Raw genomic sequence first — 206059 nt, forward strand, 5'->3', positions numbered from 1 at the left:
ACCGCCGCCGCGAACGGAGCGATCTTCGCCTCCGCCAGCGCACGGACCGACTCCCGGAGCATCTCGTGCTCCTCCGGCAGGCGATACAGATCGAAACCGGCGGATCCTGCCACGCTCATCCACTCCCACGCTTGCTAACTACCGTTAAGTAACCCAAATGGTAGGGCGTGACCCGGCCGCGATCCAGGCCCCGACTATGCTCGGGCAGGCATTCCGCCCGACCTCGACTCCTCACTGGAGACCGCATGGCCCTGAAGATCACCGTGATCGGCACCGGCTACCTCGGCGCCACCCACGCCGCGGCCATGGCGGAGCTCGGCTTCGAGGTCCTCGGGCTCGACGTCGTGCCCGAGAAGATCGAGATGCTGGCCACCGGGCGCGTCCCGATGTACGAGCCGGGCCTCGAGGACCTGCTCGCGCGGCACGTCGCCGGGATCGAGGGATCGAGCGGGCGACTGCGCTTCACGACCTCCTGGGAGGAGGTCGGCGCCTTCGGCGACGTCCACTTCGTCTGCGTGAACACCCCGCAGAAGCACGGCGAGTACGCGTGCGACATGTCGTACGTCGACGCCGCCTTCGCCTCGCTCGCGGGCGTGGTGCGGGACGGCGCGCTCGTCGTCGGCAAGTCGACCGTGCCCGTCGGCTCGGCCCGGCGGCTCGCCGAGCTGCTCCCCGAGGGCGTCGAGCTCGCCTGGAACCCGGAGTTCCTGCGCGAGGGCTTCGCCGTGCAGGACACCCTGCACCCGGACCGGATCGTGGTCGGCCTGTCCGAGGGCGCGGGCGGCGAGCGGGCCGAGAAGGTGCTGCGCGAGGTGTACGCGGTACCGGTGGCCGAGGGCTCGCCGTTCGTGGTGACCGACTACCCGACCGCCGAGCTGGTGAAGACCTCCGCCAACTCCTTCCTCGCCACGAAGATCTCCTTCATCAACGCGATGGCGGAGGTCTGCGAGGCGGCCGGCGGCGACGTCGCCAGGCTCGCGGAGGCGATCGGGCACGACGAGCGGATCGGCAACAAGTTCCTGCGGGCCGGCATCGGCTTCGGCGGCGGCTGCCTCCCGAAGGACATCCGGGCCTTCATGGCACGGGCCGGTGAGTTGGGCGCCGACCAGGCCCTGACCTTCCTGCGCGAGATCGACTCCATCAACATGCGGCGCCGCGCGTCCATGGTGGAGATGGCCCGCGAGGCCCTGGGCGGCGGCTTCCTCGGCAAGCGCGTCGCGGTGCTCGGCGCGACCTTCAAGCCTGACTCGGACGACGTCCGCGACTCGCCCGCGCTGAACGTGGCCGGCCAGATCCACCTCCAGGGCGGCCAGGTCACCGTCTACGACCCCAAGGGCATGGACAACGCCCGCCGGCTCTTCCCGACGCTCGCCTACGCGCCCACCGCGCTCGACGCGGTGCGCGGCGCGGACGTGGTGCTGCACCTGACCGAGTGGCGCGAGTTCCGCGACGCGCTGGACCCGGCCGAACTGGCCTCGGTGGTCTCCGCCCCCGTCATCCTCGACGGCCGCAACGCCCTCGACCCCACCCGCTGGCGCGAGGCCGGCTGGACCTACCGCGCGATGGGCCGCCCGCGCGCCTGACACCCACCCTGCGCGGCCGACACGCGCACCGCCGCTGACGACACCCACCGCGGCCGGCGCAACGCCCACCGCGCCTGGCTCACCGCGACCGCGCGGGCCGCACCCGGTCGGGCGCGGCCCGCGCGGAGCGTGCGTCAGGCCGCCCTCGGGCGGTACGCCCGGGCCCGGAACTCCGTCTCGCGCAGGACGCGCGTGGCGTTGCCGTGAGCCAGGGCCACCAGGTCCTCCGCCGGCCAGGCCCGGCGCAGCAGCTCCGCGAAGAGGGGACCGTAGCCGGTGCGCGGGTCCTCCGCGTGGGAGAGGGCGACGGACCTCGGTCCCGCGAGGGTACGCAGACGGTCCAGGCGGTCGGCCGTCGCGGACTCGTCCGGGGTGACCGGCACCATGCAGACGCCGTCCTTCCGGCCGAGCAGGCACAGCACGTCGTCGGGCACGGCGTCCGGTTCCGCGCGGGTGAGGAGGACCGGGGCCCGGCTCACCGCGAGGGTCTGGCGGACGGTGTCCGGGTCGGCGCCCGCGAGGTCCACGACCAGGCCCAGGCGGTTCATCTCCCGTACCGCCTCGCGGGCGAAGCGGTCGTAGCGGGTGAGGCCGACCGCCCGTACGCCGAGCGCGTGGTACGCCCGGAGGGTGGCGAGCGAACCGCCGACGGCCGCCCAGCTCACCGGGCCGAGCAGCACGGCGACCCGGCCGCAGTTGCGGGCGTGGGCCATCTCCGCGGTGGTGTGCGCGAGGCGCAGGTGCTCGGGGCAGGCCGCCACGAGGGCGCGGACCGCGTCGATCCTGCGCAGGGTGCCGAGCACGCCGTCGTCGGCGTCCACGCGCAGGGACCAGAACTGTGCCCCCGCCTCGGCCGCCCGTACCGGCGGAAGGTCCTCCGGGTCCGGATCGGGGTCGGTCACGTGGGGCGGATCCGTGTGCCCCTCGACGACCGGCTGCGCGGCGAGCAGCGCGCGCGCACGGGTCGACTCGTCGAGGGGCCGGGGATGTCCGGGGGGATCGGTGTCGCCCGCCGGTGCGGCGTGGGCGGGGGTGAACGTGGTGGTGGGATCGTCGAGCAGATCTGCCATGGGTGACTCACTCCGTACTACTGAGGCAGTACGGTCCACCGTGCCACCGCGACGGGGTGCGGGCGCGGCGGACTGGGCCGTCCGGGGGATGCGGCGAGGGCCCCGCCGGTGGCGGGGCCCTCACTGATGTTCCGTCAGTTCCCGTATGTCCTAAGCGTCCAGGGATCCGATCGTCGCGATCGAGGCGCCGCGCAGCGTCTGCTGCTCGCGCGCCACCGCCTCCGCGTCGCGGAGCACCCGGACCGTGTTGGACCAGGTCAGCTTCGCCAGGTCGGCGCGCGACCAGCCGCGGGTGAGCAGCTCCGCGACCAGGTTCGGGTAGCCGGCGACGTCGTCCAGGCCGGCCGGTGTGAACGCCGTGCCGTCGTAGTCGCCGCCGATGCCGATGTGGTCGACGCCGGCGACCTCGCGCATGTGGTCGAGGTGGTCGGCGACCGTGGCGGCCGTCGCGATCGGGCGGGGGTTGTCCGCCTCGAAGGCGCGGTGGATGGCCATCGCCTCGGGCGTGGTGGCGAGGTGGTGCATGCCGTGGGCGCGCATGTTCTCGTCGGCGCGGGCCGTCCACTCGACCGCCGCGGGCAGGATGAACTTCGGCACGAAGGTCGCCATCGCCACGCCGCCGTTGGCGGACAGCCGCTCCAGGACGTCGTCCGGGATGTTGCGCGGGTGGTCGCAGACCGCGCGGGACGAGGAGTGCGAGAAGATCACCGGCGCGGCCGTGGCGTCCAGCGCGTCGCGCATGGTCGTCGCGGCGACGTGCGAGAGGTCGACGAGCATGCCGGTGCGGTTCATCTCGCGGACGACCTCGCGGCCGAAGGCGGTGAGGCCGCCGTGCCGCGGCTCGTCGGTGGCCGAGTCCGCCCAGTCGTTGTTCTCGTTGTGGGTGAGCGTCATGTACCGCACGCCCAGCGCGTGCAGCGCGCGCAGCGTGGCCAGCGAGTTGTTGATCGAGTGGCCGCCCTCGGCGCCCTTGAGGGAGGCGATCCGGCCCTCCTCGCGGGCCGCCTCGATGTCGTCGGCGGTCAGCGCGGGCGCGAGGTCCGCCGCGTACCGCTCGATCAGCCGGTCGACGGCGTCGATCTGCTCCAGGGTGGCGCTGACCGCGTGGTCCCCGGCCAGCCGGCCCGGCACGTACACCGACCAGAACTGGGCGCCGACGCCGCCGGCGCGCAGCCGGGCGAGGTCGGTGTGCAGGGACGCCGAGCGGTCGCCCGCGATGTCGAGCCGGTCGAGGTCGTAGCCGCACTGCTCGCGCAGCGCCCACGGCAGGTCGTTGTGGCCGTCGACGACGGGTGCCGAGGCGAGGAGTTCACGGGCCTCCGCGAGGCGGTCGGCCGCCGCGCTCACTGGGCGAACCCGAAGGAGCCCGCGCCCTCGACCTTCTGCCGCAGCCGCCTGCCCTTCTCCTTCGCCTGGTCGTTGAGCTCCTGCTGGAACTCCTTCATCCGCCCGAGCAGTTCGGCGTCGTGCGCGGCGAGGATGCGGGCCGCGAGCAGGCCCGCGTTCCGGGCGCCGGCGACCGAGACGGTCGCGACCGGCACGCCGGCCGGCATCTGCACGATCGAGAGCAGCGAGTCCATGCCGTCGAGGTACTTCAGCGGCACCGGCACACCGATCACCGGCAGCGGGGTGACGGAGGCGAGCATGCCCGGCAGGTGGGCGGCGCCGCCGGCGCCCGCGATGATCGCCTTCAGACCGCGGTCGGCGGCCTCCTCGCCGTACGTGATCATCTCGCGCGGCATGCGGTGCGCGGAGAGGACGTTGACCTCGTACGCGATCTCGAACTCGTCCAGGACCTGGGCCGCGGCCTCCATGACGGTCCAGTCCGAGTCGGACCCCATCGCGATGCCGACGAGCGGGGTCGAAGCAGCCGGGTTACTCAACGATCGTTCCTCGCAGGTAGTCGGCGGCGTGACGGGCGCGCTCCAGCACGTCGTCCAGGTCGTCGCCGTAGGTGTTGACGTGGCCCACCTTGCGGCCGGGCTTCACGTCCTTGCCGTACATGTGGATCTTGAGCTGCGGGTCCCTGGCCATGCAGTGCAGGTACCCCTGGTACATGTCCGGGTAGTCGCCACCCAGAACATTGCACGTCACGGTCCACTTCGCCCGCGGGCGGGGGTCGCCCAGCGGGAGGTCGAGCACGGCCCGGACGTGGTTGGCGAACTGCGAGGTGACCGCGCCGTCCTGGGTCCAGTGGCCGGAGTTGTGCGGCCGCATGGCGAGCTCGTTGACGAGGATCCGGCCGTCACGGGTCTGGAACAGCTCGACGGCCAGGTGACCGACGACGTCCAGCTCCTTCGCGATCCGCAGGGCCAGCTCCTGGGCCTGCCCGGCGAGCTCGTCGTCCAGGTCGGGCGCGGGCGCGATCACGGTGTCGCAGACCCCGTCGACCTGGCGGGACTCGACCACCGGGTAGGCGACGGCCTGGCCGTGCGGGGAGCGGACGATGTTGGCGGCGAGCTCGCGCGAGAAGTCGACCTTCTCCTCGGCGAGCACCGCGACACCGGCCTTGAAGGCGTCCTGGGCGTCGGCCTCCGACCGTACGAACCAGACGCCCTTGCCGTCGTATCCGCCGCGCACGGTCTTGAGGATGATCGGGAAGCCGCCGACCTCGGCGGCGAAGACCGCCGCGTCGGCCGGGTCCGCCACGATGCGGTGCCGCGGGCTCGGCGCGCCGATCTCGTCGAGCTTCGCCCGCATCACCCCCTTGTCCTGGGCGTGCGCGAGGGCCGAACGGCCGGGCCGGACGACGACGCCGTCCGCCTCCAGGGCCGCCAGGTGCTCCGCGGGCACGTGCTCGTGATCGAAGGTGATCACGTCACAGCCGCGCGCGAAGTCACGCAGCGTGGCCAGGTCGCGATGGTCGCCGATGACGACCTCGCTCACCACCTGGGCCGCCGAGTCCTGCGGGGTGTCACTGAGGAGCTTGAACTTGATGCCGAGCGGGATGCCTGCCTCGTGCGTCATACGAGCGAGCTGACCGCCGCCGACCATGCCGACTACCGGGAACGTCACCCTCTTAGGGTATCCGCACAAGTCCGGGACCCTCGTCCGGCTGTGTTTTGTCACAGCCGGGGTGCGGTCGCACACGGATCGCTCACATCCCGGGCGCTCGGCAGGGCGGCTGGTTAGCATGGCTGGGTTGGCGTCGTCCGTGGCGTCGGCGGAACACATCCGGAACGGACGGGACAGAGCCATCACGATGAGCGAACCCGGCGCGCTGCGCATGCGAGTGGACCGGCTCGTCCGCGAGGTCGCCAAGTTCGGCGTGGTCGGCGGGCTGGGCGTCCTGGTGAACCTGGGCGTCTTCAACCTGGTGCGCCACGTCACCGAGCTTCCGGTGGTGCGGGCCAGCATCATCGCCACGGCCGTGGCGATCCTCTTCAACTACGTGGGGTTCCGCTACTTCACGTACCGTGACCGCGACAAGTCCGGACGCACGAAGGAACTGGCGCTGTTCCTGCTGTTCAGCGTGGCCGGCATGGTCATCGAGAACGGCGTGCTCTACGCGGCGACGTACGGCTTCGGCTGGGACACCCCGCTGCAGAGCAACTTCTTCAAGTTCTTCGGCATCGGCGTCGCGACCCTGTTCCGCTTCTGGTCCTACCGGACCTGGGTGTTCCGTGCGCTGCCGGCGAAGGAGGCGGTGCAGGCCGCCGAATCGTTCCTGGAGCAGGCGCCCCACCAGGCCACCCGCAAGCAGCCCGACCGGGTCTGAGCCCCGCCGCACGTCCGCCGGTCTGCTGGTGTGCTGACCTGCCGGTCTCCACGTCTGCCGGGGCTGCGGGTGTGCTCACCTGCCGTTCTCCACGTCGCCGGTCCCCGGACGCACTAGCGGACCGGGCGATCCCCTGCCGGTTCCCTGCGGCTCCTGACCTCGCGGCCGAGGAAGAGCGCGAACACCGGAGGCTGCTGCTGGAGCAGCTCCAGGCGCCCGCCGTCCGCCTCCGCGAGGTCCCGGGCGACCGCCAGGCCGATGCCCGTGGAGCTGCGCCCGCTGACCGCGCGCTCGAAGATCCGCGCCCCGAGGTCGGCGGGGACGCCCGGCCCCTCGTCGGTGACCTCGATGACCGACTGGTTGCCGGTGACGCGGGTGCGCAGCGCGACCGTGCCGCCGCCGTGCATGAGCGAGTTCTCGATCAGCGCCGCCAGGACCTGGGCGACCGCGCCCGGGGTGCCGACGGCCCGCATGCCCTGCTTGCCCGATCGGACGATGGCCCGGCCCGCGCTGCGGTAGGCGGGCCGCCACTCCTCCAGCTGCTGCTTGATGACCTCGTCGAGGTCGAAGGCGACGGCGGAGCCGGTCCGCGGGTCGCGCGAGTTCGTGAGCAGCCGCTCGACCACGTCGGTGAGCCGCTCGACCTGTGTGAGCGCGATCGTCGCCTCCTCCCTGACCGTGTCGAGGTCGTCGGCCACGGCGACCTCCTCCAGCCGCATGGAGAGCGCGGTCAGGGGCGTACGGAGCTGGTGGGAGGCGTCGGCGGCGAGCCGTCGCTCCGCCGTGAGCATCCGTGCGATCCGCTCGGCCGAGGCGTCGAGGACGTCCGCCACCCGGTCCAGCTCGGGCACGCCGTACCGCCTGTGCCGGGGCCGCGGATCGCCGGAGCCGAGCCGCTCGGCGGTCTCGGCGAGGTCGGTGAGCGGCGAGGCGAGCTTGTTCGCCTGCCGTACGGCGAGCAGCACGGCCGCCACGACGCAGAGCAGCGCCACCGCGGCGATGATCATCAGGGTGCGGCCCACCTCGTCGGTGACGACCGAGCGGCTCTCCTCGACGACCACGGTCTCGCCGCGCTCGCCCTCGGCGAGGCCGCGGATGACGCTGCCGGTGGGCCGGGTGCCGATCTCGACGGTCGCGCGGCCGGGCATGGTGACCAGGGCGTAGCGCTTGGCGCCGCTCAGGTCGGCCAGGACGCCGGCGTCGACGGGCTCGCCGCCGATCAGCCGGCTGTCGACGATGGAGGCGATCCGCAGGGCCTCGGAGTCCACGCTCTCCTGGGCGCTGCTGGAGATCGTGCGGGTCTCGACGATCACCAGAGAGACGCCGAAGACGGCGATGACGACGAGCACCACGGCGAGCGTGGAGTTGATCAGACGGCGGCGCACGGAGGAGTCGGCCTAGCTCTTCTCGAAGCGGAAGCCGACGCCGCGAACGGTGGCGATGTAGCGCGGGTTCGCCGCGTCGTCGCCGAGCTTCTTGCGGAGCCAGGAGATGTGCATGTCGAGGGTCTTGGTGGAGGACCACCACGTGGTGTCCCAGACCTCGCGCATCAGCTGGTCGCGGGTGACCACCCGGCCGGCGTCGCGGACCAGGACCCGCAGCAGGTCGAACTCCTTCGCGGTGAGCTGGAGCTCCTCGTCGCCCATCCAGGCCCGGTGCGACTCGACGTCGATCCGCACGCCGTGGGTGGCGGGCGCGGCGGCGGGCTCGCTGGCGCCGCGCCGCAGCAGGGCCCGGACCCGGGCGAGCAGCTCGGCGAGGCGGAAGGGCTTGGTGACGTAGTCGTCGGCGCCGGCGTCGAGGCCGACGACCGTGTCCACCTCGTCGGCGCGGGCGGTGAGCACCAGGATCGGGACCGTGTGGCCGTCGGCGCGCAGCCGGCGGGCGACCTCGAGGCCGTCCATGCCGGGCAGGCCCAGGTCGAGCACGACCAGGTCGACGCCGCCCTGGAGTCCGGCGTCGAGCGCGGTGGGTCCGTCCTCGCGGACCTCGACCTCGTACCCCTCCCGCCGCAGGGCGCGGGCCAGCGGTTCCGAGATGGATGCGTCGTCCTCGGCGAGCAGTACACGGGTCATGGGGTGATGGTAGTCCGCACGGCCGCGGCGCCGGGGCGGGATCCGGGGGCACCCGGTTCGGGTGAACGGGGGCTCTGGACGGCCCCTTCGGATCTTGACCCGTAATGTGCTGATGACCTTCGAATGAAGGAAGTTGGTTCCGTCAGTGCCTGTGATCCATCTCTCAAGTCCTTCCATATCCGGCACTGTCGTGTCGTATGGTGTCGAGAGTTCTGTAGCGGTAATCGGGGACCTTTGACCGTGTTTGACACGTCAAGGGTCTCTTTTCTGCGCAAGGCGGCCTCGGCAGCCTTGAGGACAGTGAACGACCTGTGGGCCGGGTCCTACGGCGCGACGACGCGTCAGGGCGTGGATCCCGGTGGGGTGCGACCGCTCCCCGCCGGTGCCGGCCTCCCCCACCGGGCGCACTCCGCTCACGAAGCGCGCGTCCCGACAGAGCAAGGATCGACATGGCGTCCAGCCTGACGACGGCTTCCTCCGGAACCCCCGGTTCCGAGAAGACGTTCTTCGGCCACCCCCGGGGCCTGGCCACTCTCTTCATGACCGAGATGTGGGAGCGCTTCTCCTGGTACGGGATGCGCGGCATCCTCGTCCTCTACTTGGTCGCGGGTGTACTCGACGGACCTCTCGAAGGACGTGAGGCGCTGGCCGCCTCCATCTACGGCGTCTACAACGCGGTGGTCTACATGGCCGCCATGCCCGGCGGCTGGGTCGCCGACCGCCTGTGGGGCGCCCGCAAGGCCGTCCTCGTCGGCGGCATCGTCATCGCCCTGGGCCACTACACCCTCGCCATCCCCTCGGACACGGCGTTCTTCGTGGGCCTCGCCCTCATCGCCGCCGGTACGGGCCTGCTGAAGCCGAACATCTCCGCGATGGTCGGCGGTCTGTACGAGGGTCAGCCGAGCGCCCGCCGCGACGCCGGCTTCACGCTCTTCTACATGTCGATCAACATCGGCGGCATGGCCGCCCCGCTGGTCGTCGGCTACCTCGGCGAGAACGTCAACTGGCACCTGGGCTTCGCCGTCGCCGGTATCGGCATGACCCTCGCCGTCGTCCAGTACGTCCTGGGCTCGCGTCACCTCGGTGACGTCGGCAAGGAGCCGGGCACCCCGGCGACGCCCGCGGAGAAGCGCAGCGCGCTGCGCAAGGTCCTGCTGTGGGGCGGGCTGGCCGTCGCCGCCCTCCTGGCCGACATCGTGCTCGGCACGTACGACATCGAGCACATCGTGAACGTGCTCGCGATCCTCGGCATCATCGTGCCGGTCGTCTACTTCGTCGCCATGTACCGCAACCCGGCACTGAAGAGCGAGGACAAGCCGAAGATCAAGGCGTTCGTGTGGTTCTTCGCCACCGCCGTCCTCTTCTGGATGATCTACGACCAGTCCGGCTCGCTGCTCACGCTGTTCGCCGACAACAAGACGGACCGCATGATCCTCGGCTGGGAGTTCCCGGCGTCCTGGTACCAGTCCGTGAACCCCGCGATGGTCATCGTGCTGGCGCCGCTCTTCGCCGCGCTGTGGGTCAGGCTCGCCAAGCGCAACCGCGAGCCCAGCGCCCCGATGAAGTTCGCCCTCGCGATGCTCCTCATCGGCGGATCCTTCGCCATCATGGGCCTCGCGGGTGCCGCCGCGGCCAACAGCGAGACCGGCAAGGTCACCGTCTTCTGGCTGCTGAGCGTCTACCTCGTCCAGACCCTCGGCGAGATGTGCCTCTCGCCGGTCGGCCTGTCGCTGTCGACGAAGCTGGCTCCGAAGCAGTTCGTCGGCCAGATCATGGGCCTGTGGTTCCTCGCCACCGCGACGGGCAACGCCCTCAACGGCTGGACCACCAAGCTCAACGAGCCGCTGGGCGACGCACTGTACTACTCGCTCTGGGCGGTCGTGGCCATCGCCGCGGGTCTGGCCTTCATGACCGCGGGCAAGAAGATCCGCGCTCTCATGGGCGACGTGCGCTGAGGTCCTGACGGACCGTCCTACGCGAAAGGGCCTGGCCCGGCACCCGGAAGGGGTGCCGGGCCAGGCCCTTCGTCGGTCGTCAGCGCGTCTGGGCGCTGAAGCCGCGGAGGAAGTTCTTCGTGCCGCACCGGACGTTGGACTTCTGGCCCGGGCCGACCCAGGGACCGTAGAGCGTCCAGGTCATCACGTGCTCACGCGCTCCCTGCACCTGGTCGCACTTGATGACGGCCCGGTGCTGCTTGACCGCCTTGCCGCTGCCCGACTTGCAGGTCGAGTACGCCGTGGGCCGGCCGAGCTTGTCCATGCTCGCGTACGCCTTGCAGTTGTACTTGCCCGCGGCCTGGGCCGGTGCGGCGGTGAGCAGTCCGGTGCCCGCGGCACCCAGCATGACGGCGAGCGCTCCGGACGCGAGCTTCTTCCCCCAGCGCATGTGCGTTCCTTTCCTCGTGCCGAGCCCTCCGAGAGGGCCCGGCACGTCGTTCACCTGCCGGTCGAGCAGGCCGTGCGTGTCCAGGTGTTCGCTGTGGCGAACACCTGGAGACAATCACCCGCACCGGCGGCGACACAAGGACTACCCAGGGTAATGAGTACGTCCTGAGCACCGCCCCCCATCAGGCGCTCCGTCCTGCTACCTACGCAGCCGCGCCCATGGGGTGAACGTGAACACCGCGCCGCCGAGCAGGATCACCGTGCCCGCGACCAGGGCGAGGGCACGCAGGGCGCCGCCGTCCTCGGCGCCGGTCTCGGCGAGCCCGCCGCCGCCGGACGTGGTGGTCGAGGAGCCGCCGCCGACGGCGCCGCCGGCCTGCTTCTCGGTGTCGAGCGTGAGCGAGGCCTGCACGGAGCCCTTGACCTCGCACGGGATGACGATCGGAGAGCCGCCGAGCGTCACGCTGATGGTCAGCTTGCCGGGACTCAGCGTGGCCTTGCCGGACGCGCCCGGCTTGTACGTGCCGGTCATGTCGGTCAGGTCGACCGGCTTGCCCGCCTCCAGGGGCTCGGGGTTGGCCGCGCCGGTGACGGTCACCGTGCCGCTGTCGGCGCCACCGATCTTCACGGCCATGGAGGGCTTGAGGGCGCCCTTGGGGAGGGCGGCCGGGCTGTTCATGACGCCCTTGGCGGTCTTGACCGTGAGGTCGTAGGAGCCGCCGTTCTTCTTGGCGTTGATGGTCACCTTGGAGGTGATGGACGCGGGGCCGGGGGCCTGGCAGGCGAAGCTCACGGCGACCTCCTTGCCGGGGAAGTCGGTCTGCCCGCCGCCACCGCCGGAGGCGGAACCGCCCGCGGTGCTGCCACCGGAGGCCGTGGTGCCGCCGGACGACGTGGTGCCGCCGGAGGTGGTCGTACCTCCACTGGTGGTGCCGCCCGAGGTGGTCGTGCCCCCGCCGGACGTCGTGCCACCGCTCGTCGTCGTACCGCCGGACGTCGTGGTACCGCCGCTGGAGGAGCCGCCGCCGGCCGTCACCCTGATCGTGGCGCCGACCGCGACCGTCTCCTTCGGCGAGCACTTCGTGTCCGTCGACATCGGCTTGGACACGTTGATCGTGTACTTGTCGGGCGTCAGCGTGATCTCGCCCGCCTTGTCCAGCTTCAGCTTGCCCTTCATGTCCGGCAGGACCATCGGGCTGTTCTTCGGGATCGGCGGGTTCTGCCGCGGGCCCTCCATCGCGAGCGTGCCGCTCGCCGCGCCGCCCAGCTTGATGACGCCGGTCGGCTTCACCGTGTCCTTGTCCAGGTCGAGGATGTCCGGGTTCTTGGACGCGGCCTCGACCGTCTTCCAGACCACCTCCACCTCGTCGCCGACCTTGGCCTCGGCGGGCGCGGTGATCTGCACCTTGGTGGTGCCCTGCACCGGCGGGAGGCCGGAGATGGAGGGCGGGATGCACTCGGTCCTGTAGGAGACCTCCGCGGCCATGGCGGGGCCGGCGGCCAGCAGGATTCCCGCGCCGCCGAGCATCAGCGCGACGCCGGCCGCGCTGATCCTCCGTGTCGTGCGTGTCGTCCTCACGACTGTCCCTTCGTCGTCGGGCTGTTCTCTGACGGTGCGGAATCGGGGGTGAACCACGGCAGGACCGCGGTCGGTCCGTCGGCGGACGACGCCGCCGGTACGGGTACGGGCGCGGGCGCGCCGGCCGGTGGGCGACCCGGCGAGCGGCGCGGCCGGCGGCCCTGTCCGCGGGGCTCGCGGCGGGAGGTCCGGCCGGATGCCGCGCGGGGCCCGTGCGGGCCGTGCGCGCCCTGCGGGCGGACCCGGTCGACGACCGCCATGCCGACGCGGAAGACCGCGGCCGGGACGACGAGCGCGAGCAGCAGCCAGAAGAGCGTGACGCCGTACGGGCGGCCGACGCCCCAGGGCTGCTCGACGACGACCTTCCCGCCGTGGCGCACGGACACCTGGTAGTCGCCGTGGGCGCCCGCCGTCAGCTCGACCGGCAGCCGCACCAGCGCCTTGCGGCCGGGCTCGATCGTGCCGCGCCACTGGCGCTCCTCGTACTGCGGCGCGAACACCCCGTGGCTGGTGCCGACTTCGAAGACCGGGTCCTTGACCGCGGTCTGCCCGAGGTTGCCGAGGGTCACGACGATCTCGCGGCGGGCGGGCGCGCCGAACCACACGAGGACGCCGCTGGAGCCCTCGAGCCGGGCGGAGGTGAGCACGACGAGCCGGCCGCTGCCGGAGTCCTCGGGCAGGGGCGCGGTGGGATGCCCGGCGACGGTGAACTCGACGTCCACGGTCTCCTGTTGGCCGGTCACACCGGCCACGTGGACCACGCAGGGGCAGGGCTCGGGCGGTTCGGCGACCGGCAGCTTCTGGCTGAACGCGCCCTTGGCGTCGACGGTGGCGGCGCGGCCGTCGGCGTTGGCGCAGGAGTTGGTGCCGCCGATGACGCCCTTGCCGGGCGCGGCCTTGCCGCAGATCAGCAGCATGAGCAGCGCACCGGGCTTCCAGCCGGAGCCGCTGACGGTGATCTCGCCGCCCTTGCCGCCCTCCGGCTGCGAGAGCGCGACGGTGGGGCCCGCCTCGGCCGCGGCCGGGTTGGCGGGCAGCAGGGCGAGCAGCAGTGCGGCGAGCAGCACGACCGCCGCCGCGGACAGCGCCGTACGCGGTGCCGTACGCGGCGCCCTACGCAGGTACGTCATCGTCTCCTCCGTATCGCGTACGTGGCCGTGCCGGCCGCCGCGAGGACGGCGGCCGCCAGGGCGCCGACACCCGCCGGGGAGGCGAAGGCGGCGTCCGCACGGGCGCTCGCGGGAGCCGCGCCGGGGGCCCCGGCCGTCAGGTGCACGGTGACCGAGTCGAGCGCGGGCGGGTCGGGCCAGGGTTCGGTGCGGGTGACGCGTTCGCCGGGGCGCAGGACGAGCGGAAGGGCGCGTTCGGGGCGGTCGAGCACGGTGCCGAACAGGCCCTCGGCACGTACGGCGAGGCGCGGGGCGAGCACGGTGTTGCCGCGGTTGACCAGGGTGTAGCGCAGGGTGCCCGGGCGTTCGACGCCGACGTCCTCGACGGTGAGCGCGGCGAGCCGTGGGCCGCTGACCCGCAGGTGGAGCGGGACGGTGGTCTCGCGTCCGCCGGAGCTCGCCCGTACCTCGCCGCGGTGGTCACCGGGCGGGGTGTCGGCGGTGACGGTCACCGCGAAGGGCACGTCGGCCCGCGTCCTCGCGGGCACGGTCACCGTCCGCACGGCGAAGGCGACGGCCGCGCCCTGTCCCGTGAGCCGCACGGTGAGTGGTTCGGTTCCGGGATTGGTGACGGACAGGGTGTCCTGGAGCACGCTGCCGACCGCGCCCTCCAGATAGACGTACGGCCGCCCGGCGGCGGGCGCGGCGGTCCAGCGGGGCGGAGCGGGAGAGACCTTGACCTGGGACGACCGGGCCGGGGGCTGGACCTGCGGGGCCTGGGGCTGGACCTGCGGGGCTTTGGCCGGGGCCTGGACCTGCTGGGCCTGGGCCTGCGGGGCCTGGGCCGGGACCGCTGGGGCAGCGGCGAGGAGCGCGGCCGAGAACAGCACGAGGAGCGCGGCGCCGCCCGCGCTGCCGCGCCGGGGCCGGGACCGGAGGAGCGCGGCGCCGCGCGGGCCGCCGGGCCGTAGCCCGGGCCGGAGGAGCGCGCCCCCGCCCGGGCCGCCACGCCCGCGCCCGGATCCACGTCCATGCCCGGGCCAAGCCCGGGCCTCCACTCCGCCCACGGCCCGGACCCCGGATCCGCCGCCGGTCCAGGTCTCGGCCGCGCCGCCGTTCCCGGACTCCACCCCGCCGCCGGTCCCCGCCTCCGCACCGTCACCGGCCCAGGTCTCGGCCCCTCCCCCGGCCCCGGTCCTCCCGTTCCCGGCCCGTGCCGCCCGCATCAGCGTGCCGTGTGCCGTGCCGTGCGCCGGGTGAGCCAGAGCACCCCGGCCGTGCCGGTGAGCAGCACGGTGCCGCCGAGGGTGCCGAGTGCGGCGGCCGAGTCGAGCGGGCCGGTCTTGGGCAGTTGGCCGGCTCCCGACTGCGTCGTACCGCCCGAGGAGTCGTCGGATCCGCCGGAACCGCCGCCCTCGGCGGCCGTCACGTCGAGTTCGAGGGAGGGCTTGGGGTTGTTGGAGGGCTTGCAGACGGCCGCGTCCATGCCGAGCGCGTGGACGGTGAGGGTGCCCGCCGTGAAGGTGACCTTGCCGCTCTTCTTCGGCTTGTAGGTGCCCGTCAACTGACCGATCTTGATAGGCGTGTTGGGCGGGATGGCCGCCGTGTTCGGCACTCCCTTGACCTGGACCCTGCCGGTGTCGGCGCCGCCGACGACGAGTTCGGCACGGGGCGTCATGACGCCCTTGGGCAGCTCGATGGGACTGTCGGAGACGCCCTTGTCGAAGGACATCGTGACCGTGTACGAGCTGCCGTTCTTCTCGGCCTTGATGTCGACGGGCGAGACCGCGCTCTTTGGGCCGATCTTGGTCTCGCAGGCGTAGTCGACGTCGATGACGGCGGCGTGGGCGGCGGGCGCGGAGAGCAGGACGGCCGAGCCCGCCACCGCCATCGCCGCCGTCAGCCCACGGGCCGTTCTCCTCGGGTCCGGCACCTCGAACACCCCTCACCGCAAGGTTGCTGACGGTCTATCAGATTGGCCGTCAAGGTACGCCGGGGGCCTTACGGAGGGAAGAGAGAAAGTTGTGAAAGTCCTACGCGGGCCACACGGGCCACGCGAGAGCCGCACGGACTAAGCGGGCGCGGCGAGTTCCGCCCAGACGGTCTTGCCGGGGGCGCCGGGCACCCGGTCGATGCCCCAGGCGCGGCAGAGCCGCTGGACGATGAACATGCCGTGGCCGCCCGGCCGTCCGGCCCGGTGCGGGGTGCGCGGGGCGGGCTGGCCGGCGCCGCGGTCGGCGACCTCCAGGCGCAGCACCTCGGCGAGACGCAGCACGCGCAGGCTCTCGGGACCCTCGGCGTGCAGGCAGGCGTTGGTGACCAGTTCGGAGACGACGAGCAGGACGTCCTCGGCGGCGGCCCTGCGGTCGGCGGTCGCGGCCGGCAGCCAGCCCCAGTCGTACAGCGCCTGCCGGGTGAAGTCGCGCGCGAGCGGAACGGTGCCACTGGCCGCCCCGAGGGCGAGGGTGCGGACCTCGGGGTCGCCGGAGGCGGTCTCCTTCAACGCTTCACCTCACCGATTCAGCCGGATCAACCGTTTGACGAGTTTGACGGGTTCAGGACACAGGGTGGCGGAGCCGCGCCCCGTCCCGACAGGGGCGCGCCGGGCGGACGGGGTGCGCGCTCAGCCGGGAAGGGCGGAGTCGAGCGAGTCGTGGAGGGTGAAGACGGCGTCCGCTCCGGTGATTTCGAAGACCCTGGCCACCGGGGGCCGCATCGCCGCCAGATGGACCCCGCCGCCGGCGGCTTCCGCTCTCAGCCGGGCGCCGAGCAGGACGTTGAGCCCGGTCGAGTCGCAGAACTCGAGGCGTGAGCAGTCGAGTACGAGGCGTGTCCGGCCCTCGTCGAGCGCGTGGTCGAGTGGCGCACGCAACAGTTCGGCGGTGTGGTGATCGAGCTCACCCACGGGGGTGAGCACCTCGCTCGCCCCCACGGTCCGGACCTCGACCCGGAACCGCCCGGGTGCGCTGCCGATGTGCTGGCGGTACATGCGTCGAACCATACAAGCGCTCCCGTGTGTGCCGCACACAAGCTCCACCTCAAACCGTAATGAACTGGACAATTGCCACTTGCAACCATCGGGGTGGAACCGGTAGGCCTAGAACGACACCTTCCACTTGGCCGGCTCTGGAGGCGCCGCAAACCGCAGCGAGACAACGATGGAGGAGACCATGTCCCCCCGGCTCGACGTACCGGACCACACGCTCCCGGACCCCGCGGCCCCGGACCTCGCGGAACTCCCGAGGATCCCGCCCGCCGACGAGATCGCGCCGCACGACGCGCGCGCCCTGTCGAAGACCCTCTTCGCGCGCCTCGGCGACCTGGAGGAGGGCACCCACGAGTACGCGTACGTCCGCAACACCCTGATCGAACTCAACCTGGCCCTGGTCAAGTTCGCCGCCTCACGGTTCCGCACCCGCAGCGAACCGATGGAGGACATCGTCCAGGTCGGCACGATCGGCCTCATCAAGGCGATCGACCGCTTCGAACTGGCCCGCGGCGTCGAGTTCCCCACCTTCGCGATGCCGACGATCATCGGCGAGATCAAGCGCTTCTTCCGCGACACCTCGTGGTCGGTGCACGTCCCGCGCAGGCTCCAGGAGCTCCGCCTCGACCTGGCCAAGGCCGGCGACGAACTCGCCCAGCGCCTCGACCGGGCGCCCACCGTCGAGGAGCTCGCCCGCGAACTGGGCATCCGTACCGAAGAGGTCGTCGAGGGCATGGCCGCCGCCAACGCGTACACCGCGAGCTCGCTCGACGCGCCGCCCGAGGAGACCGACGCGGACGGCGCGACCCTCGCCGACCGGCTCGGCTACGAGGACCACGGCATCGAGGGCATCGAGTACATCGAGTCGCTCAAGCCGATGATCGCCTCGCTCCCGCCGCGCGAACGCCGCATCCTGTCGCTGCGGTTCACGGCCGGGCTCACCCAGTCGGAGATCGGCGAGGAGCTGGGCATCTCCCAGATGCACGTGTCGCGACTGCTGTCCCGTACGCTGGCGCGACTGCGCAGGGGCCTGACCGCCGAGGAGTGAGGCCCCGAGGGGAGGGCGCCGTGGACGACGTACCCGTCGGGACCGGCGCGCTGCTCGGTACGGGCCGGTCGGCCGATGTGTACGCCCTCACCGGGACGGACGAGGGCCGGGTGCTGCGTCGGTACCGCGACGGCGGAGACACCGGGCCCGAGGCCCGGATCATGCGCGACCTCGCGCGGCACGGCTACCCCGTGCCGCGGGTCGCCCGCGCGGCGGGCCCCGACCTGGTCATGGAGCGCCTGACCGGGCCGACGCTCCTGGAGGCGGGCGCCGTGGGCGACGTCACCGCCGAGGCCGTGGGCGCGCTCCTCGCCGACCTGCTCCACCGTCTCCACCTCACGCCGTGGATCCACCTGGACCTGCACCCCGGCAACGTCGTCCTCGCCGCGGCGGGCCCCGTCGTCATCGACTGGCGCACCGCCCGGGAGGGCCCGCCGGGCCTGGACCGCGCCATGTCCGCCCTCCTCTTCGCGGAGGCGGCCCTCTCCCCCGCGCCGTACGCACCGGGCGCCCGCGCCGCCCTGGCCGCGCTGCTCGACCGCCTCGACGCCCCCGTCTCCCCGTACGTCCCGGAGGCGGCCGTCCTCCGCGCGGCGGACCCGAACCTGTCGGCCGAGGAGCGGGCGGCCGTGGCGACGGCCGCCGGACTGGTCACGGCCGGCTGAACACCGCACCGGAGGCGGCGGACATGGTCGACGTCCCGCCGACGCGCCACCGCCGGCCGGCGCTCCGGCTCGCCTGACCGGCAGCGGGCGGCGTCCAGCTCACAGCGTGCCCACGCACGCCTCGTTGCCCTCCGGGTCCGCCAGGACCCAGTGGGACGGGGCGTGGGCGTCGGTGACGAGGGTGCCGCCCGCTGCCAGGGCTGCGGCGATGCGGGAGTCGGCCTGGTCGTAGGGGACCCAGACGTCGACGTGGACGCGGTTGCGCTGGGGGCGCGGGGTGTCCATCTGCTGGAAGTAGAAGGCGGCGTTGCGGCGGCGGAGGTCGATGAGGTCCTCCGGGCTGCCCGCGCGGTGCTCGTAGCCGAGGAGGGCGCGCCAGAAGGGCGTGACCTTGTCGATGGCCATCGCGTCCACGGTGACCTGGACGGCGGTCAGGGCGGAGGGATCGGCCGTGAGGCCGAGGTCCGCGGCGAGGCGTGAGATCCGCAGGGCCAGGGCCGGGTCGCCCTCGGTCAGGCCGTACAGCTCGTCCGTCACGGTGACCAGGCGGACCGTGACCCCGTCCGGGCGTACGTCCACGTCCGGGGCGCGGTCCGCCGTCTCGGGCAGCGCGGCGAGCTCGGCGACGAAGCGGGCGCCCGCGGCGAAGGTGCCGGTGCGGAAGTACGCACAGGCTCCTTCGCCCAGGACCCGCCAGTCGTCGAGGCCGGGAGTCTCCCGGAAGCGGCGCGGCGTGATCTTCTGGATCTCGTTCATGCGCGCCAACCTAGCGAAGCCGTCAGACGGTTCGCAGTCCCCTGCGCCAGACCTCCGCGACCAGCGGCACGCCCGGGCGGTACGCCAGGTGCACGTGCGACGGAGCGTCGAGGACGGCGAGGTCCGCGCGGGCGCCCACGGCGACGCGGCCGACGTCCGTGCGGCGCAGGGCCGCCGCGCCGCCGGCGGTGGCGGACCACACTGCCTCGTCCGGGGTCATGCCCATGTCGCGGACGGCGAGCGCGATGCAGAAGGGCACGGAAGAGGTGAAGGAGGAGCCGGGGTTGCAGTCCGTGGACAGGGCGACGGTGACGCCCGCGTCCAGCAGGCGGCGCGCGTCCGGCCACTGCGCCCGCGTCGAGAACTCCGCGCCCGGGAGGAGCGTGGCGACCGTCGACGAGTTCGCCAGCGCGTCGACGTCGGCGTCCGTCAGGTGCGTGCAGTGGTCCGCGCTCGCCGCGTCCAGCTCGACCGCCAGCTGCACGCCGGGGCCGTACGAGAGCTGGTTCGCGTGGACGCGCGCCTGGAGGCCCTTCGCCTGCCCGGCCGTGAGGATCGCACGGGCCTGGTCGCCGTCGAAGGCGCCCTTCTCGCAGAAGACGTCGACCCAACGGGCGTACGGGGCGCAGGCGTCCAGCATCTCGCCGGTCACCAGGTCCACGTACGCGGCCGGGTCGTCGGCGTAGTCGGGCGAGACGATGTGGGCGCCGAGGTACGTGACCTCGTCCGTGTGCTCGGCGGCGATGCGGAGCGCGCGGGCCTCGTCCTCGACCGTCAGGCCGTAGCCGGACTTGGTCTCGAAGGTGGTCGTGCCCTGGCGCAGGGCCTCGTACATGTAGCGGGCGACGTTCGCGGAGAGTTCGGCGTCGGACGCGGCGCGCGTGGCCGCGACCGTCGTGCGGATGCCGCCGGCCTTGTAGGCCTGGCCGGACATCCGCGCGTTGAACTCCGCCGTGCGGTCGCCCGCGAAGACCAGGTGCGAGTGGGAGTCGACGAAGCCGGGGACCACGGCCCGGCCGCCGGCGTCGACCCGGTTGTCAGTGGCGGGTGCTTTGCTGGATTCACCGACCCAGACGACGCGGTCGCCCTCGATGACGACGGCCGCGTCCTGGATCAGACCCAGAGCGCTGCCATCACCGAGGGAGGGATCGTTCGTGACGAGGCTGGCGATGTTGACGATGGCGGTGGCGGCCGTCGCCACGGCGCTGTTCGCGCTCGTGGGAGCGGAGGTGGCCGCCGGGTTGTTCCTCGCCGCCGGGCCCGTGTTCATGTTGAGAGATCTCCCCTTCAGCCGCGCAGGGCGGCGATCGAGTCCGCGAGGGCGCGGGCCACGTCCGGTACGGAGGAGTGGACCCCGTCCCGCACGACGTGACGCCCGCCCACGACCGTGTGCCGCACGTCCGCGGCCGACGCTGCGAATACCGCCGTCTCGGCTGCCAGACGCGGTACCGGCCCCGCTGTCCTGACGGAGTCCAGGGCGATCGTCGTGAAGTCGGCGAGCGCTCCGGCCTCCAGGGATCCCGCGTCCTGCCAGCCCAGCGCCGCGTGGCCGTCCGCGGTCGCCGCGCGCAGCAGCGCCGCCGCGGTCCAGTGGCCGCGGGTGCGGGTGCGCAGGCGCTCGTCGAGCTCCATCGCGCGGGCCTCCTCCAGGAGGTCGATGACCGCGTGGCTGTCGCTGCCCAGCGAGAGCGGGGAGCCCGTGCGCTGGAGGGCGACGGCCGGGCCGATGCCGTCCGCCAGGTCCCGTTCGGTCGTCGGGCACATGCAGGTGCCGGTCGCCGTCGAGCCGATCAGCGCGATGTCGGCGTCCGTCATGTGCGTGTTGTGGACGCCCGTGGTCCGCGCGCCGAGGACGCCGTGGTCGGCGAGGAGCTGGGTCGGCGTGCGGCCGTGGGCGGCGAGGCAGGCCTCGTTCTCGGCGGTCTGCTCGGAGAGGTGGACGTGGAGCGGGGCCTGACGGCCCTGTGCCCAGCCGGCCACCGTCGACAGCTGGTCGGCCGGGACCGCCCGTACGGAGTGGATGGCCGCGCCGATCCGGACGCCCTCCCGCTCCTTCAGCAGCGACGCCCGCTCCGCCCACGCGTCGGCCGTGCCGTCGCCGAAGCGCAGCTGGTGCGGCTCCGGTGCCGCGCCGAAGCCGGACGAGAGGTAGGCCGTGTCGAGGAGGGTGATCCGGATGCCGGCCTCCCCGGCGGCCGCGATCAGGGCCTCGCCCATGGCGTTGGGGTCGGCGTACGGGGTACCGCCGGGCGCGTGGTGCAGGTAGTGGAACTCGCCGACGGAGGTGATGCCGGCCAGGGCCATCTCCGCGTAGACGGCGCGGGCGAGGGCGAAGTAGCTGTCCGGAGTGAGGCGCTGGGCGACCGTGTACATCACCTCGCGCCAGGTCCAGAAGGTCCCGGAGCCGACCTGGACGGTGCCGCGCAGCGCCCGGTGGAAGGCGTGCGAGTGGGCGTTGGCCAGGCCGGGCACGGTGAAGCCGCGCAGCACCTCGGCGCCGGGCGGCGGGGTCGGCACGCCCGTCCGGACGGCCGCGATGCGGCCGTCGGAGACGTCGAGCACGACACCCGGCTCGACGTTCGTGCCGAGCCAGGCGTGCTCCAGCCAGTACGTCGTCGTCACCTGCACGCCAGGCCCTCCAGTACGTCGGCGAGTGCGCGGACGCCCGCCACGCAGTCGTCCTCGGCCGCGAACTCGGCCGGGGAGTGCGAGACGCCCGTGGGGTTGCGTACGAACAGCATGGCGGTCGGGATCGAGGCGGACAGGATTCCCGCGTCGTGTCCCGCGCCGGTTCCGAGGACCGGGACCTTGTCGCCGGTCGTCTCGCCCAGGATCCGTGCCATCTCCTCGCGCAGCGCGTGCCCGAACTCCACGACCGGCGTGAAGGACTCGCGCACGACGGCGAGGTCGACGCCCTGGCGCACGGCGTGGTCGCGGGCCGCGGTCTCGATGCCGGCGACGACGGCGTCCAGGGACTCCTGGTCGGCGGCGCGCGCGTCGAGCCAGCCGCGCACGAGCGACGGGATGGCGTTGACGCCGTTCGGCTCGACCGCGATCTTGCCGAAGGTGGCGACGGCGCCCGCGAGTTCCGCCTCGCGGCGGGCCGCGAGCACGGTCTCGGCGTACGGCAGCATCGGGTCGCGCCGGTCGACGAGCCGGGTCGTGCCGGCGTGGTTGGCCTCGCCGTGGAAGTCGTACCGCCAGCGGCCGTGCGGCCAGATGGCGGAGGCGATGCCGACGGCGTCGCCGGACAGGTCCAGGGCGCGGCCCTGCTCGACGTGCAGTTCGACGAAGGCGCCGATGCGGGCGAGCCGCTCCTGGTCCGGGCCGATGGCCTCGGGGTCGTGGCCGGCGGCCTCCATGGCCTGCGGGAGGCTGATCCCGTCGGCGTCGCGCAGCTCGAAGGCCTTGTCCTTGGTCAGCTGCCCGGAGGTGAGCCGGGAGCCGACGCAGGCGAGCCCGAAGCGGGCGCCCTCCTCGTCGCCGAAGTTGACGATGGCGAGGGGCCGCCTGAACGAGACGCCGCGGGCGCGGAGTTCGTCGAGGGCGGCGAAGGCGGAGACGACGCCGAGCGGGCCGTCGAAGGCACCGCCGTCGGGGACGGAGTCCAGGTGGGAGCCGGTGACGACGGCGTCACCGGCCGCGGGGTCGCCGAGCCAGGCCCACTGGTTGCCGTTGCGGTCGGTCTCGACGTCGAGGCGGCGGGCCTCCGCCTGCATGCGGAACCAGAGCCGGCAGTCGGCGTCGGCGCCGGTCCAGGCGTAGCGGCGGTATCCGCCCGAGGCGTCGCTGCGGCCGATGGGCCGCAGCGACGTCCACATGGCGTGGAAGGACGTGCTCACGCGTCGTCGCCCTCGCGCATCGGGACGCGGACGCCCTTCTCGTCGGCGACCCGCTCGGCGATGTCGTAGCCGGCGTCGACGTGGCGGATGACGCCCATGCCCGGGTCGTTGGTCAGCACGCGGCGGATCTTCTCGCCGGCGAGCTTGGTGCCGTCCGCGACCGAGACCTGGCCGGCGTGGATGGAACGGCCCATGCCGACGCCGCCGCCGTGGTGGATCGACACCCAGGAGGCGCCGGAGGCCACGTTGACCATGGCGTTGAGCAGCGGCCAGTCGGCGATGGCGTCGGAGCCGTCGAGCATGGCCTCGGTCTCGCGGTACGGGGAGGCCACGGAGCCGCAGTCGAGGTGGTCGCGGCCGATGGCGAGGGGCGCGGCGAGGGTGCCGTCGGCGACCATGTCGTTGAACATGGCACCCGCCTTGTCGCGCTCGCCCTGGCCGAGCCAGCAGATGCGGGCGGGCAGGCCCTGGAAGTGGACGCGCTCGCCGGCCATCTTGATCCAGCGGTGCAGCGACTCGTTCTCGGGGAAGAGGTCGAGGATCGCCTTGTCGGTCTTGGCGATGTCGGAGGCCTCGCCGGACAGGGCGGCCCAGCGGAACGGGCCCTTGCCCTCGCAGAACAGCGGCCGGATGTAGGCCGGGACGAAGCCGGGGAAGGCGAAGGCGCGGTCGTAGCCGGCCAGCTGGGCCTCGCCGCGGATGGAGTTGCCGTAGTCGAAGACCTCGGCGCCGGCGTCCATGAAGCCGACCATGGCCTCGACGTGCCGGGCCATGGACTCGCGCGACCTCTGTGTGAAGCCGGCCGGGTCCTTGGCGGCCGCGTCGGCCATGTCCTCGAAGGCGACGCCGACGGGCAGGTAGGACAGCGGGTCATGGGCGGAGGTCTGGTCCGTCACGATGTCGATCGGCGCGCCCTCGGCCAGCATCTGCGGGAGCAGCTCGGCGGCGTTGCCGAGGAGGCCGATGGAGAGCGGGCGGCGGGCGTCGCGGGCCTCGGTGGCGAGCTGGAGGGCGTGGGCGAGGTTGTCGGCCTTCACGTCCAGGTAGCGGTGCTCGATGCGGCGCTCGATGGCGCGCGGGTCGCAGTCGACGCAGATGGCGACGCCGTCGTTCATGGTGACGGCGAGCGGCTGGGCGCCGCCCATGCCGCCGAGGCCGGCGGTGAGGGTGATCGTGCCGGCCAGGGTGCCGCCGAACTTCTTCGCGGCGACGGCGGCGAAGGTCTCGTAGGTGCCCTGGAGGATGCCCTGGGTGCCGATGTAGATCCAGGAGCCGGCCGTCATCTGGCCGTACATGGTGAGGCCGAGCTGCTCCAGGCGGCGGAACTCCTCCCAGTTGGCCCAGTCGCCGACGAGGTTGGAGTTGGCGATGAGGACGCGCGGGGCCCACTCGTGGGTCTGCATGACGCCGACCGGGCGGCCGGACTGGACCAGCATGGTCTCGTCCGCCTTGAGGGTCTTCAGGGTGCGGACCATGGCGTCGAAGGAGCGCCAGTCGCGGGCGGCCTTGCCGGTGCCGCCGTAGACGACGAGCTTGTCGGGGTGCTCGGCGACCTCGGGGTCGAGGTTGTTCTGCAGCATCCGGAGGGCGGCCTCCTGCTGCCATCCCAGGGCGCTCAGTTCCGTACCGCGCGGGGCCCGTACGGGGCGGGGTCCTGACATGGCGATGCCTCCTCGGCTCGTCGGCTATTCATTCAGGTATTCACATCCTGAGCGACTGAATAGTCTTAGTCAACAGCTGCGGCGCCGACCCGCCCGGTGGTGGGATGAACGCATGACTTCGACCCGTCGGGAGCACGCTCGCGACCAGGCCGTCCGCGCCGCCGTCGAGCAAGGCCTCCTCTCCGCCGCCGAACCCGTCGTCGCCCTCCTCGACACCACCGGCATCCGCGCCTCCGCGGCCGCCCTGACCAGCGCTTTCGCCGCCGTCACCGACGCACCCGTGCTGCACGCCTTCGCCGTCAAGGCCTGCCCGCTCGTACCCGTGCTCCGCCTCCTGCACGAGGCGGGCCTCGGCGTCGAGGTCGCGAGCCCCGGCGAACTGGCCCTGGCCCGCGCGGCCGGCGTGCCCCCCACCCGCACCGTCCTCGACTCCCCCGCCAAGACGCCCGCCGAGCTGCGCCAGGCCCTCGCGCTCGGCATCGCGGTCAACGCCGACAACCTCCAGGAACTGGCGAGGCTCGACGCCCTCGTCGCCTCCGCGCCCACCGCCTCGCCGCTCGGCGTCCGGGTCAACCCGCAGGTCGGCGCCGGCACCATCGGCGCCCTGTCGACCGCGACCGCCACCTCCAAGTTCGGCGTGGCACTGCGCGACGCGGACGCCCGGGAGGCGGTCGTCCGGGCGTACCTGGACCGTCCCTGGCTCACCCGGCTGCACACCCACACCGGTTCCCAGGGCATCCCGCTCGCCCTGATGGCCCAAGGCGTACGCGAGGCGTACGAGCTCGCCGAGGAGATCAACACCAAGGCCGGCCGGCAGCAGATCGACACCCTCGACATCGGCGGCGGGCTGCCGGTCAACTTCGCCTCCGACGAGGAGACCCCGACCTACGCCGAGTACGCGGCACTGCTCGCGTCGACCGTCCCCGGGCTGCTCGACGGGCGGTACGCGCTGGTCACCGAGTTCGGCCGCTCGCTGCTCGCCAAGCACGGGACCGTCCTGGCCCGCGTCGAGTACACCAAGACCTCGGGCGGCCGCCCCATCGCCGTCACCCACGCCGGCGTCCAGATCGCCACCCGCACCGTCTACGCCCCCGAGTCCTGGCCGCTGCGGATCCTCGCCTACGACTCCGAGGGCCGGCCCCGCACCGGCGAGCCCCTCGTCCAGGACGTGGCGGGCCCCGCCTGCTTCGCCGGCGACCTGCTCTGCACCGGCCGGGCCCTGCCGCCGCTGCGCCCGGGCGACGTCGTGGCCGTCCCGGACACCGGCGCGTACTACTTCGCCCACCACTACGCGTACAACAGCCTGCCCCGGCCCGCCGTGCACGGATTCACCCCGACGGACGCGGGCGGCATCGCCTTCGCGACCGTCCGCCGGGCCCAGACACTCGACGAGATCGTGGCCGAATCGGGCGGCGAACGCCCGGACGCGCTCGTACGGCAGCCGCTGCGGGAGTCCGCCGCCGGTGCTCCCATGGAGCCATGACAGCAACCACGACCGTGGTCGTCGAACGCCGGGTCGCCGCGTCTCCCGGCCGGGTCTGGGAATCGATCACCGACCTGCGGAACATGCCGCGGGTGCTCTCCGGCGTGGAGAAGGTCGAGGTGCTCACCGAGGGCGGCTTCGCGGTGGGCACCCGCTGGCGCGAGACCCGCCGGATGATGGGCAAGTCGGCCACGGAGGAGATGACCGTGACCGTCTGCGAGCCCACCGAGCGGTACGTCACCGTCGCCGACTCCCACGGCATGCACTACGTCTCCGAGATCACCCTCGCCCCCGAGGGCCCCGCGGCCTCCGCCACCGCGACCACCCTCCGCATGACCTTCAGCGCCCGCCCCGCCCACGACCGCGCCCCCGGCCTGTTCACCCGGCTGATCAGCCGCCTGGGCTCCCGGGCGGTGGCGAAGGCCCTCGGCAAGGACCTGGACGAGATCGCGCGAGCGATCGAGAGCAGTGGCTGAGCGGGCCGGAGCGACGACTGAGCGGTCCTGACAAATTCCTCTGGAAAATGCCAGAACTCCCGCCGACGGCCACGACGTTGAGTAGCGTCACCGTTACTGCCGTACGTCCGCACGCCGCATCGGGAGGGGATCACGCGTGCCCGGAATCGACGAGTGTCTGCTGGAGGCCATGAGCCTGCCGGGGGCACGCGGGGCCTGGCTGGTCGACTGGACCAGCGGTCTGGCCCTCGGGTCGGCGGGCGAGTCCCCGGTCGGCGACCACGAGACTACCGCCGCCGAGGGCGCCGAACTCGCCCGGGCCGCGGCCGAGTTCGAGTCCCCGGCCGGCGACGGCGCTCTGCCGGACCCCGCCGCCCAGCCTGTCGAGGACCTGATCGTCACCACCCGCGCCGGCTACCACGTGATCCGCTTCGTGGAGACCGCCTTCGACAGCAGCGTCTGTCTCCACCTCTGGCTCGACCGGAGCACCGGCAACCTCGCCCTCGCCCGCATCCGGCTCGGCGACCTCGCCCAGCGGCTGGTGCTCGGATGACCGCCACCGCCACGGCCGCCACCGTCTCCCCGATGCTCACCCGCCTCGCCGCCGAGAAGGCCACCGGCGCGCTGCTCCGCGACCACGGCACGCTCTACCTCGTCGACGGCCGGGTCGTGCACGCCGAGAGCCCCGACTCCCCCGGTGTCGACGTCCTGCTCACCGCCGCCGGGCGGCTGCCCCGCGAGGGCTGGGACGAGGCCGTGGACCGGGCCGGGGCGCGCGGCGCGGTCGGCCGCTTCCTGGTCGACAGCGGCCGGCTGCACGACGGGGAGCTCGAGATATGCCACCTCGGCGCCGTCTTCGACGCGGCCTTCTTCGCCCTCGCGCCCGCCAGCGGCCCGACCCGCTTCCGGTACGGGGTGGGGCACTGGTTCGGCACGGTACGGCCGGTCGACACCGGAGCCGTCGAGCGCGAGACGCTGCGCCGCCGCGAACTCCTCGACAGCGTGTGGCCCTACCCGGCCGTCGACCGCGCGCCCGTCGTGCCCCGGCCTGCCGCCCCCGGGCAGCCGGTGGGCGCCCGCCAGCGGGCGCTGCTGAGGTCGGCCGACGGGGTCCGTACGCCGGCGGACCTGGCCCGGCTGCTCGGCCGGCCCGCGTTCCACACCCTGCTCGACGTCCGGCGGCTCGCCGCGGCCGGTCTGGTCGACACCCCGCACGAGGCGCCGCCGCCCCCGCCGCCCCCCGTCCCCGCGTGGATGGGCGAGGCGGTCTCCACCCCCGACCCCGACATCGCCCTGCTTCGCCGGCTCCGCGACGCCCTGGAGGCAGCCCTGTGATGAGGCGTGCCCTGCGCCTGCGCGCCGAGAGGAGACAAATGATGACCGCTGAAGCCGAGGTGCTCGTCGAACTGAGACGGCTGCGGGCCCGGCTGCCGCAGCTCACCGGAGCCCTGACGGCCAGCGCCGACGGCCTGGTCCTGGCCCAGGACGCGGTGGACGGCGGGGCGGAGAGCGTGGCCGCGCTGACGGCGGCCGCGCTCGGCGTCGGGCAGCGGCTCGCCGACACCACCGGGCAGGGCGGCTTCCGCGAGCTCCTGGTCCGCGGCGAGCACGGCTACGTGGCGACGTACGCGGCGGGCGGCTCGGCCGTCCTGACCCTGCTCGCCGAACCCAGGATCAACGTCGGCCGGCTCCATCTGGAAGCCCGCCGGTCCAGTGCGCGGATAGGCCAACTCGTCGACGGCGCCCTGGAACGCAGAGACCCGAACTGACCGAAATTCCCCTCTCACGAAGGAAACAGCATGGCGAACACCGAGACCTCCCTCAAGGAATCCCTCCAGATCGAAGGCGCGATCGGCGCCGCCCTCGTCGACTACGCGAGCGGCATGGCCCTCGGCACGATCGGCGGCGGCAAGGACCTCGACCTGAACGTGGCGGCGGCCGGCAACACCGACGTGGTCCGTGCCAAACTCCGCGCGATGGAGATGCTGGGTCTCAAGGAGGAGATCGAGGACATCCTGATCACCCTGGGCACCCAGTACCACCTGATCCGCCTGCTCAAGACCCGGGGCTCGGGCGGCCTCTTCCTCTACCTGGCCCTCGACAAGAACCGCGCCAACCTGGCGATGGCCCGTCACCAGCTCAAGAAGATCGAGGCGGAACTCGAGGTCTAGGAACACGTGGACGCCCCGGGGCAGGGCAGCCGCAGGGCCTGCCCCCAGGGCGTGTCTTTCGGATCAGGCGGAGACGCCTGCGAGATCCGAAAGGAGCGGCCTAGTCCACGAACAGGCCCCGGGCGGCGGCCTTCCCGTCGAACTCCTCGAGGCGGGCCTGGGCGTCCGGCAGTTCGTCCGCCATCGCCTCCAGGAGCACCCGGCCGAGCAGCATCGGCGCGCATGCCGTGTCGAAGGCGAGGCCGGTGCCGACGGCGGCCGGGATGAGGAGGTCGCTGTGGGCGGCGACGGGTGCGAACGCGGACTCGGCGACCGTCACCACCGTGAGGCCCGCCGAGCGGGCGTACGCGAGCGCGTCGACGACCTCGCGCGGGTGCCGGGGCAGCGCGAAGCACAGCAGTGCCGAGGCACCGGCCCGTGCGGCCGCGTCGATGCGGTCGTCGAGCATCGAGCCGCCCTCGTCGAGCAGCCGGACGTCGGGGTGGACCTTGCCCGCGAAGTAGGCGAAGCCCCGGGCCTGTGACGAGGCGGCCCGCAGCCCCAGCACGGGCAGCGGGCGCGAGGCGGCGAGCAGCCGTCCCGCACGTTCGACGGGCGCGGGGTCGGCGAGCAGTTCGGCGAGGTGCTTCAGGTTCTCGATCTCGCCGAGCACGGCCTGCTGGTACTCGTTGTACGCGGCGTGCTCCTCGGCGACCGCGGGCACACTCTCCCGCAGGTGCCTGCGGAGTGCCGGGTAGCCGTCGAAGCCGAGGGCCACGGCGAAGCGGGTGACGGACGGCTGGCTCACTCCGGCGAGCTCTGCCAGCTCGACGCTGGACAGGAACGGCACGTCGGCGGCGCGGCGCACCATGCAGTGCGCGATCCGCCGCTGGGTCGGCGTGAGCCGGTGCCCTTCGAAGAGCGCCTGCAGCCGTCCGGCCGGGCTGTCGCTCATCCCGTCCCCCTCCTCCGCCTATTCATCCACCTGGAACTCTGCATGAACATATGCAGACAGGCAAGCAGAGGAGCGTGGCTTGCGAGAAGACGGGCGGGCGGCGGAGGAGAGCGGGGCGATCCGGTCCCCTACTTCAGGGTGGCGGTGCCGACGAGGATGCGGTGGTCCGAGCAGCGTCCGTCCGGCGAGGCCGTCGTGCGGTCGCAGGCGGTGGAGATCGCCAGCGAGTCCCCGCTGTAGCTGTCGGGGGCGGCGAGCGCGCTCTCCGAGACGAAGATCATGTCGATCTTCCGCGGCGTGCCGCACGGGGAGGGACTGACGGTCGGGTCGTCGGCCGTCCACTCGCCGTACCCGGGGCAGTTGGCGGGGTCGTTGTCGTCGACCTCCCGGAAGAGGCCCGAGTTGTTCCCGTTGACCGTCGTCTTCAGGGTCGCGGAGTAGAACGTGTCGAGCGACCGGTAGTGCGGCTGGACGTTGAGGTCCCCCGCGAGCACGACCCTCTGGCCGGCCTTGACCCAGGTGTCCAGCTTCCCCTGGACGGCGGCGAGCTGCGCGAGCTTGTCGGCGTCGGACGCCACCGTGATGTGCGTCGTGCAGAAGCGCGTCCCGGGATCGGCCTGCAGCGGCGCGCAGAGCATGTTCCGCTTCTCGGCGGTGCCGTCGTCGGGGAGCTGGATCCGGTCGGCCGTGCCGAGCGGGCGCTTGCTGAAGATCGCGTTGCCGAACTCCTCGCCGCCGCAGACGCCGCTGTTCGCCTGCCGGCTGGGCTCGAAGCGGCCGAAGTTGGCGGAGTCGGCGGGCCAGCCCGCGGCCCGCAGCTGGGCGACGAGCGCGCGCCACTGGTTCCCGCACAGCTCGTTGAACGCGGCGAAGTCCGCGTTCCGCCCCACGATCGAGGCGACGGCCCCCTCCACCATGCCGGTGCCGGCGGACCCGCCGTTGATCTTCTGGCCGGCCACGTTCCACTGCCACACGGTGTACGTGGTCGTGGCCGTGGCCGCCGCCGTCCCGGCCGGGCCCGTGTCGGCCTGGACCGTCCCGGCGGGCAGCAGCGCGGCGCACAGCGCGCCGACCGCGGCGAGCCGCGTCCGAGCGGCCCGCCCTCTGCCGACGATTCCCTTCATCCGTCCCTCCCCTGCAGCATCCGGCCCTATCCCCGCGAGGGCCGGGGGCCGCCCGGGGCGGCACGAACGATCGTCGGTACTGTCCCCGACGAGCCGGTGCCGGCACACGAGAACCGCCCGGAGGTCGAGGACAGGCATGACGCTACGTACCCCGCGCCAGGACGCCCCAGGGCCCGACACGCCACTCAGGGGACTTCCCGCGCCAACCGCACCGTCGGCGTCCGCGCCCCCGTCATCCGCACCGTCCGCGGCCACGCCGCCCGCGCACCCGGGAACGACCCCTTCCGCGTTCACCCGGCTCAACGCCGGCACCGCCGCGCTCCTGGGCATCCGGCCTGACGCGTACGCCGGTCTGCCCGGCCTGGCCCCGCCCTACCTCGACGACGACCGGTACCGGACCCCTTCCGCCACGAACGTACGGCTGTGGGAGCTGATGGTCGCCCACGCGCCGTGGCCGGAGGTGGCCGAGCTGATGGCGGGCCGGTCGCACCTCGGCCGCCTGGGCGTGTGGGACTACCTGCTCACCTCGGCGCCCACGCCCCTCGAAGGGCTGCGGGACGCCGTCCACCACGTGGCGGCGGTGGCCGACGCCGGGACCGAGGCCGTCACGATCAGCGACGACGGGCGGCACATCACCCTCAGCCATCTCAACACCGCCGAGCTGACCTACGAGGCCGCTTCAGCGATCCGGTCCTACGCCCTCGGACTGCTGTGCCGGCGGATCGGCGAGGCGGCGGGCCGGCCGGTCGTGCCCACCCGCGTCACCCTGGCCGCCAAGGCCCCGCGCCGGCACGCCGCACTGACCGGTCTGTACGGCACCCGGGCCGTCGAGTTCGAGAGCGCCGCCGACTCGGTCACCTTCCGCGCGGCCGACCTGCGCTGCCCGGCACCGCACGCCCAGCCGGGCTTGTCGGACCTCCTGCGCCGGCACTCCGAGCAGGCGCTCGCCACGGCGATCCCGCTCCACACCTGGCTCGACCTGTTCCGGGCGACGCTGAGGACCGCCCTGGAGCAGGGCGAGGAGATCCCCACCCTGGCCTCGGCGACCCGGCGCCTCGCCGTCAGCAGCCGCACCCTGCAGCGCCGCCTGGAGGAGCACGGCACCAGCTGGCGGGCCGAGCTGGACGCCGCGCGCCGCGCGCACGTCGTCCATCTGCTGACGGCCACGGACCAGACCCTGGACGCGATCGCCGCCCGCAACGGCTACGCCGACGCCCGCGCGCTGCGCCGCGCCGTGCACCGCTGGACCGGCCGGACCCCGTCCGCCCTGCGCAAGGGTGCGGCGGGCTGACCGGAGGCCGGACCGGGGAGTCGGAGAGGCGAGGAGAAGCCCGGGAGCCGGGGAAGAGCCCAGGACCGGGAAGAAGCCCGGGAGTTCGGGCAGGAGCCCAGGAGCCAGGAAAGGAACCCAGGAGGTCGGGGCAGGAGCCCGGGAGCCCCGGAAAGGGAGCCCCGGAGCCCGGGAGCCCGGGGAAGAGGATTGCGCGGGGACCGCCGCACCCCCGTTTCCGGGGGGCGGGACGACGGCGGTCCCCGCGAGGGACACGGGCCCGGGTCAGGGCCGGTCCGCGTCCGCGGCGTGCGAGGAGTTCCGGGAGCCGCTCCGGAGGTCCGTGACGCCGACGAGGACTACTGTGCCGGTGCCTTGTTAAGCGGGTGCTGCGGGTACGTGTCGCGCTCGTACCGATTGCGCGAACGCGCACCCGCCGCGGCTCCAGCGGAGGCCGGCCGGCCGTCAGTGCTGCTTCGGACCGCCGCTCGCGGCCAGGAAGGCCAGCAGGTCCTGGCGGCTGACCACGTCGGTGGGCTTGCCCTCGACGAGCACGATCGCCGCGTCCGCGTCGCCGAGCACCGCCATCAGGTCCGCGACCGGCTCGCCCGAGCCGACCTGCGGCAGCGGCGAGGACATGTGGTCCTCCAGCGGGTCCTCCAGGGAGGCCTTCTGGGTGAACAGCGCGCTCAGCAGCTCGCGCTCGACGACCGAGCCGATGACCTCGGCGGCCATCACGTCGGGGTGGCCGGCGCCGGGCTTCACGATCGGCATCTGGGAGACGCCGTACTCGCGCAGCACCTCGATGGCCTGGCCGACGGTCTCGTCCGGGTGCATGTGGACGAGCGAGGGCATGCCGCCCGACTTGTGGCGGAGCACGTCGGCGACGGTCGCGGAGGTGGTGTCCTCCAGGAAGCCGTAGTCGGCCATCCACTCGTCGTTGAAGATCTTGGAGAGGTAGCCGCGGCCGGAGTCCGGCAGCAGGACCACCACGACGTCGTCCGGGCCGAGCTCCCTGGCGACCTCGAGCGCGGCGACGACCGCCATGCCGCAGGAGCCGCCGACGAGCAGGCCCTCCTCCTTGGCGAGGCGGCGGGTCATCTGGAAGGAGTCCTTGTCGGACACCGCGACGATGCGGTCGGCGACGTTGCGGTCGTAGGCGGTGGGCCAGAAGTCCTCGCCGACGCCCTCGACCAGGTACGGACGGCCGGAGCCGCCGGAGTAGACCGAGCCCTCCGGGTCCGCGCCGATGACCTGGACCTTGCCCTGGGAGGCGTCCTTCAGGTAGTTGCCGGTGCCGGAGATGGTGCCGCCGGTGCCGACGCCCGCGACGAAGTGGGTGATCTTCCCCTCCGTCTGCTCCCACAGCTCGGGACCGGTGGTCTCGTAGTGCGAGCGCGGGTTGTTCGGGTTGGAGTACTGGTCGGGCTTCCAGGCGCCCGGCGTCTCACGGACGAGGCGGTCCGACACGTTGTAGTACGAGTCCGGGTGCTCCGGGTCGACGGCCGTCGGGCAGACGACGACCTCGGCACCGTAGGCGCGCAGGACGTTGATCTTGTCCGTGGACACCTTGTCAGGGCACACGAAGATGCACTTGTAGCCCTTCTGCTGGGCCACGATCGCCAGGCCGACGCCGGTGTTGCCGGACGTGGGCTCGACGATGGTGCCGCCGGGCTTGAGCGCGCCGCTCTCCTCGGCCGCCTCGATCATGCGCAGGGCGATGCGGTCCTTGACCGATCCGCCGGGGTTGAAGTACTCGACCTTGGCCAGCACGGTCGCCTGAATGCCGGCCGTGACGCTGTTGAGCTTCACCAGCGGGGTGTTGCCGACGAGGCTGATCATCGAGTCGTGGAATTGCACCGTAGTCTCCGGGGTCTCCGTAATGGTGCTGCCAGCGTATTCCGTGGGATGCGTAGTCGGAGCCGGTTACGGGGCAGTGAGTAACCGAGACGGCTCGAAGGAGGTGGCGGCCCGATGTCCAGGGCGAGGGTGGCGCGGCGGATCGCGGCGGGCGCGGCGTACGGCGGCGGGAGCATCGGACTCCTCGGCGTGGCGGCCGTGGGGGTGCTCCTGGCGGAGGTCGCACTGGCGAAGAAGTCGGTGGGGGGCGGCGTGGCACCGCTGCCGCCGGGCGCGGAGGGGCGCTACGGGCGGTCCTACGGCTCCGGACAGCCCGCCACCGGACAGCTCGCCACTGGGCAGCACGGCTCCGAGCCGCCGCTCCGGCTGGCCCTTCTGGGTGATTCCACGGCCGCCGGCCAAGGCGTGCGCCGGGCCGGTCAGACGCCGGGCGCGCTGATCGCCTCCGGCCTCGCGGCGGTGGCCGAGCGGCCCGTGGACCTGCGGAACGTCGCGCTGTCCGGCGCGCGCTCGGACGACCTCGAGCGGCAGGTCTCGCTGCTGCTCGCCTCGCCGAACGGGCCGCCCGACGTGTGCGTGATCATGATCGGCGCGAACGACGTCACCCACCGGATGCCCGCGACCCAGTCGGTGCGCTGTCTCGCGGCGGCGGTGCGGCGGCTGCGGACGGCGGGCGCCGAGGTGGTGGTCGGCACCTGCCCGGATCTGGGCACGATCGAGCCCGTCTACCAGCCGCTGCGCTGGCTGGCACGGCGGGCCTCGCGGCAGCTCGCGGCGGCGCAGACGATCGTGGTGATCGAGCAGGGCGGCCGGACGGTGTCGCTGGGCGACCTGCTGGGGCCGGAGTTCGCGGCGAACCCGCGCGAGATGTTCGGCGTGGACAACTTCCACCCCTCGGCGGAGGGCTACGCGACGGCCGCGATGGCGGTCCTGCCGACCGTCTGCGCGGCGCTCGGGATGTGGCCGGAGGCCGACCGGATCGACGTGGCGCGGCACGAGAACATGCTGCCGGTGGCGAAGGCGGCGGCCGAGGCGGCGAAGGAGGCCGGCACGGAGGTCACGGGGGCGCGGGCGCCGTGGGCGCTGCTGAAGCACCGGCGGCGTCGGCGGCTGCCGGTGCCGGACGCCGTGGGCGCCGTGGAGGGCGATGCGGCTGCTGCGGAGGGAGCGCCGCGGTTCTCCCGGGAGCCCTGAGCTCCGGCCGGCGTTCGACCCGGCCTGGGGCGGCCTGGCCCGGACTGGGCGGGCCCGTGGGCCTGGCGGGCCCGGGCCCTGGGCCGTGCCGCCCGCGGGCCCTGTGCCTGCGGGCCCGTGCCCGCGGCCCCGGACCGTGGGCCTGCGGGGGCCGGAGCCTCCGCCGGGGTGGTGGCCCTTCCCGCCGTCGTCGGCCTCGGGTCCGTTCCGGGACACTGGGAGCGGGCCCCGGAAGCGTTTACTGAGCGAGCGCTTAGAAAAGAGGTCCGCATCACATCGTCGGGGCGGTGACCCGCGCGGTACGTACGGGTAACTTCCCTTTCTGTCCGCCCACCCAGCACCTCCTGGAGCCGTGATGCCCGAAGCAGTCATCGTCTCGACCGCCCGCTCGCCGATCGGCCGTGCCTTCAAGGGCTCCCTGAAGGACCTGCGTCCCGACGACCTGACCGCCACGATCATCCAGGCCGCCCTCGCCAAGGTGCCCGAGCTGGACCCGCGCGACATCGACGACCTGATGCTCGGCTGTGGTCTGCCCGGCGGTGAGCAGGGCAACAACCTGGGCCGGATCGTGGCCGTGCAGATGGGGATGGACCACCTGCCGGGCTGCACCATCACGCGCTACTGCTCCTCGTCGCTGCAGACCTCGCGCATGGCGCTGCACGCCATCAAGGCCGGCGAGGGCGACGTCTTCATCTCGGCCGGTGTCGAGATGGTCTCCCGGTTCGTGAAGGGCAACTCCGACTCGCTGCCGGACACGCACAACCCGTTCTTCGCCGAGGCCGAGGAGCGCACCAAGGCCGTCGCCGAGTCCGAGGGCTCCACCTGGCACGACCCGCGCGAGGACGGCCTGGTCCCCGACGCGTACATCGCCATGGGCCAGACCGCCGAGAACCTGGCGCGCTGGAAGGGCGTCACGCGCCAGGACATGGACGAGTTCGGCGTGCGCTCGCAGAACCTCGCCGAGCAGGCCATCAAGAACGGGTTCTGGGAGCGGGAGATCACCCCGGTCACGCTGCCGGACGGCACGGTCGTCTCCCAGGACGACGGCCCGCGTGCGGGCGTGACCCTGGAGGGCGTCTCCGGCCTCAAGCCGGTCTTCCGTCCCGACGGGCTCGTCACGGCCGGCAACTGCTGCCCGCTGAACGACGGCGCCGCCGCGCTCGTCATCATGTCCGACACCAAGGCGCGCGAGCTGGGCCTGACCCCGCTGGCCCGGATCGTCTCCACCGGCGTCTCCGGCCTGTCGCCGGAGATCATGGGCCTCGGTCCGGTCGAGGCGTCGAAGCAGGCGCTGCAGCGTGCCGGTCTCACCACGGGCGACATCGACCTGGTCGAGATCAACGAGGCCTTCGCCGCGCAGGTCATCCCGTCCTACCGGGACCTGGGCTTCGACCTGGACAAGGTCAACGTCAACGGTGGCGCCATCGCCGTCGGCCACCCGTTCGGCATGACCGGCGCCCGCATCACCGGCACGCTCATCAACAGCCTCCAGTTCCACGACAAGCAGTTCGGCCTGGAGACCATGTGCGTCGGCGGCGGCCAGGGCATGGCCATGGTCATCGAGCGGCTGAGCTGAGCCGCAGCGGAGGGTAGGGGTCGCCCGAGGGACGAGGGCGGCACCTGCCCGCAGCGGAGGCGAGGCTCAGCGCGACCAGGAAAGAGGCGCGGCTGAGCTGAGCTGGGGCGCGGCTGCCCTAAGCCCATCCGGGCCTCTCCTAACCACGCCGCGTCCAAGCCGTGACCGAATCTCCCCCAGGATGTGACATACATCCCGGGGGAGTGTTCTTTTCCCAGGTCACAGGGGTATCGGGACTAAACACCTGGCACAAATACCTGTCCATTTCGTGACGTAATGCACTGACAGGCGGCGCCACCCCACGACACTCTGATGTAGGAAGTCGGGGGATCGACTCGGAATCGGGAGTACGTCAGTGAGCGCACTGTCTCTTGCCCTGCTGGTGACCACCGCCGCTGCCACGGCTGTGGGCGCCGCCGCCCTGCACTCGGCCCACGCCCTCCGTAAGCAGATCACCGCGCTGCGTGGCGAACTCGCCGCGACACAGGGCGTGTCCGTCCCCGCGGCCCGGCAGACGCCCGCCGCCGAGATACGGGCCGCGGTCGCCGAGGCGCTGGCCGAGGAGCGCGAGCGCGAGCTCGCCGAGGCGCGGGCCTTCTGGGCCGCGCAGGAGGCGCGTGACGCCGCCGACGCCCCGTCGCTGCTCGGCGGCACGGTCGGCCCGGCCGAGGAGGGCCCGTACTTCGTCCCGCGCCAGGCCGACTTCGTGGGCCTCGAGGCGATGGCCCTGGAGGCCATGGAGGCGGAGGCCGCCGCGCTCGACGGCCGCGAGACCGCCGCGCAGGACCCGCTGGAGGTGTTCGACACCTTCGACGCCCTCGAGGAGTTCCCGGAGCTCACCGGCGCCGGCGAGTACACCGAGGACTCCCCCGAGCTGGCCGCGGCACGCCGCCGCCACCCCTCGCACCCCGACTTCGTGCCGGTCCGTACGCCCGTGGTCACCGACCACGAGCGCACGGTGGCCCGTCTCGAGGAGCTCGCCGACACCGGCACCGCGCTGACCGACGTCCGCCCCGGCCCGCTGGGCACGCTGGACGTGTACGTCTTCGCCGACGGCACCACGCTCTGTATGACCCCGGGCCACCGCGAGACGGCCGAGCGCCTCGCCGAGGCGCTCCGCTGCGGCCACTCCCCGGTCCTGCTCGGCGGCTCCGGCGTGTCCGGTGCCTACGCGCTGACCTTCTCGTGCGGCGACGCGGCCGAGGACAACGTGTACATCCTCGCCGACCGCGTGATCGCCAGCCTGTAGGACCCGCAGGGGCCCGCGAAGGCCCCCAGGGCCTCACAGGGGCCCGCCGGCGGCCTCTACAGGCCCGCCCGGGCCTCCGCCTCCCGTACCAGCCTCACGGCCTCGTCCAGGTCGCCCTCCGGGGCGTCCGCCGGGGCCGTTCGCATGCTTTCGGCCAGATCCACGGCGGCGACCGCGAGTTGGTCGGCGACCGCGAAGACGCCGGCGTCCGGCATGGTCCGCGGCTCCCGGCCGGGGGTCTCGAGGCGCTGCGCCCGGGTGGCCAACTCCCTGGCCAGGGCCAGGCCTTCGGCTGCCGCGCCGCGCTGGAGGCGGCTCTGCGGGGCGGCCCGCAGCCGGTCGGCGAAGCGCTCGGCGGCGGCGGTCAGTTCGGTCGTATCACGCACTCCGCGACCCTACGCGCCGTCCGGGGACCATTGCCAACGGGCGAACGCTCGGGCACGGTGACGTGAAGGAGCACAGGCACAACGCGTCCGGAGGCGCCGATGTCCCACGCATTCTCCGAAGAGACCCACCGCAATCTGCTCGCCCGTATCCCCCGATGCACCGGTCGTGAGATCTCCGACTGGCTGCGGGCCGTCGAGGAGGGCCCCTCCCTCATCCGCTTCGAAGAGAAGGTCAGCTGGCTGCGCGGCGAGCACGGTCTCGCCTACGGCCACGCCAAGGCGATCATCCACGAGTACGACCTGCGGAGGGCCGCCCGCCGCATGATCTGACGGCGTTCTCCGGGTCACTTCCCGACGTGACGGCCGAGGAAGTCGCGGACCAGTTCCGCGATCTCCTCGCCGTGCGTCTCCAGGGCGAAGTGCCCGGCGTCGAGGAGATGGATCTCCGCGTCCGGCAGGTCGCGGGCGAAGGCCTCGGCGCCGGCCGGGCCGAAGATCTCGTCGCCCCGGCCCCAGGCGGCCAGCAGCGGCGGCCGGTGGGTGCGGAAGTACTCCTGGAAGGCCGGGTAGCCGTCCAGGTTGAACTGGTAGTCCCAGAAGAGCTGGAGCTGGATCTCCTGGTTGCCCGGCCGGTCGAGGCCCGCCTGGTCCAGGGACCAGGTCTCCGGGCCGATCCGGTCGAGCCGGTCGGCCGGGACGCCGTGGGTGTACTGCCAGCGGGTGGCCTCGGGGGTGAGCAGCGCGCGTACGCCCTCCTCGTTGGCCTTCCGGTCCTCGGCGTGGGCGAAGAGCACGTCCCAGAAGGGCGTGAAGCCCTCCAGGTAGGCGTTGCCGCTCTGGGTGACGATCGCGGTGACCCGCTCGGGGTGCCGGGAGGCGATGCGCAGGCCGATAGGCGCGCCGTAGTCCTGGATGTAGAGCGCGAAGCGGTCGACGCCGAGCCGGTCGAGCAGTCCGAGGGTGATCTCGGTGAGCTTCTCGAAGCTGTAGTCGAAGGCGTCCACGGCGGGCGCGGCGGAGGCGCCGAAGCCGATGTGGTCGGGCGCGACCAGGTGGTACGTGTCGGCCAGCTCGGCCATCAGCCCCCGGTACATGTGCGAGCTGCTCGGGAAGCCGTGCAGCAGCACCAGGGTGGGCCGGGACGGGTCTCCGGCCTCGCGGTAGAAGACCTCCAGGCCGTCGACGGTCGTGGTGCGGGAGCGCAGGGCGAAGCTGGACATGGGACCTCCCCATCCGATGGAGAACGATCGTTCTCCCGATGCCTTGTAGAGTAGGAGAACGATGGTTCTCATGCAAGCCCGCTACCCGGGGAGTGATCGGTATGGACGCGGAGACCGCGGAGCTGAAGCTCCTGGAGACGGCCGAGGCCCTCTTCGACGAGAAGGGCGTCCAGGCCGTCGGCATGGACGCCATCCGCGGCGCGTCGGGCGTCTCCCTGAAGCGCCTCTACCAGCTCTTCCCGTCCAAGGACCACCTGGTCTGGGCGGTGCTCAAGCGCCGTGACGCCGCCGTGCGCGAGGCCATCGCCGCCCACGGGGCCACCCACGCCACATCGCCGTACCAGCGGGCCCTCGCGGTCTTCGACTACCTCGGCGACTGGTTCGCCGACCCCGGCTTCCGGGGCTGCGCCTTCATCAACACCTTCGGCGAGATGGGCGGCATCTCCCCCGACATCGCCGACATCGCGCGCGGCCACAAGCAGGCCCTGCGGGACTACTTCGCCGAGCAGACCACCGCCCTGAACGCCCCGCCCGCCCTCGCCGACCAGCTGGCCCTGCTCGCCAACGGCGCCATGGCCGTCGCCGGCATCAACGGCACCTCCGAGCCCGCGGCCCAGGCCAAGGACGCCGCCCGGGTGCTCCTGGACGCCCACGTGGACTGAGCACGCGGAAGGGCCCGCCCGGCTGCTGCCGGACGGGCCCTTCCCGTGTCACGTGGTGTCACGCGGTGCGTCAGTCGTCGCCCTGGAGGATCGACAGCAGGCGCAGGAACTCCATGTAGATCCACACCAGGGTCATGGTGAGGCCGAAGGCCGCCAGCCAGGACTCCTCGCGCGGAGCGCCGTACGTGATGCCGTCCTCGACCTGCTTGAAGTCGAGGGCCAGGAAGCACGCGCCCAGGATGATGCCGATGACACCGAACATGATGCCGAGGCCGCCGCTGCGGAAGCCCAGGCCGTCACCGCCGCCGAAGACGGCGAACAGCATGTTGACCGCCATCAGCAGCACGAAGCCGATCGCGGCCGCCATCACGAAGCCGTAGAAGCGGCGGGTGACGCGGATCCAGCGCATCTTGTACGCGATCAGCACGCCGGCGAAGACCGCCATGGTGCCGAGCACGGCCTGCGCGACGACGCCGTCGGCGATGTACGTCGAGACGGCCGCCGAGATCACGCCGAGGAAGACGCCCTCGAAGGCCGCGTACGCCAGGATCAGCGCCGGCGACGCCTTGCGCTTGAAGGACTGGACGAGCGACAGGACCAGGGCCACCAGGCCCGCGCCGACGCCGATGGCGTAGGACTTGCCCAGGTTCGCCGGGTCGACCGGCAGCAGCAGCCAGGACAGGACGGCGGTGACCACGACCGTGCCGAGCGTGATCGCCGTACGGCTGACCACGTCGTCGATCGTCATCACGTTGCCGCGGACCTGCTGCGGCGCGCCGAGCTGGGTGTCCTGCGGCGCGTAGGGGTTGGTCGCGTACGGGTTGGCCTCACCCTGCGCGTAGGGGTTGCCGGTCGCGTACGGGTTGGTTCCGACGGCGGGGCCCCCGGCCTGCGGCTGCTGCGCGTTGAAGCCGGCGTAGCCGTTGTCGCGGCTGAACCCCCGTCGCGAGAAGACCGGGTTGCTGCTCCTCATCTCACTCCTCCATGGCCGCACTGCGCGGCCTTGCGTCAAGAGTAATGCGAGGGCAAAAGAAACCCCCTCGTGCTGGGGGAGGATCTTTATACGATCGTGTCGAGAGGGCGTCGAGGAGTGCCCGGAACCGGATTCGAACCGGTACGGCCTGAAGGCCAGCGAGGTTTAAGCTCGCCGTGTCTGCATTCCACCATCCGGGCGGGGCGCGAACCTCCGCGTTGGCACAGGAGCCTATCGGGGCGCGTCGCCCGTTCAGCGGAACGCCGGCCCGATGTTGTCTTATTTTATTGACACCTGAGGGTGTGTCAGTGCAGGTGAGGGGCACCGGAGCAAAGCGCGACCGGGCTCGCGGCCGCAAAGACGTCAGGGCCGGATTGACGAAAACTCGCCGCAGGTTCGTACCGACTTCGTCACCTTCGCCCCGCGCGGCCGCGCGGACCCGGCGCGCGGGGGCGGGAGGCTCCGGACCGCGGCCCCGCCTCAGGGTCGGCCGTCATACCTCAGGAGGACAGCGGGCCCGGGCGTCCGACTCCAGGCTGCCCCGGGAACGGGTACGTGGACGGACGACCCGCGCCGGAACGAACGACACGATGGAGTGGTTCCCGATCAGCCGCAGTGACAGGAGTCGCCGTCGTGACCACCACCCCCACCGTGCACCGCGCCACCGCGGTGGCCGCCCACGCCACCGACCTGACGAAGGTCTACGGACAGGGTGAGACCCAGGTGGTCGCACTCGACCGGGTCACCGTGGGCTTCGGCCGCGGCGAGTTCACCGCGATCATGGGCCCCTCCGGCTCCGGCAAGTCGACCCTCATGCACTGTGTGGCCGGACTCGACTCCTTCTCCTCCGGCTCCGTCCGGATCGGCGACACCGAGCTCGGCACCCTGAAGGACAAGCAGCTCACCCAGCTGCGCCGGGACAAGATCGGCTTCATCTTCCAGGCGTTCAACCTGCTGCCGACGCTCACCGCGCTCGAGAACATCACGCTGCCGATGGACATCGCGGGCCGCAAGCCCGACAAGCAGTGGGTGCAGCAGGTCATCGACATGATCGGCCTGTCCGGACGGCTCAGCCACCGCCCCGCCCAGCTCTCCGGCGGCCAGCAGCAGCGCGTGGCCGTGGCCCGCGCGCTGGCCTCCAAGCCGGAGATCATCTTCGGTGACGAGCCGACCGGAAACCTCGACTCCCGCTCCGGCGCCGAGGTCCTCGGCTTCCTGCGCAACTCGGTGCGCGAGCTCGGCCAGACCGTGGTGATGGTGACCCACGACCCGGTCGCCGCCTCCTACGCGGACCGCGTGATCTTCCTGGCCGACGGCCGGATCGTCGACGAGATGCTCCACCCGACGGCGGACGGTGTGCTCGACCGCATGAAGGCCTTCGACGCGAAGGGCCGCACGAGCTGAGGCGGCGGGGCCCGCCCGGCACGACCCGCCGGCCGGCCCCGAGCCTGCCTCCCCTCCTCCACGGGGCTCCGCCCCGGCCCCGTCGGCCCGCGCCGACCCGCCCTCTTCCTCCAGGACTCCACAGCCATGTTCCGTACCGCCCTGCGCAATGTGCTCGCGCACAAGGCCAGGCTGCTGATGACCGTCCTCGCCGTGATGCTCGGCGTGGCCTTCGTGTCCGGCACCCTCGTCTTCACCGACACCCTGTCCCAGGCCTTCCGCAACCAGTCGGCCAAGAGCTACGACGACATCGCCGTCGCCGTCAGCGCGGCGCCGAACCAGAACGACCCGAACGCCACGCCCGGCCTGTCCGAGCAGACGCGGCAGAAGATCGCCGCCCTCGACGGCGTCGCCGACGCCACCGGCCGTGTCAACGGCTTCGCCGGCGTGCCGGACAAGGGCGGCAAGCTGATCGGCGCCGGCTGGTCCAACAAGGGCACCAACTTCGCGCCCGGCAAGAACGGCAAGGACTCCGCGTACGCCTTCGTCTCCGGCACGGGTCCCGTGAAGGACGACGAGATCGCGCTCGACAAGGAGACCGCCGACAAGGGCGGCTACCACGTCGGCGACCGGGTCCGCGTGGCCACCAACGGCCCCGTGGAGACCTACACCCTCGCGGGTGTCTTCACCACCGAGGACGGCGCCGTGAACGCCGGCGGCAGCCTCGTGCTGTTCGACACCGACGTCGCCCAGAAGCTGTTCCTCCGGCCCGGTCACTTCATGGACATCAACGTCAGCGCCGAGCCGGGCGCCGACGCGGACAAGATCCTCGCGGCCGTGAAGCCGGTCGTCGGCGACAAGGCCGACGCGCAGACCGGTCAGGAGCTGGCCGACCAGCAGGCCAAGGACATCGAGGCGGGCCTCGGCGCGCTCAACCAGATGCTGCTCGGCTTCGCCGGCATCGCGCTCTTCGTCGGCATCTTCCTGATCTCCAACACCTTCACCATGCTGGTCGCGCAGCGCACCAAGGAGCTCGCGCTGATGCGCGCCGTGGGCGCCTCGCGCAAGCAGATCACCCGCTCCGTGCTCGCGGAGGCCGGTCTGGTCGGTCTGGTCGCCTCCGTGATCGGCTTCGGGCTCGGCATCGGTCTCGCCGCGGGCCTGCGCAGCGGCATGAACGCCTTCGGCCTGAAGGTCCCGGCCGGTGAGCTGGTCATCGGCGCCACCCCGCTGGTCTCGGCGCTCGCCGTCGGTGTCCTCGTCACCATGCTGGCCGCGTTCCTGCCGGGCCGCCGGGCCGCGAAGATCCCGCCGGTCGCCGCGATGAGCAGCGTCCACGCGGTCGCCACCACGAAGTCCCTGGTGGTCCGCAACACCATCGGCGCGATCGTCACCGCCCTCGGCACGGGCGCCATCGCCGTCGGCGCCTCCCAGGGCGGCGACGAGGGCCGGATGATGATCGCCGGAGGCGCGTTCCTCGCCCTCATCGGTGTGATCGTGCTGATCCCGCTGCTGTCCCGCCCGGTGATCGCGCTGGCCCGCCCCGTCCTCAAGGCCTTCGGTGTGGCCGGCACCCTGGCCGGCCAGAACGCGGTCCGCAACCCGCGCCGCACCGGTGCCACCGCCTCCGCGCTGGCCATCGGCCTCACCCTGGTCACCGGTCTCTCGGTCCTCGGCGCCACCGTCGGCTCGGCCGTGGACCGGATGACGACCGACCAGATCAAGGCCGACTACATGATCACCATGGCGAGCGGCGAGGGGCTCAGCCAGGCCGCGCTGGACGCCGTGCGCAAGGCCCCGGGCGCCGTCGCGGTCTCCCCGCAGCAGGCCGGCTGGGTGCAGGTGAAGGGCGACTTCAAGTCCGTCTCCGGTGTCACGCCGGGCGACGTCGAGAAGGTGCTCAACCTCCACGTCGTGAACGGCTCGCTCGGCACGCTCGCCGAGGGCCAGGTCGCTGTCGACGACAAGACGGCCGAGAAGCGGGGCTGGAAGGTCGGCTCGACGCTTCCGGTCGAGTACGCCGACAAGAAGAAGGGCGAGCTGAAGGTCGGCGCGGTCTACGAGGCCAGCGAGTTCGTCTCGCCGATGGTCCTGGACGCGAAGATCCTCAGCGCGCACGACCCCAAGCCGTACATCCGCGAGATCTACGTGAAGATGGACGGCGGCGCGTCGGCCGCGGCCGAGAAGGCCGTGACGAAGTCGCTCGGCGACAACCCGGCCGTGACGGTCATGGACCAGAAGGACATGCGCGACCAGTTCGGCGGCGTCATCAACATGATGCTGAACATCATGTACGGCCTGCTGGCGATGGCCCTGATCATCGCGGTGCTCGGTGTCGTCAACACCCTCGCGATGTCGGTCTTCGAGCGGCAGCAGGAGATCGGCATGCTGCGGGCGATCGGTCTCGACCGGCGCCGGGTGAAGCGGATGGTCCGTCTGGAGGCCGTGGTCATCTCGCTGTTCGGCGCGGTGGTCGGCATCGCCCTCGGCTCCTTCCTGGGCTGGGCGATCGGCGAGACGCTGAAGCACAGCCTGCCGGACTACGCGTTGGTCCTGCCGTGGGGCCGGATCGGGATCTTCCTGCTCCTCGCCGGACTGGTCGGCGTCCTGGCCGCCCTGTGGCCGGCGCGCAGCGCGGCGAAGCTGAACATGCTGGCCGCGATCAAGGCCGAGTAGGTCTCCGTACGACACGGAGGGCCGGGTTCCCGTGGGAACCCGGCCCTTCGGCGTAGCCCGGTGTCAGCTGCCCGCGCAGTACGTCATCAGGTACTGGTGGTTGGCCTTGTACAGGCCGTAGAGCGCCGCGTCGTCGATCTTCAGGAGTGTCTCGTCGTTGGCCCGCAGCGCCGGGTAGGTGTAGTTGTGGCTGCCGGTCCACACCAGCTTCCGGCCGGCCACGCCGTCGTACGTGCCCTCGACCAGCAGGTACTTGGAGTGCAGGCCCGCCTTGGCGACGCCGGTGCCCCGGTCCTCGTAGCACTGGACGCGCTGGGTGAGCTTGCCGGAGATCACCGACTCGACGCCCGCGCTCATCGAGCCGGGAGCGCCGTCGTGGGCGAGGACCACCGAGCAGCCGGCGTTCTTCAGGGCGACGAGCTTGCTCGCGACCTCGTCGCGGGTGAAGAGGTTGGCGGCCATGCGGATCTGCGTGGCGCCGCCGGCGCAGCTGACGTTGTCGAGGATCAGCTTGACGGTGTCGGTGCTCGCGTCGGAGTCGTACGAGCTGCCGGAGGCCTCCTGGCGCGGGAAGAAGTACGCCTTGTAGGGGCCGGTGCCGCTGGTCGGGGTCTTGTAGTAGTGGTTCAGGCCGCCCGTCGAGGAGCCGTGGTGCAGCAGGTCGGCGAAGTAGGCCTGGTAGATGCCGTAGAGGCCGCTGTCGACGATGGTGACGGCGTTGTTGAAGAGGTCGGTGCGCTGGACGCCGGTCATGTTGGCGGAGGTCTGGACGACGACGTCGTCCGCGCCGCCGGTGCTGGAGAACAGCCAGAACTTGTTGTGGTTGATGGCGCCGTCGGTGTCGCCGGGCAGCTGCCGGGAGCCGATGCAGCCGCGGCCGGCCGGGCAGGCGAAGACCCAGGAGCCCTGGGTGCGGTCGGTGCCGAGGCGGGTCACCAGCCGGTCGTACTCGCCGCCGGCCATGGTGGCGGAGGTGTGGTCGACGATCACCCGGACGTTCACGCCGCGGGTCTTCGCGGCGCCGAGGGCGTCGGTGACGCTGTCGTCGGTGAAGGTGTAGAGCCCGGCGGTGATGGTGGAGCCCGCCGGGGCCCGGCCGACGAGGTCGACGATGTGGTCGCGGACCCGGTTCTGGGCGGTGGCGTCGCCCGACGGGTCGTTGAAGGTGGCGGTGGTGGTGACCGGGGCGTCGGCGGCGCCCGCCGGTGACGGGACGGCGAGCAGGCCGACGGCGGCGGCCAGCGCGAGCAGGAGGCGGGTGGGACGGCGCAAGAGTTCCCCCTCGGAACGAGCAGAACGGCATATGCATGACAAACCGGACCCGAAGGAGGCGGGGTGCCGGTTCGACCGACACCCCGCCTACCCGGAGTGCGAAGTTCCGAACGTATCAACGCCGTTGGGTGCCGGTCCCTCCGGGACCCGTCAGCCCTCCCGGGACTCGCTCCACACCCGGGACCGCAACGGCAGCCCGCTCGTGCCCGACTCCGGCGTCCGCACCGCGAGGAACTGGTTGACACCGATCCGGTTGCGCTCGAAGGACACCGCCGAGGCCGCCATGTACAGCCGCCAGATCCTCGCCCGGCCCGGCGAGGTCAGCCGGACCGCCTTCTCCCACTCCCGCTCCAGGTTCGCCACCCAGCGGCGCAGCGTCAGCGCGTAGTGCTCGCGGATCGCCTCCACGTCGCGCACCTCGAAGCCCGCGTCCTCAAGGGTCGTCAGGGTCCGGCCCATCGGGGCCAGTTCGCCGTCCGGGAACACGTACGCGTCGATGAAGGCGTCCACCTGGTACGCCTCCTCGTCGGGCTCCGGGCGGCGTGCGATCTGGTGGTTGAGCAGCCGCCCGCCCGGCTTCAGGAGCCGGTACAGCACGTCCGCGTACTCCCGGTAGCGCTCCGCGCCCACGTGCTCGGCCATGCCGATCGACGAGATCGCGTCGAACGGGCCGTCCGCGACGTCCCGGTAGTCCTGGACCCGGATCTCGATCCGGTCGGTCAGACCCTCGTCCGCGATCCGCTTGCGGGCGAACGCCGCCTGCTCGCGCGACAGCGTGATGCCGACCACCCGCGCGCCGTACTCCCGGGCCGCGTGGATCGCCATCGAGCCCCAGCCGCAGCCCACGTCGAGCAGCCGGTCGCCCTCCTTGAGGCTCAGCTTGCGGGCGATCAGGTCCAGCTTGTCGCGCTGGGCCTCCTCCAGGGTCCCGCCGTCGGTCCAGTACGCGCACGAGTAGACCATCGAGGGACCGAGCACCAGCTCGTAGAAGTCGTTGCCCACGTCGTAGTGATGGCTGATCGCCTGCTTGTCCCGGCGCTTGGTGTGCCGGGTGCCACTGCGGCCGCGCATCTCCTCCACCGGCGGCTTCGGCGGCGGGAACGGGCCCGCCAGCCTCAGCAGCGCCTTCGCCGCCGCACGCACCTTCGGGTCGCGCACGGCCTCCAGGGCGCCGCGCGACTCCTCGCCGCGTTCCCAGAGGAAGCCGGCGAGCCTGTCCAGGACCTCGTAGAGATCGCCCTCGACGTCGATCTCGCCCGCCACCCAGGCGCGCGCGAGGCCCAGCTCGCCCGGCTTCCACAGCAGACGGCGCAGGGCGCGGCGCTCGCGCACGATCAGGACGGGGCCGTCGGCTGGGCCGGCTTCGCTGCCGTCCCAGGCCCGCAGCCGCACCGGGAGCTTCGCTCCCAGGACGTCCTCGGCCAGGGCGGTCAGCCGCGACGCGGCGTCGGCCATGGTGCAACACCTCCGTGATCTCGTGCCCCAGAAATGCCTGTCACCAGGAGAACACCGTCCGTGGCTGAAGCCATGCCAGTGCGTGGGTAAACGCTGTGAAAAACACGCGAAGGGCCGTCCGCACCACGGATGGCGGACGGCCCTTTTACGGCCTTGCGTGTACTGCTCGTACTGCTGTCACCGCTGCACTGCTCGTACTGCGGGGTGTTGCGGGTACTGCCGGTGTCAGGAGGCCTTGGCCTTCTCCTGCGCCGGGGCGGCCGGCGCCGGGGCGGGCTTGGCCGCCTCGTAGAACTCCTCGCGCGGCGTCTCCATGGCACCGAGGGAGACGACCTCACGCTTGAGGAACATGCCCAGGGTCCAGTCGGCGAAGATGCGGATCTTGCGGTTCCAGGTCGGCATCGCCATGCCGTGGTAGCCACGGTGCATGTACCAGGCGAGACGGCCCTTGAGCTTGATCTTCGTCTTGCCCATGACGATCATCGCGACGCCCTTGTGGAGGCCGAGACCCGCCACCGCGCCCTTGTTGGAGTGCGCGTACTCCTTCTGCGGGAAGCCGCGCATGCCGGCCACGACGTTGTCGCCGAGGACCTTGGCCTGGCGCAGGGCGTGCTGGGCGTTCGGCGGGCACCAGGCGTTCTCGACACCGGCACGGCGCGAGGCCATGTCCGGGACCTGGGCGTTGTCGCCCGCGGCCCACACGTAGTCGAGGCCGTTGACCTGGAGCTTCTCGTTGCAGTCCACGTGGCCGCGGGGGCCGAGCGGCAGACCGAAGCGGGCGAGCGCCGGGTTCGGCTTCACACCGGCGGTCCACACGATCGTGTTGGAGTCGACCTCGAGGCCGTTCTTCAGCACGACGTGGCCGTCGACGCAGGAGTCCATCGAGGTCTGGAGGTAGATCTCGATGCCGCGGCCCTCGAGGTGCTCCTTGCCGTACTGGCCGAGCTTCGGGCCGACCTCGGGAAGGATCTTGTCGGCGGCGTCGACCAGGATGAAGCGCATGTCCTCGCGCTTCACGTTCTGGTAGTACTTCGCCGCGTCGCGGGCCATGTCCTCGACCTCACCGATGGTCTCCGCGCCGGCGAAGCCGCCGCCCACGAAGACGAAGGTCAGCGCCTTGCGGCGGACCTCCTCGTCGGTGGTCGAGTCGGCCTTGTCGAGCTGCTCGAGGACGTGGTTGCGCAGGCCGATGGCCTCCTCGATGCCCTTCATGCCGATGCCCTGCTCGGCGAGGCCGGGGATCGGGAAGGTGCGGGAGACGGCACCCATCGCGATGACCAGGTAGTCGAACGGCAGCTCGTACGCCTCGCCGACGAGCGGCGCGATCGTGGCGACCTTGCGGTCCTGGTCGATGGTGGTGACCCGGCCGGTGAGCACCTCGGCTCCGCGCACGACGCGTCGCAGCGGGACGACGACGTGGCGCGGCGAGATGCTGCCGGCGGCGGCTTCGGGGAGGAAGGGCTGGTAGGTCATGTACGACCGCGGGTCGACGACCGTGACGGTCGCCTCCGCGTAGCGCATCTTCTTGAGGATGCGCCGAGCTGCGTACAGGCCTACGTACCCGCCGCCTACTACGAGGATCCTGGGACGCTCCGTGGTGCTCATGCATCCGAGTATCCACCCCTCCCAGGGGGGTCGCTCGTGCGCCCCTTCACAAGGATGCGAGGGACCTCTGCTACACTCCGCGGCCCACGTGACCCAGGTCATGGTCCAGCAAAGGAACCACCGTGCGGGGGAGAACGTTGTTCACCCCTTGTGAACTGGCCTGGAGAGCCTTCCTTAACGCCGAACCGCAGGGCACGTTCACACGATGGAAACATCGAGCGAATCGGCCTCCGCACCTGCGAAAGGGCCCTGGGGAGCCCCTCGGAGGGACCAAGACCCCTCCTCGGGCGCCATCAGGGCCCTTTCTCTTGTGAAGAACTTCACGAACCTTTTCGACGCGCCCCCGTCCGACGCCGTTCACAGGGGCTCATAGGCGCCCGCTATGCGACGGATAGAGCGATCCCATCGAGGATGTCGTGCTCGCTGACCACGACCTCGGCGGCCCCGGTGCGCTCCATGATCTCGGCCAGGACCAGCGCTCCGGCGATGATCACGTCGACCCGGCCGGGGTGGATCACGGGGATCGCGGCGCGCTCGTCGTGCGTGGACGCGAGCAGCCGGGACACCACCTCGTCGACCTGCGCGCGGGAGATCCGCGCGTGGTGGATCCGCGTGGAGTCGTACTCCTCCAGGCCCAGCGCGATGGCGGCGACCGTGGTGACCGAACCGGCCAGCCCGACCAGGGTCTCGGCCTCGGTGATCGGCACGCTCTCGGCGGCCAGGTCCATCGCCGCCCGGACGTCGGCGCGGATCGCGGCGATCTCCTCGGCGGTCGGCGGGTCGTTCCGGACGTGCCGTTCGGTGAGCCGTACGCAGCCGATGTCCACGGAACGGGCGGCCTCGACGTGCTTGTTGCCGACGACGAACTCGGTCGAGCCGCCGCCGATGTCCACGACCAGGCGGCGGTCGTCGCCGTGCAGTTCGCCGGTGGCGCCGGTGAAGGAGAACTCGGCCTCCTGGTCGCCGGTGATGACCTCGGGCTCCACGCCCAGGATCCCGACGACGCCGTTGACGAAGTCCTCGCGGTTCTCGGCGTCGCGGGAGGCGGAGGTGGCGACGAAGCGGAGCTTGTGCGCCCCCAGCTCCTCGATGACCTCGGCGTACGCGCGGCAGGCGGCGAAGGTCCGCTCGAGGGCCTCCGGCGCCAGGCGGCCGGTCTTGTCCACGCCCTGGCCGAGGCGGACGATCGTCATCCGCCGGTCCAGCTCGACCAGCTCGCCGGTCGAGCCCGCGCCGGAGGCGCTGTCGGGCGCGGCCACGTCGGCGACCAGGAGGCGGATGGAGTTCGTCCCGCAGTCGATTGCCGCGACCCTGGTCACTTCGCTCCTTCTTCCTCGTCCTTGTCGGCGCACGGCGTCACGCACGGGCCCTTCGCCCACCACTCCGGCAGCATCGCGAGGGCCTCGTCGCCGAACGGGTTCACGCCCGGACCCGCGGCCAGCGAGTGGCCGACGAGCACGTGCAGGCACTTGACCCGGTCCGGCATGCCGCCGGCGCTCGGGAAGCCCTCCAGGACCTCGATGGCGTCGCGGCGCGCGATGTAGTCCTCGTGTGCGGCCCGGTAGGCGGCGGCGAGCTCCGGGTCGGTGGCGAGCCGGGCCTGCATCTCCTTCATGACCCCGTTGGCCTCCAGCGTGCCGATCGCGGAGGCGGCGCGCGGGCAGGTCAGGTAGTACGTGGTCGGGAACGGCGTGCCGTCGGGAAGCCGGGGCGCGGTCTCGACGACGTCCGGGTTGCCGCACGGGCAGCGGTGCGCGATGGCGCGCAGGCCACGCGGCGGCCGGCCGAGCTGCTCCTCGAACGCGGCGACGTCCGCGGCGGTGGGCTCGGTGCGTTCGGTCTGCGGAGGGGGCGTTTCCATGTCTGCCTTGCTGAGGGAGTGGAGGGGTTACGGGCGGTCGGCGCGGTCCACGCCGTCCCACAGGTTGTCGTACCAGGGACGGTCCGACGCGCCCTGCTCGGTCCGGGGCCGCTGCTCGGCCTCGGGGTCGTTCACGGTGAAGCCGGTCTCGCCGGGCATCACGTAGTGCAGGTGCTCGCGGGCGAGGCGGCGGACGTAGGCCGGGTCCTGGAGGCGGGCCTTCTCGTCCCGCAGCTCCTCCACCCGCTGCGCCGCCTCGGCGGCCCTGCGCTCCTGATCGGCGATCTCGCCCTGCTGGGAGACGTACTGCCGCATGGGGTAGGCGAGCGCCACCACGAGCGAGCAGACGACGAGCGCGAGGAACGCCGCGCGGCCGGTGAGCCGGGAGCGGCGGGCCTGACGGCGGGTCTGGGAGCGGTAGACACGGGCGGCGGTCTGCTCGCCGAGCAGCCTGATCCGGGTCGCGGTCGAGAACCGGTCCCGGTCCTTCACGGCCATGTCCAGTGCCTCCCCTGATCACACGTGCGTCCCCGCACACGGTACGGGACCGAGTGCGGGGACGCTTCGCTTCGCTACGCCTTTGCGCCCTATTCAGTTCTCCGGGCGCAAGCCGCGTGTCGACGGCGTCAGGGCAGGTCAGCCCTGGCCGCTCAGCCCTTGAAGCGCGGGAAGGCGCTGCGGCCGGCGTAGACCGCGGCGTCGTCGAGGATCTCCTCGATGCGCAGCAGCTGGTTGTACTTGGCGACGCGCTCGGAGCGGGCCGGGGCGCCGGTCTTGATCTGGCCGCAGTTGGTGGCGACGGCCAGGTCGGCGATGGTGACGTCCTCGGTCTCGCCGGAGCGGTGGGACATCATGCACTTGAAGCCGTTGCGCTGGGCCAGCTCGACGGCGTCCAGGGTCTCGGTCAGCGAGCCGATCTGGTTGACCTTGACCAGGAGGGCGTTGGCGCTGCCCTCCTCGATGCCGCGGGCGAGGCGCTCCGGGTTGGTGACGAACAGGTCGTCGCCGACGAGCTGCACCTTGGTGCCGAGCTTCTCGGTAATGGCCTTCCAGCCGGCCCAGTCGTCCTCGAACAGCGGGTCCTCGATGGAGACCAGCGGGTACGCGGCGACGAGCTCCTCGTAGTACTCGGTCATCTCGGCGGCCGAGCGGGACTTGCCCTCGAACTCGTACTTGCCGTCCTTGTAGAACTCGGAGGCGGCGCAGTCGAGCGCGAGCGCGATGTCCTTGCCCGGGACGTAGCCGGCCTGCTTGATGGCCTCGACGATGAGGTCGAGCGCGGCGCGGTTGGAGTCCAGGTTCGGGGCGAAGCCGCCCTCGTCGCCGAGGCCGGTGGACAGGCCCTTGGTCTTCAGGACGGACTTGAGGGTGTGGTAGACCTCGGTGCCCCAGCGCAGGGCCTCGGAGAAGGACTCCGCGCCGATCGGCGCGATCATGAACTCCTGGATGTCCACGTTGGAGTCGGCGTGCGAGCCGCCGTTCAGGATGTTCATCATCGGAACGGGCAGCAGGTGCGCGTTCGGGCCGCCGAGGTAGCGGAAGAGCGGCAGGTCGGAGGCCTCGGAGGCGGCGTGCGCGACGGCGAGGGAGACGCCGAGGATGGCGTTGGCGCCGAGCGAGGACTTGTCCGGGGTGGCGTCCAGGTCGAACATCGCCTGGTCGATCAGGCGCTGCTCGGTGGCGTCGTAACCGACGAGCTCCGGGCCGATCTGCTCGATGACGGCGAGAACGGCCTTCTCCACGCCCTTGCCCTGGTAACGGTTGGGGTCACCGTCGCGGAGCTCGAGGGCCTCGAACGCACCGGTGGAGGCACCGGACGGAACGGCAGCACGGCCGGTGCTGCCGTCGTCGAGGCCGACCTCGACCTCGACCGTGGGGTTGCCTCGGGAGTCCAGGATTTCCCGGGCTACGACGACGTCGATGGACGGCACGAGCATCTCCTTCTGGGATGTGACGCTGGTTGTGACGCATGCGGCAAGGTCTCGTACGCCTTGCGACACGAGCCTAACCGGCCCGGGGGCTCCGGCCAGCCGGGCGCCCGCCCCCTGGGACGAAAAAGGACCCAAGGGCATGCATCTGAGGACGAAAGACCCCTTACCTACTCATCGGTAGGGTCCGGGGACGAGGAAACCCCGGCCCGGAGCGCACGGGGGAAGGGCACTCCGGACCGGGGTGGTCACTCACCGCGGGTGGGTCGGCAGGCTCACTTGAGGTGGAGCTGCTGGCCCGGGTAGATCAGGTCGGCGTCGTCGACGACGTCCTTGTTCAGCTCGAAGAGCTTGGCCCATCCGCCCTTGACGCCGTGCGCCTGGGCGATCTTGCTGAGGGTGTCGCCGGCGACGACCTTGTACTCGCCGTCACCCTTCTTGACCTTCTTGCCGGTCGGGGTGGTGACGGTCTTCTTGGCGTCGGCCTTCTTCGGGGCGGTCTGCTTCGGGGCGGACTGCTTCGGGGCCTGGCGCTGCTCGCTGCGGGTCGTCGGCTGCTCGGTGGAGCGCTTCGGAGCGGTGGTGGTGCTCTCGGCGGAGCCGCCGCTGTACGTGGCGCCGGAGAGGCCCACGCCACAGCTCGGCCACGCGCCCTTGCCCTGGCCCGCGAGGACCTTCTCGGCGATGGCGATCTGCTGCGACTTGGAGGCCTGGTCGGCGGTCGCGGCGTAGGCGGTGCCGCCGTACGCGGCCCAGGTGGAGGCCGAGAACTGCAGGCCGCCGTAGTAGCCGTTGCCGGTGTTGATGGACCAGTTGCCGCCGGACTCGCACTGGGCGACGGCGTCCCATTCGGAGGCCGTGGCGGCCGAGGCGGTGCCGGCGGCCATCAGCGGGGCCGCGACGGCGACACCGGCGGCACCGGCGAGCGCGATGGCGCGGGTGGCCTTGGAGGAACGGCGGTGTTTGCCCTTGCCGGAAAGCAGCATGGAAGTTCTCCTCACCGACGCCTACGAGGTGAGCTGTCGGGTTCGGGCGAGTGAGTTGCCCGGCCGCGTGTCCTAGCACGCGGCTTCACCCCAAGCCGGTCGTCGGCCGTCTGTCTCAACGGCCGGGGCCGGCACTTACCTTGGGTCCCCCGCTCCTGCCTTCGGCGCTTGCGCGACGACTGTTCCCTCCGTCCGGCGGCAGGATTCGGCGTACCGGTCGGCGGGGCCCGCGGTGGCGAGCGGTCACGACCGTAGACACACACCCGGGAGAAGTTCAAAGGGCATCAACCCGGGAAAATCGCCCCTACTTGCACTCCGTCAGGAGGTGTTTGCGCAGGTGAGGGGCGACCTCGGCAAAGTTTGCGGTCGTGACACGCCCGTTCGGCAAGAGAGACCCATGTCTCACTTGCACAGAAGCGGACATTCAGCCGCGAACTACCCCTTGCCCACGAGCTCGTCGAGCTCCAACTCCAGGCTCTGACCAGGGAGGATGAGGTCGGGGTCGGAGCCGACCGTCTTCTTGTTGGCGTCATAGAGGGCGGCCCAGCCGCCGGTGAGGCCGTTCTCCTGCGCAATGCCCGACAGGCTGTCACCCGGCTGAACGGTGTATTCGTCCGGCTTGTCCGTCTTGTCGGCGTCCCTCGAACCCTCGGCACTTTCGCCCGCCTTGTCGGCCGGGGTCGCGTCCGGGGCCGCGTGGCGTCCGGATTCGGGCGCGGTGTCCGTCATGCCCGGTTCTTCTGTCGCGGCGTCACCTCGGTGCTTGCCGGTGCCGGGAGCGGTCGCGTCCGGCGTTTCCGGAGTACCGGGCGTAACCGACGTGTCGGGCGTACCGGGCGTACCGGGCGTCGCGGGGGTGGCGGGCGTGGTCGGCGTGCCCGTCGAGGGAGTGCCGGACGCCGGGCCCGTCGGGGTGGCGGGAGCCGCCGGGGTGGTGGTCGTGGCCGAGGGCTCGGGAGCCGTCGCGGTGGAGCCGGCGGGCAGGCCGTCGGTCCGGTTCGACTCGGGGCGGGGGCCCGCCGACTCCTCGGCGGGCGTGCCCGGGCCCGGGTCGACGGCGGGCGCCTTGCCGTCGTTGGTCAGGCCGGCGATCGGGGCGCAGGTGGCCCACTGGTTGTCACCGGCCGCGAGCGCCTTGTCCGCGACGGCGATCTGCTGGGCGCGGCTCGCGAGGTCCGCGCTCGGCGCGTAGGCGAGGCCGCCGTGGCGCTCCCAGCTCTCCTGGGTGAACTGGAGCCCTCCGTAGAGCCCGTTGCCGAAGTTGGCGCTCCAGGCCCCGCCCGACTCGCACTCGGCGACGCGGTCCCACGTGGCGGCGTCGGCGGCGGATGCGGAACCCGTGGCGAGCAGCGGCAACGCCAGGGCCGAGCCGGTCACACCCGCGGCGACGACGATGGCGGGGGCCTGGCGGGGTCTGCGGTGTCGTCCGTTTCCGGAGCGCATGCGGAATGCCCTTTCGCGTGACAGCTGAGACTGCGGGTGAAAGTAGCGGCATTCGAACGTGAGTCACAAGCTGATGCAGCGCAGATCACGTAAACATCACAGTATTGACGGGATGTCAGTCAGGGTGCGGGGGAGAATTCCACCGGAAGCGTGCGAAGTCCGCGCATGATGAGCCCGCCGCGCCAGCGCAGTTCCGCCGGGTCTGCGCCAAGTCGCAGATCGGGCAGGCGAGTCAGGAGCGTCGCGAGCGCGGTCTGCCCCTCCAGGCGCGCCAGCGGCGCTCCCAGGCAGTAGTGGATGCCGTGCCCGTACCCGAGGTGCTGGTTGTCCCGCCGTGCGAGGTCCAGGGTGTCCGGCCCGTCGAACCGCGCCGGATCCCGGTCGGCCGAGGCGAGCACCACGAGCACCGGATCGCCCGCCGGGATCTCCTGCCCGCCGATGGTCAGCGCCTCGGTCGCGAAGCGCCAGGTCGCGAGCTCCACCGGCCCGTCGTAGCGCAGCAGCTCCTCGACGCCGGTCTCCAGGAGCCCGGTCTCCCCGGCGGCCAGCGAGTTCTGGAGCCGGGCCCGCTGCCCGGGGTTGCGCAGCAGCGCGTACACGCCGTTGCCGATGAGGTTCACGGTGGTCTCGAACCCGGCGAAGAGGAGGATGAACGCCATGGCGGCGGCCTCGTTCTCGGTGAGGTGCTCGCCGTGGTCGGAGGCGCGGATCAGCCCGGAGATCAGGTCGTCGTCCTCTCCTTGCCCCAGGCCTTCCCGCTTGCGGTGGATGAGCTCGGCGAGGTAGCCGCGCATCTTCTTCACCGAGCGCGCCACGCCGCCGCGCGGTCCGCCGCCGTGCCGGATCATCATCCCGGCCCAGTCCCGGAAGTCGTCCTGGTCCTCGCGCGGGACGCCGAGCAGGTCGCAGATCGCGTAGATGGGCAGCGGGAAGGCGAACTCGTGGATGAGGTCCGCGCTCCCCCGCGCGGCGAAGCCGTCGATGAGGTGGTCCGTCAGCTCCTGCACGCGCGGCGCGAACTCCGCCACCCGGCGCGGCGTGAACGCCTTCGAGACCAGGCGCCGCAGCCGGGTGTGGTCCGGCGGGTCGATGTTGAGCAGATGCGTCATCAGCTCGGCCTTGCGCTCGCCGGGAATGCCCGTCTTGCCCTTGGCGTGCGCGGGCTCGTCGTGATGCGCGGGATTCTTCGAGAGCCGCTGGTCGGCCAGCGCCTGCCGGGCGTCCCCGTACCGCGTCACCAGCCAGGCCTCGACCCCGCTGGGCAGGGTGGCCTTGTGCACGGGCGCGTGCTCGCGCAGCCAGGCGTAGGACGGGTACGGGTCGGTGGCGAACTCCCAGGTGAAGAGCTCGGGGGCGGGAGGTACGGGCGGCGGGGTGGTGCTCACCCTCCGACCGTACAAGGCGTCCCGGCGGGGCCGCTCAGCGGTAGGCGGCGAGGAAGACGCGGACGCCCTCGGCGGCGTAGCGCTCCAGGTCGGCGTCGTCGTGCTGCGCGCTGCCGTGGAACATCGCCTTGTTCACCGGGATCCAGAGCAGGAGTCCGGCGAAGTGGTGTGCAGCGAGGAGCGGGTCGTCGGTCCTGAGCAGTCCGGCGTCGGCGAGCCGCCGGAAGGTGTCCGCGAGGTTGGCGAGTACCCGCTCGAAGCCCCGCTCGTACCACGTGGCGCCGAGCTCGGGGAACTGGTCGGCGTTGGCGATGATCAGCCGGCGCAGCCGGAGCACGTGGGGCTGCGTGAGCGTGACCGTGAACCGTCGGGCCAGCCGGAGCAGGCCGTCCTCCAGGCCCGCCGGGTCGACGGGGACGTCCGCCACCGCGTCGATCATGCCGTCGATGCCGTCGGTGGTGGCCAGGACGATCTCGGCGAACAGCTTCTCCTTGTCGGCGAAGTGCTTGTAGACCGTCTGCTTCGACACCGCCGCCAGCCTGGCGATGTCGTCCATGCTCGTCCCCGCGTATCCCTTGGACAGGAACACCTCCGTCGCGGCCTCCAGGATCGACTGGTGCTTGCGCGCCGATCGGGCGTCCATCGTCAGCTCCTTCTGTCTTCCTTCGTCGCCTTCCCCGCACCCGAAAGAGTACTGGACCGACCAGTACCCGAACGGGTACTGTACGGTCCAGTTCCCAAGATCTCCTGGGGGAAGGGATCCTCATGTCCATCGACACGCCTTCCGCGACGGTCACCTCCGCCGACGGCACCGTCATCGCCTACGAGCGCCGGGGCTCCGGACCCTCCGTGGTCCTCGTCGGCGGGGCCTTCATGACCCGCGGCGACTCCGCCGGTCTCGCCACGCTGCTCGCCGAACGCTTCACCGTCCTCACCTACGACCGCCGGGGCCGCGGCGACAGCGGCGACTCGCCCGTCTACGACGTGCGGCGCGAGGTCGAGGACCTGGACGCGCTGATCCAGGGCCCGGCCGGCGGATCGGCCATGGTCTTCGGCATGTCCTCCGGCGCCGTCCTCGCCCTGGAGGCCACCGCCCGGGGCAGCGCCGTCTCCCGACTCGCGCTCTACGAGCCGCCGTTCGTCACCGACGACAGCCGCCCACCGCTGCCCGACGACTACGTCGAGCGCCTGACGGAGCTGGTGGCGAAGGAGGCGTACGGGGACGCGGTCGCCCACTTCATGACGGCGGCCGTCGGACTGCCCGAGGAGGTCGTCGCGGGCATGCGGCAGGCGCCGTTCTGGGCCGGCATGGAGGCCGTCGCCCGCACCCTCCCGTACGACGGCCGGATCATGGGCGACACCATGTCCGGCCGGCCCCTGCCGGTCGGGCGCTGGGCCTCGGTGACCGTGCCCGTCCTCGTCGGCAGCGGCGACGCGGGCGCGCCGCACATGCTGACCGGGGCGCGGGAGCTGGCCGCCTCGGCCGGCAACTACACCCTGCGGGTCTTTCCCGGCGAGGAACACGCCATCGCCCCGGAGGTCCTGGCCCCGGCCCTCGCCGACTTCTTCGCCGAGTCAGCCACCTCCGCCCCCGCCGCCGAGTCCGCCACGGCCGGCGAGGGGCACGCGGCGTGAGCACGGTCTGCGCAAGCCCGGGCATGTCGTCCCGCCCGGGCCGCGCCGGGAGCCGGAGCGGGTGGTCGGGTCGGTGAAGGTGACACATGTGAGGTGCCGAGTCCGCAGGTGAAGTGCGAAGTAGGCCCGCGCGGTGACGCTGAGTGGCTTAGATTCACCGCGTGGATGCCCATTTGCTCAGAAGCACGTTCGCGGTCGTCGAGAGACGGGCCGAGCACGCCGTCACCTTCTTCTACTCGCACCTCTTCTGGCACAACCCGGGCGTCCGCGAGCTGTTTCCGCAGGACCTGGCGCCGCAGCGGGACCGGCTGTTCGCCGCGCTGACCCATGTCGTGACGCGTCTGGAGGACCCGGACCTGACGGGCTACCTCGGCGAGCTGGGCCGCGACCACCGCAAGTTCCTGGCCACTCCCGCGCTCTACAGCGCGGTCGGCGCCAGCCTGCTCGCCGCCTTCGCGCACGCCGCCGGCGCCGCCTGGACCGTCGAGGCCGAGAAGGCCTGGACCGAGGCCTACGGCTTCGTCGCCGACCTGATGAAGGCCGGGGCCGACGCGTCCGTCGCGGACGGCGAGCCGGCCTGGTGGGACGCCGACGTCGTGGGTCACGAGCGGTACGGGGAGGACCTCACGCTGCTCACCCTGCGGCCCCGCCGCCCCTACCCGTACGCCGCCGGGCAGTACGTAAGCGTCAGCACGCTCCACGTGCCCCGGGTCTGGCGCACCTACTCGCTCGCCAACGCGCCCCGCCCCGACGGCACGCTCGAACTGCACGTCAGCCGGATCAGGGGCGGGCTGATGAGCACCGCCCTCACCGAGCGGCTGCGGGTGGGCGAGACGCTGCGGCTGTCCGCGGCGGGCGGCGCGCTGACCGCCCGGACCCCGCCCGGCAAGCCCCGCACCTACATAGCGGGCGGCACCGGCTGGGCGCCGGTGCGGGCGCTGCTCGAAGAGGCGGCGGAGGACGAACCGCGCCTGGAAGGACGGCTGTTCCTGGTCGCCCGCGCCAAGGAGTACCTGTACGGGCGGGGCGACGTGGACCGCCTCGCCGGGCTGATCCCCGGGCTCCACGTCACCTACATCACCGCCGCTCCCGGCCGTCCTCGCGACCAGGCCACCGACCGGCTCGTCCAGGCGCTGCGCGCCGCCGTGCACTGGCCCGCCCACGACGTCTATCTCGCCGGGCCGCCCGGTCTGCTCACCGAGGTCACCGAGGAGCTGACGGACCTCGGCGCCGATCCGGACCGGATCTTCCACGACCGGCTGCCGGCCGTGGGCCGCTTCTCCACCCGCCCGAGCACCCGCGCCGAGTGGCTGCTCGAACCGCCACAGCTCCACTGGCACAACCCCGGCGCCCGCCAGCCCTGACGGGTCCGGGACCCCTGGACGGGCAGTCGTCCCGCCGGGGCGGAACGGGCGGGCCCACGAGAGGGAGGGGGCGGCGTTACGCCTCCGTCACGCCCTCCGCCGCCCGGATCGCGTCCCGGTAGAGCCGGCCCGCCGCGCGCAGGGCCGCTTCCGGGTCGACGCCCGCGGACTCGGCCCGTACCGCGAGGGCGAGGAGTTCGTAGCCGATGCCCTCGCCGGTGGGCGGGGGCACGTCGAGACCGGCCGTGCGGACGCGGCCCGCGAGCTTCGACGCGAGGGCGAGGCCCGGCTGGCCGAGCGGCACGCCGTCGGTCACCGACTCCCGCTGCTTCTCGGCGGCCTTGGTCCGCAGCCAGTGCTCCTTGACGTCCTCCGGGGTCTCGGCGGTCGCGTCGCCGAACACGTGCGGGTGGCGGTGGATCAGCTTCTCCACGATCGTCGCGGCCACGTCGTCGACCGAGAACGGCTCCTCCGCGGCCTCCTCCGCGATCCGGGCGTGGAAGACCACCTGGAGCAGCACGTCGCCGAGCTCCTCGCGCAGCGCCTCGCGGTCGCCGTCCTCGATGGCCTCGACCAGCTCGTAGGCCTCCTCGATGCCGTACTTCGCGAGGCCCTCGTGGGTCTGCCGCGAGGACCACGGGCATTCGCGGCGGATCCGGTCCATGACCTGCACGAGGTCGAGCAGCCGGGCACCCGGCAGGTCGTACGAACCGGGCAGCAGCTCCAGGTCGGGCATCGCGAACCGGCCGGAGCCGGCCATCCGCGCGAGCCCGTCGGTGAGCGCCGCGTCGCCCTCGCCCGACGGCAGCACGACGACCGTGCGGCCTCCGGCGCACGCCTCGACCAGCTCCTGCGCGGAGGGCCGCAGCACCTCGGCGGCGACCCCGGCCTCCCGCAGGTACGGCAGCTGCGGGTGGTCCGCGTCCGGGCACAGCACCCGGTCCGCCGTGCGCAGCGCCTGCCAGGCGGGCCAGGAGAGCAGCCCGGGCGCCACCCGGTGGCTGGCGGTGAGCAGGACGATGCGGCCGGTGCCGGAGGGGTCGGTGTTGCCGGAGGTGTCGGAGGTGTCAGCGTTCACCCCTCGAACCTACCCCGGCTCAGGCACCCGCCTCCGGGGCGGTCTGGCTGATCTGCCGCACCCACGGCGCCGTGTACGTGGCCAGCTGGATCTTCTCGTCGTCCCAGCTGCCGTAGCGCGGGTTCACGTCGATCCTGAGCTCCTTGGAGGCCTGGCTGAACGCGTCCGTGAGCTTCTTCTGGCCCTCGGGGGTGTTGCCGGCGCCCAGCTTCGCGGCGATCTTGTTCATCAGCACGGCCCGGCGGGCGACCTCGTCGACCTGGTCCGGCGCCACTCCCCGCTGCTGGAGCAGCGCGGCCCGCAGCTGCTGCTCGCCGCCGCTCTGGCGGACGAACTCGCCCCGGGCCTGCTGGATCTCGGCGCGGCTCGCGGTGATCCCGTTGTCCTCGGCGACCTTCGCGGCCACCCGGTCGAAGATCATGTCGTGCAGCTTCCGGCGGCTGAGGTCGCCGGTCTCCCTGATCAGCTGGGACGCGTTCGGCGAGGCCTGCTGCGCCGCGCGCACGTCCTCGACCTGGGCCTGCAGGCTGGAGACCTCGATCCGCTGTCCGCCGACGACGGCTGCCGCGCCCGGGTGGGCGTCACTGCCGCAGGCGGTGAGCAGCGGGGCCGCGGCGAGCAGGGCGGCGGAGACGGAGAGCGCAGTGCGGCGGTGCAAAGGAGCCTCCCGGCGTGGGTCGTGCGTCAGTGGGACGACCGTGCGGTGATCAATGCTAGGCAGTCGCCGTGGCCTGGGCCACTACTTGGAAGCGACTGTCTCGGTTGATTCGGTCGACTCGGTCAACGACTCACGTGTTCGGGTGGTGTCGGGTCCCAGCATGATCGTCCGTGAGAGCAGAAACGTCACGGGAATCGCGGCCGCGGCGGCGAGCAGCGGCGCGTAGCGGCTGTCGACGCCCATCAGGTCGACGAGGACGTAGACGCCGACGGTGGTGACGACGAAGTTCGCCGCGTTGGTCAGCGGGAAGAGCAGGAACTTCTTCCAGGTGGGGCGGGTGCGGTAGGTGAAGTACGAGGTGAGGAAGAAGGAGCCGACCATGGACAGCGCGAACGCGACGACGTGGGCGGCGATGTACGGCAGCCGCAGGCCGAGGAGCAGGTAGAGCCCGTAGTACGTACCGGTGTTGACGACGCCGACGAGGCCGAAGCGCAGCACCTGCCAGGTCGTCGTCATCGACGGACGAGCTCCTCGTCGCGGGGGGCGGTCGCGGGGGCGGGCACCCGCGTGTTCGTCGCCTTCACCAGGTAGTGCGGGCGCCGCTTCACCTCGTAGTAGATGCGGCCGACGTACTCGCCCACCAGTCCCAGCATCACCATCTGGACGCCGGCGAGCGCGGTGACCGTCACGAGCAGGGTGACATAGCCGGGCGTCTCCACGCCGTTCACCAGGGCGACACCGACGATCCAGGCGGCGTACGCGAATGCCACGGCGACCAGGATCAGGCCGAGATAGACGGCGGCCCTGAGCGGCTTGTTGTTGAACGAGAGAAGGCCGTCGAGACCGTAGTTGAGCAGCTTTCCGAACGTCCATTTCGAACGTCCCTGCTCACGGACCGCATTCTCGTACTCGAAGGTGGTCGTCCGGAATCCGACCCAGGCGAACAGGCCCTTCGAGAAACGGTTGTATTCGGTCAGTTCGAGAATCGAGTCGACCGTGCGACGGGAAAGCAGCCGGAAGTCGCCGACGCCGTCGACCAGCTCGACGTCCACCAGCCGGTTGATCGCCCAGTAGTAGGCGCGGGCGGTCACGGTGCGGGTGACCCGGTCGCCGGTGCGGGTGCGCCGGGCGATGACCTGGTCGTATCCCTCGGCGTGCAGCGTGAGCATGCGGTGCACGAGCTCCGGCGGGTGCTGGAGGTCGGCGTCCATGATGACGACGGCGTCGCCCGCCGCGTGCCGGAGGCCGGCCAGCATGGCGGCCTCCTTGCCGAAGTTGCGGCTGAAGGAGACGTAGCGCGCCCGGGGATCGCCTGCGGCGATCTCCTCCAGGAGGGGCAGCGTTCGGTCACGGCTTCCGTCGTCCACGTAAACGATCTCGAATTCTCCGTCGGAGCGGGAGAGTTCGGCCGTCACCTGGTCGTGGAAGCGACCGATGATCTCTTCTTCGTTGAAGCACGGGACCACGATCGAGAGCAGCACGCACGACACGACAACCGGTCCGGATGTCGCCGCCGGATTCCACCGGTGACGCCGAGGCGACCATTGAATGAACTACCTGACCCCGTGGACGATTTCGCGCATTCGGGATGCGATATTCGGGAGACGATGAAGATCCCGAAACCGCGTACCGCCGGACGGACCGCCGGGGTCGCCGCCGGACGGGCCGCCGGACGGGCGCCCCTGCTGGCGGCGCTGCTCACCGCCGTCGCCGTGTGCGCCGGGGACGCCGTCGCCCAAACCTTCCCGTTCGGCCCGCACCGGCGCAGCGTCAACGACCTGGGCAACCAGTTCCTGCCGTTCCACGCCCACCTGTGGGACCTGCTGCACGGGCGGGCCGACGGCGGGCTGCTCCTGAACTGGCAGTCGGGCTGGGGCACCAGTTTCCTGCCCGACCTCGGCACCTACCTGACCAGCCCCTTCGCCCCGCTGGTCGCGCTCGCGCCGCGCGCGGACCTCGCGAACGCGCTCTACGCGGTCACCGTCCTGAAGATGGCGACCGCGGCGGCCGCTATGGCGTGCGCGCTGCCGCGGGTGCGGCCCGGCGCCGATCCGCGGATGTGGTGGGGCGCGGGACTGCTCGGCGCCGCCTACGGGCTGTGCGGCTGGGCGCTCCTGGAGGCCGTCTACAACCCCATGTGGATGGACGGCCTGATCGCCTTCCCGCTGCTCTGCCTGGTGGGCGCGTGGGTACGGGAGGGACGGCGCCCGCTGCTCGGTCCGCTGGTGGTCGCGCTCTGCTGGACCGCGAACTTCTACACCGCCTACATGGCGACGCTCGGCGCGGCCCTGGTGCTGATCGTGACGGCGCCCCGGTGGCGGGTGGCCCTGCGGGGCGCCGTGACCGTGGTCCTGGGCGTGGGCCTCGCCGCGCCGGTCCTGGTGCCGGTGTTCCTCGGGACGCGGTACGCGTATCCGGGCGTCGTACGGGACTTCGCGCCGGCGGGCGGCGCGGACCTGGCGGCCCGCCTGATGCCCGTCACGTACGGCTTCTCGACGCCGGCGCTGTTCGTCTTCACCGCGGTGCCGGTGCTCGCCGCGTCCCTGCTCTTCCGGCGGAGGTGGCTGTGGCCCGCGGTGGTCGCCGGGGTCGCGCTGTCGCTGCAGTGGGGCCCGACGCACCTGGTCTGGCACGTCTTCGCGACGCCCAACGGCAGCCCGTACCGCCAGACCTTCGTCCTGGCGGGCGTCCTGGTCCTGGCGGCGTGGGCCGCGCTCGCCGACGGGCCGCCGGACCGGCGGTCGGTTCTCGGCGGCGTGGCCGTGGTGGGCGTGCTCGCGCTCGCGGCTCTGGGCAGCGAGCAGACGACGGTGTGGGGCCTGGCGCTGTTCGCGGCGGGCCTCGCGGCCGCTCTCGTACGGCACCGGCGACTCGCTCTTCCGCTGCTCGCCGCGGTCCTCGTGGCGCAGGCCTCGGCGACGACGGCGTGGGGCGACAAGGAACGGCTCGCGCGGCTCGACGACTACCCGGCGTGGAGCGCGGCCGACTCCCGGCGGGCCGCCGCGCTCGCGGAGGCCGACGGCTGGCCCGCGTACCGCACCGACTCCGGCCTCCCGCAGACCACCGGCAACGAGCCGATGATGCTGGGCGGCCAGGGCGGCGCCTACTACAGCAGCCTCACGCCCGACGTCCTCACCCGCACCATGGCCGCGCTCGGCGTGGGCTGGACCTCCCGCGGCCGCAACCTGCAGAGCCTGGACAACCCGGTGACCGACGCGCTGTTCGCGGTCGGCGCGCGGCTGCGGGACGGCGAGCCGGTCCGTACGGGCCCGGCGCTGCCCCTGGTGACGGTACGGCCGCCCGGCCCGGCCCCGGTGTACGGCCCCTCGCCCTTCCGCAACCAGGAACTCCTGCTCGGCGCCCGGGTGTACGAGCCCCCGGGGGCGGACGGCGCGTGCCGCGTCGGCACCGAGGTCTTCTTCTGGTCGCCCGACTTCACGGGCACGGCGCGGCTCGGCGACCGCACGGTGAAGCTCCGCGGGCAGCTCCTGAAGTGGCGGGCGGCCCTGGTGTCACTGGGCGTCCAGAAGGTCCCGGGCCTGCGCCCCGAGATCCCGCCGAAGGGCGAGCCGGCCTGCCTGGACCACACGCGCCTGCGCGCCGCCGTCACCGCCCTGCGCGCCACCGCCCCGACCGCCGTCGACGTCACGGACACCGGCTTCCGCGCCACCCTCCGCCCCGGCACGACCGGCACGGTCGTCCTCTCGGCCCCGGGGATCCCCGGCTGGCGCTGCGACGGGCGGCCGGCGGCCTCGTACGGCGGACTGGTGTCGGTGCCGGTCACGGCGGACCGGCGGGAGGTCTCCTGCGACTTCCGCCCACCGGGCCTGCGCCCGGGCCTGGCGACGGCGCTCGCGTCACTGCTGGTGCTGGGCGGCTGGGTGCTGTGGGACCGGCGGCGCCGGCGGGAACCAGGGCAGCAGAGTGAGCACGTCGACGTGCCGAGGCCGCACGACGAGGAAGTGGCGCCGGTCTAGCGCGGCGACATCGCGCACGCCAATAGCTCGGCGACGGCTACGACCGAGGCGTCTGCCGCGCCGAGGGGAAAGTCCGCCGGCGTGCCCTGCACGCCAGGGCCCGCAGAGTCCTCACGTGACCCAGGTCACATCCAGCCGTGTCACAGTCCCTCCGGCCGTCTCGTCATAGGGGTGTAGCGACGATGACAACGGCACACAAGGAGCCCCTCATGGAACCCCGCCTCAACCCCTTCGCCAGTGCGGTCTCCGGCAAGATCGTCAAGCACCTCGCGGCAGCCGGCAACGCCCTGACCGAGACCGGCCTGCCGGAGTCGACCCAGGAACTGGTGAAGATCCGCGCCAGCCAGATCAACGGCTGCGCCTTCTGCCTCGACATGCACACCAAGGAGGCGGAGGCGGCCGGCGAGACCACGCAGCGGCTGCTCATGGTCGGCGCGTGGCGCGAGGCCAAGGTGTTCACCGAGGCCGAGCGCGCCGCCCTCGAACTGGCCGAGCTCGGCACCCGCATCGCCGACGGCACCGGCATCCCGGACGACGCCTGGCAGAACGCGGCGAAGTACTACGACGAGGACCAGCTGCTCGCCCTCGTCGGCCTGATCGCCATCATCAACGCGTTCAACCGCATGAACGTCATGCTCCAGATGCCCGGCGGCGACTACAAGGTCGGCCAGTTCGGCTGACCGGCGCCCCCGCCCCGTACCTCCTCGTGCTCCACCCCGTGCTCCTCCGCCAGATGACGGCGGAGGAGCACGTTCGCGTCCGCCTCGCCGCTCCCGTCGTAGCGCAGCCACGCCCGGCGCCGCCGGTCCGCCAGACCGTCACACTCCGCACACCCCGGTACGGGCTCGGGCGGCGCCGGAAGCTCCACGTCCAGGAACGCGACCGCCGCGGCCCGCGCCCGCTCGTTCACCGCACGCACACCCGCGCTGAGGCGTTCGTCCTGCGTCGCGGGCCTGAGGTGGGCGGGATCGGCCTGCCATTCGCGCCCGCCGCCGAGCGGACGGAGCATCACGTGGCGCCCGGTGTGACCCCGGAACTCCCCTACCACACAAGCCACTTCGTCGTACACAAAATCGCCGCACTCCATGACAACCGCTCCAGGTGTTGGACTACCCTCCGTGATGGGGCATGTCGAATATGGACCCGGGGCAGGTTGGGGAGGCCGGTTTGGCGGCTGTAGTTCCCCGTCGCCGATCCGGTAATTCCACACCTTCCAGGAGAGGTGCGTGTTGCGATGCCGCCGAGACGGGTGATCACGGGTCGTAGCCAGGAGCCGCGCAAGCGCTTTGCGGAGGAACTGAAGAAGCTGCGGCTGGAACGCAAGCTGAGTTACCGGGCGTTGGGGTCGGCGCTGGGGTGGGACGCGACGCTGTTCTCGAAGATGGAGAAGGGCGAGACGATCGGCGGCCCGGAGGTTGTGGAAGCGCTGGACGCGTACTACGGGCTACCGGGGCTGTTACTGGCGCTGTGGGAGCTGGCGGCGGGGGACCAGACTCAGTTCCGGGCGAAGTACCGCCAGTACATGGCGTTGGAGGCGGAGGCGATCAGCCTCTGGCACTACGCCGCCTGCGTGATGCCGGGCCTGCTGCAGACCGAGACCTACGCACGCGAACTGATGAAGACGGGGCTCCTGGAAGGCAACGAACTGGAACGCCAGATCAAGGCACGCCTCGGACGGCAAGAACTGCTGACGGGGCCCAACGCCCTTGGCATGCGGACGATCCTCTCGGAGAACGTACTGCGCACATCGCTGTCGGATTCGGCGCAATGGCAGGACCAGTTGAGGCACCTACTGGAGGTCGGCGATCGCAGGAACGTCATCATTCAGGTGGTCCCGAACTCCGTTGGGCTGTACGCGCTGAACGGCACCCATGTGACGTTCCTGAGACTCGCGGACGGTCGTGTAGTGGCGTGGGTGGAGACCAGTTACGCCGGCAGCCTGATCGAAGGAACGTCCGACGTGGACCTCTTGCAGCTCCGTTACGATCGAGCTCGCGATCTGGCCCTTTCCCCGGCGGATTCACGGAAGTTCATCATGCGTACGTTGGAGGAAGCACAGTGCGAGCCATCGATCTGAGCACCATCAGCTGGCGCAAGAGCTCACACAGTAATGACGACGGCGGCGCCTGCCTGGAGGTCGCCGACGACCTCCCCCTCGTCCCCGTCCGCGACAGCAAGAACCCCGCCGGCCCCGCCCTCCTCTTCCAGGCCGCCGCCTGGTCCGCGTTCGTGGACGGGGTCAAGTCCGGGGACTGAGCGGCAGCAGTGTGAACGCCTCGACGTGGGCCGGGCGTACCGCCCCGAAGTGGCGGCGGTCCACGGCCGCCACTTCCGTGGCGTCGAGGCGTTCGGCGCAGGCGATGACCGACGCGTCGACGAGGCCCAGCGGGAAGCCCGCGTACTGAGCCGTGAGCTCGGCGATCCGGAGCCGGTCGGCCGGGTGCACCGCCTCGACGGTGAACACTCCCTCCGGTGGTCGGCGATCGCCGCCCGCGTCCACTCCGACTCCGTCATCCCGCGCCCGGCGGCCTCGTGCCGCATCCGGGCGTCCAGCGACTCATCGATCTTGAGCGTGGTCCGCTTCACGTATGCCCGCCTACCCATCACGTCGGTCACGCGGCCCGCTCCTGTGTCGGCGGGCGGCATCCACCGCAGACCCCCGGCGCCGGCGCGCGGAAGGCGTGGTCGCAGACCTCGCAGTTCTGGAGCGGGTCGGGTGCCGGAGGGCGGGCGGGCAGGGGCGGCGGGAGCAGTGCGGTCAGGCGGTGGGCGAGCAGGCCGGCCGGATGCCTCAGCGGTACGGGCAGGTCGGCGGTGAGGGCGCGGCGTACGGCGTCGGGCTTGCAGCCCCGGGCGAACCACGCTTCCACGCCCGGCGCGAGACGGTGGACGTCTCGCACGGAGAGCGTCAGGCGGGGTTCGAGGGCCCGCAGACCGAGCAACAGCTCGGCGGCCGGGCCGGTGGGCGGCTCCGACGGCGGGGCCGCCTTCCGCACGCCTACGGGCACGAGCACGGGTACTGGTGCGGGTGCGGGTGCGGGCGGGTGAACGGGCGCGGGGGCGCCGCCACCCGACGGCGGGCCGGGGTCGGGGTCGGGATCGGGCTCCCAGTCCGGGCCGGGGTCGGGATCCGCGTCAGGCTCCCAGTCCGGGCCGGGGGCAGGGTCCGGGCCGGGGTCCCAGTCCCGGCCGGGACCCCGGTCAAGGTCCCAGCCCCGGTCGGGGTCCTGGGCAAGCGCCGGAGCCGGAGCCGGGGCCGGGGCCGGGGCCGGTTCGCCGCAGGCCTGGCGGGCCGCCTGGCGGGCCGCATCGCGGGCCGCCGGACAGTTGTAGGAGATCGTCTGGGTGACCACCCGGCCGTTGGGGAGCCGGACCCGGATGCGATCCAGGTAACCGTGCTCCTCCAGCTCCCGCAGCGCGGCGGCGATGCGGACCTCGCCCTCCTCGGGGGACTCGGCGGCGAGCGCGCGGATGGAGATGCAGGAGCCCTCGGGGAGCGACTGGATGTAGGCGGAGAGGGCTCTGGCAAGGAACGACAACCGGGCGTTCTGAATCAGCCCGTTGTCGATAACCGAGAAGCCGTAGCTCTGCGGGATTTTGACGTGAGTGACACCGGATCGGGTGGCAGTTCGGGGAGTCGCGGGCACGGCGCGGCGGCGGCCGCTAGGGTGCTGGGTATCCATCGGGAAGGGCTTTCTTCCTCGTTGGCCAGGCCCTCGGTCGGGAGTGACAGTCCCGGACGGGGGCCGAAGCTTTTCTGGGTCGCCGCGAGCATATGCCAGGCAAAAGGTCACGAATCCAGCCCAGTTGGACCAATTCGCTCATGTGGGTGACGATCGCCCACGCGTTGCCGACGAAAGGCCCCGGGGTCTGCAGGTGGGGGTGGGGTCGGGTTGGGGTTGGTTTCTTTCCCCAGTGCTTTGGGGTGATCGACCGACACACCGGATCGCGCCGTGCCACGGTCCGGCCTGACCACGTGAACTCCGCGACCCGGTCGGCGTCTTGCGGGCAGATGGTCCTCGACATCGTGGACGAGTTCGGCCCGTTCGTGGCCGTCGCCTCCCCCGTCGCGGTCATCGGATTCCGTACGCACGAGGGGACGAACCCGTCGGACGTCTTCGACCCGACCCGGGTCCTCGGCCACCTGGCCTTCCACGCCGCGGATCAGGCGGCGATCGAGGCGTGGGAGGCCCGGCTGGACGAGCAGGAGATCCCGCACTCGGACGTCGTCGAGGACCCCTCCGGGGGACTTCATCTCAATTTCAAGGATCCGGACACCATCGCCCTGGAGTTCCACCGCCCGGCGCCGCAGGGCTGGCGGCGCCCGTTTGACGACGGTCCGGGACGGGGCTGCACTGGAGTCATGGACGCTGCCCCGACTCCACCCCAGGGAGAGCAGCGATGACGAGCACGGAGAGTTTCAGCCTCCTGGAACCGTACAAGATCGCCGAGGAGACCTTCGTCATCCCGTGGGCCCTCGAGGCCCCGCCGGTCGGCCACTTCCCGATGAACTCGATGGTCATCCGCGGAACCGAACCGATCCTCGTGGACACCGGGGCGCCCGCGGTGCGCTCCCAGTGGCTGGAGGCGGCCTGGTCCGTCGTCGACCCCCTGGACGTGCGGTGGATCTTCCTCACCCACGACGACCGCGACCATGCCGGCAACCTCCTGGCGGTCCTGGCCGAATGCCCGAACGCGACCCTGCTGACGACGTGGTTCTCCATCGGCCGCATGGCCGAGGAGTGGGAGACTCCCATCAACCGGTGCCGCTTCATGACGGACGGCGACACGATCGACGCGGGTGACCGGACCCTGGTCGCCAAACGGCCGCCGCTGTACGACAACCCCACGACCCGCTCGCTCTTCGACCGGAAGACCAGCGTCCTGTGGTCCGTGGACACCTTCGCCACGAACGTGCCGGCCCCCCTGCCCGAGACGGCGGAGCTGTCGCCGGACGAATTCCGCGACGGCCAGTACTTCGGCGGGCGCCTGGTCTCCCCCTGGGTCGCCCTGCTGGACGCGGAGAAGTTCGGGACGGTGGTCAGCGACTTCCAGCACCTGGACGCCGCCGTCATCGCCGGCTGCCACTGCCCGGTCCTCCGCGGCCCTCAGATCTCCGAGGCCTACGACCTCCTGCGCCGGCTCCCCGAGATCCCGCCGTGGACGGAATTCACGCAGGCCGACCTGGACCAGTGGATGGCGGTTGCCGAGAGCTCGGTTCCGCCGGAGCAGCCGCGGCCGTCGGCGACGTGACCGGCGGCGACGCGAAGGGCGCTCCCCCGGGCGTGCAGCAGCGGACGGAGTCCTGGACGGGCGGGTCGGTGTCGTCGGCCGGTGTCCAGGCGACGGCGACGCGGCTGGGGCCCACGCCGGTGACGGGGCGGTAGACGACGCCGGGGCGGGCGTGGAAGCGGGCGGGGTCCGCGCTCGGGTCGGACCAGGCGGCCTGGCGCATCTCGACCCGCCGTCCCGGCCCCTGCCGGGCGAAGGCGGCGATGATGCTGTCGCACGCGGAAGGCGTACGCACGCGGAAGGGGCCGGCCCCGACGGGCCGGCCCCTTCTGCATACGGCTGCTTACTTGGCCGCGACCTCTTCGAGGCAGAGGACGAACTTGTCCGAGCCCAGCTGCTGCTGCAGCGCCGAGTACTTGGTCCGGTCGCACTTCTCCGCGTCGTAGGTGTCCTCGTGGACCTCAGCGACCTTGTAGAGGTCGGCCTTGCCCGAGGAGCAGTCCTGGGTCTCGACCTCCGGAGCGTTGTCCGGACCGGTCACGATCACGCACTCGCCGACCTTGGCGTGGACCGGGGCGTCACCGGTCAGGTACGGGACACCGAACTTCCAGGCGAGGGCGACGATCACCAGGACGACGAAGCCGCCGATCTTCTTCAGCAGGCCGCCACCCTTCTTCTGCGGGGCGGGCTCGGGCTGCCCGGGCGCGGCGGCGAACGGGTCGGACGGCGGAGGCGTGGTCATGAAGGATCCTTGGACGGCGTGGACATGATCGAACGCGCACGTTACACAGCGCAAAACGACCAAAATGGACCAATGCTCTCCGTTGGCGAATCCGGTACGCAGTCGTGATGCTGCCGAACCGTCAGAAGCCGCGCCCCATCTGCTGCTGCCGCTCCAGCACACGCCGCAAATCGGCCGCAAGCGGGTGATACGGGCCGTGGGTCCGCTCCACGTCGTACAAAAGAGCGCCCAACTGGGACGCCGCCCCCGCGTGGTCGCCCGTCGCGAGCAGCAACAGCCCGATCCGGTGCCGGATGTCGAAGGCCCGGGCGTCCTGCTCGTAGTACGGCAGGAGCGCGCGGAACTCCGTGAGCGCGGCGACCGGATCGCCCAGCTGCTCCAGGCACAGCGCCGCGTCGTAGCGGTACTGGACGGTCTGCGGGTCGGCCGGGCCGGCCTCCGCCGCGCGGTCCTCGGCGAGCCGGCGCAGCTCGGGCAGGGCCCGGCGGTACTGGCCGTCGTCCATGAGCGTGGACGCGTACTGCTTGCGCAGGATCCGGACGACCGGCGACCGCTCGCCGTGCTCCGCGGCGGCGGCCGGCAGGATGCCGCCGAGGATGTCCACGGCCTGGGTGATGGAGCCCTCGCCGAGCAGCCGCTTCACCTCGTCCACGGCCGCGGCCACGTCGGGCCGCGGGGACGCCGGGGCCACCGGCGGCGGGGCCGCCGCAGGGACCCGCGCCGAACGGTCGGGCCAGGGCGCGTGCGGGCGGCGGAACGGGCGGGTCGGGTCGAGCGGGCCCGACGGCCCGGCCGCGCCGCGCGCGGGCAGGAGCGGCAGCAGCTCCTCGTACACCTCCTGCGCACCGGACGGCCGCGCCTGCGGGTCCTTCGCGAGGAGCCGCAGGACGAGCGCCTCCAGGGCCTCGGGCACCTCGGGGCGCAGCCGGCGGACCGGCACGGGCGCCTCGTGGAGATGGCGGTGCAGCACACCGAGCGCGGTGGAGCCGGCGAAGGGCACGTTGCCGCTGAGGAGTTCGTGGAGGAGCACGCCGAGCGCGTACAGGTCCGTGTACGGGCCGACGGCGCCGCCCATGGCCTGCTCGGGCGCCATGTAGGCGGGGCTGCCGATGGGCGAGCCGGTGTGGGTGAGGCGGGTGGTGTCGGAGTCGAGCACGGACGCCACGCCCAGGTCGAGCACGGTGACCGTGCCGTCCGGGCGGACCATCACGTTCCGCGGCTTGAGGTCGCGGTGCACGATCGGCACCGCGTGCACGGCCTCCAGGACGGCGCACAGCTGGGCGGCGACGGAGACCGCCCACGGCCACGGATAGGGGTCGTGCTCGGCGAGGTGGTCGGCGAGGTCGGCGCCTTCCACGTACTGCATGACCAGATAGAGGTCGTCGCCGTCGCTGCCCGCGTCGTGCACGGTGACGAGACCGGGGTGGTCGACCTGGGCGGTGACCCGGCACTCGCGCACGAAGCGGCGCCGCAGCTCGTCGGCGGCCGTCGCGGGGCCGCTGATGGCGGCGGGGCTGAGGAGCTTCACGGCGACCCGGCGGTCGAGGCGGCCGTCGTACGCCGTCCAGACCTGGCCCATGCCGCCCTGGCCGATCAGGGTGGCCAGCTCGTAACGCCCGCCGACGACCCGGCCGTTCACTGCCGCTCGTCCTTGCGGAGCAGGTCGCTCAGCTCGTCGAGCTCGGCGCGCACCTGGTGGATGCGGGGGCTCGGCGGGGTGACGGCCTGCGGTTGAGGCTGGGGCTGGTGGGCGGGCCGGGCCACGGGCTGGGGCTGGACTCCGGGCTGGGGCTGGACTCCGGATTGGGGCTGGGGCTGGGGATAGCCGTAGGCCTGGTGGTGCTGCGGCACGGTCGCCGCGTACGGGTTGTACGGCGGCGGCACCGCGGCCGGCCCGTACGGGCGGGGCCGCGTGTGGTCGTGGCGGATGTCCACCACCAGGTAGTACGCCGTGAACGCGACCGCGCTGAGCAGCACCATCCCGATGACGAGGTCACCCTGGAGGGACTTGTCGTTCTCGTCCTCCGGCAGCAGGACGAAGGTGGCGACGATCACCGCCACCGACACCCCGAGCAGGATCCAGTCCACCACCCGGCGGGTCAGGAGGCCGATCCGCAGGGCGGTCACCCAGGTGAGCATGCCGAGGCTGAGGAGCGGCAGCACGGCGAACAGCACCCGCAGCACGATGACCGAGGTCGGAACGCCCCGCTGCTGCTGCGGCGCGGGCGGCGCCGGATAGCCCTGGCCGTACATTCCTGCTCCTGGTCATCTGGTCAGCCGACTGTCGGAGACGAGCGTATACACCGACTCCGACATCGGCTCCAGGGTTGTACGGAACGGACGATCAGGGTCCGGTCAGGGCGCGACCGTGCCGTCCGCCAGCCCGTCGTACATGCCCTGCACCAGCTGTTCGCCGAGCCGGCCCGCGAGCCGCAGCGCCTCCTCGAACTCCGCGAGGGCCCGGAACCGGTTTCCGTAGCGCCGCTGCTCGTGGAGCGGCAGCCGGGGCAGCTGGAGGCGGCGGACGTCGAGCCGGGTCGCGGTCGAGGCGTACGAGCTGGCCTGGCGGCTGTTGGCGGTGGCGCGCAGGAAACCGGCCAGGAACCACGGGTCGAGGGCGGCCGGGTCGGGGCGCAGCAGGTGGACGTTGCGGCCGAGGGCGGCGCCCGCGGTGGCGGCGTCGACGACCCGGGCGACGGAGCCGCCGCCGAGGACCGGCACGACGACGTCGCCCGCGGCGAGCAGCACGGGCTCCTCGGCGGGGCCCTCGGGCGGGGCCTCGGGCAGGGTGCCGGAGGGTGCGTGGCCGGCCAGGACGTCGGTGTCGGTGAGGACCCGGACGGGCGCCGCGGCGGGCCCGGCGGGTGCCGTGCCCGTGCCTCCGGCGCGCAGGGTCAGGGCGCCCGCGCGGGCGAGCTCGCCGACCGTCGTCGCGGTCATGCGGACGCCGGGCGCCGCACCGGACTCGGCGGCGGGCGGCGGCGTCAGCTCGCGGGTGCGGCACAGGGTCTCCGTGAGCCGCTCGCGCACCCCGGCCAGCTGCGCCGCGCCCTCGGCGGCGGCGGGCGGCGGCAGATGACGGGCGGGCGCCAGGTCCACGTCGTCGTCGAGGAGTTCGACGACGGGCACGGAGCGGCTCTCGCCGGGCGTCTCGGGAAGGGTGCCGTCACGGTCGAAGGGCCGCCAGGCGCCCAGGACGGCGCTTTCCACGGCGGGCCAGTCGAGCCGGTCACGGCCGCTGCCGGAGCCGGCGGTGCCGACGCCCGCGACGGTCTCGGGCGCGGTGTCGACGAGCAGCAGCTCGGCGGGCGGGCGCTCGCCGGCGACGGGCTTGCGCAGCACCCACAGGTGCAGCGGGATGCCGTACGGCGGGGCCGCGCCGGCCGGCAGGGCGACGACGGCCCGCAGCGCGCCGCGGCGCAGCAGGTCGGCGCGGACGCGGCGGCCCGAGCGGCGGGAGGCGGCGGCGGGCGGCATGAGGAGGACGGCGGTGCCGCCGGGGCGCAGCCGGGCCAGGGCGTGCTGCACCCAGGCCAGTTCGGACTCGGTGCGGGCCGGGAAGCCGTACTCCCAGCGCGGGTCGTAGGCGAGTTCGTCGTGGCCCCAGTTGCGCTCGTTGAACGGCGGGTGGCAGAGCACGGCGTCGGCGGTGAGCGCGGGGAAGGCGTCGGCGCGCAGGGTGTCGCCGGCGAGCACCTGGACGTCGACGCGGCGGGGACCGGTGGCGTCGGTGGCGAGCGCGAGGCGCAGGGCGGTCAGCGCGGCCAGGTCGGGGTCGGCGTCCTGGCCGTGGAGGGCGGTGACCGCGGAGCCCCTGGCGGCGGCCGCCGTGCCGAGCAGGGCACCGGTGCCGCAGGCGGGGTCGAGGACGGTCGCGGCGGGGCCGGCGAGCGCCGCCATGAGGGCGGCGGGGCCGGGCGGGGTGAGCGTGTACTGGCGCGGGTTGGCGTCCAGATGGCGGCCGAGCAGGAACTCGAAGGTCTCGCGGGGGCTGGTCTCCGCGGCCAGTTCCGCCACCGCGCGCACGAGCGGGACGGAAGCGGCGAGTTCGGGCGCGGGGGGCGTGCGGACGGCCCGTTCGACGCCGAACCGCTCGGTCAGCGTCTCCTCCAGCGGCACGGGGAGCAGCTCGCCGAGCCGCTCGTCGGGCGCCGCGGCGAGCGCCGGCCAGGCCGCCGCCCGGTCACGGACGAGGAGGAGCACACAGCCCGCGTGGACCAGGCCGGTGACGGCGCCGGAAGGATGGCCGGCGACCTGCTGCCAGACGCGCTCGCCGAGCGGGACCTCGGCGAGCTTGCCCTGGGCCCGCAGCCAGGCCTCGACGTCGGTGAGGGCGAATGAAGGGCTGGTCTCCGTGCCACCGACCGGCTTGGGGAAGTCGGCGTGCCGGCGGCGCCAGTTGCTCACGGCCGCCCGGCCGACCCCCGCGAGGCGGGCGATGCCCGCGGCGGTCACCTCTGCTGCGCTCTCCGGCACCTGCCACTCCTCTCGTCCCGCCTGACCTGTGACACCGATCTTACTGACGAACGCAAGAGCCACCCCTTCACAGCGTGAGCGGCGCCGTATCCCGTGAATTGTGTTGACTCGGTTCACAGCTTCTGCTGTCATTGATTCATCGCGCCAGACAAACTCACTGTCCGGGAGGACACACTCATGTCGTACGACACGCAACTCCCGCACTCCCCCGCTCCGGCGGCCATGCGCAACGGGCTCGGGACCGCGGCTCTGATCCTCGGCATCATCGGCACGCTCTCCGGCCTCATCCCGCTGTTCTTCTGGCTGGCCGGCATCCTCGGCCTGATCGCGCTGGTCCTCGGGCTGGTCGGCAAGGGCCGGGTCAAGCGGGGCGAGGCCAACAACAAGGGAGTCACGCTGACCGGCGCGATCCTCGGTCTCGCGGCCCTGATCCTCTCGGTGGTCGGCGCGGTCATCACCTTCACCGCGGTCAGCGAGGCGGTGGACGAGCTCGACAAGATCGACAACTCGCTCAAGGACTCCGCCCCCAAGGACCCGGGCGGCAAGGCCGCCCAGGGCAAGGCCCTGGAGGCCGGCGACACCATCGAGTACGAGGACGGCCTCAAGGTCACGGTCTCCGCGCCCAAGGCGTTCACCCCGGACGAGTTCGCCGTCGGCCACACCGAGGGCAACAAGGCCTACCAGGTCACCGTCACCATCGAGAACTCCGGCAAGAAGGCCTGGGACTCCGCTGGCACGATGCCGAAGGCCCGCACCGGCAAGGACGGCGTCGAGGCCGAGCAGATCCTCGGCGACAAGCTCGGCGTGGTCTTCGACGGCTCGGTCCTGCCCGGCAAGAAGGCCACCAAGACCTTCGGCTTCGACACGCCCGCCGCCGCCAAGAGCCTGACGGTCGAGGTCGAGCCGGGCATGGACCACGACGCCACGCAGTGGGACCTGAAGCTCGGCTGACCCGCAGCCAGGAGCCCCGGCCGGAGACCGGCAGGAGACCGGCCGGAGATCCACCGGCAGGAGACCGGCCACCGGAAACCCAGCGGCCGCAGACCGGCCACCGGAAGGCCACCGACTGGAGACCGGCCGGAGACCGTCGACCGGAAACCCAGCGGCCGGAGATCCACGGCCGGAGACCGGCCACCGGAAGGCCACCGACCGGAGACCGGCCGAAGGCCGTCGACCGGAGACCCACCGGCCGGAGACCGGCAGGAGACCGGCCGGAGAACCACCGGCCAAGGGCCGGCCGCCCGAGACCCAGCGGCCGGAAACCGTCGACCGGAGAGACCCAGCGGCCGGAAACCGGCCGGGCGACCCACCGGCCGGGCGACCCGTCGGCCGGAGACCGGAGGCCCTCCGCCGGGCGACCGCCGGTCAGCCCCGCTTGGGCCCGCGTCACCCCCCGTACCGCCTGCCCCGCCCCTCCCCTCGTACCGCCTGCCCCGCCCCTCCCCTCCTCCTCCCTCCCCCGTAACGCTTCCCTCTCCCCCGTACCACCCCGATCCCTCGGAGCACCCCCATGTCTGCCACCGCACGCCGTCCCCGCCGCATCGCTCTCGCCGCCACGCTCTGCGCCGCCGTCGCGCTCGGCGCGACCGCCTGCGGCCCCGTCTCCGACGACAAGCCGGAGGCCTCGGGCCCGTTCGGGGACATGACCGCGGCCCAGATCCTGGACAAGGCCGTGGCCACGACGAAGGGCGCTCACGCCCTCACCGTGGACCTCGACACCAAGTCGACGGACGGGCCGCTGAAGGGATACCTGTCGACCGACGTCCAGGGCCGGTGCGCGGGCACGCTGACGATCGGCGCGACGGGCACGGCCGAGGTGATCCGCCCCGGCGAGCCCACCGACAAGGCCGTCTACCTCCGCTTCGACGAGGCCTTCCTGAAGGAGCAGTCGAAGGACGAGCCGGCGGAAGTACAGGCCGCGGTGATCAAGCAGATGAAGGGCCGCTGGCTCAAGACCGACGCCAAGGACCCGGACGCCAAGGACATGCTCGACATGTGCGACCTGAAGAAGCTGATGGCCGACTTCGAGCAGGACAGCCGCGGGGCGGTGGAAGGCACCGAGACCACGGTCGACGGCAAGAAGGCGCTCATCCTGACGCTGGACTACAAGGGCGGCGAGAAGGACACGTTCTACGTGGCCACGGAGGGCAAGCCGTATCTGCTGCGGGTCGTGACGACCGGCGGCGACGAGCCGGGCACGGTCTCCTTCTCCGACTTCGAGAAGCCGGTCACGGCGAAGGCACCGGCGAAGAAGGACGTCATCGACGAGAAGAGCCTCGGCTGACGGTCCGCCCGGACCGGCATCCGGAGAGGCGAAAGGCGTGAAGGCCCCTGGAGGGGGGGTGGCCTTCACGCCTTTTCGCGGTTCACACGGTTCACGCCTTCTCGCGCTACTCGCGGTCCCGCCTTCTCGCGGTTCACGCTGTTTCACGCCTTCTCGCGTTCACGCTGTTCCGGGCGGTATTCCCGGGACTCGCGACAGGTCAGATCCGGTGACGGACCCAGACGTTCGGCTCGACGTACACGCCGTAGCCGCGGGACACCTCGCAGTGCACCGGCACCAGCGCGCCGTCGACCTCGACCGGGCCGTCGGTGTCGAACGGCTTGCCCGTCCACGCGCGCCACTGCTCCACCGAGCCGCTGACCGTCATCGACGCGGGCGCGACCTTCTCGATCGTGGCCCCCGCCCGGACGTGGACGCGCAGCCACGGGTCGTGCGGCAGTCCGTCCGACTCCCGGGTGCGGAAGGCGTATTCGTGGATGGAGGCCTCGGGCTCCAGGTGCTTGGCGTTCGGGCGCACTGGTGCGACCACCTCGGAGAAGCCGAGACGGGCGGCGTTGTCGCGCATCGCGGCCAGCATGCGGCCCGAGAGGCCCTTGCCGAGCGCGCTCGTGTCGACGGTGATCTCGATCGCGCTGACGGTGTCGGGCTTGCGGCCGTGCCGCAGGTCGGAGAACGCCCAGAGCAGGACCTGGTCCCAGCCGGTGTCGGGCAGCTCGCCGCGGCCGTCGGCCTGGAGGGCGAACGGCACGCTGAGCGCCCGGGCGACGACCTTCCCGTGCGGGTTGACGTCGTCCGTGGCGGGCTCGGTGGGCCCGTCCGTGGCGACGAGCACGTACTCGGGGAAGTCGGCCACGATCCGGCCCACGTTGGCCCAGCCGACCGGGTCGTACATCATGAACTCCGGCCAGAGGTCTTTCATCGCCCAGAGGTCGCCGGCGAGTTCGGGCCGTTCGGCGAGGGTCGTGATGTGCAGGTCCATGCAGTGAGGCTACGGCTCCGGACGATCATTGCGGAATCGATTTTTCAGTGCACCGCCCACCGGCGACGGTCTAGGGAAGCCGCTGGTCGGGGCAGCCGGCCAGGACCCGCTTCATCGCGTCCCGCTCACCGGCCGTGACCCACACGCCGTACTTCTTCTTCACGGCGACCTGACGGGCGACGTAGGTGCAGCGGTAGGCCCTGTTCGGCGGCAGCCAGGTCGCGGCGTCGCCGTCGGACTTGCGGCGGTTGGCCGTGGAGTCCACGGCGAGCAGGTTGAGCGGGTCGTTGGCGAAGCGCAGCCGGGTCCCGGGGTCCCACTTCTGCGCGCCCTTCTGCCAGGCGTCGGAGAGCGCCACCACATGGTCGATGTCGACCTTGCTGCGGCCGCGCACGTAGTCGACGGAGCCGCCCGTGTACGGGTCGTCGGCGAGCGTGCCGGAGGCGACCTTGCAGCGGCCGCCGGTGAAGCGGACGCCGGTCAGGTCGCGGGCCAGTATGTCGTCGCGGGTTATCTGCAGGCCCTTCTTCCTTGTGAGAGACGTGAGTAACAGCCGTGTCCTCCCTTTGTGTCTCGCCGTTATCAGTCATGCCAAGAGGCACATGAGCGACATGCTCGGACAAAGGAAGGACTCAGCGATGCTGTGCACGGAGAAGGCTGTCTCACCCACCACGGGAGAGGTCACCTGGTTACTCGTCGACGAGGAGACGTACCGGCCTCATCGCGAGGCACGGGAGTTCTCGCTCTACCTGCGGGGCGCCGGGCGCTCACCGCAGACGCAGCGCGCCTACATTCCCCGGGTCGGGCGCTTCCTCAACTGGTGTGCCGGGCGGGGCACTGACTGGAAGACCACCGGCCTCGGGGACATGACGAGATTCAAGTTCCATATCGAGCGAACACCTATCCGACAGGGGCAGTTGCCCTCGGGGAAGACAGTCAATGCCGTTCTCACCGCTGTCTGCGAGTTTCTACGGTTCTGCGCTGTCCAGGGGCATGTGGAGCATGAAGTCGCCGCACGCCTGAGTGAGCCACGCTTCCTGACGTCGCCGCCGAGCGGCTTCGACCCGGGGGAAGGCGGCCAGCACCTCATGATCAAGGCTCGCGTCCTGAAGGCGCCGGCGATCGAAACAGCACCCGCGATTCTCACCGATCCCCAGGTCAGGGAGGTGCTGGAGACGGCCCGTTCAGCCCGGGATCGGCTGCTCCTGACGGTGCTCGTGGAAGGGGGACTGCGGATCGGCGAGGCTCTCGGACTGCGGCGGGAGGACATGCACCTGCTGCCCGACTCGACGCATCTGGGCTGCCGTACGCGGGGCGCCCATGTCCATGTCCGCCCCAGGCAGGACAACGTGAACGGCGCACGAGCGAAGGCAGGCCGCCATCGGGTGGTGCCACTGGCTGAAGGTGCCGTGCACAGGTACCGCGACCATCTTTCGGAGCGTGAGAACGTGCCTGAAGCCGTCAGTTGCGACTACGTGTTCGTGAACCTCATCGGCGAGTACGCGGGCAGGCCGATGACGTACTCCAACGCCAAGCAGATCGTCGAGCGGATCGGGGAGCGCTGCGGCTTCCGCGCCCGTCCGCACATGATGCGGCACACCGCGGCAACGCGATGGATTCGCAGCGGAGTCTCACCGGACGTCGTCCAGACGCTGCTGGGCCATGCCTCATCCGCGAGCACCGCTGTCTATCTGCACGCCCAGGACGAGGAACTCCGAGCCGCTGTCGAGCGTGTCTCGCCGGAGGTAATCCGATGAGGCAGGGGGCCGACTCGGCTGTCGTCGCGCTGCCACTCCAGGCGGATACATCTTGGGCTTCGTGGCTCGCGGAACGCCTGGTGTCCGGGTGGCGAGCGGCCGAGTGGGACGAGGGCGCACTGCTGTTCACCGCAGCCCCGGGCAACCCCGCGACCAGCGTATTCATCTGCAGGGTGGCGGCGTGCTCCACGCACGTTGCCCACAACGGCGGCCGCTGCAGCGCCTGCAGCAGAGCACGCTGGTCGCGGGGCAACCCGTCCGACTTCGACGTAACCTACGTACCCGATGCGGCGCGCCGTCGCCCCAATATCTCGACCGGGTCCCTTCCTGGAGTTTCCCAGTTCTCGCTCAGCGAGGTCTCCTCGGCAGTGCGGCGGGAGATCCAGTACGGAATCCAGCAGCGCGACGCCGCGGGGATCAACCTCGTGCCCCAGCGCGTCCGTCGTATGGTCGCCGCTCTTCCCGCCCCATTGCCGACGCTCCTGGATCTCGACGAGTCGTTCGTGCGAGAGCTGCCGGCGGAACTCGCGGGGATGCTGAACGGGATCCTCCAACACGTCCGACGTGCGCGCTTGGAGTACGAGGGCACCGATCCGACATCGGGAGACGTCTGGGAATGCTCCCTTGTGGGACTCGCCGCCGGTCCAGGGCGGAAATATACGGCCATGCACGGCGTCATCGACTTCCGCCCGGTCCGCCAGGCATGGCTGCGTGAGCTGCTGAAGGACTACGGCCGTGCGGTACGTCCCAATGTCATCGAGTTCCGCCAAACCGTGTACGCCGCGACACTCGCCTCAGCCGCCCTGACCGATCGCCCCCACGGTGATGCACCTGAGAGGTTGTCGATGGCGGACATGAGCGCCGTGGTGGAGGCGTTCCGGATCGCCAAGCGTCCGGAGAACGGTCAGGACTACTCGACGAGCCACCGGCGGGCGCTGCTGCGCCTATGGCGAGCGTTCCTCGAGTACGTACGACAGGCCGGTCTGATGGACCACATCCCCGGCGGCTTCGCGCTGAACCCGAAATTCCACACCATCGCCGCGGTCGAGATCTCCGAGGACGAGATCGGCCGTGCCATCCCGGAACATGTCATCTCGCAGCTTGACGCTCACATCGAACTGCTCGGCACATCGACAGCGTACGAAAGCGGCGGCTGGACTGCCGCGGACTTCGCGCGGATGTACCAGGTTGCCTACATGGTTCTTCGGGACACCGGTCGGCGCCCTGGCGAGGTCACCAGCCTGCGCCGCGACTGTCTGCAATGGATCGATGGCAAACCGACTCTGATCTACGACAACCACAAGCGACGCCGACACGGCCGCCGCTTGCCCATCACCGAGGCGACCGCCCAGGAGATCGAGTCCTGGCAGAAGGCTCTTCAGGGCCTGCCACCGGTACCTGCGTGCGAGCAGTGGCTTTTCCCGTCACCAGGCCAGCGCAACCGGCCCCGGCGTGGTCACCTCACCCCTGCACAGTTCTGCAACAGGATCTTCCGCGCATGGGTCGACGAGGTCATTCCCGCGCTCGTGGACGAGCGTCTCAGCGACGACGGTGAGCCTCTCCCCTACGACCGCGCCCAGATCGTCCCGTACGGATTTCGGCACGCCTACGCCCAACGCCACGCGGACGCGGGTACTCGCCCCGATGTCCTTCGGGAACTCATGGACCACCGATCGCTGGACGTCACCATGGGGTACTACAAGGTCTCGCTCAGCCGGAAGCAGGAGGCCGTGCGCTCGGTCGCGTCGCTCGCTGTCGACCGGCACGGGAATTCCCGTGGCTTCAGCGACCCACTGGCCTATGAGGTGGAGAGCGTCGGAGTTCCGTACGGCGGCTGTACCGAGCCGAGCAATGTCAAGGCCGGGGGAGGGCACTGCCGCATCCGCTTCCAGTGCGCCGGATGCGACTTCTACCGGCCCGATCCCTCCTACTTGCCGGCTCTGGAACAGCAGATCGCGGACCTGCGGGCCGACAAGGAGGCCGCCCTGGCGATGGAGGCCGCGGACTGGGTTGTTCGCAATCTCGACGACCAGATCCGCGCGTACTCGAAGTCGGCCGACGAGATGCGGAGGAAGCTCGACGCGCTGCCCGCCGAGGAGCGCGCGGTCGTCGAATCCGCCTCGCGCGAGCTGCGCAAGGCCCGCTCCGCAGCAGCCTTCGTCCCCTTGCAGGCACTGACGACACTGAGCCCCGAATGAAAAGTCCCGTCGCTTCCGGCGGCAATGACCGGAACTCACGGGTCGAGCGCCTGCGCGCCAGCCGTGCCAAGGACAGCGAGGACAAGACCAAGCGCGCGCTCGATGCAGTGGACGTCCTTCTCCACTCGGGACGACGCATCACTGTCAGCCAGGTGGCGCGGGACGCTGCGGTGTCCACGTGGTTCGTCTACAACCAGCCCCAGGTGCACCAGGCCGTTCAGGACGGCATCACCGCCCAACGAGAGCAAGTACGTCACGTCTCCCCCAGCCCGGAAGCAAAGCGGGTGTCCCCTGCCGGGCTGGCGACAGATCTCGCCCTGGCACGCGAAGAGATCAAAGAGCTCAAGAGGGAACGCGACCAGCTCCGGAATCGGGTCCGGCTGTCTCTCGGCGCCGAGCTGGACGGAGTGAACCAAGACAAGCTGATCGAGCGGGTGCAGCATCTGGAGCAGCGAAACACCACTCTGGATCAGGAACTGTCAGAGGCCAGGGGGCGAATCGCCGCCCTGGAGGGCCGGCTGCGTGAGACGGAAGACGATCTCACCGCCGCACGAGCCGGGCTCCGCCGTGCGATGCGGGCCGTTCCGTCCCCGGACGGAGTCAGAACGGGGGATCGTTGAAGAGCGAGCCGGTCCAAACAGGTGCGACCGGCTCGGATTCGCGCTGCTGAAGGAGTACGACAGCGTCTTTGACGCGGCCCAGGTCGATGAGGTGGCCGGCCAGGGAGCCGCTGTTATCGGAGGCATACGGTTCGAGAGCGGCTACGGCTTCCTCGATCCGACCGTTCTTGGCGAGGAGATCGGAAATGATCCAGGCCGCATACGAGGTGTTGCCCTCAGGGTGCGCCTGCGCCTGCTCGACCGCCTCGTCGAGCAGGCCGCAGTCGGCCATGAGCGGAAGGCGCAACCGGAAGAAGTCCCACTCCTCCCGCCCATCACGGCGCGCCTTGAGGGCGTCGAGGTAGGCCAGGCCGTCCAGGGCGCGGCCATGGTCGGCGTACAGGGTGCACAGTGTGTGGACGATCCAGTCCTCCGCGCCACCGGGTGAGTCCGCGAGCACGCGCATCACCTCGATCGCCTCATGGCCCCGGCCGTGCCGGACCAGGAGCTGCGCCAAGTGCACCGCACCGTTGTGCTGGCGGACCGGTGAGTCGCCCGGCTGCCGGTACACGGCGATGGCCCCTTCCACATCACCGCGCTCCTCCAACACCTCGGCCAGGCGTCGCGCGGCGTGACCGAGGTACTCGGTCGCCGCGTACGCACGCAGTTCCTCGATCCGATCGTGCCTCGCGAGCAGATCGGCCAGCTGGTCGTGGTTGTTGACGGAGGTGATGTGCTGCCGGGTGTGCAGCAGGGCGATCGCTTCGTCGACACGGCCCTGACGTTCGCGGATCGTGGCAAGCAGCCCGATCGCCGTGTCGGGTTCGAGACCTCGGCAGCACCATGGGCTGTCGCACCGGTGCTGGTCCGGAATCCGAGCGGCCAGCAGCGCGGCGATGTCTGCGTCCCGGTCTGTTCCCTCGGCGATGTCGACCAGGGCGGTGGCAAGGAACCAGTCCTCCACCCCGGCGCTCAGCCGACTGATCGCCTCGTCCGTACGTCCGTGCCGGGCAAGCATCCGCGCGAAGAACTCGAGCGGAAGCCCTCCGACCTCTGTGTACGGCCGGGCCAGGACGATCGCCTCCTCGGCCCGCCCCCAGCTCTCCAGTAGTTCCCCCTGGGCCTGGGCGGCCGGCCACCAGCCCGTGGCGACGTACGGAGCAAGCACCTCCAACGCCTCGGCCTGCCGACCTTGGTCGCCGAGCAGCCGCGCCCACTCCCGCGCGCAGAACCACTCGCCACGGCCGGCCTGGAACTCCACCTCCTCCGTGTGGCCCAGCTCGAGAAGTCGGGTGACCAGGAGCGGAGGAATGCAGCCGGACAGCGTCCGGGTCCGGTAGTCAAGATCAGCAGCGTCCACGGCAGTGCACCCTAGCCACCGCCTCCGACATCGCTGTCAGTCTTCGCACTGCTTCAGCATCGTCGCCTTGTCCGCTCTCGTCACCGCAAGGTGGTATTTGAGGGCCACCTGTGCGAAGCGGACCGCGTAGGAGCATCTCACTTGCTTGTCCGGAGGCAGCCAGGATGCCGGTCCGGAATCGCCCTTGGCCGAGTTGGCCCGGCCCTGGACCGGGATCAGATTCAACGCGTCGTTGGCGAGCTGCTCGCGCTTGCTCCTCGGCCAGCGAGACGAACCCATCTGCCAGCTGTACGACAGCGGCACCACGTGGTCTATCTGCACCTCGGAGGCCTGCTGCTTGCGCCACTCGATGGTCGTCCCGGTGTACGGGTCGTCAAGCGTCATGGCGATCACGACGCAGTCGGAGCCGGCTCGGAAACGAAGCTTCTGGCCATCGCGGCGAATGAGATCGTTTCGAGTGTCACACCCGTTCCTCGCGAGCGGCACCCCATCGGCCGTGTCCATCCATGCATAGCCGAACTTGTCGCGGTCGTAGCCCGTCTTCGGCCCCCACCCCTTCGTGGACAGTTCCTCGATGAGCTTGCGGGCCTCGGACCGGTCCTCCGCGGTCGTCAGGGGCGCGAGCCCTGGCTTCGTACCGTCCGGGTTCTTGAGCGGGCTGACCGCCCGCCCACCGGGAGCCGGTCCGGGCCCTGGGGGGGAGCCGTCATCGCCGCGACCCTCGCATCCCGACACGAGAAGCACGCCAGCCGTCGCCACCGTCACCGCACGGAGGAAACGCACGCCACCCACCCTCTTGTGACTCATGTGCCTCTCAGTAAGCACAACTCACCATCCCCTGCATGAGCTGCGTAAATGCCTCAGCTACCCGGCGAAGCATAGAGATAACGCGGGTGCCGCAGCCGTTGCGGTCGACATCCGCCCACGCCCGGCCGAACTTCTCCCGCTCGTAACCGGTCTTCGGCGCCCGTCCCTTGACCGTCAGCGCGTCCACGGCGGCCAGCGCACTGCCGCCGGCGGCATCCTTCGGAGACGCGTCGCCGCCGGTTCCGGATGCGCCCGGCTCGGGCGAGCAGGCGGTGACGGCGAGCAGGACGAGGAGGGCGGAGGCGGAGGCGCTGAGGGCTTTCTGATACGTCGACACCCGAGGATCGTAGAAGGGCCGGATCCTGGACGGGCCGTCGGACTGGCAGGGCGGTTGAAGCAGGGCCGTCGGACGGGCAGGGCGGTCGACGGGCAGGGCGGTGGACGGCGGACAGGGGGGACGACGGACGGCGGATAGTGGGTGGACGGCGGACAGTGAGGGGGACGGTGGACTAGGTTGTGGGGATGACCACCGGGACGGCTTCGCGCCACACACGGATCGGTGACCCGGTGCTCCCCTGAGCGCCGTGCGGGCCGGTGCGGGCCCGCTGCCCGATCGGGGATCCCGCGCCGTCGCGCGGGCTCCGCCTCCGTCGTGTCGATCACAGCTTCGCCATTTCGACCACGACACGACAGGAGAACCCATGCCCATCAAGACGTTGCGGATTCCCACCGCGGACGGCCACGCCGACGCGTTCGCCGCCTTACCCGACGGCGGCGGTGAGCACCCGGGGGTGCTGATGTACGCGGACGGCTTCGGCATCCGGCCCGTGCTGCGGGAGATGGCCCGCGAACTGGCCGCCCACGGCTACTACGTGCTCGTCCCCAACCTCTTCTACCGGCACGGCCCGGCACCGGTGGTCGAGCTTCCCGAGCACATCGGAGAAGAGGACCGGCCCGCGGTCCTCGCCCGGCTGATGCCCATGATCGAGGCGCACACCGCCGAACGCACCCTGCGCGACGCCGACGCCTACCTCACCTTCCTCGCCTCCCGGCCCGAGGTCGCCGCCGGTCCGGTCGCGGTCACCGGCTACTGCATCGGCGGCCTCCTCGCGATGCGCACCGCCGCGGCCCACCCCGGCCAGGTGGCCGCCGTCGCCGCGTTCCACGGCCCCGTGGGCGCCGACGGGCCCGACCTCTTCGCCAAGGTCACCGCGCAGGTCCACCTCGGCCACGCCGAAGGCGACCTGACGCCCGAGGCCCTCGGCGCCCTGAACCAGGCCCTGGACGCCGCGGGCGTCAGCCACACCTCCGAGATCTACCCCGGCACCGTCCACGGCTTCACCATGTCCGACACCGACGCTTTCGACGCCTCGGGACTGAAGCTCCACTGGGACCGCCTGCTCCCGCTCCTGGACCGCACCCTGGGCTACGGCTGAGTCTCCGGGGGCCCGGAGACCCGGCGCTCCTGCGAGCCGGCGACCCTGCCCTCCGGCGCTCCGGAGACCCTGCGACCCGGCGACCCGGCGACCCGGCGACCCGGCGACCCGGCGCGGAACCCGAACAAATGCGCACGGTTCCGCGCCGGGCCCCGGCCCTCCACCGTGTGGCTCACACCTTGCCGATGCCCAGCGTGTTCTCGGACGGCAGCAGACCCGATCCGACGACGGTGAGCCAGGGGCCGCCGAGCAGTTCGGCGAGCCGGGCGGTGTCCTCGGGGCCGAGTGCGGCCCAGGGCGCGGCGGCGAGTTCGTCCGTACGGCGCTCGACCCCGGCGCGCAGGGCACGCCCCGCGTCGGTGGCGGAGCCGTCGGGGTGGACGAGGCCGCGGGCGGCGAGGCCTTCGCGGGCGGCGGCCCACTCCGCCGCGCTCCAGCCGCGGCTCGCGAAGGTCGCCTCGGGGGCGGCGCCCACGGCGGCGAAGGAGACCAGGGACTCGACCGGGTCGAGTCCGGCGGCGGCGAGGGCGACGAGATGCCCGTCGCCGCGCTGCTCGCGCAGGATCGTCGCGGCCTGCCACAGCACCAGGTGCGGGGCCTCGGGCCAGGGCAGCTCGGCGTGGGCGGCGGCCAGCGGGCGCCCGGCGAGCGGCGCGGCCCCGGCGGCGCGGCGCGCGAGGGCGGCTGCCTCGGCGAGCTCGGGGCCCGCGAGGACGTCGTCGCCGAGGAGCGCGCGGTACGTGCGGTCGACGGCGCGCAGCCGGGCGGCGAGCACGTCGGCGGGAGCGGCGACGTCCCAGGCGGCGGGGACGTACCGGGCGACCGTGGCGGGGCTGAAGCTGTAGAAGGCCGAGGCGACCCGCCCGGCACCGACCGGGCCGAGGGCGGCGGCGCGCCAGGCGAAGTAGCAGGGCCAGCGCTCGGAGACGTCGTACCCGAGGGCGGCGGCCTCGTCGAAGGCGTCGGGCGCGTAGTAGAGAACGGCGTGCAGGGGTTCCAGCAGGTGCCACATCTGACGGACCCGGGCGGGCTCGGGGGCTCCCGCGCCGCCGGTCGGCCCCGGGCCTCCGACGGACGAGGCCGGTCCTGCGGCGGTCGAGTTCTCCATGGTCGAGGTTTCCACGTTCGAGGTCTCACCCAGCACGGCGTCCATGACGTCCTCCCTCAGCTCATCTTGTCACTGACTAGATTCCTCCCGCCCCGCAAACTTGTCAATGCCTAGATCCCACGTACGCTGCTGCCATGACCACTGGGAGCAGCAAGAGCAGCGGGAACACCCGGGACACCGGGAGCAGCAAGAACAGCCGGAACACCGGGCCCGCCGGAAGCAGCGAGAACAGCCGGAACCCCGGGCGGCCCGCCGGAAGCAGCGAGAGCACCAGGCCCGCCGGGGGCAGCGGGGCGGGCCGGCGCGCCTACCACCACGGCGATCTGCGCCAGGCCGTCCTCGCCGCCGCCCTCGACGTCATCGCGAGCGAGGGGCCCGGCGCGCTCAGCCTGCGCGACCTCGCGCGGCGCGCGGGCGTCTCGCACGCCGCCCCCGCGCACCACTTCAAGGACCGCACCGGCCTGCTGACCGCGATCGCCGCCGAGGGCTACGACCTGCTGGCCCGCACCCTGGCCGATGCTCCGGACCTGCGCGAGCGCGGAGTCCACTACGTCCGCTTCGCCGCCGCGCACCCGGCGCACTTCCAGGTGATGTTCCGGCCCGACCTGTACCGCGCAGACGACCCGGAGCTCCTCGCCGCCAAGGAGCGGGCCTCCACGGAGCTCCGCGCGGGCGTCACCGACCTCGCGGGAACCACCGCCGACCCCCGCGCCACGGGCATCGCCGCCTGGTCGCTGGCGCACGGCTTCGCGACCCTGCTGCTCACCCACAACCTGGACGAGCCGCTGGCCGACCGCGACCCGGGCGAGGTCTTCCGCACGCTCGCGGGCCTGACGTTCGGCCGCTCGGCCCTCCCGCCGACCTGACCCTCCGCCAACTTCCTTGCCCCGCCCGGGAATAGTTGAAGCCGATACGAACTTGACCCCTGTCGTACGCACTTACGACAACGGGGAAGCGACCAGCGACATGACCACCGGCACCAGCACCCTCCGGCGAGCGGGCATCGCCCTGCTCGCCACCCTGACCCTCGCCACCGTCCCGGCCACCGCCGCAACGGCCGACACCGCGACCACCACGAGCGCCGCGGGCGCCCGTGCCGCCGCGGGCGCCTGGCACGGCGCGTGGGCCGCGTCCCCGCAGGCGCCGGCCGCGCCCTTCGGCACGAACTGGTCGCTCCAGGGCTTCGACGACCAGACCGTCCGGCAGACGGTGCGGATCACCGCGGGCGGCACCAGGGCGCGGATCGAACTGACAAACCGTTACGGCACGACCCCGCTGCGCGTGACCGGCGCGACGGTCGCCCGCACCGCCGAGGGCGGGGCGGTCGTGCCCGGTTCGGTCCGGCCGCTCACCTTCGGGGGCCGCGGCTCCGTCACCGTGCCGGCCGGCGGCACCCTGCTCAGTGACGGCGTGCCGTTCCGCACCAAGGCGCTCGAGTCGGTCACCGTGACCCTCTACCTGGCCGGCCCGACGGGCCCGGCCACCTTCCACCACATGGCGTCCGCCACCAGCTACCGGGCGGCCGGCGACCACCGGGCCGACACCTCGGGCGCGGCGTTCACCGAGACCGGATCGTCCTGGTACTACCTCTCCGGCGTCGAGGTCTCCGGCGGCCCCCGCGCCGCCGCCCGCCACGACGGCATCGTCGCCTTCGGCGACTCCATCACGGACGGCGTCGGCTCCACCGGCGACGCCGACAACCGCTATCCCGACGAGCTCGCCGAGCGCCTCGCCGCCACCGGCCGCCCGCGCGCCGTCCTCAACCACGGCATCGGGGGCAACCAGGTCACCAACGACACGACCTGGGCGGGCGAGAAGGCCGTGGCCCGCTTCCGGAAGGACGTGCTCACCGAGAAGGGCGTGAGCACGGTGATCCTGTTGGAGGGCATCAACGACTTCGGCGGCAGCGGCCCGGCCTTCCCGGGCGGACCGACGCCCGAGGTCTCCGTGAACCGGCTCATCGAGGGCCACCGCACCCTGATCCGCCAGGCCCACGCCCACGGACTGAAGGTCGTCGGCGCGACCCTCACCCCGATCAAGGGCTCCTTCTACGACACCCCGGAGAACGAGGCCAAGCGGGACGCCTTCAACGAGTGGGTCCGCACCTCGGGCGCGTACGACGCCGTCGTCGACTTCGACCGCGCCGTCGCCGACCCGTCCGACCCGGACCGCCTCCTCCCGGCGTACGACTCCAAGGACCACCTCCACCCGAGCGACGCCGGCTACCGCGCGATGGCCGAGGCCCTGGACCTCGACGAGCTGTAGCCCCGAGCAGCACCGCCAGCGTGTGCAGCCGGCGGTGCACCTTCCGCTCCGGGTATCGCCCGGGCTCCAACGGAGTGGTGGCTGACGAGGCCGGGACGAACCGGGCGAGCAGCAGGTCCGCCACCTCGGCCTCGGCGGAGGTCGCGAGGAGCTCGTTCGGGTCGCCGCCCCGGCAGTAGGCGACGGCCGCGAGGGTCCGGCGGCCACCAACCGGCGGGCCGAGGCCGCCGACAGGCCCCGGTCAGCCACGCTCGTCTCGTCGCGTCCCCCCGCCCCCGTCCGGCATGGACCACATGCTGCCGGACGGGGAACGCGCGACGCATCAGGATCCCAGGATCTCCGCCAGGAACTCCCCCGTCCACGCCAGCAGTTCGCGCCCCACCACCGGCTTCCCTCCGATCTTCCCGCTCGTCGGCCGCGGCACCAGGATCTGGTGGACCGCCGGCTTGATGACCGTGCGCGGGTACAGGCGCTTCAGGCGCAGTTCCTGCGACTCGCGCAGTTCCACCGGGGCGAAGCGGATGTTGGGGCCCTGGAGGACGATCTCGCCGACGCCGCAGGCGCGGGCCAGCATGCGCAGACCGGCGACGAGGAGCAGGTTCTCGACCGGTTCGGGGAGCTTGCCGTAGCGGTCGGTGAGTTCCTCCCGTACGGCCCTGATGTCGTCCTCCGAGTTGGCGGAGGCGATGGCCCGGTACGCCTGGAGGCGCAGCCGCTCGCCCGGCGCGTAGTCGTGCGGGACGTGCGCGTCGACCGGCAGCTCGATCTTGACCTCCAGCGGCGGCTCCTCCTCCACGCCGCCCTCCAGCGAGGCCCGGTAGTCCGCGACGGCCTCGCCGACCATCCGCACGTACAGGTCGAAGCCGACGCCCGCGATGTGGCCGGACTGCTCGCCGCCGAGCAGGTTGCCCGCGCCGCGGATCTCCAGGTCCTTCATCGCCACGTACATGCCGGCGCCCATCTCGGTGTGCTGGGCGATGGTCGCGAGGCGCTCGTGGGCCGTCTCCGTGAGCGGCTTCTCCGGCGGGTAGAGGAAGTAGGCGTAGCCGCGCTCGCGGCCACGGCCGACGCGCCCGCGCAGCTGGTGCAGCTGCGAGAGGCCGAAGTTGTCGCCGCGCTCGACGATCAGGGTGTTGGCGTTGGAGATGTCGATGCCGGACTCGACGATCGTCGTCGAGACGAGGACGTCGAACTTCTTCTCCCAGAAGTCGACGACGACCTGCTCCAGGGCCTGCTCGGACATCTGGCCGTGCGCGGTCGCGATCCGCGCCTCCGGGACGATCTCGCGGAGGCGGGCCGCGGCGCGGTCGATCGACTCGACCCGGTTGTGGATGTAGAAGACCTGGCCCTCGCGCAGCAGTTCGCGGCGGATCGCCGCGCCGATCTGCTTCTCCTCGTACGGTCCGACGAAGGTGAGGACCGGGTGCCGCTCCTCCGGCGGCGTGGTGATCGTGGACATCTCGCGGATCCCCGTGACCGCCATCTCCAGGGTGCGGGGGATGGGCGTGGCCGACATGGTCAGGACGTCGACGTTGGCGCGGAGCTTCTTCAGCTGCTCCTTGTGCTCGACGCCGAAGCGCTGCTCCTCGTCGACGATGACCAGGCCCAGGTCCTTGAACTTCGTCTCGGACGAGAACAGGCGGTGGGTGCCGATGACGACGTCGACGGAGCCCTCCTTCAGGCCCTCCAGCGTCGCCTTCGCCTCGGTGTCCGTCTGGAAGCGGGACAGGGCGCGGACGTTGACCGGGAACTGGCCGTAGCGGTCGCTGAACGTGCCGAAGTGCTGCTGGACGAGCAGGGTCGTGGGGACGAGGACGGCGACCTGCTTGCCGTCCTGGACCGCCTTGAAGGCGGCCCTGACCGCGATCTCCGTCTTGCCGTAGCCGACGTCGCCGCAGATCAGCCGGTCCATCGGGACCGACTTCTCCATGTCCTCCTTCACCTCGGCGATCGTCGACAGCTGGTCGGGCGTCTCCGCGTACGGGAAGGCGTCCTCCAGCTCCCGCTGCCACGGGGTGTCGGGCCCGAAGGCGTGGCCGGGCGCGGCCATGCGCGCGCTGTACAGCTTGATCAGGTCCGCGGCGATCTCCTTGACCGCCTTCTTCGCGCGGGCCTTCGTCTTCGTCCAGTCCGCGCCGCCGAGCCGGTGCAGCGTCGGGGCCTCGCCGCCCACGTACTTGGTGACCTGCTCCAGCTGGTCGGTGGGGATGTAGAGGCGGTCGCCGGGCTGGCCGCGCTTGGCGGGGGCGTACTCGACGAGCAGGTACTCGCGGGTGGCGCCCTGCACCGTCCGCTGCACCATCTCGATGTAGCGGCCGACGCCGTGCTGCTCGTGGACGATGTAGTCGCCGGCCTCCAGGGTCAGCGGGTCGATCGTCTTGCGGCGCTTGGCCGGCATCCGCTGGCCGTCCTTGCCGGCGGCCTTCTGCCCCGACAGGTCGGTCTCGGTGAGGACGGCCACCTTGAGGTTCTCGTCGACGAAGCCGTGGTCGATCGCGCCGCAGGCGACGTGGACCAGGGACGGGGAGATGTCGGCCAGATCGGCGTCGAGCCGGGCGGCGATGCCCTCGCCGCCGAGGACCTCGACGGTGCGGGCCGCCGGGCCGTGGGCCTCCGTCACGTAGACCGCGCGCCAGCCGTCGGCCAGCCAGCCCTTGGTGTCGGCGAGCGCGCGGGCGGTGTCGCCGCGGTACGACTCGGGGGCGTGCATCCCGAGCCTGAGGGCGTCGGCGTCGTCGATGGTCGCGCCGGTCTCGTCGGCGGCGAACGGCGACACCGTCCACCACATCATGCCGAGCTCGCGTGCCCGGTCCCGTACGTCCGCGATGCCCCACAGCGAGGCGGCGCCGACGTCGATCGGGGCCTCGCCGCCGCCGGCCGTCGCCGCCCAGGAGGCCTGCAGGAACTCCTGGCTGGTCGCCACCAGGTCGGCGGCGCGGGTACGGACCCGCTCCGGGTCGCAGACCACGGCCATGGAGCCGGCGGGCAGGACGTCGAGGAGCAGCTCCATGTCGTCGACGAGGACGGGTGCGAGGGATTCCATGCCCTCGACGGCGATGCCCTCGGCGATCTTGTCGAGGAGCTCGCCGAGCTCGGGGTGGGCCTCGGCGAGTGCCCGCGCGCGGGCACGCACGTCGTCGGTGAGCAGCAGCTCGCGGCAGGGCGGCGCCCACAGGCCGTGCTCGGCGACCTCGAGGGAGCGCTGGTCGGCGACCTTGAAGTAACGGATCTCCTCGACGTCGTCGCCCCAGAACTCGATGCGGAGCGGGTGTTCCTCGGTGGGCGGGAAGACGTCCAGGATGCCGCCGCGGACGGCGAACTCGCCGCGCTTCTCGACGAGCTCGACCCGGGAGTACGCGGCGGCGGCGAGCCCGGCGACGATCTCCTCGAGGTCGGCGGTCTGGCCGCTCCTGAGGGCCACGGGCTCCAGGTCGCCGAGGCCCTTGACCTGCGGCTGGAGCACGGAGCGGATGGGCGCGACGACGACGCTGACGGGGCCGGCGGCCGGGTCGTCGGCGGACGGGTGGGCGAGGCGCCGGAGCACGGCGAGGCGGCGGCCGACGGTGTCGGAGCGGGGCGAGAGCCGCTCGTGCGGCAGCGTCTCCCAGGACGGGTAGTCGACGACCGTGTCCGGGTCGAGGAGGGAGCGCAGGGCGGCGGCCAGGTCCTCGGCCTCCCGCCCGGTGGCGGTCACCGCGAGCACGGGCCGGTTCGCCTCACGGGCCAGGGCGGCCACGGCGAAGGGGCGTGCCGCCGGAGGGCCGACGAGGTCGACGTGGTGGCGATTGCCGTCCGTGGCGGCCTTGACCGCCTCGGTGAGTGCGGCGTCCTTGACGACGACGTCCAGCAGACCGTGCAGGCTCATGGGGGTCCATCCCGGCGAAGGTGGGCAACGCGAACGGCCCGACACGTCTCACGGGCCGGGGCCTCCAGCCTACGACGACGCGGTGACGGTCACCCCTTCGTGGGATCGCCACGACACGACCCCGACCGTACAGTTCTGTACATGAGTGCCACGTTCCCCATCACCGAGGCCCGTGCACAGTTCGGCTCGCTTGTCCGCCGGACGGCGCACGCCCGCGAACGCATCACCATCACGGACCACGGCCAGGCCGCGGCCGTCTTCATCAACCCGACGGAGCTGGCCGAGCTGGAGCAGCGGCTGGCGGACCTGGAGGACGAGCTGGCGCTGGCCCGGTACCGGGCCCGCCAGGCCGAAGGCGCGGTCGTCGGCATCCCTCAGGACGAGGCTCGTGCACGTCTGGGCCTGGCGCGGTCTTGACCTGCACCGTCTTATGGGACGAGCCGGCCCTCGATACCGCTGCCAAATTCCTGGTGGACGACCCCGACGGGTTGCGCCAGGTGTTCGCGGCGACGGACCTCCTCGCCGACAACCCCCGCCCCGCAGGTACCTCCGAGTACGGCTCGCCCGGCCTCCGGCGGATGCACGTCGGCCGATACCGCGTCATGTACGAGATCACCGAGGCGACCGTCACGGTCATGGTGCTCCACCTCGGTCGCACACCATGACCACGGGCCGGGCCCGGCCCGTCCCCCTGGCGGGCGCCCACCCCCGTTCCGGCGCCCGCGCTTCCCGCCCGCTCGCGGGCCCTGTGCGCTACTCGCTCGCGATCGCGTTCAGGACGTTCATCCGGCCCGCCCTGAAGGCCGGGACGAGGGCCGCGAAGAGGCCCACGAAGGCCGAGCCGACGAAGACCGCCGTGATCGTCGGCCAGGGGATCTCCAGGACGCCCAGGCCCTCGAGGGCGAGGAGCTTCTGGGCGGCCGTGCCCCAGCCCAGGCCCAGGCCGAGGCCGAGGAGCGCGCCGAAGAGGGCGATGACGACCGACTCCAGGCGGATCATGCGGCGCAGCTGGCGGCGCGAGAGGCCGATGGCGCGCATGAGGCCGATCTCGCGGGTCCGCTCGACGACCGACAGGGCCAGCGTGTTCACGACGCCGAGGACCGCGACGACGATCGCCAGGGCCAGCAGGCCGTACACCATGTTCAGGAGCTGGCCGACCTGGTCCTGCAGGTCCTTCTTGTAGTCGGCCTGGTCGGCGACCTTGTACTGCGGGTACGGCTTGAGGGCGTCCTTGAGGGACCGGTAGGCGGCCGCCTCCTGACCGTCCTTCGCCGTAGCGAAGACGATCATGCTCTTGGGCATCCGCTCCGCCGGCACGTACCGCTCGGCGGTCGCGAGGTTCGTGTACTTCACGCCCTTGTCGATGTTGTTCGCGTCGGAGGTGATCGCCGCGACCCGCAGCACCGCCCGTCCGCCGCCCGCGAAGGCCACGGTGAGCCGGTCGCCGACCTTCACGCCGTGCGCTGCCGCGTAGTCGCTGCCGACGGACATGGCGTCCGGCCCGTACGCCTCGGAGAGCGTTCCGCCGGTGGTGTCGCGCCGGACGTCCTTCGCGTACGTCGGGTCGGCGGCGACGAGACCGGTCTTCTCGGCCTTGCCGCGCGGATCGGTGACGGTCGCGTCGAGCCACCGGTACTCGGTGACGTGGTCGAGGCCGGCGGCCTTCTCGACCGCGGCCTGCGCCTGCGGCACGACCGGCTGGCCGTTGGCGGACTGCACGATGAAGTCGGCGCCCACGGACCGGTCGAGTTCCTCGGTCGCCGAGGCGACCATCGAGGAGCCCACCACCGACAGGGCGGCGACCAGCGCGAGCCCGATCATCAGCGCGGCTCCGGTGGCTCCGGTACGGCGCGGGTTGCGCAGCGCGTTGCGTTCGGCCATGCGGCCGACGGGCCCGAAGACCCGGAGGACGACGAGTCCGAGGACGCGGACGACCGCGCCGGACAGCAGCGGGCCGACGACGACGAAGCCGAGCAGCGACACGACCACGCCGAGGCCCAGCCACAGGGAGCCCGCGCCGGCCTTCTCGGCCTGGGTCGCGGCCCACAGCGCCGCGGCGCCGGCGCCGGTGAGGACGAGACCGAGGACGCCGCGCACCAGACCGGCCTTGCCGTCGGCGGGTGTGCCCGCGTCGCGCAGCGCGGCCATCGGGGAGACCTTGGAGGCCCGGCGGGCCGGGACGAACGCGGCGAGGACGGTGACGACGACACCGAGGACGATGCCGACGACGGGCGTCGTCCAGCGGACGGTGAGGTCCTGCGTGGACAGCTCCATGCCCATCGAGGACATGAGCTTCATCAGTCCGACGGCGAGGCCGACGCCGCTCGCGACACCGGCGACCGAGCCGACGACGCCGAGCAGCAGGGCCTCGACGAGGACGGAACGGTTGATCTGGCGGCGGCTCGACCCGATGGCCCGCATGAGGCCGATCTCGCGGGTTCGCTGCGCGACCAGCATGGAGAAGGTGTTGACGATGAGGAAGATGCCGACGAGGAAGGCGATCCCGGCGAAGCCGAGCATCGCGTACTTCATGACGTCGAGGAAGCCCGCGAGGTCCTCGCGGCCGGCGTCGGTGGCCTCGGCCGCGGTCTGCAGCTTGTAGCCGGGGCCGATCCCGGCCGCGACGGCCGCCTTCAGCTCCTCGTCGCTGACACCGGGCGCGGCGTCGGCCGTGATCTGGGTGAACAGGCCTTCCTTGCCGAGAAGTTCACGCTGGGCGGTGGCGGTGTCGAACCAGACGAGGGTGGCGCCGGGATTGGTGACCTTGAACTCGGCGATGCCGGAGATCCTCGCCGTGAAGTCGCCGGTGACGGCGATGGTGCGCAGCTCGTCGCCGATCTCCAGGTGGTGCTTCCCGGCGGTTCCGGCGTCGACCAGGACCTCGGTGGGGCCCCGGGGTTCGTGGCCGGAGGTGATCTCGACCGAACGCAGCTCGTTCGGCGTCCAGTTGCCCGCGATGGTCGGGGCGCCGGACGTGGGGCCGACGTTCTCGTTGCGGGAGTCGACGACGGTGACGGACATCGAGACGACGCCGCCCTGGACGTTACGGGCGCCCTCGACCGCCCGGACCCGCTCGACGAGGGCGGCGGGCAGGACCGCGGGACGGCCGGTCTGCGGCACCTCGTCGTTCGCGGCGGCGTCCTTCGGGCTGACGGAGACGTCGGACGCGGTGGTGGCGAAGAGCTTGTCGAAGGTGGTGGTCATGGTGTCGCTGAACACCAGGGTGCCCGAGACGAAGGCGACCGACAGCAGGACCGCGACGGCGGAGAGCGCCATGCGGCCCTTGTGCGCGAAGAAGTTGCGCAGGGAGGTCTTGAGCACGGTCACGACGTCCGCCCCCGCGCGTCGAAGTCCTTCATGCGGTCGAGGACGGCCTCGGCCGTCGGCCGGTGCATCTCGTCGACGATCCGGCCGTCGGCGAGGTAGAGCACGCGGTCGGCATAGGAGGCGGCGACGGGGTCGTGGGTGACCATGACGATGGTCTGGCCCAGCTCGTCGACCGACTGCCGCAGGAAGCCCAGGACTTCGGCCCCGGCCCGCGAGTCGAGGTTTCCGGTCGGCTCGTCACCGAAGATGATCTCGGGCCGGGCGGCGAGCGCGCGGGCCACGGCGACGCGCTGCTGCTGCCCGCCGGAGAGCTGGTTGGGCCGGTGCCCGAGGCGCCCGCCGAGGCCGACGGTCTCGACGACCCGCCGCAGCCACTCCTGGTCGGGCTTGCGGCCCGCGATGTCCATGGGCAGCGTGATGTTCTCGAGCGCGTCGAGCGTGGGCAGCAGGTTGAAGGCCTGGAAGACGAAGCCGATCCGGTCGCGCCGGAGCCGGGTGAGCTTCTTGTCCTTCAGCGCGGTGATCTCGGTCTCGTCGAGGAAGATCTGCCCGGCGGTCACGGTGTCGAGCCCGGCGAGGCAGTGCATGAGCGTGGACTTGCCGGAGCCGGACGGCCCCATGATGGCGGTGAACTGCCCGCGTGCGATGTCCACGTCGACGTGGTCGAGCGCGACCACCCGGGTCTCGCCGGACCCGTAGGCCTTGACGACCTGCCGTGCCCGCGCGGCGACGGCCGTCCTCCCTCCCGCCGCCCGACCGCCGCCCCTCGTCGAGGCGCTCCGCGCCGCGCCTTCCCCTTCGTCCCCGTGCCTGGGGATGGTCACAGCCGAAGTCACGGTATGTCTCCTATGTCGTCGTACGCGGGTGGTGACGCGTTCGAGTCTGGTGGCCGGGCCGGGGCCGTGGCACTGGTGCCAGGCGCACTCTTCGTCCTGGGGTTATCCGCAGGGGCGCCCTCGGGGCCGAGCCCGTAAGAACAAGCTAAGGACGCGAGGGGCCTCGTCTCGTCCTCCGCCGGTACGAAGCACCCCTGGGCTGAATGGGGGAGAAGCCCCTAGGGGTTCCTCCGACCCTGGTACGGGTGAGAGGCTGACCCGGGCGCACTTAGATGTACGAAGCATCCGTCAGGATGGGGAGAGGGGTCAGGGGTGTCCGAGGCGACCACGAGAGCGACGGCACCGCCGAATTCGGACACCACCCGGCGCGGACCCGTCGTCGCCGCGCTGATGCTGGGCATGGCGCTCGCCGCGCTGGACGGCACGATCGTGTCCACCGCCGTGCCGCAGATCGTCGGCGACCTCGGCGGCCTGTCCGTCTTCTCCTGGCTGTTCTCCGGCTACCTCCTCGCCGTGACCGTGACCCTGCCGGTGTACGGCAAGCTCAGCGACACCTTCGGCCGCAAGCCCGTCCTGATCGCGGGCATCGTGCTCTTCCTCGTCGGCTCGGTGCTGTGCGCGTCCGCGTGGAACATGGGCTCGCTCATCGCCTTCCGCGTGGTCCAGGGCCTCGGCGGCGGCGCGCTCCAGGGCACCGTCCAGACGATCGCCGCCGACCTCTACCCACTGAAGGAACGTCCCCGCATCCAGGCCCGGCTCTCCTCGGTCTGGGCCACCTCGGCCGTGGCCGGCCCGGCGGCCGGCGGCCTGCTCGCCGGCTACGCGGACTGGCGCTGGATCTTCCTGGTCAACCTGCCGGTCGGAGCGGCGGCCCTGTGGCTGATCGCCCGCTACCTGGTGGAACCGGGCGCCACTGCCGTACGGAAGGATCCCGGCGACGGCGGCGACCTCGGCGACCGGGGCGTACGCGGCGACCAGGGCGTGCCCGGCGGCCGAGGCGTACGGGGTGAGCAGGGCGTGCCCGGCGACCAGGGCGTACGGGGCGACCAGGGCGTGCCCGGCGGCCGGAGCGCGCGCGGCAGCGGCCGGGGTGACGGCGGCGCACGGGCCAAGAAGCCCCGCGTGTCCGTCGACTGGGCCGGAGCCCTCGGCGTCTTCGCCTCCGGAACGCTCCTCCTCACCGCCCTGGTCCAGGGCGGTGTCGCCTGGCCGTGGCTCTCGGTGCCGTCCCTCGGCCTGTTCGGCGGGGCCGCGGTGCTCGCCGCCGTCACGGTCGTCGTGGAACGGCGGGCCGCCGAACCGATCATCCCGGGCTGGGTCTGGCGCCGCCGCACCATCGCCGCGGTCAACCTGGCCCTCGGCGCGCTCGGCCTGCTCATGGTCGCGCCGACCGTCTTCCTTCCCACCTACGCCCAGGCCGTGCTCGGCCTCGGTCCGATCGCGGCCGGCTTCGTGCTCTCCGCCATGACCCTGAGCTGGCCGGTCACGGCCGCGCTCTCCAACCGGGTCTACAGCCGCATCGGCTTCCGGCAGACCGCCCTGCTCGGCATGGGCCTCGCCCTCCTGGTCCTGCTGGCCTTCCCGCTGCTGCCGTTCCCGGGCGAGCCCTGGCAGCCCGCCCTGCTGATGCTGCTGCTCGGCGGGGCCCTGGGCTTCTTCCAGCTGCCGCTGATCGTCGGCGTCCAGTCGACCGTCCCGTACGAGGAACGGGGCACGACCACCGCCTCGGTGCTCTTCGTCCGCCAGGTCGGCCAGAGCGTCGGCGCCGCCCTGTTCGGCGCCGTCGCCAACGGCGTCCTCGCCGCCCGCGTCGGCGGCGGGGCAGGTGACGGCAGGGGCGACCTGGACGGCCTGGTCCGCGCCCTGGAGACACCGGGCGCGCTCACCGGGCCGGCCGCCGACCACCTGCGCCGCGCGGTCGACACGGCCGTCGACTACGTCTACCTGGGCGCGGCCGGCGCCGCCGCCCTCGCCCTGCTCGTGCTGCTCACGATCGCCCCGCGCCGCTTCCCGGTCCTGGAGCAGGACCAGGACCAGGATCCGGACAAGGACAAGGACAAGGACAAGGACCGGGGCCGGGATCCGGGAGCGTCGGCGTCGGCGTCGGCGTCGGCGTCGGCGTCGGCGTCGGCGTCGGCGCCTGAGGCTGCTCCGGAGAAGCCCTACTAGTCGCCGTCCTCCGCCGGAAGCTCCGCGTCCTGCGCGTCTTTCGGGCCCTTCGGGTCAGGGCCGGTGACGCGGCCCGTGAGGGCGGCCAGTGAGGAGCGGATGTGCTCCATGTGGGAGTGGATCTCGTCGCGGGCCTCGTCGTGCTCGCGCAGCACCCGCTCCGTCTCGCGCTCGATCCGCTCCTGGCGCAGCCGCGCCGCGGCGAGCAGTTCCGCCGCCTCCGCCTCGGCGTCCTCCTGGCCGTGCCGGGCGGCCTCCTCCGTCTCGGCGAGCGCCCGCTCGGCCTCGGCGCGGACCGCCTCCGCCCGTTCGAAGAGCTCGTCGTGCCGGGCCCGCTGCCCGGCGAGCCGCGCCGCCGCCGCGCGCTCGGCCTCGTCCCGTACCGCCGACTGCTCCTCGTGCTGCTCCGCGAGCAGCGCCGCGGCCTCGCGTTCGGCGGACGCGAAGGCGGTACGGGCCGCGGTGCGCTGCTCCTCGGCGTCGCGGCGGGCGGCGGTGAGGGTCGCTTCGGCCCGCTCGGCGGCCTCCTTCAGGGTCGCCTTCGCCGCCGCGTCGGCCGCCGCGGTCACGCCCTGCGCGTACGCCTCCGCCGCCTCGGCCGCCTCCTTGCCGGCCGCGTCCGCCGCCTCGGCGAGGGACTGTGCGTCGGCCTCGGCGGCCCGTACCAGCGTCTCGTCCTCCGCCTCCGCCAGCTCCAGGATCCGGCGGGCCCGCTCGCCCAGGGACTCGTAGCGCTGCGGGGCGAGCGAGGCGACCACCTCGCGCAGCCGGGCGGCCTCCGCCTCCATCTCCTTGGCCAGGACGGTCAGTCGCGCCGCCCGCTCCCACGCACCGTCCCGCTCGGCGGACAGTGCGGCCAGGTGGCGGTCGACCTGCTCGGGCCGGTAGCCGCGCCCGCGTCCTCCGGAGAATCCGACGGAGAAACTCATCCCTGACGCCCCTTCGACTCCTTATGTCCTCAAACATCAAGGATGCGGCATCAGAACGGACAAAAGGCGCCCGACGTGAACACACGTCGAGCGCCTTTCGTCACATTACGTCTCCGGCCGTTACAGCAGACCGTCCCACATCTGCTCCAGCAGCACCGACCACCAGTTCTCCGGCGACGCCAGCGCCGCCGGGTCCAGCATCGCCAACTGCGTCTGGAAATCGACCGTCCAGCGGCCCGCCTGCTCCGGGTTCAGCCCGAACCGCAGCCGCCACATCCGGCCGAGCAACGCCAGGCAGCGCACGAACTCCGGCAGCCCGGTGTTCACGAACTGCGGCGGCACCGACTGCCCGCCCGGACCCGCCTCCACCGGTACGGCCACGATGTTCGCCGTCCCGTACTGGACACAGATCGCCCGGCCGAAGTCCGAACCGAGCACCAGGTACGAACCCGCGTCCGCCGCCGGCTGCACCTGCCGCTGCGCCGCCAGCTCCGCCAGCGTCGGCACCACCGGCATCGCCGGCTGCGCCCAGAAGAACGGCCCGAAGTCGGCGGGCAGACCCGCCCACACGAGCGTCACCGCCACCAGCTCCGGCACGCCCTGCCGCGACACCGCGCGCTGGTCGAAGCGCAGGATGCCCGGGCCGAACGCACCGGCCAGCTCCTGCGCCACCCCGTCCGGCGGCAGCGGCGGCGCCGGCTGCACCTGCGGCAGCGGCGCCCGCACCGGCGCGGGCCGCGCCGGGCCGTCCGCGACCTGGTGCAACTCGCCCTGGTGGGTCAGCAGTTGACGCATGCCCTGCTGGCGGCCCGCGTGATCACGGCCGTACGGCGCGATGTTGGTGATCCGCGCCTGCGGCCAGGTCTCGCGGATCATCCGCGCGCAGTAGCCGCCCGGCAGCTCGCACGACTCCAACTCCGTGTGCAGCTCCAGCACTTGCTGCGGCGGCACGTTCATGGCGCGCAGCTCGTGCAGGATCTGCCACTCGGGGTGCGGAGTGCCCGGCGCGGAGCGGCGGATGATCTGCTGCTCCGACCCGTCGGGGGCGCGGTAGCGCAACACGGCCTGGTAGCCCGGACCCACCGTCGGCAGCCCCGACGGCTGCGGCTGCGGGTAGCCGTACGCGGGAGGCTGCGGCGCGACCGGCGCCTGAACGGGCGCGGGCACCGGCCCCGGCGGCGGGGGCGGCCCGGCGGGACCACCCATCTGGCTCGGCTGGGCCAGCATCGTCGCGGCGTGCTCGATCCCGCCCGCAGGCGTGGCGCCACCGGGCACACCCGGCGGCGGAGGCGGAGGCGGCGGGGCACCCGGACCGGCCGGACCCATCTGGTCCGGACGCGCCAGCATCGTCGCGGCGTGCGCGACACCGCCCGCAGGCGTACCGCCACCGGGCACACCCGGCGGAGGCGGAGGCGGAGGCGGCGCACCGGGACCACCAGTGGCGCCCGGGCCGCCCGGACCCATCTGGTCCGGACGCGCGAGCATCGTCGCCGCCTGGTGCACGGCCGGCGGAGGCGTCGGCGCGGGCGGCGCCGGAGGGCCCGCGGGGGCGGCCGAGGCGTTCGGGGCGTTCGGCGGCTGGGGCGGGAGCGCCGGGCCGCCCTGGCCGAAGGTGCCGTCCGTGCTCAGCCGCGGGGCGATGGCGGTCGCCGGCAGCGCGCTGCCGCCCTTCATCAGCGCCGTGGGCGCGTCCGCACCCACCACCGGCGGCGGCGCGTCCTCGTCGTCCGCACCCGACAGCGGCGGCGCGAACACCGTCGCCGGCAGCGGTACGGCACCGTCGGCACCGCCCGAACTCGCGTTGGCGTCCGCCCACGGGCTCGACGGGACAGGAGGGGCCGCAGGAGCCGGAGGGCTCGGCGGGGTGTGCGCGGGCACACCGTCGTTCGCGGTCGGCTCATGGTCGACGGACGCGCCGACCGGAGCCACCTCGGGCGCCGCAGGCGCCTCGGATGCCTCGGGCTCGGCAGCGGACGGCACCGCCCACGGCGCGTCGGACGCGTCCGCCGACGGCGCCCCGGCCGGAACGTGCTCGGGAACCGGCACCGACGCCGAATCCGACGCCGCCCCCGGCACCGGCACCGGACCTGACTCCGGAGCGCTCGGCACCGACACCGGACCCGAAGCCACATCCCCGGCCGCACCCGGCAGCGAAACCTCACCCGACACGGAAGCCTCACCCGGCCCCGAGGCCGACGCCGACGCCTCTGCCGGAACCCCGCCCGCCGACGGCACCGGAATCCCGCCCACCGGCGTCGACGACGCATCCTCCGGCGACGCGTCCGCGCTCGCCTGAGACGCGTTCGACTCCACCGGCGGCAGACCGATCCTGTCCGCCGCCTCCTGCAGCCACTCCGGCGGACTCAGCAGGAACGACGTCTGGTTCAGGTCGATCCGCGCCGACTGCGCCGGAACCGGAGCCGCCGCCTCGACCGCCGCGCCGTACTCCTCCTCGTAACGGCGGATCACCTCGCCCACGGGCAGCCCCGGCCACAGCGTGGCCTCACCGCTGTCCCGCGCGATGACCAGACGCTGCCGGCCCCCGTCCTGGGTCGGCGCCTCCTCACGGTCCTCCGCCCACACCACGAAACCCAGCGCGAACTCCCGCACCCGCACCTCACGGTGCAGATACGCGGGCACGTCACCGTTGATCCACTCCTCGGCGCGCTCCTGCGCCTGCGCGAACGTCACCACAGCCAGCTCACTCCCCCACCGGAACCACGGGCACGGCACGCGCGAAGCCACCGTCCACCATCAGGTTCGCCACCGTCTCCAGCTCCGGCGGGCTGCCCGCGAGACGCTGCAAGAAATCGTCGAAATCCACACCGCAGGGCAGCAGCAGCCGCTCCACCCGCTCGTTCACCGTCCAGCCGGCCGCGACCTCGCCCGCGTCCCGCGCGTCGTCGTACGGACAGAACCACACCGAGCCGACCGCCTCGCCCCGCACCTTCAGCGCGAGCAGACCGCCCTGCACGAACGCGACACCCAGGTAATCCTTCGTCAGGTGGTCACGCAGGCACTTGTTGACGTACACGAGGTCGTTGACACCCGCCTCCTCGCGCAGCGTGAAGAACGGCTGGTCCACCAGGAGCCCCAGCTCCGCGTCGAGCGCCGTACCCACCGGAGCACCGCCACCCGCCGCCTTCAGGAACGAGCGGTACGCCCCCGGCAGCCGGTAACCCAGGTCCTCCTCCACGCCCTGCACCTGCTGCTCCGACACCGACACCACGCGCTTCGGCAGCCCGAAGTGCACCGGCCGGGTCTCCTGCAGCGGCCGCGTCCCGCGCTTGAACTGGTCCACACCCGACGCCGTCGCCACACCACCGTGATGCCGCAGCAGCGCCTTCACCTCGACCGGGACCAGCTCCAGACGACGCGAGTGCGCCACGTGGTGCCACGTCCAGCCGTGCGGCGTCGCCACCGCCGGAATCGTGTCCCACAGCTCGTGCCCCGTCGCCGCGAGCGCCGCGTTCGCCGACACGTAGTCCGTCAGGCGCAGTTCGTCGACCCCGAAACCCTCCGGCGGATCGGCGATCTCCGCCGCCGCACGCGCGTACGGAGAGAAGTCCGGATAGCCGCGCTCGTCCACCCGCACCCCTCGCGGATGACGGGAGGCCCGGACCGGGTCCGGGAAGTGCACGACCTGCCCGGCGTACGCCGCGTTCGGCGGCGGCGCGGTGTCCTGGCCGAGCCGACCTGTCGTCATGGCGGTTGCCCCCTGAGTGGCTGTGCCTGCTACTGCGTGGCTGCTTCTACTTCTATGGCTGGTCCGCACAGCCTAAGCGCTGCCCGGAACTCCCGACCCGACCCGCCCCGGGCCCGCCACCCGCACCCCCTCCATCGTGACCAACTGTCACGACGGCATGACAGCACCGCCATGGTTCCGACACACCGAAAGCACGTTTCCGCGCCCCAGCTTCCCCATCGGGCAGCGCGTTTGGCAGGCTGTTCACGCAACTCGGGGGATTGCAGGAGGGGAAGAACCGCACCATGCACACAAGCGCCACACCAGCACCGACGCCCACGCAGGGTGACCCACGCCTCAGCTGGGGCAACGAGGCCGACACCCACCGGGCCCCCTTACTGCGCCACCGCCGCGACGGCATCCTGCCCACCGTCGGCGCGGCCCTCTCCGTCCGCGGCGAGACCCTCACGTGCACCGCGGCCCGCGGCGACCTGCCGCCCACCCTCCACCCGCTCGTCCAGGACTTCCTCGACACCCTCACCAGCGGGCAGCGCGAACGGTTCACCGGACGCTGCCCCGAGGCCATCCTGCTGTCCCGGCACCTCAACGCCGCCGAAAGCACCCGCTCCAAGCGCGCCCAACGCAAACCGCTCACCCACAGCGAAGCCCGCCGCTCCCTCAAACACGCCAAGCTCACGGCGCGCCGCATCCGCGAGGACGGCGACCCGCTGCACGGCAGCTACGCCGCACCCTGCCGCTCCTGTACGGCGATGCTGGCGCACTTCGGAGTCCGTACGGTCGACCCGACCACCGCCCAGAACAGCTGACCGACACCCATGCCCGATCTCAACAGCACCCGCTTCCCGGTCAACGTCGACGCCGCCCTCCGCGAGGCCGGCTGGCAGCCCGGCCGCTGGGACATCAAGCTCGCCGAACAATGGGCCGACACCCTGCGCGGCCACGTCTCCGCCGGCGGACACCGGCACACCGTCTTCCCCGCCGTCGTCGAAGCCTGGGCGGAATTCGGCGGCCTGCGCGTCAGCGCACCCGGCCACGGCCGGCAGATAGCCCCCGCGACCGTCCGCTTCGACCCCCTCGCCGGCCTCCACCTCGCCCGCACCCTCGCCGACCTCGGCCGCGCCCTCGACACCGAGCTCGCACCACTGGGCGAGGAGGGCGAGGACGGCGGACAGCGGGCGGTCCTCGCGATGGACGTCGAAGGACGGGTGTACAGCATCGACCACACCGGCGACTGGTACGTGGGCCGCGACATCGACACGGCCCTCGCGACCCTGATCACGGGCACCCAGCCGACCCGCCTGGTGGCGGGCCCGTAGAACGGGACGGGGAAGCTCGAACAGCTCGGAGGGCCGCTGCCACGACCTACGGACGGCGGCCCCACAGCTCACGAGGAGACGGGCGACGGGCCCCACAGCTCACGGGGCCCCGGCGCCCGCCGAGACCGGCGAGCCCTACAGTGCCCCAGCCCCGGCCACGGCCTCCGGCACCGGCAGCACCGCGCTCACCCGGAAACCACCCGCGTCCGTCGGACCCGACACGAAGACACCGCCCAGCGCGGTCACCCGCTCCCGCATGCCGACCAGACCGTTGCCACCGCTCGGCAGATCCGCGTCGGCGGCCGACGCGTCCGACGGACCGTTCTCCACCTGCATCGCGACCTCCGCCTCACGATGCGCGAGCCGCACCACGACCTTCGCACCCGCCGCGTGCTTGTGGACGTTCGTCAACGCCTCCTGCACCACCCGGTACGCCGTCTGCTCCACCTCGGCCCCGTACGGCCGGGCCTCACCCATCACCAGCAGCTCCACGACCACGCCCGCCTGACGCGACTGCTCCACCAACGCCTCAAGAGCGTCCAGACAAGGTCCGTCACCACCGACGCCCCCGTCCTCCGCAGCCGCCTCGGCAGCCGCCGCGGCCGCCCGGCCGACGGCCGCCAACGGCAACGCCGCGGGCCCGGCCGGAGCCGCCGCCGGGGCCTCCTCCCGGAGCACCCCCAGCATCTCCCGCAGCTCCGTCAACGCCTGCCGCCCCATGTCCCCGACCAGCGCCGCGTTCTTCACCGCCTTCTGCGGATCCTTCAACGCCACCGCCTGCAAGGCCGCCGCGTGCACCACCATCAACGACACCCGGTGCGCCACCACGTCGTGCATCTCCCGCGCGATCCGCGTCCGCTCCTCCTGCCGCGCCCACTGCGCCCGCTGCTCCGCCCGGTCCGCAAGCAGCGAAAGCTCCTGCTCCAGACTGTCGGCGCGCTCCCGCAACGACTCCATGAGCCGACGCCGTGCACCTATGTAGAGGCCGAACAGCAACGGCGGCGCGTTGAGCCCGAGCGTCATGAACAACGACACGACCGGCACGTACCAGCCGCTCGGATCGAAGTCCTGCTGGTCCACGTCGGCCTGCGCGACGTCCTGGCGCAGCCGGACCATCGTCACGATGTACACGGCCACCGTCGACATACCGGCCAGCGCGGCCGTGAACCGCCGGGGCACCTCGGACGCGGCCAGCGAATAGAGACCGACGATCCCCATCAGATAGCCCATCTCGGCCGGCGTCACGGCGATCGAGACGAGCACCACGGTGATGGGCCACTTCCGCCGCACCAGCAGCACGGACCCCACGACCAGCCCGAACAGCACCCCCACCGGCACCGGCAACGACACCTGCTGCGCGAACCCGATCCCCTCGAGCCCACACTCCAGCGCCGACACCACGGCCAGCGAGACGTCCAGCACGACGCTGCGCCGTCTCCCCCACCACCACCAGCTCCGCCGCACAGGCTGCACGCCCGCCGCGTCCCGGTCCGCCCCCGTTGTGGTCATGCCTTCCACCCTACGGGCGAGGGCCAACGATTTTCCCGACTCCGGCCCGCCCCGGAGCGCCGCCCGTCAACGCGAGTGGACACCAGTCCCTCGAACAAGTGAATCGACAGGGTTTTCGACCCGGACGTCCGTATTCCGGACGAGGCTCATCACATGACACCCGAAACGAGCCGCTACGCCGATTTCGAAGGCCTCCGCCACCAGGCCGTCGCCTTACGCCGCGAAGGCCCCAGCCTCCGCCAGATCCGCGACCGCCTGCAGGTCTACAACAACGACCTCCTCCACCGGCTCGTGAAGGGAGAACCACCCCCGGACTGGACGAAGCGCCCCAACGCCAAGGACGACCTCCGCGCCCGGGCCCGCGAGCTGCGCCTGAGGGGAAAGACGTACGACCAGATCCAGGTCGAAAGGGTCGAACCGGAGCGGTTGGCGTTCCGCGTCATGATCCATATGACGGCTGACGTCGAAGGCGCGAAGCAGTACTGGGCAGACCTCGCCGGCGTCGATCCGGCCACTTTCCAGAAGACCACGATCAAGAAGCACAACCCGAAGACGGTCAGGAAGAACATCGGCCCCGACTATCGGGGGTGTCTCGTCATCCGCGTCTCGCAAGGCGCCGAGCTTTACCGTCGCATCGAAGGCTGATGGTGCGGCATAGTAGGTGCGGTCGACTCGATCAACAGAGCACAATGTCCGATTTAGTCGACTTAGCTATCCCCTGTGGTGTAATCGGCAGCACTGGGACCTTTGGAGTCCTATGTCCGGGTTCGAGTCCTGGCAGGGGAGCCAGTCGGCGAAGGGTCCCGACCTCCCAGGTCGGGACCCTTACTCGTTCCCCGCCCGACACCCCCCGGTATCCTTCGGAAGTCCACCACCCGAAAGCCGAAGGGCATTCCCGTGAGCGCCAACCGCCCGGCAGCCGTCGTCGTCCTCGCAGCGGGTGAGGGCACCCGTATGAAGTCGAAGACTCCCAAGGTCCTCCACGAGATCGCCGGGCGCTCGCTCGTCGGGCATGTCGTGGCCGCCGCCCGTGAGCTGGAGCCCGAGGACCTGGTCGTGGTCGTGGGGCACGCGCGGGAGCTGGTGAAGGGGCACCTGGACGAGCACTACGCGGGGACGCGGACGGCCGTGCAGGAGGAGCAGAACGGGACCGGGCACGCGGTGCGGATGGCGCTCGGGGAGCTCGGGCGGGCGCCCGAGGGGACCGTCGTCGTGGTGTGCGGTGACACGCCGCTGCTGTCCGGGGAGACGCTGCGCGCGCTGGCCGCGACGCACGCGGCCGACGGGAACGCCGTGACGGTGCTGACCGCGGAGGTGCCGGACGCCACCGGGTACGGGCGGATCGTGCGCGACGGGGCCACCGGTGCGGTGACCGCGATCGTGGAGCACAAGGACGCTTCGGACGAGCAGCGGGCGATCAGGGAGATCAATTCCGGCGTCTTCGCGTTCGACGGTGTGCTGCTCGCGGACGCGCTGGGCAAGGTGCGGACGGACAACAGCCAGGGCGAGGAGTACCTCACCGACGTGCTGTCGATCCTGCGCGAGGCGGGGCACCGGGTGGGTGCGTCGGTGGCGGTGGACCACCGGGAGATCCTGGGGATCAACAACCGGGTGCAGCTGGCCGAGGCTCGTGTGCTGCTCAACCGGCGTCTGCTGGAGCGGGCGATGCTGGCGGGTGTGACGGTGGTGGATCCGGCGTCGACGTTCGTGGACGTGACGGTGACGTTCGAGGCGGACGCGACGGTGCTGCCGAACACGCTGCTGCTGGGTGCGACGCATGTCGCGGAGGACGCGGTGGTGGGCCCGAACACGCGGCTGAAGGACACGACCGTGGGCCGTGGGGCCCGGGTGGACAACACGGTGGCCGATTCCGCCGCGGTGGGCGAGGGTGCGTCGGTCGGTCCGTACGCGTATCTGCGTCCGGGGACGGTTCTGGGCGCGAAGGCCAAGGCGGGTACGTACGTCGAGATGAAGGCCGCCGTCATCGGTGAGGGTACGAAGGTCCCCCATCTGTCGTATGTCGGTGACGCGACGATCGGCGAGTACACCAATATCGGTGCGGCGAGTGTCTTCGTGAACTACGACGGCGAGGCGAAGCACCACACGACGATCGGCTCCCACTGCAAGACGGGTTCGGACAACATGTTTGTGGCTCCCGTCACGGTGGGGGACGGTGCCTACACCGCTGCCGGGTCCGTCATCACCAAGGATGTGCCGGCCGGTGCGCTGGCCGTCGCCCGTGGCCAGCAGCGGAATATCGAGGGCTGGGTGGCCCGTAAGCGTCCGGGGAGCGCGGCCGCGCAGGCTGCCTCCGCCGCCAGTGAGAAGTCCGCAGGCGAAAGCTGACCGGAAACGAGTACGCCGAACTCGGCGTACCGTGATACGTGCACACAAATTCGGCTGGCTCGCACACGCGCACGGGAGCGCGGGGAATCGCGGCCAGAGACCCGTCGAGGAGACAGTGCTGTGACCGGGATCAAGACGACCGGCGAGAAGAAGCTGATGCTCTTCTCCGGCCGCGCCCACCCCGAGCTGGCCGAGGAGGTCGCACACCAGCTGGGTGTCGGCATCGTGCCGACCAAGGCGTTCGACTTCGCCAATGGCGAGATCTATGTCCGCTTCCAGGAGTCCGCGCGTGGCGCGGACTGCTTCCTGATCCAGAGCCACACGGCTCCGATCAACAAGTGGATCATGGAGCAGCTGATCATGATCGATGCTCTGAAGCGGGCTTCGGCCCGGAGCATCACGGTGATCATCCCGTCGTACGGCTATGCCCGTCAGGACAAGAAGCACCGTGGTCGTGAGCCGATCTCGGCCCGTCTGGTGGCCGATCTGCTGAAGACGGCGGGTGCGGACCGGATCCTGACCGTGGACCTGCACACGGACCAGATCCAGGGCTTCTTCGACGGCCCGGTGGACCACCTGTCGGCGCTGCCGGTCCTGGCGGACTACGTGGGTGCGAAGGTCGACCGTACGAAGCTGACGATCGTGTCTCCGGACGCGGGTCGTGTGCGGGTGGCGGACCGCTGGTGCGACCGTCTGGACGCGCCGCTGGCGATCGTGCACAAGCGTCGTGACAAGGACGTCGCCAACCAGGTGACGGTGCACGAGGTCGTCGGTGACGTGAAGGGCCGTGTGTGTGTCCTGGTGGACGACATGGTCGACACGGCGGGCACGATCTGTGCCGCGGCGGACGCGCTGTTCGCGCACGGTGCGGAGGACGTCATCGTGACGGCGACGCACGGCATCCTGTCCGGTCCGGCCGCGGACCGGCTGAAGAACTCGAAGGTGAGCGAGTTCGTGTTCACGGACACGCTGCCGGATCCGAGTGCGCTGGAGCTGGACAAGATCACGGTGCTGTCGATCGCGCCGACGATCGCGCGCGCGGTGCGTGAGGTGTTCGAGGACGGTTCGGTGACGAGCCTCTTCGAGGAGCACTGAGCTTCCCCTCAGCCGTTCGGCTGTACCGGTAAGGGCCGCTTCCCCGTGGGAGGCGGCCCTTGCCCGTGGGCTCCTGATCCACTCGTGATCCATTTGGGCGGTCCGGTGGCCTGCGGCTAGACTGTCGTGGTTGCTCGGCGAGGGAGGCCGTGCCCGTGCGTGTGTCGCACGTGGTGCCGGCGGTCCGTTATCGACGCGCTCTTCGTAGCAGGCCCACGCCAGTCGTGGCCGGGTGACAGTCGCATCAGTCACCACATCTACGAGGAGTGCACATGTCCGAGGTGAAGCTCGCCGCGTCCGTCCGCACCGAGTTCGGCAAGGGCGCCGCCCGCAAGATCCGCCGCAACGCCCAGGTCCCCGGTGTCCTGTACGGCCACGGCTCGGACCCGGTCCACCTGACCCTCCCGGCCCACGAGCTGACGATGGCGCTGCGTACGCCGAACGTCCTGCTGTCCCTGGCCATCGAGGGCAAGGGCACCGAGCTGGCCATCCCGAAGGCCGCCCAGCGTGACCCGCTGAAGGGCTTCCTGGAGCACGTCGACCTGCTTCTCGTGAAGCGCGGCGAGAAGGTCACCGTCGAGGTTCCGGTCGTCGCCGAGGGCGACCTGGCCGCCGGTGGCAACCTGCTCGAGCACGTGCTGAACACCCTGTCGGTCGAGGCCGAGGCCACCCACCTGCCGGAGTCCGTGACGGTCTCCGTCGAGGGCCTGGAGGCCGGTGCCTCCGTCCTGGCGCAGGACATCGCCCTGCCGAAGGGCGTCACCCTGGTGACCGAGGGCGACGCCGTCGTCCTGCAGGTCCTGGCCGCGCAGGCCGAGGAGCCGGCCGGCGAGGCCGCCGAGGGCGAGGCCGCCGAGGGCGCCGAGGCCTGAGCCGTAGGCTCTGTCTGACGTGACGGGGTGACGGGCCCACGGGCCCGTCACCCCGTTTCTTTCTGTCCACCGGGCTTTCTGTCCACCAGGCTTTCTGGTCCAGCAGGCCTTCTGTCCACGAGTACACGGGTACGAGGAGACGAGACGCAGATGACGGACGACGCGAACGCGCCCTGGCTGATCGTCGGCCTCGGCAATCCCGGCCCGGAGTACGCCGGGAACCGGCACAACGTGGGCTTCATGGTGGCGGATCTGCTGGCCGAGCGGATGGGCGGGAAGTTCAAGCGTGCGCAGAAGGCGCAGGCGCAGGTGGTCGAGGGCCGGATGGGCCCGCCCGGTCCGGCGAACCGGCGGGTGGTGCTCGCCAAGCCCATGTCGTACATGAACCTGTCGGGCGGCCCGGTGACGGCGTTGCGCGACTTCTACAAGGTGCCGACGGCGCACGTCGTGGCGGTCCATGACGAGCTGGACATCGACTACGGGGTGCTGCGGCTGAAGATCGGTGGTGGCGACAACGGTCACAACGGTCTGAAGTCGATGACGAAGTCGATGGGTGCCGACTACCACCGGCTGCGGTTCGGCATCGGCCGGCCGCCGGGCCGGATGCAGGTGGCGGACTTCGTCCTGAAGGACTTCTCGTCGGCGGAGCGCAAGGAGCTGGACTACTTCGTGGACCGGGCGGCGGATGCGGTGGAGTGCCTGGTGACGGAGGGCCTGGAGCGGGCGCAGTCCGCGTACAACGCGTAGACACTCCGGCGTACGACTGTACGATCGCGGGTCATGACGCACGTCCGTAACGCCGCCATGGTTCTCGTCGTCCTGCTCCTCCTCGTCGCGGGCGCGTGGTCCTCCTGGGACACGGCCCAGCACGTGTTGCTGTCGAAGGGGCGGGAGCACGGCACGTTGACGGTGACGGGCTGCAACGAGGAGACGTGCAGCGGGCGTTACACGTCGGAGGATCCGGGATCGGCGCATCACACGCTGACGATCGAGCACTCGGTGGCGGCGGAGAAGGGCCAGACGCTGCCGGTGGTGGTGAAGCCGGGTACGGCCGAGGCGGTCCGTACGGGCTGGGGCGGTGGTCTGCACGCGTGGCTCCCGCTGGGCGGGGCACTGCTGTTGGCGGCGCCGCTGGTCGGTGGCGGGCTGCGGATGGCGCGTACGGGATGGTCGGTGGCGGGGGCGGGTGCGGCGTTGTTGCTGGGGGCGTTCTTCGCACTCTGATTGTTTTCGGACACGGTGGCGCGTTCCCGCCAGAATCGTTATGTCCGTTGGCTTAAAGGTGACTTACAGCAACGGATAGGCTGCCCCCGCCATCCCCCACGGCATCCCTCTTCTCTCAGATGGACAGCAGCCCTATGCGACGTACCCTCATTTCCGCCGCCACGGTGGTCAGCACCGTCACCGCGGCGTCCCTGCTGCTCGCCCCGGTTGCCTCGGCCGCCGGCAAGCCCAAGGGCGACAACGGCACGGTGAAGATCCACGACTCCAAGACCGGCGAAGAGCTCAAGAAGAACGAGCCCAAGGTCTGCTCCTTCTACCTGGACGCGTTCGGCTTCGACGCGGGCCAGGAGGTCCAGTGGCACATCGAGGCCTGGGCCAACAACGAGAAGGACAAGGGCACGACGGTCAAGGAGGGCACCATCGTCCTCGACGCCGACGGTCACGAGCGCACGGAGGACATGACCCTCCCGAACGGCCAGTACAAGCTGTTCTGGAACTTCGAGGGCGAGAACGGCGCGGCCAAGCACAAGGTCTTCAAGACCGACTGCGAGCCCGGCGAGACCGCTTCCCCGACCCCCTCCGGCACGCCGTCCGGTACGCCCTCCGGTACGCCCTCGGGAACGCCGTCCACGTCGCCGTCCGGCGGCACGGAGACCCCCGGCTCCTCCGAGTCGCCGTCCGCCTCCGCCACGACGCCCGGCGCCAATGGTGGCTCCAACGGCGGCTCCAACGGTGACTCCGACGGCAACCTCGCCGAGACCGGTTCCAGCGCCCCCGTCGGTATCCTCGCCGCCGTCGCCGTCGCCCTCGCGGGTGCCGGTGCGTTCCTGGTGACCCGCCGCCGCAAGGCCCAGCAGCACTGAGATAACGCATGAACACGACGGTGCCCCCGTCGGAGCCTGGCTCCGGCGGGGGCACTCTCGTTCGTGCGAGGCCGTCAGCCGGTGTTGCGCAGGCCCGCCGCCACGCCGTTCACCGTGAGCAGCAGTGCGCGGGAGAGCAGCGGGTCGGGGTCCTCGCCGCGTTCGGCGGCGGAGCGCTGGCGGGCGAGCAGGGCGACCTGGAGGTAGGAGATCGGGTCCAGGTAGGCGTCGCGGATGGCGAAGGTCTGCTGGAGCACGGGGTTGGAGTCGAGCAGCTGCTCGCCGCCCGTGATCTTCAGGACTTCGGCGACCGTGAGCGCGTGCTCGGCCTCGATGGTCTCGAAGACGTGCTTGAGCTCGTCCGGGACCAGGGTGTCGACGTAGTGCCGGGCGATCCGCAGGTCCGTCTTGGCCAGCGTCATCTCGACGTTGGAGAGGAAGTTGCGGAAGAAGTGCCAGCGCTCGTACATCTCGCCGAGCACGGCGTCGAGTCCGGCCTCGCGGAGGGCCTTGAGGCCGGAGCCGACGCCGAACCAGCCGGGGACGATCTGCCGGGACTGGGTCCAGCCGAACACCCACGGGATGGCCCGCAGTCCGTCGAGGCCCGCGCCCGAGTCGGGGCGGCGGGAGGGCCGCGAGCCGAGGTGGAGGTCGGCGAGCTGGTCGACCGGGGTCGAGGCGAAGAAGTAGGCGGGCAGGTCGGGGTCCTCGACGAGCCGCCGGTACGCGGAGTGGGCGGCGTCGGAGACGGTGTCCATGGCCGCGTCCCAGCGGGCCAGGGCGTCGTCGGACTGGCGGGGCGCGGTGTGCAGGGCGGAGGCCTGCAGGGTGGCCGCGACGGTCAGTTCGAGGTTCTCCCGGGCCAGGGACGGGATGAGGTACTTGTCGGAGATGACCTCGCCCTGCTCGGTCACCTTGATCTCGCCCTCGAGGGTGCCCCACGGCTGGGCGAGGATCGCGTCGTGCGAGGGGCCGCCGCCGCGGCCGACGGTGCCGCCGCGGCCGTGGAAGAGCCGCAGCCGGACGCCGTAGCGGTGGGCGACGTCGCGCAGCCGGCGCTGGGCGCGGTGGATCTCCCACTGGGAGGTGGTGATGCCGCCGAACTTCGAGGAGTCGGAGTAGCCGAGCATGACCTCCTGGACGTCGCCGCGCAGGGAGACGAGGCGCCGGTAGGAGGGGTCGGCGAGCATGTCGTTGAGGATGACGTCGGCGGCGCGCAGCTCGTCGGTGGTCTCCAGGAGCGGCACGATGCCGATCTTGGCCCAGCCGGCGTGGAGGTCGAGGAGGCCGGCCTCGCGGGCGAGGACGGTGGCGGCGAAGACGTCGTCGGCGCCCTGGCACATCGAGATGATGTACGACTCGATGACCTCGGGGCCGAAGACCTGCAGGGCCCGCTTGACCGTCTGGAAGACGCCGAGGGTCTTCTCTCCGGCGGCGTCCAGCGGGGCCGGGCTCGGGGCGAGCGGGCGGCGGGAGCGGAGCTCCTTGGCGAGCAGCTTCTGCCGGTAGTCGCGCGGCATGTCGGCGTAGCGCCAGGACTCCTCGCCGAGCCGGTCGAAGAGCTGGCCGAGGGCGTGGTGGTGGGCGTCGGCGTGCTCGCGGACGTCCATGGTGGCGAGCTGGAGGCCGAAGGCGGCGAGGGTGCGGATGGTGCGGTCCATCCGCCCGTCGGCGAACAGGCCGCCGCGGTGCTCGCGCAGCGAGGTCTGGATCAGGGTGAGGTCGCGGAGGAGCTCGGCGGTGCCGAGGTAGTCGCGGCCGTCCTGGTGCGGGGTGCCCTTGGCGAGGCGCTCGCGGGTGTTGAGGAGCTTCTGGCGGACGCAGGTGACCTTGAGCCGGTAGGGCTCCTCGGCGTTGAGCCGCTTGTAACGGGGGCTGATCTCGGGCAGGCGCTCGAGGTCGGCCTGGAGGGACTCCAGGAGCTCGTCGGTGGCGCCGGCGTAGCGGATCGAGTTGGAGAGCAGGCCGCGGAGGTAGTCGACGAGTTCGAGGGCGTCGGTGATGCCGTGCTCGTGCTGGAGGATCAGGACGTCCCAGGTGACCTGCGGGGTGACGTTGGGGTTGCCGTCGCGGTCGCCGCCGATCCAGGTGCCGAAGGTGAGCGGGCGGGTGCCGGCGGGCAGGTCGAAGCCGACCCGTTCGAGCTCGGCGGCGAGGTCCTCCAGGACGTCGCCGACGGCGTTGGCGTGCAGCTCGTCGAGGTAGTAGATGGCGTTGCGGGCCTCGTCGGCGGGCTCGGGCCGGACGACGCGGAGCTCGTCGGTCTGCCAGATGAGGTCGATGTTCTCGGCGAGTCGCAGGTCGTGGCGGCGCCGGTCGGCCTCGATGACCGGGGTCTCCAGGAGGGCGCCGATGCGGCGCAGCTTGTTCAGGACGGAGCGCCGGGCCGCCTCGGTGGGGTGGGCGGTGAAGACGGGCCGTACGTTCAGGTTCTTGATCGTCTCGCGTACGTGCGCGGGGTCGCCGTCCTTGAGCATGTCGGCGGTGCGGGCGAGCAGGCCGCCCTCGGCGGCGCGGCGCTCGCGCAGCTCGCGGCCGCGGTGGACCTGCTCGGTGACGTTGGCGAGGTGGAAGTACGTCGAGAACGCGCGCACCAGCCGGCCGGCGGTCTCGAGCTCGACGCCGCGCAGCAGCTCGGCGGCGGCCTCGCCGTCCTCGCGGGTGAGGCGGCGGACCTTCTCGACGAGTTCCAGGAGCTCCGGCCCTTCCTGGCGGACGAGCGTCTCGCCGAGGAGGTCGCCCAGTCGGCGGATGTCGGAGCGCAGCTCGGCGCTGGCGGTGGAGGTCTGGTCGGCACTGCTCACAGGTGCGGCTCCTTGCAGTGTTTGAGCACGTCTGGAGGGGTACTGGAGGCTTGCGGACCGCGCTGTCCGACGCACCCAGGATAGGTGCCGGTGTCCGCGGCACGGAGCATGCCCCGGCTTTGGCGCTCTTGCCGCGTGCCGAGGCGCTGCCATACTTACGTCGCCGTAGGTTACGGAAGCGTAGCCAAGGGCGTCCTTTCCCTACCCTCACCCCCCAGGGGACACCCATGACCACAAGCCCCGAGCTGACCTCGGAGTCCTCGGCGCCCGAGGCGGCCGACACCGTTCACGCCCTGCCCTCCGCCACCCTCGGCGGGGACAACAAGCGTTCGATCGAGCAGATCACGCTGCTGCTGTTCATCACGGTGCCCTTCCTGGCCCTGGTCGCGGCGGTGCCGCTGGCCTGGGGGTGGGGAGTGAGCTGGCTCGATCTGGGCCTCATGACGGCGATGTACTTCATCGGCTGCCACGGCATCACGATCGGCTTCCACCGCTATTTCACGCACGGCTCGTTCAAGGCGAAGCGTCCGCTGCGCATCGGGCTCGCGATCATGGGCTCGCTCGCGGTGGAGGGGCCGCTGGTGCGGTGGGTGGCGGACCACCGCAAGCACCACAAGTTCTCGGACGCCGAGGGCGACCCGCACTCGCCGTGGCGGTTCGGCGAGACGGTCCCGGCGCTGATGAAGGGGCTGTGGTGGGCGCACATCGGCTGGATGTTCGACGAGGAACAGACGCCGCAGCAGAAGTACGCGCCCGACCTGATCAAGGATCCGGCGATCCGTGCGATCTCCCGCCAGTTCGTCCTGTGGACGGTCGTCTCGCTCGCCATCCCGCCGGTGGTCGGCGGCCTGGTGACGATGTCGTGGTGGGGCGCGTTCACGGCGTTCTTCTGGGGCTCCCTGGTCCGCGTCGCGCTCCTGCACCACGTGACCTGGTCGATCAACTCGATCTGCCACGCGGTGGGCAAGCGTCCGTTCAGGTCGCGTGACCGCTCGGGCAACGTGTGGTGGCTGGCGGTGCTGTCGTGCGGCGAGTCCTGGCACAACCTGCACCACGCGGACCCGACCTCGGCCCGGCACGGTGTCCTCAAGGGGCAGGTCGACTCCAGCGCGCGGCTGATCCGCTGGTTCGAGCTGCTGGGCTGGGCGTACGACGTGCGCTGGCCGGCCAAGTCGCGTATCGACGCCCGGCGCCAGGGTGCGGCCGCAGACGCGGCATGATGGAAGACGTGGCGATCGACGGCGGTACCAGCAGCACGAGCGAGCAGAAGCCCCGGCGCGGGCGCCGGGTGAGGATGACGGGCGCGGAGCGCCGTGAGCAGCTCCTCGACATCGGTCGCACGCTGTTCGCGGAGAAGGGCTTCGAGGGCACGTCGGTGGAGGAGATCGCGGCGAAGGCCGGGGTGTCCAAGCCGGTGGTGTACGAGCACTTCGGCGGCAAGGAGGGCCTGTACGCGGTCGTGGTGGACCGGGAGATGCGCCAGCTCCTGGACATGGTGACGGGCGCCCTGACCGCGGGCCACCCGCGTGAGCTCCTGGAGCAGGCGGCGTTCGCGCTCCTCGACTACATCGAGCGCTACACGGACGGCTTCCGCATCCTCGTCCGCGATTCCCCGGTCGCCCAGTCGACGGGCACCTTCGCCTCCCTCATCAGCGACATCGCCACGCAGGTGGAGGACATCCTGGGCCTGGAGTTCAAGGCCCGCGGCTTCGACCCGAAGCTGGCCCCGCTGTACGCCCAGGCCCTGGTGGGCAGCGTCGCCCTGACTGGCCAGTGGTGGCTGGACGTCCGCAAGCCGAAGAAGGCGGAGGTGGCCGCCCACCTGGTGAACCTGGCCTGGCACGGCCTCGACGGCCTGGAACAGAAGCCACGCCTGATAGGGCACCGGAAGAGCTGATTTCGAGGCCCCGGGCCGGCTTGCCGACCGGGGCCTCAGTCCGCTTTGTGCCAGGGCTTGCAGCCGGTGGTCTTGAACGCCTTGTCCGAGGCGAGGATGGTTACGGTGACCTGCCCCTTCGAGCCGTCGGCGGCGAGCAGGTCGTCCGCATTCCCCGTCGTGCCCTTGAGCCGCGCCCAGGAGCAGTAGGGCGAGTCGGGGTCCGAGGGCCCTTCGCTCCGGTACGTCCCCGGTTTCACTTCCGCGCCGACGAAGAAGGTGCCGTCGCCCGGGATCGCCCCCCGGAGCGGGGACGTACTGGTGGCGGGTGACGCCGCGTCGGCGTCCCGTGCCCCGGTGGTGCCGCCCGCGTCGGTCGGCCCCTGGGCGGTGACGGTGACCGTGGGGCCCACGATGCCGCCGGAGCCGTTGTCGTCAGCGAGGACCATCCCGAGCAGGACCCCGACGCCGATGCCGGCGACGGCCGCGAGCGCGTGGGTCGCCAGCCGTCGCCGACCTCCCGCCGATTCCCGGTCGGGCGGACCCGACTGCGGTCCTGGCGGCGGGCCCGTCGGCCTCTTGCGGTCGTTCATGGAGCAAGCGTGCGGCCGTGGTGGGTCGGCCGCACGCCGAGCGGCAGGGGCACCGCATCACTCCAGGGGCTCCAGGAACTCCAGTCGGTTGCCGACCGGGTCCTGGGTGTAGAAGCGGCGGTGGCCTGGGAGGTTGTCGTCCCAGACGACCGGCGCCCCGCGTTTCTCCAGGCGGGCCGCGTAGTCGCGGATACCCCTCACTCTGAGGCCCGGATGCGCTTTCCGCGCGGGCCTGAAATCGGCCTCCACTCCCAGGTGAAGCTGCACACCGCCCGCCGCGAACCAGCAGCCACCGCGCGCGGCGAGCACCGGCGGCTTCGGGATCTCGGTCATCCCGAGCACACCCTCGTAGAACGCCCGCAGTCGTGGCTCGCTCCCGGCCGGCGCGGCCAGCTGTACGTGATCGACGGCGACTAACATCAGGCTCCCTTCCTCGCGACGGCGAAGATCCGGCGGAACGGGAAGGCCGTGCCGTGGGGGCCCGGTGGGTAGGCGGCGCGGAGGAGGTCGCGGTACTGGGAGAGGAAGGCCTCGGTGGCCGCGTGGTCGTCCTGGAGCGCGGTCAGCACGGGCCTGAGGGCGGTGCCCTTCACCCAGTCGAGGACGGGGTCCTCGCCCGGGAGCATCTGGATGTACGTGGTCTCCCAGACGTCCGTCTCGCAACCGAGGTCCGTCAGCCGCTGCAGGTAGTCGACCGGCTCCAGGATGTGCACGAAGCGCCGGCCCTGGTCCCCCACCCGGTCGCGCCACTCCGGGGCCTCGCACAGCTCGCCGAGCAGGGCGTGGCTCGGTGAGGTGAAGTTGCCGGGGACCTGGAAGGCGAGGGTGCCGCCGGGCCGCAGGCCGTCGACCCAGACGGCGAAGGACTCGGGGTGGTTGGGCACCCACTGCAGGGCGGCGTTGGAGACGATCAGGTCGTACGGCTCGTCGGGCGTCCAGTGGGCCGCGTCGGCCGGCCGGAAGTCGAGCCAGCCGCCGCCCGCCGTGGTGCCCGCCCAGTCCTTGTCGGCCCGCTCCAGCATCTCCGGGCTGAGGTCGAAGCCGGTGATGTGGGCGTCCGGCCAGCGGTCGGCGAGCAGGGCGGTGACGTTGCCCGGGCCGCAGCCGATGTCGGCGATGCGGGCGGGGCGGCGGTGGTTCGGGAGTTGCGGTATTCGTGCGAGCAGATCGAGGAACGGCCGGGTCCGGTGACCCGAGTGGCGCAGGTACTGCTGTGGGTCCCACGTGGGTGCGGCGGAGTCCACGGAATGCATGTTCGAAGCCCCCTTGCTGGAACGAGTTGCCGAAACGGAACGGTGTTCCGGCCCGGTCTCTTCCCCATAGTCAAGAAGACTATATCTTGATGTCAAGAAACTTGGCATCAAGAGTCATGAACTCAAGAGACTTTATGTCAACAGACCCTCTACACTGATCGTCATGGAGGACGAGGTCGACCGACTGGTCGCTGCATGGCGTCGCGAACGCCCGGACCTCGACGTGGAACCGCTCGAGGTGCTCAGCCGTGTCTCACGCCTGGCCCGTCACCTCGACCGCGCTCGTCGGCTCGCCTTCTCCGAGCACCAGCTCGAGCCGTGGGAGTTCGACGTCCTGACCTCCTTGCGCCGGGCCGGTGCGCCCTACCAGCTCTCCCCCGGCCAGCTCCTCACCCAGACCCTGGTCACCTCGGGCACCATGACCAACCGCATCGACCGGCTCGCCAAGAAGGGCCTCGTCGAGCGGCTCCCCGACCCCAGCGACCGGCGCGGCGTCCTGGTCCGCCTCACCCCCGAAGGCCGCGACCGCGCCGACCAGGCACTGGCCGGACTGCTCGCCCAGGAGCGTGCGATCCTGGCCCGCCTCTCCCGCACCGAGCGCGGTGAACTGGCCGGTCTGCTACGCCAGTTGACCGCCCCGTTCGACAACATCCCCGGCTAGGACGGGATCCGGGTCCTCCGCCGGCCCGACACCCGCGCGCCGGGCCAGCGCCACCGCCGCGAGCGTCGAGTGCACGCCCAGCTTCCCCAGCACGTTCTGCATGTGCGTCCGCACGGTGTGCGGCGACAGGAAGAGCCGCTCGGCGACCGCCTTCCGGCCGAGGCCGGCCACCATGCAGCGCAGCACCTCGCGCTCCCTCGGCGTCAGCGACTCCACGAGCCGCTCGCTCTCCGTGCGGTGCCGCCGGGCCTCCGTCAGCTCCCGCAGCACCCCGGTCAGCAACGCGGGCGGCAGATGCGTCTCGTCCCGCAGCACGCCCCGCACCACCGCCAGCAGCCGCTGCAGCGAGCTGTCCTTGGCCACCCAGCCCCACGCGCCCGCCTGCAGCGCGAGCGCCGCCCGGTGGGCGTCGTCCCGCTCCGCCAGCACGACACTGCGCAGGCCCGGCCGTCCCTCCCGCACCTGTCCCACCAGCTCGACCCCGTCGGCACCCGCCAGGTCGGCGTCCACGAGCATCACGTCGAACCGCCGCCCCTCCGCCGCGGCGCGGTCCAGGCAGCGCAGGGCGGCGGGACCGCTGCCGGCGGCTGCGACGTCGACGTCGGGCTCCGCCGCCAAAGCGGCCGCGAGCGACTCGGCGAAGACACGGTGGTCGTCCACCACCAGAACCCGGATACGGGCCACGGACACCCCCAGTCGGTCGAGGAGCCCGGCGCGGGTACGACGCCGGGGGCGGGTTCCGTCACTCGCACGGCCGCCGCCGTGCCATGACAGTTACCCCCGCCCCGGGCGCCGTACCCGGCGGGTCTCGATACCCCTGATCAGCACCGGCCCCCACCGGCACTGCGCACCAGAGTAGGGGCGCCCCCGGCGTCACGCGGCGAAATCGCGGAAGTCCACCCGCAGGCGCGGCCCGCGGTCAGCCCACGCGGCGCGCGCCCGCGGACGGCACGGCGGCGAAGAGACCGGGCTCGGCGTAGCCGGCCCGCTCGAAGGCGCCCCGCACGGCCTTGGCCACGTCCTCGGCGGAGGAGTCCTCCACCAGCACCACGGCCGACCCGCCGAAACCGCCGCCCGTCATCCGCGCCCCGAGCGCCCCCGCCTCCACGGCCGCCTCGACCGCGAGGTCCAGTTCGGGGCAGGACACCCGCAGATCGTCCCGCAGCGACGCGTGCCCCTCGACGAGCAGCGGTCCCACCGCACGCGGATCGCCGGCGTCCAGGAGGGCGATCGTCCGCGCCACCCGGTCGTTGTCGGAGACGACGTGCCGGACGTAACGACGAACCGTTTCGTCGGTCAAACGCCCGAGGGCGTCGGGCAGTTGCTCGACGTCCACGTCGCGCAGCGCGCGCACGCCGAGCGCCCGCGCACCTGCCTCGCACCCGGCGCGCCGCTCCGCGTACGCGCCGTCCCCGAGCGCGTGCTTGACCCGTGTGTCGACGACGAGCAGCCGCAGCCCCACGGCCGCGAGGTCGAACGGCACCTGCCGGTACGACAGGTCGCGCGTGTCCAGGAACAGCGCGTGCCCCTCGGCGGCGCACGCCGAGGCCATCTGGTCCATGATCCCGCACGGCACGCCGACGAACGCGTTCTCGGCGCGCTGCGCGATCCGGGCGATCTCGGGCCCGGAGAGCCCGAGCCCGTACAGCTCGCTCAGCGCGAGCGCCGTGACGACCTCCAGGGCCGCCGAGGAGGAGAGCCCGGCGCCCGTGGGCACCGTCGACGCCAGGTGCACGTCCGCGCCGCCCACCGGGTGCCCGGCCTCCCGCAGCGCCCAGACGACACCCGCCGGGTACGCGGCCCAGCCGCCGCCCGGACCGCCCCCGCCGGGCTCGAGGCCGGCGACGTCGAGCCGGACGATCCCGCCGTCGACGTCCCCGGAGTGCAGCCGCAGCACGCCGTCGTCCCGTCGGGACACGGCGGCCACGGCCGTGTGCGGCAGAGCCAACGGCAGCACGAAGCCCTCGTTGAAATCGGTGTACTCACCGATCAGGTTGACCCGTCCGGGCGCCGCCCAGACCCCGTCAGGGCCGGCCCCGTACAGCTCACCGAACTCCGCCGCGACACCGCTCATCCGTTATCCCTGCTCCTTCTTCCGCGCGAACGCCCACGCGTCCTCGACGATGGCCGCCAGATCCGGGCGGGACGGGGTCCAGCCGAGCCGCTCGCGCGCGGCCTCGGCGGAGGCGACGAGCACGGCCGGGTCCCCGGCGCGGCGCTCGGCCATGACCTCGGGCACCGGGTGGCCGGTGACCTTGCGGACGGTCTCGACGACCTCCCGCACGGAGAAGCCGTTGCCGTTGCCGAGGTTGCAGATCAGGTGTTCGCCGGGCGTCATCGCGTCGAGGGCCAGCAGATGGGCCTCGGCGAGGTCGGCGACGTGGATGTAGTCGCGGACGCAGGTGCCGTCGGGCGTCGGGTAGTCGTCGCCGTACACGTTGATGGCCTCGCGCTTGCCGAGCGCCACCTGGAGGACCAGCGGGATGAGGTGCGACTCGGGGTCGTGCCGCTCGCCGCACTCCTTGTAGGCGCCGGCCACGTTGAAGTAGCGCAGCGAGACCGCGGCCATGCCGTGCGCGGCGCACTCGCCGGTGATCATGTGGTCGACGGCGAGCTTGGTCGCGCCGTACGGGTTGGTCGGCGCGGTCGGCGCGGACTCGGTGATCGGCACGGTCTCCGGCTCGCCGTACGTGGCGGCGGTCGACGAGAAGACGAGCTTGCGCACGCCGGCCTCGCGCATGGCGGCGATGAGCGCCATGGTGCCGCCGACGTTGTTGTCCCAGTACTTCTCGGGCTTGGCGACGGACTCGCCGACCTGTGAGAAGGCGGCGAAGTGCAGCACGCCGTCGTACGAGGCGTCGAGCCACCGCGCGGCGTCCTGGATGCGGCCCTGGACGAACGTCGCCCCGGCGGGCACGCCCTCGCGGAAGCCGGTGGAGAGGTCGTCGAGCACGGTGACCTCGTGCCCCGCCTCCAACAGGTGGGCGGCGACCGTGCTGCCCACATAGCCGGCTCCGCCCGTCACCAGGTACTTACTCAACTGCTTGCCACCTCTCGGAGTCTGTCGGCCGCGGACTCCGGCGAGACGTCGTTCATGAACGCGCCCATGCCGGATTCGGTGCCCGCGAGGTACTTCAGCTTGCCAGAGGCCCGGCGGACGGTGAAAAGCTCCAGGTGCAGCGCGAACTCGTCCCGGCCTGGACCCGTGACCGGCGCCTGGTGCCAGGCGGCGATGTAGGGCGTCGGCGGCTGGCCGGGGCCGAAGATCCGGTCGAAGCGCCGCAGGAGCTCCAGGTAGAGCCGGGGGAACTCGGCGCGGGCGTCCTCGTCGAGGGCGGTGAGGTCGGGCACCCGCCGGTGCGGGTGGAGGTGCACCTCGTACGGCCAGCGGGCGGCGTACGGCACGAAGGCGGTCCAGTGCTCGCCCGCCAGGACCACCCGCTCCGCGGCCCGCTCGCGCTCCAGGACGTCCTCGAAGAGGTTGCGGCCGGTGCGGGCGCGGTGGGCGAGGGCGTTGCGCAGCATGGTCGCGGTGCGCGGGGTGGCGGTGGGGAAGGCGTAGATCTGCCCGTGCGGGTGGGCGAGGGTGACGCCGATCTCGGCGCCGCGGTTCTCGAAGCAGTACACCTGCCGGACGCCGGCGCGGGCGGAGAGTTCGGCGGTGCGGTCGGTCCAGGCGGCGAGGACGAGGGCGGCCCGCTCCTCGCTCAGGTCGGCGAAGGAGGCGTCGTGGTCCGAGGTGAAGCAGACGACCTCGCAGCGCCCGTTGTCGCCGGACAGGGACGGGAAGCGGTTCTCGAAGACGGCGACCTCGTAGTCCTCGGCCGGGATCTCGCTCTGCCAGCCGTCCGTGGAGGGGCACAGCGGGCAGGTGTCGGCCGGCGGGTGGTAGATCCGTCCCTGCCGGTGCGAGGCGATGGCGACGTTCTCGTCGAGCAGCGGGTCGTGCCGGATCTCCGAGGCGGACACCACGGGGTCGAGCGTCCGGCGGTCGACGGCGTCGCGGACGGTCTCGCCGTGCGCGTCGAAGTAGAGGAGCTCACGCCCGTCGGCGAGGCGGGTGACGGTCTTCTTCACGAGGGGCCTTCTCGGGACGGGGGCTTCCATCGAACAGAACCACTCATAAAAAACCACAATCAAACATCGCAGGTCAACACCCACCCCCACGTGACCACGCGTGGTTTCACTCGCAGGAGTTGGCGGGAGTCGGCGGGAGTCGGCGGGAGTTCGCAGGCGTCCGCAGCAGGTCTCGGCGGCTCATGAGCCCGCAGGACTCCGGCAGGACCCCGCACCCGCAGGACCCCGCGGAACCCCGCAGGACGCCCGCGGTGGCCCGCCCGGCTACGAGCGCTGCAGCGGCACCCGGTCGAGCAGCCCCGTCCGCGCCGCCAGCGCCGCCGCTTCGAGGCGCGAGCCGACGCCCAGCTTCATCAGCACCCGCTGCACGTGCGTGCGCGCCGTGCTCGGCGCGATCGCCATGCCCGCCGCGATCAGCCGGGTGTCCTCGCCCTCCGCCACCCGGACCAGGACCTCCGCCTCGCGCGGGGTGAGCAGCCGCAGCAGCCGCTGGCCCTCGTCGTCCGGCTGCGCCGCCGGGTTCAGGAGCTCCGCGAACGCTCCCTGGATCAGCTGCGGCGCCACCGCCGACTCGCCCGCGCGCGCCTTCACCAGCGCCCGCTCCACGCCCTCGATCCGCTCGTCGTGCCGGACGTAGCCCGAGGCCCCGGCCGCGAAGGCCGCGGCGATCCCGCGCGGCGAGGGCACCGGGCCGAGCACGACCACCGCCACCTGCGGCCGCTCGCGCTTGATCCGCACCACCGGGTCGAAGGTGCCCGGCTCCGCCGGCGCCGCCGTGCCGAGCAGGCAGACCTCCGGCGCGCGGCTCACCACCAGCTCGGCGGCCCCGGCCACGGGCGCCGCCGCGGCGAGCACCCGGTGCCCGCGCAGCTTCAGCGCCGAGGCCAGCGCCTCCGCGTGCAGTCGGTGGTCGTCGACCACCATGAGCCGTACGCCCATCGTTCCTCCCCCATCCCCGGGCCGGCCTTCCCCCGGCCACCCTCCCGGCAAGCTACACACTCCCCGCACACTCCCCCGCCCCGCTTTGCCCCAATCGCCGGGACACCCGCGGGAACTCACCGGCCCGGAGACGGCCGTGGGGCCCCTCCGGGACGGAGGGACCCCACGGTCACGGCGCTGTCGCCGGTCGGCGGCCGGTCAGCCGCCGGCCTTGAAGCCCATGGCCAGGTACGACTTCAGATAGGAGGAGGTCTCCTTCTTCGTCTTGCTGACGAGCCTCTGCGAGACGAAGAACCGGCCGTTCGCGTAGCGGTACTCGGCGCCGATCGAGCTGAAGCTCGTCTCGGCGTCGCGGCTCGCCTTGTCCGCCGGGTTCTCCATGAGCAGCGTGGGCTGCATGGTGCCGCCGTCGATGGAGACGATCTGCCCGCCCTTGTCGTAGGGCGGCCACTTGTACGCGATGACGTTGCCGCCGTCCATGCGCAGCGGGATCAGGGTGTAACGGTCGCCCGCGTCGGACTTGTTCGGCGCCAGCTGGCCGTTGTCCAGGTCGAAGGCGACGATCTCGTTGGTCTCGTCGCCGTACTCGCCGGTGCTGCCCTCGTGCTCCTCGGTCGGCACGTAGAGCCGGTTGTTGCCGACGACGACCTGGGTGCAGGACTCGACCGCGGCCGAGCGGCAGCGGGCCGCGTAGCGGTCCGCGTCCGCCGTGATCTTCGCCTTCAGCTTGCCGGTCTTCTCGTCGATGGAGAAGAAGTCCGAGATGTTGCTTCCGTCGCCGGCGGTGTCGCCGACGTCGGCCGCGACCACCAGCGGCTTGGCGGAGACGACGCCCGCCCACTCGACGCCCGGCGGCATCTTGAACTGCGAGATCGGCGCGCCCGTCGTCGGGTTGAGGTTCTGGATGGTCACCGTCGGGTCGTCGGACGTCCCGCACTTGCGCACGGCGACCAGGCCGCCCTCGCCGCCGCCGTAGCCGAGGTCCTTGCACTGCGCGGCGTCGGCCTGCGGCTTCCAGCGGGGGTTGCCGTTGGCCAGGTCGAAGGCGGCGCCGCCGTCGAGACCGCCGGCCGCCACGGTCTGGCCGTGCATGGTGACCTCGCTGAACGTCACCTTCTTGTCGCCGGCGGTGCCGCCGGAGATCGAGGTGGACCACACCAGCTTGCCGGTGGCCAGGTCGAGCAGACCCACCTCGGTGCACGGCTGGATGTAGCGCGGCGCGACGCGCTTGGTGGCCTCGAAGAGCACCGGCACCTTGTAGTCGGCCGTCATGTGGCGCGAGGCGCCGCAGACCTGACCGGTCAGCGGCAGGGTCCACAGGACCGTGCCCTTGTCCAGGTCGTAGCCGACGACCGAGTTGACGCCCGTCTTCACGTACGCCTTGTCGGTGATCCAGGAACCGGTGACGTCGGTGATGTCCGGGACGTTCGGCAGGTCGAGCTTGAAGGACGCGGCGGACTTCGGGTTCGCCGGGACCTTCTCCTTGCCGCCCCCGCCGCTGCCGCCCATGCCCTTGCCGCCGTCCTGTCCGGCGCTCGCGGCGCCGGAGCTGCCGCCGGCGGCGTCGGTCGTGTCGTCACCGCCGGCGTTCGCGTACCAGATGCCGCCGCCGATGATCAGCACGACGGCCACGACCGCCGCGATGACGATCTGCATCTGCGCCGACAGCTTCCTGCCGCCGCCGGGCGCCGCCTGGGGCGCCTGCTGGACCTGCTGGTACTGCGGCTGCGTCGGATAGCCGTACGGCTGCTGGGGCGGCTGCTGGTACTGCTGCTGCGGGTAGCCGTACTCCTGCGGCTGCGTGGGCGGCTGCTGCTGGGGATACCCGTACGGCGGCTGCGCGGGCGGCTGCTGGGGCGGCGCGGGCGGCTGCTGCGGGTAGCCGTACGGCTGCTCGGCCGGCGGCTGTGCGGGCGGCGGCGTCGGCGCGCCGAAGCCCCCGGGCGGAGGGTCCTGCGGCGCACCGAACCCACCCGGGGGAGGCCCGGGGGGCTGGTTCGGCGGGGGCGGCGGCTGCGTCATGACGTGGATACCTCGGTCGGGTCGGAAAGCGGGCGGGACGGACGGGCCGTGACGGCCCGCGCCCTGTCGGCGCGGGCCGTCACGGTGCGGGTCACTTGCCGTACGCCATCATCGTCTTGGTCTCCTTCTCCGCCTTGTCGTTGGAGGCGGAGACCCGGCCGGCCGCGATCACGAACGAGCCGTCGGAGTACGCGTACCGGGCGGAGTAGAAGGAGCTCTCCAGCGACGAGACCGCGGCCTGGTGCTGGAGCAGCGTCTTCGGCGCGCCGCCCGTCGGGGCGAGGGTCGCGACCGCGCCGCCCGTGTCGTAGCGCGGCTCGACGTAGAGCAGCACCTCGGAGCCCTCCATGCGCAGCGGCGTCATGGTCTGCTCACCGGGCGCCTTGGAACGCCACTTGGGCTTGCCGGTGTTGAGGTCGTAGGCGATGACCTCGTTGGGCGTGCCGTACTCGGTGTCGGTCGCCATGTAGAAGGTGTTCTGGTCGGCGGCGACGCCGGTGCAGCCCTGGAGGTTCTTGCCGAAGATGACGAAGGTGCCGCCGCAGCGCGGGGCGAACTTGTCGCTGCCGCCCTGGATCTGCGAGCGCTCCTTGCCGGCGGCCGTGAGCGAGAAGATCGCCCACTTCTTCTGCTCGCGCTGGGTGGCGGAGACGACCAGCGGGTCCACGGAGTAGACCTTGTCGACCTCCCAGGTCGCCTGCAGCTTGAAGCTCCACTTGGCCTTGCCCGTGCTGGGGTCGACCTCGCTGATCTCGTGCTGCTCCTTGCTCACGTCGCCGGAGGGGCACTTGGAGGCGGCGATCAGCTTGCTGCTGCCGCCCGCGTACGCGTAGGGCTTGCAGCCGCTGGTGGGGCCGGTGAAGATCTGCTTGCCGTCGGTGAGCGAGAAGCCGTAGGCGGAGCTGGAGCCCGACGCGGTCACCGTGTTGCCGCCGATGGCGAGGGTGTTGTCGGAGAAGGCGAAGAGGCCGGTCGGCTTGGGGATGGACTTCTTCCAGCCCGCCTTGCCGGTGTTGAGGTCGACCTGCTGCATCTCCAGGCACTTGGCGCGGTCGCCCGCGCTGTCCTTGTAGCCGAAGACCATGAGGCCGTTCGCGGACGGCGCCGGCGGGGCGGCGCACAGCTCGTTGGGCACGTCGATGTGCCACTTGGGGGAGCCGTCGGCGAGGCTGTAGCCGTCGATGCCCTTGTACATGGCCTTGACGACGGTGTCGCCGACGATCCACGGGCCGTAGACGTCGGCGCCGTTGCGCGGCAGGTCGACGTCGTTCTTGAGCAGCCAGCTGATCTTCGCCTCGCCGTCCTTGCGGCCGGCGTTGAGGTCCTCGGGGCCGCCGTTCTCGCCGTCGCCGCTGCCGTCGCCCTTGTCGACGGACGCGGTCGGCTTCGGGCCGGTGGTGGCGGAGTTGGTCGGCTGGGCGACCGGCTCCTTCTCGTCGTCGCCGCCGACCGCGAACCAGGTGCCGAGGCCGATGACGAGCGCCGCCGCGACGGCCGCGCCGATGACCAGACCCGGCTTGCCCTTGAACGGGTTCCTGCCGCCGCCCCCGGGGGCCGGCGGCATCGGGGTCGTCGGGTAGGAACCGTACGGGCCGGGCTGCTGCCCGTAGGGGCCCGGCTGCTGCGGATAGCCGTACGGGCCCGGCTGCTGCGGGGCCTGCTGCGGGTACCCGTAGGGGCCCGGCTGCTGGGGCGCCTGCTGCGGGTAGCCGTACGGGCCGGGCTGCGCGGGCGGCGCCTGGTGCGGCGACGGCGGAGCGGCCGGCGGTGCCTGCGGCGGTACGGGCGGAGCCGGCGGCGCCTGCGGAGGCATCGGCGGGACGTTGGCCCCGGGGTTCGGGTCCGGCGCGCCGAAGCCTCCCGGCGGCTGGTTGCTGGGCGGCTGGGTCATCAGCGCTTCCCCCTTGATGTGAGCGGGTTTTCTTTCTACCACTCACCGGATGGCGCAAAAGTGACCGGTCCGTCCCTTGTTCCCAAGGGAGGACCGGCCCGTGATGCCTCCGTTACGCGTCCTCTACGACATCTCTACGCGTCCTCGGCGAGCTCCAGCCACCGCATCTCCAACTCCTCGCGTTCACCTGCGAGTTCCCGGAGCTCGGCGTCCAGTTTGGCCACCTTCTCGAAGTCCGTGGCGTTTTCGGCGATCTGGGTGTGCAGCTTGCTCTCCTTGTCGGAGATCTTGTCGAGCTGTCGCTCGACCTTCTGCAGCTCCTTCTTCGCGGCGCGCGCGTCGGCGGCCGACACGCCCGGCTTCTGCCGGTCGGCGGCGGGCGCGGCGGGCGCCGGGGCGGCGGCCTCGATCATCTTCTGCCGCCGCTCCAGGTACTCGTCGATGCCGCGGGGCAGCATCCGCAGCGTCTGGTCGCCGAGCAGCGCGAGGGTGCGGTCGGTGGTGCGCTCGATGAAGAACCGGTCGTGGGAGATGACGACCATCGAGCCGGGCCAGCCGTCGAGCAGGTCCTCCAGCTGGGTCAGGGTCTCGATGTCGAGGTCGTTGGTCGGCTCGTCGAGGAAGAGCACGTTGGGCTCGTCCATGAGGAGCCGCAGCAGCTGGAGCCGCCGCCGCTCGCCACCGGACAGGTCACCGACGGGCGTCCACTGCTTCTCCTTGCCGAAGCCGAACTGCTCGCACAGCTGACCGGCGGTCATCTCGCGGCCCTTGCCGAGGTCGACCCGGTCGCGGATCTGCTGCACGGCCTCCAGGACGCGGAGCTGGGCGGGGAGTTCGGTGACGTCCTGCGAGAGGTACGCGAGCCGCACGGTCTTGCCGACGACGACGCGGCCGGCGGCGGGCTGGATGTCGCCCTCGGTGACGGCGGCGTCGGCGAGCGCCCGGAGGAGCGAGGTCTTGCCGGCGCCGTTGACACCGACCAGGCCGATGCGGTCGCCGGGCCCGAGCTGCCAGGTGAGGTGCTTGAGCAGCGTCTTCGGCCCGGCGGTGACGGTCACGTCCTCCAGGTCGAACACGGTCTTGCCGAGCCGGGCGTTGGCGAACTTCATCAGCTCGCTGGTGTCGCGGGGCTCCGGGACGTCCGCGATGAGGGCGTTCGCGGCCTCGATGCGGAAGCGCGGCTTCGACGTCCGGGCGGGCGCGCCGCGGCGCAGCCAGGCCAGCTCCTTGCGGACCAGGTTCTGCCGCTTCACCTCCTCGGTGGCGGCGATCCGCTCGCGCTCGGCGCGGGCGAAGACGTAGTCGGAGTAGCCGCCCTCGTACTCGTAGACGGAGCCGCGCTGCACGTCCCACATGCGGGTGCAGACCTGGTCGAGGAACCAGCGGTCGTGGGTGACGCAGACGAGTGCGGAGCGGCGCTCGCGCAGGTGCCCGGCGAGCCAGGCGATGCCCTCGACGTCGAGGTGGTTGGTGGGCTCGTCGAGGACGATCAGGTCCTGGTCCTCGATGAGCAGCTTGGCGAGCGCGATGCGCCGCCGCTCGCCGCCGGAGAGCGGCCCGATGACGGTGTCGAGGCCCTTCTCGAAGCCGGGCAGGTCGAGCCCGCCGAAGAGCCCGGTGAGCACGTCGCGGATCTTGGCGCTGCCGGCCCACTCGTGGTCGGCCATGACACCGATGACCTCGTGCCGGATGGTCGCCGTCGGGTCGAGGGAGTCGTGCTGCGTGAGCACCCCGAGCCGCAGGCCGCCGCTGTGCGTGACGCGGCCGGAGTCGGCCTCCTCCAGCCTGGCGAGCATGCGGATGAGGGTGGTCTTGCCGTCGCCGTTCCGCCCGACGACGCCGATCCGGTCCCCTTCGGAGACGCCGAGCGAGACCCCGTCGAGCAGCGCACGGGTGCCGTACACCTTGCTGACGGACTCGACATTGACCAGGTTGACGGCCATTTCACTCCTGTGGCGGGGCATGCGATCGACGTCCAAGGGTACGTCCACCGGCCGGGCGGCCGGGGCGCGCGGGCGGCCGGCCCTGCGCCCCGGCGGCCGGCCCGTCGTCCGAGAGGCCGGCCGGTCGCCGGACCGAAGGGGCGGCCGCCCAGGTGGGCCCCGGTGGCCCGGCCGCCGGCGTCGCGGGTGAAGAAGCCTCGTGGGCCCGCGAGGGTGCCCTCGGTGAGGACGTACTCGTCGCCGTCGCCGGACAGGAAGCCCATGACCTCGAACCGAGCGCGACAGCGGGACCCGCCCCTGCACTAAGTTCAAGTAAAGTCCCGGGCATGGCGCGAAACACTCTGACCCCCGACCAGATCGTCCGCGCGGCGATCGAGCTGCTCGACGACGAGGGCCTCGACGGCCTCAACATGCGCAGCCTGGGCGCGCGGCTCGGCACCGCCGCGACGGCCGTGTACTGGCACATCAAGACCAAGGACGAGCTCGTGCGGCTCGCCGGCGACGCGGTCTGGAGCGAGGTCGAGCTGCCCGACCTCGACGCGATGGGCTGGCGCCAGGCCGCCGCCGCCATGGCCGGGAGCATGCACGCGATGCTCACCCGGCACCCGTGGCTCGGCCAGGCCTTCGGCAGCCACCTGCTGTACGGCCCCGGCAAGTCCCGGCACGACGACCACAGCCTCGCCCTGTACGAGAAGGCCGGCTTCGCCCCCGCGGACGCCGACCGGGCCGCGGCCACCGTCTTCGTCTACGTCCTCGGCAGCGCGCTGGGCGCCGCCGCGCAGGTCTCGCTGACCCGCCGGCTGGGCAAGAGCGGCGACCCGGAGAAGGAACTGGCCGACACGATGGCGGCGGCCACCGAGGTCGCCATGGCCTTCCCCCGCCTCCGCGACCGCCTCGGCGACGCCGCCGCGGCCGGGTACACCGCGGGCCCCGACAACGCCTTCGAATTCGGACTCGCCTCCGTCCTCGACGGCTTCGAGACCCGTCTCGCGGCGAGCGGTACGGACGCGCCTCAGGGCGAGTCCTCCTGATCGGGCCGGACGCCGGGACCCCGGCAGGATCCTGAAGACGCGCCCTGGGTCCTGTCGCGTCGGACTCCCGTCGTCGCCCGGAGGGCGGCACTGCGGCGTCAGGTGCGTGCTCTCGGCGTAACGGACGCAAGGCCTCGTACGGGACGTACTCGGGCTTGCGCCCGGTGCGGCAAGAGCGCGTGCACGGCGTCGCGGGGCAGGCGGAGTTCGACGCCAGGACCTACTAGGGCCGCGTCCGGGCACGGCCCGCGCGTTCCACCAGGAACCAGCCCGCCAGGGCCATCGCCACGGCGGCCGGGGCCGTCACGCGGACGGCGATCAGGGTGGCCGTGTGGCCCTCCAGGAGGCCGCCGAAGCCCGTCATCGACAGGCCGAGGACTCCCAGCAGGGCCAGCGTGATGCCGAGGGCCGCGAGCGGGCCGCCCGCGGCGGTCGCCGGTCCGGGCGGGACCGGGTGCTCGAAGCGGCGGAACACGGCGACCAGCAGCGCGGTCAGCAGCGCCGCCGCCGCGAGCCGCAGCGGGACCTGCGCCCACCACGCCGCCGTCGCCGGCTCCGGCAGCCGCACGCCGAGGGCGAGCAGCGCCCCGTAGACGCCGAGCATCGCCGTCAGGTGCCACAGGAACGCGGTCATCCCGATCCCGTTCGCGGCGACGACCCCGCGCCACACCCGCGCCCGGGCCGTGAAGCGGGCGCCCGGACCCTTCAGGAGCTCGACCGCGCCCACCAGCCACAGGCCGTGGCAGAGCAGGGCCAGCGTCGGCGGGGCCATGTTGGAGACCTTCTCGCCGGGCATGCCGACCATGGACAGCGGGTACGGCCCGAGGGCGACGAGCGCGGCGGCACCGAGCAGGCCCGCGCCCGCGAGCAGCGCCGGGCGGCGGATCATGCCGTCCGCGCGCAGGAAGCCGAGCTGGTGGACCGCCAGCCAGACGAGCGCGAAGTTCAGGAACTCCACGTACGGCACCCCCGCCGCGAACCGCAGCACGTCCACCGCCACCGCGCCCGCCACGAGCCCGGCGAAGGCGCCCCAGCCGTACCGCTCGTGGAGCCTCAGGAGCGGCGGCGTGAAGGCGACCATCGCGAGGTAGATGCCGATGAACCACAGCGGCTGGGTGACGAGCCGCAGCGCGACCCCGGTCAGTCCGCCGTCCGCGCCGAGGAGTTGCAGGACCAGCGCGAGCGCGCCCCACGCCCCGATGAAGACCATCGTCGGCCGCAGCAGCCGCTGCAGCCGGGCCCGCAGGAACTCCGCGTACCGCGGGCGCGAGCGGTGGGCGAGGGCGTGCGAGAACCCGCCGACGAAGAAGAAGACCGGCATCACCTGGAGCGCCCAGGTGAGGACCTGCAGCCCGGGCACCACCGCGAGCAGGTTGCCCACCTGCCCGTCGGGCGTGACGGCGGCCATCAGCCAGTGGCCGAGGACGACGACGGCGAGCGAGGCGACCCGGAGCAGGTCGACGTAGCGGTCGCGGGTCGCCGGGGTCGCGGCAGCGAGGTCACGCGCACTGATTCCCATACGGGCACGGTGCCGGTCCGGGCCGGGGCTCCGTCAGCGCTCGGATACTCAACTCGCCCGTGAGTACGGACGAGCGCGGGTACGGGACGCCCATGAGTGCGGATGGAGGGCGGTGGTCCGCCGCGCGGGCGACCCCGCGGCCCGGGCTCCCGAGCGGTCGGGGCGGCGGTCCGTCATGTTCGTCTGCAGTCGCACCCCACGGGGTGACCCCCCACAAGGAGAGACCCATGCGCCGCACCACCCGCCTCGCCGCCGTCGCCGCGGCAGGCGCCGCGCTCAGCGTGCTCGCCGCCGGACCCGCGTCCGCCGGCGACCCGACCGTCACGGACCCGCGCGTCGTCGCCCACTTCGACTTCGCCGCCGGTCAGCAGGCGGAGAACATCGCCCTCGAACCCGACGGCTCCGCCGACATCACCTGGGCCTTCGCCCACCAGGTCGCCCGCGTCGCCAAGGACGGCACCACGGAGGTCATCGCCACCCTCCCGGAGGTGCCGGGCGGAACGACGCCCGTCGGTGGTCCCGTCGCCCTCGGCATCGCCCGCGCCAAGGACGGCACCCTGTACGTCACCTACGCCACCGGTACCGACAAGACCGGCATCTGGCGCATCGCGCCCGGCGGCGAGCCGGAGCAGATCGGCTTCGGCTTCCCCGCGAACGCCTTCCCCAACGGGCTCGCCCTCGACGAGGAGTGCGGCACCCTCTACGCCGCCGACACGATCCTCGGCCAGGTGTGGAGCCTGCCGGTGACCGGCGGCGAGCCCACGGTCTGGGCGACCGGCACCGAGCTCGAACCCACCCCGGAGGTCCCATTCGCGGCCAACGGCCTCAAGTTCCACAACGGTGCCGTCTGGGTGTCCAACACCGCCAGGGGAACGCTGCTGCGCATCCCGGTCGGCCCCGAGCCCGACCGCGCCGCGGGCCCGATCGAGACCAAGGCGACCGGGCTCACGTTCATCGACGACTTCGCGTTCACCGGGCACGGCGACACGGTCCTGGCCGCGCTCATCATGGACCACAAGGTGGAGCTCGTCCGCCCCGACGGCACCCACAAGACCGTGCTCACCCAGGCGGACGGGCTCGACGGCCCGACCTCCGTCGCGGTGCACGCGAAGACGGTCTACGTGAACAGCTCGGCCTTCTTCACCCAGACGGACCCGGACCCGAACCTGCTCCTGGCCAAGATCTCCAAGAACAAGCTGTAGTCAGCCCAGCAGGGTCGCCCCGGCCGCCGGGGAGGTCGCCGCGCGTGCCGTCCGGCAGGTGCCGGAAGCGACGAGCGCGGCGGCGACCGACTCGGCGGACTCGGCGTCCTTCACCAGGAACGCGGTGGTCGGGCCCGAGCCGGAGACCAGAGCGGCCAGCGCGCCCGCGTCCGTGCCCGCCGCCAGCGTCGCGGCCAGCGAGGGCCGCAGCGACAGCGCGGCCGGCTGGAGGTCGTTGGCGAGGGCGCCCGCGAGGGCCGCGGTGTCGCCCGTGCGCAGGGCGTCGAGAAGCACCGGGGAGGCGACCGGTTCGGGCACGGCCACGCCCTCGTTGAGGCGGTCGAACTCGCCGTACACCGCCGGCGTCGAAAGACCGCCGTCGGCGACCGCGAACACCCAGTGGAAGGCGCCGCCGACCGGCAGCCCGGTCAGCCGCTCGCCGCGGCCGACGCCGAGGGCGGCGCCGCCGACGAGGCTGAACGGCACGTCGCTGCCCAGCTCGGCGCAGATCTCCAGGAGTTCGGCGCGCGAGGAGTTCAGACCCCACAGCGCGTCGCAGGCGAGCAGCGCGCCCGCGCCGTCGGCGCTGCCGCCGGCCATGCCGCCCGCGACGGGGATGTCCTTGGCGATGTGCAGGTGCACGTCGGGCTCGATGCCGTGCCGGGCGGCGAGCAGTTCGGCGGCCCGCGCGGCCAGGTTGGTGCGGTCGAGCGGCACCTTGTCGGCGTCGGGGCCCTCGCAGGTGACCGTCAGCGTCCCGGCGGGCGTGGCGGTGACCTCGTCGTACAGGGACACGGCGAGGAAGACGTTCGCCAGGTCGTGGAAGCCGTCGGGCCGGGCGCCGCCGACCGCGAGCTGGACGTTGACCTTGGCGGGGACCCGTACGGTCACGCTCACTGCTGGGCCTCCGGCTTGTTCTCGGCGATCCGCGCGAACTCCTCCACCGTCAGTGCCTCGCCGCGCGCCTGCGGCGAGATCCCGGCCGCGACCAGGGCCGCCTCGGCGGCGGCGGGCGAGCCCGCCCAGCCGGCGAGGGCCGCGCGCAGGGTCTTGCGGCGCTGCGCGAAGGCCGCGTCGACGACCGCGAAGACCTCGGCCTTCGTCGCGGTGGTCTTCAGCGGCTCGGTGCGCCGCACCAGGGACACGAGTCCGGAGTCGACGTTGGGCGCGGGCCAGAAGACGTTGCGGCCGATGGCGCCGGCCCGCTTGACCTCCGCGTACCAGTTGGCCTTCACGGAGGGAACCCCGTAGACCTTGTTGCCCGGCCGGGCGGCGAGCCGGTCGGCGACCTCGGCCTGCACCATGACGAGGGTCCGCTCGATGGTCGGGAAGCGGTCCAGCATGTGCAGCAGCACCGGCACGGCGACGTTGTACGGCAGGTTGGCGACGAGCGCGGTCGGCGGCGGGCCCGGCAGTTCCTGGACGTGCATGGCGTCGGAGTGGACCAGCGCGAAGCGGTCCTTCCGCTGCGGCATGCGCGCGGCGATCGTCGACGGCAGGGCGGCGGCGAGGACGTCGTCGATCTCGACGGCCGTCACCCGGTCCGCGGCCTCCAGGAGCGCGAGGGTGAGGGAGCCGAGGCCGGGGCCCACCTCCACGACCACGTCGTCGGGGCGCACCTCGGCCGTACGGACGATCCGCCGGACCGTGTTCGCGTCGATGACGAAGTTCTGGCCCTTCTGCTTGGTCGGGCGCACGCCGAGGGCGGCGGCAAGCTCGCGGATGTCTGCGGGGCCGAGGAGGGCGTCGGGACCGTCGGGTCCGGTGGTGGTGCTCACCGGTACAGCCTACGGGGCGCCCGTACGCCCGGCCGACGGCTCACCCGTACAGCCGCCGGCCGCAGTGCGGCCACGGGCTCGCGCCCCGCTGCACGTACAGCTTCTTCGCCCGGAAGGTCTGCTCGGCGGCGGGCGCGTTCTGGGCCACGCCGCTGCCGCCGAGGGAGCGCCAGGTGCCGGGGTCGAACTGGTAGAGCCCGCCGTAGGTGCCGGACGGGTCGACGGCGTTCGGCCGGCCGCCGGACTCGCAGGCGGCCAGCGCGCCCCAGTCCAGGCCGTCGGCGCCGGCGACGGAGCTGGGCAGCGGGCGGGTGCCGACCCGGACGCGCTGGGCGACGGGCTCCCGGACGGTCTCCTCGCGGACCCGGCGCGGCTTCTGCCGGACGCCGTTGACCGTCCGCAGGGTGTACGTGACCCGGCGGACGCCCGGCACGCCCTGCCGTTCGACGACCTCGGTGCCCGCGAAGAGCTCCGGGTCGGTGGTCCGCTCGACGGCGAACGGCACGGGCTCCTCGCGGATCTCCTGGGTGCCGGTGATCCGCAGGACGGTGATCGTCTGGCCGTCGCGCGGGAAGGAGCCGAGCGGCACGGAGGTGGTGTCCTGGCCGGTGAGGGTGATCCCGGCCTCCTCGACGGCCTCGCGGACGGTGGCCGCGTTGGTGCGCACCGTCCGCTCCCGGCCGTCGGCCAGAAGGGTGACGGCCCGCTCGGTACGGACGTCGAGGGCGAGGCCCTGCCGGGAGATGGGCGCCGAGCGGGAGACCGAGAGGTAGGCGCCCTCGGCGCGCACCCCGAGCTGGCGCAGCGCGCCGTCGACGGTGCGGGCGGTGGTCCACACCTGGCGGCGCCGGCCGTCGAGCGTGAGGGCGACGGGGCGGCCGTACCGGACGACGATCTCGTCGCCGCTGTCGAGGGCGGCGCCGGGGGCGGGCGCGACGATGTCGTGCTCGCCGACCGCCAGGCCCTCGTCGGCGAGCAGCTCCTCGACGTCGTCGGCGAAGGTGTGCAGGGTGCGCGGCACGCCGTCGACCGACAGTCTGACGGCCTTGTCGTTGGCGACGAAGGCGCTGGTGCCGCCCGCGAGGAACGCCACGACCAGGGCCTGCGGGACGATGCGCCGCAGGCCCTCGACGGCGGGCGGGGTCGCCTTGCGGCGCCGGGCGGCCCGGCGGGACCCGGATCGATGCGAAGTGCTCACGAGGCCGGGACCCTAGCCCCGAGGGCGATCACTCTCCAAAACGGCGCGACTACCTTCCGTAACCGTTATGGATCGGTGATCAGCCGTTCGGGCCGGTGGCAGGTGGTCGGTCGGCGGCCGCTGGTCGCCCTTCCATGATCAGTAGTCGAAGGCGCGCGCCGTGTTCGTCGCGACCGCCTCGGCCAGCTCCTCCTCCGTGATCCCGCGGACCGCGGCCATCGCCCGGACGGTCACCGGGATCAGGTAAGGGGCGTTGGGCCGGCCGCGGAAGGGTGCGGGCGTGAGGAACGGCGCGTCGGTCTCGACCAGGACCAGCTCCAGCGGGGCGACGGCGAGGGCGTCGCGCAGCGGCTGGGCGTTCTTGAAGGTCACGTTGCCGGCGAAGGACATGTAGTAGCCCTTGGCCGCGCAGATCTCGGCCATCTCGGCGTCGCCGGAGTAGCAGTGGAAGACGGTCCGCTCGGGCGCGCCCTCCTCGTCGAGGACCCGCAGCACGTCGGCGTGGGCCTCGCGGTCGTGGATGACCAGGGCCTTGCCGTGGCGCTTGGCGATCTCGATGTGGGCGCGGAAGGAACGCTCCTGCGCGGCCATGCCCTCGGGGCCCGTGCGGAAGTAGTCGAGGCCGGTCTCGCCGACGCCGAGGACGTGCGGCAGGGCGGCGAGCCGGTCGATCTCGGCCAGCGCGTCGTCGAGGGCCGCGTCGCCGCCCGCCTCGCGGGCGCCCTGGCGGGACCAGCCGTCCGGGTCGCCCAGGACGATCCGGGGGGCCTCGTTCGGGTGCAGGGCGACGGCCGCGTGCACGTGCTCGTGCGCGGCGGCGGTCTCGGCGGCCCACTGGGAGCCCTTGATGTCGCAGCCGACCTGGACGACCGTCGTGACGCCGACGGCGGCGGCCTTGGTGAGGGCCTCCTCGACGGTGCCGGACTGCATGTCGAGATGGGTGTGCGAGTCCGCGACCGGGACCAGCAGGGGCTCGGGCAGCGGCGGCGGGGCGTCCTTGGAACTCATGGCCCCGATCGTACGAGGGCCATGAGTTCCGCCGCGAAGGATTACCGCCGGGAGCGGAAGGGGTGCAGCAGGTCGGAGAGGTGCCAGTGGTGCGGTACCGGCGGCGGCTCCTCACCCGCGACGGGGATGTCCTCCGTGATTTCCTGGCCGATGGGTCCGGCGATGGACACCGGCTTCGTCGCCTTGGCCCCGCGGCTGTGGTGCTCGGTCGCGGCCACCATGTCGAGCACCGACGACACCTGGCCCGCCCGCATGATCCGGACGACGTGGCTGCCGCAGTTCATGCAGGTCGGCCGGGACAGCGGCGACGGGACGCGAGCCCCGTCCGCCTTGTACACGACGTATTCGTGCCCACGCGCGTCCACGTGGTGCTCTATCTCGTACGCCTGCTCCCAGCCGTAGCCGCATCTCATGCAGGCGAAGGCGTACGCCTCGTGGGCGACGGGCGTTCCGGTGCCGGTGCCGGTGATCTCGCTCATTCCAGCTCCTCTCCACTGAACCCAGTGGACGCCTTTTCGGGCCGGAGCGCATCAGCGCCGGAGAAACCATGGACGCCATTTGGCGTTTCCTTGCCCCAAAGGCCTTCGAGCGGGCCCGCCGCCGGGTTTCCGCTTTGCCTTTCAGATTAGTCCTTTACCGTTTACGGGGCCTACGCGGACCTACGGCGCTTTTCCTGTGCCGGGACCCTCCGCGTTCTTTGCCGCCACGACGGCATCGAACACCTCGCGCTTGGGAACACCGGCCTCCGCGGCGACCGCAGCGATGGCCTCCTTGCGCCGCTCCCCCGCCTCCTCGCGCACCCGCACCCTGCGCACCAGCTCCGCCGCGTCGAGCTCGGCGGGCCCGGTCTCCGGGGCGCCCTCGACGACCACGGTGATCTCGCCCCGTACGCCTTCCTTCGCCCACTCCGCGAGCTCGCCGACCGGGCCGCGCCTGACCTCCTCGTAGGTCTTGGTCAGCTCCCGGCACACGGCGGCCCGGCGGTCCGCGCCGAAGACCTCGGCCATCGCGGCGAGGGTGTCGTCGAGCCGGTGCGGGGCCTCGAAGTAGACGAGGGTGCGGCGCTCCTCCGCGACCTCGCGGAGCCGGGACAGCCGCTCGCCGGCCTTCCTCGGCAGGAAGCCCTCGAAGCAGAAGCGGTCCACGGGCAGCCCGGACAGGGCGAGCGCGGTGAGCACGGCGGACGGGCCGGGCACGGCGGTGACCTTGATGTCCCGCTCGACGGCGGCGGCGACCAGGCGGTAGCCCGGGTCGGAGACGGACGGCATGCCCGCGTCGGTCACCAGCAGCACCCGTGCGCCGCCGGCCAGTGCCTCGACCAGCTCGGGCGTGCGGGCCGACTCGTTGCCCTCGAAGTAGGAGACCACCCGGCCCTGGGTGTGGACGCCGAGCGCGCGGGTGAGTCCGCGCAGCCTGCGGGTGTCCTCCGCGGCCACGATGTCCGCGTTCTCCAGTTCGGTGGCGAGCCGCGGCGGAGCGTCCGCGATGTCGCCGATGGGGGTCCCTGCGAGTACCAGCGTTCCAGTCACGGGATCATCCTCCCAGTCCGGACAGGCGACGCGCACAGGAGCGTTCCCTACGATGGCGCGGTGACCAGAACCGCACCCGAGGCCCTGGAGGGTCAGCACCCCATGGATCCCATGGACCCCATGACCCCCGTGGACCCCACGGCTCCGGCTCCCATGGGCCCCGCAGCGGCGGAGACCTCCGAGTGGCAGCGGAGGCTGCGGCGCTTCGGTTACCGGCCCGAGACGGGGGCGTCCCTGTCCATCGGGCTGCGGGAGCGGCTCGTCCCGCCGTACACCCGGCCGTCGCCGCGGCTGTGGTCGCTGCTCGGGATCTCCCCGAAGGCCGCCCACCGGGTGTGGCGCCTCGCCGCCTGGGGCGGACCGCTGCTCGTCGCGCTGGTCGCGGGCCTGCTGCGGTTCTGGAACCTGGGCAAGCCGAACGCGGTGATATTCGACGAGACCTACTACGCCAAGGACTCCTGGGCCCTGATCAACCAGGGCTACGAGGGTGCGTGGCCCAAGGACATCGACAAGACGATCCTGGCCGACCCGAACTCGGTGCTGGTCCCGACGGAGCCGGGCTATGTCGTCCATCCGCCGGTCGGCAAGTGGGTGATCGGCATCGGCGAGAAGATCTTCGGCTTCGAGCCCTTCGGCTGGCGGTTCATGGTGGCGCTGCTCGGCACCCTGTCGGTGCTGATGCTGTGCCGGATCGGCCGGCGGCTGTTCCGTTCGACGTTCCTGGGCTGCCTGGCGGGCCTGCTGCTCGCCGTGGACGGTCTGCACTTCGTGATGAGCCGCACGGCGCTGCTCGACCAGGTGCTGATGTTCTTCGTGCTCGCCGCCTTCGGCTGCCTGGTCGTGGACCGCGACCGGGCGCGGGCCCGGCTCGCCGGCGCGCTGCCGGTGGACGACGAGGGTGTGCTGCGGCCCGACGCGGACATCGCGGAGACGCTGCGGCTCGGCTGGCGGCCGTGGCGGCTCGCGGCCGGCGTGATGCTGGGCCTGGCCGCCGGCACCAAGTGGAACGGCCTCTACATCATGGCCGCGTTCGGTCTGATGACGGTGCTGTGGGACCTCGGCGCCCGGCGCACGGCCGGCGCGGTCCGCCCGTACGCGGCGGTGGCCCGCCGCGACCTGGTCCCGGCCTTCGTGTCGACGGTCCCGGTGGCCATCGCCACCTACCTCGCTTCCTGGTCCGGCTGGATCTTCACGGACAAGGGCTACTTCCGCAACTGGGCCGCCGAGCAGGACCGGCTGACCGGCGGCGGGACCTGGAGCTGGCTGCCGGACTGGCTGCGCAGCCTGTGGCACTACGAGACCGAGGTCTACAAGTTCCACGTGGGCCTGAGCTCGCCGCACACCTACGAGTCGAACCCGTGGAGCTGGCTCGTCCTCGGCCGTCCGGTCTCCTACTTCTACGAGTCCCCCGCCCCCGGCACCGCGGGCTGCCCCGCCGACGCCAAGGAGAAGTGCGCCCAGGAGGTCCTGGCCCTCGGCACCCCGCTGCTGTGGTGGGCCGCCTGCTTCGCGATCCTGTACGTGCTGTGGCGCTGGGCCTTCCGCCGCGACTGGCGCGCCGGGGCGATCGCGTGCGGCATCCTGGCCGGCTGGGCGCCGTGGCTGCTCTACCAGGAACGCACCATTTTCCTTTTCTACGCGGTGGTGTTCGTCCCGTTCCTGTGCCTCGCGGTGGCGATGATGCTGGGGGCGATCGTGGGCCCGGCGGGTTCCTCGGAAAGGCGGCGCACTTTCGGGGCGGTGGCCGCGGGAGTGCTCGTTCTCCTCGTCGTCTGGAATTTCATCTACTTCTGGCCCCTGTACACCGGACAGGCGATTCCGATGGACCAGTGGCGGAACAGGATGTGGCTGGACACCTGGGTGTAGCGGGGCGGGGACGCGTCACACGGCCACGGTCAGCTCGTACCCGCCGCTCGACATGTCGTCGCACAGCGCCCGGCAAGCGCCGATCAGCTCGGCGAACTCGGGCTTGCTCTGCCACTCCTTCATCGCCGCCGGGTCCCTCCAGGAGGAGAAGGAAACGAAGTGGCGCGGCTCGTTCAGATCGCGGATGAGCCGCGCGGAGAGGAAGCCGTCGTTGGCCTCCTTGGTCCAGGTGAGGAAGGCCCTCCAGCGGTCGACGAACTCGTCGGCATCGCCCTCGGAGACCTGCCAGTTTCCGGAAGCCCAGTACTTGCTGTCCTCGGACACGGCACACCACCTCGGTAGGAACCCCTTTTCCCAGGCTAGACCCCTACCCGCCGGTCGCCGCGGCCCGCGGAGACCGGCGTCGCGGCAAACCGACGGTCCGGTCGCTTTCCGGTAACGACCGTCCCCACTGTCACTCCTGCCGCTTAGGCTGCCGAAGAGCCACACCTGGGGAGGGAGGCGCAGCCATGCGCAGTGGTGCCAAGGTCGCGATCGTCGGCGGGGTGTTCGTCGTCGTGGCGAGCGGGGTCGGGTACGGGGGCTACAACCTCTGGAACGGGATCACCGGCGGTTCGGGCGGCACGACCGGCATGTCCGGCTCCGACGAGAGGAAGACCGGGCCGGTCACCTCGGAGGAGGTGACGTCGACCGCCAGGGACTTCCTGGCGGCCTGGGCCGCCGGCGAGCCCGACCGGGCCTCGCAGCTGACGAACAATCCGGTCGACGCCGGGCCGGCCCTGGCGGGGTTCCGGGAGGAGGCCAAGGTCTCCGCCGTCACCATCACCCCCGGAGCGCCCACGGGATCGGGCACGTCGGTGCCGTTCACGGTGAAGGCGACCGTCACGTACGAGGGCGTCTCCAAGCCGTGGACGTACACGTCGGAGCTCACCGTGGTGCGCGGCCTCACGACCGGCCGGGCACTGGTCGACTGGAAGCCGACGGTGGTGCACCCGAAGCTGACGTCGAAGACGGCGACGATCCGCACCGGCGGGGCGAAGACGGGCGAGATCCAGGCCGTTGACCGCAAGGGCCGGGTCCTGACGGCAGAGAAGTACCCCTCGCTCGGCCCGGTCCTGGCCCAACTGCGCGAGCGGTACGGCTCGACGGCGGGCGGCAGACCGGGCGTCGAGGTCTTCGTCGACCCCGGCGTGGAGGGCGCCCCCGACACGACGCTGCTCACCCTCGCCAAGGGCGAGCCGGGCAGGCTGGAGACGACGATCGACGCCGACGTCCAGGCGGCGGCCGAGAAGGCGGTGGCGCGCCACGGCACGGCGTCCGTGGTGGCGGTCCAGCCGTCGACGGGCGCGGTGCGGGCCGTGGCGAACAGCTCGCCGAACGGCTTCAACGCGGCGTTCGAGGGCAAGAAGATGCCCGGCTCGACGATGAAGATCGTGACCGCGGCGCTGCTCCTGGAGAAGGGCCTGGTGAAGGCGGACCAGGCGGCCGAGTGCCCGCCGACCGCCATGTACCACGGCCGGACCATCGGGAACCTCGACGGCTTCTCGATGAACGGGGCGACCTTCGGGAAGAGCTTCGCCCGCTCCTGCAACACGGCCTTCATCAAGAAGATCGACGACGTGAAGGAGACCGAGGGCGACGACTCCGGGCTCGCCCGGGAGGCCAGGGAGGTCTTCGGCATCGGCCTGGAGTGGAAGACCGGCATCCGTTCGGTCGACGGCTCGGTGCCCGAGGCGACGGGCGGCGAGGCCGCCGCGCAGTACATCGGCCAGGGCACCGTCCAGATGAACCCGCTGAACATGGCCTCGATCACGGCGACCGCGAAGGCGGGCGTCTTCAAGCAGCCGTATCTGGTCGCCGCCGACGTGGACGACCGCACCTTCGCGACGGCGGAGCGGAAGCTGCCGGCGTCGGTGGCCCGGCAGCTGCGCGACATGATGCGGCTGACGGCGACCGCGAGCTACGGCACGGCGGTCGGCCCGATGGCGTCGGTGCGCGGCAGCGACAAGGGCGCGAAGACCGGCTCGGCGGAGGTGGACGGCCAGGCGACCTCGGACTCGTGGTTCACGGCGTTCGCGGACGACCTCGCGGCGGCGGCCTACGTGGAGGGCGCGGGCCACGGCGCGACGGCGGCGGGCCCGCTCGTGGCCCAGGTACTGAACGCGGACTGAGCGTGCGGGAGGAGGCGGGCCGTCACCCCGGCCCGTAACCCACTCGCGTGTCCCGTACACGTACCGCTAGCGTGCGATGCCATGACGACGTCACATGCCGATGCCCATCCCCAGTTCGCCGCGGCCCTCCAGGAGTTGGGCCTCGACGTCGAGGTCCGCAGCTTCCCGGAGGACACGCGGACCGCGCAGCAGGCCGCCGACGCCATCGGCTGCGAGGTCTCGGAGATCGTGAAGTCGCTGATCTTCGCGGCGGACGGGGTGCCGGTGCTCGTCCTGATGGACGGCTCTTCCCGGGTGGACGTGGAGCGGGTACGGCAGGAGCTGGGCGCCGACGCGGTGACGCGCGCCGACGCGCGGGTCGTGCGCGAGACGACGGGGTACGCGATCGGCGGCGTGCCGCCGTTCGGGCACCGCACCCGGACCCGGGTGCTCGCGGACCGCGGGCTGCTCGACCACCGGGTGGTGTGGGCGGCGGCCGGCACCCCGCGCAGTGTCTTCGCGCTGGACCCGAAGTCGCTGGTCGCCCACGCGGGCGGCACTCTGGTGGACGTCCGCGAGCGTTCGGCGTGACGCCGCTGGTCGCCACGGCGGTGCTGCTCGCCGCGGTGACGCACGCGAGCTGGAACGCGATCGCCGCGCGCATCCACGACCAGCTGCTGTCCTTCACCCTGATATCCGGCGGCGGCGCCCTCATCGGCGCCGTCGGCGTGTGCCTCACCCCGCTGCCGGACACCGGGGCGTGGCCGTACCTGATCGCCTCGGCGCTCCTCCACGTCGCCTACCAGGCGCTGCTGATGAAGTCCTTCGAGCTCGGCGACTTCGGGCAGATGTACCCGATCGCGCGCGGCACGGCGCCACTGGTGGTGACCCTGCTCGCCGCGGTCTTCGTCGGCGAGATCCCCGGCGCCGGGCAGCTCGCGGGCGTCGCGCTCGCCAGCGCGGGCCTCACCGGCCTGGCCTTGTGGGGCATCCGCGGCAAGGGCGCGCGCCCGCACTGGCCGGCGCTGCTGGCCGCCGGGGCGACCGGACTGTCGATCGCCGCGTACACGGTCGTCGACGGCGTCGGCGTCCGCGCCTCCGGCACCTCGCTCGGCTACATCGCCTGGCTGATGCTCCTGGAGGGCCTGGCCATCCCGGCGTACGCGCTGCACCGCCGCCGCGGCCGGCTGGCCGCCGAACTCCGCCCGCACGCCGCCCGCGGCCTCCTCGGCGCCGCCCTGTCCGTCGCCGCCTACGCCCTGGTCCTCTGGGCCCAGACCAAGGCTCCCCTGGCCCCGGTCGCGGCCCTCCGCGAGTCCTCGATCATCGTGGGCGCCGCGATCGGCGCCCTCCTCTTCAAGGAACGCTTCGGCGGCCCCCGGGTCGCCGCGGCGGGCCTGATGGTGGTGGGCATCGGGCTGATGCTGTACACGAGTTGAGAGGACAGGGACACATGACCGCACCCCTGAGGACCCGGGTCTCGGCGTATGCCGTCGTGGTGGACGACGGCCGCCTGCTGCTGGCCCGGCTGGCGGCCTCGTCGCCGGTCTTCGCGCCCGGCCTGTGGCACCTGCCGGGCGGCGGCATCGATCCCGGCGAGCAGCCGGTGGAGGCGCTGGCCCGCGAACTGCGCGAGGAGACCGGGCTGGAACTGGCGACGGCCCGGCTGTGGGACGCGCGGACGTACGACGTCGAGCGGGGCGGGGTGCGCTGGCAGCTGACCGGGCTGTTCTACGCCGTCCGGCTGAAGACGGCCGGAGCGGCCACGGTGGCCGAGGCGGACGGGGCCACGGACGCGGTGCGGTGGCTGCCGCTCGCGGAGCTGGAAGCCGGCATGCTGTCCCCGGCCGCGGCGGACGCCCTCCGCCTGCTCGGTCCCGCCCGGCCGGCGCACTCCTCCCGGTCGGCCGTCCGGTAGGGGCCGGAGCGGTCGTCCACGGTCACAGCGACGCCCGCACCGCCCGTATCAGCGCCTGGGCGCGCGGGTCCGCCGTGACCGTCTTGCGCATGCCGTTCGTGACGTAGCCGAAGGAGATGCCCGACTCCGGGTCGGCGAAGCCGAGGGAGCCGCCGCGGCCCGGGTGGCCGAAGGAGGTGGGGCCGAGGAGCGGGGAGGCCGGGCCGTGGAGCATGTGGCCGAGGCCGAAGCGGGTGCCGACCACGAGGACCTGGTCGGGGCCCGCGGATTCCTCGGTGCGGGCCAGGGTGAGGGTCGCGGGGGCGAAGAGGCGGGGGCCGCCGTCGACGGAGCCCAGGGTCGCGGCGTAGAAGCGGGCGAGGGCACGGGCGGTGGCGACGCCGGCGGAGCCGGGGAGTTCGGCGGCGCGGTACACCGGGTCGTTCTCGTCGGGCTTCGGTTCGATCACGCCGAACGCGCGGCGGGTGAGGGACTCCGGGTCCTGGTAGGCGGCGACGACCGCCGGCTTGGGGCGGAGCCGGAGCGCCGGGCTGTCCGGCGGTTCGATCTCCTCGACGGGGCCGAGCCGGCCGACCCGGTGGGTCTCGTCGTCCGGCAGGCCTATCCACAGGTCCAGACCCAGCGGGCGGGCTATCTCCTCGGCGACCCAGCGGCCGATGGTGCGGCCGGTGACCCGCTGGACCAGGCCGGAGAGCAGCCAGCTGAAGGTGTGGGCGTGGTAGCCGTGGGCGGTGCCGGGCTGCCAGGCGGGGGCCTGGGCGGCGATCGCGTGCGTGGCGGTGTCGAGGTCGACCGCCTCGGCGAGGGTCAGCGGGCGGTCGAGGACCGGCACGCCCGCCCGGTGGGCGAGCAGCTGCCGTACGGTCACGCGTTCCTTGCCCGCCGCCTTGAACTCGGGCCAGTACGTGGCCACCGGCGCGTCCAGGTCGAGCTGGCCGCGCTGGTGGAGCAGGAGGGGGACGGCCGCGGCGACGCCCTTCGTGGCCGAGCGGACGACCTGGGCCGTGTCCACCGCCCAGGGGGCGTTCCCGTCCACGTCGCGCGTGCCCGCCCAGAGGTCCACGACCTTCGTGCCGTCCCGGTAGACCGCGACCGCCGCGCCCCGCTCCCCGCGCTGCTCGAAGTTCCGCAGGAACGCGTCCCTGACCGGCTCGAATCCCGCCGCCACCGTGCCCCGGACGTCCACCTGAACCCACGCTTCCTCTCGTACGACCGAACCGCTCCCATGGTGCAACGTGGGTCCGGCACGGCCGATTCCGGGGGTCCGGGGCCGCGCGGTGTGCGCGCCTCAGGCGACGGAGCTCGGCACGAAGCCGTACGGCAGCTCCAGGCGGTGCCGGGCCATGAGCTCCTCGTCGGCGAGGATGTCGGCGGTCCGTCCGTCGGCGGCGATCACGCCCTCGCTGAGGATGACGGAGCGCGGGCACAGCTCCAGGGCGTACGGCAGGTCGTGGGTGACCATGAGGACGGTGACGTCCAGGGAGCGCAGGATGTCGGCGAGCTCGCGCCGCGAGGCCGGGTCGAGGTTGGAGGACGGCTCGTCGAGGACGAGGATCTCCGGCTCCATGGCGAGCACGGTCGCGACGGCCACCCGGCGCCGCTGTCCGAAGGACAGGTGGTGCGGCGGCCGGTCGGCGAACTCCTCCATGCCGACCCGGGCGAGGGCCTTGCGGACCACGGCCTCGAGCTCGGCGCCGCGCACGCCGGCCGCCGCCGGGCCGAAGGCCACGTCCTCGCGGACGGTCGGCATGAACAGCTGGTCGTCCGGGTCCTGGAAGACGATGCCGACCCGGCGCCTGATCTCGGCGAGGTGCTTCTTGCCGACCGGAAGCCCGGCGACGGTGACGCCGCCCGCGCCGCCGGTGAGAATGCCGTTGAGGTGGAGCACGAGGGTGGTCTTGCCGGCGCCGTTGGGGCCGAGCAGGGCGACGCGCTCGCCGCGGCCGACGGTCAGGTTCACGCCGAAGAGGGCCTGGTGGCCGTCGGGGTACGCGTACGCGAGGCCGCGTACGTCCAGCGAGGGGTGCTCGGACACGGGGTTCTCGGTCACGCGGTCCACAGTCACAGGGTCCATCCCAGGAGGCAGATGAGGAGGGCGGCCGCGGGCAGGGCGGCGGCCTGACGCCATTGGGCCGCCGTCGCGGTCACCTCGTCGATGACCGGCATCGAGCCGGTGTAGCCGCGGCTGACCATGGCGAGGTGCACCCGCTCCCCGCGCTCGTACGAGCGGATGAAGAGGGCTCCGGCGGACTTCGCGAGGACGCCCCAGTGCCGTACGCCCTTCGCCTCGAAGCCGCGCGAGCGCCGGGCGATCGACATGCGCCGCATCTCGTCTGTGATCACGTCGCCGTAACGGATCATGAAGGAGGCGATCTGGACGAGCAGCGGCGGCAGCTTGAGCCGCTGGAGGCCGAGGAGCAGCTCGCGCAGCTCGGTCGTGGCGGCGAGCAGCACGGACGCGGCGACGCCGAGGGTGCCCTTGGCGAGGACGTTCCACGCGCCCCACAGCCCGGGGACCGAGAGCGACACGCCGAGGACGGTCGTCTGCTCCCCGGGCACCACGAAGGGCATGAGCACCGCGAAGGCGACGAACGGGATCTCGATGAGCAGCCGCTTCAGCAGGAAGCCGGCCGGTACGCCGGCCCGCACGGCGACGGCGCCGAGCAGGACCGCGTAGAGGGCGAAGGCCCACATCGCCTCGCGCGGCGTGGCGACGACCACGACGACGAAGGCGAGGACGGCGGCGAGTTTGGTGTGCGGGGGCAGGGTGTGGACCGGCGAGTGCCCCTGCCGGTAGAGCTTGTGCGCGTGCCCCGCTCCCATGTCAGACCTGCGCGCCGGTCTCGTGCCGCCGACGGCGTACGGCCCAGAAGGCGCCGGTGCCGACGGCGAGGGTCGCGCCCACGCCGATGACGCCGGCCAGGCCGCCGGAGAGGCGGGCGTCGTCGACGTCCGCCACGCCGTAGTCGGCGAGCGGGGAGCCGGCGGCGGCGTGCGGCCGGACCTTCGCGTCGATGCCCTCGTCGGCGGCGACCTTCTCCAGGCCGTCGGGGCTGGCGGAGGCGTAGAAGGAGACGAAGCCGGCGAGGACGAGCGCGGTGACGACACCGCCGGTCCACAGCTTCTTCGGGGACCGGGCGGGGACGGCCGCGGGGGTCGTGGGCGACGCGTCGACGAGCTCGCCGTCCACGCGCAGCTTGAGCGGCGTGGACAGGCCTCGGGCGCCGTACACCAGGTCGGGCCGGACGGCGACGACCGCGCCGACGGTGAGCATGGTGATGACGGCCTCGCCGATGCCGATGAGGGTGTGGACGCCGACCATCGCGGTGAGGACCTTGCCGATCGGCACGTCGGTGGTGCCGCCGATCGCGTAGATCCCGGTGAAGGCGGCGGCTGCGGCCGGTACGGAGACCAGCGCGGCGACGAAGGAGGCCACGGTCACCGAGCGGCGCGTGCGCGGCAGCACGAGGACGAGGCCGCGGAAGAGCGCGTAGGCGACGAGGACGGTCACCACGCCCATGACGGTGATGTTCACGCCGAGCGCGGTCAGGCCGCCGTCGGCGAAGAGGATGCCCTGCATGAGCAGGACGACGGCTATGCACAGGACGCCGGTGTACGGCCCGACGAGGATCGCCGCGAGCGCGCCGCCCAGGAGGTGTCCGCTTGTTCCCGCCGCGACGGGGAAGTTGAGCATCTGTACGGCGAAGATGAAGGCCGCGACGAGGCCGGCCAGCGGCGCGGTCCGCTCGTCGAGCTCGCGGCGGGCTCCGCGCAGACTGACGGCGACGGCGCCGGCGGCGACGACACCGGCGGCGGCCGATACGGGGGCGTTGATGAATCCGTCAGGTACATGCACGTTCCGAATGATAGAGCGCTCCTGCGAACTGTTTGCAAGAGCGCTCAGGGGTCAGGAGTGGAGCGAGGAGTCCTCGCCCGCCCGGGCGCACGCCCGGAAAAAGTGGGAGATTAGGGACATATAACGCGAATGAGTGGGAGGAGTCGTCCGATGCCCCGCGCCGCCGATGACCATGAAGTCCGCGCGGTGCGCGCGGTCGAGGACCACGCCAGGGGGCGGATCATCAGCGACGCCCCGCTCTCGCGCCCCGTGCCGGTGGCCCTCCGCTTCGACCCCGGCTTCGAGCCCGCGACCGTCCGCTTCGTCTTCCCCGGCAACATCGAGTGGTCGTTCCCCCGCGCCCTCCTGGAGACCGGGCTGCGCGCGCCCGCCCGGCGCGGCGACATAGGCGTGTGGCCGTGCGGCCGGGTGCAGACGGTGGTGGAGTTCCACACGGACGACGGCGTCGCGGTCGTCCAGTTCGACACCACCGCCCTGCTCCGCTTCCTCAGGCACACGTACGCCGTCGGCGCGCCGATGTCGGCACGCTGACGGCGTACGCGCCGCGTCGGCTCCCCGTCCCCACAGGTCCCGGCGCGGTCCGGGGCGCGCCACCCGCTCGCGCGGCGGCCCCGGAGTCCTCATGAGGTGGGCGTCGGGCAGGAGCCGGACGCCCGGTCCGAGCGGGAGGCCGGATCAGACGGAGACCAGCTCCCGGTCCTCGCCCTTGCCCCCGTCCTTGCCCTTGCCCGCGTCCTCGTCCCGCGCGGCGGCCAGGCCCTCGCCCTCGACGTCCACGTTCGGCAGCACGCGGCCGAGCCACTTCGGCAGCCACCAGGCCTTGTGGCCGAGCAGCGCGAGCACGGCCGGCACGATCGCCATGCGGACGACGAACGCGTCGAAGAGGACGGCGACGGCCAGGCCGAAGCCGATCATCTTCACCATCTGCTCGCTGGAGCCGATGAAGCCCGAGAAGACCGCGATCATGATCACCGCGGCGGCGGTGACCACCCGGGCACCGTGGCGGAAGCCCGTGACGATCGCCTCGCCGGGACGCGCGCCGTGGACGTACGCCTCGCGCATCCGGGTGACCAGGAAGACCTCGTAGTCCATCGCGAGGCCGAAGACGACGCCCACCATGAAGATCGGCATCATCGACATGATCGGGCCGGTCTGCTCGACCCCGAACAGGCTGCCGAGCCAGCCCCACTGGAAGACCGCGACGACCGCACCGAGGGCGGCGACCACGGAGAGCAGGAAGCCGAGGGCCGCCTTGAGCGGGACCAGGACCGAGCGGAAGACCACCATGAGGAGCAGGAAGGCGAGTCCGACGACCAGCGCCAGGTAGGGCAGCAGCGCGTCGTTCATCTTCTGCGAGAAGTCGATGTTCATCGCGGTGGCGCCGGTGACCAGGACGTCGTCGCCGGTCGCGCCGCGGATGTCGTGGACGAGCTCCTCGGTCTCCACGGAGGACGGGCGGTCCTTCGGGATCACGGTGATCATCGCGGTGTCGCCGGCCTTGTTCGGGGTCGGCGGGGTGACGGCGGCCCAGCCCTCCAGGCCCTTGATCGTGGAGACGGTCTTGTCGGCTGCGGTCTTGTCGCCGTCGACGACCACGAGCAGCGGGCCGTTGAAACCGGGGCCGAAGCCGTCGGACAGCAGGTCGTAGGCGCGGCGCTCCGTGGCGGAGACCGGCTTCACGCCGTCGTCCGGCAGGCCCATCTCGAGGGACGCGGCCGGTACGGCCACGGCACCGAGGCCGAGGACGCCGACGAGGAGGACCATCACGGGGCGGCGGATGACGAAGCGGGCCCAGCGGGTGCCGGCGTTCGGCTTGTCCTCCGAGTCCTTCCTCGGCCCCTTGCGCTCCTTGCGGGCCACGACCTTGTCCCCGGCGAAGCCGAGCAGGGCGGGGATGAGGGTGAGCGCGATCAGCACGGCGATGACGACGGTGCCGGCGGCGGCGAAGCCCATCTTCGTGAGCATGGGGATGTTGACGACGGCCAGGCCGACGAGTGCGATGACCACGGTGAGGCCGGCGAAGACCACGGCGGAGCCGGCGGTGCCGACCGCGCGTCCCGCGGCCTCCTCCTTCTCGCGGCCCTCGGCGAGCTCCGCGCGGTAGCGGGAGACGATGAAGAGGGCGTAGTCGATGCCGACCGCGAGGCCGATCATCATCGCGAGGGTGGAAGTGGTGGTGCCGAGGTCGAGGACGTTGGCGAGGGCGGTGATCGTCGAGATGCCGATGCCGACGCCGATGATCGCGGTGAGCAGCGGCAGTCCGGCGGCGACGAGCGAGCCGAAGGTGATGACGAGCACGAATCCCGCGATGACCACGCCGATGATCTCGCCCGCGCCCTGCTCCGGCATGCTCTGCAGGGCGTCGCCGCCGATCTCGACGGTCAGGCCCTGGCCCTGTGCGTCGTGGCCGGTCTCCTTGAGCGCGTCACGCGTCTCGTCGGTCAGCTCCATCGCGTTGACCTTGTACGCGACGGAGACGTAGGCGGTCGAGCCGTCGCGGGACACCGCCTGCGCGGTGTACGGGTCGGTGACGCGGGCGATCTGGTCGGAGCTCGACTTCAGCTCGGCGACGGTCTTCTCGACCTTGGCCTTGTTGGCGGGGTCCTTCATGCTCTGGCCGGCCGGGGCCTTGAAGACCACGCGGGCGGTGGCTCCGTCGGCGCTGCCGCCGGGGAAACGCTGTTCGAGCAGGTCGAATGCGCGCTGTGCCTCGGTGCCGGGGATGGAGAAGGAACTGGAGGTCGCTGCGGGCGCGGTGGCGGCGCCGACTCCGGCGAGCGCGAGGAGCGCCACCCACAGCAGGGCGACGAGCCGTCGGCGCCGGAAGGCGGAGCGGCCGAGCTTGTAAAGGAACGTGGCCACGGGGGCGTACTCCCGGTGTTGGGTGGGACAGGGCATGGGGAGCCGGCCCGACGGCGTGAGCGGTGCGACGTCAGGTGGTGCGGGAAGTGCGGGACCGCGGGGTGCGGTGAGGTTCAGGCGCCGAGTGAGGGGAGCACGACGGCGTCGACGTAGCTGCTGAGGAAGGCGTGGTCGACCGGCCGATCGTCGATCAGCGGGCGGGCGATGAACGCTCCGATCAGCATGTGGGGGATGAGCTTGAGCGCCGGGTTGCCGGCGTCGACCTCACCCCTCCGCACTGCTCGCCGCAGCACCTCGTCGAGGCCGGTCATCTCGGGTTCGATGAGCAGCTCGCGCAGCGCCTGGAGCAGTTCGGGGTTGTTGTGGACGGCATGGGCCAGGCCCCGCATCAGCGCGGAGTCCTTCTCCATCTGACAGTCGTCGGTCCGCTCCAGCATCGCCAGGAAGTCGCCGCGCAGACTGCCGGTGTCGATCTCGGCGAGCGAGACCGGCTTGTTGTGGCGCAGTGCCTTGGCGACGAGTTCGGGCTTGCTCCCCCACTGGCGGTAGAGGGTGGCCTTGCTGGCCCTGGTGCGGGCGGCGACGGCGTCCATGGTGAGGGCGTCGTAACCGACCTCGCGGAGGAGTTCGAGCACGGCTTCGTACAGCTCGGCCTCCCGCTCTGGGGTGAGCCTGCTGCGCGCCATGCCTGACCTCCGGACCGAACGAAACGGTTTCGTACACCACGACGATACCCACCCCCTAAGCGAAACGAAACCGTTTCGTACGTGTCCTGGACCACAATCGAGCGGCTCTCCGGCGCTTTGGGACTGACGTACGAGTTGCCGCACCCCCTTCGCGCGGAAAGCATGAGGAGGTGAGTGACGACGTCGCGTATCTCCGCTTCCCGCACCTCCACGGCGAGCTGTTGTGCTTCGCGGCCGAGGACGACCTCTGGGTCTCCCCCCTCGCGCCCGAGGGCGACCGGCCCGGCCGCGCCTGGCGGATCACCGCCGACCGGACCCGGGTCGGGCACCCGCGCTTCTCTCCGGACGGACGGCACATCGCCTACACGAGCTGGCGCAGCCTCGACCCGGAGATCCATCTCGCGCCCGTGGACGGCGGCCCCTCCCGGCGGCTCACCTACTGGGGCTCCACGGACACCCGGGTCTGCGGCTGGTCGCCGCCCGACAAGGACGGCCGGTCCGACATCCTCGCCGTCTCCTCGCACGGCCAGCCCTTCTCGTACTTCTCCTGGGCCTACACCGTGCCCACCGACGGCTCGCCCGGCGGCCGGATGCCCTGGGGCCCGGTCTCCCACATCGCCGTCGCCGACCTCGACGAGAACACCTGGGAGCCCGAGAGCACCCCGTCCGACAGCCCCGGCGCGCACCGGCGCACCCTGCTCCTCACCGGCACCCCGCCGCACGAACCCGCCTCCTGGAAGCGCTACCGGGGCGGCGCCATGGGCCGGCTGTGGCTGCACGGGAAACAGCTGCTCTCCGACATCGGCGGCCACCTGGACGCACCCATGTTCGTCCAGGCACCCGCCGGCGAAGGCAGCACCGGCGCCGGAACCAGGATCGCCTTCCTCTCCGACCACGAGGGCATCGGCAACCTCTACTCCTGCCTCCCCGACGGCACCGACCTGCGCCGCCACACCGACCACGACGAGTTCTACGCCCGCAACGCCTCCAGCGACGGGCGCCGGGTGGTCTACCAGTGCGCGGGCGAGGTGTGGATCGTCGACGAACTCACCGCCGACTCCAAGCCCCGCCGCCTCGACGTCCGCCTCGGCGGCCCGCGCACCGGCCGGCGCCCCTACCAGGTGCCCACCGCCCACCACGTGGACGCCCTGTCCGTCGACGAGACCGGCCGGGCCAGCGCCGTCACGGTGCGCGGCAGCCTCTACTGGCTCACCCACCGCGACGGCCCCGCCCGCACCATCACCGACACCCCCGGCGTCCGCGTCCGGCTCCCCGAGATGCTCGGCAGCGGCGGCCAGGTCGCCTACGTCACCGACGCCGACGGCGAGGACGCCGTCGAGATCGCCTATCTGCCCCGGGCCACCGGCGACCGCGAACCGCGCCGACTCGCCTCCGGCGAACTCGGCCGGGTCGAGGAACTGGTCTCCGACCCGGACGGCGAGCGCCTCGCCATCGCCTCCAGCGACGGCCGGCTCCTCCTGATCGACGTCACCGAGGAGTCGAACGGAGAGGTCACCGAGCTGATCCGGTCGGTCAACGGCCCCGTCCGCGACCTCGCCTTCTCCCCCGACGGCGGCTGGCTCACCTGGTCCCACCCGGGCATCGGCCGCTCGCTGCGCTCCATCAAGATGGCCCGCATCTCCGGCCCCGGCGCCCGTGTCGTCGTGGACGTCACCAACGGCCGCTTCGAGGACGAGAACCCGGTCTTCACCCGCGACGGCCGCTATCTCGCCTTCCTCTCCTGGCGGGGCTTCGACCCCGTGTACGACGTGCACACCGGCGACCTGTCCTTCCCGCTGGGCTGCCGCCCCTACCTCGTACCGCTCTCCTCCGCGACCCCCTCTCCCTTCGCGCTGCTTCCCGACGGCCGGCCGGCCGCCGGCGGCATGGACCCCGCCGACGAGGAGGCGGGCTCCGGGGACGGCACGGTCACCGTCGAGATCGAGGGACTGCCCGACCGGGTCACGCCCTTCCCCGTGACCGCCTCCAAGTACTCCGCCCTCCACCCCGTGGCCGGCGGCGGACTGGTGTGGCTGCGCTGGCCGATCTCCGGCGCGCTCGGCGAGACCTTCGCCAACCCCAACGACCCCTCGCCCCGGCCCACGCTGGAGCACTACAACATCACCAAGGCCCGCAAGACCGAACTCGTCGACCACCTCGACTCGTTCGCGGTCAGCGGCGACGGCAGCCGGCTCGTCGTGGTCGACGAGGGCGACCTGCGGGCCGTGCCCGCCACCGAGTCCGGCGACGGCGATACCACCGTCTACCTCGACCTGCGGCGCATCGTGCACGAGGTCGACCCGGCCGCCGAGTGGCGACAGGCCTTCGACGAGGCGGGCCGGATCGTCCGCGCGTACTTCTGGGAACCGGACATGGGCGGCCTCGACTGGGCAGCCGTGCTCGACCAGTACCGCCCCCTCGTCGAACGGGTGGCCACCCCCGACGAGTTCGCCGACCTGCTGCGCGAGGTCATGGGCGAGCTCGGCACCTCCCACGCGTACGTCACGCCCGCCCGGCGCAACGAGGGACCGCCCCACTACCAGCGCCCCCAGGGCCTCCTCGGCGCCAACTTCGTGCCCCGCGAAGACGGCTGGCAGGTCAAGCGGATCCTGCCCGGCGACTCCTCCGACTCCAAGGCACGCTCGCCGCTCGCCGGCACCGGCATCCGCGAGGGCGCCGTCCTCACCCATGTCGACGGCAGGCCCGTCGACCCCGTGGCCGGTCCCTATCCCCTCCTCGCCGGAACCGGTGGCACCACCGTCGAACTCACCTTCACCCCCGCGGAGGGCGAGGGCCGCTCCCGCCGGATCGCCGTCGTGCCCCTCGTCGACGAACGCCCGCTGCGCTACCAGGACTGGGTGACCAAGCGCCGCGCCGTCGTGCACGAGGTCAGCGGCGGGCGCTGCGGCTACCTCCACATCCCCGACATGGGCGGCTCCGGCTGGGCCCAGTTCAACCGCGACCTGCGGATGGAGGTCTCCCGCCCGGCCCTCATCGTGGACGTCCGCGGCAACGCCGGCGGCCACATCAGCGAGCTGGTGATAGAGAAGCTCACCCGCAAGATCCTCGGCTGGGACCTCACCCGCAACGCCCAGCCCGTCAGCTACACCTCCAACGCCCCGCGCGGCCCCATCGTCGCCCTCGCCGACGAGGCCACCTCCTCCGACGGCGACATGATCACCGCCGCCTTCAAACTGCTCCGCCTGGGCCCCGTCGTCGGCCAGCGCACCTGGGGCGGAGTCGTCGGCATGACGGGCCGCCACCGGCTCGGCGACGGCACCCAGATCACCGTCCCGATGAACGCGGCCTGGTTCCCCGAATACGGCTGGTCCATCGAGAACCACGGCGTCGCCCCGGACCTCGCGATCCTGCGCACCCCGCTCGACTGGGCCGAGGGCCGGCACGCCCAGCTCGACGACGCCGTCCACCTGGCCCTCGGCCTCCTGGAGGAGAGCCCGCCCGCGAGCCCGCCCGGCTACGAGTCGGTGCCGGACCACTCCCGGCCGAAACTGCCGCCGAGGTGCAACTCGTAAGCCGTACCGGGCTGGTCGCCCGGAAGCGTCACACTGCCCACCGCACCGAAGCCGACCCGGGCGAGAACCGCCCGGGACGGTCCGTTGTCGAGGGTTGTGACGGCGGTCAGCCGGCTCAGCCCGTACTCCTCGCGGGCCCGTATGCACAGCTCCCGGACCGTCGCGGTCGCCAGCCCACGGCCGGCGGCCTTCTCGGCCACCCGGTAGCCCAGTTCGGCGCTGCCGGACTCCTGGTCGACGTCGATCAGGTTGAACCGCCCGAGTATCTCCCCGTCGCCCGCCACCAGCACATGGAAGAGGATCGTCCCGATCTCCTGCTCGTCGAGCAGGGCCCGGTGCCGGGCGGCGAACCCGGCCTCCTCGAAGAACGCGTCCCCGCGGTCGGGCACGGACGCGGCGAAATAGGCCCGGTTCTCCCGCTCGAAGGCGAGCAGGGCGGGCGCGTGGTCGGGTCGCAGTCGCTCAAGTACGGACTCAGTCACGGACATGGCATCACCGTACGTAACCCCGTGACCCCGCGCCCCCGGTTATCCACAGGCTGCACGGATCTTCATACTTCTCCGCATGCGCGAAGGCGCACCCGGCGTCCCGGGTGCGCCTTCCTCACAGAACGACGTCAGGCGTCGTAGTCCATGTCGAGCCGGTCCCGCTGCTCGGCTTCCTGCCGATTCCGGTCCGACCGCTCCGGCCGCTCGCCCGGCCGCTCGCCCGGCCGGCCGGACCGCTCCTGAGCGCGCTCCTTGGACTGGGTGGCGCGCTGGGACGCTTCGTCCTTCTTCGACCTCAGCGAGTCCTTCGCCTGCTGCGTCTTGTTCTGCATCTCGTCCTTGATGCCCATGCGGATTCACTCCTAGAAGGGTGTGAGGGGTGCGGGGCGGAAGTGCCCCTTGGGCACGATCAGACTGACACGACAGAACACACAGCGCATTTCGATCACATACGGACAGTCACCGCGAAGCCGACGTGGCTGAGGCAGCCGAGGCAGCCGACGGAGGCGACGGAGCCACGGAGCCACGGAGCCGAGGGAGGCGGTGGAGCCGAGGGAGGCGGTGGAGCCGAGGGAGGCGACGGAGGCGACACCCGCCCCCGCACCGACCGCCCCACCCGTCGCCGCACCAGGGCTGCCCCGCCAGCCGCCGCACCGGTCCCTGCCCGCCGACCGTCCCACCGCCGCTGCCCCACCGGAGCCGTCCCACCGGCGCTGTCGCGCCGCCCGCCCCGGCGCCCGTCAGACGCGCTCCTCGCGCGCCTGCTCGTCCGCCGCGCCGCCCGCGCCCACCAGTCCCTTGGACACGGACGCCAGCCGCGGCTCGAAGCGCCGCATCTCGCGCTGCCCGACGGCGGCGATGACGCCCGGCAGATAGCCGCGGCTCGACTGCATCCCGCGCAGCCACCACTGGGCGTACACGTGGGCCGAGCGCCGCTCGACGCCCGCCACGATCCGGTCGACGGCCGGGCCGAGCGGATACGTGCGGTTCGACGGCCAGGGCAGCCGCGACCGCAGCTCGCGCATCACGTCGTCCTGGTCCGCGCCCCGCACCATGTCGGTGTCGGTCCAGGAGAGGTAACCGACGCCGACCTTCACACCCTTGTACGCGACCTCGGCGCGCAGGCTGTGCGCGAAGGCCTCGACGCCGGACTTGGAGGCGCAGTACGCGGTCATCATCGGCGCCGGGGTCATCGCGGCCAGCGAGGCGATCTGCAGGAAGTAGCCGCGGGATTCCATGAGGACGGGCAGGAACGCGCGCGCCGTGACGGCGCCGCCGATCAGGTTGACCTCGATGACCCTCCGCCAGGCGACCGGATCGGAGTCGACGAACGGACCGCCCGCCGCGACACCGGCGTTGGCGACCACGATGTCGACCTTGCCGAACCGCTCCTTCACCTCGGTCGCGACCTTCGCCATCGCCTCGTGGTCGGTCACGTCGGCGTGCCACCAGTCCGCCTCGGTGTGCAGCCGGCCGGCGACCTCCTTCAGGAGCTCCGGCTCCAGGCCGACCAGCGCGATCTTCGCCCCCCGTGCGGAGAGCTTGCGGGCGAGGAGTTCGCCGACGCCGCGGGCTCCTCCGGTGACGACCGCCACCTGTCCTTCCAGGCTCACCCTGCTCATGCCTCTGCCTCCTCCTTCACAGTCTGCTCCTGCCCTGGACGGTCCTTCGCGCCCAGGTAGGTGAGGGTCAGTTCGCGGATCTGCGCGGTGACGGCCTCGGGGGCCTCCACCGGTGTCATGTGGCCCATGCCAGCCAGTTCGACCAGTCCCGTGCAGTGCGGCAGGGCACCTGCCATCGCCCGTGAGTGGCGGGGCGGGGTCAGCCGGTCGGCGGTGCCGACGAGCACCGCCACGGGCAGCCGCAACTCCCGGACGCCCACTTCCAGGTCTAGCCCCGCGAGGACCTGCGACCAGCCGTACCGCGCGCCGCGCGGGCAGGCGTGCACGATGCGGGCGCAGGCGTCCACCCGCTCGGGCGCCGAACCGGCGCCCATCGTCGCGTACCTGAGGATCCGCTTCGAGACCGGAGTCACCGGCCCGAGCGGCGCTTTCGTCCCGAGGACCGCACGGGTGAGCCGGGTCCGCAGCCGGCCCGGTCCCAGCGGTACGACGAGGGCCTCGTCCGTCAGCCGCGAGGGCCCGGTCGAACAGAGCAGCGCGGCGGCCGCGTGCTGCCGGAACAGCGGCCGGCGGGCCGCGGCCATGATCGTCATGCCGCCCATGGAGTGCCCGGCCACCACGGCCCGCTCGCCGGGCCCGAGGACTGCGCCGAGCACGGCCTCCAGGTCGTCGGCGAGCGCCTCCGTCGAGTAGCCCTTGCCGAGCGGGTCGGGCGCCGGCGAACCGCCGTGCCCGCGCTGGTCGTAGACGATGACGCGGTGGTCGGCGGCCAGGTCCCGTATCTGCGCGTCCCAGAAGCGGGTCGAGCAGGTCCAGCCGTGGGCCAGGACCACGGCGGGCGCGCCCTCGGGGCCGTACGCCTCGACGTGGACCGACGAGCCGTCGGCGGAGGTCACGGTCATGTCGTGGCGGTTCACCGGACGGTCTCCTTCTTGCGGGAGGTACGGCGGGAGGCTGCCGAGGCCGCCCCGGAGGCCGGCTGCGGCTTCGCCGGGGTGCGCAGCACCTCGTACTCGGAGAGGTCGACGGTCCGCGTCTCGCGCCGGAACTCGCCCGTCGTGCCCGGCCACAAGGTGGTGTTGCGGCCGTTGGCGTCGAGGTACCAGCTCTCGCAGCCGCCCGCCTTCCACACGGTCCGCTCCATCCGCGACTGCACGCGGCGGTTCCAGGCGTTGACGGCGGAGGGCCGGGCGGCGAGGGCCGCGCGTCCGCCGGGACCGGTCGGAGTGAGCAGGTCGAGCTGCCGCAGGTAGTCGGCCATGTAGTTCAGCTGGGACTCGATCATGAGGATCATGGAGGAGTTCCCGAGGCCCGTGTTGGGGCCGATGATCGTCATCCAGTTGGGGAAGCCGGCCGCGGTCGCGCCGCGCAGCGACTCCATGCCGGTCTTCCAGTGCTCGGCGAGCGACCGGCCGTCGGCGCCGATGACGCGCGGGGCGATCGGCATGTCGGTGACGTGGAAGCCGGTGCCGAAGATGATCGCGTCAACCTCGGTCTCGGTCCCGTCGGCGGCGACCACGACGTTGCCCCTGACCTCCTTCAGGCCGGAGGCGACGACGTCCACGTTGGGCTGGGCGAGCGCCGGGTAGTACGTGTTGGAGAGCAGGATCCGCTTGCAGCCGAGGCGGTACGAGGGGGTCAGCCGGGCCCGCAGCGCCGGGTCCTTCACCGCACGCGCGATGTTGGCCTTGGCGAGCCGCTCGACCAGGCCGAGCTCGTCGGGCCGCTTGGTGAACGCGCTGACCTGGAGTTCGCGGATGCCCCACAGGATGCCGCGGCGCGCGGTCGCGGTGAACGGCAGCCGCCGGTGCAGCCAGCGCTCGGGTCCGCTGATGGCCCGGTCCATGCGCGGCATGACCCAGGGGGGCGTGCGCTGGAACAGGGTGAGCCGGCCGACCTCCGGCTGGATGGACGGCACGATCTGGATGGCGGAGGCGCCGGTGCCGACCATGGCGACGCGCTTCCCGGTGAGGTCGTAGTCGTGGTCCCAGCGGGCCGAGTGGAAGACCTTGCCGGTGAAGCCGTCGAGTCCCGGGATGTCGGGGATCCGCGGATCGGAGAGCGGCCCGGTGGCGGAGACGACGACGTCGGCGGAGAAGCCGCCGCGGCTGGTGTCGATGTCCCAGCGCAGCTCGTCCTCGTTCCAGCTCATCCTCGTGACCTCGTGGTTCAGGCGCAGGTGCGGCCGGATCCCGAAGGTGTCGGTGACGTGCTCCAGGTACGCGCGGATGTGGCGCTGCCCGGAGAAGGTGCGCGGCCAGTCGGGGTTGGGCGCGAAGGAGAAGGAGTAGAGGTGGGACGGGACGTCACAGGCGCAGCCCGGGTAGCTGTTGTCGCGCCAGGTGCCGCCCACGGAGTCGGCCCGCTCCAGGACGACGAAGTCGGTGATCCCCTCGCGGCGCAGCCGGACGGCGGCTCCGAGCCCGCCGAATCCCGATCCGATCACCGCCACCCGTACGTGCTCGTGCTTCGCCATGCCGCCTCCCGTGCGCCCGGCCAAGATTCCGCCAGCAATCACTGGCACAATCGGGACTGTAGAGCAGCGGCATACCGAGCGGTAGGGGTAAGGCCGGGGAAAGTTACCGGCGGTACAACATAGGCTGGCGGACGTGGCAGAGCGATCGGGAGACCAGACGGAGACGACGGCACCGGCGCACCCGACGGGGCCGGCTGGGCCGGCTGGGCCGGTGGACGCGGCAGCGGGGGCGGACCTGGCGGCACCGGCGGATTCCGCGGACCCGGCGGCACCGGCCGGGGCGACCGAGGCGGCACCGGGCCAGGCCGAGGAGACGGCCGGGGAGCCCGGGGCGACCGAGGCGGCACCTGCCGGAGCGACCGAGGCCGCGCCGGGGGACGCGGCGGTGCTCACGGCAGGCGCGCGCGGACCGGCCGACGGGCCCGGCCCTCGCGAGTACCGCATGGCCGACCTCGCCGCCGCGGCCGGCATCACCGTCCGCACGCTCCGCTTCTACCGCGAGCGCGGACTCATCCCACCGCCCCGCCGCGAGGGCCGGATCGCCTGGTACGACGAGCGCCACCTGGCCCGGCTGCGCACCATCTCCGCCCTCCTGGAGCGCGGGCACACCCTGAACGGCATCGCCGACCTCACCACCGCCTTCGAGTCCGGCCGGAACGTCGGCGAGGTCCTGGAACTGGGCGTTCCCACCGAGGAGGAGCCCGTCCGCCTCACTCCCGAGGAACTCGCCGACCACTTCGCGGGCGAGGTCACTCCGGAGAACCTCGCCGCCGCGCTCGACCTCGGCTACCTGGCCACCGACGGCGAGGACATCGTCCACGTCAGCCGCCGCCTGCTCGACGTGTCGTCCGCGCTCGTCCGCGAAGGCGTCCCGCTGGCCGCCGTCCTGGAGGCGGGCGGCCGCGTCCGCGAGCACGCGGAGGCGCTCGCGGAGCTCTTCACCGAACTCCTCGGCAAGTACACGGACGCGAAGGACGTCCAGCGGCTGCGCCCGCTGGCCAAGAGCGTGGTGGAGGCGGAGCTCTCCCTCGCGCTCGACCGGCGCCTGCGCGAGTCCTCGTGAGGGCGGGCCGGGCGCGGGCCCTCACGCCCAGCTGAACGGTTCTTCAACCCGGCTGGAGCTCGCAGACCACCCCGGACCCCGCCCGGCCAGGGCTCGCAGACCGCCCCGGGCCCGGCCCGGCCAGGGCTCGAAGACCACCCCGGACCGCTCCGGTCTGCCCCCCGGACGCCGCCCGGCTAGAGCTCGTAGACCGCCGTGACCGGCGCGTGGTCGCTCCACCGCTCCGCGTGGGTGGCGGCCCGCTCGACGTACGCCTTGACGGCCTTCGCGGCGAGTCCGGGCGTGGCGACCTGGTAGTCGATGCGCCAGCCGCTGTCGTTGTCGAAGGCGCGGCCGCGGTAGGACCACCAGGAGTAGGGGCCCTCCTGGTCGGGGTGGAGGGCGCGGACGACGTCCACGTAACCGCCGTCGCCCTCCTCGAAGACCCGGCTCAGCCAGGCCCGCTCCTCGGGGAGGAAGCCGGCGTTCTTCTGGTTGGCCTTCCAGTTCTTGAGGTCGGCCTCGCGGTGGGCGATGTTCCAGTCGCCGCAGACGACGACCTCACGACCGTCGGCGGCGGCGCGCTCCTTGAGCTCCTTCAGGTACGGCAGGAAGGCGTCCATGAACCGGATCTTCTCGTCCTGCCGCTCGGTGCCCACCTCGCCCGAGGGCAGGTAGAGGCTGGCGACGGTGACGCCGGGCAGGTCGGCCTCGAGGTACCGGCCGCTGGCGTCGAACTCCGCGACGCCGAAGCCGGTCCGTACGGCGTCGGGCTCACGGCGCGTGTAGAGCGAGACTCCGGCGCGACCCTTGGCGGCGGCGGGCGCGTGAGCCGTGAACCAGCCCTCCGGGGCGCGGACCTCCGGGGGCAGCTGCGCCGCTTCGGCGCGCACCTCCTGGAGGCAGACCACATCGGCGGAGGTCCCGGCCAGCCATTCGACGAAGCCCTTCTTGGCGGCGGCTCGGAGACCATTGACATTCGCGGACGTCACAGTGAGCATCCCGGGAGAATACCGACACCTCGCGCCGGCATACGCCTGGCGCTTCGCATAGATGTACGATCTTTTGCATGGATATACGCACTAGTTCCTTCGACCACCCGGACGCGGTCAAGCTCAACGACGCCGTTCAGCTGGAGTACGCCGAGCGCTACGCGGATGACGACGGCGACGGTGAGGGCGATCTCACACCGCTCGACGCGTCGATGTTCGCCCCGCCGCTGGGCCTCTACCTCCTCGCGTACGACCAGCAGGACCGGCCCGTCGCGTCGGGCGGCTGGCGCACGCAGGACGCGAACGACGAGGGTTACGCGGACGGCGACGCGGAACTGAAGCGCATGTACGTGGTCCCCGAGGCCCGCGGCCTGGGTCTGGCGCGCCGCATCCTGGCCACCCTGGAGGCCGACGCCCGCGCAGCCGGCCGCACCCGCATGGTGCTGGAGACCGGCACGGCCCAGCCGGAGGCCATCGCGCTCTACACCTCCAGCGGCTACGAGCCCTGCGCGAAGTTCGGCTACTACCGCGACTACCCGAACAGCCGCTGCTTCGCGAAGGCCCTGTAGGACCCGACCGCCCGGCACCCGGCCGTCCGGCACCACCCGACCGCCCGGCACCCGACCGTCCGGCGCGCGGTCGCCCGTCGCGCGGTCGCCCGGCGCGCGAAATGGCGATGACGCGCTCCTGACAAATCCTTCCGGCTCTGGCACGCTGCCCACGCACGAGCACGTCGATCCGCACCGTTCTCATCCCCCACCTGCCTCGGCAGAAGGAGACATGCGTGAGACGCCATCGCTTCGCCACAGCCGCCCTGTTGACCGCCGGCGCCCTGTTCGCCGGCGGGCTGGCCACGACGGGAGCCGCACAGGCGGCCGGCAACACCGGCCACTCGTTCACCGCCGCGCAGCAGCGCGACACCGCCGCGTTCTGGACCGCGGACCGGATGCGCTCGGCGACGCCCCTGGACCTGAAGACCACCCCCAGCGCCCTGCGCCAGGTGCACCGCGCGGCCACCCCGACGACGATCGCGCCGACCACGAGCACGACCACGGCGACCACCGCGGCCACGTCCGCCGCACCGGCCGGCGCGGCCGTCTCGCCGTCGGCCGTGACACCCGCCGCCTTCCCGCAGGCGGGCGGGGCCTGGACGGGCGGCGGCGCGGTGGTGAAGACCTCCGGCCGGGTCTTCTTCACCTTCCAGGGCCGTACGGCCTCCTGCTCCGGCAACGCGGTCACCAGCCAGAACGCCAGCACCGTCATCACCGCCGGCCACTGCGTGAAGTACCAGGGCGCCTGGCACACCAACTGGGTCTTCGTCCCCGCGTACGACAACGGAAACGCGCCCTACGGCCAGTGGACGGCCACCAAGACCCTCACCACCCCGCAGTGGGAGGCGAGCGAGGACATCAACTACGACGTCGGCGCCGCGGTCGTCGCCCCGCTGAACGGCCAGACCCTCACGTCGGTCACCGGCGCGCAGGGCATCCAGTTCAACGGCGGCTACAACAAGGCGATGTACGCCTTCGGCTTCCCGGCCGCATCCCCGTACGACGGCACGAAGCTGATCTACTGCGCGGGCAACTCCTCGAAGGACTTCCTGTTCTCCCAGGACCACTCGCTCGCCTGCAACATGACGGGCGGCTCCAGCGGCGGTCCCTGGTTCACGTCCTTCAACGAGACCACGGGCACCGGCCTGCAGTCCTCGGTGAACAGCTTCGGCTACACCTTCCTGCCGAACCGCATGTTCGGCCCGTACTTCGGCACGGACGCCCAGAACCTCTACAACAAGGCTCAGGCGTCCTGACCTTCGGGCGCGCAAAAGCGAAGATCCCGTCCGATCTTGCGATCGGACGGGATCTTCGTTGTCTGTGGACCTGAGGGGATTCGAACCCCTGACCCCCTCGATGCGAACGAGGTGCGCTACCGGACTGCGCCACAGGCCCCTGCGACGTGTGAAACATTAGCATCCCGACCGGCGTACGAGGAAATCCGTTCCTCCGCAGGTCAGCGACCTCTGCTTCCGGCAGGCGGCCGGGCGGGTGGCCCGGCCGCCCGGTCATTCGTTGGCCGCGCGGGGGCGGTCGTCGTCCGCGTACTGGTCGAAGAGCGGCGTACGGCCGTGGTCGCGGCGGGTGCGCGGCGGCGTGGTGCGCTGGCGCGGGGCCGGCGCGGGGGCCGGGGCCGGGTCGGCCGCCGTGGACGAGCGGGCGGAGCTCCAGGTCTCCGGGTCGGTGATGTCGACGCCGCCCGAGGCGCGCGGGGCGACCGGCGCGGTGACGTACGTGGGGAGCGGGACCGGGACCGGGTCCCAGCTGTCGCCGCGGGCCGGGCCGCGCTCGCGCTGCTGGTCGACCCACTCCGCGTGGTCCGTCTGCTCCACCAGTGCCCGGCGGTCCGCCTCCTGCGGGGAGACGGACGACTCGGCGGGCCGGTCCTGGGCGGGCTCCGGCTCGGGCGTCGGGGCCGGGCGGCGGCTCTCGCGCAGCCGGGCCGCGGCGGCCTCGGCGTTGCGCCGGTCCATCACGTACACGAACCGCCGCCGCTCCTGGACGCGCAGGTAGACGATGTACGCGCTGAGGAGCACGGCCGGGAGGGCGGGGGCCCACAGGAAGGCGAGGCCACCGACGGCCGCGACGACCGCGCCGAGCGTGAACGCCAGGAAGAGGATCACGGTGGTGCGCCGGCGCCGGGCGAGGACCTTGGTCCTGCGGGCGCGCTCGGCCGCCGCGCCGCCGCCCGGCGCGCCGGCGCCTCCGCGGCGGGCGGAGGCCTTGGACGCCGGCGCGGAGGCCGCAGCCTGCGCCGGGCCCTTCGCCTGGGCCTGGGCCTGCGCGGAAGCCTGTGCCTGGGCATGCGCCTGTGCGGACGCCTGCGCCGAGGCGGGGGCCGGGGCCGGGTCGGGGACCTCCAGGCGGGCTTCCGTCCTGGCCGCGGGCGCGCAGAAGCCCCGGACGTCGACCGAGCTCAGTTGCTCGGTCGCCGCGTCCGGGTCCACGTCGGGCGCCGCGTCGTCCGCCGCACGATCCCGGTCCCTCAGCTCCTTGGCGTAACGGCGCTCCATTCCCGCCCGTCCGGACAGCAGCCGGATGGCGGTGCTGAAGCGTTCCGTCGGACGGGCCTCGTTCAGCTCGTCCTGCCTGCGGAGCCACATCGGCACCAAGTAGGCGGCCCAGGCCCCGACGATGACTGCGTAGATGAGGCCGCTGCTGCTCACGCCTCACACGGTAGAGGGGTTCGGGTGAGGGCATCGGCCAATTGGCCCGGTGTGTCGCACGATCTGGCTGATATCACTGAACTTTTTTGTGATTGTTCAGATCGATTGGCGGTCAACTGCCGATCAAATTCGAACACTTATGGGAATTAGAGATGCTGTCGACGCGACTGCGCCTGATGCCAGCGACGCAGCAGACCTTCCGGCACCTCTTCCGCCGTCAGCGCGAAGACCAGGTGGTCACGCCAGGCGCCGTCGATGTGGAGGTAACGGGGCCGCAGCCCCTCCTCGCGGAATCCCAATTTCTCCACGACCCGCCGCGAGGGGGCGTTCTCCGGGCGAATGCACACTTCCATCCGGTGCAGTCCGACCGTACGGAAACAGTGGTCGACGGCGAGCGCGACCGCCGTCGGCATGACACCACGGCCCGCCACGTCACGGTCGACCCAATAACCCACGTGCCCGGAGCACATCGACCCCCAGGTGATGCCCGCCACCGTCAACTGCCCGACCAGACGCCCCTGGTACTCGATCACGAACGGCAGCATCCGCCCCGCGTTCGCCTCCGCCCGCAGGTGGCGCACCATCTGACGGTACGTGGGACGCTGCGCCATCGGCCCGCCCGGACCGGGCGGCGGAACGGTCGCCTCCCAGGGGCGCAGCCAGTCGCGGTTGCGCCGGTTCACCTCGCGCCAGGCCCGCTGGTCGCGCATCTTTATGGGGCGGAGCAGCACGTCGCCGTCCGCCAGGACCACGGGCCAGGACGGGATCATGACTCCGGACCCGCTTCCGCCGCGGGTCTCGGGTGGTCACCGCCGCGGATCTGGTCCACGGCATGGATCAGCACCGGCTCCAGGACCGCGAGCCCGTCCCGTACCCCGCCCGTCGAACCGGGCAGGTTGACGATCAGCGTGCCCCGTGCGACGCCCGCGAGCCCGCGCGACAGCGCGGCCGTCGGCACCTTCTCCCGGCCGTACGCGCGGATCGCCTCCGGGATGCCCGGGATCTCCCGGTCCAGGACGCGCCGGGTGACCTCGGGCGTCTCGTCGGTGGGCGAGATCCCCGTACCGCCCGTCGTCACGATCGCGTCGTACCCGGCCTCGACCCCGGCGCGCAGGGCCGCCTCGACGGGCGCGCCGTCCGGTACGACCTGCGGGCCGTCCACGGCGAAGCCCATCCCGCGCAACGCCTCGGCGATCAGCGGACCGCCCTTGTCCTCGTAGACACCGGCGGACGCCCGGTTGGAGGCGGTGACGACCAGCGCGGAGTACGGGGCGGTGAGGGCGCCGCCGCCCGCGGCCTCCGGCGCGGCATGCGCCTCGTGCTCATGGTGCGGGTGGTGCTCGTGCGCTCCGGCGACCTTGCCCGCGCGGGTCACGACTCGCTCCGCGTCCAGTGCCCGGACTTGCCGCCCGTCTTCTCCTCCACGCGCACATCGGAGATGACCGCGCCCTTGTCGACCGCCTTGATCATGTCGACGACGGTCAGCGCCGCCACCGACACCGCCGTCAGGGCCTCCATCTCGACGCCCGTGCGGTCGGTCGTCTTCACCGTCGCCAGAATCTCCACGGCGTCGTCCGCGACCGTCAGGTCCAGCGTCACCCCCGAGACGGCCAGCGGGTGGCACAGCGGGATCAGGTCCGGGGTCCTCTTCGCGCCCATGATCCCGGCGATCCGGGCGGTGGCCAGCGCGTCGCCCTTCGGCACACCCTCGCCGCGCAGCAGCTCGATCACGCGCGGCGAGACGAGGACCCGTCCGCTGGCGCGGGCGGTGCGGGCCGTGACGTCCTTGGCGGAGACGTCGACCATGCGGGCCGCCCCCGCGTCGTCGATGTGGGTGAGTCCTTGCTGCGTGCTCATGGCCGTGACACTCCCGGTCGCTGTGTGGGACGACACGGTACCTCCACCAGGCCCCGTCCACCGGATCAGGACCAGGTGGTGGTCACCCGACCGGTCAGCCGCCCGCCCGTCGTGTCACCCGAGGAGCAGCACGTCCAGCTCCGTACCGGGTTCCACGCCGGTCACGTCCTCCGGTACGACGAGCAGCGCGTCCGCGTGCGCCAGCGCCGCGATCAGATGGGAGCCCGAACCGCCCACCGGGGCGACGGTGCCCGACTCGGCGTCGTACGTCCCGCGCAGGAACTGGCGCCGGCCGGCCGGCGAGGACAGCGCCCGGTCCGCCTTGAGCACCGCCCGGACACGGGGCCGCTGGGCGTCGGGCCGGTCGGCGAGGCCCATCAGGGCCCGGATCGCGGGCCGCACGAACACCTCGAAGGAGACGTACGAGGAGACCGGGTTGCCCGGCAGCGCGAGCAGCGGCGTGTGGTCGGGCCCGATCATGCCGAAGCCCTGGGGCTTGCCCGGCTGCATCGCCAGCTTGCGGAAGTCGACCTCGCCGTCCGCGGTCAGCGCCTCCTTCACCACGTCGTAGGCACCGACGCTCACGCCGCCCGTGGTGACGATCAGATCGGCCCGGATCAGCTGGTCCTCGATGGCGGCGCGCAGCGACTCGGCGTCGTCGGCGACCGCGCCGACCCGGTAGGCGAGGGCTCCGGCGTCCCGGGCGGCGGCGGCGAGCGCGAAGCTGTTGGAGTCGTAGATCCGGCCTTCGGTCAGCGGCTCGCCGGGCTGGGTGAGCTCGCTGCCCGTGGAGATCACGACCACCCGCGGGCGGGGCCGCACGCGCACGGTGCCGCGGCCGATCGCCGCGAGCAGGCCGATCTGCGGAGGCCCGAGGACCGTGCCCGCCCCGAGCGCCAGCTCCCCGGCCGTGACGTCGCTGCCGCGCGCCCGGACATGGGCGCGGGCCTCGGCGGCCCGGTGGACACGGACCTCGCCCTCGGCGCCCTCGGGGGCGTCGCTGGCCGGGCGCATCGTGCCGGCCGCGCCTCCGCCGGTGCCGCCGTCCGTCCACTCGACGGGGACGACCGCCTCGGCGCCGGGCGGCAGCGGGGCGCCGGTCATGATCCGGGCGGCCTGACCGGGGCCGACCTCGGGCAGGCCGCCGGCCCCGGCGGCGACGTCGCCGATCACGGTCAGGACGGCGGGGAACTCCTCGCTCGCCCCGGCCACGTCGGCGACGCGCACCGCGTACCCGTCCATGGAGCTGTTGTCGAAGGGCGGCAGCGCGACCGGCACCGTGACGTCCTCGACGAGGACGCAGCCCTGGGCGTCGAGCAGTTGCAGCTCGATGGGCTCGAGCGGGACGACCGCCGCCAGGACGTCGGCCAGGTGCTCGTCGACGGACCACAGGCCCCGGGCCGGACCCGCGCAGGGGTCGCCGGACCCCGGGCCGGAGTGGCCGTGGTCGTGGCCCTCGGCGTCGCCGTGCCCATGGCCGTCGCCGTGGGCCGACGGTGCCGTACCGCTGCTGCTCAAGGTGCTACATCTCCTCGCTGACATAACTGCGGAGCCAGGTCCGGAAGTCCGGCCCCAGATCATCACGTTCGCACGCCAGTCTGACAATGGCACGCAGATAGTCCCCCCGGTCGCCGGTGTCATAGCGGCGGCCCTTGAAGACCACGCCGTGCACCGGCCCGCCGACCCGCTCGTCCTGGACGAGCTTCTGCAGCGCGTCGGTCAGCTGGATCTCGCCACCGCGGCCCGGCTCGGTCTCCCGCAGTATCCCGAAGACGGCCGGGTCGAGGACGTAACGGCCGATGATCGCCAGGTTGCTCGGCGCCTCCGACGGCTCCGGCTTCTCCACGAGGCCCGTCACCTTCACCACGTCCGACTCGCCGGTCGGGCCGACCGCCGCGCAGCCGTAGAGGTGGACCTGCGAGGGATCGACCTCCATCAGCGCGATCACGCTGCCCCCGAAGCGCTCGCGGACCTCGATCATCCGCGCGAGCAGCGGGTCGCGCGGATCGATCAGGTCGTCACCGAGGAGCACGGCGAAGGGCTGCTCACCGACGTGCGGCGCGGCGCACAGGACCGCGTGTCCGAGGCCGCGCGGGTCGCCCTGGCGCACGTAGTGCATGGTCGCAAGGTCGTTGGACTCCTGGACCTTGGCGAGCCGCTCGTCGTCGCCCTTGCGGACGAGCGCCTCCTCCAGCTCGTAGTTCCGGTCGAAGTGGTCCTCGAGCGGGCGCTTGTTGCGGCCGGTGATCATCAGGACGTCGGAGAGTCCGGCGGCGACGGCCTCTTCCACGACGTACTGGATGGCGGGCTTGTCGACGACCGGCAGCATCTCCTTCGGCGTCGCCTTGGTGGCCGGCAGGAACCGGGTGCCGAGACCGGCGGCCGGGATGACAGCCTTTGTGATGGACGGCGTCTGAGTCATGCGGAGCACCCTAGCCGTTCGGTATGGGAAGGAAATGAGAAAAAGCCGAGAAAAAGCTGCGAAAACGCTGCGAGGACACCATGAGAAGGACATGGCTCTCGCGCGCTTTCTCAACTCTCGTACCGCTACCGCCCGATACAAGAGGGATACGAGCCGTCTTGACCGCCGAAACGACCGAGGAACCGACCGAGAAGGCGCTCTTGCGCCGCGCCCTGCTCACCGCCCGGGCCAACCTGACCGACGGGGACCGAGCGCGATCGGCGGAGCTCCTGGCGGAACACGCGCTGGAGCTCGCCGAGCTGGCGGAGGCTGACACCGTCGCCGCGTACGTCTCCGTGGGGCGCGAGCCGGGCACCCGTGCGCTGCTCGACGCGCTGCGCGAGCGGGGCGTACGGGTCCTGCTGCCGGTTCTGCTGCCCGACAACGACCTTGACTGGGCCGTGTACGAGGGGTCCGAGCGGCTGGTGAAGGCGGGCCGCGGGCTGCTCGAGCCGGCCCACGGGCGCCTCGGGCCCGAGGCGGTGTGCGCCGCGGACGCCGTATTGCTGCCGGGGCTCGCCGTCGACGGACGCGGCATGCGCCTCGGACGCGGCGGCGGTTCGTACGACCGCGTCCTCGCCCGGCTGGCACGGGGCGGGGCGGATCCGGCGCTGGTGGTGCTCCTGTACGCGAACGAGGTGGTCGCGCGGGTCCCGGAGGAACCGCACGACCACCCCGTACACGCGGTGGTGACCCCGGAGGGGGTCCGGCGCTTCGAGCGCTGAGGAGTCGGTTACGGCTCCAGCTTGAGGGTGTCCTGGGTGGTGGCCTCGACCGCCCCCAGCCCGTAGGACCAGTCGAGCAGCTCGCCCTTCACCCACTTGTCCGTCTGGTCGGTGTAGTGGCTGTGGAAGGCGTGGCCGGAGGCGCCGGTGAGGTTTATCCACCGCGACTTGTCCCAGTCGCCGACGTTGACGACCATCCGCATCGACGGCACCCAGATCACGTCGTAGCCGCCGGCCGCGTTCCAGCCGGTGGCGTCGACGGCGGCCTCGCCGCCGCCGAGGTTCCACGGGCCGCGGTTGAGCAGCGACTGCAGGAAGCCGGGGCCGGCGGTGCCGAGGGTCTGGTTCTTCAGGGTCAGCTGGTGCAGCCGGCCCCAGCTCCAGGTGGAGACGTCCTTGCCGAGCTTGGCGGTCAGCTCCCAGCGGGCGTCCTTCATGGCCTGCGCGAGCAGCTGGTCACGGGTCTCGGTGGCGGCGTTCAGCCGGTCGCCCGGCGTCTTCCACCACTCGCTCTTCTCCTGCTCGAGGAGCGGGCGGACCACCTCGTACCAGCGGTCGCCGCCGTCCGGCTGCGCGGTCTCGGGGTCGCGCTCGCCGCACTCGGGCACCAGCTTGCCCTGCTCGTCGACCGGGCCGGTCGTGTCGGCGACGCGCACGTTGATGCACTCGCCCTCGACGCGCAGCTCCTTGGGCAGCTTGTTGCCGAAGGCGAGCTTGAGGACGTTGCGCCAGACCGCGTTGAAGTACGCGGCGGCGGCCGAGTCCGGCTCCTGGGTGTAGTCCCAGCCCTCGAGCAGCTTCTGCGCCTCGCGGACCTGCGGATCGGCGATGTCGATCTTCAGCAGGAGCGGGTTGAGCAGGGTCGCGATCTCGCTGCGGTTGTCCATCTGCATGGTCTGCATGTCGTCCGGCGAGATCTTGCCGCCGTCCTTGATCTTCGACTCGACGAGGTCGTTGATCCGCTGGCTGCGCGAGCCGTAGCCCCAGTCCCGGGTGAGGAGGTAGGGGTACTTCTTCTCGTCGACCACGGCCTGGTTGGCGGTGACGATGTAGCCGCGCTTCGGGTTGTACTCGTAGGGCAGCTCGTCGAAGGGGATGTAGCCCTTCCAGTCGTACGAGGAGTCCCAGCCGGGCGCGGGCAGGGTGCCGTCGTAGTTCGCGGCCTTGGTGCGGACCGGGATCTTGCCGGGCGCCTGGTAGCCGATGTTGCCCGCGGTGTCGGCGTAGATCAGGTTCTGCGACGGGACCTCGAAGTCCTTCGCGGCGGCGCGGAAGGCCTGGAAGTCCTTGGCGCGGTTGAGTTCGAAGACGGCGTCCATCGACTTGCCGGGCTGCAGCGCGGTCCAGCGCAGGGAGACGCCGTAGCCGCTGGTGCCGCGGTCGGGTGCGGCGTTGCCGACCGGAGCGGTCTTGCCGACCTTCTCGAGTTCGGTGGAGCGGTCGGAGACCAGCGGGCCGTGCTCGGTGGACCGGACCTGGATGAGGCGGTCGGCCTCGCCGGCGACCTTGATGGTCTCGTCGCGGAGGATGAACGGCTTGGTCTTGCCGTCGACGACGTAGCCGCCGGTGCCGATCTTCTCCAGGTAGAGGTCGGTGACGTCGGCGCCGAGGTTGGTGAAGCCCCAGGCGATGGAGTCGTTGTGGCCGATGATCACTCCGGGCGTGCCGGAGAAGGTGTAGCCGGCGACGTCGTAGCGGCAGGTCGCGGAGACGGAGCGGCAGTGGAGGCCCATCTGGTACCAGAGGGACGGCAGCATCGGCGAGAGGTGCGGGTCGTTGGCGAGCAGCGGCTTGCCGGAGGTCGTGTACGTCCCGGAGACCACCCAGGAGTTGGATCCGATGCCGTTGCCGTTCGGGCCGATGAGGGCCGGGATCTCGTCGAGGGTGTCGGACAGCGCGGCGAGCTGGGACTGGACGCCGCCCTGCGAGCCGCCGCCGGTGGTGGCCGTGCCGTCGTCGCCGCTCTTCGGCTGGGCCTTGGGATCGAACTTGCCGGTGATCTTGTCGACGCCGCCGCCGTCGACGATCGGCTGGTGCAGCTCGTACGGGTAGCCCGGGTAGAGGGCCTTGATCTGGCCCGGCTCCAGACGGCCCGCCATCAGGGAGCGGTCGATCTCGTCCTGCATGTTGCCGCGCAGGTCCCAGGCCATGGCCTTGAGCCAGGCCACCGAGTCGACCGGGGTCCACGGCTCGATCTCGTACTCGCTGGTGAGGGCAAGGGCCGCGTACTCGACGGAGACGTCGGACGGGTCCCGGTCCTTGAGGTAGGCGTTGACGCCCTCGGCGTAGGCCTGGAGGTTCTTCTTGGTCTCCGCCGAGAGGACCTTGTCGTACTCCTGCTGCGCGACCCGGCGCCAGCCCAGCGTGCGCAGGAAGGCGTCGGTGTCGACCTGGCTCTTGCCGAACATCTCCGAGAGGCGGCCGGCCGTCATGTGGCGGCGGACGTCCATCTCGTAGAAGCGGTCCTGCGCCTGGACGTAGCCCTGCGCGCGGAACAGGTCGGCCTCGTTGTCGGCGTAGATCTGCGGGACGCCGTAGGCGTCGCGCTTGACCTCGACGGGGCCGGAGAGCGCGTCGATCCGGATCGTGCCCGTCGTCTGCGGGAACGAGCCGCGGACGGTGCTGACGCCCCAGTACCCCCCGTACCCGAAGCCCGCGAGCAGCGCGAGGACCAGGACGAGGACGATCAGGCGGGCGCGCCGCCCCTTCTTCTTGGCGGGGGGCGCGGTCGTGTTGGAGGGCATCGCTGTCCTTCGAGGGGCAGGGTGGTCCTGGAGTACGGGAGCAACCTTAGGCGCAGCGCCCGGAGCGCCCGGACGCGGTGTCAGGAAGAGGACCGTTCTTAGCCGTACTGGTGTGCGATGCAACACCAAGAAGTCGTCAAGGATGCGTTAAAGATTAGGTAAGGTAACGAAGTACCGGTGCCGGAGGAATGATCGGCCGGCACATGCGAGGGGAAGGAACGGCCACTGACTGTCCACCAGCTCAACGAACTCCTGCTCATCTGCTCGCTCGTGCTGCTCATCGCTGTCGCGGCGGTACGCATCTCGTCCCGGAGCGGGCTTCCCAGCCTTCTCCTCTACCTCGGGATCGGGATCGCCATCGGGCAGGACGGCATCGGCAACGTCGCCTTCGACAACGCCGAACTGACCCAGGTGATCGGCTATGCCGCACTTGTGGTGATCCTGGCCGAGGGTGGCCTGGGCACCAAGTGGAAGGAGATCGAACCCGCGTTGCCCGCGGCGGTCATGCTGTCGACCGTCGGCGTCGCGGTGAGCGTGGGCATCACGGCCTCGGCCGCGCACTACCTGGTCGGCCTGGAGTGGCAGCAGGCCCTCATCATCGGCGCCGTCGTCTCCTCCACGGACGCCGCCGCCGTCTTCTCCGTCCTACGCAAGGTGCCGCTGCCCTCCCGCGTCACCGGCGTCCTCGAAGCCGAGTCCGGCTTCAACGACGCCCCCGTCGTCATCCTCGTCGTCGCCTTCTCCACCGCGGGCCCCGTCGACTCCTGGTACGTCCTCGTCGGCAAGATCGCCCTCGAACTCGCCATCGGCGCCGCCGTCGGCCTCGCCGTCGGCTTCGCCGGCGCCTACGGGCTGCGCCACGTCGCCCTGCCGGCCTCCGGCCTCTACCCGATCGCCGTCATGGCCATCGCCGTCGTCGCCTACGCCTCCGGCGCCATGGCCCACGGCTCCGGCTTCCTCGCCGTCTACCTGGCGTCGATGGTGCTCGGCAACGCCAAGCTGCCGCACGCCCCGGCCAACCGGGGCTTCGCCGAGGGCCTCGGCTGGATCGCCCAGATCGGCATGTTCGTCCTGCTCGGTCTTCTCGTCACCCCCCATGAGCTCGTGCACGACTTCTGGCCGGCGATCGTCATCGGTCTGGTCCTCACCGTGATCGCCAGGCCGATGGAGGTCCTGGTCAGCCTCCTGCCCTTCCGCATCCCCTGGCAGGAGCAGGCCCTGATGTCCTGGGCCGGTCTGCGCGGCGCCGTCCCCATCATCCTGGCGACCATCCCGATGGTGTCCGAGATCGACGGCAGCGAACGGATCTTCAACATCGTCTTCGTGCTGGTCGTCGTCTACACCCTGGTCCAGGGGCCGACCCTGCCCTGGCTGGCCAAGGCCCTCAAGCTCGGCGACCAGGGCGAGGCCGCCGACCTGGGCGTCGAGTCCGCCCCTCTGGAGCGGCTGCGCGGACACCTCCTCTCCGTCTCCGTCCCGGAGGGCTCCAAGATGCACGGCGTCGAGGTGGCGGAGCTCCGGCTGCCCGCCGGAGCCGCCGTCACCCTGGTCGTCCGGGAGGACAAGAGCTTCGTCCCCGGCCCCGCCACCGTGCTGCGGCGCGGCGACGAGCTCCTCGTCGTCGCCACCGACCCGGTCCGGGACGCCGCCGAACGCCGGCTGCGGGCCGTCGGCCAGGGTGGAAAGCTGGCCGGCTGGCTCGGCACGGGCGGCGCCAGGGCCGCCGCCGCCCCGGACCACGAGGACCAGACCGGCCTCCGCCGACCGTTCCGGAGGCCTTCCAAGCGAACATCCGGTTAATCGCAGGCATTAATTCGGGTCACAGGCGCTTTCCCAGGCGGGAAGACGCCCTTCCCTGTACCATGAAGGCACACTAGATCGAACCAACTCTGCCTGACGCAGAGCTGGCGCGACCGTATGGCGGCCGAGGCGCCCTCCGCAGTGGGGCCCGGTATCTACCGCAGTTCCGCGCAAGAGGACAGCTCTCGGCGACGCCCGCACCACCGTGCACGGCCCGCTACCAGGCGGCAGAAAGGCATGGACCGTGGTGTCCACGGTCGTCTCCGGGAAGCGGCCCGGGTACGGGCAGCTGCTGCGCACTCCCGGCGCACTCTCCTTCCTCCTTCCGGGCTTCGCCGCCCGGCAGCCGTTCGCGATGCTGACCATCGGCATCGTCCTGCTCGTCCAGCACACCACCGGTTCCTACGGCAGCGCAGGCGCCGTCGCCGCCGTCACCGGTGTCTCCATGGCGCTGTTCGCCCCGCAGAGCGGCAAGCTCGCCGACCGCTTCGGCCAGCGGGCCGTCCTCGTCCCCGGTGTGCTGATACACACCGCCTCCGTCTCCCTTCTCGTCGCGCTGGCGCTCGCCGGCGCCCCGCTGTGGGCCCTGTTCCTCGCGGCCATCCCCTCCGGCGCCTCGGTGCCGCAGGTCGGCCCGATGGTCCGGGCCCGGTGGGCCGCCAAGCTGGACGGCACGCCCCTGATGCCGACCGCTGCCGCCTTCGAGTCGGTCACCGACGAGTTCACCTTCGTCGTCGGCCCTGTCCTCGCGACCGCCCTTTGCACCGGCGTGCACCCGGCGGCCGGTCTGATCGCCGAAGCCGCACTCACCCTGGTCGGCGGCCTCTTCTTCGCCGCCCAGCGCCGCACCCAGCCCGCCTACGGCCTGGCCGCCGCGGCCGGCCACGCAGACGGCGAACCCCACCGCTCGGCCCTGTCCATCCCCGGCGTCCGGGTCCTGGTCATCGCCTTCCTCGGCATCGGCTCGGTCTTCGGCGGCATGCAGGTCTCCCTCACCGCCTTCTCCGAGGAGATCGGCAACCCGGGCGCGAACGGCCTGCTGTACGGCGTCTTCGCCGCCGGCAACATGCTCGCCGGCATCGCCATGGGCGCCGTCGCCTGGAAGATCGGCCCGCGCCGTCGTCTGATCCTCGGCTACGCCGGTCTCACCGTCGCCGCCTCCCTTCTGTGGTCCGTCCACTCCGTCATGCTGCTCGGCGCCCTCGGTCTGGTCGTGGGTCTGTGCATCGCCCCGGCCCTGATCACCGGCTACACGATCGTCGAGACCCTGGTCCCGGCCACCTCCCGCACCGAGGCCTTCACCTGGCTGACCGGCGCCGTGGCACTCGGCCAGGCCGCCGCCGTCACCGTCGCCGGCCGACTGGCCGACGCCCACGGCGCCAGCACCGGATTCCTGGTGCCTATGGCGGGCACGCTGCTCGCCCTCGTCACCCTGGTCGCCCTCCGCTCGCGGCTCCGGCCCCACGCGGCGAGCCGGGTCGCGGCACGTGGTATCGGTCACCGAGTTTCCGTGGCGGTGGACTGAACCGACGGAATACGTCACTATGGATCGTCGTTAGCACTCGATGAGTGTGAGTGCCAGGAGGAAGACAAGTGCCGACCTACCAGTACCAGTGCACCGAGTGCGGCGAGGGCCTCGAGGCGGTGCAGAAGTTCACGGATGACGCTCTGACCGAGTGCCCGAACTGCAAGGGACGCCTGAAGAAGGTGTTCTCTGCGGTCGGCATCGTGTTCAAGGGCTCCGGCTTCTACCGCAACGACAGCCGTGGCGCCTCGTCCAGCAGCTCGCCCGCGTCGTCGAAGAGCTCCTCTTCGTCGTCCACCTCTACCTCGTCGTCGTCGACGCCTTCCTCGTCCTCCTCGGACGCGAAGCCCGCGGCCTCGTCGAGCTCCACGCCGGCGGCCTGACCTCCGTTCTTCTTGTTCTTCCCGGTGCCCCGTCGCCTCGCGCGACGGGGCACCGGCGTATCTCCGGACTCCCGCTCTCCGCGACCTGCGGACCTGGCCTGCCATGCGGGCTCGCGGATAAGGGGCTGCCGTCCGAGGCTGCGGGCAGGGACTGTGTCGTCCGCGCCTGCGGGCAGGGATCTGCCGTAGGGGCCTGCAGGCAGGCTCGTCCGGCAAGGGATCGGCATGCTCATCAAGGGGCTGAGGGTCGGGCGGGCAAGGCCTGAAGCCGGGGGCTGAGGGCCGAGTGGGGCGGCTAGGGTGACGGCCATGGCGACCCAGACGACTGGCCCGACGGCGAACTCGTACGCGGACATCGGCGTGATCGGTGGCTCCGGGTTCTACTCCTTCCTGGACGATGTGACCGAGGTGTCGGTCGACACCCCTTACGGCAGCCCCAGCGACTCCCTCTTCCTCGGCGAGATCGCCGGCCGGCGGGTGGCCTTCCTTCCCCGGCACGGGCGCGGCCATGACGTGCCGCCGCATCGGATCAACTACCGCGCCAACCTGTGGGCCCTGCGCTCCGTGGGCGTGCGCCAGGTACTCGGGCCCTGCGCGGTCGGCGGACTGCGCGAGGAGTACGGACCCGGCACCCTCGTCGTGCCCGACCAACTGGTCGACCGGACGAAGGCTCGCGCGCAGACCTATTTCGACGGAGAACCACTGCCCGGGGCTTGGGGCGGCGCCGTACCGAACGTGGTTCATGTGACCTTCGCCGACCCTTATTGCCCTGACGGGCGCCGGGTGGCCCTGAAGGCCGCCCGCGGGCGGGGCTGGGAGCCGGTCGACGGCGGCACGCTGGTCGTCGTCGAGGGCCCTCGCTTCTCCACGCGCGCCGAGTCGCGCTGGCACGCGGCCGCGGGCTGGTCGGTGGTCGGCATGACCGGCCATCCCGAGGCCGTACTCGCCCGGGAACTGGGACTCTGCTACACCTCCCTCGCACTGGTGACGGATCTGGACGCGGGTGCGGAGACCGGGGACGGCGTCTCGCACGCCGAGGTCCTGCGCGTGTTCGGCGAGAACGTCGGCCGGCTGCGCGACGTGCTCTTCGATGCGGTCGGCGCGCTCCCCGCGACGATCGACCGGGACTGCCTGTGCACGCGGGCCCACGACGGGTGGGACCTGGGGATCGAACTGCCCTGAGCCTCGGGGCCGGGGGTCGGGGCCGGGTGAGGATCGGCCGCCCGCGAGGACCGGACTGACCCAAGCCTCCCCGACCCCGCCCGGCCGCGGCAATCGCTCGCGAGGGTGAGGGAGTTGTCCACAATCGCCTGGTTGTCCACAGGCCCGAGCGGGATCGCGGCAGGTGCGGGACGGTGGTCGCGGTTCGCCGGACGGTCCGGTGAACGGCCACGTCACGACAGGCGGTTGCGCGATGACCACGGACTCGAGCCTCACGGGCTCCTGCCTCCCCCACACCCGCACCTCGGTGCCGGCACCCTGCGGCGTTCCCCTCTTCGATCCTCTGCGCGTGCGCGGCGCGAGGCTCCGGCTGCGCCGGGCCCTCCGTCGCAGGCGGCGGGCGCCCGCCGCGGTCCTCGCGATGACGGCCGCCGCGCTCGCCGCCGCCGGCGCGGCCGGAGCCGACGACCTGGCCGAGCAGCCGCCTCCGCCGCCCGTCCGTAAGGCGGTGCACCGGCCGGCCGCGGTGCCGCTGGTGTCGGCCCCCGTGCGGATCGCCGACGCGGCGACCGTGCGGCTGCTCAGGCCCGGCGACCGCGTGGACGTGATCGCCGCGGCCAACTCACCGACAGGCGAAGGCGGCGAGGCCCGGGTCGTGGCCTCGGGCGCCCGAGTGGCCGAAGTGCCACGGCCGGGCGAGACTCGTTCGGACGGTGGGGCTCTGGTCGTCCTGTCCGTTCCACGGTCGACGGCGACGGCGCTCGCCGGAGCGGGCATGACGTCCCAACTGGCGGTGACGCTGTGTTGATTCGCACTGACGGCCTGTCAAGTAACCGTCCCGTGTGTACGGATTGGACGCCTTCGCGCCAGTCACGGCGTAATGGCTCCGCACAGTGCAGCACACGCGACGAAAGGCACCTCGGTGGCCGAGAAGAAGGAAAGCTTGCTGGGAGGCTTCAAGGCCTTCCTGATGCGCGGGAACGTGATCGACCTGGCGGTGGCGGTCGTCATCGGTGCCGCGTTCACCAACATCGTGAACTCGGTGGTCAAGGGCATCATCAACCCGCTCGTGGGTGCCTTCGGCACGAAGGACCTGGAGGGCTACGCGTCCTGCCTCAAGGCCCCCTGCCAGATCGTGAACGGCGAGATGCAGGGCATCCAGATCCAGTGGGGTCTGGTCCTCAGTGCCGTCCTCAGCTTCGTGATCACGGCCGCAGTCGTCTACTTCCTGATGGTCCTGCCCATGGCGAAGATCCTCGCGAAGCGCGCGGCACACGAGAAGGCGAAGGAAGGCGTCCAGGAAACCCTGGAGGTCAGCGAGCTGGAGGTGCTCAAGGAGATCCGCGACCACCTGGTGTCCCAGCGCGGTCCGTCCGTGAACAACACGGGCGTGACCTCCCCGACCGGTGGCGGCACCGGGGCGCACTCCACCTCCTGACCGACGGCTCGCGTCGGTGTCAGAGGTGGTGCGGCGGCTTCTCGTCGAGGAAGCGCGCGAGGTCGGCGGCGCTGCCGCCGGCCGGAGGCCGCTCGCCCCACCCGCGGTCCGTATCGTCCGCGGACTGCTGGTCCAGTGGATCGTCGAAGATCAGTGCCGGCCTGGGTTTGGGGTTGGGAACGGTGTCGGACTGCTTCGCTGCTCGCGGTCCGTGGGCGGGGGCGGTGCTCATGCTTTCAGGGTACGCCGGGATCTCCGCCCCGTACCCCTTCTCCCCGGGGGCTGATCAGCGGGATTCCGCTCAGCGGTCCTTCGGGTCGAGCAGCCAGAGGCCGAGGACCACGAGGAACGACAGGACGAGGAATCCCGCGCCCCACCAGGCGGTCCCGGTGTCGCCGGCCATCCACTCGTCGACCACGATGGTCAGCCCCCACAGCTGGCCGATGACCACGGTCAGGGCCAGGGCGAGGCGGGCCGAGAGCTTGGAGGAGCGCTCGGGCTCCTGCTCGGTGCCGGCGCCCGGGCCCGGCCCGGTGTGGCGGATACGAGGGTCCCCGTAGCCGCTGGTGGGGCGGATCTGGGGATAGCGCTCGTGTACCGGACGGTTGAGGCGCGGCTGGGCGCTGCCGGGGGTGTAGGCGGGCCGGGGCGGCAGGCTCCCCGGCGCCTCGGCCGAGCCGCCGGGGGCGCCCGGGTCCTTGGGGAACGGGGTCTCGGTCATGTCCTTCGGCTCCTCTCCGCGGGGCTGCCGCCGGCGCCGGGGCAGCCGAGGCGCTCGGCGAGGCCGGGCCGTTCATCGCCGAGTTGGCGGCACAGGCCTTCCTGGACGCTCTCGCCGGAGCGGGTGGTGCCCACGGCCCAGATGCTGCCGTCGGCCTCCTCGACCAGGAGCACCTTCGGCAGGGCCCGGGGCGGCGGGCCTGCGGTGACCTCACCGGTGCGGGCGTCGAAGACGCCCTCGTGGCAGGGGCAGTACAGCTCGCCCTCGCTCCCTCGGTCGCTGCGCCACAGGACGGCGCAGGCCAGGTGGGTGCAGACGGCGGAGTAGCCGGCGAGGGTGCCGTCCTGGAGGCGGATGGCGACCGCGCGGTCCTCCTCGTCGGGGTAGCGGAAGGCGATCGAGTCGCCGGGGAGAAGCTGATCGGCGATCTTCGTCGGCTCGGGTGCTCCGTCGTCGCTGTCGCCGTGCCGGTGCAGGATGCCGGAGGCGACGCCGATGCCGCCGACGGCGAGGCCGCCGGAGACGGTGGCGACGATCCGCAGGTAGTCGCGGCGAGTGGTGAGCGAGTCGGCGGCGATCCGATCGCGGAGGGCCGCCTGCGCTGCGTCGGCCGGCCGGTCCCCGTCGGCCGGGCCCGCCGGGCCGGTGGCCGCGCCGGCGCCGTCCGGAGGCGGTGAGGTGAGGCTCATCGGACATCCACTCCGTTGACTTCGACGATGGGCAGACCGCCGGGGACCGGCCACTGGACCTTGTCGGCGGGAACGACCATCGCCACTCCGGTGGAGATGGTCGTGGATCCGAAGGTGAAGGAGTCGGCGACCTGGACGCCGGGGCGTTCGGCGCGGAGCTCGTCGAGGGTGCCGTAGAAGAGGGCGCCGGTGGGGCAGACGGTGGCGCACATGGGGGCGAGGCCGTAGGCGGTGCGGTCGTAGCAGAGGTTGCACTTCATCTGCAGCTTGGCCTGGAGGTCGATCTTCGGGACACCGAAGGGGCAGGCGTTGACGCAGTTGGCGCAGCCGATGCAGCGGGTGGTGTCGGCCTGCTGCACCACGCCGTCTGCGGTCACCAGGATCGCGTCGGCGGGGCAGACCTCGGCGCAGGGGGCGACGGGGTCCTCGCAGTGCATGCACACGGTGGGAAGGGAGGCGACGGAGTGCCCCTCGTCGGGGTAGTCGAGGTGGATCATCGACTTGCCGCGGTGCGAGTCGCATTCGCGGCAGGCGGAGACGCAGGCCTGGCAGCCGATGCAGCGGCCGGGGTCGATGAAGATCGTGCGGCCCATCATGTGCGGCGTCAGCTCCTCTCCGAGGTGCCACGGCCCTGCGGGGACGTGGGTGGCAGGGGGTCGCCGCGGGAGATCTGGGTCTCCGGGTAGGCGACCTGGCCGGGCCCGGTGGGCGGCGCGGGAACCTCGTCGATCCGTTCGGCGGCCTCGATGCGGGCGGCGCAGACCTTGTACTCGGGGATCTTCGAGCGGGGGTCGAGGGCGTCGATGGTCAGCGCGTTGGCGGCGGTGGGCACGGGCCAGTGGTAGGGGACGAAGACGGTGTCGGGGCGGATCGCCTCGGTGACCAGGGCGGGGAAGACCTCGCTGCCGCGGCGGGTGACGACGCGGACCGGGTCGCCGTTGCGGAAGCCGTGGGAAGGGTGGACCTCGACCCAGGGGCGGGGGGTCTGCTCGACGAGGGCGCCCAGGCGGCGGGTCTGGTTGCCGGAGAGGAAGTGGGCGACGGTGCGGCCGGTGGTGAGCGAGAGGGGGTATTCCTCGCTGTACGGGTCCATGGGCGGGTGCCATTCGACGACCTGCATGTGGATCATGCCGTCGGCGTGGTAGGTCCGGCCGTCCTCGAAGAGGCGGGGAGTGCCGGGGTGGTCGGTGGAGGGGCAGGGCCAGGCGATGCCGCCGGTCTCCTCGAGCCGCTCGTAGGTGATGCCGTAGTAGTCGTTGACCGTTCCGGCCGACGCGATGCGCAGCTCCTCGAAGACGGCGCGGGAGTCGGGGAAGTCGAACTTGTCGCCGGCGCCGAGGCGTTTGGCGAGCTCGCACATGACCCAGGTGTCGGTGCGGACGCCGGCCGGGGGCTCCTGGGCCTTGTTGTGCTTGACGACGCGGGCCTCGGCGTTGGCCATGACGCCCTCGTCCTCGGCCCACACGGTGACGGGGAAGACGACGTGCGCGTTGGCGGCGGTCTCGGAAAGGAAGAAGTCGAATTGGGCGTGGAACTCGGTGGTGTCGTAGCCCTCCTTCACCGTGGCGTAGTTGGGGAGGGAGACGAAGGGGTTGTTGCAGATGCCGATGAGGCCGCGGATCTCGCGGCGCTGCATCTGCCAGACCATCTCCATCATGGAGGTGCCGGCGGGCGGCAGCTCGGACTCGTCGATGCCCCAGATCTCGCAGATCTGGCGGCGGTGTTCGGGGTCGGAGATGGAGCGTCCGCCGGGCAGGAGGTCGGACTTCTGGCCGTGCTCGCGGCCGCCCTGGCCGTTGCCCTGGCCGGTGATGGTGCCGTACCCGGCGCCGGGGCGGCCGATGTTTCCGGTGGCGACGCACAGGTTGATGATCGTGAGGCAGTTCTCGACGCCCTGCGAGTGGTGTTCGACGCCGCGGGCGTGCCAGGCCATGGCCTTGTCGGCGCCGGCGAAGATGCGGGCGACCTGGACGATCTGTTCTTCGGGGACGCCGCAGATCCGCGCGGAGCGGGAGGGCGGATAGTCGGCGACGGTCTTCTTCACCTCCTCCCAGCCGGTGGCGTGGGCGGCGAGGTAGGCCTCGTCGGTGAGGTCCTCGGCGACGATGACGTGGAGGACGGCGTTGAAGAAGGCGGAGTCGGTGCCGGGCTTGAGCGCGACATGGATGTCGGCGGTCCGGGCGATGGCGGTCTCGCGTGGGTCGACGACGATCAGGGTGGCGCCGCGGTCCCGCGCTCCCCAGACGTACTGGGTCATCACGGGGAAGCATTCGCCGACGTTGGAGCCGGCGATGAGGAGGCAGTCGGTGAGGAGGATGTCGGAGAACGGGTTGCCGGCCCGGTCGATGCCGAACGCGAGCTTGTTGGCTCCGGCCGCGGAGACCATGCACAGTCGGCCGTTGTAGTCGACGTGCCGGGTCTTCAGAGCGACGCGGGCGAACTTGCCGACGAGATAGGTCTTCTCGGAGAACAGGCTGGCGCCGCCGAGCAGACCGAAGGCGTCGTTGCCGTACTCGGTCTGGATGCGGCGGATCTCGGAGACGGTGAAATCGAGCGCCTCCTCCCAGCTGGCCTCCCGGAACGGCTCGTCGCGGCTGCGGCGCATGAGCGGAGAGGTGAGCCGGTCGGGGTGGTTGACCTGCTGATAGGCGTTGATGCCCTTGGGGCAGAGCCGCATCCGGTTGATGTCGTGGTTGCGGGGCTCCACGCCGAAGACCTTGCCGCCGTGGTCGACGCGAAGATACATGCCGCACTGAACGCCGCAGAAGCAGCAGTGGGTGGGGACGAGGGTCTCGCCGTTCTGGTCGGCGTGCCAGCGGTCGGCGGGGATACCTCCGGCGTCCCGGAAGTTGCGGGTGCCGGGCGGAGCGACGGACGGGTCAAGAGGCAGCTGCTGCCCGGCGTGCGCGTGCGTCACTTGAAGCCTTTCTTGACGTGGCTGAGGTAGGCGTTGCCCCGGAGGACCCGCTTGCAGCGGGGGCAGTACTCGGTCCACTCGTCGAAGCCGAGGCTGAGGTCGCGCATGGTGCCCTGGAGGTTCTCGACGTAGAGGGCGGTGTCGATGGGCCGGCCGCAGCGCCGGCAGGCGAGGAGGCCGGCGCCGGAGCCCTCCGCGCCGGTCGCGGCGCCCGGCGCGCGGGCGGAGCTCGCTGCGGCCGGACCGGCGTCGCCGGTCTTGCGGCGGGCGGTGTACTTGAACAGCTGCATGCCGACGGCGGCGGGCCGCTGGACGATGTGGAAGAACTTCCCGAACGGGATGTAGATGAGGGTGAAGACCACCGACACCATGTGCAGGATCGCCAGGAACTCGTAGCCGCCGCCGTGCAGGAAGATCGAGGAGAAGGTGAGCAGCAGGCCGGTGACGGAGATGACGATGAGGGCGATCAGCGGGACCAGGTCGTAGGCGAAGCGCTGGCCCGTGATGGCGCCGCGGTCCTTCATCCGCCGCCACAGGAAGTAGCAGGCGCCGGGGATGACGAGAACGGCGGCGACGTCCAGGCCGTGGAACATCAGCCAGCCGACGATGTTCAGCGAGTCGAAGCCGAGGACCTTGAAGCCCCAGATCCGCATCTCGTAGCCGGGGCCCGAGCCGGTGGAGGAGGTGAAGGTGAACCAGCCCCAGGTGAGCGGGAAGGTGATGAGGGCAGCGAGGACGCAGCCCCAGAAGATCAGCTGGTGGGCGGCCCAGCGGGCGTGCGAGCGGGCGCCGAGGAACTTCTGGAAGCCGAGGTAGGTGGCGATCATCCGGGGCAGGGCGGTGGGCGCCTTGCGGAAGTTCTCGACCGAGAAGAAGGCGCGCCAGCCCTGTTTGAACAGGCGTCGGGCGCCCGGCGCGGACACCCACACGGTGTAGCGGTAGGCGACGCCGAAGGCGAGGAAGACGGTCGCCACCGCGTACGGAAGGAGGGCCGAGTCGAAATCGCGCAGCAGCCGGCTGCCGAAGACGATCGCGAGGATCAGCAGCACGGAGACGGCGACACCGGCGAGCGTGGCACGGCGGCGCACCTGGGCTGGGGTCTGCGGCGACCGCTCGGCCGGGGCGGGCGGCGGCTCGACGGGGGCCTGCGGTGGCTCGGCAGGGGCCTGCGGTGGCTCGATCACGCGGCCACGATAGAAGCCTTCATCCCTATACGCCCGTTTTGCGACACCGGTGGGTGAGTACCGGGCCGGGCGGCCCTCAAACGGCGTACAGCCCGTGGGACCGGAAGATCTCCCGCGCCGCCGCGACCTGCTCCGGAGTCGGCGACGGGGTGTCGTGCAGGGTGAACGGCTTGGCGAGTGCTCGCCACTTCGCTTCACCGAGCTTGTGGAAGGGGAGGATGTCCACGCGGGAGACATTGCCGAGACCAGCGGCGAAGGCGGCTACTCCCTCGATGTCGGCGGGGTCGTCGGTCAGACCCGGGACGAGGACGTAGCGGACGTGGACCTCCTGGCCGAGGTCGGCGAGACGGCGGGCGAAGTCCAGTGTCGGCTGGAGCGGCCGGCCGGTCACCTTCTTGTACGTGTCCGGGTCCCAGGACTTGATGTCGAGAAGGACCAGGTCGGTGTCGCGCAGCAGGGCGTCGGTGGCCCGGGCACCGAGGAAGCCCGAGGTGTCGAGGGCGGTGTGCAGGCCGAGCTCGTGCTTCATGCGGTGCAGCAGCTCGCCGGTGAAGACGGGCTGGAGCAGGGGTTCGCCGCCCGAGACGGTGGCCCCGCCACCGGAGGCGGAGATGAAGCGGGTGTACTTGCCCGCTTCCGCGATCACGTCGTCGGCGGACGTCCGCTTGCCGTTCCGCATCCGCCACGTGTCGGGGTTGTGGCAGTACAGGCAGGTCAGCGGACAGCCGGAGAGAAAGGTGACGAAGCGGGTGCCGGGGCCGTCGACGCCGGTGGACAGGTCCCAGGAGTGCACCGAGCCCTCCGAGGGCCGCCGGGTCGCCGCGGCAGCCGGGGTGGCGGGGAGGGTCGGGATGTCCGAGCCGAGGAGTACGGCCATGGCAGGGCCTCCTGTCCGGGAGGGGAGAGAAGCGAGAGGGGCGAGCGAGAGGGACCGGCGACAGGGACGAGCGAGAGAAGCGGGACGGGCGAGAGTGGGAGTGAGGAATGAGGGGGGCGTGAGGAACGGGGGGGCGTGAGGAATGAGGGGGGCGTGAGGATCGAGGGGGACGTGAGGAACGAGGGGGAAGGGAGGGATGGGTCAGGGGACGTGGTCGGTGCTTCCCGCGCGGCTCCCGGGCCCGGGTGAGGGTTGAGGGCGGGCGCCGGGGCCGTGCGGTCGGTCGGGGCTGACCGGTGGGCCGGCCGACTCGCCGACCGGTGAGGCCGGCCGGTGAGGGCGGTCGGTGAGGGCGGTCGGTGAGGCCGGCCGGTGAGGGCCGGCCCGTCGGCTCGGGCTAGAGGGAGCCGTGGAAGGTGCGGTTCAGGACGTCGAGCTGCTGGTCGCGGGTGAGGCGCACGAAGTTCACCGCGTATCCGGAGACCCGGATGGTGAGCTGCGGGTGGTTCTCCGGGTGTTCCATGGCGTCGAGCAGCACGTCGCGGTTGAGGACGTTGACGTTCATGTGGAAGCCGTCGCAGGCCATGTAGCCGTCGAGGACACCGGCGAGGTTCCTGATCCGCTCCTCGGGAGTGCGGCCGAGGCCGTCCGGGGTGACGGTGTTGGTCAGCGAGATGCCGTCTTCGGCGTCCTCGTACGGGAGCTTGGCGACCGACAGGGCCGAGGCGACGTAGCCGTGGGTGTCGCGGCCGTTCATCGGGTTGGCGCCCGGGGAGAACGGCTCTCCGGCACGGCGCCCGTCGGGGGTGTTGCCGGTCTTCTTTCCGTAGACGACGTTGGAGGTGATGGTCAGGACGGACTGCGTGTGTTCGGCGTTCCGGTAGGTCGGGTGCTTGCGGACCTTCTTCATGAACTCCTCGACCAGCCGGACCGCGATCTCGTCGGCACGGTCGTCGTTGTTGCCGTACGCCGGGAAGTCGCCCTCGATGGCGAAGTCGGTGGCCAGACCGGTCTCGTCGCGTACGGCGGTGACCTTGGCGTACTTGATGGCCGCGAGCGAGTCGACGGCGACCGAGAGGCCGGCGATGCCGCAGGCCATGGTGCGGCGTACGTCGCGGTCGTGGAGCGCCATCTCGATGCGCTCGTAGGCGTACTTGTCGTGCATGTAGTGGATGACGTTCAGCGCGTGGACGTAGACGTTCGCCAGCCACTCCATCTGGTCGTCGAACTTGCGCATCACCTCGTCGAAGTCGAGGACTGCGGAGGTGACGGCGCCGGTGTCGGGGCCGACCTGCGCGCCGGACTTCTCGTCGCGGCCCCCGTTGATCGCGTAGAGGAGGGTCTTGGCGAGGTTCACGCGGGCGCCGAAGAACTGCATCTGCTTGCCGACGGGCATCGCGGAGACGCAGCAGGCGATGGCGGTGTCGTCGCCGAAGCGGGGCCGCATCAGCTCGTCCGACTCGTACTGCACGGAGGAGGTGTCGATCGAGACCTTTGCGCAGAACTCCTTGAAGCCCTGGGGGAGCTGCGGCGACCAGAACACGGTCATGTTCGGCTCGGGGGCCGGACCGAGGTTGTACAGGGTCTGGAGATAGCGGAAGGAGGTCCTGGTGACCAGCGGACGGCCGTCCTCGCCCATGCCGCCGATGGACTCGGTGACCCACGTCGGGTCGCCGGAGAACAGCTCGTCGTATTCGGGAGTGCGGAGGAAGCGGACGATACGCAGCTTGATGATGAAGTCGTCGACCAGCTCCTGGGCCTGCTCCTCGGTGAGGAGACCGGACTCGATGTCGCGCTGCAGATAGACGTCGACGAAGGTGGAGGTGCGGCCCAGCGACATCGCGGCGCCGTTCTGCTCCTTCACGGCGGCGAGGTAGGCGAAGTACAGCCACTGGATGGCCTCGCGGCCGGTGGTGGCCGGGCCCGAGATGTCGTGTCCGTACGAGGCCGCCATCGCCTTCAGCTCGCCCAGGGCGCGGATCTGCTCCGCGAGCTCCTCGCGCAGCCGGATCGTCTCCTCCAGCGAACGGTTCCCGGCGGGGAGGGAGTTCAGCTCCTCCTTCTCCTCGTTCTTCGCCTCGACGAGGCGGTCGACGCCGTAGAGGGCGACCCGGCGGTAGTCGCCGATGATGCGGCCGCGGCCGTAGGCGTCGGGGAGTCCGGTGACGATGCCGGCCTTGCGGGCGGCGCGGATCTCGGGGGTGTAGGCGTCGAAGACACCGGCGTTGTGGGTCTTGCGGTACTCGGTGAAGACCTTTTCGAGCTCCGCCGAAACCGGGTAGCCGTAGGTCTCCAGGGCGCCGGCGACCATGCGCCAGCCGCCATACGGCATGATCGCGCGCTTCAGCGGGGCGTCCGTCTGGAGGCCGACGATCAGGTCCTTGTCGCGGTCGATCCAGCCGGGGGCGTGGGCGGTGATGGTGGAGGGGATGTCGTACGCGATGTCGTGGACGCCCTTGGCGCGCTCCTCCGGGAACCTGTCCGTGATGGCCTTCCACACGGCGGTGGTCCGCTCGGTGGGGCCGACGAGGAAGGAGTCGTCACCCTCGTACGGGGTGTAGTTCTGCTGGATGAAGTCGCGTACGTCGATGGCGTCGCGCCACAGACCGCCCTTGAAGCCCTTCCAGGCTCCGCCGTTCACCGTTGCTTCAGCAGGGGTCGCAGTCACTGCCCGCACCGCCTTCTCGATCGCTCGAAACAGCCTCGTCGCTTGCTTCCATTGCACTCCGTTCGATCGATCAAATCGGGCGGCAATGGTCACCAGTCGATGGCCATTGGTCCCTCTCCCGGCATGAGGAAAGGCCCCGCTCGGGCGGGGCCCTTCCGGGTCGGACGGGACGGTCAGCTGGGGGCCTCGGCGCCCTTGCGGGCGTAGAACCACCAGGTGACGAGCACGCAGCTCAGGTAGAAGGCGACGAATCCCCACATCGCGCTGGTCACGGCGATCGAGCCGAAGAGGGCCGGGATGAAGAAGAAGCCGTAGGCCGCGATGGCCGAGGTGAAGCCGGTGACGGCGCCGGACTCCATTTCCGCCTGCTTCAGGGCCCGGGCGTATTCCGGAGTGCCCTCGGTCAGGCCCTTCAGATGGGTGCCGCGGAAGATCACGGGGATCTGGCGGAAGGTCGACCCGTTGCCGATGCCGGAGAAGAAGAACGCCGCGAGGAAGCAGAAGAAGAAGCCGTAGAAGGAACCGCCGTCACTGCCCGAGGGAAGGAAGTCGATCACTCCCACGAGGGAGGCCGCCATGCCGACGAAGGACAGGATCGTGACCCGGGCACCGCCCCACTTGTCGGCGATCCAGCCGCCCGCCCACCGGGCGAGGGCACCGACCGCCGGCCCCATCCAGGCGTACGTGGCGACGGAGTAGTCCGGGAAGGTCGTCTTGATCAGCATCGGCAGCGCCGCGGCGAAGCCGATGAACGAGCCGAAGGTGCCGACGTACAGCCAGGTCATCAGCCAGTTGTGCTTGCGCTTGAAGATCACCTTCTGCCGGCTGAACGGTGTCGACGCGACCTTCAGGTCGTTCTGGCCGAACCAGGCGACGGCGGCCAGGACCAGCAGGACCGGAACCCAGATGAAGGCCGCGTTCTGCAGGTAGACCGGAGTGCCGTCGGCCTTGTGCTGGGCCGAGCCGACGGCGATCGTCGACCAGGTGATGACGATCGGGGTCAGCAGCTGGACGGCGGAGACGCCCAGGTTGCCGAGGCCGCCGTTGATGCCGGTCGCACTGCCCTTCCTCGCCTTCGGGAAGAAGAAGCCGATGTTGGCCAGGGAGGAGGCGAAGTTCGCACCGCCGATGCCGCACAGCGCGGCGATGCCGACCATCACTCCGTACGGGGTCGACGGGTCCTGGATCGCGATGCCCAGCCAGATCAGCGGCACGATCAGCACCAGCGTCGACAGGGCCGTGAAGCGTCGCTGTCCGATCATCGGTCCGAGGAAGGTGTAAAAGATCCGGGCCGTGCCGCCGGTCAGACCGGGTATGGCCGTCAGCCAGAACAGCTGGGAGGTGGAGAAGGCGAAGCCGACGTCCTTCAGGTTCGTCGCGGTGACCGACCACACCTGCCAGACCACGAACGCCACGAGCAGCGCCGGCACGGCGATCCACAGGTTGCGGTTCGCGACCTTGCTGCCGATGGACTTCCAGAAGAGCTCGTTCTCCGGCTCCCAGTCCGTGATCGGCTTGCCCGGCCTGTACTGCTCCGCGTCGTACGAGGCGGGTGACGGCCCGCCCGTCGTTCTGCTGTCCTGGACTACGGAACTCATGGCGCTTCCCTGACGTTTCGAGGGGTTCTAGCCCTTCCAGGCTCCGCCCGGGCGCCACGGGTACGGGAGAGTCGATCGTCGCCGGAGTCGGCGGGCCTAGGTCCCGTCAGGCCCGGGCCTTTGGGGCCCCGTCAGGCCTGGGCCTTAGGGACCTCATGGGCGTCCAGCACGGGCAGGGTGACCTCCGGGGTCCGCCGGCGTCGCGGGTCCGCCGGCGTCGCGGGTCCGCCGGCGTCGCGGGTCCGCCGGCGTCGCGGGTCGGCCGAGGCCCGAGGGGGTGGTGGCGTTGTGGTGTCGTGTTGGTGTGGGTGCGTGAGGGCGTGCTGTTCTGTGGGACATGACGCAACCCTTTCTTCCGCTCACCGCCCGGTCACGCGACGAGGCGCACCGGGCCGCCACACCGCTCGAGTTGTTCTTCGACCTCTGTTTCGTCGTCGCCGTCGCCCAGGCCGGCGCGGAGCTCGTGCACGCCGTCGCGGAGGGGCACGCCGGGTCCGGGATCCTGAACTACGCGATGGTGTTCTGGGCCATCTGGTGGGCCTGGATGAACTTCACGTGGTTCGCCTCGGCGTACGACAACGACGACGTGCTGTACCGCGTCGTGACGCTCGTCCAGATCGCCGGCGTGCTGATCCTCGCCGCCGGCGTCTCGCGGGCCTTCGACGACCACGACTTCCTCGTCGTGTACATCGGGTACGTCGTGATGCGGCTCGCGCTCTCCTCCCAGTGGCTGCGCGCCGCGCACCACGCCACGGACCCCGCCGAGCGGACGATGTGCCAGCGTTACGCGGGCGGCGTGGTGGCCTGTCAGATCGGCTGGACGGCACTGCTGTTCGTGCCGGAGGACGCGCGCCCGTGGGTGTTCCTGGTCATGGCCCTCGCCGAGATGGCCGTACCGATGTACGCGGAGAAGGACGTCACGACCCAGTGGCACCCCCACCACATCGCCGAGCGCTACGGACTGTTCACCATCATCGTGCTCGGCGAGACCATCGCGGCGGCGACGGTCGCCGTGAAGTCGGGCGTGACGGAGAACGACGCGCTCGGCGAGGTGCTGCCGATCGCCGCCGGCGGGCTCCTCATCGTCTTCGCGGCCTGGTGGATCTACTTCGTCGTCCCCGCCCACGACCGGCTCGCCTCCAACCGGCAGGGCTTCCTCTGGGGCTACGGCCACTACCTGATCTTCGCCTCCGCCGCCGCGATCGGCGCCGGCATCGAGATCGCGGTCGAGCAGGCCGTCGGCAAGGCGCACATCACCACCCTCGCCGCGTCCTCCGCCGTGACCATCCCGGCGGCCGTGTTCCTGCTCTGCGTGTGGCTGCTGCACGCCCGCTACTTCAAGGTCGGCTTCGCCCAGCAGGCGGTGCTGCCGGTGTCCGCCCTCGCGATCCTGATGTGCTCCTTCTTCGGACACTGGGCCGTGTTCGCCGCCGGACTCGTGGCAGCGGCGACCGTGGCCGTGGGCGTGACCCTGACGGCCACCAACCCGGCCACCAGGTCGAGCGGGCGACGGGTGTCGTGAGGCGGCAAGTCGTGTGAGGCAATGGGTCGTACGCGGCGACGGCCTCCGGTCAAGGTTTCCGCGCCCCGCGCCGGAGTGCCCTCGCCCTCGCCCTCGGGCCAGAGTCACCGCGTCCGGCTCCGTGCCCCCGTGGTGCCCCCGTGCCCTGGGCCGGTATCCGTCGCCTACGCCAGAATTCCTCACATGATCTTCCAGCTGCTCGGTCCGCTCACCGTCGGCGGCGCGCCCGCCTCCGGCGGCCCCCGCGTGCGGGCCCTGCTCGCGCTCCTGCTGCTCGACGCGGGGCGGGTGGTCGCGGCCGAGCGGCTCGTCGACGGCCTCTACGGGGACGAGCCGCCCGCCGGCGCCGCGAACGCCCTCCAGTCGCAGGTCTCCCGGCTGCGCCGGGCGGGCCTGCCGGACGGGGTGGCGGTGGAGCACTCGGCCGCGGGCTACCGGCTCACCGGCGTCGAGGCCGACGACGTCGACGCGTTGCGGTTCGCGCGGCTGGCTCGGGAGGCCGCGCGGCTCCGCTCCGACGAAGCCACCGGTCCCGCCGGGAACGGCGTACGGGCCGAGGAGCTGCTGCGCGAGGCGCTCGGCCTCTGGCGCGGGCCCGCCCTCGCGGACGTACGGGACGCTCCGTACGCCGCCGGGCAGGTGGCCCGGCTCGACGCGCTGCGCCTTGACACGCTGGAGGAGTGGGCGGCCGCGCGCCTCGCTTCGGGCGGAGATCCCGCTCCGCTCGTACGGGACTTGGCGGACGCGGCGGCCGCGCAGCCGCTGCGCGAACGCCTCCGGGCGCTCCAGATGCGGGCGTTGGCCGGTGCCGGGCGGCAGGCGGAGGCGCTCGGCGTGTACGAGGAGGTGCGCGGGGCGCTCGCGGAGGAGCTGGGCGCGGATCCGTCGGAGGAGTTGGCGGCGGCCCATCTGGCGGTCCTCCGGGGCGAGGAGTCCGCCCGGCCGCTGAGCGGCACCGGGCTGCCGGGCGTCAGAACCGGATCCGGCTTTGGCACCAGGCTGCAGAGTGTCGCCCGCGGCCCCGAACTGCCGGTTATCGGAACCGGCACCGGGCTGCCGGGCACCGGAACCGGCACCGGCACCGCCACCGGGCTGCCAGGCATCAGCGGCGACCCCGGGCTGCCGGGCACCGGAACCGGCCCCGACCCTGGCCCTGGCCCGAGCACTGGCCTGCCTCGTCCCGCCGCCGCCCTCGTCCGCCCGCCCGTGCCTCTCACCGATTTCGTCGGGCGGGAGCGGGAGCGCGAGCAGCTCGGCGCGCTGCTCTCGGCCGCGCGGCTGGTGACACTGGTCGGTCCCGGTGGCGCGGGCAAGACCCGGCTCGCGGTGGAATGCGCCGGCCGCGAGGCCGTCTTCGTGGACCTGGGTGCCGTCGGGCCGGGTGAGACGGCCGGGGCGTTCGCGCGGGCGCTCGGGGTGCGGGACGCGGCCCGTGACGCGCTCGTACGGGCCCTCGCGGACCGGCCTGTGCTGCTCGTCGTCGACAACTGCGAACACGTGGTGGCGGAGGCGGCCCTGCTCGTACGGGAGCTGCTCGCCGGCTGCCCGGAACTGCGGGTCCTCGCGACCGGCCGTGAGGCGCTGGGCATCACGGGCGAGTCGCTGCTGCCGCTGGCCGCGCTCGCGCCCGGTGCGGCGGAGGAGCTGTTCGTACGGCGTGGGGCGGCGGCCCGGGCCGGGTTCACGGGGCACGCGCGCGTACCGGAGATCTGCGCGGCCCTCGACGGACTGCCCCTCGCCCTGGAACTGGCGGCCGCCCGACTGAGGACCCTGACCGTCGACGACCTCGCCGACCTGCTCGCGGAACGGCTCGCAGACAAGTTCGCAGACCGGCGGGGAGAGCGGCAGGGAGACCGGCTCGACGGACGGTTTCGGGTGCTGTCGCGGGGGGACCGTACGGGGCCCGAGCGACATCGGACACTGGCCGCGGTGGTGGAGTGGAGCTGGGAGCTCCTGGACGAGGAGGAACGGGTCTCGGCGGCGCGTTTCTCCGTCTTCCGGGGCGGGGCCACCCCGGAAGCGGCCGCCGCCGTCTGGGGCACGGACCTCGCGGACGCGACGGACCTCCTCGCGTCGCTTACCGAGAAGTCGCTGATCGAGGCGACCGCGGACGCGACCGGCCGGGGCCGCTACCGCATGCTGGAGACCGTCCGCGCCTACGCGGCCGGGCGGCTGCCCGCCGACGACCCCGCCTTCGCCGCCCACACCGCCCACTTCCTGGCCCTCGCCCGCGCCGCCGACCCGGGACTGCGCGGCCCGGCCCAGCTCGACCTGCTCGCCCGCCTCGACGCCGAGGACCCGAACCTGCGCGCCGCCCTGCGCCGCGCGACCCCGGAGGACGGGCTGCGCCTGGTGGCCGCGCTCACCCCGTACTGGTGGCTGCGCGGCCTGCGCGGGCAGGTCGCCGGGCTGGCGGCGGACCTGCTCGACGCGGTCGAACGCACCGGTCTCGCACCGGACTCGGCCGGCCTCGGCGAGGAGTACGCGCTGTGCGTCCTGACCGCCGGAGCGGAAGCCGGCCCGGGCACCGAGCCGTACCCGGATCTGCCTCCCGATCGGCTCGTACGCGCGCGAGACCTGCTCGTCGCGCGCACGGAGCCGCTGCGACAGCCGTTCACCGCGTTCCTGTGGGCCACGACGGTCGGGCCGGAGGAGCGGCTTCCGGTGCCGGACGACGCCTGGTCGCGCGCCCTCGACCTGGTCGGCCAGGGGCACCTGGCCCTGGCCCGGGGAGACGCGGAGACGGCGGAACGGACGCTGACGGCGGCCCTGGCGGAATTCCGCGCCCTCGGCGACCGCTGGGGCACGGCCACCGCCCTGGAGGGGCTCGCCGGCCTCTCCCCCGAACCGCTGCCCCTGCTCGCCGAGGCCCTCGGCCTCTTCGAGTCCCTGGGCGTCGCCGAGGACATCGTGGACCTCCTCGGCCGCCGCGCCGCCGTCCACGAGGCTGCGGGCGACCCAGTCTCCGCCGCGGCCGACCGCACCCGTGCGGCGGAAACCGCCCGCCGCGCGGGCCTGCCCGGCCGGCCGTCCCTCCCGTAGCTGCCGGACCCGTCGGACCTCTCTCGTAGCTCCCGGACTTGCCGGACCGATCGGACCTCCCGGATCTCCCGCACCCGTCGGACCTCCCCGAACACGCCTGACGGAACTCCCCGGACACGCCTGACGGTCGTCCCCGAGCACCGTCTGCCCATCCCCCACACCACCAGGCCGCCTGTGTCCTGCGCGCAGGCCACCTCCGGCCTGCGCCCTGGCCCTGGACCTGCAAGCCCCTCCGTACGCCGCGGTCAGCCTCCGTCAGCGCTTCGTGCGGGGTCCGTCAGCGGGCGCGGCCAGTCTCCTTCCTGTCGAGGCGATCGCCCGGCAACGAACCCCGACGACCGGAAGGTCCCGCCATGCAGCAGCACACCCTTCGCACCGCCCTTGTCACCGGCGCCTCGCGCGGCATCGGGCGGGCCATCGCCCGGCGGCTGGCCTCGGACGGGCTGCTCGTCGCCGTCCACTACGGCTCCGACGCGGCAGCCGCCCAGGAGACCGTCGACCTGATCACCGCCGGCGGCGGCCGGGCGTTCTCCGTGGGCGCCGAGCTCGGCACGCACGAAGGCGTGCTGGCGCTCGTCGAAGGCGTCCGGGCGGGGCTCCTGGCCCACACCGGGGACACCAGGCTCGACGTGCTGGTGAACAACGCGGCCGTCACGTCTTCCGGCGGCCGCCTTCAGGACGAGACCGTCGAGCAGTTCGACCGCCTCTTCGCGGTCAATGTGCGCGCCCCGTACTTCCTGGTGCAGCAGCTCCTGCCCGTGCTGCGCGACGGCGGCGCGATCGTCAACATCGGCTCCGCCGTCACCCGTATCTCGCTCTCCGACGAGCTGGCGTACGCGATGACGAAGGGCGCGATGGAGACCTTCACCCGCACCCTCGCGAACGTCGCCGGCACCCGCCGGATCACCGTCAACACCGTCGCCCCCGGCCCCACCCAGACGGCCGAGCTCACGGCCGCGTTGGCGGCGATGCCGCAGCTGGAGGACATGCTGATCGCCGGGCAGGCGCTGCCGTGGGTGGGGCAGCCGGAGGACGTCGCCGAGCCGGTGGCCTTCCTGGCCTCTCCGGCCGGCCGTTGGATCACGGGCACGGTGATCGACGCCTCGGGCGGCACGTATCTCGGCCCGAAGCGCTGAAGCGGGCGACCCGATCCGCCCTGACCTCGGCCCGTCGTACGGACATTCGTGCTACGCAGGAGGCATGACCGAACACCAGCGCGACACGACCGATTCGCACGGGACCCACGGCGGCATCACCGACGTGGCCGGGCTCCGCGTCGGCCACGCGCGCGTGGCCGGGCCGCGGGCACTGTCCGGGACCACGGTGGTCCTGGCCCCGGAGGGCGGGGCGGTCGCCGCGGTCGACGTGCGGGGCGGCGGTCCTGGCACGCGGGAGACGGACGCGCTGGACCCGCGCAACCTGGTGCAGCGGATCGACGCCGTCGTCCTGACCGGCGGCAGCGCGTACGGGCTCGACTCGGCGGGCGGCGTGGTGGCCTGGCTGGAGGAGCAGGGGCGCGGGGTGCGGGTGGGGCCCGATCCGGCGCATGTGGTGCCGGTCGTGCCCGCCGCCTGCGTCTTCGACCTCGGCAGGGGCGGCGACTTCTCGGCCCGCCCGAACGCCGCCACGGGCCGGGCGGCCGTGGAGGCCGCCGCGGCGAACGGGCTCCACGCGCGCGTGGAGACGGGCGCGGTGGGCGCGGGCACGGGAGCCGTCATCGGCGGACTCAAAGGCGGAGTAGGAACGGCGAGCACCGTCCTGGCCTCGGGGATCACGGTCGGCGCGCTGGTGGTGGTCAACGCGGTCGGTTCGGCGGTCGACCCGGAGACGGGCGTGCCGTACGGCGCCTACTTCGGCGGATCCGGTGACGTCGGTGAGCTCGGCGGGCACGGCGCCCTCGACGGCGACTCCCGCCCCGGCCCCCGACCCGGCCGCCGAGCCGGCGACCGCCCTGGTGACCGCGTCGGCGACCGCGACGGCTCCCGACCCGGCGCCGCCCGTCCGGCAGGCCGGCGGCCCGTGTACCCCGATCCGGCCGTGCACGCGGAGGCGATGCGGCGGCTCGCCGAGGCGCGCGCGAAGCTCGCGCCGCCGCCGCTGAACACCACCCTTGCGGTGGTGGCGACGGACGCGGTGCTGACCCGCGCACAGGCGCACAAGCTCGCGGGGACGGCGCACGACGGCATCGCGCGCGCCGTCCGTCCGGTGCATCTCCTGAACGACGGCGACACGGTCTTCGCCCTCGCGACGGGGGCGCGCGAACTGCCCTCCGCGCCGGGCCCGCTCGCCCTCAACGAGATCCTCGCGGCGGGCGCAGACACCGTCACCCGAGCCATCGTCCAGGCCCTTCTCGCGCCCGCCGTCGGAGTGTCGGGGCCGGGCGGGGACTTCCCGTCGTACCGGGAGCTGTACGGCGCCGCGCACGACGACTAGCCTCCGCCATCGACTCCCGGTATACCAAAGGGAGTTGAGGAATATGCCGGGGGGAGCGGGAACTCGTTGTGCGCCCCCGTTCGTTTTCCCGAACGCCGGACACGATGTCAGACCCAGGGACTACGTTTAGCAAGCACCAAGTGACATGCGGCGACGGCCTGGAGACCCTCTTGAACGATCCGCAGGATCATTCTCACGATCCGTACGAGACGACCGAGACCCATCTTGAGCGACTTCTCGGCCGGGCGCTCAACTCCTTCGACCTGCCCGACTCCACGATCGAGCGGCTGGAGTCGGCCCTCGCCCACTCCACCGCGCTGTACTCCTCGCACCACAGCGCTTCGCTGCACCGCACCACCTACCGTCACACTTATCTACTGCCGGACGGCACCGCGCCGAGCCTCTGGGAGCTGGTCCACAACTCCGGGCGGGACGGCGCGGAGCAGCACGAGCTGTACCTGGAGGAGGCCGAGGCCCGGCTCGCCGCCTCCCGGCTGCCCGCCGGCCCCTCGCTGGGCTGGACCGTGGAGCGGGCCGACGGCACGCCCGCCGACGAGGACGACGACCTGGAGGCGCTGAGCGCCCTCCTCGCCCGCCCGATACCGGCCCAGCCGCGGATGTACGTGCCGGACAACTCGGCTGACCACGCGCGCCGGGTGCTGCGCCGCGCGGAGAACGCGGACCGGCCGGGCGAGGCCACCGCCCGGCGGCTGCGGCTCGCGTTCGCGCACCACATCACGCAGGCATTCGGGCGGCAGTGCCCCGTGGAGGGCCGCCGGGACGCCGGCTTCACCCTCTACGAGCACCAGTTCCTGCTCCTGGACGGCAGCGAGCTGAGCCTCTGGGAGGTCGAGCACACGGCGACACCCGACGGCCGTCACATGTGCGAGGTCTACGAGGAGGAGCGCGCCGCCCGAGACGCGATGGAGTCCCGCTCCCGGGTGCGGTGACGGCCTGACGGTCTGACCGCCCGCTCCGACCCGTCCCGGGCCCTCCGCCCCGACCCGTCCCGGCCTCCGTCCTGGCCCCGCGTCCCGCTACCCCCGTCCCGGCCGCACCGTCCCGGCTCGCCCGTCCTTGCGGACCAGCAGCGCGACGGTCACTCCCGTGAGCCGTTCGGTGCCGGTCGCCGTGTAGCGGGCGCGCAGGGCGCGGGCCTGGGCGGGCGGCAGGGCCTGCAGCGGGTCCGCGTCGTCCGCCGGGACGACCAGCCAGATGCGCGGCTCGCCGCGCAGGCAGCGCGCCGGGTCCGGGCACTCCGTCGCCCACAGGTCCGCGCGGTCGGCCGCCGAGCGGGCCAGGAAGACGTCGCGCGGGCGCAGTTCGTCCGGCAGGTAGTGGCGTACGCCGGCGTCCAGGAGGCGCCAGTAGTCGTCGCCGCGGTCGTACACCACGGCGTCCCCGGGGCGGTGGTACTTCTCGATGGTGGCGGCGGCGCCCCGGTAGTCCACTCCGTGCCAGAAGTGCGCGTACGGTTCGCGCAGTGACCGCTGCTCGGGCAGCGTGAGCAGGGCCAGCACGGCGAGGAGCACGGCGACGACGGCCCGTGGCCGCACGGAACGCAGGCCGATGCCCGCCAGCACCGCCCAGGCGGGCAGGGTGAACAGCAGATAGCGGAAGTAGAAGTACGACACGTCGCCGTGCGACACCGTCCACAGAACCAGCGGCGGCCCCACTGCGGACACGGTCACGGCCAGCAGCAGCCCCCGGTCGGGGACGTCCACGCGCGCGCCCGTGCGCTTCGCCGGACCCGCCCCCGGGCCCGTGCCCGCGCTCACCGTCGCGCGGCCGGCCGCGTCCCCGCCGGCGTCGCGGCCCGGCCGGCGTGCCCACGCCGACGCGGCCAGGGCGATGACCGCTCCGGCGGTCAGGGCCGAGCCGAAGAGCTGGGGCCAGAAACCGGCCAGGCCCCACAGATCGGGCCGCGGGATCCAGGAGATCTGGCGCCCCGCCTGGGACCGGCCGAGGAACAGGACGGGGGCGGTCGCGGCCACGCCCGCGAGCACGGCGAGCCCGAGGCGCACGGCGACGGCACGGCCTTTCGTGACCGCGGCCACGACATGGCCGACGAGGGCGGTCAGCGCCACCACGTGCAGCAGTCCGACCGCCGACACGGCCAGGGCGTACCCGCACCAGCGCCGCCGGAGGTCCGGCCGGTCCAGGGCCCGCAGGAGGAGCAGCGTGGAGAGGGCGACCGCGAGGACGACGAGGGCGTACGGCCGGGCCTCCTGCGCGTAGCGCGACACCACCGGGGTCAGGGCGAACAGCAGCCCCGCGACGCGTCCGGCCCGTGGCCCGGCCAGCCGCGCCCCGATCAGCGCCGTACAGACCGCGGCTCCGGCCATCGCCAGCACCGAGGGCAGCCGCAGGGCGATGTCGGAGTCGCCGAACAGGCCCGTCCAGCCGTGCAGGAAGAGGTAGTACGCGGCGAGGACGGCATCGACGTTCTGGACCGTTTCGAGCAGCCGGCCCGTCGAACGGGTCGCCAGGTCCCAGCTGTTGAGCTCGTCCTCCCACAGCTGTGGACCCCCCGCCCCGTGCAGTCCCAGGACGAAGGCGAGGAGGCCGGGCCACAGCCATGCACTGCCCAGCAGCCGGAGATGTCCCCCTCCGGCCGCGGACCCGGCCCGGGCCGTGCGGGCGCCGGCCCCGCCGGTCGCCGGCGTCCCGGCAGAGCCGGCGGGATCGGCGGGGTGGTCCCTTACGGAGGCAGGAGTTCCCATCAACGGTTCCTCACGCGCGGGTGGCGGACACGGGAGCGGGGGCGCCGACGGGCGCAGAGGCGGAGACAGAGACGGGGGCGGGGGTGGGGGCGGGGGCGGGGGCGGGAGAGGAAGCGGAGGCGGGGGCCGACGCGGAAGCGGACGCAGATGCCGGCGCGGAAGCGGACGCAGATGCCGGGGCGGAAGCCGGGCGGGAAGCGAGGGCAGAAGCCGGGGCCGCGGCCAGTTTCGCCACGGCGAACTCGCGGTTGGCGCGGGTCTGCTCTCGGTAGGCCGCGGGCAGGTCCGGGAGGCCGAGCAGCCGGTCACAGGCGGCGAGCGAGGCCTCGTGATCGCCCACCCAGTAGGCGGTGATCGAGTACTCGAACAGCAGCCCCCACCGGTACACCCACGGCTGGAGGAACAGCACGTCCTCGACGGGCCGCGGCCGGTCGAGGACGGCCGAGACGATGGCGTGGGCGGCGTGGTGGCGGTTCATCTTGCGCAGTCGCGCGGCCAGTTCGTAACAGGCTTCCAGGCGCTGCGGACGGGACTCCCAGGCCCGTACGAGGGTGTCCTGTGCGGTGGGCCAGTCGCCGGCCTCCGCGGCGAGGATTCCCGCCTGGAGCAGGGAGTAGTAGACCTCCTCCCCCCAGCCGCCCATGGCCGCGCGCCGCTCGTAGAGGGCGGCCGCCTCCTTCGCGCGGCCTCCGGTGTCGCGCAGGGTCTGGGCGAGGTAGAAGACCGTACGGGGGTTGCCGGGGTCCCGCTGGAGCTCGGCGCCCAGGAGGCGGGCGTCGCGCTCGAACTTGTCGTGGCGCGAGCCGCCGTCGGCGTGGTCCTCGACGACGAGCGCGTCGAGGTTGCGCTGGACGTGGTCACGGTCCGCGGTCAGGTACTCGTGCGTGACGCCCTCGTACCGCCACGGCAGGTCGCCTCTGACCAGGCGTTTGATCCGGTACTCCAGTGCGCCGCGGTGCCGCAGCATGTACGCGTCGGCGGTCAGTTCGGGCAGCGGCCCCTCTTCGCGCAGCACGTGGTCGGCGTCGAGGAGGAGCAGGTAGTCGGCGCGGCCGCGGGCCCGGGCGATGTTCAGGCTCCGGTTGTGGCCGAAGTCCACCCACGGCTCCTCCACCAGCTCGCCGGGGATGCCCGCGAGAGCGGCCCGGACGAGCTGCTGGGTCCCGTCGGTGGAACCGGTGTCGGAGACGACCCAGGTGTCCACCAGGTGTCGTACGGAGGCGAGGCACCGCTCGATGACGGCGGCCTCGTTCTTGACGATCATGCACAGGCAGATGGAGGGCCGCACGGCAACCTCACTTCCGGAGGATCGATCGGGGGGCGACCGTAGGCACGACCGTGGCGGGCACGGCGGCGGCACGCCGACCCGGAGCCGCAGGTTCCCCTTCGCGTACGCATCCATTCGGCTAGAGCGGATACGCCATGGCGCTGAGAGCGTCCGCGGACCCATCAAGACTTCGCACGCGCGATCCGACGATCAGAAAGGAAGCTCATATTCCGGCTTCCCGGACATCACTCGCCTCTCACGCCGGCGGACGGCCGGCGGAGGAAGGAGCATGCATGCGTCCTGATCCCAGGACTCGAGCCAGGTCGCCGCTCGGGCCGCTGCCTCGACGGCGTGCCTGGTTGGGCGGTGGCGCGCTCGCCTCGGTCGCACTGGTCCTGACGGGCTTCACGCCCTCGGCGTCGGCATGGGGCGACCCGGTCGCCGACGGCCGGTCGGGCGTCGCTGCGGCCGGTCCCATGACCGACGACGAGTGCAAGGACAAGCCGCACCACGAGGACCAGGGCCCGCCGCCCTGGGAGCAGGGCCCGCCGCCGCACGAGGACCAGGGCCCGCCGCCGTGGGAGGAGCAGGGCCCTCCGCCGTGGGAGCAGGGTCCGCCGCCACACGGTGACGAGGGTCCGCCGCCGTGGGAGGACCAGGGCCCGCCCCCGTGGGAGCAGGGTCCGCGCGGTTACGACGGACCGCCGGGCGTCGGTGGGCTCGAGCAGTTCCTGGACCACAAGATCGGCACGCTGACGGGCGACCGCTACGTCCGCGCGATGACCCCTGCGGGCGGCGACCACGACAAGTGCAAGGTGGGCCCGACGGGACCGACGGGACCGAAGGGCCCCACCGGACCGACCGGGCCGACGGGCCCGAAGGGCAATACGGGACCGACGGGCGCGACCGGCGCCACGGGGGCCACGGGTCCGACCGGGCCCACCGGGCCGACCGGGCCGACCGGGCCGACCGGGCCGACGGGTTCCACTGGTGCCACGGGTGATACCGGGCCCAAGGGCGACACCGGCGACACCGGCCCCGCAGGAGCAACCGGAGCGACCGGAGCAACCGGAGCAACCGGCGACGCCGGACCGACCGGCCCCACCGGCCCCACGGGCCCGACCGGCCCCACCGGCCCCACGGGCCCCACCGGTGACACCGGGCCCAAGGGCGACACCGGCGACACCGGCCCCGCAGGAGCAACCGGAGCGACCGGAGCAACCGGAGCAACCGGCGACGCCGGACCGACCGGC

The 206059-nt window shown here is 72.1% G+C and carries 182 protein-coding genes, 3 tRNA genes, 3 pseudogenes and 1 riboswitch; of the genes and pseudogenes, 76 read left to right on the forward strand and 112 right to left on the reverse strand.

Annotated features, from left to right (window positions below; translation table 11 throughout):
• Positions 1-245 precede the first annotated feature (245 nt).
• Complete coding sequence (locus tag ACFY8W_RS32995; RefSeq protein ID WP_391113404.1) at positions 246-1583, forward strand: nucleotide sugar dehydrogenase; 1338 nt, start codon at positions 246-248, stop codon at positions 1581-1583.
• Between the two features lie 134 nt (positions 1584-1717).
• Here the strand turns inward: ACFY8W_RS32995 and ACFY8W_RS33000 are convergent, their stop codons facing one another.
• The 4 genes from ACFY8W_RS33000 to ACFY8W_RS33015 form a co-directional block, all read right to left on the reverse strand.
• Positions 1718-2653 carry a membrane dipeptidase gene (locus ACFY8W_RS33000; RefSeq protein ID WP_391113407.1) on the reverse strand — a complete coding sequence of 312 codons (936 nt, stop codon included), beginning with the start codon at positions 2651-2653 and terminating at the stop codon, positions 1718-1720.
• 150 nt (positions 2654-2803) lie between these two features.
• Positions 2804-4000: a membrane dipeptidase gene (locus ACFY8W_RS33005; protein ID WP_391113410.1), complete on the reverse strand. Its 1197-nt coding sequence runs from the start codon at positions 3998-4000 to the stop codon at positions 2804-2806.
• A complete protein-coding gene (purE, locus tag ACFY8W_RS33010) occupies positions 3997-4494 on the reverse strand; it encodes a 5-(carboxyamino)imidazole ribonucleotide mutase (RefSeq protein ID WP_391114183.1) in 498 nt (165 codons plus the stop codon). The genes ACFY8W_RS33005 and purE overlap by 4 nt, the downstream gene beginning before the upstream one ends.
• 34 nt (positions 4495-4528) lie before the next feature.
• Complete coding sequence (locus ACFY8W_RS33015; protein ID WP_391113413.1) at positions 4529-5668, reverse strand: 5-(carboxyamino)imidazole ribonucleotide synthase; 1140 nt, start codon at positions 5666-5668, stop codon at positions 4529-4531.
• A gap of 187 nt (positions 5669-5855) precedes the next feature.
• Here ACFY8W_RS33015 and ACFY8W_RS33020 point away from each other — a divergent pair, with 187 nt between their 5' ends.
• Entirely contained in the window at positions 5856-6371 is a 516-nt protein-coding gene (locus ACFY8W_RS33020; protein ID WP_391113415.1) for a GtrA family protein, read from the forward strand.
• Positions 6372-6484: 113 nt separating this feature from the next.
• Here the strand turns inward: ACFY8W_RS33020 and ACFY8W_RS33025 are convergent, their stop codons facing one another.
• On the reverse strand, positions 6485-7756 hold the full coding sequence (locus ACFY8W_RS33025; RefSeq protein ID WP_391113418.1) for an ATP-binding protein: 1272 nt from the start codon (positions 7754-7756) through the stop codon (positions 6485-6487).
• 12 nt (positions 7757-7768) lie between these two features.
• Positions 7769-8446, reverse strand: coding sequence for a response regulator (locus ACFY8W_RS33030; protein WP_391113421.1), 678 nt, complete (start codon positions 8444-8446; stop codon positions 7769-7771).
• A 449-nt stretch (positions 8447-8895) separates the two neighbouring features.
• Between ACFY8W_RS33030 and ACFY8W_RS33035 the strand changes: the two genes are divergently transcribed.
• Positions 8896-10401, forward strand: coding sequence for an oligopeptide:H+ symporter (locus tag ACFY8W_RS33035; protein ID WP_391113424.1), 1506 nt, complete (start codon positions 8896-8898; stop codon positions 10399-10401).
• 79 nt (positions 10402-10480) lie between these two features.
• Here ACFY8W_RS33035 and ACFY8W_RS33040 read toward each other — a convergent pair whose 3' ends face one another.
• From ACFY8W_RS33040 to ACFY8W_RS33070, 7 genes are all read right to left on the reverse strand, one after another.
• Positions 10481-10831 carry a hypothetical protein gene (locus ACFY8W_RS33040; RefSeq protein WP_391113427.1) on the reverse strand — a complete coding sequence of 117 codons (351 nt, stop codon included), beginning with the start codon at positions 10829-10831 and terminating at the stop codon, positions 10481-10483.
• 198 nt (positions 10832-11029) lie between these two features.
• Positions 11030-12382, reverse strand: coding sequence for a hypothetical protein (locus ACFY8W_RS33045; protein WP_391114186.1), 1353 nt, complete (start codon positions 12380-12382; stop codon positions 11030-11032).
• 23 nt (positions 12383-12405) lie between these two features.
• Positions 12406-13539, reverse strand: a complete 1134-nt coding sequence (locus ACFY8W_RS33050; RefSeq protein WP_391113429.1) for a hypothetical protein — start codon at positions 13537-13539, stop codon at positions 12406-12408.
• Positions 13536-14408: a hypothetical protein gene (locus ACFY8W_RS33055; RefSeq protein WP_391113431.1), complete on the reverse strand. Its 873-nt coding sequence runs from the start codon at positions 14406-14408 to the stop codon at positions 13536-13538. Before ACFY8W_RS33055 ends, ACFY8W_RS33050 begins: the two co-directional genes overlap by 4 nt.
• Before the next feature lie 335 nt (positions 14409-14743).
• A complete protein-coding gene (locus ACFY8W_RS33060; RefSeq protein WP_391114188.1) occupies positions 14744-15409 on the reverse strand; it encodes a peptidase in 666 nt (221 codons plus the stop codon).
• Between the two features lie 180 nt (positions 15410-15589).
• On the reverse strand, positions 15590-16021 hold the full coding sequence (locus ACFY8W_RS33065) for an ATP-binding protein (protein ID WP_391113434.1): 432 nt from the start codon (positions 16019-16021) through the stop codon (positions 15590-15592).
• A 120-nt stretch (positions 16022-16141) separates the two neighbouring features.
• Complete coding sequence (locus tag ACFY8W_RS33070) at positions 16142-16507, reverse strand: anti-sigma factor antagonist (RefSeq protein ID WP_391113437.1); 366 nt, start codon at positions 16505-16507, stop codon at positions 16142-16144.
• Between the two features lie 169 nt (positions 16508-16676).
• On the opposite strand from ACFY8W_RS33070, the gene ACFY8W_RS33075 reads away from it, so the two are divergent.
• Both ACFY8W_RS33075 and ACFY8W_RS33080 read left to right on the forward strand, forming a co-directional pair.
• The gene (locus tag ACFY8W_RS33075) at positions 16677-17552 is read left to right on the forward strand and encodes a SigB/SigF/SigG family RNA polymerase sigma factor (RefSeq protein WP_391113440.1); all 876 of its coding nucleotides are present in this window, start codon (positions 16677-16679) and stop codon (positions 17550-17552) included.
• Between the two features lie 20 nt (positions 17553-17572).
• Complete coding sequence (locus tag ACFY8W_RS33080; RefSeq protein ID WP_391113443.1) at positions 17573-18217, forward strand: phosphotransferase; 645 nt, start codon at positions 17573-17575, stop codon at positions 18215-18217.
• Positions 18218-18316: 99 nt separating this feature from the next.
• On the opposite strand, the gene ACFY8W_RS33085 is transcribed toward ACFY8W_RS33080, so the two are convergent.
• Genes ACFY8W_RS33085 through hutU form a run of 5 tightly spaced genes read right to left on the reverse strand, consistent with a single transcriptional unit; the run spans position 18317 to position 24476 of the window.
• A complete protein-coding gene (locus ACFY8W_RS33085) occupies positions 18317-18973 on the reverse strand; it encodes a VOC family protein (RefSeq protein WP_391113445.1) in 657 nt (218 codons plus the stop codon).
• Positions 18974-18995: 22 nt separating this feature from the next.
• Positions 18996-20243: an imidazolonepropionase gene (gene hutI, locus ACFY8W_RS33090; RefSeq protein WP_391113448.1), complete on the reverse strand. Its 1248-nt coding sequence runs from the start codon at positions 20241-20243 to the stop codon at positions 18996-18998.
• Between the two features lie 17 nt (positions 20244-20260).
• Positions 20261-21595, reverse strand: a complete 1335-nt coding sequence (locus ACFY8W_RS33095; RefSeq protein ID WP_391114190.1) for a formimidoylglutamate deiminase — start codon at positions 21593-21595, stop codon at positions 20261-20263.
• A complete protein-coding gene (locus tag ACFY8W_RS33100) occupies positions 21592-22794 on the reverse strand; it encodes an allantoate amidohydrolase (protein ID WP_391114193.1) in 1203 nt (400 codons plus the stop codon). The genes ACFY8W_RS33095 and ACFY8W_RS33100 overlap by 4 nt, the downstream gene beginning before the upstream one ends.
• A 17-nt stretch (positions 22795-22811) precedes the next feature.
• Complete coding sequence (hutU, locus tag ACFY8W_RS33105; RefSeq protein ID WP_391113451.1) at positions 22812-24476, reverse strand: urocanate hydratase; 1665 nt, start codon at positions 24474-24476, stop codon at positions 22812-22814.
• 112 nt (positions 24477-24588) lie between these two features.
• On the opposite strand from hutU, the gene ACFY8W_RS33110 reads away from it, so the two are divergent.
• From ACFY8W_RS33110 to ACFY8W_RS33135, 6 genes are all read left to right on the forward strand, one after another.
• Positions 24589-25959, forward strand: coding sequence for a diaminopimelate decarboxylase (locus ACFY8W_RS33110; RefSeq protein WP_391113453.1), 1371 nt, complete (start codon positions 24589-24591; stop codon positions 25957-25959).
• Positions 25956-26435 (forward strand): SRPBCC family protein, encoded by a 480-nt coding sequence (locus ACFY8W_RS33115; RefSeq protein ID WP_391113456.1) that lies wholly within the window; start codon positions 25956-25958, stop codon positions 26433-26435. Before ACFY8W_RS33110 ends, ACFY8W_RS33115 begins: the two co-directional genes overlap by 4 nt.
• 136 nt (positions 26436-26571) lie before the next feature.
• Positions 26572-26967 (forward strand): hypothetical protein, encoded by a 396-nt coding sequence (locus ACFY8W_RS33120; RefSeq protein WP_391113458.1) that lies wholly within the window; start codon positions 26572-26574, stop codon positions 26965-26967.
• Positions 26964-27749 carry a transcriptional regulator gene (locus ACFY8W_RS33125; protein ID WP_391113461.1) on the forward strand — a complete coding sequence of 262 codons (786 nt, stop codon included), beginning with the start codon at positions 26964-26966 and terminating at the stop codon, positions 27747-27749. Before ACFY8W_RS33120 ends, ACFY8W_RS33125 begins: the two co-directional genes overlap by 4 nt.
• Positions 27750-27790: 41 nt before the next feature.
• A complete protein-coding gene (locus tag ACFY8W_RS33130) occupies positions 27791-28183 on the forward strand; it encodes a roadblock/LC7 domain-containing protein (RefSeq protein WP_391113463.1) in 393 nt (130 codons plus the stop codon).
• Between the two features lie 30 nt (positions 28184-28213).
• Positions 28214-28585: a hypothetical protein gene (locus ACFY8W_RS33135; RefSeq protein WP_391113466.1), complete on the forward strand. Its 372-nt coding sequence runs from the start codon at positions 28214-28216 to the stop codon at positions 28583-28585.
• Between the two features lie 100 nt (positions 28586-28685).
• Here the strand turns inward: ACFY8W_RS33135 and ACFY8W_RS33140 are convergent, their stop codons facing one another.
• Positions 28686-29519, reverse strand: a complete 834-nt coding sequence (locus ACFY8W_RS33140; RefSeq protein ID WP_391113469.1) for a MurR/RpiR family transcriptional regulator — start codon at positions 29517-29519, stop codon at positions 28686-28688.
• A gap of 128 nt (positions 29520-29647) precedes the next feature.
• Positions 29648-30643, reverse strand: a complete 996-nt coding sequence (locus ACFY8W_RS33145) for an endonuclease/exonuclease/phosphatase family protein (RefSeq protein WP_391113472.1) — start codon at positions 30641-30643, stop codon at positions 29648-29650.
• A 136-nt stretch (positions 30644-30779) separates the two neighbouring features.
• Between ACFY8W_RS33145 and ACFY8W_RS33150 the strand changes: the two genes are divergently transcribed.
• Complete coding sequence (locus ACFY8W_RS33150) at positions 30780-31934, forward strand: AraC family transcriptional regulator ligand-binding domain-containing protein (protein ID WP_391113475.1); 1155 nt, start codon at positions 30780-30782, stop codon at positions 31932-31934.
• Positions 31935-32378: 444 nt separating this feature from the next.
• Here ACFY8W_RS33150 and ACFY8W_RS33155 read toward each other — a convergent pair whose 3' ends face one another.
• Positions 32379-33773, reverse strand: a complete 1395-nt coding sequence (locus ACFY8W_RS33155; protein ID WP_391113478.1) for a cystathionine beta-synthase — start codon at positions 33771-33773, stop codon at positions 32379-32381.
• A gap of 114 nt (positions 33774-33887) precedes the next feature.
• On the opposite strand from ACFY8W_RS33155, the gene ACFY8W_RS33160 reads away from it, so the two are divergent.
• The 3 genes from ACFY8W_RS33160 (at position 33888) to ACFY8W_RS33170 (ending at position 37792) form a co-directional block, all read left to right on the forward strand.
• Positions 33888-34967 (forward strand): GDSL-type esterase/lipase family protein, encoded by a 1080-nt coding sequence (locus tag ACFY8W_RS33160; RefSeq protein ID WP_391113481.1) that lies wholly within the window; start codon positions 33888-33890, stop codon positions 34965-34967.
• Positions 34968-35322: 355 nt separating this feature from the next.
• Positions 35323-36543, forward strand: a complete 1221-nt coding sequence (locus tag ACFY8W_RS33165) for an acetyl-CoA C-acetyltransferase (protein WP_391113484.1) — start codon at positions 35323-35325, stop codon at positions 36541-36543.
• Between the two features lie 355 nt (positions 36544-36898).
• On the forward strand, positions 36899-37792 hold the full coding sequence (locus ACFY8W_RS33170) for a hypothetical protein (RefSeq protein WP_391113487.1): 894 nt from the start codon (positions 36899-36901) through the stop codon (positions 37790-37792).
• A gap of 56 nt (positions 37793-37848) precedes the next feature.
• On the opposite strand, the gene ACFY8W_RS33175 is transcribed toward ACFY8W_RS33170, so the two are convergent.
• Positions 37849-38178, reverse strand: a complete 330-nt coding sequence (locus tag ACFY8W_RS33175) for a hypothetical protein (RefSeq protein ID WP_391113490.1) — start codon at positions 38176-38178, stop codon at positions 37849-37851.
• 99 nt (positions 38179-38277) lie between these two features.
• Between ACFY8W_RS33175 and ACFY8W_RS33180 the strand changes: the two genes are divergently transcribed.
• Complete coding sequence (locus ACFY8W_RS33180) at positions 38278-38508, forward strand: DUF4287 domain-containing protein (protein ID WP_391113492.1); 231 nt, start codon at positions 38278-38280, stop codon at positions 38506-38508.
• Positions 38509-38522: 14 nt separating this feature from the next.
• Here ACFY8W_RS33180 and ACFY8W_RS33185 read toward each other — a convergent pair whose 3' ends face one another.
• Entirely contained in the window at positions 38523-39398 is an 876-nt protein-coding gene (locus ACFY8W_RS33185; protein ID WP_391113494.1) for an alpha/beta fold hydrolase, read from the reverse strand.
• Positions 39399-39499: 101 nt separating this feature from the next.
• Here ACFY8W_RS33185 and ACFY8W_RS33190 point away from each other — a divergent pair, with 101 nt between their 5' ends.
• The gene (locus ACFY8W_RS33190) at positions 39500-40060 is read left to right on the forward strand and encodes a TetR family transcriptional regulator (RefSeq protein WP_391113497.1); all 561 of its coding nucleotides are present in this window, start codon (positions 39500-39502) and stop codon (positions 40058-40060) included.
• 70 nt (positions 40061-40130) lie between these two features.
• Here the strand turns inward: ACFY8W_RS33190 and ACFY8W_RS33195 are convergent, their stop codons facing one another.
• Positions 40131-41033 carry a Bax inhibitor-1/YccA family protein gene (locus tag ACFY8W_RS33195; protein ID WP_391113499.1) on the reverse strand — a complete coding sequence of 301 codons (903 nt, stop codon included), beginning with the start codon at positions 41031-41033 and terminating at the stop codon, positions 40131-40133.
• Between the two features lie 118 nt (positions 41034-41151).
• Positions 41152-41233: transfer RNA gene (locus ACFY8W_RS33200), tRNA-Leu, on the reverse strand.
• Positions 41234-41666: 433 nt separating this feature from the next.
• Between ACFY8W_RS33200 and ACFY8W_RS33205 the strand changes: the two genes are divergently transcribed.
• Both ACFY8W_RS33205 and ACFY8W_RS33210 read left to right on the forward strand, forming a co-directional pair.
• Complete coding sequence (locus ACFY8W_RS33205; RefSeq protein WP_384421302.1) at positions 41667-42437, forward strand: ABC transporter ATP-binding protein; 771 nt, start codon at positions 41667-41669, stop codon at positions 42435-42437.
• Positions 42438-42563: 126 nt separating this feature from the next.
• Positions 42564-45092 (forward strand): FtsX-like permease family protein, encoded by a 2529-nt coding sequence (locus tag ACFY8W_RS33210; protein ID WP_391113503.1) that lies wholly within the window; start codon positions 42564-42566, stop codon positions 45090-45092.
• 63 nt (positions 45093-45155) lie between these two features.
• Here ACFY8W_RS33210 and ACFY8W_RS33215 read toward each other — a convergent pair whose 3' ends face one another.
• From ACFY8W_RS33215 to ACFY8W_RS33265, 11 genes are all read right to left on the reverse strand, one after another.
• Complete coding sequence (locus ACFY8W_RS33215) at positions 45156-46364, reverse strand: phospholipase D-like domain-containing protein (protein ID WP_391113506.1); 1209 nt, start codon at positions 46362-46364, stop codon at positions 45156-45158.
• A gap of 150 nt (positions 46365-46514) precedes the next feature.
• The gene (locus tag ACFY8W_RS33220) at positions 46515-47819 is read right to left on the reverse strand and encodes a class I SAM-dependent methyltransferase (RefSeq protein ID WP_391113509.1); all 1305 of its coding nucleotides are present in this window, start codon (positions 47817-47819) and stop codon (positions 46515-46517) included.
• Between the two features lie 225 nt (positions 47820-48044).
• Complete coding sequence (locus ACFY8W_RS33225; protein WP_391113512.1) at positions 48045-49424, reverse strand: FAD-dependent oxidoreductase; 1380 nt, start codon at positions 49422-49424, stop codon at positions 48045-48047.
• 380 nt (positions 49425-49804) lie between these two features.
• A complete protein-coding gene (locus ACFY8W_RS33230) occupies positions 49805-50743 on the reverse strand; it encodes an exopolyphosphatase (protein ID WP_391113515.1) in 939 nt (312 codons plus the stop codon).
• On the reverse strand, positions 50740-51285 hold the full coding sequence (locus tag ACFY8W_RS33235) for a DUF501 domain-containing protein (protein WP_391113517.1): 546 nt from the start codon (positions 51283-51285) through the stop codon (positions 50740-50742). The genes ACFY8W_RS33230 and ACFY8W_RS33235 overlap by 4 nt, the downstream gene beginning before the upstream one ends.
• 27 nt (positions 51286-51312) lie before the next feature.
• Entirely contained in the window at positions 51313-51783 is a 471-nt protein-coding gene (locus ACFY8W_RS33240) for a septum formation initiator family protein (RefSeq protein ID WP_391113520.1), read from the reverse strand.
• Positions 51784-51935: 152 nt separating this feature from the next.
• Positions 51936-53222, reverse strand: a complete 1287-nt coding sequence (gene eno / locus ACFY8W_RS33245) for a phosphopyruvate hydratase (protein WP_391113523.1) — start codon at positions 53220-53222, stop codon at positions 51936-51938.
• A gap of 266 nt (positions 53223-53488) precedes the next feature.
• Positions 53489-54199 (reverse strand): transglycosylase family protein, encoded by a 711-nt coding sequence (locus ACFY8W_RS33250; protein ID WP_391113526.1) that lies wholly within the window; start codon positions 54197-54199, stop codon positions 53489-53491.
• Positions 54200-54202: 3 nt separating this feature from the next.
• Positions 54203-54376: riboswitch (cyclic di-AMP (ydaO/yuaA leader) on the reverse strand.
• A gap of 258 nt (positions 54377-54634) precedes the next feature.
• Positions 54635-55642, reverse strand: a complete 1008-nt coding sequence (locus ACFY8W_RS33255) for a transglycosylase family protein (RefSeq protein ID WP_391113528.1) — start codon at positions 55640-55642, stop codon at positions 54635-54637.
• Between the two features lie 119 nt (positions 55643-55761).
• The gene (locus ACFY8W_RS33260; RefSeq protein WP_391113531.1) at positions 55762-57027 is read right to left on the reverse strand and encodes a cytochrome P450; all 1266 of its coding nucleotides are present in this window, start codon (positions 57025-57027) and stop codon (positions 55762-55764) included.
• Between the two features lie 34 nt (positions 57028-57061).
• The gene (locus ACFY8W_RS33265) at positions 57062-57670 is read right to left on the reverse strand and encodes a TetR/AcrR family transcriptional regulator C-terminal domain-containing protein (RefSeq protein WP_391113533.1); all 609 of its coding nucleotides are present in this window, start codon (positions 57668-57670) and stop codon (positions 57062-57064) included.
• 122 nt (positions 57671-57792) lie between these two features.
• Between ACFY8W_RS33265 and ACFY8W_RS33270 the strand changes: the two genes are divergently transcribed.
• Both ACFY8W_RS33270 and ACFY8W_RS33275 read left to right on the forward strand, forming a co-directional pair.
• Entirely contained in the window at positions 57793-58662 is an 870-nt protein-coding gene (locus ACFY8W_RS33270; protein ID WP_391113535.1) for an alpha/beta fold hydrolase, read from the forward strand.
• A 173-nt stretch (positions 58663-58835) separates the two neighbouring features.
• Complete coding sequence (locus tag ACFY8W_RS33275; protein WP_391113538.1) at positions 58836-60026, forward strand: globin domain-containing protein; 1191 nt, start codon at positions 58836-58838, stop codon at positions 60024-60026.
• A 76-nt stretch (positions 60027-60102) separates the two neighbouring features.
• Here the strand turns inward: ACFY8W_RS33275 and ACFY8W_RS33280 are convergent, their stop codons facing one another.
• The 4 genes from ACFY8W_RS33280 to ACFY8W_RS33295 form a co-directional block, all read right to left on the reverse strand.
• Positions 60103-61104: a nucleoside triphosphate pyrophosphohydrolase gene (locus ACFY8W_RS33280; protein WP_391113541.1), complete on the reverse strand. Its 1002-nt coding sequence runs from the start codon at positions 61102-61104 to the stop codon at positions 60103-60105.
• 19 nt (positions 61105-61123) lie between these two features.
• Positions 61124-61762, reverse strand: a complete 639-nt coding sequence (locus ACFY8W_RS33285) for a SurA N-terminal domain-containing protein (protein ID WP_391113544.1) — start codon at positions 61760-61762, stop codon at positions 61124-61126.
• 81 nt (positions 61763-61843) lie between these two features.
• Positions 61844-62278, reverse strand: coding sequence for a GtrA family protein (locus tag ACFY8W_RS33290; protein ID WP_391113547.1), 435 nt, complete (start codon positions 62276-62278; stop codon positions 61844-61846).
• Positions 62275-63243 carry a glycosyltransferase gene (locus ACFY8W_RS33295; RefSeq protein ID WP_391113549.1) on the reverse strand — a complete coding sequence of 323 codons (969 nt, stop codon included), beginning with the start codon at positions 63241-63243 and terminating at the stop codon, positions 62275-62277. The genes ACFY8W_RS33290 and ACFY8W_RS33295 overlap by 4 nt, the downstream gene beginning before the upstream one ends.
• Positions 63244-63369: 126 nt before the next feature.
• Here ACFY8W_RS33295 and ACFY8W_RS33300 point away from each other — a divergent pair, with 126 nt between their 5' ends.
• Together ACFY8W_RS33300 and ACFY8W_RS33305 are read left to right on the forward strand one after the other, a co-directional pair.
• Complete coding sequence (locus tag ACFY8W_RS33300; RefSeq protein WP_391113552.1) at positions 63370-65739, forward strand: YfhO family protein; 2370 nt, start codon at positions 63370-63372, stop codon at positions 65737-65739.
• 209 nt (positions 65740-65948) lie between these two features.
• Entirely contained in the window at positions 65949-66419 is a 471-nt protein-coding gene (locus tag ACFY8W_RS33305) for a carboxymuconolactone decarboxylase family protein (RefSeq protein WP_391113555.1), read from the forward strand.
• Here ACFY8W_RS33305 and ACFY8W_RS33310 read toward each other — a convergent pair.
• Positions 66395-66748, reverse strand: coding sequence for a hypothetical protein (locus ACFY8W_RS33310; RefSeq protein ID WP_391113557.1), 354 nt, complete (start codon positions 66746-66748; stop codon positions 66395-66397). The two genes, ACFY8W_RS33305 and ACFY8W_RS33310, sit on opposite strands and share 25 nt — an antisense overlap.
• 225 nt (positions 66749-66973) lie before the next feature.
• On the opposite strand from ACFY8W_RS33310, the gene ACFY8W_RS33315 reads away from it, so the two are divergent.
• Together ACFY8W_RS33315 and ACFY8W_RS33320 are read left to right on the forward strand one after the other, a co-directional pair.
• Entirely contained in the window at positions 66974-67816 is an 843-nt protein-coding gene (locus tag ACFY8W_RS33315; protein WP_391114196.1) for a Scr1 family TA system antitoxin-like transcriptional regulator, read from the forward strand.
• Positions 67798-67995 (forward strand): DUF397 domain-containing protein, encoded by a 198-nt coding sequence (locus tag ACFY8W_RS33320; protein WP_391113560.1) that lies wholly within the window; start codon positions 67798-67800, stop codon positions 67993-67995. Before ACFY8W_RS33315 ends, ACFY8W_RS33320 begins: the two co-directional genes overlap by 19 nt.
• On the opposite strand, the gene ACFY8W_RS33325 is transcribed toward ACFY8W_RS33320, so the two are convergent.
• Together ACFY8W_RS33325 and ACFY8W_RS33330 are read right to left on the reverse strand one after the other, a co-directional pair.
• Positions 67979-68203 carry a hypothetical protein gene (locus ACFY8W_RS33325; protein ID WP_391113562.1) on the reverse strand — a complete coding sequence of 75 codons (225 nt, stop codon included), beginning with the start codon at positions 68201-68203 and terminating at the stop codon, positions 67979-67981. The genes ACFY8W_RS33320 and ACFY8W_RS33325 overlap by 17 nt on opposite strands.
• Before the next feature lie 148 nt (positions 68204-68351).
• Positions 68352-69278, reverse strand: a complete 927-nt coding sequence (locus tag ACFY8W_RS33330; protein WP_391113565.1) for a helix-turn-helix domain-containing protein — start codon at positions 69276-69278, stop codon at positions 68352-68354.
• Positions 69279-69715: 437 nt separating this feature from the next.
• Between ACFY8W_RS33330 and ACFY8W_RS33335 the strand changes: the two genes are divergently transcribed.
• Together ACFY8W_RS33335 and ACFY8W_RS33340 are read left to right on the forward strand one after the other, a co-directional pair.
• Positions 69716-70144: a hypothetical protein gene (locus ACFY8W_RS33335; protein WP_391113568.1), complete on the forward strand. Its 429-nt coding sequence runs from the start codon at positions 69716-69718 to the stop codon at positions 70142-70144.
• Entirely contained in the window at positions 70141-70992 is an 852-nt protein-coding gene (locus tag ACFY8W_RS33340; protein WP_391113570.1) for an MBL fold metallo-hydrolase, read from the forward strand. Before ACFY8W_RS33335 ends, ACFY8W_RS33340 begins: the two co-directional genes overlap by 4 nt.
• 34 nt (positions 70993-71026) lie before the next feature.
• On the opposite strand, the pseudogene ACFY8W_RS33345 reads toward ACFY8W_RS33340, so the two are convergent.
• The 5 genes and pseudogenes from ACFY8W_RS33345 to ACFY8W_RS33365 form a co-directional block, all read right to left on the reverse strand.
• Positions 71027-71155: pseudogene (locus tag ACFY8W_RS33345) on the reverse strand (LysR family transcriptional regulator); the annotation flags it as partial.
• Positions 71156-71314: 159 nt separating this feature from the next.
• The gene (locus ACFY8W_RS33350; protein ID WP_391113573.1) at positions 71315-71713 is read right to left on the reverse strand and encodes a hypothetical protein; all 399 of its coding nucleotides are present in this window, start codon (positions 71711-71713) and stop codon (positions 71315-71317) included.
• Positions 71714-71834: 121 nt separating this feature from the next.
• Positions 71835-73352: a protein kinase gene (locus tag ACFY8W_RS33355; protein ID WP_391113576.1), complete on the reverse strand. Its 1518-nt coding sequence runs from the start codon at positions 73350-73352 to the stop codon at positions 71835-71837.
• Entirely contained in the window at positions 73349-73966 is a 618-nt protein-coding gene (locus ACFY8W_RS33360) for a hypothetical protein (RefSeq protein WP_391113579.1), read from the reverse strand. Before ACFY8W_RS33360 ends, ACFY8W_RS33355 begins: the two co-directional genes overlap by 4 nt.
• 102 nt (positions 73967-74068) lie before the next feature.
• Complete coding sequence (locus tag ACFY8W_RS33365; protein ID WP_391114198.1) at positions 74069-76168, reverse strand: N-6 DNA methylase; 2100 nt, start codon at positions 76166-76168, stop codon at positions 74069-74071.
• A 198-nt stretch (positions 76169-76366) separates the two neighbouring features.
• On the opposite strand from ACFY8W_RS33365, the gene ACFY8W_RS33370 reads away from it, so the two are divergent.
• Together ACFY8W_RS33370 and ACFY8W_RS33375 are read left to right on the forward strand one after the other, a co-directional pair.
• The gene (locus ACFY8W_RS33370; protein ID WP_391113582.1) at positions 76367-77140 is read left to right on the forward strand and encodes a DUF4352 domain-containing protein; all 774 of its coding nucleotides are present in this window, start codon (positions 76367-76369) and stop codon (positions 77138-77140) included.
• 559 nt (positions 77141-77699) lie between these two features.
• Complete coding sequence (locus tag ACFY8W_RS33375) at positions 77700-78473, forward strand: hypothetical protein (RefSeq protein WP_391113585.1); 774 nt, start codon at positions 77700-77702, stop codon at positions 78471-78473.
• A 199-nt stretch (positions 78474-78672) separates the two neighbouring features.
• Here the strand turns inward: ACFY8W_RS33375 and ACFY8W_RS33380 are convergent, their stop codons facing one another.
• Both ACFY8W_RS33380 and ACFY8W_RS33385 read right to left on the reverse strand, forming a co-directional pair.
• Positions 78673-79452 (reverse strand): N-acetyltransferase, encoded by a 780-nt coding sequence (locus tag ACFY8W_RS33380; protein ID WP_391113586.1) that lies wholly within the window; start codon positions 79450-79452, stop codon positions 78673-78675.
• A 70-nt stretch (positions 79453-79522) separates the two neighbouring features.
• Positions 79523-79963: pseudogene (locus tag ACFY8W_RS33385) on the reverse strand (HNH endonuclease family protein); the annotation flags it as partial.
• A 91-nt stretch (positions 79964-80054) separates the two neighbouring features.
• Here ACFY8W_RS33385 and ACFY8W_RS33390 point away from each other — a divergent pair.
• The 3 genes from ACFY8W_RS33390 (at position 80055) to ACFY8W_RS33400 (ending at position 84027) form a co-directional block, all read left to right on the forward strand.
• On the forward strand, positions 80055-81209 hold the full coding sequence (locus tag ACFY8W_RS33390) for a tyrosine-type recombinase/integrase (protein WP_391113588.1): 1155 nt from the start codon (positions 80055-80057) through the stop codon (positions 81207-81209).
• A gap of 80 nt (positions 81210-81289) precedes the next feature.
• A complete protein-coding gene (locus ACFY8W_RS33395) occupies positions 81290-83407 on the forward strand; it encodes a tyrosine-type recombinase/integrase (protein WP_391113591.1) in 2118 nt (705 codons plus the stop codon).
• On the forward strand, positions 83404-84027 hold the full coding sequence (locus ACFY8W_RS33400; RefSeq protein ID WP_391113593.1) for a DUF6262 family protein: 624 nt from the start codon (positions 83404-83406) through the stop codon (positions 84025-84027). Before ACFY8W_RS33395 ends, ACFY8W_RS33400 begins: the two co-directional genes overlap by 4 nt.
• Here ACFY8W_RS33400 and ACFY8W_RS33405 read toward each other — a convergent pair.
• The 3 genes from ACFY8W_RS33405 to ACFY8W_RS33415 are packed head-to-tail and all read right to left on the reverse strand — an operon-like array spanning position 84008 to position 86510.
• Positions 84008-85366, reverse strand: coding sequence for a tetratricopeptide repeat protein (locus tag ACFY8W_RS33405; protein WP_391113595.1), 1359 nt, complete (start codon positions 85364-85366; stop codon positions 84008-84010). The two genes, ACFY8W_RS33400 and ACFY8W_RS33405, sit on opposite strands and share 20 nt — an antisense overlap.
• A 36-nt stretch (positions 85367-85402) precedes the next feature.
• Positions 85403-86173, reverse strand: coding sequence for a DUF1524 domain-containing protein (locus ACFY8W_RS33410; RefSeq protein WP_391113598.1), 771 nt, complete (start codon positions 86171-86173; stop codon positions 85403-85405).
• Between the two features lie 7 nt (positions 86174-86180).
• Entirely contained in the window at positions 86181-86510 is a 330-nt protein-coding gene (locus ACFY8W_RS33415; RefSeq protein WP_391113600.1) for a hypothetical protein, read from the reverse strand.
• Positions 86511-86874: 364 nt separating this feature from the next.
• Here ACFY8W_RS33415 and ACFY8W_RS33420 point away from each other — a divergent pair, with 364 nt between their 5' ends.
• A complete protein-coding gene (locus ACFY8W_RS33420) occupies positions 86875-87609 on the forward strand; it encodes a dienelactone hydrolase family protein (protein ID WP_391113603.1) in 735 nt (244 codons plus the stop codon).
• Positions 87610-87781: 172 nt separating this feature from the next.
• Here the strand turns inward: ACFY8W_RS33420 and ACFY8W_RS33425 are convergent, their stop codons facing one another.
• Positions 87782-88621, reverse strand: a complete 840-nt coding sequence (locus ACFY8W_RS33425) for a hypothetical protein (protein ID WP_391114201.1) — start codon at positions 88619-88621, stop codon at positions 87782-87784.
• A gap of 419 nt (positions 88622-89040) precedes the next feature.
• Here ACFY8W_RS33425 and ACFY8W_RS33430 point away from each other — a divergent pair, with 419 nt between their 5' ends.
• Together ACFY8W_RS33430 and ACFY8W_RS33435 are read left to right on the forward strand one after the other, a co-directional pair.
• Positions 89041-89583, forward strand: a complete 543-nt coding sequence (locus ACFY8W_RS33430; protein WP_391114204.1) for a WHG domain-containing protein — start codon at positions 89041-89043, stop codon at positions 89581-89583.
• A 100-nt stretch (positions 89584-89683) separates the two neighbouring features.
• Positions 89684-90982: a GDSL-type esterase/lipase family protein gene (locus ACFY8W_RS33435; RefSeq protein ID WP_391113606.1), complete on the forward strand. Its 1299-nt coding sequence runs from the start codon at positions 89684-89686 to the stop codon at positions 90980-90982.
• A 322-nt stretch (positions 90983-91304) separates the two neighbouring features.
• On the opposite strand, the gene mfd is transcribed toward ACFY8W_RS33435, so the two are convergent.
• The gene (gene mfd, locus ACFY8W_RS33440) at positions 91305-94847 is read right to left on the reverse strand and encodes a transcription-repair coupling factor (protein ID WP_391113608.1); all 3543 of its coding nucleotides are present in this window, start codon (positions 94845-94847) and stop codon (positions 91305-91307) included.
• Positions 94848-94988: 141 nt separating this feature from the next.
• Between mfd and ACFY8W_RS33445 the strand changes: the two genes are divergently transcribed.
• Positions 94989-95264: a type II toxin-antitoxin system prevent-host-death family antitoxin gene (locus tag ACFY8W_RS33445; protein ID WP_391113611.1), complete on the forward strand. Its 276-nt coding sequence runs from the start codon at positions 94989-94991 to the stop codon at positions 95262-95264.
• Positions 95261-95512 (forward strand): type II toxin-antitoxin system RelE/ParE family toxin, encoded by a 252-nt coding sequence (locus tag ACFY8W_RS33450; protein ID WP_391113614.1) that lies wholly within the window; start codon positions 95261-95263, stop codon positions 95510-95512. The genes ACFY8W_RS33445 and ACFY8W_RS33450 overlap by 4 nt, the downstream gene beginning before the upstream one ends.
• An 88-nt stretch (positions 95513-95600) precedes the next feature.
• On the opposite strand, the gene ACFY8W_RS33455 is transcribed toward ACFY8W_RS33450, so the two are convergent.
• Both ACFY8W_RS33455 and ACFY8W_RS33460 read right to left on the reverse strand, forming a co-directional pair.
• The gene (locus tag ACFY8W_RS33455) at positions 95601-98174 is read right to left on the reverse strand and encodes an FtsX-like permease family protein (RefSeq protein WP_391113617.1); all 2574 of its coding nucleotides are present in this window, start codon (positions 98172-98174) and stop codon (positions 95601-95603) included.
• Positions 98171-99010, reverse strand: a complete 840-nt coding sequence (locus ACFY8W_RS33460) for an ATP-binding cassette domain-containing protein (RefSeq protein ID WP_391113620.1) — start codon at positions 99008-99010, stop codon at positions 98171-98173. The genes ACFY8W_RS33455 and ACFY8W_RS33460 overlap by 4 nt, the downstream gene beginning before the upstream one ends.
• A 390-nt stretch (positions 99011-99400) precedes the next feature.
• Between ACFY8W_RS33460 and ACFY8W_RS33465 the strand changes: the two genes are divergently transcribed.
• Positions 99401-101179 (forward strand): MFS transporter, encoded by a 1779-nt coding sequence (locus ACFY8W_RS33465; protein WP_391114206.1) that lies wholly within the window; start codon positions 99401-99403, stop codon positions 101177-101179.
• Here ACFY8W_RS33465 and ACFY8W_RS33470 read toward each other — a convergent pair.
• The 3 genes from ACFY8W_RS33470 to ACFY8W_RS33480 all read right to left on the reverse strand — a co-directional run bounded on the left by ACFY8W_RS33470 (position 101176) and on the right by ACFY8W_RS33480 (position 105814).
• Positions 101176-102108: a cellulose-binding protein gene (locus ACFY8W_RS33470; RefSeq protein ID WP_391113622.1), complete on the reverse strand. Its 933-nt coding sequence runs from the start codon at positions 102106-102108 to the stop codon at positions 101176-101178. The two genes, ACFY8W_RS33465 and ACFY8W_RS33470, sit on opposite strands and share 4 nt — an antisense overlap.
• 120 nt (positions 102109-102228) lie before the next feature.
• Positions 102229-104802: an SUKH-4 family immunity protein gene (locus ACFY8W_RS33475; protein ID WP_391113625.1), complete on the reverse strand. Its 2574-nt coding sequence runs from the start codon at positions 104800-104802 to the stop codon at positions 102229-102231.
• A 7-nt stretch (positions 104803-104809) separates the two neighbouring features.
• Positions 104810-105814, reverse strand: a complete 1005-nt coding sequence (locus tag ACFY8W_RS33480) for an HNH endonuclease (RefSeq protein WP_391113627.1) — start codon at positions 105812-105814, stop codon at positions 104810-104812.
• Between the two features lie 284 nt (positions 105815-106098).
• Between ACFY8W_RS33480 and ACFY8W_RS33485 the strand changes: the two genes are divergently transcribed.
• The gene (locus tag ACFY8W_RS33485) at positions 106099-106620 is read left to right on the forward strand and encodes a YwqJ-related putative deaminase (protein WP_391113630.1); all 522 of its coding nucleotides are present in this window, start codon (positions 106099-106101) and stop codon (positions 106618-106620) included.
• Positions 106621-106629: 9 nt separating this feature from the next.
• Complete coding sequence (locus tag ACFY8W_RS33490; protein ID WP_391113632.1) at positions 106630-107130, forward strand: SUKH-3 domain-containing protein; 501 nt, start codon at positions 106630-106632, stop codon at positions 107128-107130.
• A gap of 135 nt (positions 107131-107265) precedes the next feature.
• Here ACFY8W_RS33490 and ACFY8W_RS33495 read toward each other — a convergent pair whose 3' ends face one another.
• Positions 107266-108639 carry a histidine kinase gene (locus ACFY8W_RS33495; protein ID WP_391113635.1) on the reverse strand — a complete coding sequence of 458 codons (1374 nt, stop codon included), beginning with the start codon at positions 108637-108639 and terminating at the stop codon, positions 107266-107268.
• A gap of 153 nt (positions 108640-108792) precedes the next feature.
• Between ACFY8W_RS33495 and ACFY8W_RS33500 the strand changes: the two genes are divergently transcribed.
• From ACFY8W_RS33500 to ACFY8W_RS33535, 8 genes are all read left to right on the forward strand, one after another.
• Positions 108793-109284 (forward strand): hypothetical protein, encoded by a 492-nt coding sequence (locus tag ACFY8W_RS33500; RefSeq protein ID WP_391113638.1) that lies wholly within the window; start codon positions 108793-108795, stop codon positions 109282-109284.
• A gap of 69 nt (positions 109285-109353) precedes the next feature.
• A tRNA-Gln gene (locus ACFY8W_RS33505) sits at positions 109354-109428 on the forward strand.
• Between the two features lie 108 nt (positions 109429-109536).
• Positions 109537-110985 (forward strand): bifunctional UDP-N-acetylglucosamine diphosphorylase/glucosamine-1-phosphate N-acetyltransferase GlmU, encoded by a 1449-nt coding sequence (gene glmU / locus ACFY8W_RS33510; RefSeq protein ID WP_391113640.1) that lies wholly within the window; start codon positions 109537-109539, stop codon positions 110983-110985.
• A 120-nt stretch (positions 110986-111105) separates the two neighbouring features.
• Positions 111106-112080 (forward strand): ribose-phosphate diphosphokinase, encoded by a 975-nt coding sequence (locus ACFY8W_RS33515; protein WP_365345360.1) that lies wholly within the window; start codon positions 111106-111108, stop codon positions 112078-112080.
• A 272-nt stretch (positions 112081-112352) separates the two neighbouring features.
• Positions 112353-112952: a 50S ribosomal protein L25/general stress protein Ctc gene (locus ACFY8W_RS33520; protein ID WP_391113645.1), complete on the forward strand. Its 600-nt coding sequence runs from the start codon at positions 112353-112355 to the stop codon at positions 112950-112952.
• A gap of 150 nt (positions 112953-113102) precedes the next feature.
• Positions 113103-113699, forward strand: a complete 597-nt coding sequence (gene pth / locus ACFY8W_RS33525) for an aminoacyl-tRNA hydrolase (RefSeq protein WP_391113648.1) — start codon at positions 113103-113105, stop codon at positions 113697-113699.
• Positions 113700-113732: 33 nt separating this feature from the next.
• Positions 113733-114176, forward strand: a complete 444-nt coding sequence (locus ACFY8W_RS33530) for a hypothetical protein (protein ID WP_391113651.1) — start codon at positions 113733-113735, stop codon at positions 114174-114176.
• 134 nt (positions 114177-114310) lie between these two features.
• Positions 114311-115039, forward strand: a complete 729-nt coding sequence (locus ACFY8W_RS33535; protein ID WP_391113654.1) for an LPXTG cell wall anchor domain-containing protein — start codon at positions 114311-114313, stop codon at positions 115037-115039.
• A gap of 74 nt (positions 115040-115113) precedes the next feature.
• Here the strand turns inward: ACFY8W_RS33535 and ppc are convergent, their stop codons facing one another.
• Positions 115114-117843 (reverse strand): phosphoenolpyruvate carboxylase, encoded by a 2730-nt coding sequence (gene ppc / locus ACFY8W_RS33540; protein WP_391113657.1) that lies wholly within the window; start codon positions 117841-117843, stop codon positions 115114-115116.
• Positions 117844-118070: 227 nt separating this feature from the next.
• Between ppc and ACFY8W_RS33545 the strand changes: the two genes are divergently transcribed.
• A complete protein-coding gene (locus tag ACFY8W_RS33545) occupies positions 118071-119063 on the forward strand; it encodes a fatty acid desaturase (protein ID WP_391113660.1) in 993 nt (330 codons plus the stop codon).
• Complete coding sequence (locus ACFY8W_RS33550; protein ID WP_384423528.1) at positions 119060-119740, forward strand: TetR/AcrR family transcriptional regulator; 681 nt, start codon at positions 119060-119062, stop codon at positions 119738-119740. Before ACFY8W_RS33545 ends, ACFY8W_RS33550 begins: the two co-directional genes overlap by 4 nt.
• Positions 119741-119775: 35 nt before the next feature.
• Here the strand turns inward: ACFY8W_RS33550 and ACFY8W_RS33555 are convergent, their stop codons facing one another.
• Genes ACFY8W_RS33555 through ACFY8W_RS33565 form a run of 3 tightly spaced genes read right to left on the reverse strand, consistent with a single transcriptional unit; the run spans position 119776 to position 121565 of the window.
• Positions 119776-120312 carry a hypothetical protein gene (locus ACFY8W_RS33555; protein WP_391113663.1) on the reverse strand — a complete coding sequence of 179 codons (537 nt, stop codon included), beginning with the start codon at positions 120310-120312 and terminating at the stop codon, positions 119776-119778.
• Between the two features lie 57 nt (positions 120313-120369).
• Positions 120370-120732: a VOC family protein gene (locus ACFY8W_RS33560; RefSeq protein WP_391113665.1), complete on the reverse strand. Its 363-nt coding sequence runs from the start codon at positions 120730-120732 to the stop codon at positions 120370-120372.
• A complete protein-coding gene (locus tag ACFY8W_RS33565; RefSeq protein WP_391113668.1) occupies positions 120732-121565 on the reverse strand; it encodes a trans-aconitate 2-methyltransferase in 834 nt (277 codons plus the stop codon). The genes ACFY8W_RS33560 and ACFY8W_RS33565 overlap by 1 nt, the downstream gene beginning before the upstream one ends.
• Positions 121566-121728: 163 nt before the next feature.
• Here ACFY8W_RS33565 and ACFY8W_RS33570 point away from each other — a divergent pair, with 163 nt between their 5' ends.
• Entirely contained in the window at positions 121729-122226 is a 498-nt protein-coding gene (locus ACFY8W_RS33570) for a MarR family winged helix-turn-helix transcriptional regulator (RefSeq protein ID WP_384423424.1), read from the forward strand.
• On the opposite strand, the gene ACFY8W_RS33575 is transcribed toward ACFY8W_RS33570, so the two are convergent.
• From ACFY8W_RS33575 to ACFY8W_RS33610, 8 genes are all read right to left on the reverse strand, one after another.
• On the reverse strand, positions 122185-122922 hold the full coding sequence (locus ACFY8W_RS33575; RefSeq protein WP_391114209.1) for a LuxR C-terminal-related transcriptional regulator: 738 nt from the start codon (positions 122920-122922) through the stop codon (positions 122185-122187). The genes ACFY8W_RS33570 and ACFY8W_RS33575 overlap by 42 nt on opposite strands.
• A gap of 223 nt (positions 122923-123145) precedes the next feature.
• The gene (galK, locus tag ACFY8W_RS33580; RefSeq protein WP_391113670.1) at positions 123146-124300 is read right to left on the reverse strand and encodes a galactokinase; all 1155 of its coding nucleotides are present in this window, start codon (positions 124298-124300) and stop codon (positions 123146-123148) included.
• A gap of 3 nt (positions 124301-124303) precedes the next feature.
• A complete protein-coding gene (gene galE, locus ACFY8W_RS33585; RefSeq protein WP_391113673.1) occupies positions 124304-125266 on the reverse strand; it encodes a UDP-glucose 4-epimerase GalE in 963 nt (320 codons plus the stop codon).
• The gene (gene galT, locus ACFY8W_RS33590; RefSeq protein WP_391113676.1) at positions 125263-126303 is read right to left on the reverse strand and encodes a galactose-1-phosphate uridylyltransferase; all 1041 of its coding nucleotides are present in this window, start codon (positions 126301-126303) and stop codon (positions 125263-125265) included. Before galT ends, galE begins: the two co-directional genes overlap by 4 nt.
• A 264-nt stretch (positions 126304-126567) precedes the next feature.
• Positions 126568-127242: a LuxR C-terminal-related transcriptional regulator gene (locus tag ACFY8W_RS33595; RefSeq protein WP_391113679.1), complete on the reverse strand. Its 675-nt coding sequence runs from the start codon at positions 127240-127242 to the stop codon at positions 126568-126570.
• Between the two features lie 198 nt (positions 127243-127440).
• Positions 127441-129264 (reverse strand): PQQ-binding-like beta-propeller repeat protein, encoded by a 1824-nt coding sequence (locus ACFY8W_RS33600; RefSeq protein WP_391113682.1) that lies wholly within the window; start codon positions 129262-129264, stop codon positions 127441-127443.
• Positions 129265-129355: 91 nt separating this feature from the next.
• Positions 129356-131155, reverse strand: coding sequence for a PQQ-binding-like beta-propeller repeat protein (locus ACFY8W_RS33605; RefSeq protein WP_391113685.1), 1800 nt, complete (start codon positions 131153-131155; stop codon positions 129356-129358).
• Between the two features lie 134 nt (positions 131156-131289).
• Positions 131290-133098 (reverse strand): ATP-binding cassette domain-containing protein, encoded by a 1809-nt coding sequence (locus ACFY8W_RS33610; RefSeq protein ID WP_391113688.1) that lies wholly within the window; start codon positions 133096-133098, stop codon positions 131290-131292.
• A gap of 326 nt (positions 133099-133424) precedes the next feature.
• On the opposite strand from ACFY8W_RS33610, the gene ACFY8W_RS33615 reads away from it, so the two are divergent.
• Positions 133425-134129 carry a TetR/AcrR family transcriptional regulator C-terminal domain-containing protein gene (locus tag ACFY8W_RS33615; protein WP_391113689.1) on the forward strand — a complete coding sequence of 235 codons (705 nt, stop codon included), beginning with the start codon at positions 133425-133427 and terminating at the stop codon, positions 134127-134129.
• A 223-nt stretch (positions 134130-134352) separates the two neighbouring features.
• On the opposite strand, the gene ACFY8W_RS33620 is transcribed toward ACFY8W_RS33615, so the two are convergent.
• Positions 134353-135648: an acyltransferase family protein gene (locus ACFY8W_RS33620; protein ID WP_391113692.1), complete on the reverse strand. Its 1296-nt coding sequence runs from the start codon at positions 135646-135648 to the stop codon at positions 134353-134355.
• 227 nt (positions 135649-135875) lie between these two features.
• Between ACFY8W_RS33620 and ACFY8W_RS33625 the strand changes: the two genes are divergently transcribed.
• The gene (locus ACFY8W_RS33625; RefSeq protein WP_391113695.1) at positions 135876-136850 is read left to right on the forward strand and encodes an SMP-30/gluconolactonase/LRE family protein; all 975 of its coding nucleotides are present in this window, start codon (positions 135876-135878) and stop codon (positions 136848-136850) included.
• On the opposite strand, the gene ACFY8W_RS33630 is transcribed toward ACFY8W_RS33625, so the two are convergent.
• From ACFY8W_RS33630 to rsmI, 6 genes are all read right to left on the reverse strand, one after another.
• A complete protein-coding gene (locus ACFY8W_RS33630) occupies positions 136851-137747 on the reverse strand; it encodes a 4-(cytidine 5'-diphospho)-2-C-methyl-D-erythritol kinase (RefSeq protein WP_391113698.1) in 897 nt (298 codons plus the stop codon).
• Positions 137744-138628, reverse strand: coding sequence for a 16S rRNA (adenine(1518)-N(6)/adenine(1519)-N(6))-dimethyltransferase RsmA (gene rsmA / locus ACFY8W_RS33635; RefSeq protein ID WP_391113700.1), 885 nt, complete (start codon positions 138626-138628; stop codon positions 137744-137746). The genes ACFY8W_RS33630 and rsmA overlap by 4 nt, the downstream gene beginning before the upstream one ends.
• Positions 138629-138668: 40 nt before the next feature.
• Complete coding sequence (locus ACFY8W_RS33640; RefSeq protein WP_391113703.1) at positions 138669-139826, reverse strand: ubiquitin-like domain-containing protein; 1158 nt, start codon at positions 139824-139826, stop codon at positions 138669-138671.
• Between the two features lie 138 nt (positions 139827-139964).
• Positions 139965-140834: a TatD family hydrolase gene (locus ACFY8W_RS33645; protein WP_391113706.1), complete on the reverse strand. Its 870-nt coding sequence runs from the start codon at positions 140832-140834 to the stop codon at positions 139965-139967.
• 41 nt (positions 140835-140875) lie between these two features.
• Positions 140876-141313, reverse strand: coding sequence for a hypothetical protein (locus ACFY8W_RS33650; RefSeq protein WP_391113708.1), 438 nt, complete (start codon positions 141311-141313; stop codon positions 140876-140878).
• Positions 141314-141493: 180 nt separating this feature from the next.
• Positions 141494-142363 carry a 16S rRNA (cytidine(1402)-2'-O)-methyltransferase gene (gene rsmI / locus ACFY8W_RS33655; RefSeq protein ID WP_391113711.1) on the reverse strand — a complete coding sequence of 290 codons (870 nt, stop codon included), beginning with the start codon at positions 142361-142363 and terminating at the stop codon, positions 141494-141496.
• 120 nt (positions 142364-142483) lie between these two features.
• Here rsmI and ACFY8W_RS33660 point away from each other — a divergent pair, with 120 nt between their 5' ends.
• Entirely contained in the window at positions 142484-144229 is a 1746-nt protein-coding gene (locus ACFY8W_RS33660; RefSeq protein ID WP_391114212.1) for a phospholipid carrier-dependent glycosyltransferase, read from the forward strand.
• A gap of 15 nt (positions 144230-144244) precedes the next feature.
• Here ACFY8W_RS33660 and ACFY8W_RS33665 read toward each other — a convergent pair whose 3' ends face one another.
• Positions 144245-144553, reverse strand: coding sequence for an antibiotic biosynthesis monooxygenase (locus ACFY8W_RS33665; RefSeq protein WP_391113713.1), 309 nt, complete (start codon positions 144551-144553; stop codon positions 144245-144247).
• A gap of 185 nt (positions 144554-144738) precedes the next feature.
• On the opposite strand from ACFY8W_RS33665, the gene ACFY8W_RS33670 reads away from it, so the two are divergent.
• The 4 genes from ACFY8W_RS33670 (at position 144739) to ACFY8W_RS33685 (ending at position 148297) form a co-directional block, all read left to right on the forward strand.
• Entirely contained in the window at positions 144739-146400 is a 1662-nt protein-coding gene (locus ACFY8W_RS33670; RefSeq protein WP_391113716.1) for a penicillin-binding transpeptidase domain-containing protein, read from the forward strand.
• An 81-nt stretch (positions 146401-146481) separates the two neighbouring features.
• The gene (locus ACFY8W_RS33675; RefSeq protein WP_391113719.1) at positions 146482-146970 is read left to right on the forward strand and encodes a YbaK/EbsC family protein; all 489 of its coding nucleotides are present in this window, start codon (positions 146482-146484) and stop codon (positions 146968-146970) included.
• Positions 146967-147818: an EamA family transporter gene (locus tag ACFY8W_RS33680; RefSeq protein WP_391113722.1), complete on the forward strand. Its 852-nt coding sequence runs from the start codon at positions 146967-146969 to the stop codon at positions 147816-147818. The genes ACFY8W_RS33675 and ACFY8W_RS33680 overlap by 4 nt, the downstream gene beginning before the upstream one ends.
• A gap of 14 nt (positions 147819-147832) precedes the next feature.
• Positions 147833-148297, forward strand: a complete 465-nt coding sequence (locus ACFY8W_RS33685) for an NUDIX domain-containing protein (protein WP_391113724.1) — start codon at positions 147833-147835, stop codon at positions 148295-148297.
• A gap of 22 nt (positions 148298-148319) precedes the next feature.
• Here the strand turns inward: ACFY8W_RS33685 and ACFY8W_RS33690 are convergent, their stop codons facing one another.
• The 4 genes from ACFY8W_RS33690 to ACFY8W_RS33705 form a co-directional block, all read right to left on the reverse strand.
• Positions 148320-149483, reverse strand: coding sequence for a serine hydrolase (locus ACFY8W_RS33690; RefSeq protein ID WP_391113727.1), 1164 nt, complete (start codon positions 149481-149483; stop codon positions 148320-148322).
• 102 nt (positions 149484-149585) lie between these two features.
• Positions 149586-150371, reverse strand: a complete 786-nt coding sequence (locus ACFY8W_RS33695; protein ID WP_391113729.1) for an ATP-binding cassette domain-containing protein — start codon at positions 150369-150371, stop codon at positions 149586-149588.
• On the reverse strand, positions 150359-151120 hold the full coding sequence (gene cbiQ / locus ACFY8W_RS33700) for a cobalt ECF transporter T component CbiQ (RefSeq protein ID WP_391113732.1): 762 nt from the start codon (positions 151118-151120) through the stop codon (positions 150359-150361). The genes ACFY8W_RS33695 and cbiQ overlap by 13 nt, the downstream gene beginning before the upstream one ends.
• 1 nt (position 151121) lies before the next feature.
• Positions 151122-152153: an energy-coupling factor ABC transporter permease gene (locus tag ACFY8W_RS33705; RefSeq protein WP_391113734.1), complete on the reverse strand. Its 1032-nt coding sequence runs from the start codon at positions 152151-152153 to the stop codon at positions 151122-151124.
• A gap of 150 nt (positions 152154-152303) precedes the next feature.
• Between ACFY8W_RS33705 and ACFY8W_RS33710 the strand changes: the two genes are divergently transcribed.
• Positions 152304-152684, forward strand: coding sequence for an SsgA family sporulation/cell division regulator (locus tag ACFY8W_RS33710; protein WP_391113736.1), 381 nt, complete (start codon positions 152304-152306; stop codon positions 152682-152684).
• 144 nt (positions 152685-152828) lie between these two features.
• Here ACFY8W_RS33710 and ACFY8W_RS33715 read toward each other — a convergent pair whose 3' ends face one another.
• Positions 152829-155015, reverse strand: coding sequence for an MMPL family transporter (locus ACFY8W_RS33715; protein WP_391113738.1), 2187 nt, complete (start codon positions 155013-155015; stop codon positions 152829-152831).
• 113 nt (positions 155016-155128) lie between these two features.
• Entirely contained in the window at positions 155129-155701 is a 573-nt protein-coding gene (locus ACFY8W_RS33720; RefSeq protein ID WP_391113741.1) for a TetR/AcrR family transcriptional regulator C-terminal ligand-binding domain-containing protein, read from the reverse strand.
• Positions 155702-155871: 170 nt separating this feature from the next.
• Here ACFY8W_RS33720 and ACFY8W_RS33725 point away from each other — a divergent pair, with 170 nt between their 5' ends.
• A complete protein-coding gene (locus tag ACFY8W_RS33725; RefSeq protein WP_391113743.1) occupies positions 155872-159234 on the forward strand; it encodes a S41 family peptidase in 3363 nt (1120 codons plus the stop codon).
• Here the strand turns inward: ACFY8W_RS33725 and ACFY8W_RS33730 are convergent.
• From ACFY8W_RS33730 to ACFY8W_RS33750, 5 genes are all read right to left on the reverse strand, one after another.
• A complete protein-coding gene (locus ACFY8W_RS33730) occupies positions 159177-159722 on the reverse strand; it encodes a GNAT family N-acetyltransferase (protein ID WP_391113746.1) in 546 nt (181 codons plus the stop codon). The two genes, ACFY8W_RS33725 and ACFY8W_RS33730, sit on opposite strands and share 58 nt — an antisense overlap.
• Before the next feature lie 128 nt (positions 159723-159850).
• Complete coding sequence (locus ACFY8W_RS33735) at positions 159851-160072, reverse strand: hypothetical protein (protein ID WP_391113749.1); 222 nt, start codon at positions 160070-160072, stop codon at positions 159851-159853.
• Between the two features lie 390 nt (positions 160073-160462).
• Positions 160463-161344 carry a short-chain dehydrogenase/reductase gene (locus ACFY8W_RS33740; RefSeq protein WP_391113751.1) on the reverse strand — a complete coding sequence of 294 codons (882 nt, stop codon included), beginning with the start codon at positions 161342-161344 and terminating at the stop codon, positions 160463-160465.
• Positions 161341-162246 (reverse strand): alpha/beta fold hydrolase, encoded by a 906-nt coding sequence (locus ACFY8W_RS33745; protein ID WP_391114215.1) that lies wholly within the window; start codon positions 162244-162246, stop codon positions 161341-161343. The genes ACFY8W_RS33740 and ACFY8W_RS33745 overlap by 4 nt, the downstream gene beginning before the upstream one ends.
• 11 nt (positions 162247-162257) lie before the next feature.
• A complete protein-coding gene (locus tag ACFY8W_RS33750) occupies positions 162258-163820 on the reverse strand; it encodes an NAD(P)-binding domain-containing protein (protein WP_391113752.1) in 1563 nt (520 codons plus the stop codon).
• A 442-nt stretch (positions 163821-164262) separates the two neighbouring features.
• Between ACFY8W_RS33750 and ACFY8W_RS33755 the strand changes: the two genes are divergently transcribed.
• On the forward strand, positions 164263-164883 hold the full coding sequence (locus ACFY8W_RS33755; protein WP_391114218.1) for a MerR family transcriptional regulator: 621 nt from the start codon (positions 164263-164265) through the stop codon (positions 164881-164883).
• A gap of 176 nt (positions 164884-165059) precedes the next feature.
• Here the strand turns inward: ACFY8W_RS33755 and ACFY8W_RS33760 are convergent, their stop codons facing one another.
• Positions 165060-165863 carry an exodeoxyribonuclease III gene (locus ACFY8W_RS33760; RefSeq protein WP_391113755.1) on the reverse strand — a complete coding sequence of 268 codons (804 nt, stop codon included), beginning with the start codon at positions 165861-165863 and terminating at the stop codon, positions 165060-165062.
• Between the two features lie 68 nt (positions 165864-165931).
• On the opposite strand from ACFY8W_RS33760, the gene ACFY8W_RS33765 reads away from it, so the two are divergent.
• Positions 165932-166423 (forward strand): GNAT family N-acetyltransferase, encoded by a 492-nt coding sequence (locus ACFY8W_RS33765; RefSeq protein WP_391113758.1) that lies wholly within the window; start codon positions 165932-165934, stop codon positions 166421-166423.
• 215 nt (positions 166424-166638) lie between these two features.
• The gene (locus ACFY8W_RS33770; protein ID WP_391113761.1) at positions 166639-167661 is read left to right on the forward strand and encodes a trypsin-like serine peptidase; all 1023 of its coding nucleotides are present in this window, start codon (positions 166639-166641) and stop codon (positions 167659-167661) included.
• 65 nt (positions 167662-167726) lie between these two features.
• On the opposite strand, the gene ACFY8W_RS33775 is transcribed toward ACFY8W_RS33770, so the two are convergent.
• From ACFY8W_RS33775 to galU, 7 genes are all read right to left on the reverse strand, one after another.
• Positions 167727-167800, reverse strand: a tRNA-Ala gene (locus ACFY8W_RS33775).
• A 113-nt stretch (positions 167801-167913) separates the two neighbouring features.
• Positions 167914-169071 (reverse strand): gephyrin-like molybdotransferase receptor GlpR, encoded by a 1158-nt coding sequence (glpR, locus tag ACFY8W_RS33780; RefSeq protein WP_391113764.1) that lies wholly within the window; start codon positions 169069-169071, stop codon positions 167914-167916.
• 146 nt (positions 169072-169217) lie between these two features.
• On the reverse strand, positions 169218-169841 hold the full coding sequence (locus ACFY8W_RS33785; RefSeq protein WP_391113767.1) for a GNAT family N-acetyltransferase: 624 nt from the start codon (positions 169839-169841) through the stop codon (positions 169218-169220).
• On the reverse strand, positions 169838-170329 hold the full coding sequence (locus ACFY8W_RS33790; RefSeq protein ID WP_391114220.1) for a molybdenum cofactor synthesis domain-containing protein: 492 nt from the start codon (positions 170327-170329) through the stop codon (positions 169838-169840). The genes ACFY8W_RS33785 and ACFY8W_RS33790 overlap by 4 nt, the downstream gene beginning before the upstream one ends.
• Before the next feature lie 113 nt (positions 170330-170442).
• Positions 170443-170928, reverse strand: coding sequence for a cyclic pyranopterin monophosphate synthase MoaC (moaC, locus tag ACFY8W_RS33795; RefSeq protein WP_391113770.1), 486 nt, complete (start codon positions 170926-170928; stop codon positions 170443-170445).
• Between the two features lie 114 nt (positions 170929-171042).
• Positions 171043-172320, reverse strand: coding sequence for a gephyrin-like molybdotransferase Glp (gene glp / locus ACFY8W_RS33800; RefSeq protein WP_391114223.1), 1278 nt, complete (start codon positions 172318-172320; stop codon positions 171043-171045).
• Positions 172321-172450: 130 nt separating this feature from the next.
• Positions 172451-173350 carry a UTP--glucose-1-phosphate uridylyltransferase GalU gene (gene galU / locus ACFY8W_RS33805; RefSeq protein WP_391113773.1) on the reverse strand — a complete coding sequence of 300 codons (900 nt, stop codon included), beginning with the start codon at positions 173348-173350 and terminating at the stop codon, positions 172451-172453.
• A 158-nt stretch (positions 173351-173508) separates the two neighbouring features.
• Here galU and ACFY8W_RS33810 point away from each other — a divergent pair, with 158 nt between their 5' ends.
• On the forward strand, positions 173509-174114 hold the full coding sequence (locus ACFY8W_RS33810) for a 5-formyltetrahydrofolate cyclo-ligase (RefSeq protein WP_391113776.1): 606 nt from the start codon (positions 173509-173511) through the stop codon (positions 174112-174114).
• 8 nt (positions 174115-174122) lie between these two features.
• Here ACFY8W_RS33810 and ACFY8W_RS33815 read toward each other — a convergent pair whose 3' ends face one another.
• Complete coding sequence (locus ACFY8W_RS33815; protein WP_391113779.1) at positions 174123-176858, reverse strand: penicillin acylase family protein; 2736 nt, start codon at positions 176856-176858, stop codon at positions 174123-174125.
• A 225-nt stretch (positions 176859-177083) separates the two neighbouring features.
• On the opposite strand from ACFY8W_RS33815, the gene ACFY8W_RS33820 reads away from it, so the two are divergent.
• From ACFY8W_RS33820 to mscL, 6 genes are all read left to right on the forward strand, one after another.
• Positions 177084-178658: a potassium/proton antiporter gene (locus tag ACFY8W_RS33820; protein ID WP_391114225.1), complete on the forward strand. Its 1575-nt coding sequence runs from the start codon at positions 177084-177086 to the stop codon at positions 178656-178658.
• Positions 178659-178902: 244 nt separating this feature from the next.
• On the forward strand, positions 178903-180183 hold the full coding sequence (locus ACFY8W_RS33825) for an MFS transporter (RefSeq protein WP_391113782.1): 1281 nt from the start codon (positions 178903-178905) through the stop codon (positions 180181-180183).
• A gap of 68 nt (positions 180184-180251) precedes the next feature.
• Entirely contained in the window at positions 180252-180566 is a 315-nt protein-coding gene (locus tag ACFY8W_RS33830; RefSeq protein ID WP_391113784.1) for an FmdB family zinc ribbon protein, read from the forward strand.
• A gap of 309 nt (positions 180567-180875) precedes the next feature.
• A complete protein-coding gene (locus ACFY8W_RS33835; protein WP_391113787.1) occupies positions 180876-181748 on the forward strand; it encodes an S-methyl-5'-thioadenosine phosphorylase in 873 nt (290 codons plus the stop codon).
• Positions 181749-182076: 328 nt separating this feature from the next.
• Entirely contained in the window at positions 182077-182535 is a 459-nt protein-coding gene (locus ACFY8W_RS33840; protein ID WP_391113789.1) for a hypothetical protein, read from the forward strand.
• A gap of 114 nt (positions 182536-182649) precedes the next feature.
• Complete coding sequence (mscL, locus tag ACFY8W_RS33845) at positions 182650-183165, forward strand: large conductance mechanosensitive channel protein MscL (RefSeq protein ID WP_391113792.1); 516 nt, start codon at positions 182650-182652, stop codon at positions 183163-183165.
• A gap of 19 nt (positions 183166-183184) precedes the next feature.
• On the opposite strand, the gene ACFY8W_RS33850 is transcribed toward mscL, so the two are convergent.
• The 9 genes from ACFY8W_RS33850 to ACFY8W_RS33890 all read right to left on the reverse strand — a co-directional run bounded on the left by ACFY8W_RS33850 (position 183185) and on the right by ACFY8W_RS33890 (position 193819).
• Positions 183185-183397 carry a hypothetical protein gene (locus ACFY8W_RS33850; RefSeq protein ID WP_391113795.1) on the reverse strand — a complete coding sequence of 71 codons (213 nt, stop codon included), beginning with the start codon at positions 183395-183397 and terminating at the stop codon, positions 183185-183187.
• A 69-nt stretch (positions 183398-183466) separates the two neighbouring features.
• The gene (locus tag ACFY8W_RS33855) at positions 183467-183886 is read right to left on the reverse strand and encodes a hypothetical protein (protein WP_391113798.1); all 420 of its coding nucleotides are present in this window, start codon (positions 183884-183886) and stop codon (positions 183467-183469) included.
• Positions 183883-184575 carry a Rieske 2Fe-2S domain-containing protein gene (locus ACFY8W_RS33860; protein ID WP_391113801.1) on the reverse strand — a complete coding sequence of 231 codons (693 nt, stop codon included), beginning with the start codon at positions 184573-184575 and terminating at the stop codon, positions 183883-183885. The genes ACFY8W_RS33855 and ACFY8W_RS33860 overlap by 4 nt, the downstream gene beginning before the upstream one ends.
• Complete coding sequence (locus tag ACFY8W_RS33865) at positions 184572-185171, reverse strand: 4Fe-4S dicluster domain-containing protein (RefSeq protein WP_391113803.1); 600 nt, start codon at positions 185169-185171, stop codon at positions 184572-184574. The genes ACFY8W_RS33860 and ACFY8W_RS33865 overlap by 4 nt, the downstream gene beginning before the upstream one ends.
• A gap of 8 nt (positions 185172-185179) precedes the next feature.
• Positions 185180-187492 carry a molybdopterin-dependent oxidoreductase gene (locus ACFY8W_RS33870; protein WP_391113805.1) on the reverse strand — a complete coding sequence of 771 codons (2313 nt, stop codon included), beginning with the start codon at positions 187490-187492 and terminating at the stop codon, positions 185180-185182.
• Positions 187489-188676: an MFS transporter gene (locus ACFY8W_RS33875; RefSeq protein WP_391113808.1), complete on the reverse strand. Its 1188-nt coding sequence runs from the start codon at positions 188674-188676 to the stop codon at positions 187489-187491. The genes ACFY8W_RS33870 and ACFY8W_RS33875 overlap by 4 nt, the downstream gene beginning before the upstream one ends.
• A 76-nt stretch (positions 188677-188752) precedes the next feature.
• A complete protein-coding gene (gene pflA, locus ACFY8W_RS33880) occupies positions 188753-189553 on the reverse strand; it encodes a pyruvate formate-lyase-activating protein (protein WP_391113810.1) in 801 nt (266 codons plus the stop codon).
• Between the two features lie 397 nt (positions 189554-189950).
• Positions 189951-192221: a formate C-acetyltransferase gene (gene pflB, locus ACFY8W_RS33885; RefSeq protein WP_391113813.1), complete on the reverse strand. Its 2271-nt coding sequence runs from the start codon at positions 192219-192221 to the stop codon at positions 189951-189953.
• Positions 192222-192394: 173 nt separating this feature from the next.
• The gene (locus ACFY8W_RS33890) at positions 192395-193819 is read right to left on the reverse strand and encodes an MFS transporter (RefSeq protein WP_391113816.1); all 1425 of its coding nucleotides are present in this window, start codon (positions 193817-193819) and stop codon (positions 192395-192397) included.
• A 337-nt stretch (positions 193820-194156) separates the two neighbouring features.
• Between ACFY8W_RS33890 and ACFY8W_RS33895 the strand changes: the two genes are divergently transcribed.
• The 5 genes from ACFY8W_RS33895 (at position 194157) to ACFY8W_RS33915 (ending at position 201766) form a co-directional block, all read left to right on the forward strand.
• Positions 194157-195341, forward strand: a complete 1185-nt coding sequence (locus ACFY8W_RS33895) for a low temperature requirement protein A (RefSeq protein WP_391113819.1) — start codon at positions 194157-194159, stop codon at positions 195339-195341.
• A gap of 183 nt (positions 195342-195524) precedes the next feature.
• Complete coding sequence (locus ACFY8W_RS33900) at positions 195525-198383, forward strand: BTAD domain-containing putative transcriptional regulator (RefSeq protein WP_391113821.1); 2859 nt, start codon at positions 195525-195527, stop codon at positions 198381-198383.
• 353 nt (positions 198384-198736) lie between these two features.
• Positions 198737-199519 (forward strand): SDR family oxidoreductase, encoded by a 783-nt coding sequence (locus ACFY8W_RS33905; protein WP_391113824.1) that lies wholly within the window; start codon positions 198737-198739, stop codon positions 199517-199519.
• A gap of 64 nt (positions 199520-199583) precedes the next feature.
• Positions 199584-200816 (forward strand): P1 family peptidase, encoded by a 1233-nt coding sequence (locus ACFY8W_RS33910; RefSeq protein ID WP_391113827.1) that lies wholly within the window; start codon positions 199584-199586, stop codon positions 200814-200816.
• A gap of 170 nt (positions 200817-200986) precedes the next feature.
• Positions 200987-201766, forward strand: a complete 780-nt coding sequence (locus tag ACFY8W_RS33915) for a DUF6227 family protein (RefSeq protein WP_391113830.1) — start codon at positions 200987-200989, stop codon at positions 201764-201766.
• Positions 201767-201853: 87 nt separating this feature from the next.
• Here the strand turns inward: ACFY8W_RS33915 and ACFY8W_RS33920 are convergent, their stop codons facing one another.
• Together ACFY8W_RS33920 and ACFY8W_RS33925 are read right to left on the reverse strand one after the other, a co-directional pair.
• Positions 201854-203539: a glycosyltransferase family 39 protein gene (locus ACFY8W_RS33920; RefSeq protein ID WP_391113833.1), complete on the reverse strand. Its 1686-nt coding sequence runs from the start codon at positions 203537-203539 to the stop codon at positions 201854-201856.
• A gap of 10 nt (positions 203540-203549) precedes the next feature.
• Positions 203550-204803 (reverse strand): glycosyltransferase, encoded by a 1254-nt coding sequence (locus ACFY8W_RS33925; protein WP_391113835.1) that lies wholly within the window; start codon positions 204801-204803, stop codon positions 203550-203552.
• Positions 204804-205165: 362 nt separating this feature from the next.
• On the opposite strand from ACFY8W_RS33925, the pseudogene ACFY8W_RS33930 reads away from it, so the two are divergent.
• Positions 205166-206059: pseudogene (locus tag ACFY8W_RS33930) on the forward strand (hypothetical protein); the annotation flags it as partial.

The organism is Streptomyces sp. NPDC012637 (assembly GCF_042954805.1).
Taxonomy (GTDB): domain Bacteria; phylum Actinomycetota; class Actinomycetes; order Streptomycetales; family Streptomycetaceae; genus Streptomyces.

Bases quoted from the DNA above. Each gene is read 5' to 3' on its own strand.
- ACFY8W_RS32995 (WP_391113404.1), top strand. From the start codon at position 246: ATGGCCCTGAAGATCACCGTGATCGGCACCGGCTACCTCGGCGCCACC.
- pflA (WP_391113810.1), bottom strand. From the start codon at position 189,553: ATGGCCGTACTCCTCGGCTCGGACATCCCGACCCTCCCCGCCACCCCG.
- ACFY8W_RS33855 (WP_391113798.1), bottom strand. From the start codon at position 183,886: ATGACCGAGACCCCGTTCCCCAAGGACCCGGGCGCCCCCGGCGGCTCG.
- ACFY8W_RS33785 (WP_391113767.1), bottom strand. From the start codon at position 169,841: ATGATCCCGTCCTGGCCCGTGGTCCTGGCGGACGGCGACGTGCTGCTC.
- ACFY8W_RS33470 (WP_391113622.1), bottom strand. From the start codon at position 102,108: ATGAGTTTCTCCGTCGGATTCTCCGGAGGACGCGGGCGCGGCTACCGG.
- ACFY8W_RS33390 (WP_391113588.1), top strand. From the start codon at position 80,055: ATGAGCGACATGCTCGGACAAAGGAAGGACTCAGCGATGCTGTGCACG.
- ACFY8W_RS33560 (WP_391113665.1), bottom strand. From the start codon at position 120,732: ATGTTAGTCGCCGTCGATCACGTACAGCTGGCCGCGCCGGCCGGGAGC.
- ACFY8W_RS33035 (WP_391113424.1), top strand. From the start codon at position 8,896: ATGGCGTCCAGCCTGACGACGGCTTCCTCCGGAACCCCCGGTTCCGAG.
- ACFY8W_RS33250 (WP_391113526.1), bottom strand. From the start codon at position 54,199: ATGCTGCTTTCCGGCAAGGGCAAACACCGCCGTTCCTCCAAGGCCACC.
- ACFY8W_RS33195 (WP_391113499.1), bottom strand. From the start codon at position 41,033: ATGAGGAGCAGCAACCCGGTCTTCTCGCGACGGGGGTTCAGCCGCGAC.
- ACFY8W_RS33925 (WP_391113835.1), bottom strand. From the start codon at position 204,803: ATGATCGTCAAGAACGAGGCCGCCGTCATCGAGCGGTGCCTCGCCTCC.
- ACFY8W_RS33135 (WP_391113466.1), top strand. From the start codon at position 28,214: ATGGCGAACACCGAGACCTCCCTCAAGGAATCCCTCCAGATCGAAGGC.
- ACFY8W_RS33370 (WP_391113582.1), top strand. From the start codon at position 76,367: ATGTCGTACGACACGCAACTCCCGCACTCCCCCGCTCCGGCGGCCATG.
- ACFY8W_RS33040 (WP_391113427.1), bottom strand. From the start codon at position 10,831: ATGCGCTGGGGGAAGAAGCTCGCGTCCGGAGCGCTCGCCGTCATGCTG.
- ACFY8W_RS33710 (WP_391113736.1), top strand. From the start codon at position 152,304: ATGCCCCGCGCCGCCGATGACCATGAAGTCCGCGCGGTGCGCGCGGTC.
- ACFY8W_RS33485 (WP_391113630.1), top strand. From the start codon at position 106,099: ATGCACACAAGCGCCACACCAGCACCGACGCCCACGCAGGGTGACCCA.
- ACFY8W_RS33210 (WP_391113503.1), top strand. From the start codon at position 42,564: ATGTTCCGTACCGCCCTGCGCAATGTGCTCGCGCACAAGGCCAGGCTG.
- ACFY8W_RS33620 (WP_391113692.1), bottom strand. From the start codon at position 135,648: ATGGGAATCAGTGCGCGTGACCTCGCTGCCGCGACCCCGGCGACCCGC.
- ACFY8W_RS33920 (WP_391113833.1), bottom strand. From the start codon at position 203,539: ATGGGAACTCCTGCCTCCGTAAGGGACCACCCCGCCGATCCCGCCGGC.
- ACFY8W_RS33165 (WP_391113484.1), top strand. From the start codon at position 35,323: ATGCCCGAAGCAGTCATCGTCTCGACCGCCCGCTCGCCGATCGGCCGT.
- ACFY8W_RS33340 (WP_391113570.1), top strand. From the start codon at position 70,141: ATGACGAGCACGGAGAGTTTCAGCCTCCTGGAACCGTACAAGATCGCC.
- ACFY8W_RS33695 (WP_391113729.1), bottom strand. From the start codon at position 150,371: ATGGACCCTGTGACTGTGGACCGCGTGACCGAGAACCCCGTGTCCGAG.
- ACFY8W_RS33190 (WP_391113497.1), top strand. From the start codon at position 39,500: ATGGACGCGGAGACCGCGGAGCTGAAGCTCCTGGAGACGGCCGAGGCC.
- moaC (WP_391113770.1), bottom strand. From the start codon at position 170,928: ATGAGCACGCAGCAAGGACTCACCCACATCGACGACGCGGGGGCGGCC.
- ACFY8W_RS33670 (WP_391113716.1), top strand. From the start codon at position 144,739: ATGCGCAGTGGTGCCAAGGTCGCGATCGTCGGCGGGGTGTTCGTCGTC.
- ACFY8W_RS33735 (WP_391113749.1), bottom strand. From the start codon at position 160,072: ATGGGCATCAAGGACGAGATGCAGAACAAGACGCAGCAGGCGAAGGAC.
- ACFY8W_RS33660 (WP_391114212.1), top strand. From the start codon at position 142,484: ATGACCCCCGTGGACCCCACGGCTCCGGCTCCCATGGGCCCCGCAGCG.
- ACFY8W_RS33600 (WP_391113682.1), bottom strand. From the start codon at position 129,264: ATGACGCAGCCGCCGCCCCCGCCGAACCAGCCCCCCGGGCCTCCCCCG.
- ACFY8W_RS33545 (WP_391113660.1), top strand. From the start codon at position 118,071: ATGACCACAAGCCCCGAGCTGACCTCGGAGTCCTCGGCGCCCGAGGCG.
- ACFY8W_RS33445 (WP_391113611.1), top strand. From the start codon at position 94,989: ATGAGTGCCACGTTCCCCATCACCGAGGCCCGTGCACAGTTCGGCTCG.
- ACFY8W_RS33730 (WP_391113746.1), bottom strand. From the start codon at position 159,722: ATGTCCGTGACTGAGTCCGTACTTGAGCGACTGCGACCCGACCACGCG.
- ACFY8W_RS33905 (WP_391113824.1), top strand. From the start codon at position 198,737: ATGCAGCAGCACACCCTTCGCACCGCCCTTGTCACCGGCGCCTCGCGC.
- ACFY8W_RS33745 (WP_391114215.1), bottom strand. From the start codon at position 162,246: ATGACCGTGACCTCCGCCGACGGCTCGTCGGTCCACGTCGAGGCGTAC.
- ACFY8W_RS33765 (WP_391113758.1), top strand. From the start codon at position 165,932: ATGGATATACGCACTAGTTCCTTCGACCACCCGGACGCGGTCAAGCTC.
- ACFY8W_RS33130 (WP_391113463.1), top strand. From the start codon at position 27,791: ATGACCGCTGAAGCCGAGGTGCTCGTCGAACTGAGACGGCTGCGGGCC.
- ACFY8W_RS33675 (WP_391113719.1), top strand. From the start codon at position 146,482: ATGACGACGTCACATGCCGATGCCCATCCCCAGTTCGCCGCGGCCCTC.
- ACFY8W_RS33605 (WP_391113685.1), bottom strand. From the start codon at position 131,155: ATGACCCAGCCGCCCAGCAACCAGCCGCCGGGAGGCTTCGGCGCGCCG.
- ACFY8W_RS33865 (WP_391113803.1), bottom strand. From the start codon at position 185,171: ATGATGGGCCGCACGATCTTCATCGACCCCGGCCGCTGCATCGGCTGC.
- ACFY8W_RS33160 (WP_391113481.1), top strand. From the start codon at position 33,888: ATGTCCAGGGCGAGGGTGGCGCGGCGGATCGCGGCGGGCGCGGCGTAC.
- ACFY8W_RS33180 (WP_391113492.1), top strand. From the start codon at position 38,278: ATGTCCCACGCATTCTCCGAAGAGACCCACCGCAATCTGCTCGCCCGT.
- ACFY8W_RS33235 (WP_391113517.1), bottom strand. From the start codon at position 51,285: ATGGAAACGCCCCCTCCGCAGACCGAACGCACCGAGCCCACCGCCGCG.
- pth (WP_391113648.1), top strand. From the start codon at position 113,103: ATGACGGACGACGCGAACGCGCCCTGGCTGATCGTCGGCCTCGGCAAT.
- ACFY8W_RS33550 (WP_384423528.1), top strand. From the start codon at position 119,060: ATGATGGAAGACGTGGCGATCGACGGCGGTACCAGCAGCACGAGCGAG.
- ACFY8W_RS33000 (WP_391113407.1), bottom strand. From the start codon at position 2,653: ATGGCAGATCTGCTCGACGATCCCACCACCACGTTCACCCCCGCCCAC.
- ACFY8W_RS33900 (WP_391113821.1), top strand. From the start codon at position 195,525: ATGATCTTCCAGCTGCTCGGTCCGCTCACCGTCGGCGGCGCGCCCGCC.
- ACFY8W_RS33755 (WP_391114218.1), top strand. From the start codon at position 164,263: ATGGCCGACCTCGCCGCCGCGGCCGGCATCACCGTCCGCACGCTCCGC.
- ACFY8W_RS33060 (WP_391114188.1), bottom strand. From the start codon at position 15,409: ATGGCGGTGGCGGGCTCGGCCGTCCTGCTCTCCGCGCCCGCCGCCCAC.
- ACFY8W_RS33645 (WP_391113706.1), bottom strand. From the start codon at position 140,834: ATGAGTTCCAAGGACGCCCCGCCGCCGCTGCCCGAGCCCCTGCTGGTC.
- ACFY8W_RS33150 (WP_391113475.1), top strand. From the start codon at position 30,780: ATGACGCTACGTACCCCGCGCCAGGACGCCCCAGGGCCCGACACGCCA.
- ACFY8W_RS33310 (WP_391113557.1), bottom strand. From the start codon at position 66,748: ATGCTCCGTCCGCTCGGCGGCGGGCGCGAATGGCAGGCCGATCCCGCC.
- ACFY8W_RS33100 (WP_391114193.1), bottom strand. From the start codon at position 22,794: ATGTGGACGTCGCTGCGGCCCATCGGCCGCAGCGACGCCTCGGGCGGA.
- galK (WP_391113670.1), bottom strand. From the start codon at position 124,300: ATGAGCGGTGTCGCGGCGGAGTTCGGTGAGCTGTACGGGGCCGGCCCT.
- galU (WP_391113773.1), bottom strand. From the start codon at position 173,350: ATGACTCAGACGCCGTCCATCACAAAGGCTGTCATCCCGGCCGCCGGT.
- ACFY8W_RS33530 (WP_391113651.1), top strand. From the start codon at position 113,733: ATGACGCACGTCCGTAACGCCGCCATGGTTCTCGTCGTCCTGCTCCTC.
- cbiQ (WP_391113732.1), bottom strand. From the start codon at position 151,120: ATGGGAGCGGGGCACGCGCACAAGCTCTACCGGCAGGGGCACTCGCCG.
- ACFY8W_RS33890 (WP_391113816.1), bottom strand. From the start codon at position 193,819: ATGAGTTCCGTAGTCCAGGACAGCAGAACGACGGGCGGGCCGTCACCC.
- ACFY8W_RS33240 (WP_391113520.1), bottom strand. From the start codon at position 51,783: ATGGCCGTGAAGGACCGGGACCGGTTCTCGACCGCGACCCGGATCAGG.
- mfd (WP_391113608.1), bottom strand. From the start codon at position 94,847: ATGAGCCTGCACGGTCTGCTGGACGTCGTCGTCAAGGACGCCGCACTC.
- ACFY8W_RS33760 (WP_391113755.1), bottom strand. From the start codon at position 165,863: ATGCTCACTGTGACGTCCGCGAATGTCAATGGTCTCCGAGCCGCCGCC.
- ACFY8W_RS33435 (WP_391113606.1), top strand. From the start codon at position 89,684: ATGACCACCGGCACCAGCACCCTCCGGCGAGCGGGCATCGCCCTGCTC.
- ACFY8W_RS33085 (WP_391113445.1), bottom strand. From the start codon at position 18,973: ATGAACGAGATCCAGAAGATCACGCCGCGCCGCTTCCGGGAGACTCCC.
- ACFY8W_RS33375 (WP_391113585.1), top strand. From the start codon at position 77,700: ATGTCTGCCACCGCACGCCGTCCCCGCCGCATCGCTCTCGCCGCCACG.
- ACFY8W_RS33360 (WP_391113579.1), bottom strand. From the start codon at position 73,966: ATGTACGGCCAGGGCTATCCGGCGCCGCCCGCGCCGCAGCAGCAGCGG.
- ACFY8W_RS33050 (WP_391113429.1), bottom strand. From the start codon at position 13,539: ATGACGTACCTGCGTAGGGCGCCGCGTACGGCACCGCGTACGGCGCTG.
- purE (WP_391114183.1), bottom strand. From the start codon at position 4,494: ATGGGGTCCGACTCGGACTGGACCGTCATGGAGGCCGCGGCCCAGGTC.
- ACFY8W_RS33555 (WP_391113663.1), bottom strand. From the start codon at position 120,312: ATGAACGACCGCAAGAGGCCGACGGGCCCGCCGCCAGGACCGCAGTCG.
- ACFY8W_RS33520 (WP_391113645.1), top strand. From the start codon at position 112,353: ATGTCCGAGGTGAAGCTCGCCGCGTCCGTCCGCACCGAGTTCGGCAAG.
- ACFY8W_RS33750 (WP_391113752.1), bottom strand. From the start codon at position 163,820: ATGGCGAAGCACGAGCACGTACGGGTGGCGGTGATCGGATCGGGATTC.
- ACFY8W_RS33835 (WP_391113787.1), top strand. From the start codon at position 180,876: ATGGCGACCCAGACGACTGGCCCGACGGCGAACTCGTACGCGGACATC.
- ACFY8W_RS33850 (WP_391113795.1), bottom strand. From the start codon at position 183,397: ATGAGCACCGCCCCCGCCCACGGACCGCGAGCAGCGAAGCAGTCCGAC.
- ACFY8W_RS33315 (WP_391114196.1), top strand. From the start codon at position 66,974: ATGCCGCCGAGACGGGTGATCACGGGTCGTAGCCAGGAGCCGCGCAAG.
- ACFY8W_RS33740 (WP_391113751.1), bottom strand. From the start codon at position 161,344: ATGAGCAGGGTGAGCCTGGAAGGACAGGTGGCGGTCGTCACCGGAGGA.
- ACFY8W_RS33570 (WP_384423424.1), top strand. From the start codon at position 121,729: ATGGAGGACGAGGTCGACCGACTGGTCGCTGCATGGCGTCGCGAACGC.
- ACFY8W_RS33650 (WP_391113708.1), bottom strand. From the start codon at position 141,313: ATGAGCGAGATCACCGGCACCGGCACCGGAACGCCCGTCGCCCACGAG.
- ACFY8W_RS33380 (WP_391113586.1), bottom strand. From the start codon at position 79,452: ATGGACCTGCACATCACGACCCTCGCCGAACGGCCCGAACTCGCCGGC.
- ACFY8W_RS33480 (WP_391113627.1), bottom strand. From the start codon at position 105,814: ATGACGACAGGTCGGCTCGGCCAGGACACCGCGCCGCCGCCGAACGCG.
- ACFY8W_RS33615 (WP_391113689.1), top strand. From the start codon at position 133,425: ATGGCGCGAAACACTCTGACCCCCGACCAGATCGTCCGCGCGGCGATC.
- ACFY8W_RS33020 (WP_391113415.1), top strand. From the start codon at position 5,856: ATGAGCGAACCCGGCGCGCTGCGCATGCGAGTGGACCGGCTCGTCCGC.
- ACFY8W_RS33305 (WP_391113555.1), top strand. From the start codon at position 65,949: ATGGAACCCCGCCTCAACCCCTTCGCCAGTGCGGTCTCCGGCAAGATC.
- ACFY8W_RS33145 (WP_391113472.1), bottom strand. From the start codon at position 30,643: ATGAAGGGAATCGTCGGCAGAGGGCGGGCCGCTCGGACGCGGCTCGCC.
- ACFY8W_RS33030 (WP_391113421.1), bottom strand. From the start codon at position 8,446: ATGACCCGTGTACTGCTCGCCGAGGACGACGCATCCATCTCGGAACCG.
- ACFY8W_RS33410 (WP_391113598.1), bottom strand. From the start codon at position 86,173: ATGAGTCACAAGAGGGTGGGTGGCGTGCGTTTCCTCCGTGCGGTGACG.
- ACFY8W_RS33115 (WP_391113456.1), top strand. From the start codon at position 25,956: ATGACAGCAACCACGACCGTGGTCGTCGAACGCCGGGTCGCCGCGTCT.
- ACFY8W_RS33400 (WP_391113593.1), top strand. From the start codon at position 83,404: ATGAAAAGTCCCGTCGCTTCCGGCGGCAATGACCGGAACTCACGGGTC.
- eno (WP_391113523.1), bottom strand. From the start codon at position 53,222: ATGCTCGTGCCGTCCATCGACGTCGTCGTAGCCCGGGAAATCCTGGAC.
- ACFY8W_RS33815 (WP_391113779.1), bottom strand. From the start codon at position 176,858: ATGCCCTCCAACACGACCGCGCCCCCCGCCAAGAAGAAGGGGCGGCGC.
- ACFY8W_RS33220 (WP_391113509.1), bottom strand. From the start codon at position 47,819: ATGGCCGACGCCGCGTCGCGGCTGACCGCCCTGGCCGAGGACGTCCTG.
- ACFY8W_RS33595 (WP_391113679.1), bottom strand. From the start codon at position 127,242: ATGGGCGTACGGCTCATGGTGGTCGACGACCACCGACTGCACGCGGAG.
- ACFY8W_RS33350 (WP_391113573.1), bottom strand. From the start codon at position 71,713: ATGACCACGCCTCCGCCGTCCGACCCGTTCGCCGCCGCGCCCGGGCAG.
- ACFY8W_RS33255 (WP_391113528.1), bottom strand. From the start codon at position 55,642: ATGCGCTCCGGAAACGGACGACACCGCAGACCCCGCCAGGCCCCCGCC.
- ACFY8W_RS33490 (WP_391113632.1), top strand. From the start codon at position 106,630: ATGCCCGATCTCAACAGCACCCGCTTCCCGGTCAACGTCGACGCCGCC.
- ACFY8W_RS33075 (WP_391113440.1), top strand. From the start codon at position 16,677: ATGGAGGAGACCATGTCCCCCCGGCTCGACGTACCGGACCACACGCTC.
- ACFY8W_RS33910 (WP_391113827.1), top strand. From the start codon at position 199,584: ATGACCGAACACCAGCGCGACACGACCGATTCGCACGGGACCCACGGC.
- ACFY8W_RS33270 (WP_391113535.1), top strand. From the start codon at position 57,793: ATGTCCATCGACACGCCTTCCGCGACGGTCACCTCCGCCGACGGCACC.
- ACFY8W_RS33495 (WP_391113635.1), bottom strand. From the start codon at position 108,639: ATGACCACAACGGGGGCGGACCGGGACGCGGCGGGCGTGCAGCCTGTG.
- ACFY8W_RS33125 (WP_391113461.1), top strand. From the start codon at position 26,964: ATGACCGCCACCGCCACGGCCGCCACCGTCTCCCCGATGCTCACCCGC.
- ACFY8W_RS33860 (WP_391113801.1), bottom strand. From the start codon at position 184,575: ATGAGCCTCACCTCACCGCCTCCGGACGGCGCCGGCGCGGCCACCGGC.
- ACFY8W_RS33565 (WP_391113668.1), bottom strand. From the start codon at position 121,565: ATGCATTCCGTGGACTCCGCCGCACCCACGTGGGACCCACAGCAGTAC.
- ACFY8W_RS33185 (WP_391113494.1), bottom strand. From the start codon at position 39,398: ATGTCCAGCTTCGCCCTGCGCTCCCGCACCACGACCGTCGACGGCCTG.
- ACFY8W_RS33500 (WP_391113638.1), top strand. From the start codon at position 108,793: ATGACACCCGAAACGAGCCGCTACGCCGATTTCGAAGGCCTCCGCCAC.
- ACFY8W_RS33225 (WP_391113512.1), bottom strand. From the start codon at position 49,424: ATGAGCACCACGGAGCGTCCCAGGATCCTCGTAGTAGGCGGCGGGTAC.
- ACFY8W_RS33625 (WP_391113695.1), top strand. From the start codon at position 135,876: ATGCGCCGCACCACCCGCCTCGCCGCCGTCGCCGCGGCAGGCGCCGCG.
- ACFY8W_RS33290 (WP_391113547.1), bottom strand. From the start codon at position 62,278: ATGACGACGACCTGGCAGGTGCTGCGCTTCGGCCTCGTCGGCGTCGTC.
- ACFY8W_RS33140 (WP_391113469.1), bottom strand. From the start codon at position 29,519: ATGAGCGACAGCCCGGCCGGACGGCTGCAGGCGCTCTTCGAAGGGCAC.
- ACFY8W_RS33425 (WP_391114201.1), bottom strand. From the start codon at position 88,621: ATGTGGCACCTGCTGGAACCCCTGCACGCCGTTCTCTACTACGCGCCC.
- ACFY8W_RS33685 (WP_391113724.1), top strand. From the start codon at position 147,833: ATGACCGCACCCCTGAGGACCCGGGTCTCGGCGTATGCCGTCGTGGTG.
- ACFY8W_RS33110 (WP_391113453.1), top strand. From the start codon at position 24,589: ATGACTTCGACCCGTCGGGAGCACGCTCGCGACCAGGCCGTCCGCGCC.
- ACFY8W_RS33420 (WP_391113603.1), top strand. From the start codon at position 86,875: ATGCCCATCAAGACGTTGCGGATTCCCACCGCGGACGGCCACGCCGAC.
- ACFY8W_RS33535 (WP_391113654.1), top strand. From the start codon at position 114,311: ATGCGACGTACCCTCATTTCCGCCGCCACGGTGGTCAGCACCGTCACC.
- hutU (WP_391113451.1), bottom strand. From the start codon at position 24,476: ATGTCAGGACCCCGCCCCGTACGGGCCCCGCGCGGTACGGAACTGAGC.
- ACFY8W_RS33895 (WP_391113819.1), top strand. From the start codon at position 194,157: ATGACGCAACCCTTTCTTCCGCTCACCGCCCGGTCACGCGACGAGGCG.
- ACFY8W_RS33610 (WP_391113688.1), bottom strand. From the start codon at position 133,098: ATGGCCGTCAACCTGGTCAATGTCGAGTCCGTCAGCAAGGTGTACGGC.
- ACFY8W_RS33720 (WP_391113741.1), bottom strand. From the start codon at position 155,701: ATGGCGCGCAGCAGGCTCACCCCAGAGCGGGAGGCCGAGCTGTACGAA.
- hutI (WP_391113448.1), bottom strand. From the start codon at position 20,243: ATGAACACGGGCCCGGCGGCGAGGAACAACCCGGCGGCCACCTCCGCT.
- ACFY8W_RS33465 (WP_391114206.1), top strand. From the start codon at position 99,401: ATGCTGGGCATGGCGCTCGCCGCGCTGGACGGCACGATCGTGTCCACC.
- ACFY8W_RS33265 (WP_391113533.1), bottom strand. From the start codon at position 57,670: ATGGACGCCCGATCGGCGCGCAAGCACCAGTCGATCCTGGAGGCCGCG.
- ACFY8W_RS33070 (WP_391113437.1), bottom strand. From the start codon at position 16,507: ATGTACCGCCAGCACATCGGCAGCGCACCCGGGCGGTTCCGGGTCGAG.
- ACFY8W_RS33300 (WP_391113552.1), top strand. From the start codon at position 63,370: ATGAAGATCCCGAAACCGCGTACCGCCGGACGGACCGCCGGGGTCGCC.